The sequence below is a fragment of the Sphingobacterium faecium genome (genome assembly GCF_003054045.1).
Lineage (GTDB): Bacteria > Bacteroidota > Bacteroidia > Sphingobacteriales > Sphingobacteriaceae > Sphingobacterium > Sphingobacterium faecium.
Genome location: NZ_QBKH01000004.1, coordinates 230687 through 461372 on the forward strand (window position 1 = coordinate 230687; position 230686 = coordinate 461372).

185 protein-coding genes and 2 tRNA genes (2 of these 187 cut by a window edge) are annotated in these 230686 nt (G+C 36.9%); 78 read left to right on the top strand and 109 right to left on the bottom strand.

Features of this window, described 5'->3' with window-relative positions:
- A protein-coding gene (hemW, locus tag C8N37_RS12680; RefSeq protein ID WP_108159231.1) for a radical SAM family heme chaperone HemW crosses the window boundary here: on the top strand, window positions 1-1038 show its 3' portion. Its footprint begins 105 nt before the window's first position; 1038 of the gene's 1143 nt are visible here — the last part of the coding sequence; its start codon lies off the left edge, out of view; its stop codon occupies window positions 1036-1038.
- Between the two features lie 15 nt (window positions 1039-1053).
- Here the strand turns inward: hemW and C8N37_RS12685 are convergent, their stop codons facing one another.
- Both C8N37_RS12685 and C8N37_RS12690 read right to left on the bottom strand, forming a co-directional pair.
- A complete protein-coding gene (locus tag C8N37_RS12685) occupies window positions 1054-2082 on the bottom strand; it encodes a hypothetical protein (RefSeq protein WP_108159232.1) in 1029 nt (342 codons plus the stop codon).
- A complete protein-coding gene (locus tag C8N37_RS12690) occupies window positions 2079-3323 on the bottom strand; it encodes a 3-deoxy-D-manno-octulosonic acid transferase (protein ID WP_108159233.1) in 1245 nt (414 codons plus the stop codon). Before C8N37_RS12690 ends, C8N37_RS12685 begins: the two co-directional genes overlap by 4 nt.
- A gap of 218 nt (window positions 3324-3541) precedes the next feature.
- Between C8N37_RS12690 and galE the strand changes: the two genes are divergently transcribed.
- The gene (galE, locus tag C8N37_RS12695) at window positions 3542-4570 is read left to right on the top strand and encodes a UDP-glucose 4-epimerase GalE (protein ID WP_108159234.1); all 1029 of its coding nucleotides are present in this window, start codon (window positions 3542-3544) and stop codon (window positions 4568-4570) included.
- Window positions 4571-4676: 106 nt separating this feature from the next.
- Here the strand turns inward: galE and C8N37_RS12700 are convergent, their stop codons facing one another.
- A complete protein-coding gene (locus tag C8N37_RS12700; RefSeq protein WP_108159235.1) occupies window positions 4677-6413 on the bottom strand; it encodes a tetratricopeptide repeat protein in 1737 nt (578 codons plus the stop codon).
- A gap of 253 nt (window positions 6414-6666) precedes the next feature.
- Here C8N37_RS12700 and C8N37_RS12705 point away from each other — a divergent pair, with 253 nt between their 5' ends.
- A complete protein-coding gene (locus tag C8N37_RS12705; RefSeq protein WP_108159236.1) occupies window positions 6667-7248 on the top strand; it encodes a hypothetical protein in 582 nt (193 codons plus the stop codon).
- A gap of 263 nt (window positions 7249-7511) precedes the next feature.
- Window positions 7512-10847, top strand: coding sequence for a transcription-repair coupling factor (gene mfd / locus C8N37_RS12710; RefSeq protein ID WP_108159237.1), 3336 nt, complete (start codon window positions 7512-7514; stop codon window positions 10845-10847).
- Window positions 10848-10925: 78 nt separating this feature from the next.
- On the opposite strand, the gene galK is transcribed toward mfd, so the two are convergent.
- From galK to C8N37_RS12735, 5 genes are all read right to left on the bottom strand, one after another.
- Window positions 10926-12077, bottom strand: a complete 1152-nt coding sequence (galK, locus tag C8N37_RS12715) for a galactokinase (protein WP_244914415.1) — start codon at window positions 12075-12077, stop codon at window positions 10926-10928.
- Between the two features lie 3 nt (window positions 12078-12080).
- On the bottom strand, window positions 12081-13130 hold the full coding sequence (locus C8N37_RS12720; protein WP_108159238.1) for a UDP-glucose--hexose-1-phosphate uridylyltransferase: 1050 nt from the start codon (window positions 13128-13130) through the stop codon (window positions 12081-12083).
- Window positions 13131-13315: 185 nt separating this feature from the next.
- Window positions 13316-14590: a metallophosphoesterase gene (locus C8N37_RS12725; protein WP_108159239.1), complete on the bottom strand. Its 1275-nt coding sequence runs from the start codon at window positions 14588-14590 to the stop codon at window positions 13316-13318.
- 19 nt (window positions 14591-14609) lie between these two features.
- On the bottom strand, window positions 14610-15638 hold the full coding sequence (gene hemH, locus C8N37_RS12730) for a ferrochelatase (RefSeq protein ID WP_108159240.1): 1029 nt from the start codon (window positions 15636-15638) through the stop codon (window positions 14610-14612).
- A gap of 82 nt (window positions 15639-15720) precedes the next feature.
- Window positions 15721-16569 carry a 4-hydroxy-3-methylbut-2-enyl diphosphate reductase gene (locus C8N37_RS12735; protein WP_108159241.1) on the bottom strand — a complete coding sequence of 283 codons (849 nt, stop codon included), beginning with the start codon at window positions 16567-16569 and terminating at the stop codon, window positions 15721-15723.
- A gap of 149 nt (window positions 16570-16718) precedes the next feature.
- Here C8N37_RS12735 and C8N37_RS12740 point away from each other — a divergent pair, with 149 nt between their 5' ends.
- Entirely contained in the window at window positions 16719-17138 is a 420-nt protein-coding gene (locus C8N37_RS12740) for a nucleoside-diphosphate kinase (RefSeq protein WP_045754467.1), read from the top strand.
- Window positions 17139-17198: 60 nt separating this feature from the next.
- Here the strand turns inward: C8N37_RS12740 and C8N37_RS12745 are convergent, their stop codons facing one another.
- From C8N37_RS12745 to ruvX, 3 genes are all read right to left on the bottom strand, one after another.
- Window positions 17199-17876, bottom strand: coding sequence for a DUF2490 domain-containing protein (locus C8N37_RS12745; protein ID WP_108159242.1), 678 nt, complete (start codon window positions 17874-17876; stop codon window positions 17199-17201).
- A gap of 65 nt (window positions 17877-17941) precedes the next feature.
- Window positions 17942-18376: an rRNA maturation RNase YbeY gene (ybeY, locus tag C8N37_RS12750; protein WP_108159243.1), complete on the bottom strand. Its 435-nt coding sequence runs from the start codon at window positions 18374-18376 to the stop codon at window positions 17942-17944.
- A 1-nt stretch (window position 18377) separates the two neighbouring features.
- Window positions 18378-18791: a Holliday junction resolvase RuvX gene (gene ruvX, locus C8N37_RS12755; protein WP_108159244.1), complete on the bottom strand. Its 414-nt coding sequence runs from the start codon at window positions 18789-18791 to the stop codon at window positions 18378-18380.
- Window positions 18792-18901: 110 nt separating this feature from the next.
- On the opposite strand from ruvX, the gene def reads away from it, so the two are divergent.
- Window positions 18902-20128 carry a peptide deformylase gene (gene def, locus C8N37_RS12760; protein WP_108159245.1) on the top strand — a complete coding sequence of 409 codons (1227 nt, stop codon included), beginning with the start codon at window positions 18902-18904 and terminating at the stop codon, window positions 20126-20128.
- Between the two features lie 692 nt (window positions 20129-20820).
- On the opposite strand, the gene C8N37_RS12765 is transcribed toward def, so the two are convergent.
- The 5 genes from C8N37_RS12765 to C8N37_RS12785 all read right to left on the bottom strand — a co-directional run bounded on the left by C8N37_RS12765 (window position 20821) and on the right by C8N37_RS12785 (window position 27229).
- Window positions 20821-21858 carry a glutaminyl-peptide cyclotransferase gene (locus C8N37_RS12765; RefSeq protein ID WP_108159479.1) on the bottom strand — a complete coding sequence of 346 codons (1038 nt, stop codon included), beginning with the start codon at window positions 21856-21858 and terminating at the stop codon, window positions 20821-20823.
- A gap of 13 nt (window positions 21859-21871) precedes the next feature.
- A complete protein-coding gene (locus tag C8N37_RS12770) occupies window positions 21872-22234 on the bottom strand; it encodes a YraN family protein (RefSeq protein ID WP_108159246.1) in 363 nt (120 codons plus the stop codon).
- 3 nt (window positions 22235-22237) lie between these two features.
- Window positions 22238-24232 (bottom strand): DNA primase, encoded by a 1995-nt coding sequence (dnaG, locus tag C8N37_RS12775; protein ID WP_108159247.1) that lies wholly within the window; start codon window positions 24230-24232, stop codon window positions 22238-22240.
- Between the two features lie 412 nt (window positions 24233-24644).
- The gene (locus C8N37_RS12780; protein ID WP_108159248.1) at window positions 24645-24965 is read right to left on the bottom strand and encodes a hypothetical protein; all 321 of its coding nucleotides are present in this window, start codon (window positions 24963-24965) and stop codon (window positions 24645-24647) included.
- Window positions 24966-25117: 152 nt separating this feature from the next.
- On the bottom strand, window positions 25118-27229 hold the full coding sequence (locus tag C8N37_RS12785; protein WP_108159249.1) for a M3 family metallopeptidase: 2112 nt from the start codon (window positions 27227-27229) through the stop codon (window positions 25118-25120).
- 175 nt (window positions 27230-27404) lie between these two features.
- Here C8N37_RS12785 and C8N37_RS12790 point away from each other — a divergent pair, with 175 nt between their 5' ends.
- Entirely contained in the window at window positions 27405-28505 is a 1101-nt protein-coding gene (locus C8N37_RS12790; RefSeq protein WP_108159250.1) for a DUF4407 domain-containing protein, read from the top strand.
- Here the strand turns inward: C8N37_RS12790 and rmuC are convergent.
- Both rmuC and C8N37_RS12800 read right to left on the bottom strand, forming a co-directional pair.
- Window positions 28502-29836: a DNA recombination protein RmuC gene (rmuC, locus tag C8N37_RS12795; protein WP_108159251.1), complete on the bottom strand. Its 1335-nt coding sequence runs from the start codon at window positions 29834-29836 to the stop codon at window positions 28502-28504. The two genes, C8N37_RS12790 and rmuC, sit on opposite strands and share 4 nt — an antisense overlap.
- Window positions 29837-29883: 47 nt before the next feature.
- Window positions 29884-31068 carry a formimidoylglutamase gene (locus C8N37_RS12800; protein ID WP_108159252.1) on the bottom strand — a complete coding sequence of 395 codons (1185 nt, stop codon included), beginning with the start codon at window positions 31066-31068 and terminating at the stop codon, window positions 29884-29886.
- A gap of 108 nt (window positions 31069-31176) precedes the next feature.
- On the opposite strand from C8N37_RS12800, the gene C8N37_RS12805 reads away from it, so the two are divergent.
- Together C8N37_RS12805 and C8N37_RS12810 are read left to right on the top strand one after the other, a co-directional pair.
- On the top strand, window positions 31177-32148 hold the full coding sequence (locus tag C8N37_RS12805; protein WP_108159253.1) for an NAD-dependent epimerase/dehydratase family protein: 972 nt from the start codon (window positions 31177-31179) through the stop codon (window positions 32146-32148).
- Window positions 32149-32176: 28 nt separating this feature from the next.
- A complete protein-coding gene (locus C8N37_RS12810) occupies window positions 32177-33469 on the top strand; it encodes an HAD-IB family phosphatase (protein ID WP_108159254.1) in 1293 nt (430 codons plus the stop codon).
- Between the two features lie 106 nt (window positions 33470-33575).
- Here C8N37_RS12810 and C8N37_RS12815 read toward each other — a convergent pair whose 3' ends face one another.
- The 7 genes from C8N37_RS12815 to C8N37_RS12845 all read right to left on the bottom strand — a co-directional run bounded on the left by C8N37_RS12815 (window position 33576) and on the right by C8N37_RS12845 (window position 40049).
- Complete coding sequence (locus tag C8N37_RS12815) at window positions 33576-34145, bottom strand: 5-formyltetrahydrofolate cyclo-ligase (protein WP_108159255.1); 570 nt, start codon at window positions 34143-34145, stop codon at window positions 33576-33578.
- A gap of 74 nt (window positions 34146-34219) precedes the next feature.
- Window positions 34220-34780, bottom strand: a complete 561-nt coding sequence (gene efp, locus C8N37_RS12820) for an elongation factor P (RefSeq protein WP_094771921.1) — start codon at window positions 34778-34780, stop codon at window positions 34220-34222.
- Between the two features lie 75 nt (window positions 34781-34855).
- Window positions 34856-35479 (bottom strand): ABC transporter ATP-binding protein, encoded by a 624-nt coding sequence (locus C8N37_RS12825; protein WP_108159256.1) that lies wholly within the window; start codon window positions 35477-35479, stop codon window positions 34856-34858.
- A gap of 11 nt (window positions 35480-35490) precedes the next feature.
- The gene (gene lpxA / locus C8N37_RS12830; protein WP_108159257.1) at window positions 35491-36279 is read right to left on the bottom strand and encodes an acyl-ACP--UDP-N-acetylglucosamine O-acyltransferase; all 789 of its coding nucleotides are present in this window, start codon (window positions 36277-36279) and stop codon (window positions 35491-35493) included.
- 8 nt (window positions 36280-36287) lie between these two features.
- Window positions 36288-37682 carry a bifunctional UDP-3-O-[3-hydroxymyristoyl] N-acetylglucosamine deacetylase/3-hydroxyacyl-ACP dehydratase gene (locus C8N37_RS12835; RefSeq protein WP_186812814.1) on the bottom strand — a complete coding sequence of 465 codons (1395 nt, stop codon included), beginning with the start codon at window positions 37680-37682 and terminating at the stop codon, window positions 36288-36290.
- Between the two features lie 39 nt (window positions 37683-37721).
- Complete coding sequence (gene lpxD / locus C8N37_RS12840) at window positions 37722-38765, bottom strand: UDP-3-O-(3-hydroxymyristoyl)glucosamine N-acyltransferase (protein WP_108159259.1); 1044 nt, start codon at window positions 38763-38765, stop codon at window positions 37722-37724.
- Window positions 38766-38798: 33 nt separating this feature from the next.
- Entirely contained in the window at window positions 38799-40049 is a 1251-nt protein-coding gene (locus C8N37_RS12845; RefSeq protein ID WP_108159260.1) for an HD domain-containing protein, read from the bottom strand.
- Window positions 40050-40352: 303 nt separating this feature from the next.
- Here C8N37_RS12845 and porX point away from each other — a divergent pair, with 303 nt between their 5' ends.
- The 6 genes from porX to C8N37_RS12875 all read left to right on the top strand — a co-directional run bounded on the left by porX (window position 40353) and on the right by C8N37_RS12875 (window position 45594).
- Window positions 40353-41906, top strand: coding sequence for a T9SS response regulator signal transducer PorX (porX, locus tag C8N37_RS12850; RefSeq protein WP_108159261.1), 1554 nt, complete (start codon window positions 40353-40355; stop codon window positions 41904-41906).
- A 13-nt stretch (window positions 41907-41919) separates the two neighbouring features.
- Window positions 41920-42330: a tRNA (adenosine(37)-N6)-threonylcarbamoyltransferase complex ATPase subunit type 1 TsaE gene (tsaE, locus tag C8N37_RS12855; protein ID WP_108159262.1), complete on the top strand. Its 411-nt coding sequence runs from the start codon at window positions 41920-41922 to the stop codon at window positions 42328-42330.
- 154 nt (window positions 42331-42484) lie between these two features.
- A complete protein-coding gene (locus C8N37_RS12860; RefSeq protein WP_244914417.1) occupies window positions 42485-42937 on the top strand; it encodes an RNA polymerase sigma factor in 453 nt (150 codons plus the stop codon).
- Entirely contained in the window at window positions 42934-43668 is a 735-nt protein-coding gene (locus C8N37_RS12865) for a hypothetical protein (RefSeq protein ID WP_108159264.1), read from the top strand. The genes C8N37_RS12860 and C8N37_RS12865 overlap by 4 nt, the downstream gene beginning before the upstream one ends.
- Window positions 43669-43689: 21 nt before the next feature.
- On the top strand, window positions 43690-44484 hold the full coding sequence (locus C8N37_RS12870) for an outer membrane beta-barrel protein (protein ID WP_108159265.1): 795 nt from the start codon (window positions 43690-43692) through the stop codon (window positions 44482-44484).
- Window positions 44485-44511: 27 nt separating this feature from the next.
- Window positions 44512-45594, top strand: a complete 1083-nt coding sequence (locus C8N37_RS12875; RefSeq protein WP_244914418.1) for an ABC transporter ATP-binding protein — start codon at window positions 44512-44514, stop codon at window positions 45592-45594.
- Here C8N37_RS12875 and C8N37_RS12880 read toward each other — a convergent pair.
- The 3 genes from C8N37_RS12880 to C8N37_RS12890 are packed head-to-tail and all read right to left on the bottom strand — an operon-like array spanning window position 45584 to window position 48178.
- Complete coding sequence (locus C8N37_RS12880) at window positions 45584-46099, bottom strand: TlpA family protein disulfide reductase (RefSeq protein WP_108159267.1); 516 nt, start codon at window positions 46097-46099, stop codon at window positions 45584-45586. The genes C8N37_RS12875 and C8N37_RS12880 overlap by 11 nt on opposite strands.
- A 12-nt stretch (window positions 46100-46111) precedes the next feature.
- A complete protein-coding gene (locus tag C8N37_RS12885) occupies window positions 46112-46963 on the bottom strand; it encodes an alpha/beta hydrolase (RefSeq protein WP_108159268.1) in 852 nt (283 codons plus the stop codon).
- Between the two features lie 3 nt (window positions 46964-46966).
- Window positions 46967-48178 (bottom strand): alanine dehydrogenase, encoded by a 1212-nt coding sequence (locus tag C8N37_RS12890; protein WP_108159269.1) that lies wholly within the window; start codon window positions 48176-48178, stop codon window positions 46967-46969.
- 127 nt (window positions 48179-48305) lie between these two features.
- Here C8N37_RS12890 and C8N37_RS12895 point away from each other — a divergent pair, with 127 nt between their 5' ends.
- From C8N37_RS12895 to ytxJ, 5 genes are all read left to right on the top strand, one after another.
- Window positions 48306-50231 carry a polysaccharide biosynthesis protein gene (locus C8N37_RS12895; RefSeq protein ID WP_108159270.1) on the top strand — a complete coding sequence of 642 codons (1926 nt, stop codon included), beginning with the start codon at window positions 48306-48308 and terminating at the stop codon, window positions 50229-50231.
- A gap of 79 nt (window positions 50232-50310) precedes the next feature.
- Window positions 50311-50988 carry a tetratricopeptide repeat protein gene (locus C8N37_RS12900; protein ID WP_108159271.1) on the top strand — a complete coding sequence of 226 codons (678 nt, stop codon included), beginning with the start codon at window positions 50311-50313 and terminating at the stop codon, window positions 50986-50988.
- Window positions 50989-51225: 237 nt separating this feature from the next.
- On the top strand, window positions 51226-51714 hold the full coding sequence (ribH, locus tag C8N37_RS12905; RefSeq protein ID WP_108159272.1) for a 6,7-dimethyl-8-ribityllumazine synthase: 489 nt from the start codon (window positions 51226-51228) through the stop codon (window positions 51712-51714).
- Window positions 51715-51904: 190 nt separating this feature from the next.
- Window positions 51905-52648 (top strand): hypothetical protein, encoded by a 744-nt coding sequence (locus C8N37_RS12910; RefSeq protein WP_146171065.1) that lies wholly within the window; start codon window positions 51905-51907, stop codon window positions 52646-52648.
- A 1-nt stretch (window position 52649) separates the two neighbouring features.
- Entirely contained in the window at window positions 52650-52982 is a 333-nt protein-coding gene (gene ytxJ, locus C8N37_RS12915) for a bacillithiol system redox-active protein YtxJ (RefSeq protein ID WP_244914419.1), read from the top strand.
- A 40-nt stretch (window positions 52983-53022) separates the two neighbouring features.
- Here the strand turns inward: ytxJ and C8N37_RS12920 are convergent, their stop codons facing one another.
- Window positions 53023-53433 (bottom strand): RNA-binding S4 domain-containing protein, encoded by a 411-nt coding sequence (locus C8N37_RS12920; RefSeq protein WP_045755965.1) that lies wholly within the window; start codon window positions 53431-53433, stop codon window positions 53023-53025.
- A 114-nt stretch (window positions 53434-53547) separates the two neighbouring features.
- Between C8N37_RS12920 and C8N37_RS12925 the strand changes: the two genes are divergently transcribed.
- The 4 genes from C8N37_RS12925 (at window position 53548) to folP (ending at window position 56318) form a co-directional block, all read left to right on the top strand.
- The gene (locus C8N37_RS12925; protein ID WP_108159274.1) at window positions 53548-54366 is read left to right on the top strand and encodes a 2,3,4,5-tetrahydropyridine-2,6-dicarboxylate N-succinyltransferase; all 819 of its coding nucleotides are present in this window, start codon (window positions 53548-53550) and stop codon (window positions 54364-54366) included.
- 20 nt (window positions 54367-54386) lie between these two features.
- The gene (locus tag C8N37_RS12930; RefSeq protein ID WP_094771912.1) at window positions 54387-54965 is read left to right on the top strand and encodes an L-threonylcarbamoyladenylate synthase; all 579 of its coding nucleotides are present in this window, start codon (window positions 54387-54389) and stop codon (window positions 54963-54965) included.
- Window positions 54966-54972: 7 nt separating this feature from the next.
- Window positions 54973-55380, top strand: a complete 408-nt coding sequence (locus C8N37_RS12935) for a DUF4920 domain-containing protein (RefSeq protein WP_108159275.1) — start codon at window positions 54973-54975, stop codon at window positions 55378-55380.
- 95 nt (window positions 55381-55475) lie between these two features.
- Entirely contained in the window at window positions 55476-56318 is an 843-nt protein-coding gene (folP, locus tag C8N37_RS12940; protein ID WP_108159276.1) for a dihydropteroate synthase, read from the top strand.
- A 68-nt stretch (window positions 56319-56386) separates the two neighbouring features.
- On the opposite strand, the gene C8N37_RS12945 is transcribed toward folP, so the two are convergent.
- The 3 genes from C8N37_RS12945 to C8N37_RS12955 all read right to left on the bottom strand — a co-directional run bounded on the left by C8N37_RS12945 (window position 56387) and on the right by C8N37_RS12955 (window position 59788).
- Window positions 56387-57688, bottom strand: coding sequence for a UDP-N-acetylmuramoyl-tripeptide--D-alanyl-D-alanine ligase (locus C8N37_RS12945; RefSeq protein WP_108159277.1), 1302 nt, complete (start codon window positions 57686-57688; stop codon window positions 56387-56389).
- 136 nt (window positions 57689-57824) lie between these two features.
- Complete coding sequence (locus C8N37_RS12950; RefSeq protein WP_108159278.1) at window positions 57825-58727, bottom strand: alpha/beta hydrolase; 903 nt, start codon at window positions 58725-58727, stop codon at window positions 57825-57827.
- 74 nt (window positions 58728-58801) lie between these two features.
- The gene (locus C8N37_RS12955) at window positions 58802-59788 is read right to left on the bottom strand and encodes a pectinesterase family protein (RefSeq protein WP_108159279.1); all 987 of its coding nucleotides are present in this window, start codon (window positions 59786-59788) and stop codon (window positions 58802-58804) included.
- A gap of 212 nt (window positions 59789-60000) precedes the next feature.
- On the opposite strand from C8N37_RS12955, the gene C8N37_RS12960 reads away from it, so the two are divergent.
- From C8N37_RS12960 to C8N37_RS13000, 9 genes are all read left to right on the top strand, one after another.
- Window positions 60001-60975, top strand: coding sequence for a pectinesterase family protein (locus C8N37_RS12960; protein WP_244914420.1), 975 nt, complete (start codon window positions 60001-60003; stop codon window positions 60973-60975).
- A gap of 102 nt (window positions 60976-61077) precedes the next feature.
- Window positions 61078-62748, top strand: a complete 1671-nt coding sequence (locus C8N37_RS12965) for a glycoside hydrolase family 28 protein (RefSeq protein WP_108159281.1) — start codon at window positions 61078-61080, stop codon at window positions 62746-62748.
- 6 nt (window positions 62749-62754) lie between these two features.
- Window positions 62755-64668 carry a glycoside hydrolase family 88/105 protein gene (locus tag C8N37_RS12970; protein ID WP_108159282.1) on the top strand — a complete coding sequence of 638 codons (1914 nt, stop codon included), beginning with the start codon at window positions 62755-62757 and terminating at the stop codon, window positions 64666-64668.
- 5 nt (window positions 64669-64673) lie between these two features.
- Window positions 64674-65723: a pectate lyase gene (gene pelA, locus C8N37_RS12975; protein ID WP_244914421.1), complete on the top strand. Its 1050-nt coding sequence runs from the start codon at window positions 64674-64676 to the stop codon at window positions 65721-65723.
- Between the two features lie 21 nt (window positions 65724-65744).
- The gene (locus C8N37_RS12980; RefSeq protein ID WP_108159283.1) at window positions 65745-67244 is read left to right on the top strand and encodes a tagaturonate reductase; all 1500 of its coding nucleotides are present in this window, start codon (window positions 65745-65747) and stop codon (window positions 67242-67244) included.
- A 3-nt stretch (window positions 67245-67247) separates the two neighbouring features.
- Window positions 67248-68894, top strand: coding sequence for a UxaA family hydrolase (locus C8N37_RS12985; protein WP_108159284.1), 1647 nt, complete (start codon window positions 67248-67250; stop codon window positions 68892-68894).
- A 21-nt stretch (window positions 68895-68915) separates the two neighbouring features.
- Complete coding sequence (uxaC, locus tag C8N37_RS12990; RefSeq protein WP_108159285.1) at window positions 68916-70316, top strand: glucuronate isomerase; 1401 nt, start codon at window positions 68916-68918, stop codon at window positions 70314-70316.
- A gap of 243 nt (window positions 70317-70559) precedes the next feature.
- Window positions 70560-71996 (top strand): MFS transporter, encoded by a 1437-nt coding sequence (locus C8N37_RS12995; RefSeq protein ID WP_108159286.1) that lies wholly within the window; start codon window positions 70560-70562, stop codon window positions 71994-71996.
- 48 nt (window positions 71997-72044) lie between these two features.
- Window positions 72045-73664 (top strand): NADP-dependent glyceraldehyde-3-phosphate dehydrogenase, encoded by a 1620-nt coding sequence (locus C8N37_RS13000; protein WP_108159287.1) that lies wholly within the window; start codon window positions 72045-72047, stop codon window positions 73662-73664.
- Between the two features lie 25 nt (window positions 73665-73689).
- Here the strand turns inward: C8N37_RS13000 and C8N37_RS13005 are convergent, their stop codons facing one another.
- From C8N37_RS13005 to C8N37_RS13020, 4 genes are all read right to left on the bottom strand, one after another.
- Window positions 73690-74433, bottom strand: coding sequence for a rhamnogalacturonan acetylesterase (locus C8N37_RS13005; protein ID WP_244914422.1), 744 nt, complete (start codon window positions 74431-74433; stop codon window positions 73690-73692).
- A 75-nt stretch (window positions 74434-74508) separates the two neighbouring features.
- Complete coding sequence (locus C8N37_RS13010) at window positions 74509-76062, bottom strand: DUF4957 domain-containing protein (RefSeq protein WP_108159289.1); 1554 nt, start codon at window positions 76060-76062, stop codon at window positions 74509-74511.
- A gap of 24 nt (window positions 76063-76086) precedes the next feature.
- Window positions 76087-77865 carry a RagB/SusD family nutrient uptake outer membrane protein gene (locus C8N37_RS13015; protein ID WP_108159290.1) on the bottom strand — a complete coding sequence of 593 codons (1779 nt, stop codon included), beginning with the start codon at window positions 77863-77865 and terminating at the stop codon, window positions 76087-76089.
- 4 nt (window positions 77866-77869) lie between these two features.
- Window positions 77870-81064, bottom strand: a complete 3195-nt coding sequence (locus C8N37_RS13020) for a SusC/RagA family TonB-linked outer membrane protein (RefSeq protein ID WP_108159291.1) — start codon at window positions 81062-81064, stop codon at window positions 77870-77872.
- Window positions 81065-81311: 247 nt separating this feature from the next.
- Between C8N37_RS13020 and C8N37_RS13025 the strand changes: the two genes are divergently transcribed.
- The gene (locus C8N37_RS13025) at window positions 81312-82334 is read left to right on the top strand and encodes a LacI family DNA-binding transcriptional regulator (RefSeq protein ID WP_108159292.1); all 1023 of its coding nucleotides are present in this window, start codon (window positions 81312-81314) and stop codon (window positions 82332-82334) included.
- Between the two features lie 151 nt (window positions 82335-82485).
- Here the strand turns inward: C8N37_RS13025 and C8N37_RS13030 are convergent, their stop codons facing one another.
- The 3 genes from C8N37_RS13030 to C8N37_RS13040 all read right to left on the bottom strand — a co-directional run bounded on the left by C8N37_RS13030 (window position 82486) and on the right by C8N37_RS13040 (window position 87132).
- A complete protein-coding gene (locus tag C8N37_RS13030) occupies window positions 82486-84891 on the bottom strand; it encodes a TonB-dependent receptor domain-containing protein (RefSeq protein ID WP_108159293.1) in 2406 nt (801 codons plus the stop codon).
- A gap of 195 nt (window positions 84892-85086) precedes the next feature.
- Entirely contained in the window at window positions 85087-86766 is a 1680-nt protein-coding gene (locus tag C8N37_RS13035) for a PspC domain-containing protein (protein WP_108159294.1), read from the bottom strand.
- A 12-nt stretch (window positions 86767-86778) separates the two neighbouring features.
- Window positions 86779-87132 carry a PadR family transcriptional regulator gene (locus C8N37_RS13040; RefSeq protein WP_045754597.1) on the bottom strand — a complete coding sequence of 118 codons (354 nt, stop codon included), beginning with the start codon at window positions 87130-87132 and terminating at the stop codon, window positions 86779-86781.
- Window positions 87133-87246: 114 nt separating this feature from the next.
- Between C8N37_RS13040 and C8N37_RS13045 the strand changes: the two genes are divergently transcribed.
- Window positions 87247-87693 carry a VanZ family protein gene (locus C8N37_RS13045; protein ID WP_261775289.1) on the top strand — a complete coding sequence of 149 codons (447 nt, stop codon included), beginning with the start codon at window positions 87247-87249 and terminating at the stop codon, window positions 87691-87693.
- Between the two features lie 41 nt (window positions 87694-87734).
- Here C8N37_RS13045 and C8N37_RS13050 read toward each other — a convergent pair whose 3' ends face one another.
- Both C8N37_RS13050 and rlmN read right to left on the bottom strand, forming a co-directional pair.
- Window positions 87735-88430, bottom strand: a complete 696-nt coding sequence (locus tag C8N37_RS13050) for a ComF family protein (RefSeq protein WP_108159296.1) — start codon at window positions 88428-88430, stop codon at window positions 87735-87737.
- A gap of 167 nt (window positions 88431-88597) precedes the next feature.
- Window positions 88598-89662 (bottom strand): 23S rRNA (adenine(2503)-C(2))-methyltransferase RlmN, encoded by a 1065-nt coding sequence (gene rlmN / locus C8N37_RS13055; RefSeq protein ID WP_108159297.1) that lies wholly within the window; start codon window positions 89660-89662, stop codon window positions 88598-88600.
- A 321-nt stretch (window positions 89663-89983) separates the two neighbouring features.
- Between rlmN and C8N37_RS13060 the strand changes: the two genes are divergently transcribed.
- Window positions 89984-90469 (top strand): GNAT family N-acetyltransferase, encoded by a 486-nt coding sequence (locus tag C8N37_RS13060; RefSeq protein WP_108159482.1) that lies wholly within the window; start codon window positions 89984-89986, stop codon window positions 90467-90469.
- 53 nt (window positions 90470-90522) lie between these two features.
- Here the strand turns inward: C8N37_RS13060 and miaE are convergent, their stop codons facing one another.
- The 4 genes from miaE to C8N37_RS13080 all read right to left on the bottom strand — a co-directional run bounded on the left by miaE (window position 90523) and on the right by C8N37_RS13080 (window position 95898).
- Window positions 90523-91104: a tRNA-(ms[2]io[6]A)-hydroxylase gene (miaE, locus tag C8N37_RS13065; protein WP_108159298.1), complete on the bottom strand. Its 582-nt coding sequence runs from the start codon at window positions 91102-91104 to the stop codon at window positions 90523-90525.
- A 67-nt stretch (window positions 91105-91171) separates the two neighbouring features.
- Window positions 91172-92212: an LLM class flavin-dependent oxidoreductase gene (locus C8N37_RS13070; RefSeq protein ID WP_108159299.1), complete on the bottom strand. Its 1041-nt coding sequence runs from the start codon at window positions 92210-92212 to the stop codon at window positions 91172-91174.
- Between the two features lie 400 nt (window positions 92213-92612).
- A complete protein-coding gene (locus C8N37_RS13075; protein ID WP_170114524.1) occupies window positions 92613-93296 on the bottom strand; it encodes an AcvB/VirJ family lysyl-phosphatidylglycerol hydrolase in 684 nt (227 codons plus the stop codon).
- 7 nt (window positions 93297-93303) lie between these two features.
- A complete protein-coding gene (locus C8N37_RS13080) occupies window positions 93304-95898 on the bottom strand; it encodes a phosphatidylglycerol lysyltransferase domain-containing protein (protein WP_108159301.1) in 2595 nt (864 codons plus the stop codon).
- A gap of 337 nt (window positions 95899-96235) precedes the next feature.
- On the opposite strand from C8N37_RS13080, the gene C8N37_RS13085 reads away from it, so the two are divergent.
- The gene (locus tag C8N37_RS13085; RefSeq protein WP_108159302.1) at window positions 96236-97474 is read left to right on the top strand and encodes a glycosyltransferase; all 1239 of its coding nucleotides are present in this window, start codon (window positions 96236-96238) and stop codon (window positions 97472-97474) included.
- Between the two features lie 2 nt (window positions 97475-97476).
- Here C8N37_RS13085 and C8N37_RS13090 read toward each other — a convergent pair whose 3' ends face one another.
- Complete coding sequence (locus C8N37_RS13090) at window positions 97477-98532, bottom strand: MBL fold metallo-hydrolase (RefSeq protein ID WP_228115697.1); 1056 nt, start codon at window positions 98530-98532, stop codon at window positions 97477-97479.
- A gap of 478 nt (window positions 98533-99010) precedes the next feature.
- Between C8N37_RS13090 and C8N37_RS13095 the strand changes: the two genes are divergently transcribed.
- From C8N37_RS13095 to C8N37_RS13110, 4 genes are all read left to right on the top strand, one after another.
- Window positions 99011-99406 (top strand): hypothetical protein, encoded by a 396-nt coding sequence (locus C8N37_RS13095; RefSeq protein WP_108159303.1) that lies wholly within the window; start codon window positions 99011-99013, stop codon window positions 99404-99406.
- A gap of 167 nt (window positions 99407-99573) precedes the next feature.
- Window positions 99574-100662: an efflux RND transporter periplasmic adaptor subunit gene (locus tag C8N37_RS13100; protein ID WP_108159304.1), complete on the top strand. Its 1089-nt coding sequence runs from the start codon at window positions 99574-99576 to the stop codon at window positions 100660-100662.
- 21 nt (window positions 100663-100683) lie between these two features.
- Window positions 100684-103851 (top strand): efflux RND transporter permease subunit, encoded by a 3168-nt coding sequence (locus C8N37_RS13105; RefSeq protein WP_108159305.1) that lies wholly within the window; start codon window positions 100684-100686, stop codon window positions 103849-103851.
- Complete coding sequence (locus C8N37_RS13110; RefSeq protein WP_108159306.1) at window positions 103844-105292, top strand: TolC family protein; 1449 nt, start codon at window positions 103844-103846, stop codon at window positions 105290-105292. Before C8N37_RS13105 ends, C8N37_RS13110 begins: the two co-directional genes overlap by 8 nt.
- A 99-nt stretch (window positions 105293-105391) precedes the next feature.
- Here the strand turns inward: C8N37_RS13110 and C8N37_RS13115 are convergent, their stop codons facing one another.
- Window positions 105392-106336, bottom strand: coding sequence for an AraC family transcriptional regulator (locus C8N37_RS13115; protein ID WP_108159307.1), 945 nt, complete (start codon window positions 106334-106336; stop codon window positions 105392-105394).
- Between the two features lie 207 nt (window positions 106337-106543).
- On the opposite strand from C8N37_RS13115, the gene C8N37_RS13120 reads away from it, so the two are divergent.
- The 3 genes from C8N37_RS13120 (at window position 106544) to C8N37_RS13130 (ending at window position 110628) form a co-directional block, all read left to right on the top strand.
- The gene (locus C8N37_RS13120; protein ID WP_108159308.1) at window positions 106544-108268 is read left to right on the top strand and encodes an amidohydrolase; all 1725 of its coding nucleotides are present in this window, start codon (window positions 106544-106546) and stop codon (window positions 108266-108268) included.
- 250 nt (window positions 108269-108518) lie between these two features.
- Window positions 108519-109883 carry a Gfo/Idh/MocA family protein gene (locus C8N37_RS13125; RefSeq protein WP_244914423.1) on the top strand — a complete coding sequence of 455 codons (1365 nt, stop codon included), beginning with the start codon at window positions 108519-108521 and terminating at the stop codon, window positions 109881-109883.
- Window positions 109884-110022: 139 nt separating this feature from the next.
- Window positions 110023-110628, top strand: a complete 606-nt coding sequence (locus C8N37_RS13130; RefSeq protein WP_108159309.1) for a porin family protein — start codon at window positions 110023-110025, stop codon at window positions 110626-110628.
- Window positions 110629-110888: 260 nt separating this feature from the next.
- On the opposite strand, the gene C8N37_RS13135 is transcribed toward C8N37_RS13130, so the two are convergent.
- The 9 genes from C8N37_RS13135 to C8N37_RS13175 form a co-directional block, all read right to left on the bottom strand.
- The gene (locus C8N37_RS13135; protein WP_108159310.1) at window positions 110889-113258 is read right to left on the bottom strand and encodes an alpha-L-rhamnosidase-related protein; all 2370 of its coding nucleotides are present in this window, start codon (window positions 113256-113258) and stop codon (window positions 110889-110891) included.
- An 11-nt stretch (window positions 113259-113269) separates the two neighbouring features.
- On the bottom strand, window positions 113270-114130 hold the full coding sequence (locus C8N37_RS13140) for an alpha/beta hydrolase (protein WP_108159311.1): 861 nt from the start codon (window positions 114128-114130) through the stop codon (window positions 113270-113272).
- 11 nt (window positions 114131-114141) lie between these two features.
- Window positions 114142-114633, bottom strand: a complete 492-nt coding sequence (locus C8N37_RS13145; RefSeq protein ID WP_146171066.1) for a hypothetical protein — start codon at window positions 114631-114633, stop codon at window positions 114142-114144.
- Between the two features lie 61 nt (window positions 114634-114694).
- On the bottom strand, window positions 114695-117121 hold the full coding sequence (locus C8N37_RS13150; protein WP_211322254.1) for a right-handed parallel beta-helix repeat-containing protein: 2427 nt from the start codon (window positions 117119-117121) through the stop codon (window positions 114695-114697).
- Between the two features lie 57 nt (window positions 117122-117178).
- Window positions 117179-118834: a RagB/SusD family nutrient uptake outer membrane protein gene (locus tag C8N37_RS13155; RefSeq protein ID WP_108159313.1), complete on the bottom strand. Its 1656-nt coding sequence runs from the start codon at window positions 118832-118834 to the stop codon at window positions 117179-117181.
- Between the two features lie 3 nt (window positions 118835-118837).
- Window positions 118838-121906 (bottom strand): SusC/RagA family TonB-linked outer membrane protein, encoded by a 3069-nt coding sequence (locus C8N37_RS13160; protein WP_108159314.1) that lies wholly within the window; start codon window positions 121904-121906, stop codon window positions 118838-118840.
- Between the two features lie 53 nt (window positions 121907-121959).
- A complete protein-coding gene (locus tag C8N37_RS13165; protein WP_108159315.1) occupies window positions 121960-123015 on the bottom strand; it encodes a FecR family protein in 1056 nt (351 codons plus the stop codon).
- Between the two features lie 133 nt (window positions 123016-123148).
- A complete protein-coding gene (locus C8N37_RS13170; protein ID WP_108159316.1) occupies window positions 123149-123667 on the bottom strand; it encodes an RNA polymerase sigma factor in 519 nt (172 codons plus the stop codon).
- A 281-nt stretch (window positions 123668-123948) separates the two neighbouring features.
- The gene (locus C8N37_RS13175; RefSeq protein ID WP_108159317.1) at window positions 123949-124884 is read right to left on the bottom strand and encodes a hypothetical protein; all 936 of its coding nucleotides are present in this window, start codon (window positions 124882-124884) and stop codon (window positions 123949-123951) included.
- 834 nt (window positions 124885-125718) lie between these two features.
- Here C8N37_RS13175 and C8N37_RS13185 point away from each other — a divergent pair.
- Window positions 125719-126120, top strand: a complete 402-nt coding sequence (locus tag C8N37_RS13185; RefSeq protein WP_108159319.1) for a hypothetical protein — start codon at window positions 125719-125721, stop codon at window positions 126118-126120.
- 66 nt (window positions 126121-126186) lie between these two features.
- Here C8N37_RS13185 and C8N37_RS13190 read toward each other — a convergent pair whose 3' ends face one another.
- The 4 genes from C8N37_RS13190 to C8N37_RS13205 form a co-directional block, all read right to left on the bottom strand.
- Window positions 126187-127554: a RagB/SusD family nutrient uptake outer membrane protein gene (locus tag C8N37_RS13190; RefSeq protein WP_108159320.1), complete on the bottom strand. Its 1368-nt coding sequence runs from the start codon at window positions 127552-127554 to the stop codon at window positions 126187-126189.
- Window positions 127555-127565: 11 nt separating this feature from the next.
- Entirely contained in the window at window positions 127566-130709 is a 3144-nt protein-coding gene (locus C8N37_RS13195) for a SusC/RagA family TonB-linked outer membrane protein (RefSeq protein ID WP_170114525.1), read from the bottom strand.
- Between the two features lie 65 nt (window positions 130710-130774).
- Window positions 130775-131914 (bottom strand): TlpA family protein disulfide reductase, encoded by a 1140-nt coding sequence (locus C8N37_RS13200; protein ID WP_146171067.1) that lies wholly within the window; start codon window positions 131912-131914, stop codon window positions 130775-130777.
- A gap of 589 nt (window positions 131915-132503) precedes the next feature.
- Window positions 132504-132887, bottom strand: a complete 384-nt coding sequence (locus C8N37_RS13205) for a hypothetical protein (RefSeq protein WP_108159323.1) — start codon at window positions 132885-132887, stop codon at window positions 132504-132506.
- Between the two features lie 602 nt (window positions 132888-133489).
- Here C8N37_RS13205 and C8N37_RS13210 point away from each other — a divergent pair.
- The gene (locus C8N37_RS13210) at window positions 133490-133720 is read left to right on the top strand and encodes a helix-turn-helix domain-containing protein (protein WP_108159324.1); all 231 of its coding nucleotides are present in this window, start codon (window positions 133490-133492) and stop codon (window positions 133718-133720) included.
- Between the two features lie 586 nt (window positions 133721-134306).
- Here C8N37_RS13210 and C8N37_RS13215 read toward each other — a convergent pair.
- From C8N37_RS13215 to C8N37_RS23185, 4 genes are read right to left on the bottom strand one after another with little or no spacing between them, the layout of a single operon-like run.
- Window positions 134307-134594 (bottom strand): hypothetical protein, encoded by a 288-nt coding sequence (locus tag C8N37_RS13215; RefSeq protein ID WP_108159325.1) that lies wholly within the window; start codon window positions 134592-134594, stop codon window positions 134307-134309.
- An 18-nt stretch (window positions 134595-134612) separates the two neighbouring features.
- Window positions 134613-135584: a CBASS system CD-NTase-associated NAD(+) hydrolase Cap12 gene (cap12, locus tag C8N37_RS13220; RefSeq protein WP_108159326.1), complete on the bottom strand. Its 972-nt coding sequence runs from the start codon at window positions 135582-135584 to the stop codon at window positions 134613-134615.
- A complete protein-coding gene (locus tag C8N37_RS13225; protein WP_186812815.1) occupies window positions 135581-136636 on the bottom strand; it encodes a hypothetical protein in 1056 nt (351 codons plus the stop codon). The genes cap12 and C8N37_RS13225 overlap by 4 nt, the downstream gene beginning before the upstream one ends.
- Window positions 136620-136754 (bottom strand): hypothetical protein, encoded by a 135-nt coding sequence (locus C8N37_RS23185; protein ID WP_261775285.1) that lies wholly within the window; start codon window positions 136752-136754, stop codon window positions 136620-136622. Before C8N37_RS23185 ends, C8N37_RS13225 begins: the two co-directional genes overlap by 17 nt.
- A gap of 1195 nt (window positions 136755-137949) precedes the next feature.
- On the opposite strand from C8N37_RS23185, the gene C8N37_RS13235 reads away from it, so the two are divergent.
- The gene (locus C8N37_RS13235; protein WP_108159328.1) at window positions 137950-139164 is read left to right on the top strand and encodes a hypothetical protein; all 1215 of its coding nucleotides are present in this window, start codon (window positions 137950-137952) and stop codon (window positions 139162-139164) included.
- A 973-nt stretch (window positions 139165-140137) separates the two neighbouring features.
- On the opposite strand, the gene C8N37_RS13245 is transcribed toward C8N37_RS13235, so the two are convergent.
- The 3 genes from C8N37_RS13245 to C8N37_RS13255 form a co-directional block, all read right to left on the bottom strand.
- Entirely contained in the window at window positions 140138-141139 is a 1002-nt protein-coding gene (locus tag C8N37_RS13245) for a hypothetical protein (protein WP_146171069.1), read from the bottom strand.
- 1007 nt (window positions 141140-142146) lie between these two features.
- Window positions 142147-144117, bottom strand: coding sequence for a beta-N-acetylhexosaminidase family protein (locus tag C8N37_RS13250; protein ID WP_211322255.1), 1971 nt, complete (start codon window positions 144115-144117; stop codon window positions 142147-142149).
- Between the two features lie 332 nt (window positions 144118-144449).
- Window positions 144450-144521, bottom strand: a tRNA-Glu gene (locus tag C8N37_RS13255).
- 126 nt (window positions 144522-144647) lie between these two features.
- Here C8N37_RS13255 and C8N37_RS13260 point away from each other — a divergent pair.
- Window positions 144648-147158: a family 20 glycosylhydrolase gene (locus tag C8N37_RS13260; RefSeq protein ID WP_108159331.1), complete on the top strand. Its 2511-nt coding sequence runs from the start codon at window positions 144648-144650 to the stop codon at window positions 147156-147158.
- Window positions 147159-147392: 234 nt separating this feature from the next.
- Here C8N37_RS13260 and C8N37_RS13265 read toward each other — a convergent pair whose 3' ends face one another.
- Window positions 147393-147800: a DoxX family protein gene (locus tag C8N37_RS13265; RefSeq protein ID WP_045754674.1), complete on the bottom strand. Its 408-nt coding sequence runs from the start codon at window positions 147798-147800 to the stop codon at window positions 147393-147395.
- A 5-nt stretch (window positions 147801-147805) separates the two neighbouring features.
- Window positions 147806-148711, bottom strand: coding sequence for a S66 peptidase family protein (locus tag C8N37_RS13270; protein WP_108159332.1), 906 nt, complete (start codon window positions 148709-148711; stop codon window positions 147806-147808).
- A 99-nt stretch (window positions 148712-148810) separates the two neighbouring features.
- On the opposite strand from C8N37_RS13270, the gene metG reads away from it, so the two are divergent.
- The gene (gene metG / locus C8N37_RS13275; RefSeq protein ID WP_108159333.1) at window positions 148811-150880 is read left to right on the top strand and encodes a methionine--tRNA ligase; all 2070 of its coding nucleotides are present in this window, start codon (window positions 148811-148813) and stop codon (window positions 150878-150880) included.
- Window positions 150881-150917: 37 nt separating this feature from the next.
- Here metG and C8N37_RS13280 read toward each other — a convergent pair whose 3' ends face one another.
- From C8N37_RS13280 to C8N37_RS13325, 10 genes are all read right to left on the bottom strand, one after another.
- A complete protein-coding gene (locus C8N37_RS13280) occupies window positions 150918-151709 on the bottom strand; it encodes a GLPGLI family protein (RefSeq protein ID WP_108159334.1) in 792 nt (263 codons plus the stop codon).
- Window position 151710: 1 nt separating this feature from the next.
- The gene (locus tag C8N37_RS13285; RefSeq protein ID WP_108159335.1) at window positions 151711-154494 is read right to left on the bottom strand and encodes a TonB-dependent receptor; all 2784 of its coding nucleotides are present in this window, start codon (window positions 154492-154494) and stop codon (window positions 151711-151713) included.
- 143 nt (window positions 154495-154637) lie between these two features.
- Window positions 154638-155087, bottom strand: a complete 450-nt coding sequence (locus C8N37_RS13290; protein ID WP_108159336.1) for an RrF2 family transcriptional regulator — start codon at window positions 155085-155087, stop codon at window positions 154638-154640.
- A 166-nt stretch (window positions 155088-155253) separates the two neighbouring features.
- On the bottom strand, window positions 155254-156873 hold the full coding sequence (gene pafA / locus C8N37_RS13295) for an alkaline phosphatase PafA (RefSeq protein WP_244914424.1): 1620 nt from the start codon (window positions 156871-156873) through the stop codon (window positions 155254-155256).
- A gap of 55 nt (window positions 156874-156928) precedes the next feature.
- Entirely contained in the window at window positions 156929-159730 is a 2802-nt protein-coding gene (gene uvrA, locus C8N37_RS13300) for an excinuclease ABC subunit UvrA (protein ID WP_108159338.1), read from the bottom strand.
- A 131-nt stretch (window positions 159731-159861) separates the two neighbouring features.
- A complete protein-coding gene (locus C8N37_RS13305; RefSeq protein WP_108159488.1) occupies window positions 159862-161466 on the bottom strand; it encodes a M20/M25/M40 family metallo-hydrolase in 1605 nt (534 codons plus the stop codon).
- 376 nt (window positions 161467-161842) lie between these two features.
- On the bottom strand, window positions 161843-163642 hold the full coding sequence (gene typA, locus C8N37_RS13310) for a translational GTPase TypA (protein ID WP_045754744.1): 1800 nt from the start codon (window positions 163640-163642) through the stop codon (window positions 161843-161845).
- Between the two features lie 78 nt (window positions 163643-163720).
- Window positions 163721-164911 carry a glycine C-acetyltransferase gene (gene kbl / locus C8N37_RS13315; protein ID WP_108159339.1) on the bottom strand — a complete coding sequence of 397 codons (1191 nt, stop codon included), beginning with the start codon at window positions 164909-164911 and terminating at the stop codon, window positions 163721-163723.
- Between the two features lie 116 nt (window positions 164912-165027).
- Window positions 165028-166275 (bottom strand): ABC transporter permease, encoded by a 1248-nt coding sequence (locus C8N37_RS13320; RefSeq protein ID WP_108159340.1) that lies wholly within the window; start codon window positions 166273-166275, stop codon window positions 165028-165030.
- A 142-nt stretch (window positions 166276-166417) separates the two neighbouring features.
- Window positions 166418-166846 (bottom strand): DUF2147 domain-containing protein, encoded by a 429-nt coding sequence (locus tag C8N37_RS13325; RefSeq protein WP_108159341.1) that lies wholly within the window; start codon window positions 166844-166846, stop codon window positions 166418-166420.
- A gap of 202 nt (window positions 166847-167048) precedes the next feature.
- Here C8N37_RS13325 and C8N37_RS13330 point away from each other — a divergent pair, with 202 nt between their 5' ends.
- Window positions 167049-167399 (top strand): phage holin family protein, encoded by a 351-nt coding sequence (locus C8N37_RS13330; protein WP_108159342.1) that lies wholly within the window; start codon window positions 167049-167051, stop codon window positions 167397-167399.
- Window positions 167400-167573: 174 nt separating this feature from the next.
- On the opposite strand, the gene C8N37_RS13335 is transcribed toward C8N37_RS13330, so the two are convergent.
- Window positions 167574-169055: a SusD/RagB family nutrient-binding outer membrane lipoprotein gene (locus C8N37_RS13335; protein WP_244914425.1), complete on the bottom strand. Its 1482-nt coding sequence runs from the start codon at window positions 169053-169055 to the stop codon at window positions 167574-167576.
- Window positions 169056-169095: 40 nt separating this feature from the next.
- Window positions 169096-172143 carry a SusC/RagA family TonB-linked outer membrane protein gene (locus tag C8N37_RS13340; RefSeq protein ID WP_108159344.1) on the bottom strand — a complete coding sequence of 1016 codons (3048 nt, stop codon included), beginning with the start codon at window positions 172141-172143 and terminating at the stop codon, window positions 169096-169098.
- A 166-nt stretch (window positions 172144-172309) separates the two neighbouring features.
- Between C8N37_RS13340 and C8N37_RS13345 the strand changes: the two genes are divergently transcribed.
- Window positions 172310-173206 carry a helix-turn-helix domain-containing protein gene (locus tag C8N37_RS13345; RefSeq protein WP_146171070.1) on the top strand — a complete coding sequence of 299 codons (897 nt, stop codon included), beginning with the start codon at window positions 172310-172312 and terminating at the stop codon, window positions 173204-173206.
- Between the two features lie 252 nt (window positions 173207-173458).
- Here C8N37_RS13345 and nagB read toward each other — a convergent pair whose 3' ends face one another.
- Together nagB and C8N37_RS13355 are read right to left on the bottom strand one after the other, a co-directional pair.
- Entirely contained in the window at window positions 173459-175378 is a 1920-nt protein-coding gene (gene nagB, locus C8N37_RS13350; protein ID WP_108159346.1) for a glucosamine-6-phosphate deaminase, read from the bottom strand.
- A 141-nt stretch (window positions 175379-175519) separates the two neighbouring features.
- Complete coding sequence (locus C8N37_RS13355) at window positions 175520-176668, bottom strand: methionine aminotransferase (RefSeq protein ID WP_108159347.1); 1149 nt, start codon at window positions 176666-176668, stop codon at window positions 175520-175522.
- 137 nt (window positions 176669-176805) lie between these two features.
- Here C8N37_RS13355 and C8N37_RS13360 point away from each other — a divergent pair, with 137 nt between their 5' ends.
- The gene (locus C8N37_RS13360) at window positions 176806-177486 is read left to right on the top strand and encodes a peroxiredoxin family protein (RefSeq protein WP_108159348.1); all 681 of its coding nucleotides are present in this window, start codon (window positions 176806-176808) and stop codon (window positions 177484-177486) included.
- Between the two features lie 72 nt (window positions 177487-177558).
- Here C8N37_RS13360 and radA read toward each other — a convergent pair whose 3' ends face one another.
- Window positions 177559-178944, bottom strand: a complete 1386-nt coding sequence (radA, locus tag C8N37_RS13365) for a DNA repair protein RadA (RefSeq protein WP_108159349.1) — start codon at window positions 178942-178944, stop codon at window positions 177559-177561.
- Window positions 178945-179041: 97 nt separating this feature from the next.
- Between radA and C8N37_RS13370 the strand changes: the two genes are divergently transcribed.
- From C8N37_RS13370 to C8N37_RS23285, 3 genes are read left to right on the top strand one after another with little or no spacing between them, the layout of a single operon-like run.
- Window positions 179042-179542: an RNA polymerase sigma factor gene (locus C8N37_RS13370; protein WP_108159350.1), complete on the top strand. Its 501-nt coding sequence runs from the start codon at window positions 179042-179044 to the stop codon at window positions 179540-179542.
- Window positions 179542-180156, top strand: a complete 615-nt coding sequence (locus C8N37_RS13375; RefSeq protein ID WP_108159351.1) for a hypothetical protein — start codon at window positions 179542-179544, stop codon at window positions 180154-180156. The genes C8N37_RS13370 and C8N37_RS13375 overlap by 1 nt, the downstream gene beginning before the upstream one ends.
- Before the next feature lie 38 nt (window positions 180157-180194).
- A complete protein-coding gene (locus C8N37_RS23285; protein WP_108159352.1) occupies window positions 180195-180467 on the top strand; it encodes a DUF1294 domain-containing protein in 273 nt (90 codons plus the stop codon).
- A 2-nt stretch (window positions 180468-180469) separates the two neighbouring features.
- Here C8N37_RS23285 and C8N37_RS13385 read toward each other — a convergent pair whose 3' ends face one another.
- Window positions 180470-181627 carry a dipeptidase gene (locus C8N37_RS13385; RefSeq protein WP_108159353.1) on the bottom strand — a complete coding sequence of 386 codons (1158 nt, stop codon included), beginning with the start codon at window positions 181625-181627 and terminating at the stop codon, window positions 180470-180472.
- Window positions 181628-181632: 5 nt separating this feature from the next.
- Complete coding sequence (locus tag C8N37_RS13390) at window positions 181633-183402, bottom strand: serine hydrolase domain-containing protein (protein ID WP_244914426.1); 1770 nt, start codon at window positions 183400-183402, stop codon at window positions 181633-181635.
- Window positions 183403-183655: 253 nt separating this feature from the next.
- Here C8N37_RS13390 and xseA point away from each other — a divergent pair, with 253 nt between their 5' ends.
- Both xseA and xseB read left to right on the top strand, forming a co-directional pair.
- Entirely contained in the window at window positions 183656-184924 is a 1269-nt protein-coding gene (gene xseA / locus C8N37_RS13395; protein WP_108159355.1) for an exodeoxyribonuclease VII large subunit, read from the top strand.
- Window positions 184914-185129: an exodeoxyribonuclease VII small subunit gene (gene xseB, locus C8N37_RS13400; protein ID WP_108159356.1), complete on the top strand. Its 216-nt coding sequence runs from the start codon at window positions 184914-184916 to the stop codon at window positions 185127-185129. Before xseA ends, xseB begins: the two co-directional genes overlap by 11 nt.
- Here the strand turns inward: xseB and C8N37_RS13405 are convergent, their stop codons facing one another.
- Window positions 185130-185825 (bottom strand): FadR/GntR family transcriptional regulator, encoded by a 696-nt coding sequence (locus C8N37_RS13405; protein ID WP_108159357.1) that lies wholly within the window; start codon window positions 185823-185825, stop codon window positions 185130-185132.
- A 338-nt stretch (window positions 185826-186163) separates the two neighbouring features.
- Here C8N37_RS13405 and C8N37_RS13410 point away from each other — a divergent pair, with 338 nt between their 5' ends.
- The 7 genes from C8N37_RS13410 to C8N37_RS13440 are packed head-to-tail and all read left to right on the top strand — an operon-like array spanning window position 186164 to window position 195832.
- Complete coding sequence (locus tag C8N37_RS13410; RefSeq protein WP_108159358.1) at window positions 186164-187087, top strand: dihydrodipicolinate synthase family protein; 924 nt, start codon at window positions 186164-186166, stop codon at window positions 187085-187087.
- A 4-nt stretch (window positions 187088-187091) separates the two neighbouring features.
- Window positions 187092-188204: a kelch repeat-containing protein gene (locus C8N37_RS13415; RefSeq protein WP_108159359.1), complete on the top strand. Its 1113-nt coding sequence runs from the start codon at window positions 187092-187094 to the stop codon at window positions 188202-188204.
- Window positions 188205-188223: 19 nt separating this feature from the next.
- Window positions 188224-189453 (top strand): MFS transporter, encoded by a 1230-nt coding sequence (locus tag C8N37_RS13420; protein ID WP_244914427.1) that lies wholly within the window; start codon window positions 188224-188226, stop codon window positions 189451-189453.
- Window positions 189454-189460: 7 nt separating this feature from the next.
- Window positions 189461-191509, top strand: a complete 2049-nt coding sequence (locus C8N37_RS13425) for a GDSL-type esterase/lipase family protein (RefSeq protein WP_170114526.1) — start codon at window positions 189461-189463, stop codon at window positions 191507-191509.
- Between the two features lie 3 nt (window positions 191510-191512).
- On the top strand, window positions 191513-192706 hold the full coding sequence (locus C8N37_RS13430) for an AGE family epimerase/isomerase (protein WP_108159361.1): 1194 nt from the start codon (window positions 191513-191515) through the stop codon (window positions 192704-192706).
- Window positions 192696-194657 (top strand): family 20 glycosylhydrolase, encoded by a 1962-nt coding sequence (locus tag C8N37_RS13435; RefSeq protein ID WP_108159362.1) that lies wholly within the window; start codon window positions 192696-192698, stop codon window positions 194655-194657. Before C8N37_RS13430 ends, C8N37_RS13435 begins: the two co-directional genes overlap by 11 nt.
- A gap of 20 nt (window positions 194658-194677) precedes the next feature.
- On the top strand, window positions 194678-195832 hold the full coding sequence (locus C8N37_RS13440; protein WP_108159363.1) for a sialidase family protein: 1155 nt from the start codon (window positions 194678-194680) through the stop codon (window positions 195830-195832).
- Window positions 195833-195911: 79 nt separating this feature from the next.
- On the opposite strand, the gene C8N37_RS13445 is transcribed toward C8N37_RS13440, so the two are convergent.
- The 4 genes from C8N37_RS13445 to purD form a co-directional block, all read right to left on the bottom strand.
- Window positions 195912-196625 (bottom strand): pirin family protein, encoded by a 714-nt coding sequence (locus tag C8N37_RS13445; protein WP_108159490.1) that lies wholly within the window; start codon window positions 196623-196625, stop codon window positions 195912-195914.
- A 215-nt stretch (window positions 196626-196840) separates the two neighbouring features.
- A complete protein-coding gene (locus C8N37_RS13450) occupies window positions 196841-197581 on the bottom strand; it encodes an aspartate/glutamate racemase family protein (protein WP_108159364.1) in 741 nt (246 codons plus the stop codon).
- 604 nt (window positions 197582-198185) lie between these two features.
- Window positions 198186-198257, bottom strand: a tRNA-Glu gene (locus C8N37_RS13455).
- Between the two features lie 89 nt (window positions 198258-198346).
- Window positions 198347-199621, bottom strand: a complete 1275-nt coding sequence (gene purD, locus C8N37_RS13460) for a phosphoribosylamine--glycine ligase (RefSeq protein WP_108159365.1) — start codon at window positions 199619-199621, stop codon at window positions 198347-198349.
- Between the two features lie 126 nt (window positions 199622-199747).
- Here purD and C8N37_RS13465 point away from each other — a divergent pair, with 126 nt between their 5' ends.
- The 6 genes from C8N37_RS13465 to C8N37_RS13490 all read left to right on the top strand — a co-directional run bounded on the left by C8N37_RS13465 (window position 199748) and on the right by C8N37_RS13490 (window position 207817).
- A complete protein-coding gene (locus C8N37_RS13465; protein ID WP_108159366.1) occupies window positions 199748-202414 on the top strand; it encodes a carboxypeptidase-like regulatory domain-containing protein in 2667 nt (888 codons plus the stop codon).
- Window positions 202415-202435: 21 nt separating this feature from the next.
- Window positions 202436-203203 carry an enoyl-CoA hydratase/isomerase family protein gene (locus C8N37_RS13470; RefSeq protein WP_108159367.1) on the top strand — a complete coding sequence of 256 codons (768 nt, stop codon included), beginning with the start codon at window positions 202436-202438 and terminating at the stop codon, window positions 203201-203203.
- A 111-nt stretch (window positions 203204-203314) separates the two neighbouring features.
- On the top strand, window positions 203315-203998 hold the full coding sequence (locus C8N37_RS13475; protein WP_146171071.1) for a hypothetical protein: 684 nt from the start codon (window positions 203315-203317) through the stop codon (window positions 203996-203998).
- 76 nt (window positions 203999-204074) lie between these two features.
- Window positions 204075-205808, top strand: a complete 1734-nt coding sequence (locus C8N37_RS13480; RefSeq protein ID WP_108159369.1) for a phospho-sugar mutase — start codon at window positions 204075-204077, stop codon at window positions 205806-205808.
- 8 nt (window positions 205809-205816) lie between these two features.
- The gene (locus tag C8N37_RS13485; RefSeq protein WP_108159370.1) at window positions 205817-206359 is read left to right on the top strand and encodes an NUDIX hydrolase; all 543 of its coding nucleotides are present in this window, start codon (window positions 205817-205819) and stop codon (window positions 206357-206359) included.
- 144 nt (window positions 206360-206503) lie between these two features.
- Window positions 206504-207817, top strand: a complete 1314-nt coding sequence (locus C8N37_RS13490; protein WP_108159491.1) for a nicotinamide mononucleotide adenylyltransferase — start codon at window positions 206504-206506, stop codon at window positions 207815-207817.
- A gap of 50 nt (window positions 207818-207867) precedes the next feature.
- On the opposite strand, the gene C8N37_RS13495 is transcribed toward C8N37_RS13490, so the two are convergent.
- The 9 genes from C8N37_RS13495 to rpmB form a co-directional block, all read right to left on the bottom strand.
- Window positions 207868-208698 (bottom strand): N-acetylmuramoyl-L-alanine amidase, encoded by an 831-nt coding sequence (locus C8N37_RS13495; protein ID WP_108159371.1) that lies wholly within the window; start codon window positions 208696-208698, stop codon window positions 207868-207870.
- Window positions 208699-209136: 438 nt separating this feature from the next.
- Window positions 209137-212010 (bottom strand): aminomethyl-transferring glycine dehydrogenase, encoded by a 2874-nt coding sequence (gcvP, locus tag C8N37_RS13500; RefSeq protein WP_108159372.1) that lies wholly within the window; start codon window positions 212008-212010, stop codon window positions 209137-209139.
- 412 nt (window positions 212011-212422) lie between these two features.
- Complete coding sequence (locus C8N37_RS13505) at window positions 212423-215605, bottom strand: TonB-dependent receptor (RefSeq protein ID WP_108159373.1); 3183 nt, start codon at window positions 215603-215605, stop codon at window positions 212423-212425.
- Between the two features lie 110 nt (window positions 215606-215715).
- Entirely contained in the window at window positions 215716-217305 is a 1590-nt protein-coding gene (bshC, locus tag C8N37_RS13510; protein WP_108159374.1) for a bacillithiol biosynthesis cysteine-adding enzyme BshC, read from the bottom strand.
- A gap of 121 nt (window positions 217306-217426) precedes the next feature.
- Window positions 217427-218761 carry a 30S ribosomal protein S12 methylthiotransferase RimO gene (gene rimO, locus C8N37_RS13515; protein WP_094771833.1) on the bottom strand — a complete coding sequence of 445 codons (1335 nt, stop codon included), beginning with the start codon at window positions 218759-218761 and terminating at the stop codon, window positions 217427-217429.
- Window positions 218762-218775: 14 nt separating this feature from the next.
- On the bottom strand, window positions 218776-219738 hold the full coding sequence (ftsY, locus tag C8N37_RS13520) for a signal recognition particle-docking protein FtsY (protein ID WP_108159375.1): 963 nt from the start codon (window positions 219736-219738) through the stop codon (window positions 218776-218778).
- 167 nt (window positions 219739-219905) lie between these two features.
- Complete coding sequence (locus tag C8N37_RS13525; RefSeq protein WP_084405346.1) at window positions 219906-220073, bottom strand: DUF4295 domain-containing protein; 168 nt, start codon at window positions 220071-220073, stop codon at window positions 219906-219908.
- Between the two features lie 47 nt (window positions 220074-220120).
- Window positions 220121-220303: a 50S ribosomal protein L33 gene (rpmG, locus tag C8N37_RS13530; protein WP_002998409.1), complete on the bottom strand. Its 183-nt coding sequence runs from the start codon at window positions 220301-220303 to the stop codon at window positions 220121-220123.
- A gap of 81 nt (window positions 220304-220384) precedes the next feature.
- Window positions 220385-220618, bottom strand: coding sequence for a 50S ribosomal protein L28 (gene rpmB, locus C8N37_RS13535; RefSeq protein ID WP_045754226.1), 234 nt, complete (start codon window positions 220616-220618; stop codon window positions 220385-220387).
- A gap of 216 nt (window positions 220619-220834) precedes the next feature.
- On the opposite strand from rpmB, the gene C8N37_RS13540 reads away from it, so the two are divergent.
- Window positions 220835-221059, top strand: a complete 225-nt coding sequence (locus tag C8N37_RS13540; protein WP_108159376.1) for a signal peptidase — start codon at window positions 220835-220837, stop codon at window positions 221057-221059.
- Window positions 221060-221061: 2 nt separating this feature from the next.
- Window positions 221062-221784: a DNA repair protein RecO gene (recO, locus tag C8N37_RS13545; protein WP_108159377.1), complete on the top strand. Its 723-nt coding sequence runs from the start codon at window positions 221062-221064 to the stop codon at window positions 221782-221784.
- A 3-nt stretch (window positions 221785-221787) separates the two neighbouring features.
- Here the strand turns inward: recO and C8N37_RS13550 are convergent, their stop codons facing one another.
- Both C8N37_RS13550 and C8N37_RS13560 read right to left on the bottom strand, forming a co-directional pair.
- Window positions 221788-222036: a hypothetical protein gene (locus tag C8N37_RS13550; RefSeq protein WP_045754223.1), complete on the bottom strand. Its 249-nt coding sequence runs from the start codon at window positions 222034-222036 to the stop codon at window positions 221788-221790.
- Between the two features lie 386 nt (window positions 222037-222422).
- Window positions 222423-222614, bottom strand: a complete 192-nt coding sequence (locus C8N37_RS13560; protein WP_038695072.1) for a cold-shock protein — start codon at window positions 222612-222614, stop codon at window positions 222423-222425.
- Between the two features lie 160 nt (window positions 222615-222774).
- Between C8N37_RS13560 and C8N37_RS13565 the strand changes: the two genes are divergently transcribed.
- From C8N37_RS13565 to gcvT, 6 genes are all read left to right on the top strand, one after another.
- The gene (locus C8N37_RS13565) at window positions 222775-223482 is read left to right on the top strand and encodes an SIMPL domain-containing protein (protein ID WP_108159379.1); all 708 of its coding nucleotides are present in this window, start codon (window positions 222775-222777) and stop codon (window positions 223480-223482) included.
- On the top strand, window positions 223482-223967 hold the full coding sequence (locus tag C8N37_RS13570) for a DUF4112 domain-containing protein (RefSeq protein WP_108159380.1): 486 nt from the start codon (window positions 223482-223484) through the stop codon (window positions 223965-223967). The genes C8N37_RS13565 and C8N37_RS13570 overlap by 1 nt, the downstream gene beginning before the upstream one ends.
- 78 nt (window positions 223968-224045) lie before the next feature.
- Complete coding sequence (locus C8N37_RS13575; protein WP_170114527.1) at window positions 224046-224414, top strand: DUF4359 domain-containing protein; 369 nt, start codon at window positions 224046-224048, stop codon at window positions 224412-224414.
- 7 nt (window positions 224415-224421) lie between these two features.
- Window positions 224422-225105, top strand: a complete 684-nt coding sequence (locus C8N37_RS13580; protein ID WP_108159382.1) for a pseudouridine synthase — start codon at window positions 224422-224424, stop codon at window positions 225103-225105.
- 2 nt (window positions 225106-225107) lie between these two features.
- Entirely contained in the window at window positions 225108-225926 is an 819-nt protein-coding gene (locus tag C8N37_RS13585; RefSeq protein WP_108159383.1) for a DUF6929 family protein, read from the top strand.
- Window positions 225927-226010: 84 nt separating this feature from the next.
- Window positions 226011-227090, top strand: a complete 1080-nt coding sequence (gene gcvT / locus C8N37_RS13590; protein WP_186812820.1) for a glycine cleavage system aminomethyltransferase GcvT — start codon at window positions 226011-226013, stop codon at window positions 227088-227090.
- A 38-nt stretch (window positions 227091-227128) separates the two neighbouring features.
- Here the strand turns inward: gcvT and C8N37_RS13595 are convergent, their stop codons facing one another.
- The 7 genes from C8N37_RS13595 to C8N37_RS13625 all read right to left on the bottom strand — a co-directional run.
- On the bottom strand, window positions 227129-227353 hold the full coding sequence (locus tag C8N37_RS13595; protein ID WP_108159385.1) for a DUF6358 family protein: 225 nt from the start codon (window positions 227351-227353) through the stop codon (window positions 227129-227131).
- 4 nt (window positions 227354-227357) lie between these two features.
- Entirely contained in the window at window positions 227358-227648 is a 291-nt protein-coding gene (locus C8N37_RS13600; RefSeq protein ID WP_108159386.1) for a hypothetical protein, read from the bottom strand.
- A 77-nt stretch (window positions 227649-227725) separates the two neighbouring features.
- Window positions 227726-228040: a rhodanese-like domain-containing protein gene (locus C8N37_RS13605; RefSeq protein ID WP_045754215.1), complete on the bottom strand. Its 315-nt coding sequence runs from the start codon at window positions 228038-228040 to the stop codon at window positions 227726-227728.
- A gap of 152 nt (window positions 228041-228192) precedes the next feature.
- Window positions 228193-228690 (bottom strand): GNAT family N-acetyltransferase, encoded by a 498-nt coding sequence (locus tag C8N37_RS13610; RefSeq protein ID WP_108159387.1) that lies wholly within the window; start codon window positions 228688-228690, stop codon window positions 228193-228195.
- A complete protein-coding gene (locus C8N37_RS22920) occupies window positions 228687-229256 on the bottom strand; it encodes a thiamine diphosphokinase (RefSeq protein ID WP_186812816.1) in 570 nt (189 codons plus the stop codon). Before C8N37_RS22920 ends, C8N37_RS13610 begins: the two co-directional genes overlap by 4 nt.
- 5 nt (window positions 229257-229261) lie before the next feature.
- A complete protein-coding gene (locus C8N37_RS13620) occupies window positions 229262-230452 on the bottom strand; it encodes a M20 metallopeptidase family protein (protein ID WP_108159388.1) in 1191 nt (396 codons plus the stop codon).
- A 10-nt stretch (window positions 230453-230462) separates the two neighbouring features.
- On the bottom strand, window positions 230463-230686 hold the 3' portion of the coding sequence (locus C8N37_RS13625) for an SPOR domain-containing protein (protein ID WP_108159389.1). 235 nt of this gene lie beyond the right edge of the window; 224 of the gene's 459 nt are visible here — the last part of the coding sequence; its start codon lies off the right edge, out of view; it ends in the stop codon at window positions 230463-230465.

Genomic DNA, 230686 nt, shown 5'->3' on the forward strand with positions numbered 1-230686 from the left:
AAGGAAGTAGAACTTAGAGCGGATTACCTGGAAGATAAAAACATCCAGTCCATTTATTTTGGAGGTGGCACACCCTCTATACTAGAAGCAGAAGATATCGCTAGACTGATCGACAAAGTATCAAAACATTTCGAGATTGACTCCCATGTAGAGATTACCTTAGAGGCCAATCCCGATGATCTCAACCGAGAAAAAGTAGCGAAACTGCGTCAAACAGAAATTAATCGCTTTAGTATCGGTATTCAATCCTTTTTTGAAGAAGATCTAAGATGGATGAATAGGGCACACAATCAAAAAGAAGCAGAGTCTTGTATTATGCGCGTTCAAGATGCAGGGTTTGAAAATATCACCTGTGATCTGATCTATGGCTTTCCATTATTAACCGATGAAAAGTGGAAAAAGAACATGCAGCAACTGCTGGATTTTCAGATTCCGCATATCTCATCTTACTCGATGACCGTAGAAAAGAAAACAGCCCTCGATCACATGATCAAAACAGGAAAAGCCGCGGCCATTGATAGTGATCAAGCAGCCGATCAAATGCTGATGCTGATCGATCAATTGACAACAGCAGGATTTGAGCAATATGAAATTTCCAATTTTGCCAAAGATGGTATGTATGCCAAGCATAATACCAACTATTGGAAAGGAAAGCATTACTTAGGTATTGGTCCATCTGCACATTCATTCAATGGCACATCTCGTTCATGGAATGTGGCGAACAATACCAAATACATCTATGATATTATGCAGGATAAGTTACCTCTAGAAACTGAACAACTCTCTTTACTTGACCGCATTAATGAGTACACCATGACTTCACTGCGCACTATGTGGGGTATCAATCTTACCTTAGTGGAAGACAAATTTGGAGCAGAGGTCAAAAAACAACTAGGGATCAACGCCGAAGAATTCATTTATAATAAGCAGTTAACTCAAGTGGACAACCGGCTCACCCTTAGCGACACAGGCAAACTAATGGCCGATCACATTATGTCTGAACTATTTATTATCGATGAAAATTCCGAATATGAATAACAATATTATGAGCAGTTACTTGCCGTTAGTTTTTAACTTCAACAGCTCCTGTTCTGCTAATTTTCGGGTCTCTGGTTTGATATAGTCCATTCCGCGTTGTAGATTATCTTCAATACTTGAAATCAAACCTTCATTCAACGAAACAAGTTCCGTTCTAGAAACCCATTGGCTGATATAAAAATCACCCGATTTTTCATCAAAAAGAATTTCATAATCATCCAATCGACGCTGTTCTTCATAAGCACCTATCACATAAAAGGGAAAATAACGATTTGGTTTTTCAACTATTTCAAGCTGTAAAGGCATAAATTCATATTGGTGCGAGTTCAGTTTAAACAAAAATGTAATTGCTTTTTCAAATTGCTTCAACTTCTTTAAAATCATCAATTCCTCTCTATTATATTGAAACGGATTGGGATAATATGCACCATTATAAAAATAGTCTTTGGGATCCTGCCTTTCCTGTAACGGATCCACCCGTACACCATGCCTATTGATGATATATTCATTCACACCTGCCTCAGCAGGTACCACAAACCAATGTTCACCACCGGTATCATATTGTTTTTTCATCTTACCGACATATACAGTAGCGTAACCATAATTAAACGGCAGTGCAAAACCCCAATTTGCTGGAGAAATCTTGTCTCCAAAAAAATTGACAAAACCAATTTTTCCTTTCTCTACATAACGTCTTAGACCTTCAGACCAATAGTCAGATCCATTATCAAAAAATTGTGGGTAATACAATATATTTCCTTTTCTGTCGTATACCGTTGATACTGCAAAGGCTGGACTATCTTTTTCTGCATCTTCATGCCCAACAACACCCATAAATTCGATAAAAGGATCATCGATAGGCACATCTAAAACATAATCATGATATACGTTGTGAATTGGAGGAATAATAATTGTCCCCTTCTCATCCCGCACCCCCACACGATTACTGTCAGCATTCAGAACATAATATAACTGATCTTGCCCTTTAGAAAATAAACAGCAGCAAGAAAAAATGAGCGTCATGAAAATTCTCATCCCGTTCATGTAAGCAACTTTTTGGTTCTCAAATATTTCATAATAATTGCCGTTGCACCAGCATGCTGTTGAACATAACATTTTGCCTGTTTCCCAGCATAATCACGCTTGATCTCCTCTTGTAAACAAACAAAGACATCATGGAGTTTTTCAGCGTCTTGAATAGAAAAACCAGCTCCTTGCTCAATCAAATCTTTAGCTTCTTGAAACTTATGGTATTTTGGACCAAATATAACGGGAATGCCATATGTAGCAGCCTCCAAAGTGTTATGGATCCCTACCCCAAATCCACCACCAATATAGCTGATCTTTCCATAACCATACAAGGAAGATAGCATACCCATATTATCAATAATCAGCACACGCGCATCCACGATTTTTTGAAAGGTATGCTGTGCAAAATTTGAGAATCTAAGTGCATCGGGGAATAATAATAAAATAGCTTCAATATGCGCTTCATGGATTTCATGCGGAGCTAAGATCAATTTCCAGTCAGGAAACTGCAACATCAGGTCCTTTAAGAGCTTTTCATCCTCCAACCATGTACTTCCAGCGACCAAGACAGGAGATGTACCAACAAATTGATTGACCTCAGTAATACTTTTCTGCTGCTTAGGCAATTCAACCACACGATCAAATCTGGTATCACCCGTAAGGCCAACGTTTCTGAAGCCGTGTTCTTTCAATAAATGAACACTTTCTTCGTTTTGCAGGAAAAAATAAGTGACCGATGTGAGGATTTCTCTAAAAAAGCCACCATAAGGTTGAAAGAAAATTTGATTCGGCCTGAATATCGCAGAAATCATAAATAGCGGAATATTTCTGCTTTTCAGCTCAGAAAAATAATAATACCAATATTCATATTTTGTAAACACGACAAATTCTGGATGAATTAAATCTATAAATTGTTTGGCATTTTTTGCCGTATCCTCTGGTAGATAAAAAACGTAATCTGCCAAGTTGGTATTTTTTCTAACCTCGTAACCCGAGGGAGAATAAAAAGTAATAACAATTTTTTTTAATGGAAAATCTTTTTTTACACCTTCCAAAACAGCCCTTCCCTGTTCAAATTCACCTAGGGACGCAAAGTGAAACCAAATGTGATTTTGACCTGTTTCAACCGTTTGACTCATGCGTGCATACCAGTCCCTGCGACCATTTACCCAAAGCTTTGCCTTGGGATGAAAAGGCGCTATTAAGCGTAATAAAAGCCCATATAGATGGATTCCTAAAGAATAAAGAAGACGCATGTTCGTAAAATAATACTTATATTCGTCAAAGATATTAAACCCTTTTCTAATTGTTGGAAATAAGTGGAAAATAACATACGCAACGGAATTTTAATACCAGATCAGCAGGATTTCTTGGCTTCCACCTTTGTGATCGTTTTAAACAGGATTATGGACCATCAATCTTTACCAATCAAAAATTTAGAGCAGAAAGACTTTACATATTATAACTATAAACCATGAGCAAAATACTTGTAACAGGCGGAACAGGATATATTGGTTCGCATACAGTTGTTGAATTGCATAACGCAGGATATACACCGGTTATCATTGACAACTTATCTAATTCTAGCATCAAAATGTTAGACCAAATTGAAAAAATAATCGGAGTAAAACCTGAATTTCATCAATTTGATCTATGTGATGAGGCAAAAGTTGTAGAATTTGTTAAGAATAATACAGACATCAGCGGTATAATTCACTTTGCAGCATCCAAAGCTGTTGGAGAATCCGTTCAAAATCCATTAAAATATTACCGCAATAACTTCTTTTCTTTGATCAACATATTAGAGGCATATCGTGAAAAACCGGTCAACTTTGTATTTTCTTCAAGTTGTACAGTATATGGCGAACCCGATTACCTCCCTGTTGATGAAGCAGCTCCTGTAAAAAAAGCAGCTTCACCCTATGGCAATACCAAACAAATCGCAGAAGAAATTTTAGAAGAAACTGCCAACGCCTATGACAATTTTAATATTATAGCATTGCGTTACTTCAACCCTGTTGGAGCACACGAATCTGCACTAATTGGAGAATTACCACTAGGAGTTCCTCAAAATCTACTTCCTTTTATCACGCAAACCGCTATTGGTAAGCGCGAAAAATTAACCGTATTTGGAAATGACTTTGATACTAAAGATGGTTTCTGTGTACGCGATTTTATTCACGTTGTGGACTTGGCAAAAGCACACGTAGCTGCGATTAAATTACTAGAGAGAGGAAATCCAAAAGGGAAATATGATGTCTTTAACGTAGGAACAGGAAAAGGATATTCCGTATTAGAAGCGATAAAAGCATTTGAAGAGGCTTCAGGCCAAAAACTAAACTATGAGATAGGCCCACGTCGTGAAGGGGATATCGTAAAAGTATATGGTGATGCCACCAAATCGACTAATGAATTGCATTGGACAGCACAGTTAGGCATTTTTGAGATGATGGATAGTGCTTGGAAATGGGAGAAATACCTAAAGGAAAATCCAATCGTTTAAACAATAAAATGAGCTAATGCGAATAAGTTAGCTCATTTTATTTTAGACAAAATACAGAATTTAGCCAGAAGGAAAACACAGATAGTTTTCATGCAGAATTCAGGTTTTATACTTTCAAATTCGAAGAAAGCACCAAATATCGTTCTTCACCGATTTTCTTTTTCAATCTTTGCTTTGCTTTTTTAACGGCGTCTTCGGTTACTCCCAATAAATTAGAAATCTCCGTATTCTTTAAACCTAATTTTCCTAAAAAAATAAATCTTAAATTTGATTCTGTCAATTCAGGATATTGCCTTAACAGATCGTTATAGAAATACGGATATTCTTTAATAAAAGCCTCCTTAAATAAGCTCCAATTATATTCGGTCATTAAATGTGATTCCAATAATGCCTGAAGCTGTCCCCTTTCATTCTCAATATCAGAAAAAGAAGTTTGCTTTACCCGTTCGATTTCTTCCTTTAGATTAGCAATATACTCGTTCTTTTCTCTGAGGTAAATCGTGAAGGAAGATAAGTTATTGTTTGCTTCCATTAATTTCTGGTCGGAAAGATACTTTTCCATTTGCAAGCCCAACACATGCCTTTCATAGATGACTCTTCGTATTTTAAGTTTTCTATTAAACAAAAAATAAAGACTGATGGATAAAGCCAGCAGTAAAACAACAACTATACTGTATGCTCTCTTTTTAAATAATTCTTTCTCAAATTGCTCACGGCTCAATTCAATTCGATGAATATACGTTTGCTTATCAGCCATCCATTTCAACTGTTGTAGTTTTTCATCGCTATTCCACAGTTGTAAACTATCGTTGAGTTGAGTCAATCTCCTTCTAGCCAACAATTCACTATGATCATCATGTCGTTTTACAGCAATAGCCAATTGAACCTCAGCAATTTCCTTCTCTGAGCGTTTCAAATATACTTTTGTTGCAGGATATTGAGCTGCCCGATTAATGGCATTTTCCGCCTCGGACAATTTCCCTTGGTCAATATATACCTGAGCTAATAAAATATAAGCATACATCGTATTCTGCTTACTTCCAAATCGCTCCGAATACACGATATCCTCCAACAATAAATCAACAGCCTTCTTCAGATCACCTCGTCCCCAGTAAATGACCGCTTGATTGCCGAGTGCTTTACCTAACCGAACATAATCTCCCGTCACCTTAGATAATGCTTCTACCTCTTTAAAATAACGGAATGCCGTTACCGTATCCGCTTGCTTTAAATAAGCCATCCCCAATCCATCAAGAATACTACTCATCTCATTCGATTTTGGGTGTGCGTATTTCCGAGCAAGATTTAAGTAGATCATACTCGATTCAGCATCACCAATAGTTCCAAAAAAATAAGCCATATTACGTATCGAAATCTCAGGATTTGGAGATTTATTTAAGGAAACTTGAGGCAAAAAATTACGAACTTCTAAGAAAATTGGAAATGCAGAAGTAATATCTCGAAAATCATAAAGATAAAAACCATAGTTCACTTTCATCCAAAACTCGATCTCCTTATCCTTATTACGGATTGATTTTTTAATTGCAGAGAGGTAAAGACTTTTACTTCTATCATTAGGAGCATCATATGCTTTTGCAATACCATTTGCGAGCATATAATCGTACACAATGAGTAAGGAAGCATCATTGTATACTCGGGCATAAGATAAAATGGGATTTAAATAATTTTTTAAAGCAACCGTATCTTGTCCAAAATTACGTTCTTGTTTAATTAAATATTCAATTCTACTCTTACTGGAAAACAACTCTTCCAATCTGATTGAATCAGCAAAAGTTGTCTGAAAGAGACCTATTGTAAAAAATAATAGACTAAACAGTTTCAAATCAGTAAAGGTTATTAAAATTGTAGATGTTTCGATACAAATATACTTGTTTTTAGACGTAGTTTATCAGGAACTTCCATTAAAAAATTGTTAATAATAGATCGAAAAAACACTAACTAAATTTTGAAAAAAAATGCATTTTAATTCAAATAAGTAATCGTACTTTCCAAATATAACATACCAAAAAATAAAATTATAAAAGATGATCCTGTTTTGATTTTTTTTAGCCTGAATTTTCCACTATCTTTAAATCATGTCCATTCATCAAGATCCAGAATTAAAAAAGGCTGTTCTCAACCTTCCATTAAAAGAAAAAGACAAATTATTACTGAGGTTGATCAGTAAAGACAAAATGTTAATCAAACAACTGCATTTCCAATTGTTAGAAGATGAGTCTGACTTAGAAGACCGTATCGAAAACTTGAGGAAACAACTCCAACAACTTTTTGACCTAGGAGAATCTCAGGTATATAACACCCCGAGTTTAAGTAATTTTATTGGATTAAGTAAATTGGTCAAACAAGCAAGTGGTATGGTCAACGAGCATGAAAAGATTACAAAGCACAAATTAAGTGAAGTTGAGTTCCGCATTTATATTTTAGAAAGAGCACTCATAGCTTACCCCAATCTGTTTAGTTCATCTTATCAATCTGCAGCTCATAAGCTTCAAAAATACATAGCTGGCAGAATAAAGCATGCGGTAGCTAAATATGAAAAGATCCACGAAGATCATCAATTCGATTTTAGAGATCATTTTCAAGAAATTCTTGATACAGCCAACAGTACAGCAGTAAAAGATTATATAAAAGTATTACATGTCAATACAAATCTTTAAAGCTAGATGTAGTAGGTATTATCGTGCACCTTTGAATCAAAATCATATCGAATAAAATAGTACGATGCTGCCCCAAGGCCCGATTATGCTTCTGAATGATGGCATAATTTGATCAAAAAATAGCGGTATAGTGCTAGCTAAAATTTGTAAAATCGAGATGATTTTCTTGAATTATTCTTCAAATTCAGATCAGATAGCATCAGCTAATTTTGTAACAACCCATCATTTTAAGTAAATTCGCAATATTCCAAATTAGTGAACGCGTGGGAATTAAAGAAATTATAGAAAAATACAGTCAAAGTGAGCTAACACAAACTTTGACTAAAGCGATACAAGCTAAAAATCCAAAAGTCCAATTAAAAGGTCTTATCGGTTCATCAGATGCCGTTGTTACCGTGGCGAGCTATACCTTACAAGAACGTCCCTATCTTTTTATCCTTCCGACACATGAAGATGCCTCTTATTTCTTGAGTGATCTCGAGAGTCTATTGGATAAACAAGTTTTGTTTTTTCCGGCTTCTTACCGTAAAGCATTTGACTTCACCCAACTCGATGCAACGCATGTACTGCAACGTGCAGAAACATTAAATGTGTTAAATCATACATCTGAACTTCCAAAAATGGTGGTTACCTATCCCGAAGCAATAGCGGAGAAAGTCATTAACAGAAGTGATCTGGAGAAAAACACCTTAGAAATAACTGAAAAATCAAAACTAAGTATCGATTTTATTAATGAATTTCTATTTGAATATGATTTCGATCGCGTAGATTTTGTTTATGAACCTGGACAATACGCCATTAGAGGTGGAATTGTCGATATCTTCTCCTTTTCAAATGATCTTCCTTATCGTATTGAATTCTTTGGAGATGACATCGAAAGTATCAGAACATTTGAAATTGAATCCCAACTGTCGGTAGCAAAAATCCATAAAGTTACCATAGTTCCAAATGTGCAGGCTAAATTTCTATCGGCACAAAATATATCCCTATTAGAGTATATTGACAAAGATGCAGTGATCTGGGTAAAGGATGTCCAATTTACATTGGATACCATAAAAGATGGGAATAAAAAGGCAACTGAATTTTGGAAGGCTTTGTCTGAGAAAGATAAGAAAGACAATTCAGAGTGGATAAATCCGGCATATGGATTCTCGGACGAAAAAAACTTCAATGCCTTGCTCTTTGATTTTCCAATTGTAGAGTTCGGAAAACAGTTCTTTTATAAGCCCGATACAACGATCAAATTTGATATCCATCCGCAGCCCTCGTTCAATAAAGATTTCAATCTATTGATCCATAATTTCAAAGAAAACGAAAAAAATAAAGTTGAAAATTTAATTTTTTCTGATTCCCCGAAACAGATCGAAAGAATATATAAAATCTTAGAAGACCTGGACAAAACGGTTTCTTTCATCCCTATTCATAAAGGATTTCGCGAAGGATTTCGAGATGACAATGTCAAATTAGCCTGTTATACAGACCATCAAGTTTTTGATCGGTATTATAAGTATAAGCGAAAAAAAGGCTATGAGAAAAGTCAAGCAATTACCTTAAAAGATTTACGCGACCTCAAACCGGGGGACTACATTACCCATATTGATCACGGTGTGGGGAAATATGCCGGCCTAGAAAAAGTCGAAGTCAACGGAAAGTCTCAGGAGATGATTCGGTTGAGCTATGCCGACAATGACCTACTGTATGTCAACATCAATTCATTAAATCGGATTTCCAAATATTCAGGAAAAGAAGGTTCAATTCCGAAAATGAATAAACTGGGAACAGATGTATGGGATAAACTTAAGAAAACAACAAAAAAGAAAGTCAAAGACATCGCCCGCGACTTGATTATGCTCTATGCGAAGCGTAAAGCACAAACAGGAACAGCATTTAGTCCCGATAGTTATCTTCAGAATGAATTGGAAGCTTCCTTTATGTATGAAGATACGCCAGATCAAGAAAAAGCTACTGCGGATGTCAAACGTGATATGGAATCGCCTCATCCAATGGATAGACTTGTTTGTGGTGATGTTGGTTTTGGAAAAACAGAAATTGCCATCCGTGCAGCATTTAAAGCTGTTGCAGACAGCAAGCAAGTTGCGGTTCTGGTACCCACCACGATTCTTGCTCATCAACATTTCAGGACTTTTACCGAACGTCTTAAAGATCTTCCTTGCACCATCGATTATATCAATAGATTTAAAACAGCAAAACAAATTAAAGAAACTTTAGCCAAATTAGCCGAAGGCAAAATTGATATCATCATCGGCACACACAGATTGGTGAGTAAAGATGTCAAATTCAAAGATTTGGGATTAATGATTATTGATGAAGAACAAAAATTTGGTGTTTCGGTAAAAGAGAAATTAAAACTATTGCGTGCCAATGTAGATTCTTTGACATTAACGGCAACGCCTATACCTCGTACTTTACACTTCTCCCTAATGGGAGCCCGAGATCTAAGTTTAATCAATACCCCACCCCCAAATCGTCAACCTGTACAAACAGAATTACATGTGTTCAATGAAACATTGATACAGGAAGCTGTATCCTTTGAACTCGAACGTGGTGGGCAAGTATTCTTCATTCATAATCGTGTAGCCGATCTTAAACAGCTCGGCGCTATGATCCAAAAATTAGTACCCAATGCTCGTGTCGGCATCGCACATGGGCAACTTGAAGGTGATGATCTGGAAGATGTCATGTTGAAATTTATCAATCATGATTTTGATGTTTTGGTTGCCACGACCATCATTGAAGCAGGATTAGATATTCCGAATGCAAACACCATCATCATCAACCATGCGCACATGTTTGGTTTGAGTGACCTCCACCAAATGCGTGGACGTGTGGGGCGATCGAATAAAAAATCATTCTGTTATCTATTAAGTCCACCTTTATCAACGTTAACTTCCGAAGCGTATAAACGCCTATCTGCTATTGAAGAATTCTCCGAGCTTGGCGCAGGATTTAATGTGGCTATGCGAGATTTGGATATCCGTGGGTCTGGGAATTTGTTAGGCGGAGAACAGTCGGGTTTTATAGCTGAAATTGGTTTTGAAATGTATCATAAAATTCTTGATGAAGCGATCCAAGAATTAAAAGAAGATGAGTTCTCAGAAGTATTTGCTGATGATAAAGACCATAAATATGTTTCATTCACACAGATCGACACCGATATGGAAGTATTGATTCCTGATGAATATGTGACGAATATCAGTGAACGCTATAATCTGTACACTGAAATATCGAAACTCGACAATGAGGATCAATTGACTGATTTTGCAGTATCATTAGAAGATCGCTTTGGTCCAATACCACATGAGGTCTTTGAATTATTTAATACTTTACGCTTACAATGGTTTGGAAAACAGATTGGATTTGAAAAGATATCTTACAAGAAAAATACGCTCAAAGGCTATTTCGTCAATAATCCGAAATCAGCTTATTTCGAATCTGATCAGTTTGGAAAAGTATTGGCATTTGTCCAACAACATCCCGAAATCAGTAATCTAAAGGAAATCAAAAAACAATTGCGATTGGCATTGAGTAATGTCAATAGCATTAGCTACGCGTTAAAACTTTTAAAAGAAATGGTTTAGAAAATAAATCAGTAAGATTGCTATGTTAAAAAAGGTTTCTATTTTAATCATAGAAACCTTTTTTATTACATGCAGGTATTATAAAACCGATGTACCATCATCTGTCTTAACCTGAATAATAGTCAATTCTTTACCAAATTTTGAGAAATATGGAGGCGATACTTGAGCGATAAATTGCTCAACGAAATCATCTTTTACTATATTAATCGTACATCCACCAAAACCACCTCCCATTTGTCTTGCGCCCAATACCTGAGGAAATTGTTTGGTAAAGTCCACCAAGTAATCTGATTCATCACAACTGACTTCATATTCTTGACTCAATCCATGGTGTGAGGCTAATAAATTTTGACCCAGTGCGATCAGATTTCCAGCTTTCAAATGTTCACAAGCCTCATGTACACGCTCACTTTCTTCTACTACAAATCTTGTTTTTGTATAAACCTCAGCATCTTTATTCTTCACCATTTCATCCAGCATAGCAACTGAAACATCACGCATATTGACAACATCTGGATATTTTTCCTTAATCCAATCAATTGCTTTTTTACATTGCTCAACACGTTTATTATAAGCGGTATCACCCAATGCGTGCTTCACATTTGTATTCAACAAAATAATGGTATAACCATCTAAAATTAGAGGAACATATTCATACGCTAAAGAACGACAATCTAGTTTCAGAACATGGTCTTTCTTGCCAAAAGTAGATGCAAATTGATCCATGATACCACACTTAACACCAGCATAAGTATGTTCTGCCATTTGACCAATCTTGGGTATTTCCAAACGTTCTATATGCAATTCAAAAAGTTCACTTAAGGCCAATGTTGTTGCACACTCAACAGCTGCAGAAGAAGATAATCCTGCTCCCAAAGGTACATCACCATCAATATAAAGATTAAATCCCCCAACGTTCAGACCCCTCTTTTGGATTTGATCCACCACTCCCAGAATATAATTTGGCCATTGTAGATCTGAAGGAGCAATGCGATTTAATTCAACTTCATATGTAGCCTTATAATCTTCGGCATATAAAGAGATCAAATCGTCGTTTCTTTTCGAAACTGCAATATAAACTGCTTTATCAATAGCTGCTGGCAATACAAAGCCATCATTATAATCGGTATGCTCACCAATTATATTAATTCTGCCCGGTGAGCGTACAATAATAGGTTCTTCTTTAAAAATGGATTTAAATTTATTTTGTATAGATTCTCTTGTAATCATCTTTTAAACGTTTTTATAATGGGTCGTAGAACAGTTTCTTAATTGTTGAGCAGCAAATTCAGGTGTAATATCACGTTGCGGATTTGCAAGCATTTCGTAGCCTACCATAAATTTCTTAACAGTAGCGGATCTTAATAAAGGTGGATAAAAATGCATATGCCAATGCCATTCCGGAAAATCACCACTATTTACTGGTGCCTGGTGCATACCCGCCGAGTAAGGAAAAGATGTGTTAAAAAGATTATCATAACGCGTAGTCAACAATTTCAAAATTGCCGCTAACTCTTCCTTTTCTTTTTCTGTAAAAGCGAGTATATTCTGTACAGATCTTTTACTCACAATCATCGTTTCATATGGCCAAGAAGCCCAAAAAGGAACCAAAGCTACAAAAGAGTCATTCTCTTCAATAATACGTTCTTGCTTTTTTAATTCAGCCTGCACATATGCACTTAACATTGTTGTGCCATGCTGATCAAAATATTTTTGTTGATTTTTAGATTCTTTTTGAAGCTCTACGGGTACATGATTTTGTGACCATATCTGACCATGTGGGTGTGGATTACTACAACCCATTATGGCGCCTTTATTTTCAAATATTTGAATATATTTTATCCAATCATATTTTGCCAAATCAGCAAATTCTGATTGCCAAACATCTACTACAGCCTTGATCGCAGGAACTGACATTTCAGGAAGCGTTAGATCATGTCGCGGTGAAAAGGCAATAACTTTACAAATTCCTTTTTCAGATTCAGCAATAAATAGTTCATCATCATTGATATCTGCCGTAGGTGTATCCTTTAAAAGAGCAGAAAAGTCATTGACAAAAACAAAACTTTCTTTATAATCAGGATTAACATCTCCATCCGCCCGCTCGTTGGTTGGACATAAATAACACTTTGGATCATATACGGGTCGTTGTTCTTGATTGTCATCTTCAACTTGTCCTTGCCAAGGTCTTTTACTTCTATGTGGAGATACGAGAACGCGTTCACCGGTAAGTATATTCAACCGAGTATGGGGATCCGAATTAATTTCGAATGTTTGCTGCATGGTCTTATTTCTTTTTCATAATTTAATCCTTAAAGATAGTAATTAGACTGTTAAACAGAATGGGAATAAAAAAAATAAGCACTCGATGGAGTGCTTATTTTTTTTATTCCCAATAAGATGACTTAGTATATAGTCGAATAATTTTGATAATTCCCTTAAGCCATTATAGCAATAAAAGACTCTATCTAAACTATTCCTTTTGGATCATTCCCTTTTATGAGTTCAAAAATAGTGATTTCAGGTAAAATACCGACTCGACCAGGATATCCTAAAAATCCATAGCCCACATTGACATAAAGTTGTTTGTTTTCTTTCTCTTTATACAATCCAGCCCATTCTTTATAGACATATTTAGCTGGACTCCATTGTACGTTTTTTAAACGGACACCAAATTGCATACCGTGCGTATGTCCTGCAAACATGACATCCACATCTGTATCGAGTACCTGAGCACGCCAATGTGAAGGATCATGGGAAAGAAGTAATTTAACGGCTTGCTCTTCAGTTCCTAATAAGGCTTTTTTCAAATCTCCATGTTTTGGAAATCTTCCAGTACCCCAATTCTGAACGCCGATAATCGCTAATTCCTCATTATTAACTTTTAAGATCCGATTTTCATCATTCAAAAGATCCCAACCCATTACTTTATGGGTCTGTATCAAATCTTGAAGATTCTTTCTCTTAGCGGCTGAATCTTCTTTCCCAAAATAGTAATCGCCATAATCATGATTTCCTAAACTCGAAAAAACTCCTAAATCAGCTTTTACTCTTGAAAAAATATCCTGATAATCCCGCATCTCCGAAGCAACATTATTGACCAAATCACCGGTAAAGAAAATAGTATCCGGTTTTTCATTCAATAATAAATCAACTCCGCCATTAACGGCTTTTCTATTGTAAAATGAACCCGAATGCACATCTGAAATTTGACCAATAGTCATACCATGAAAGGCTGCAGGTAAGTTTGGTAAATATAACTTTTGACGACGAACCCGATAATCATAAGCTCCAGAAATAATTCCCCAGCTTAAAGGTACTAATGGTGAAGCACCAACAAGAATTCCTGCTTTTGTTAAAAAATCTGAACGTGTTATTCCTTTAACAGGTTCTTCTGCTACTGGCATTTCCAATACATTGACCGCTTGTTTAACCGTTTTTTTGGGAATTACCAATCTCGTTAACCACAACCCTCCCCTTCGGATATCATCAAGAATAAGCACAAAGAAAAAGAAAAATTTAGACGCTGCAGTCAGAAAAAATGCAACTAAAAAAATCGATCTTACCGTTAACGGGATATTAAACTTAAAGGATATAATCACTCCTAATGACAGTAGAATTGAATAGCTCCACCAAAGTATTGCAAAAGTTTTAGTTTTTGCAAACTTAATTTTGGTCGCCTTTAATGCAAAAAAGATATAAAAATCTAATATTAGAAGTACAAATACATTAATTATTAACATCATTGTTTATGAATTTATATTAAGCATCCAAAGCGATACGCTTTAATGCTGCAATCCATTTAGGGTCACCGTTTAGACTTTCAACAAGTTGAACCTCCTCACCTCCTAAATGTTTAAATTCATTAGCATATTCCACGCCAATCTCGTCAATCGTTTCAATACAATCAGCTACAAATGCAGGACTAAACACTAAAAGTTTTTTCTTACCCTGCTCTGCTAATTGCTCCAATAATGTAGATGTATAAGGTTGAATCCAAGGTTCTTTGCCTAATCTGGATTGAAAACAGATGCTATATTGATCTTTTTGCAAGCCCAGTTCCTGTGCGATCGCGCGCGTAGTTGCATGACATTGTGACAAATAACAGAAAGAATTGACCGTATTTTTACAAGAATCGCAACCATCTTCCGGACAAACTAACTGCTTAGTAGGGTCTACTTTACCCAATTGACGCACAGGAAGCCCGTGATAACTAAAAACAATATGATCAAAATGAGCAATATTATGCTGTCTAGCGTGATCTGCGAATGTCTCAATCATCAATGGCTCTTGACAGTAACTACTGACAAAACTCATACTTGGTAAATAATTCCATTTACGGATCAATTCCATTACACGGTCGATAACAGAACCACTCGTTGCCGATGCATATTGTGGAAACAAAGGTATAACGCGTATAGAATCTAACATCATACCCTCCAGATTTTTCAAAGCATTCTCAATAGATGGATTCTGATAACGCATAGCAAGCTCAACATGGTAATCCTCACCTAATGATTCTTGCAATAAATCACGTTGAATGATACTGTAATGCATCAACGGAGAACCCGTTTCCTTATCCCAAATAGTTTTGTATATCTTGGCTGATTTTGGGGCGCGCGTTGGAGCAATAATCCCCTTGACTAAAAGAGTCCTACTGATATAAGGAATATCAATAACTCTCCCATCCATTAAAAATTCAGTTAAATATCTTCTAACATCTGATGTTTCAGGACTATCTGGAGTCCCCAGCTGAACTAATAAAATTCCTTTGGTAGCTTTCTTACTCATTGTAAACAAAAGTAAACAAATTACATGGTAGATAGGATTATCTATGACAAAATGAAATATTTATGACTTGAGATTTACAAGGTTACAATGCTTCTAAAAAAGATTTGACCTCTTGCATCAGCCACATCGGTGTTGATGTTGCTCCGCATATACCGACGCGATCGTTTTCTTGAAATACTTGAGTATTAATCTCTCCTACTTCCGAAACAAAATAAGTGTTGGAATTTTCCTTTAGACATACCTCAAAAAGTACTTTACCATTAGAAGATTTCTTACCCGAGACAAAAATGATCTTATCATACTTTTTGGCGAAATGTACCAGATCCTCATAGCGATTAGATACTTGACGACAAATGGTATCATTCGCTTTCACTTCATATCCTCTTTTGATCAATTCATCCTTGATCTGATAAAATTTATCAACACTTTTTGTTGTCTGACTATAAAGCGTAAAAGAAGCGGGCAAGTCTGCATCATCCAATTCGGCGATATCTTGAAAGACCAATGCTTCATTATTAGTCTGTCCTTGCAGACCAACTACTTCAGCATGTCCATGCTTTCCAAAAATCAAAATCTTCTCTTCCTGGTCAAAAGAAGTTTTAATTCTATTTTGCAGTTTAAGCACTACAGGACAAGATGCATCAATGAGGGTAATGTTATTTTCTAGAGCGATCTTATACGTTTCAGGAGCTTCTCCATGTGCGCGAATAAGTACTTTCTCCTGTTTTAAGGTTGGTAATACATCATGGCCAATGATCCGTAAACCCTTAGCTTTTAGTCTAGCAACTTCCTCGTCATTATGTACAATATCACCTAGACAGTATAAATAACCATCTTCCTCCAGAATTTCTTCGGCCATATCTATCGCATAGACAACACCAAAACAAAATCCCGAATCTTTATCAATATCAACTGTTAGATTTAATGCCATAATAGTACAAAGTTACGCATTTCTTGATACTCCAAGAAAATACTTTTATCAAAGAAAAATAACAAGAATTGATCCATAATAATAATATAACACGCTTATCTTTCAGTTATTGACGATAAATCATTACTTTTGCAAAAAAAATAACATTAATGGCAACTAACAGAACTTTTACGATGATCAAACCAGATGCAGTTGCAAATGGTCACATCGGCGCAATTTTGAATGATATTATTGCAGGTGGTTTCAAAATCGTAGCAATGAAATATATTCAATTGTCTACAGAAACAGCTGGAGCATTTTATGCAGTACACAAAGAGCGTCCTTTCTATGGAGAATTAGTAAACTTTATGACTTCTGGTCCTATCGTTGCTGCAATCTTAGAAAAAGACAATGCTGTTGAAGACTTCCGTACATTGATCGGTGCTACTAACCCAGCTGATGCTGCAGAAGGTACAATCCGTAACAAATATGCAAAATCTATCGATGCAAATGCAGTTCATGGATCTGATTCAGATGAGAATGCACAGATCGAAGGTGCTTTCTTCTTTTCACAATTTGAAAGATTTTAGTCCAGCACTATTCATAAAAAAAGGCTTTCAACATGATGTTGAAAGCCTTTTTTTATGAACCTAGTTGATCTGATGATGCAAGGATAATAAAATATGATTCGTCCCTTTGGAGGATCCCACATGCTGTCTCATATAGCCTAACTGCATACCTAAATTATTTCTTATTTTATAACCAGCACCAACATACAAGCGATTTCTATCAAATGTTTTTATATGGTCATCCTGAAAAAGATTGATAAAAACTTCATTATAAAAGGAAGCGTAAATCGTATTTTTTTGCATTTTCAGCGTTGTTAAAGGTAAGTCTGCAAAAAAGACATATCTTCCTCTGCCACGAAAATCCTGGTCTTCAATAAATCTTTCCTCCAACCTGAGTCGATGTCTCAAAATGAACCTTCCAGCAGTTTGTTTAGCCAAGGCCTCTTGATAGATTCTATTTTCTCGAAACGGATTATTGGGTTCGCCTCTTGATTCCGAATGAATATAACCATAACCATTTGTGATGCTCAACCAAGGTAAGACCTCGTATTGAAGCCCCAGCCTTAATAAGGTTTGATTATGATCTCCAAAAACTTGATGGTCCCGTAACTGCAATTCATGATGAATTGAAAATTTTGATTTATTGATTTTAGTATTTCCAAAATAAATAAACCAACCTTGTGGGGCTTGTTGACTATAAGTCTTAGTACAGAAGAAGCTAATAAGAAATAATAAGATGGAAGTTAAGTAGATATTCATTATTCTAAAATAAAAATATGGATTAGAATAAGGAATATTTTTATGTAACAATATCCTATTGTTTTTTAAAAATCCCTTTTCGCTAGATATTCATTCTCTTTGGAAGTCATGAGCGTTTTGTCCTCCGGTTTTTTATCATAGTATCCGCATAAATGTAACACGCCGTGCATAATCACCCGATGCAATTCATCCCTACTATCTACTTTGAATTTATCGGCATTTTCAGCAATCCGTTCTACACTGATAAATATATCCCCAGCGATGACATCTTCATCCTCTGAGGAATCGAAAGTAACGACATCAGTAAAAGTATCATGATTCAGATATTGCTTATTGATTTCTAAAAGGTAAGCATCGGAGCATAAAATAAAGCTTAATTCACCTACGCGTTTAAATCCCTCAGCTTTGATCGTATCCATTATCCATTGACGGATTTTAGCCTTTTCTTTTAATTTAAAATCAATATCTTCTGTAAAGAACAGAATGTCTTTTAATGCCATATTAAAATGCTTTAGTTTCCATATATGTTTGCAAGATGAGGGTTGCTGAAATCGTATCTACAATACCTTTTTCTTGTCTTTTATTTTTTTTCTTGCCACTTTGAGCAATGACTGCCGAAGCCATTTTTGAAGTAAATCGCTCATCCACCTCAGCGATCTCAATTGTAGGATAAGTTTTCTTTAATCGACGCACAAAACCTAAAACATGGATCGCAGATTCTGAATCCGTTCCATCCATTTGAAGCGGCTTACCAACAACAAATTTTTCTACGACTTCGATACGAAGATAATCTTCTAAAAATTTCCAAACTTCGTCCGGATGCACCGTAGTCAACGCTGTTGCAATTATCTGCATGGGATCTGTCACCGCTATACCGATACGTTTTGTCCCATAATCAAAAGCCATTAATCTCATACTGACGTCCTTTTTGAATATTTTGACAAAAATACAACTTCTCTTGCAGTAAATAGATTCCCGATTGATTAAAAAAACCTATAACTTTGCTAGACTTTAAATTAAAAGGAATGAAATACACCATATTAATTGGGCTTTTCTTAATTACTTCAAGTATCAAAGCAAATGCACAAGATTATCAAACACGTATTGTTCAAGATCGACAAGAGAAAGCACTGAGCTTATCAAAATCAAAATTTGGCCCACTGCCAGCAGATCAAGTCCAGTTTTTAGATTATTTTCCAGTTGACAAAGCTTATCGCGTTACTGCAGATGTCACGTTATTATTGGGCGAAGAAACCTTCAAGATGCCCACATATGATGGCACCAGCAATCCTTATAAACGATATGCTATCTTAAATTTCACCTTGAATAATAAGCCCTATCAATTGACCGTTTATCAAAGTGCTGCACTATTTCAAAATCCTCAGTACAAAAACCATCTTTTCCTTCCATTTTTAGATTTAACAAATGGTCAAGAAAGCTATAGTGGTGGACGTTATATTGATTTAGCAACAACAGATATTATAGGAGGTAAAGCAACAATTGATTTTAATGCTGCATACAATCCCTATTGCGCATATAGTAACGGTTATCGTTGCCCTGTACCACCACAAGAAAACATTTTAGAGACCAAGATCATGGCTGGAGAAAAAGCATTTCATAAACAAAAAAACGAGAGGCCTGTAGATATTCAAGCAGGACAAAATTTTAGTCAAGAAGATTTGGTGATCATCAATCAGGGTTCACAAACTGATAAATTCAGAATATTACAAATCACAGATCAAAAAGATCTAAGCATATTAACAACAACATCTTCTGATCTTAAATACAACGATCCATCGATACCAACTTTAGAGAAAAGAATGTTGATTACCGTTCAGGATCCGGCACATGCAGGCGTTGGCATTGCTGCTCCTCAAATAGGAATCAATAAAAACTTGATCGTGGTACAAAGATTTGACAAGGAAGGAGAACCATTTGAAAGTTATATCAACCCTAAAATTATCTGGAGATCAAAATTTACTAGAAAAGGAGTAGAAGGTTGCCTATCCATACCTGATCGCAGAGAGGAAGTATTAAGAAGCTACACCATCCGATTACAGCACATCAATAAAGATGGGAAAATAATAGAAGAAAATATTGAAGGATTTACCGCCGTTATTTTTCAGCACGAAGTAGATCACCTATATGGCATTTTATATCCTGATCGTATAGAACAAGCTGAAAAAGAAGAATTCGAACCTTTAAGTGATAAAATGGAGTTTTATATAAAGCCAAACACGATACGTCCATAATTATAAAAGAAAATATCTCGGTCTATTCTCAAAACTTTCAACCATCTTTTGAGAATGCCACCTATATAAAATAAATTTATTCGTTCGAGTATTTTTTATTTTAATAATCATCATTGGTATACAATTCTTGATCTCTCCTCCATCAAGAATTAATAAAAAAAGGAAATCTTATCTCAAAAAATCTATCCATAGCTTAGGATTCGAACCTAAGCTATGAATAGATTCACGCTTCTAAAGGATGGCTAGAAAAAGTAGCTAATCTCTAAATCCACTCCTCTAAAAAAACAGCTTAAAATGATGTAAAAAAAGCTTGGATGATGCCCTATTAACGTTGGAATTACAGTTAGAACAACGACGTAATTGGTTAACATCTGCTGATTATATTCTTGAGTTATTATAGAGCGTTTATAGAGGGTTACTATAGGGTTGCTATAGGTAAAGCACTAGAAACCCTCTATGATAACTGTATGATTTCTGTCTTATATCTTTAGTAAAATACGAGTTGGTATAAACTAGTCTACCATCAAATACCCTATACTTATGGAAGTCTGGTTTAGTCGTCAAACAAGGACAAATATCAAGGCATAAAAAAAGAGCATAAAATCTAATTTTATGCTCTTTTTTATAGTGATGGTACTTTTCAGCACCGGATTGAAACAGGTGACCTTTACTTTTTTAACATGATGGACTGCTTAACGAGCAATCATCTTGATTTCAAATAAGGTATTCCAAAGCTTTCCTGTCACAAATAATCGTTTTCCGACATGATCATAAGCAATACCATTCAGCTCATTATCATACTGCGCATGTTGATAGATCCCAACTAAGTTAATTCTGCCTTCTACAACACCAGTTTCTGGGTTTATAATCGCGATAATATCCTTTTCATATACATTCGCATATACTTTACCATCAATATACTCCAACTCATTTAAAGCATTTACTTGACCATTTTCATCATATACATCAATAGAACTTAATTCTTGTTGTGTATGTGCATCTAAAAAGTAAAGCTTATTGGTGCCATCTGATTTAATCAATCGTTTACCATCATAAGTGATTCCCCATCCTTCTTTACTATTGGTATATGGAAAAGTTTTCTCCAATTCAAAAGTTGATTTATTAAGAACGAAACCTTCCATATTCTGCCAGGTCAACATCACGATTTTATCTCCAACAATGGTCATCCCCTCTCCGAAATATTTTTCGGAATCAAAATCTTTTCGCTGTAATACTTTACCCGTTTTCAGATCAACGCGTCTAATCGAAGTTTTTGTACCACCTCCACTACCAGTGGATTCATATAGAAATCCATTTTCATATTGTAAACCTTGGGTAAAGGCTGTGGTGTCATGTGGAAACTTATTCACAATCTCGAAACTATATTCTTTAGGAGCTGGCGGCACAATGCTGATATAGGCACTAGCACTATCAATCTGTGTCCCTTGATAAACTTTTGCTGAAATACTGCGAGTACCTAAAGCCAGCTGCTTACTATCCACCTGCACCGCTGCTGTATCTTTTCCAGAAGCAACAACCTGATTGTCGATATAATAGACAACTGAATCTAGATCAGACGATGAAAATTTAAGTTGAAATTGAATAGGATCTCCTTGTTGGATGGATTTACTTGCATCGGGCTGGGCAAATTCTAATTTACCTGACTTCTTCGTTTTACAGGAACTTAAACCTAGTATTAAACCTAAAAGTATATATGTTGTTTTTTTCATATAAAATAACCTTTTATTCATTCCAGAACGCATCTTTGATATGTTCTAATTGTATATTTTCTTTATCTGCGATAAGAATGGAAATAATATCAAACCGAATCTCTCCATGCACATCATATTTCTTTAAATAATAATCAGCGGCTCTCGTCAATTTTCGCTTCTTTTTCCAGTCAACAAACTCAAATGGTTCTCCATATTCGACTTTACTTCGGGTCTTCACTTCTACAAAAACTAGCGTATCCGAATCCTTGACAATCAAATCTACTTCTAAATTCTTACATCGCCAATTTCTTAACAAAATTTCACACCCCAAATCCTGCAAGAATTTTTCTGCATATGATTCTCCTAATCTTCCAAAATCCAGGTGCTTTGCCATAGGTTACTTGACAACAATATTCCCCAGTAAACCGCCTAACATCTTCTCTGCTTCCTTGAGTTTTTGATATTTAAATATCAGCACTTCCACATTGGCATCATCTTTCTCCAATTTGAGTTCTTCTCGAATCTTGACCATTTCTCGCGAGATTTTACGTTTTTTAATTCGATAAATTGCCGTTACAACAAGTGTTTTTAGATGTTCATATTCTTGTGTGACGTAGATTTTACGTTTATCATCGTTCCAGTTCTCGCTTAAATTGTATTTTGATGCCACACAATTAATAGCCAGTTCAGCAACTGCTGCATCAGGATTGGAATAAAATTGCTTTGCTTCTGGTATTTCAAACTTTTCGACCGCTTCTCGGTAAACATTTAAGATGTAAGCTGCCGCTTTATCTTCAAAATTGACATCATCAATATTACTCAATAATACACCTGCCACCGGAATATCACCATCGCCTTCCCACGTCGCTAGATAATCCCCGTAATTGATGAGAATACGTATTATTTCACGCTCTTGAAGAATCTCCGAGGTAATCTGCTGTGTCGGCGTCTCAATCGCGAGAGCTGCCGCACCGCCTCTTTCTTCTTCTGTCATGAAAAAATCAGCCGGTGGACCGTCCATAGGAGGAGCACCTGCGCCCATAGATGGAGTAGTCTTCTTGCTGAAATCTTTATCCGCTTTTTTAGATTTGGAAATTCGGATCTTATTCAATTCAGAAAGCAAGATGCGCTCTTCGATATCCAACAGGTTACTACACTCCCGTATAAAAACTGAAACCTTTATTTCGTCAGGAATCAGGGCAATACTTTCTACCACATCTCGGATGACCTCTGCCCTTTTAATGGGATCATTATTGCTATCACGAAGTAAAATTCTTGTTTTAAAAAAGATAAAATCCTGTTGATTTTCTTTTATGTATGCCTTGAATGCCGAAGATCCAAAATTCTTGACATACGAATCTGGATCATTTCCATCGGGGAAGAGTAAAATCTTAACATTTAATCCTTCCTCTAGCAACATGTCCGTACCACGAAGCGATGCTTTTATTCCTGCTTCATCACCGTCATATAATATGGTTACATTTTTAGTAAAACGCGCAATAAGTCGAATTTGGGCTGTTGTCAAAGATGTTCCTGAAGAAGAGACCACATTTTCAACTCCTGCTTGATGTGTGGAGATCACATCGGCATATCCTTCTACCAAATAGCAATTATCCTCCTCCATGATGGCTTTTTTGGCAAAGTTGAGCCCATATAGCACATCAGATTTATGGTAGATATCACTTTCTGGAGAATTGACATATTTAGGAACCTTTTTATCGGTCTTTAACGTCCGGCCGCCAAATCCGATTACTCTTCCTGTCAAATTATGAATCGGGAACATCACTCGACCACGAAACCGATCATACAAGCTCTTATCATCTCGCTCGATAGCCAGCCCGATCTCTTTCAGATAATCGGGATGGAAGCCAGCCTTTGTGGCAGCATCAACCAATGCTGTCCAATTATCGGGAGAATATCCCAATTCGAATTTTTTGATGATATCTTCGCGATATCCACGTTCCTTGAAGTAATGAAGTCCAATGACTTGTCCCATTTCGGTGGTCCACATTTCGTCCTTGAAAAACTTACTTGCCCAACCGCTCAATACATATAGACTCTCTCTTTTATCCTGAGCGGCCAATTGTGCAGGTGATCGCTCGACTTCTTCTACTTCAATGCTATACTTATTAGCGAGATATTTGATGCCTTCTGGATAGGAGAATTTTTCCAGTTCCATCACAAACTTTAACGCATCTCCCCCGACTCCACAGCCAAAGCATTTATAAATACCTTTAGATACAGATACATGGAAAGAAGGTGTTTTCTCATGATGAAAGGGGCAATTACCAATAAGTGATGTACCTCGCTTCTTTAAGTCTACAAAATCTCCTACAACCTCCTCTATACGAGCAGCTTCCAGCACCTTATCTATTATCTCTTGTTTGATCAATTTCGTATCCTTTTATAATCAGTAAATTTAATAAATATATAAGCAATTACAACATGAACTTCTGCTACGACCCAATTCAACTTATAACAACAATTTAAGGATATCAACTTCGTATACTCAACTTGTATGACAGATTTCAACAGTCGATAAGCAACATGTATTAAGAAATGTCCTGAGATATCCTGTCTTCAAGTTGGAATACTTTTACGGTAACGGTCATATAAATTAAAAAAGGGAGAATTTATCATTCCCCCTTTTTTATTCCTTCCAAGATGTTAACCATTGGATGATTGAGAATCCCAATAATATGCTATACCATGCCGTTAGCAAATTATGGAACTTTATTGGTGCCTGTAACACCTTTTAAAGAATAGAAGAAGAAAATGGAAAAGGATTACAGGACTTTTTATCTTTATTGAGACATCATCTGATAAATTTCGCTCATATATGTGGATTCAGATAAGGCATCTGCAAAGTCATTCCATTCCGTTTCATTAAAAACAAAAACTATTTCTGGACATGGTGTATCAATCAAAACCCGCATATCACCATCAGGAAAACTAAAGTAATTACCTTTTACATTGCTTCGCATGGTGGCTGCCACAAATGACTCAAATTGTAAATATCCTAAACTTAAAAGGAAAGAGTCTTGCCAAATATAAAATGTCTTACACTTTGTGCAATAACTAATATGGGATTTGCCTTTATGGCTGAGAACAACTGATTGACACATATGATTCGCTTAATATTAAAACATGATAATCTCTATATATATTTAGACTAATTATAAATAACAATCAAATGTAAAAATAAATTCTGAATCTGACGAATAAAAACAAAAAAAGGAGCAAAATATTTTGCTCCTTTTTTTGTTTTTATTGAATGTTAATTCAATCCTCTTTTTATTAATAAGTATTTTGGATCCGGGTCAGCACCTCTAAACGTTTTATACATTTGTGCTGGATCTCCTGTACCTCCTTTTTCTAAGATATTACGACGGAATGAATCTGCGGTTGGCTGATCATACAATGATTTTTCTTTAAAAGCTGCAAAAGCATCGGAATCTAATACCTCAGACCAGATATAAGCATAGTAACCCGCTGAATAACCTCCGGCAAAAATATGCTGAAAATAAGTGCTTCTATATCGCGGTATAATGGCATCGATTAAACCAATCTTCATCATGGCACCTTTTTCAAAATCATTGATATTACCCGTGATTGGCGAAGTAGCAGCATGGTAGTTCATGTCCAATAAGGAAGCTGCTAAATATTCCACTGTTGCAAAACCTTGATCAAAAGTTCCTGCTTTCTCCATTTTTGTAATGAGAGAATCTGGTATTGCTTCTTTTGTTTTATAATGCTTCGCATACTCTTTTAACACTTGTGGATCTGCTGCCCAATTTTCCATCACCTGAGAAGGCAGCTCTACAAAATCTCTGGAAACAGATGTACCAGCTAAACTTCTATATTTTACGTTGGATAATAATCCATGTAGGGCATGTCCAAACTCGTGGAATAAAGTAGTTGCTTCGTCAAAAGTTAATAATGCTGGTTGATCACCTACAGGTTTTGTAAAATTACAAACGATCGAGATGACAGGAGCATTGCGTTTACCTTCAGTTTTACTTTGGTTACGATATGATGTCATCCAAGCACCGCTTCTTTTAGATTCGCGAGGGAAAAAATCAGCATATAATAGACCTAAATGAGACCCATCTTTGTCTTTTACTTCGTAGACTTCAACATCCTTTTGATAAACAGGAACATTATTAAGAGCAACGAATGTCAAACCGTATAATTTGTTCGCTACTGCAAAAGCTCCTTCTCTTACTGTAGGTAAACTAAAATAAGGTTTGATCTCTTCTTCGTTTAATGCGAATCTTTTCTTACGAATAATCTCGGTATAGTATCTCCAATCATATGGTGCTACTTCAAAATTTCCACCTTCAGCTAGGATTTCTTTATTGATATCTGCGGCTTCACCTTTTGCTTTATTGAGCGCCGGTGCCCACAATTTATTTAACAAGGCATATACATTTGTAGGATTTTCAGCCATGGATTCTTCCAACACGAATGCTGCATGAGATGGATAACCTAATAATTTTGCTTTCGCTAATCTCAGGTTCGCCATCTTGCGCAAGATCTCCTTATTATCAGTGGCATCATCATGATTGCCTTGTGTTTGGTATGCTTCCCAAATCTGTTTTCTTAATTCTCTATTTTTAGCATATTGCAAGAATGGCATGATAGAAGGGTTTTGTAGTGTAAAAACCCATTTTCCTTCTTTACCTTTTACTTTAGCCTCGTCGGCAGCAGCAGACTTCAAAGCCTCTGGCAAACCTTCCAATTGTGAAGCACTGTCCACAACCAATTCGAATGCTTTTGATTCGGTCATCAAATTTTGTCCGAACTGTACTGTTAATGATGATAATTCTGAATTGATTTTTTTCAATTTTTCTTTATCCGTATCTTTCAAATTTGCACCTGAACGGACAAATGATTTATAGGTTTCATCCAACAATTTATTGTCTTCACCATCTAAGCCTAAAGTTGCTTTTTTAGACCAAACAGCCTTGACTCTATCAAATAACTTAGCATTTAAGGAGATTTCATCCTGATGCGCAGACAATACAGGAGCTAGTTCTTTAGCGATAGCCTTAAGGCTATCGTTACTATTGGCTGAGTTTAAATTAGAAAAAACCGTAGATACATTTGCCAACAGTTTACCAGCATTTTCTAACGCTAAAATGGTATTGTTAAAAGATGGATCTTCTGTATTATTAATAATTGTATCGATTTCTAAATTATGAACCTTAAGTGCTTCTTCAAAAGCTGGTTTGAAATGTTCGTCTTTAATTTTATCAAATGGAGGAACATTGAATGGAGTATCATAGGTCAATAATAGTGGATTGTCTGTCATTTGTTTCTTTTGTTCGCAACCAACAAAGGCTGTTGCCAAAATTAAAAAAAATGGCAAAAGTCGTTTTTTCTTCATTATTTAATTTTTTATTCTCGCAATAATTTGGGCAAAGTTACAAATATTTGATTAAGTAATACTTTTTAAAAAGATCAAAATAAGAATTGTATATTTATCACAATATTGTAATAACCAGAAAAGTAATCAAACAATTATTTATTTTTATTGTCACTTTACCAATAAATCTTCTTTAATGAATAGTATCAATCATTTTTTCTTGTACTGTGCAGGTGTACATGAAGAAACGTTAAAAAAATATCCGCAAGAACATAACAAGTATGTTGCCATAGGCGCTACTATTTTCTTCACGGGTTTATTTGCTGCAATGTCGGGTGGATATGCCATGTATTTTGTTTTTAGCGGAACCTATCTGGATTGGTTGTTAGCCATTGTTTTTGGGATCATTTGGGGGCTGATGATTTTCAATATGGACCGCTATATTGTTCTGAGCATCAATAAATCAAAGACTGGAGGTTTTCAATTCTTACAGGCTTTCCCTCGTATTCTTTTAGCCATATTAATTGGTATCGTGATCTCAAGACCACTAGAGCTAAAGATCTTTGATAAGGAAATTAGAGAAAATCTAAAAACAACTTACATCGCCAATGAACGTGCGAAAACGGATAGTTTGAATATCATTTTTAATAAAAAATATGCATTTGAACTGAATCAATTGAAAGCATTGACGACTGAAAGGGATTCCTTAGACGCAAATATTAAAGCTGATCGTCAAAAACTCAACTATGAAATTTTTGGAAATAAAACCACCGAAACTTCCGGTGTGGTCGGATACGGTCCTTATGCTAAGCGTAAAGAACTGGAACTCGAAAGATCGAGCGTGTATCTAGATAGCTTAAGGAGTAAAGTTAGCGTCAAAGAAAGCGTCATCCGGGATAAACAAAAAGTAGAGGGAATTTTGAACCAAAAGGGACTTTCAAACGCCAGTTTAGATAGTGCTGTTAATTTAGCAGGTTTTGCTGACCGAAACTCGGCGCTAGGTAATCTTAAAATAAAGGCAAATGGCAAGGTAGATCAGGCGACAGAAAACGCGGTGAACTTTATCGGTTTACTTTTTATTTTCTTAGAATGTTTACCCGTATTTGTGAAGCTTCTTTCAGGAAGAGATGCTTATGATCGAGCGATCCGCAATCAACGTATTATTGATGAATATGAAGCAGACGCTTACATCGATACAGAGAAAGCAGCAATTGATCATTTGAAAGAGGCTTCTATTGATATTTCCATCAATAGAAGGCTTAAAAAATTGAATGAAGAAATAGAAGAAGAGGTTTAATCCTCTTCTTCTATTTCTTCATCTAAATATTTAGAATCAATCTGTTTGTTTGCTTTTGCTCCTAACTTTTTCAAATTCTCCACTCTTCTAATCACATTTCCAGCACCAAAAGATAATTTTTTGGATGCATCTTCATGACTTTTCAAAGCGCGCTGTAGTTGAAGTTGTACCTGATCCATGTCGGTAAGAAACCCGTGAAATTTATCATATAATGCTCCTGCTTCTTTAGCGATCTCAATTACATTACGAGTCTGACGCTCTTGTTTCCAAATACTTGCAATAGTCCGTAAAGTCGCCAACAGCGTTGAGGGACTGACGATCACGACTTTCCTGTCCCAAGCATCACTAAAAAGATCTGGTTTTTCAGATACCGACATACTCAATGCTGATTCTATAGGCATAAAAAGTAATACGAAGTCTGGAGATTCAATACCATATAGTTCATGATAATTTTTTGCTGACAGATCTTTAACATGATTTTCTACCGATAAAATATGTTGTCTTGCAAAAGCTGCACGTTCGAGATCATCTTCGGCATTTACCCAACGCTCATAAGCTACTAGAGAAACTTTTGAATCGACAATCAAATGTTTATTTTCAGGTAAATCAATGATGGCGTCGGGCTGCAGGCGCCTTCCCTCCAGATCGGTAATGGATGCCTGCAATCTAAATTCCCGATCTTTTACTAATCCTGAACGTTCTAACACACGTTCCAATATAACCTCACCCCAATTACCCTGTTTCTTCGCATCTCCTTTCAGCGCTCGTGTCAAATTGGTTGCTTCATCTTTGATACGCAAACTTTGCTCCATCAATTGCTGCACAACACCTTTTAAAGAATTTCTTTCTGCGGCCTCCTGCGAATAGGTTTTATCAACTTTTTCTTCAAAAAGTTTGATTTTTTCCTTCAACGGATCCAATATTAATCCAATTGATTTGGAATTGGTTTCCGTGAAGCGAAGCGTTTTTTCTTCTAAAATCTTATTTGCTATGACCTGAAATTCGGCATTAAACTGACTCTTAATAGCTGCGATTTCAACTTTCTGCTCTTGAAATTTATCTTGTTGCGCTTCATAGAATGAACGTGTGCTTTCCAAAGATCGTTCAGCAATTAAAACATGCTCACGCTCTTTTTCCAATTCATCACGCAACATCGCCCGCTCTTGCAATAAGCTCTGTTCGCGTTGCTGGGCTTTTGCCAGCTCTATTGACATCAACTCTCTTTCATGTCGCCATTGACTATCATCTTGTTGTGAATCTTTTTTCTTTAAAGAAATTACAATGAGAATGACGAGCAAAATGATGACGATAATAATATACATGGTTTCCATAAACTCTTTTTAAGAAATAAAAAATGGTCTTTTTCAGACCATTGACACTACTGTAGTTTTTGATGGGTCCGCCACCATAGATCTGGCATTTCACCAGTAACAGCCATTTGGTAATCTTCATAGCGACATGGCACTAGATGATAACGTTCGTTTACAGATCGAGATCCAAAATAAGGAACTTGCATCCACCATCGATCTGATTTTTTACTTTTTACAAATACCAATTCATGGTCTTCATTTTCCAATGTTGTCCTATAAATGATATAAGATGACTTAGGCAATAACGGGGTATCTTGCTTACGATTATAAAAGCCATCGATAAAACACCAAATCATTTGTGAGACCAGCATCGCTGTTTGTTGCATCGGATCATATGTGGGATTAAATTCATAAAACCCGATTGACGAACACTTGTCTGACATGCCTGCATAACGAGCAATCTGGCAAGCCTCATCTCCAAATAAACCATTGGGCATCGCATTGGCATTACCACATGCTTCAGAAGCGCGAATGGCACCAATATCAAAACTAACCATATCGGCGGCGCGTATCAATGGTTCCGACTGATCCATCCGCCCCGCAATCGCACCCACACGTGTTGCATTGAAAAATAACTTATCATACATATTGAGCGACTCTTTGCTCACTAAATAGGTTTGAAAAGCGATATTACTTAAGTTGAACAAATAGTCGGGCTCATGAAGAATAATGTGGTTTAGATAGGACCTGGAATCTAACGCAACATGCTCACTACTTTCTTGGTTCAAATCAAATCGTGCATCCACCACTGCAACTTCCACCTTTTGCCCCAAATTTTGATATCCCAAATATTGTGCATAGGTGAGATCTTGACCACCTCCAATAATAATTGGTAAAATATGATCTGCTAACAACTCTTCTACCACCGCCCGCAATGCAGCGTAGGTATCGGTCAAAGTAGCTCCTGCTTTTATATTACCCAAATCTACTGCTTGAATCGCATAATCTCCCTGATAAAGTTGATACAGGTGCTTACGGACTGCATCTGGAGACTTTGCACTTCCTTGGTTATGGACAGCCGCACGGTCTTCTTCTACACCAATTATAGCCAATTGCGGTTTATCATCTTTATCCCAAGTCGGAAATTGATTTTCATAGAAACGGAAAACATGACCAAGCTGCGAACGAAAGAAGCCTTCTTCAGGAAAGAGTGCTTGAGCAGCAATGGGAGTAAAAAAAACGGATAATGACATATGATAAATTTGTATTGATGGTAATCAAAAGTTAAAACCTTGCCTTAGACAAATATCCATTTATTAACTTACTTTTGAAAACATTATTTTTAACGTTATCTTTATCAAGTGATATTAATAACAGGAGGAACCGGATTCTTAGGGGCGACATTGATCAAGCAATTGATCGATTTGGGAATTGACGTAATAGCGACTAAACGCTCAAGCTCAATTATTCCACAACAGCTATTATCTTCGTCTTTAATCCAATGGATCGATGCTGATATGTGTAACTATTTTGATTTAGAAGAAGCTTTTCAAAACATTACAGAAGTGTACCATTGCGCAGCTGTTGTCTCGTATCAAAAGCAGGATGCTGCTCATATGAAAAAGGTAAATATGGAAGGTACTTCTCATATCGTCAATCTATGCTTAGAACATGGTGCTAGATTAGTGCACGTAAGTTCTGTAGCGGCATTAGGATCAAGCAAAAATCAAGCACCTGTCGATGAGAGAGATTATTGGGAATATGACCCGTCTATGTCAAATTATGCCATTTCTAAATATGAAAGTGAGATGCAGGTATGGAGAGGGATCGCAGAAGGATTAGATGCCGTCATTGTTAACCCATCTGTCATATTAGGGGCTGCTGCAGGAAGCAAAGGTTCGGGCGCAATATTTTCACTGATCAATAAAGGTTTAAAATATTATCCAACCGGTACAGTAGGGGTCGTTGACGTCGAAGATGTGGCGACTATTATGCGTAGTTTAATGACGGATAAAACCATATCAGGAGAGCGATTTATCATCAATAATGTCAATTTAAGCAATAAGGAATTATTGGACAAAGCAAGTGCTCTCATGGGAAAGACACCCCCTAAAGTGGCTGTACCTCCAGTAGTGCTTACTATTGCGGCTACTCTAGCGACACTCGTAGCTACTATAAAGAACGAAAAATCTACATTGACAATAGATAGCGCAAGAGCTTCAAGCGAAAAACTAGCCTATTCTTCAGCCAAACTTCAACAAGTATTACCCTTTACCTATAAGCCGTTAGAAACAACTTTAAAAGAAATCGCGACACGTTATAGTCAACAATAAACAATCTAAACCCTAAACAAACTAAACCGTGAAAAATTATTACATCATTGATTTTGACAGCACCTTTACGCAAGTAGAGGCTTTGGACGAATTAGCCAAGATTTCACTTGAACATCATCCAGATCGCGAGCAGATATATCTAGAAATTGAACGATATACGAATCTGGCGATGGAAGGAAAACTTTCTTTTCGTGAAGCTCTTTCTGGACGTGTTCAATTGCTTCAGGCAAACAGAAGTCATTTAGACAAACTGATCATACATCTTAAAAAGAAAGTCTCTACCTCTTTTTCAAGAAATAGAGAGTTCTTCAAAAAAAATGCCGATACCGCCTGGATTGTATCAGGTGGATTTAAAGAGTTCATTACACCAGTGGTTGTTCCTTACAACATCAAAATAGAAAATATTTATGCCAATACCTTCCGCTTTGATGAGCATGATAATATCATCGGTTTTGATGAGACTAATCCATTATCGGATGAAGGTGGTAAAGTAAAATTGTTACAAGAACTCAAAATAGATGGAACCATCTACGGTATAGGTGATGGATACTCCGATTTTCAATTAAAAGAATCTGGTCTTATCCAGAAATTCTTTGCATTCACTGAAAATATATCCAGAAAAACAGTTACCGAAAAAGCTGATTTTATCACCCCTAGCTTTGACGAATTTCTATATGTCAACGATCTGCCCCGTGCCATCTCCTATCCCAAAAATCGTATTTTATGTCTGATCGTTGGCGATGTTCCTGAGATCGCTGCCCATATTTTAAAAAGAGATGGTTTCTCTATTCGTACTAAAGATACATTTGAAGAAAAATACACGAAAGACGTGGGCATGCTCCTACTCGGAAAAGATGTCACCGTATCGGAGGAGCAATTGTCTCGCGCAGATAAATTGAAGACCATTGGTGTCTTGGGAGACGCTAAAAATCATCTTAATAAAGAGGTTTGCAATGCAAAAGGTATTGTTGTCTTTGATGATAAAAAAGATAAAAAGAGAAATGCCGAGTATATCCCGAGAAGGATGGCAGATTTTATTAATAATGGGGATACCTACATGAGTCGTAATTTTCCAAATTTACTACTCCCTAAAGTAAAAGATGTCACTCGATTACTTCATATTCATAAAAATGTTCCGGGTATCATGGCTCAGATCAATCAGGTATACGCGCAAAATGACATCAACATCATCTCTCAGTTTCTGATGACAAAATCGGACATTGGTTATGCTGTTACGGATATCAGAGGCGAGTACGACCGGGACTTAATCAAACAACTCAAAAAGGTTCAAAATACCATTAAATTTAGAATCTTATATTAAAGAAGCCTTGATGAGTATACAAATATTCACCTGAACAGCTCAATTTATCATCTTCTTTTCCATAATCTACAAAAAAGGTCTTTCTTATAATTGGAAAGACCTTTTTTTAATAACGGTACACTGCTGTTGGTGTCACGCAAATATCCAATGGGATATCGTGGGGGTCCACATCTTCGATCACTGTTATTGGTTCAAAAAAAGATACACCAACCTTTTGGACATCAGGCTTACATAAAGCCAAAAATCGATCATAATACCCCTTTCCATAGCCTACCCGATGACCAAATTGATCTGAAATTAGTAATGGAACTAAAACAAGATCAATGTTTTTTTCATCTATAGGCACACCATCAATAGGCTCCATTATCCCCCACTTATTGGGTGCTAATAGGAGCTCATCGTTATAATGATAATGAGTCATGTTGTTTGATTGTATATCAGACTTCGAGATAACGATTTGAATATGAGGATAAGCTTCTTTCAAATAAGAAATCAACAAGAGAGTATTGGGTTCATGAAATTTCACTAGGGGTAAAAAAACATGACAAAATTTCACCTTATGCCACTCCAAGCTTTTTAATTGTTGGAGTAAACCGAGATTCAGCTTTAACTCCTCCTCAGGCGCCAACTGTGCTCTTAGATGTTTATAATATGCTCTTAGTTCAGTCTTAGTCATGCTTATAAAAAAAAACGGCCTTGTAGCTGGGTGCTAACAAGACCGAATAATCAACCTAAACCTAAATCTTTATATTATTTAACACGCTCGATGTAATCACCTGTTTGCGTATCAATTTTTACTTTATCTCCTTGATTGATAAAAAGAGGTACTTTCACTTCAACACCAGTTTCCACTGTTGCATTTTTCAATGCATTTGTCGAAGTATCTCCTTTTACTGCCGGCTCCGTATATGTAATTTCCAATTCCACACTTTTCGGGGCATGTGCCATAATCGCCTCATCACTTTCAAACGCGACAATTACATTCATACCTTCTTTCAAGAATCGTGCCGAATTTCCGAACAAAAACTTAGGAATATTGAATTGCTCATATGTGGAATTATCCATCACGACGAAAAACTCATCTTCCTCATACAAATATTGATAATCGTTTGTTTCAACACGAGCAATTTCAACACTTTCGTCAACTCGAAAACGGTATTCTACTAATTTACCAGTTTTCACGTTACGCATTCTAGCTTGATAGAAAGCACGTAAATTACCTGGTGTACGATGTATATATTCCTCAACAGCTACTAATTCACCGTTGAATCTTAAAACATTTCCTGACTTAACGTCTGATGCTTTTGCCATGATTTAAACTTTTATAATTATTTTCTGAGTTACAAAACTACAAAATCTAATCTTTTTATAAAAATCTAATAATTATCAGCTTTTATAATCCGATATGGATAATGTTTGATCACAAAAAAGATATTCTTTCTCTTGGTTTGAACAGATGATAAACAACCTGTCTGCTTGCTTAGTTTTATCGACCAGCGCCAAATACCACTCTTCTCCTGCACGATCTAGATTACTGGTTGGTTCATCCAACAAAACTAAAGTAGAGTCACTACAACAGGCTAAAGCCAATTTGACACGTTGCTTCATTCCTGATGAAAAGTATTTGATCTCTTTATCTATTGCGTTTTCAAGTCCTAATAAGTGGACGACCTCACGCTCACTATATCCCGATAGATATTTCTTAAATTTAAAATGGAATTGGATTTGCTCCCGCAGTGTAAATTCCTCTATTAATTCGACATAAGGAGTTGCAAGAGAAAGATATTCAAATATCTTTTCCACCTCTACCGTTTTATCATTCAATTCAAAGGAAATATTCCCTGCAGAAGGTGTTAAACTTCCAGAAAGCACCTTTAACAAAGTGGACTTACCCGAACCATTAGGTCCAAGTATGGCGTATGATCGGCCAGATTCAAATACATAATTAATATGCTTAAAAATCCATTCTCGATTATAACGTCTCCCTACATCTGTTAAAATAATCTTCAAAATACCCGATATTAAACAGCTCTTTGATTGAATCCCTTGATGACACCACGATTCGAATTACGGATAAAACCTAAGATTTCATCACGAATTTCGGTTGCCTGAAATTCTGCTTCAATGATCGCTGTTGCTTTCGTTAAATTTCTATTTTGAACAAATAAAACACGATATATATTTTGTATTTCAGCTATTTGCTCTTCTGTAAAACCTCTTCTTCTTAAACCTACTGAATTAATACCAGCATAAGAGATCGGTTCACGTGCTGCTTTGATAAATGGAGGAACATCTTTTCTTACTAATGTACCACCTGTCACAAAAGCATGCGAACCAATGGTACAAAATTGATGAACAGCTACCATTCCTGCCAAGACCACATAATCACCGACAGTAATATGTCCAGCTAATGTGCTACTATTCGAAAATATACAATAATCACCTATTATACAATCGTGTGCGATATGGCTATAGGCCTGAATTAAGCAATTTTTTCCGATTACGGTACGGAATCTATCTTTTGTACCTCTATTGATAGTAACGCATTCACGAATTGTCGTATTATCTCCAATTTCAGCAGTGGTAATTTCTCCATCAAACTTCAAATCTTGAGGTTCACCTGAAATTACTGCTCCTGGATAAATTTTACAATTTTTCCCAATACGTGCCCCATCCATAATTGTCACATTGGAACCGATCCAAGTTCCTTCTCCAATCACTACATCCTTATGGATAGTAGCAAATGGTTCTACAACAACATTTCGAGCAATTTTTGCTTCTGGATGTATATAAGCTAACGGCTGTATCATCTCTACTATTATTTTACTTTTACGATCTGAGCCATTAACTCAGCCTCGCAAACAACTTTTTCACCTACCATAGCAACACCCTTCATTTTTGCAATGCCTCTACGGATAGGTTCCGTCAAATCACATCTAAAAATAATCGTATCACCTGGACTTACTTGCACTTTAAAACGTGCATTTTCTATTTTCAAGAACAATGTCAACCAGTTTTCAGGATCTGGAACAGTTTTTAGCACCAAAATACCTCCCGTTTGTGCCATTGCTTCGATTAGCAATACACCGGGAAAAATAGGCGCGTCAGGAAAATGTCCCATGAACAAATCTTCATTGATGGTCACATTTTTCAAGCCCACCACATGGTTTTCTGTCAATTCCAAAATCTTATCAATCATCAACATAGGTTGACGATGCGGTAAAATCCTCATAATTTGAGCCGTGTCATACACCGGAGTCATATTGGGATCATATACCTTTATCTTTTTTGTATTTTTATCCTTACGGATTTGTTCTTTAATTTTCTTTGCAAAAGCAACATTTGCTGCATGACCCGGTCTTGCAGCCATGACATGTCCTTTCAACGGTCTACCTACTAACGCTAAATCACCTACCATATCCAATAACTTGTGACGTGCAGGTTCATTTTGATGACGTAACTGAATATTGCTCAAGATACCTTCTTTTGCGACAGTAACATCATCACGGTTGAATAAATGTGATAATTTCTTTAACTCTTCAGGAGAGGTCTCTTTATCTACAATGACAATGGCATTACTCAAATCGCCGCCTTTAATCAAGCCATTGTCCACTAACATTTCTAATTCATGTAAAAAACAGAATGTTCTTGAAGAGGAGATTTCTTTAGAAAAGTCTTCAATTTTATTAATCGCAGCATGTTGACTTCCTAAGACAGGAGAATTAAAATCAATCATACAAGTTAAGCGATAACCATCAAGGGGCATAGCGATGATTTCAACTTTGCGATCTGCTTCTATATAATGAATACTATTTGTAATTTCATAATAATCACGATCAGCGTCCAACTCTTCGAAACCTGCTTCTTCAAATTTTTTGATAAAAATTGCTGAACTACCATCTAAAATAGGAACTTCAGGCCCATCTATTTCGATTAATACGTTGTCAATCTGTAAACCTACTAAAGCTGCCATTAAATGTTCAATGGTACTTACACTTGCACCATGCTGTGAAATGGTTGTACCTCTTGAAGTATCTGTCACGTTATCTGCATCAACCAGTACTTCAGGCTGACCATCTAAATCTATTCTTTTAAACTTATACCAATGATTTTCAGGAGCTTGCTTTATCGTCATCGAAACAGTTTTACCTGTATGTAAACCCACTCCAGATATGACCACATCTTGCTTGATGGTTCTTTGTTTTACATTCATTTCTACCATATATTTAATCAAAATCGACCATAAGGTTCTTTAAGATTTCAAATTTTCCTTTAATAATCGTTCTAATTCTCTTACACGTTTTTCCAAATCAGGCAATTTCGCATAAATAACTTGCGATCTCATATTCGACTGATACCCCAAAACTGGACTTCCTGCCCATTTTTTATCCGCTTCAACAATTGATCTATTGATTCCGGACTGCGCCTGTACTTGGCTTCTATCAGCAACACTGATATGCCCAACAACACCAACCTGACCTCCTAAAATCACATTTTCACCAATTTTACTACTACCGGAAACACCCGTTTGAGCAGCAATAACAGTATTTCTACCTAATTCGACATTATGAGCAATTTGAATTAAATTATCCAATTTCACCCCTTTATGTAATATAGTAGAGCCCATAGTCGCACGATCAATAACCGTATTAGCACCTATTTCGATATCATCTTCAATAATTACATTTCCAATTTGCGGAACTTTTGTATAAGTACCATCTTCCTGTGGAGCAAAGCCAAAACCATCAGATCCAACAACTGTACCTGAATGTACCGTTACATTGCTCCCCAGAATACAATCTTGATAAATCTTAACTCCCGGAAATAAGGTGCTATTGTCTCCAATCACGACATGATCTCCAATATAGACTTGAGGATAAATCTTGACATTCTTACCAATTTTACAAGCCTTACCGATATAGACGAAAGCTCCAATATAACCGTCTTCTCCTATCTCAGTCGTATCATGCACATATGATGGTTCTTCTCGACCTTTTCGATCCAAGCGCACCTCATTATAAATATTTAATAAGGTTGAAAATGCCGTGTACGCATTTTTAACACGAATCAAGGTCAATGTTGATTTTGGAGTCGATAATAATTGTTGATCTTCATTAACAATGACAATAGAGGCATTAGTTTCGTATAAAAATTGCTCATATTTAGGATTTGATAGAAATGAAAGATCCCCTAGAGAAGCTTCTTCTATTTTCGCTAAATTTGAGACTTCTATATCAGGATTCCCCTCTATTGATCCATTTAATAAGGATGCTATTTGTTGAGCAGTAAATTGCATGCTACAAAGCTATGTTTTTTTATTATATTTTAATTATTTTTTAGCTGGAATTGATATATATCCGAGCTCTTTTGGATAACAGAGAGCAAACTTTTGCACTTTTTTTGCTAAAGCCTCTAAATTTGATAAATCTGATGCTTCTGCAATATCAATTATCTCCCCAGTCTTCATTAATATCTTAATGGTATCATGATGGAGGTCATAAGCACTATTGTGAATGGCTTGTGTAAAGACATAATATTGCAACTCATCGTCACTTACCTTAAAATGATCCTTTACACGTTTATAAACCAGATCCATAAGCTCATCCGGAAAGGGTTCGTTACTCATAATCGTACGATACAACTCACGGCTCATCAACTTTTGGCACATTACCCGTAGGATATCATCTTCATGTTGAGCCCAAGTTTTTATAGCAGACATAATATCCGTATCATCTAAACGTGTGAACCAGTCTAGGTGTAACTCATCTGTTAAAAAATTATTTCTATCTATTCTCTGGGTTAGAAACCACCTAAAAGCTGGTGTTGCAAACAGGCTAATTCCTTTACTGGAAAGTTCTTTTGCTCGTTTCAATATCTGAATTAATAACTGTTCGGCACCAACTACCGTTTTATGCAAATAAACCTGCCAATACATTAATCGCCGAGCAATCAAGAATTTTTCTACAGAATAAATCCCCTTTTCCTCCACAACTAATTCATCATCAACCACTGCAAGCATGGCGATGATGCGGTCAAATGAAATAACTCCCTCTGAGACTCCTGTAAAAAAGCTATCCCTGTTTAAGTAATCCATGCGATCCGTATCCAATTGTCCAGAAACCAATTGGTAGAAAAAGTTACGATGGTACTGATTATTAAATATGGTTATCGCTAAATCCAATTTTCCGCCAAATTCTTTATTAATACGGTCCATCAATAACGATGATAACATCTCATGAGAAACGCCATCAATAATGGTATGTTCCAAAGAATGAGAAAAAGGGCCATGACCGATATCATGCAGCAGAATCGCTGCAAGCACAGCTTCTTGTTCTTGTTCACTGATCACGATACCTTTACTTTTTAAGGTTTCCAAAGCTAACGACATCAGATGCATAGCCCCTATGGCATGCTGAAACCGTGTATGTAACGCTCCCGGATAAACCAAGTGCGTCATACTGACTTGCTTGATATAACGTAGACGCTGAAAGTAAGGATGCTGAATGAGCTCAAAAATTAAACCCGGAGGGATGGATACAAATCCATACACAGGGTCATTTATTATTTTTTTCTTAATCAAATTATAAATGAATTATATCTTCTTTAATACGACAAACAATCGTTCAACAAATTTGTTGCTCCTTTATAATATATAATAAAGTTGAGCCAGTTTATTTCTCTCTTCTAGGAGTTAAATATTTAGCACAAATATAATTAGTTTAAGTCGTTAACAAGTGTTAAAAATAATAGGTTACGCTCCTTTTTTATTTAAGTTCGTACTTATTAAAGTAAAAAATCAAAAAACAAGCGATTACTCCCACTGCTACCTAAATACAAAGACAAAGGAATTGAATCGTTTTTGATTTACAGTAAATATAACAACATGCAAAAAACACACATACTTTGGGCCGATGATGAAATTGATTTTTTAAAACCTCATATCCTTCTATTAGAAGAAAGGGGGTATAAAGTCAAGACAGTAAACAATGGAAATGATGCGGTAGATGCTTTTAAGGAAGGTGTTTTTGATCTGGTGTTCCTAGATGAGAATATGCCGGGACTGACTGGCCTAGAAACATTGGTTATTTTAAAATCGATCAATCCGACTGTACCCACGGTTCTCGTGACAAAAAATGAAGAGGAACACGTCATGGAAGATGCCATAGGATCCAAAATCGACGATTATTTAATAAAGCCAGTAAATCCCAAACAAATTCTCCTAACCATCAAAAAACTGACGGAGAATAAAAGACTTGTGAATGAGAAAACATCCATGGCTTATCAACAAGATTTTAGAAATCTAGGGATGGTGCTTAATGATGATTTGAATTTTAAACAATGGACGGAGGCTTATCGCAAACTTATTTACTGGGAACTATCCTTAGAAAAATTAGAAGATGCTGGCATGCATGAAATCTTGACGATGCAAAAATCGGAAGCAAATGTGCAATTCTCCAAGTTCATCGAACGAAACTACTTGAACTGGATGAAAAATCCAGAACAGTCTCCAATCTTATCCCATCAACTATTCAAGAAAAAGGTATTTCCACAACTGACAGAAGATAAGCCTACATTTTTCTTTTTGATCGATAATTTACGTTACGATCAATGGAAAGTGATCAATGAGGTGATTACTGATTACTTTAGATTGGAAGAAGAAGACACCTATTACAGTATTCTGCCTACAGCGACTCAATATGCCCGAAATGCCATTTTTAGCGGACTGACACCTTTAGAAATGGAGAAAAGATTTCCAAAAATGTGGCAGAATGATGAGGATGAAGGGGGTAAAAACTTATATGAAGATAAATTTTTAGAGGATCAGATTACTCGTGTATATCGCAAACCGATTAAGCACTCTTATACAAAAGTATTGACCTTAGATCAGGGAAAAGATGTGGTAGACAGCCTAAGCAATTTAATGCAAAATAACCTCAACGTTCTGGTGTACAATTTCGTTGATATGCTTTCGCATGCAAGGACAGATATGGCTATGATTCGCGAACTGGCAAATAATGAAGCCGCATATCGTTCTTTGACACTGTCATGGTTTGAACACTCTCCACTATTTGAAGCTCTTAAATGGTTATCTCAGCGCAACGTAAAGGTAATCATAACGACCGATCATGGGACTATTAAAGTAAAAAAACCAAGTAAAATAGTGGGTGATCGTAATACCAATACCAATTTGAGGTATAAACAAGGTAAAAACTTAAACTTTATTGAGAAGGATGTATTTTTTATCAAAAATCCACATGATGCTCAGCTTCCAAAGCTACATATGAGCTCTTGTTTTGTATTTGCAAAAGAGGAGTCATATTTTGTCTATCCCAACAATTACAATCAATTTGTCAATTATTTTAATGAAACTTTTCAGCACGGAGGAATTTCATTGGAAGAAATGATTATTCCTTTTGCTACTTATACGTCCAAATAAGTAATTTTGCAGCATGATAATCGAAGTCAATCAACTATCGGAGTTAGATCATGCTGCAAAACTCCTTTTAAAATCTTTTCCTGATGATCGGGTCTTTCTTTTCTATGGAAATATGGGAGCAGGAAAAACCACGTTTATAAAAGCCCTTTGTGAGGTCTTAGAAGTACAAGACAATACCTCCAGCCCGACCTTTTCGATCGTCAATGAATATAAATCTTCTAAAGGTCCGATCTTCCATTTCGACTTTTATAGAATAAAAGAAGAAGAAGAAGCCTACGACTTCGGTTACGAAGACTATTTTTACTCTGGAAATTATTGTTTTGTGGAGTGGCCGAATAAAATCCCAAACCTGCTTCCTGAAGATGCTAAAACAATCGAAATAGAGATCACCTCAACGACCAGCAGAAAAATAATTATAAAATAGTTGCACCCCATGCAACCTTCCTTTTGTTTCTTACGTCTTCCTGATATAAACTGACTAAATTTTGGAAAACTTAAGTATAGATTCAATATGGAAAAAATGTCTTATTGGAGACAGAAAAGCTCAATACCATCTGTATCAATTGTTTTCTAAAAAAATGTATGTTGTCTGCTTACGCTATGCAAATGATAGCTTGGAAGCAGAGGATATACTTCAAATTGGTTTTGTCAAAGTCTTTACTAAATCGCACTTATTTTCAGATCATGGATCTTTGGAAGGATGGATTAGAAAAATTATGGTCAATACTGCAATTGAAATACAAAGAAAAAATAAAATCAGCTACGTAGAAACACTAGAAAGTGATCATATTCAGGAGACACCAAGTCATACACATAGTGATCATCTACATTACAAAGATCTCCTATCGCTGGTTCATCAATTGCCTTTGGGATACCGTACCGTATTTAATCTCTATGCGATCGAGGGTTATGCCCATAAAGAAATCGCAGAGATGCTCAACATCAGTGAAGGTAATTCAAAATCCCAATTATCAAGAGCAAGACAATGGTTACAAACAAGATTATTAAAAATCGAGGCATTAACGTTATGAAAAATCAAGACATAGATAAACTACTTCGTGATCAGTTTGATAAACTGGATATAGAACCCAGTGCAGATATCTGGAAAAAGATTGAAATAGATCTTGATCAGCAAAAAGTAGTCTCCATAAAGAAAAAAACAAATTGGTTTAAAATAATAGGGGCGGCAGCGGCCATCTTGATTGGTACCGGTATTACCAGCTTTTTAATACAAAGACAATCTGGTCATCATACCGAACGTATAAAATATGCTGACCGCAAGATGAATAATAACATGATCACTCCGCGAAAAGCTACGCCAAAAGTAGAACCCCTGCCGATAGAAAAGCATGCACAATTGTTATCAGCCAGACCAGTTAACAAAGTGAATCAGCTTGAAAACAACTCGGTGCAAGCTGTTGAATCCGACACAGAAGTTATTCCTGCTCAATCATCACAAGCATTTGAGCGATTAAAAATGGAGAAAGAACAACCAGTTATGATTGTTGTAGACACACAGACACAGGTTGCACGTGTCCTTGAATACATCCCCATAAAACCATTGATTGAAAACTCCGAGGAAGAGAATAGCATAATGGCTTCCACAAACTCACAGACTGTTGTAACCAAAGTGCTCAATATTCTCAGTAAGACTATTAATCAAGGAAATAGTGCTGAAGTTAAATTCAGCAATGATGACGAAGGATCATTACAGATTGATATCCTGAATAGCCTAGTTAGAAATAAAAAAAGAAAAAAATAACACCTTATAAAACCTTACTATATGAAAAAATATATTTTACCGTTCGTGATCACCGGTATCCTAACTTGCTGTAGCGTAATAAAATCTCAGGCACAACAGGATAGTACCAAAAATATTAATATTTCAACAAGTATTTTTGGAAAACAAGATCGTGACAAAGGCGACGATAAAGATAAACCTGATGCATCCAAATACCCAAGATCATTTGGGGGAATTACATTTTCTCGTATTGATTGGGGATTCTCAAGACTGATCAATGATGGTAGTTTTACGTTAAATGAGAATAACGAATTTTTAGAGTACAAGAAAGCATCTAATTTTGGTTTCGATATTGCTCAATTTGGATTTCGATTTAGCGATCAATTCAAAACATATATATCGACGGGTTTCGAATGGAATTATCTCAGATTAAAACACAATGTTTTATTAGATCAGGATGCCACACCTTTAGACTATTCCTATCCGGATGACATCAATTATAAAAAAAATGTGTTCACATCTACCTATCTACGTGTACCATTAACATTTGAATTCAGAAGTAAAAAATTCAGAAATGGTGATCGCGCCAAACTTGCTGTTGGAGCAATGACTGGGATCTTAATAAAAGGAAGCCAGCGTTTAAAAAGTAATGAGCAAGGTAGTCAAAAATTTAAAGACAACTATAACTTAGCGAGTTTCCAATATGGAGCTTTTGCAAGGCTCGGTTATGATTCTATGGGAGTTTTTGTCAAATACTATTTCAACGACATGTTTGAAAACAGTCCAAATCAAGACGGTTTAAATAATTTTACTTTTGGTCTAACATTAGGTTTTTAGAGTAGAATAATATTAAAATGCTTAATTTTGAGCCGAATTAATACATTCGGCTTTTTTATTTTGCAAAATATGTTACAATCTTCTTGTCAGTACGTTCCATTTGATAAAGAAGTCCAAGGACTTCCCTATATCCACGTTGAAAACCTTAGTTTTTCATTTTCAGAGCGTGCCGAATATTTAGCCGTGTCACAAGCAAACCTAAGCATACAAGAAGGTAAAATCACCGCAATTATTGGTGAATCAGGAAGTGGAAAAAGTACGCTTCTGCGATTAATTTATGGTTTGCTAGAACCCTTAAGTGGCGAGGTTCGATACAAAGGCTGGTTAGTACCCACAAGAAAAGACAAACTCATACCTGGACACCAAGACATGAAACTGGTGTCTCAAGGTTTTGATGATTTAAACACATTTGCCAATGTTTGGGACAATGTAGCTTCCCAATTGCCAAATACCAATATAGAAGCCAAACAAAACAAAACTTCGGCCATCCTGAAACGATTACGAATTGACCACCTCGCAAAAAAAAGAATCGCAGACATCAGTGGTGGTGAGAAACAACGTGTTGCCATCTGCAGAGCACTGGTCAATGACCCTCAGGTTTTATTAATGGACGAACCTTTCAATCAGGTCGATGCCTCTTTTAGAGACACATTGCAGCAGGATATTAAACAAATTGTCATGGATACAGGTCTTACCATCATATTGGTATCCCATGATCCAACTGAAGTTTTAGCATTGGCGGATGATCTGATCGTGATGAAAGATGGACAGATATTAGACCAAGGACATCCTCGTGAGCTGTACGACAGACCTACTAATCCTTATACAGCACTCTTATTGGCCAAGAGCAATATATTGAGTAGCGAAGCGGGAAAGGCGGTTCATATCCATAGCGACTCGACGATCATTATCCATCAAGAATGGGTGTCTATTCTACCAGCAGATACCGAAGGAGATTTTAAACTCATTGATATCCGTTTTAGAGGATTTTACTATGAATTAGTCGTTGCTAGCCCCGATCTTCAGCTACATGCCATTAGCACCACGCCGACTTCCATGCAAATTGGTGAAGATGTATCGGTAAAAATTGAAAAGTATATCAGTCTTTAAGTAAGAGCCTATCTAAAAGAACAATGAGTTGATTAAACTCCTTTTCTTCATAGCCTACGGACTGATAAATGATATTACCCTGGGTATCAAGAATAACATTCCGAGGTATACCTTGCTCTGCAAATAAACCAAATACATTTCTTTTAAGATCGGGATAAATAGGCAAGGTAAACTGATGTTCAGAAACAAAGGGATCAATTTTATCCCAATTTTGCTCTCGTGCCAATACCAACAATTCAAACTTTGGATGATCCTTATATTTTTCCCATATTTCCTTTTGCAGTCTCGGCAATTCTTCTCTACAAGGTGGGCACCAAGTAGCAAAAAAATTGAGCAACACAATTTTACCCTTTAGATCTGCGCTAGATACCTGTTCACCATTTTTTTTCGGAACCACAAATTCTGGCGTAGGTTCATGAAGAGCGATTTTCCAGCCGCTTTCAGCTGTTTGTGCCTGTGATGCAAAAAATAAAAAACTACATACAATTACTAAAATATACTTCATTACGTTCTGCTTTTATAAATGATTGATCCAATCTGTAAAATGAGATAACCAGGCTACTGAACTTGTTTTATTAATCATTCCAAAACCGTGTCCCCCCTCTTCGTATGTTAAGAGCTCATTCTTAACGTGGGCTTGATCTAGTGCTGCTATCATCACATAACTATTTTCTATAGGCACTGCTTTATCGTCTTTTGCATGCACAAAAAATACGGGACAAAGCTTAGCTGTCACATGTTTTTCAGCAGAAAATTCTGCTTTCTTTTCAAAAGAAGGATTTTCTCCAAGCAGATTTGTTCTAGAACCTTTATGGGTAATGCTATCTGTCATTGAAATAACCGGATAGATTAGACCTGCAAAGTCAGGAGCAAAAGATAAATTTGTGGGATTAGCAATGAAAGCCTGATCTGATTTAGTCAGTAAGGTCGATGCAAGATGTCCTCCTGCAGAAAATCCGATTACCCCAACTTTTGTCAATGCTGGAAAATCGTTTCGAATAAACTGCATCGCACGTTGTGCATCTTGGATAGGTCCAATACTTTTATCGACCATAATATTGGGAGAAGGGAGTCTATATTTAAGTACAAATGCTGTAAACCCCGATTTTATCAATTCCTTAGCCACATCATGACCTTCATGATCCATCGCAATATGTGAATATCCTCCACCAGGTATAATCAAGATTCCCATGTGCTTATCTACAGCTTCGGAAGGTTTGTACACAAATATTTCAGGGATATTTCGGTTAAACTTTGCCGTATCGGTATGAATAGCATTTGGAATCGCATCCTTATACAAGGCAAACCTTTCTTGAGCAGATGCTTGAAAAGCGATTGAAAAGAGTAAGATCATTAACGTAAATTTCATGTATTACAAATTGGTAACGATTATTAAATCCAGATCTTTTGCTGTCATTTCAAATTTAGAAGCAATGTCCTTATTGGTTAATATTCCTTGATAGAGGTATGTCGCACTCCTAATACCGGCGCTTTTCCAGATGACATTTTTCAATCCACCTTGCTCTGCAATATCGAGTAATATTGGTGTAAATATATTAGTCAGGGCATAGGTTGCAGATCGAGCTACCCTAGAAGCGATATTGGGTACACAATAGTGAATGACATCATATTTTCTGAATGTTGGTTCATCATGGGAAGTAATATTTGACGTTTCAAAACAGCCACCTTGATCAATACTAACATCGATGACAACGGCATTTGGTTTCATTTCAGATACTGTTTCTTCCGATATGACACAAGGAGTACGCCCCGTCTTAGAACGTAATGCACCGATAACAACATCACAAGTTCTGACAGCCTTATTTAAAATAGCTGGTTGTATTATAGAGGTGTATACGGGACTTCCTAAATTATTCTGTAATCGCCTTAGCTTATAAATAGAATTGTCAAAAACTTTTACCTGAGCTCCCAAAGCGATCGCAGTACGGGCTGCATATTCGCCTACAGTACCAGCACCTATGATGACCATTTCTGTGGGCGGTACTCCAGTGATACCTCCTAACATCAATCCTTTTCCACCAAAACTGTTACTTAAGTACTCAGATGCAATTAAGGTTGAAGTAGCTCCTACGATTTCACCCATAGCTCTAACCACAGCTAGACAACCACCTTCATCACGCAAATATTCGAATGATAAGGCTGTAATCTTTTTTTGAATAAGGGCTCGAAGGACAGGTAACTCCAATAGGGAGGGCTGTAATGAGGACATCAAAATTTGATTAGGTTTCATCATACCGACTTCTTTTAGGGTCGGAGCAGATATTTTCACAATGCAATCTGCTTGATATACCTCCTCCGCAGACGATACGATTCGAGCTCCCTGTTCACTATAGTGATGATCTAAAAAATTAGATCCTAATCCTGCACCAGTTTCCATGATCACTTCATGACCATTTTCTACCAATAGACCGACAGATAATGGTGTTAAGCAAATCCTTCTTTCTTGAAATGCAATTTCCTTGGGCACACCAATAAACAATCTTTTTTCCCGCGAAGCCGTCGCTGATAAAGTCTCTTGAGGCTGTATCATTGCCTGACTGGCCAATTTACTTAACTCACTCATTTATTTTATGCATTACTTTTTAAATTTACTATTTTTATTTAAGCTAAGCAAAAGAATTAAGTCGTTATATAGTTAGCACATTAGAAAAAAAACTACATTTGTGAAACAAAAACACTAAAACAAACCTATGTTTAACAAACTTAATATTGTTCCTCGATGGATCATTTTTGTATTAGATATTTTCACGGCCATATTTGCTTTTACACTAGCTAATATTATCTATTACAGTTTTGAATTTGGGCTTATACATACATCTGAATTTGCGATTAGGCTTATATATGTAATAAGTATTACTGCTGCTTCATTTTATTTGTTCAAGATGCACACGGGTATTATTCGTTACACGAGTGCAGTGGATTCGATTCGAATTTTAACGGCGATTGTTTTTGCAGTGATCGTGTTTTTAGTCATCAAGACCGTGCTATTGGCAACTGGAGATCATCATACGTTGCCAGCCTCACTGATTATTTTATATGCCTTATTCTGTTTCTTGCTTCTCACGACCTACCGAACATTTATCAAAATATTTTTTGTCTACACCAAAAATATCAGAAGTGATAGACGCAACACGTTGATATATGGAGCAGGCGATCTGGGAATTGCGGTCAAAAGAACTTTAGATCATGACATCCGTTCGAAGAATGCAATTGTGGGTTATTTGGATGACAATGAACAGAAAATTGGAAAAGTCATTGATGGTATCAAAATTTTTGATCCCAAGAAATTGGGGCAGGTCATCATCAATATGAATATTGAAGAAGTCATCATCGCTTCTCACAACATACCACTGGAGTCAAAAACTGATGTGATCGATATTTGTTTAGAAAAGAAGGTCGCCATATTGACCTTACCTTCTGTCAAAAAAATAATGAATGGAGAATTAAATCCAAACCAAATTCAGAAAATAAAAATTGAAGATCTATTGGAGCGCGCTCCTATCAAAATAAGCAATAGCAATATTTTAAGTCAATTAAAAGGAAAGCGTGTATTGGTAACTGGAGCTGCTGGATCTATCGGGAGTGAGATTGCAAGACAATTAGGTAAATTTGAACCACAAATGATCATCCTTTGTGATCAAGCCGAATCTCCACTTCACAATTTACAGCTAGATTTACAGGATGAATTTCCGCTCCAAGTGTATCATTCCTTTATTGGAGATGTCCGTAGTCTAGACCGTATGAAACTCATGTTTGAAACGTTCAAACCACACTATGTCTATCATGCTGCGGCATACAAGCATGTTCCTATGATGGAAAATCATCCATTGGAAGCAGTACATACCAATGTGGTCGGAACTAAAAATATAGCTAATCTTGCAGTAGAGTACCATGCAGAAAAGTTTGTTTTCGTTTCGACAGATAAAGCGGTCAACCCAACCAATATCATGGGCGCGACAAAAAGAATTGCCGAAATCTATGTACAGTCTTTCAATCATTTCTTGCAAAACAACGGGCTGCTAAATGCAAAGACAAAATTCATCACTACACGATTTGGTAATGTCCTGGGTTCCAACGGGTCTGTTATTCCACGTTTTAGAGATCAAATCGAAAAGGGAGGTCCTGTAACGGTCACGCACCCCGAGATCACACGTTATTTTATGACGATACCTGAGGCTTGTCAATTGGTCCTTGAGGCTGGTTCCATGGGTGAAGGCGGAGAAATATTTGTTTTTGATATGGGAAAATCAGTTAAGATCATTGAATTGGCAAATAAAATGATCAAACTTTCTGGATTTATTCCCAACGAGGATATTGAAATTAAGTTTACTGGACTACGACCAGGTGAAAAACTCTATGAGGAACTGCTCAACGATCTAGAAAATACAATGCCAACACACCATAAAAAAATCATGATCGCAAAAGTTCGAGAAAACGATTTCCAACAGATAAACGATCATATTGAAGTGTTGGTCGCTGGTATTAAACATCAGAATAGGCATGATGTGGTGCTAGCGATGAAAAGAATTGTCCCCGAGTTTAAAAGCCAAAACTCAATCTACGAACAAATAGATAAAGAAATTGAGGCAGAGAAACATCCGATAAATCGAGATTAACGTTTATTATCATTACAAAAGCTTGGATATTTACAGTAAAATTGTATTTTTGCAATCTATATTTTTTCATTGAATCATAATGTCTAAAAATCAAAACCAAAATAACGCTGGACAAGCGAATAAACCTTCACAAGGTTCAACTTTTCAGGACAATCAAAAAAGCATCACTTTTATCGTAGGTGGTATTTTTGTGTTAATTATATTGTATTTTGGATATCAAAAACTTTATTTACAACCAAGAGCTGAAAAAGCAGCGAATGAAATATTTAAAGCGGAAGAATATGCTACAATAGATTCATTACAAAATCGTGCTATTGAAGGTGATGGTTCTTTCTTAGGATTTAAAGAAATTGCTGATGAGTATTCTAATACAAAATCAGCTAATATCGCTAATGCCTATTTAGGTGGATTATACTTACGTCAAGGAAAGTACAATGAAGCTATTGATGCATTAGAAAATTATTCTTCAACAGGTAGTACAATTCTTGATCCATTGGTTATCGGATTAAAAGGAGACGTCTATTCCGAATTAAAAGATTATAAAAAAGCAGCTGGTTTTTACAAAGAAGCAGCCAACAAATCAGCCAACTCTTACACGACTCCATTATTTTTGAAAAAATTAGGATTAGTATACGAGGCTCAAAATGAATACAAACAAGCTGAAGAAACTTATAAGAAAATTAAATCTGACTTTCCTGAAAGTCAAGAAGCTGCTATGATAGACGGACCTATCGGTCGTATACAAGCACATCTATAGTATTTAATACTTTTTTAATCATATAGAAGGTCGCTTTTAAGCGACCTTTTTTTGTGAAATAGATATTCTGATAGATCCATATCTAACGAAAGCTCGATGATCATCTATCTTAAATAGATATGAACCAATATGCTCCTGAGTATGGATGATAAATATAGGGGCTGAAAGAATAAATTACTTTTAGATGAAAGCTATTATATTGTGTATCTAAGCAAATTTATCTAAGTTTGTTTCAATATGGCAAGTAGCATTAAAAATTTATCAGACTTCTCACACATAAAAGTGGCAAATGCAAATCCTTTTAAATTTGGAATTGTAGTAGCACAATGGAATGCTGAGATCACTGGAGCTCTTTTAAATGGTGCAATTTCTGGATTAGAAAAGCATGGAGCACAAGAAGAAAATATAAAAATCATTGAAGTTCCCGGTAGCTTCGAATTAATAACTGGCGCTGATATTTTACTACGCGATGATTCGCTTGATGCCGTCATCTGTTTAGGCTGTGTGATCCAAGGAGAAACCCGTCATTTTGACTTCATCTGTGACGCAGTAGCCAATGGCATCAGTAATGTATCGTTGAAATACAACAAACCCGTTATTTTCGGCGTACTGACAACTGACAATCAACAACAAGCATTAGATAGAGCTGGTGGCCAACACGGAAACAAAGGTGAAGAGGCCGCTATTACAGCAATTCAAATGGCACAAATTAGTGCTCAAAACTAATTTTGCTTTTTTGTTTACAACAAGTAGCAATCATCAACTTTGCAAGATGATCAGGCTAAAATATAGTAAGGCTTATTCATCACAAGCAAACAAGAATAAGATAATATTGTTATCTCTATAGTATTTGATCGACTTAGGTATCCTGTATAAGATGTCTAAGTCGATTTTATCTTTTATAAAGATTCATATCATGAAAACTACAGTAAAAATTATTTTCTTTTACCTCATTGTGCAAATTAATTTTGCCATAGCGGTAGCACAAGAGACGAGTATCCCTGCGAAGCTTTGGTCTTCAATAGGCGGAAACGACATCTGGCAGGAAACAAAATTTTTATTATTTTCTTGTAACGGAAATGACAACTCCAACCTATTAAATAATGAGACCGAACGATCCTTATTGTGGAATCGGGAAACTGGTGAATGTCGATTTGAAGGGCAATCCAAAAAAAATGAAAAACTAGTCTACTTATTCAATTTCAAAACCAAGAAATCGCTTAAATTTTTTGTTAATGCGGTTGATGTGAGCACACAAGAATCTGCATTGCAAGAGGATATCAGGCAACAGATCAATGGAGACTTACAACTACTCTTGCTGCCCACAATAGCAGAACTAAAAGGAATAAACTTTTCGAATACAACTGTCAAGCTTTTAAATAGTGAAAAGCTCTTGAATACGTCTGTCACCTACAACGGAAATTTTTACAATAGCCCGATCAGAGGAAATCTCATGATTCATGAAAATAATGGCGAAATAAAAGTATTCGAAAATAGTATCAATTCGATTAGCTATCAAATTGATCAGTATAAAGATACTGGTTCAGGTTTGAGACTACCGACTTCATTTGTTGCGATCAACAATAAAAAGAAAAGCTGTACATTTACAACCGTTTCTACATTTGAACAGGTAGAAGCTTCAAAATTTACTGATTTATAATATGATTAACTGGATTCCTCTTAATAGTTTAGACCAACTACAAGAAATATTGAATAGCGATCAGGTATGTGCCATTTTCAAACACAGCACAACATGTGGTATTAGTGGCATGGCAAAGAGAAACTTGGAACGTTTTGCTAACCTGACAGACAAGTCTTACGATGTTTATTACTTAGATCTGCTGGCTTTCCGCGAAATTTCTAATCAGATCGCTTCCATCTGGCACGTGGAGCATCAATCACCACAACTCTTGATCATAAAAGGCAAGACTTGTATTTTCAATGCTTCACATGGCGATATTGACTTTGACGATGTCGTAAATCATATAAAATAGAAAAAGCTACCTCGGTAGCTTCTTTTATTTTATATATAGATTAGTTTTTACCTTCATCTTCCCACCAGTCCTCTTTTAAGTCATCGATCTCACGACGATCTCTTTTAGTCGGTCTACCTGTACCGCGATCTCTTTTAAGAATTGGAGCATGGAAAGCTGATTTGTAAGCTGAGGTTTCCTCCTCAGGAGTTAGATCTTCATAAAACTGTACCGCTGTCTTAGCATCTACTCTTCTTTCCAGAAGCCCTAAAACTTTGACTACCTTCCGTTCAATACCTTTCTGCACCTGATAGATTTCTCCAACTTTCACCACATACGAAGCCTTTATATTCTGTCCGTTCAATTTTACCCGACCAGCTTTACAAGCCTCAGTTGCCAAACTACGTGTTTTGAAAAGACGTATTGACCACAAATATTTATCGATTCGAAGTTTTTCAGTTTCTGTTGCCATTTGTACAAAAATAGTCATAAAGACTTAAAATCTGCTTATTATGCATTATAAATTGAACAAATTTTAACATATTTGTCTTCAATAAATAGAACTAATAATTTTGAATTATAAAAGATGGTTGATCAATTAAAAAAACTTATTGAAGATGCCTGGGAGGATAGACTACTTCTAGAATATAAAGAATATGCAGAGGCTATTCGTACAGTAATCTTAAAACTTGACGCTGGTGAATTGAGGGTTGCTGAACCTATCGGCACGAGATGGCATGTCAATGATTGGATTAAAAAAGCTGTTATTTTATATTTCCCTATTCGTGAAATGAGTGAATCAACTGCTGGTCCTTTTGTTTACTACGATAAAATGAAATTAAAAACGAACTACAAAGAAATTGGTGTTCGTGTTGTTCCCGGTGCTTCTGCTCGCTTAGGAGCGTATTTAGCAAAAGGTGTTATCTTAATGCCTTCGTATGTCAATATTGGTGCTTATGTAGGAGAAGGTACCATGGTGGACACATGGGCTACTGTTGGTTCTTGTGCACAAATTGGTAAAAACGTTCACTTAAGTGGTGGTGTTGGTATTGGTGGTGTATTGGAACCTGTACAAGCTGCTCCAGTAATCATCGAAGACAATGTATTTGTTGGTTCTAGAGCTATCGTTGTGGAAGGTATCCGCGTTGAAACTGAAGCTGTATTAGGTGCGAATGTTGTCTTAACAGCATCAACTAAAATCATTGATGTATCTGGTCCTGAACCGGTCGAATACAAAGGTTATGTTCCTGCTCGTTCTGTTGTGATCCCCGGTTCATACACGAAAAAATTTCCTGCTGGAGAGTATCAAGTTCCTTGCGCACTAATCATCGGTAAACGTAAAGAGTCTACAGATAAGAAAACATCGTTAAACGATGCACTACGTGATCATAATGTAGCGGTATAGTATTTTATATAATTAAAAAAATGAGTGAATTTGTAGATAGAAATGATATTAACCAGGCTTTAGAAGTACTCAAGAGTGGCGGTTTGATTCTTTACCCAACAGATACGATCTGGGGTATAGGTTGTGACGCAACAAATCCTGAGGCTGTAGAAAAAGTTTTTCAGTTAAAAGGTAGGGGAAAAGAAAAGAGCCTTATTGTTTTACTACATAATGAAAATCAATTGGCAAGTTACGTGACTGAAATTCCAGAAGTAGCTTACCAATTGATTGAATATACCGAGAAGCCGCTTACGATCGTTTATTCCGCAGCTAAAAACTTAGCGCCTAATGTGATTGCAGAAGATGGTTCAATCGGAATTCGCATTGTAAACCATGATTTTTGTCAACAGCTCTTACAGCGCTTTAGAAAACCATTGGTATCTACATCTGCTAATATCAGCGGACAATCTTCGCCGACATGCTTTGACGACATCGCTGAAGAAATAAAAGAGCAGGTAGACTATGTGGTCAAATATGGTCAACATGTCAAAAGTGATGGTAAGTCTTCAAGCGTAATGAAGTTGGATCCTAGCGGAAAGTTTGAATTTATCCGAAAATAAGGTGAACATGAAAAAATTAATATTATTCGCAACGTTAGCATTTGGCTTTTCATGGAATAGTCAAGCGCAACAAAAAGAAATTACACCTGCTAAAGTTGGTGTACAATATGGCAAAAAGGTTGATAACTCTAATGCGGTTACAGTTGACAAATTGGAAAAATCGTTGGAGACATCAGCTAAATTTACAGGTAAAGTAACTGGCAAAGTTGTTGAAGTTTGCAAAAAAAAGGGCTGTTATTTGACACTTGAGAGAACAGGAGACAAAGAACCTGTGATGGTTCGCTTTACCGACTATAGCTATTTTGTACCCACTGACCTCATCGGAAAAAATGTAGTTCTAGATGGCTACGCAAAAGTCAAAGAAGCGACAAACGAAATCACTTTTGTTGCAGACGGCGTATTGGTGGTAAAATAAACGTACTATAAAAAGACTGAACAGGCTAATTCCAATCGAATTAGCCTGTTTTTATTTGTAGCATTTATTAAATAAGCTTGATACCTTTGTGTACGATGAAAATGATCCATACCACAGCCGCTCAATCGATCAACTTAAAAGGTCAAATAATGACATTTGATCGCCCCATCATCATGGGAATATTAAATGTGACGCCAGACTCTTTTTTTGATGGGGGACAAAATAATACGATAGAACAAATACTTATCCAGACCAGAAAGTTACTTGAAGAAGGCGCTGACATCATCGACATTGGGGCTTATTCTTCACGACCTGGAGCAGCATTGATCAGTTCTCAAGAAGAGCTGGATCGAGCACTACCCGCTATCGCTGCCCTAGTCAGTACCTTTCCAGATGCCATACTATCTATAGATACTTTCCGAGCAGATGTGGCCGAGGCCTGTATACATGCTGGTGTACATCTCATAAACGATGTATCTGGAGGCACTATAGATCCTCTTATGTTCGAAACCGTAGCGAAATTGCAGGTCCCGTATATTTTGATGCATATGCGCGGCATCCCTGAAAATATGCAACAATTAACCGCATATCAGGATATCGTCACTGATGTCGCTACCTATTTTGGACAAAAAATTGCAGCTTTACGAAAACTCGGGGTGAAAGACATCATCCTTGACCCTGGCTATGGTTTCGCAAAAACAATAGAACAAAATTATGAACTGCTACATCGCGTCGATGAGCTCCATTATTTTGGCCTTCCATTACTAGGGGGAATCTCCCGAAAATCTATGATCTATAAAAAATTGGGAATAACTCCACAAGAAGCCCTAAATGGAACAACAGCCCTCCATACTTTACTCCTCAGCAAAGGCGTACAGTTGTTGCGTGTGCATGATGTTAAAGAGGCTAAACAGATCGTAGATCTATTGTTTAGTTAACCTTTTTTATACATAAAAGGCTTGAATAATCAAGCCTTTTATTATTTATACAATTTAATATCAATATATTACAACACTTCCATCAGCTTTTCAAAAGCCATTCCTCGGGATGCTTTCAACAGGATAGTTGCACCCGAGATGGGATGGATGGATAGGCTCGATTTCACATCATCGGTCGTTTCAAAAAACTCCGCATCGCCATCTTTGTGTTCATAAAATGCTTTGCCGACGAAAATCAAGCGTGCTCCTACAATTGTTTTGGCAAGATCTACCACTTTTTGATGTTCAAAAGAAGATTCATCTCCAAGCTCAAACATATCACCCAAGATAATGACTTTCTGCTCAGCTTCGATGATGCCCATATTAGCCAATGCGGCCTCCATACTCGTTGCATTTGCATTATAATAATCACAGATCACGGTATTGCGGTCTGTCTTTGTTATCTGAGAACGATTATTAGTAGGTGTATATTCCGAAATGGCTGCGTTGATAAGCCCAAGAGGAACATCAAAATAATGTCCCAGTGCTATCGCTGCTAAGAAATTTTCTGTATTGTAAGAACCCGTTAATTGGGTATCTGCTTGAAAGACTTCTTCCGATTGTTGAAGATGCCATTCAATTTGCAATAATGGATTTGCCTTGATCAAATGGCCAATGATCGCATTAGACTCGGAAAAACCATATGTTACCACTTCATTGATATGTCGTTGTGCGGCCATTTCTTTCAAAAAAGAATTATCCCCCTGCAGAAACAATGTTCCCTGATGATCTTGTAGCCAATCATACAGTTCTCCTTTTGTTTTCTTCACCCCCTCGAAAGAACCAAATCCTTCCAAGTGCGCTTTACCTACATTAGAGATCAGCCCATGAGTAGGTGCTGCAATCTGGCATAAAAAATCAATTTCACCAAGATGATTTGCCCCCATTTCGATGATAGCGATTTCGATTGTCTGATCAATCGCCAACAAGGTCAAAGGAACGCCTATATGGTTATTCAAATTTCCTTTAGTCGCATAGGTGTTATAGGTTTTGGACAGGACAGCATTCAACAACTCTTTCGTAGTGGTCTTACCATTGGTACCTGTGACACCAATAAAAGGAATCTTAAATTGTTGGCGATGATAATGTGCCAAAGCCTGTAAGGTTTCTAAAACATCATCAACGAGTATAAATCGATCATCTTTTTTGTATTGGGCCTCATCAATAATCACATAGCGAGCACCAGAAACCAGCGCATGTTCTGCAAATTCATTTCCATTAAAATTGGCTCCTTTTAAAGCAAAAAAGAGTGAATCGGGTAAGATATGACGTGTATCCGTTGATACAGTAGGATATTGTTTGAATATGTTGTACAGTGCTTGCAGTTCCATTGTAAAAACTTTTATGTGATTGCATTTATAAGAGCAATCATAAAACAAACTTAGATAAATTTGCTTTTATACCCAATTATAATCTTACTAAAGATAACAAGTACTTAGGTCCCCTTCCGAGGAGCTACATAACAGATTATAGATTTTTAGTTAGAAATGAAATGATTTTATCGATCATGGGTTCAAACCATGGATTAAAAAACCAAAAGGTATGCGGAGAGTCTTTAAATGTAAAAACCTCTGTATAGATCCCTAAATCATGCATCTTGCGTATCATATCATCTCTCCCTGCGTGAAAACGGGGTATGGAGCTATTCAAAAATAATGTCTTTGCCGTGAAGGCATTGACTTGATACAAAGGTGAGGCTTTTTCCCATTGTGTAGGCTCCTGATCATATGTTCCTCCTAGCCAAAATGAAGCCATCTCCCCTTCTTCAGATTCTGGATGATTAAAAGCGACAATCCCGTCAATGTTGACAACTGCCTGAACAGATGCTCCTTTATTTGCAGCTGTATTTGTCCCCAACAAACTGGCTAGCTGTCCACCAGACGAAGTACCGATCACCGCAATTCGAGCCGTATCGATCGGCAATTGCTTCTGGCTTTTAGCCCATAAGACGGCATCCATTAAATCTGTATATGCAGCTGGAAATTTAGCTTCTAACGAAAGCCTATATTCCACAGTCAATACCAAAAATTGATGCGCTAAGGCATTTGCCATCGTTGCCATCATTTCTTTATTGCCAGAACGCCATCCCCCTCCATGTATTAAAATGAGACAAGGATAACGGATGTCAAAATTTTTCGGAAGGTAGGCATCCAAGGATAATATCCTATCATCTGTTTTTTTATATGGGATTTGACGAATAGTCAAAACTGTAGTGTCTACTTTTTCTGCCAAAGTAATATGAGGTCTTCTCTTACTTTCCTTAGCAAAAGTACCGTGTACTGTAAAAGAAGTATCAACCTTCCTGATCTCCTGCGCATGGACCAGAAAACACAAACTATTAAAAATAAGGAGTAAAAAACTACCTTTCATGATTTTGAAATTTTTATTGCTTATCCGTTTCAACGGTAAAAAAGCTGATTAAAGACATCATTCTATGGATCAATTCAATTGCTATTTTCTGTTGGTTTCCAATCTGTAAATATCGATGAAAGACTGGGTTGCTTATAGTTATTATTTAGGATCTGCTTAGACCAAGGAACACGTTTGGACAACTGTTTAAACCCCTCTCCTCTGCAGTTAATTTCTAAAAAAACCGCTGTTTTATATTTATCCGGAAACATGGTATCTCCATTCCATGGATCCCAACCTTCAGCGACTATATGTGAGCCCAAGTTGCAGGCATAGAACAGCACTTTAGCATTAGAGCGCCATGGTCTCCCCAAATAAACCTGATTTACTTGTTCATTTTTTGCACGCAGATCACAATTTAAAAATACAAATCCATAAGGGTGATCCTGTGAGTTTGAAGGTGCGGTGATATAAGAGTTCTTTAAACTTTCAATCGTACATTTAGAAAAGACAGCTGTGGCTGCTCCAAATATAAAATCTGTGCTTCCGGAAATAAAACATTGGTCGATAAAATTTCTTGATCCTGCTCGCGCCAAATAAAAAGTATCTTGCCAACCTAGGATATTACAATTACGAATGTGCGTACGATCAGCATCAATATGCAGTGCCACAGCTTGCCCCTTTTCTCCAGCAGTATTCTGTATCGTCAGATTTTCAATGACACAGTCATTGCCTGCTACAAGAACCGTGTAGGAGGTATAAGTATTAAAAGGAGTTAGAAACTCATTTTGTACATTTCTTTTACCTGAATAATCGTCATTTGTAATGATGGTCGAATCTCTATCTTCCCCTACTATATGTATAAAATGTTTCCATGAGGGTATATTCAGCTTTTCATGATAAATCCCTTTGTGTACGAATATCGTAACTGGAGACTCGTAAAAATCCCGCACCGCATGGACCGCTTCTTGAATTGTTGGATATCCCTCTCCGTGCTGCCCTACGATGAGCATTTTCTTCTGTTGGGCACAACAAAAGATTACTAAAAAAAAGCAAAAGATACTGATAAGAAGTCTTTTCATATTTATCCAACATCACATAAAAAAAGTAAGCCTATACCTATGGCAAAGGAAGCACTGGTTACAACAAGTTTACTGCTAATCGGACGCAATCACAAATCCTGATTATGCAATCGTTCCCGAAAACGTTTGCATATTTTATGATAGGTGAAATCTCTTGATTCGTCTTTTTATTCCTTATTTTAGAGATATACCAATACCAGTAACCCGATCTCATGATGTCAAAACGTATCATTTTTATTTTACTGATTACATTGCAATTGATACCTGTGTCCTATGCTCAAGAATATGATTACATCGTATCCAAAGAAGGGAATGGCGATTTTAGTACAGTGCAAGAAGCAATAAATGCCACACCTGACTTTAGAAAAAAAGCTACCCGCATATTAATAAAAAAGGGCATCTATAAAGAAAAGATCATTATTGCGGGCTCCAAGCAACTTATTCAACTGATTGGCGAACCAAACCAACAAGTTGTCCTTACCTATGATGATTTCGCTCAGAAGAAAAACAGCTTTGGCGAAGAAATGGGCACTTCAGGTTCATCAAGCATATCGATCTGCGGTGATGGTTTCTATGCTCAAAATATCACCTTTGAAAACTCTTCTGGACCCGTAGGACAAGCGGTAGCCGCATGGATAGCTGCCGATAAAGCTATTTTTCAAAATTGCATTTTCTTGGGTTTCCAAGATACGCTGTATACTTATGGCAAGGGTGCTCGACAGTTGTATGTAAACTGTCATATCGAAGGCACAGTCGACTTTATCTTTGGCTCGTCTACGGTATGGTTTGAAAAATGCATTCTGCTTTGCAAGAATAGCGGTTATATCACCGCAGCATCAACGCCTATAGACGTTAAAAACGGATATCTATTCCATAAGTGTCAGATCATCGGAGACCGATCTACAGGAAAATTTTATTTAGGACGGCCGTGGCGTCCCCATGCTAAAGTTATTTTTCAACACACGACATTGCCAAACTTTATTGATGAAGGCGGGTGGGACAACTGGCGCAATATTGAAAATGAAAAAACAGCATACTTTGCCGAATATGGAAATAAGGGACCTGGTAGCCAAGTGGAGAAACGCGTGCACTGGAGTCACCAGTTAACAGATTCCGAAGCGGCAAAATATCAGATCAATACTTATTTTGATGACTGGGATCCCAGCGATATCATCAAAAACCCATGATTTACCGGTAACGATTGCATAGATTTCACTTCGATTTCATCGACAAAGATCGTACACTTGTGTTACATACAACCCAATTATAAACTTTAAGACTTCCTAATTATGAGGACTTCCCGTAATTATTTCAGTAGCATCAAAAAAGGTATCCTAGCAGTTATAGTACTGTCTGGTTCTTCTGTCTTTGCTCAAGCACCTCAACCTCCGGTTGTTCAAACAGTATCATTCCGCTCCGACACGATCAATATCGTCAATCACGGGGCAAAAGGAGATGGCCATTTTTTAAATACAACTGCTATTAATAAGGCGATTGAACAGAGTAGTCTTCAAGGTGGTGGTGTTGTGCTAATTCCATCAGGACTTTGGCTGACAGGTCCTATTATCTTAAAAAGTAATGTCAATCTTCATTTAAAAAGAGATGCAATCCTATTCTTTACGGATGATTTTGATCAATATAAATTGATAGCAGCAAATTGGGAAGGACAACCTGCTTGGCGCAATCAGAGTCCAATCTCCGGAACTGATCTAACTAATATTGCGATTACGGGTTCGGGCGTTATCGATGGCAATGGTGATGCATGGAGAATGGTCAAGAAAAGTAAACTCACAGATTCGCAATGGAAAAATCTTGTTAATTCGGGCGGCGTTGTAGACAAATCAAGTCAGATCTGGTATCCTTCTGAAAAATCATTGGCCGGATCTAAAGATAAAAAAGCGGGTGTCATGACTGCTGGGACATCTTCCTCCGATTATGAACATATAAAAGATTTTCTACGTCCCAATCTATTGGTGTTGACTAATTGCAAAAAAGTGCTCCTAGAGGGTGTCACCATACAAAATTCTCCAGCATGGAATCTGCACCCCTTGTTGTGCGAAGACTTGACATTGCGCCGTCTATTGGTCCGCAATCCATGGTATGGACAGAATGGAGATGGTGTTGATATTGAGTCATGTAAAAATGTACTGATCGAAGATTGCACTTTTGATGTAGGCGATGATGGTATCTGTATCAAATCGGGACGTGACAAATCGGGAAGGGAGCGAGGAAAACCTACGGAAAATGTATTAATCCGCAATAATGTGGTTTACCATGCCCACGGTGGATTTGTGATCGGCAGTGAGATGAGTGGCGGTGCCAAAAACATCTGGGTTCAAGACTGCAGCTTTATTGGTACGGATATCGGCTTAAGATTTAAAACAAAAAGAGGAAGAGGGGGTACCGTTGAAAATATTTTTATCGAGAATATCAATATGATCGATATACCTGGAGAGGCTATTCTATTTGACATGTACTATGAAGCGGTTGATCCTGTTCCTATGGCTGGAGAAAAACGAGAAAAAGTTAAAGCTGAAAAAATACCTGTCACCGAGGAAACGCCTCAATTCAAAAATTTTCATATTAAAAATGTATTTGTCAATGGGGCTGAAAAAGGAATATTTTTCAGAGGTCTCCCTGAAATGAATATCCAAGATATAACGATCGAAAATGTAACGATACAGGCAAAAAAAGGTATTGATATCATCGAAGCTTCTAACATAAAACTTAAGGATATCATTATTTTTTCAAAAGAAACTGCACCGGTAGTTCATATTGAAAATGCACAAAATATTGTTTTTGAAAACTTAAAATATCAGGAAGAAGCTAGCCTACTGTTTGATCTGTATGGAGAAAATTCAAAAAATATCCAAGTCATCAAAACGGATGTAAACAAGGTCAAAACAATTAGCAAGATGGAGTCTGGATTATCAAAATCTGTATTGAAAATCAAAAAATAACCTGTGATGAAACAAATAGTTGCTTTTATATTACTTGTCTGTAGTCTATATACACATGGCTTTGGTCAAATACCTTTATCTGAAAAAATGACGCAAACTGCCATTGAAAAACTATTTAAGGATAGTGTTTTTGTGAATAATTCCAAAGGACCAAAATGGACTTACGATATGGGTGTGGTGCTTGAAGGGGTTGCTGAAACATGGAAAAATACGGGAAATAGCTCTTACTTTAGTTATATCGAATCTTGGATGGATAAGTTTGTCGGACAAGATGGGACCATTAAAAATTATTCGGCGAAAGACTTTAATATTGATCATATCAAAAATGGACGTACACTGCTCTTATTTTACAAAGTCACAAAAAAAGAAAAATACTTAAAAGCTTGCCATACACTTTACAAACAGCTATTAAATCACCCTAGAACTAAAGAAGGTGGCTATTGGCATAAAAAAATCTATCCAAATCAAATGTGGTTGGATGGACTGTACATGGCTCAACCTTTCCGAGCAGAATATGCTGCGCTCATGAATCTGACAGATGAGTACAACGATATTGCCAATCAGTTCTTTTGGATGGAAAAGAATGCCAAAGATCAGAAGACTGGACTACTCTATCATGGCTGGGATGAGTCTAGAGAAGAAAAATGGGCAGATGCCAAGACGGGACAATCACCCAATTTTTGGGCAAGAGGGATGGGTTGGTATGTGATGGGATTAGTAGATGTACTTGATAATTTCCCTCTTGAAAATGTCAATCGTCAACCTTTGGTTGATCTCCTGAATAGGACGTTAAAGACCATCGTAAAATATCAAGACCAAAAAACAGGTGTCTGGTTTGATGTGATGGATCGCGGAGATATCAAGGAAAATTATGTTGAAGCATCTGCTTCAAGCATGTTTGTATATGCTTTAGCAAAAAGTATCCGCTTGGGATATTTGTCTAAAGGATATGCTAAAAATACTCAAAAAGCATATGAAGGACTTCTCAAAGAATTTATATCAACTTCACCAAATGGACAGATCAATCTCAATCATGTGGTTGAAGTATCAGGATTAGGAGGAAAGAAAAAATATAGAGATGGAAGTTTTGAGTATTATATGAGTGAACCTGTTGTAAGCAACGACCCGAAGGGCGTAGGTCCATTTATACTCGCTGCTTCGGAAATGGAAATCTTTCAAGAACAGCCTAAAGGAAAGCAATTGACCGTCACATTGGATAATTATTTCAATAACGAATACAAAGCTGATCCAACAGGTAAATTAAAACCTTATCATTATTTATGGGATGGCGAAGACAACAATGGTTTTTCGTTTTGGGGGAGAATTTTCAACAGAAAGCATATCCAGACCAACACACTCAAAACAGCTCCTAACTTGAGCAATCTGCGCCAATCAAATATCTATATTATCGTTGATCCTGATACCGAAAAGGAAACCGAACAACCCCACATGATGACTGAGCAATCTGCTTCTGAGATCGCTAATTGGGTGAAAAAAGGAGGCGTACTTGTATTACTACTCAACGACGTTGGCAATTGCGAAATAAAAGAATTCAATACGTTAGCCACAAAATTTGGAATTACTTTTAACGAGGACAGTAAGAATCAGGTGAAAAATAATAATTATGAAGAGGGTGCTGTATATATTCCAAAAGGAACGGGTATTTTTCATGATGTAAACAAAATATATGTCAAGGAAATTTCTACTTTATCTCTAAAATCTCCTGCAAAAGAACTTGTCAGGCATCATGATGACATTATTATTGCCACAGCTTCATTTGGAAAAGGAACTGTTTTCGCTATCGGCGATCCGTGGTTATATAACGAATATGTGGATGGTCGAAAATTGCCTAAAGATTTTCAAAACTTCCAAGCGGCAGAAGAATTAACAACGTGGTTGATCTCAAAAATTAAAAACTAATGGCTATGCGATATTTATTTTTAATACCACTGATATCATGGCTATTTTTCAACCTGATCTGTTTTGCTCAGCCTAATGGGATCAAAGATCCTATGGCGGAAAAGATGCTGATTTATCAATTAAAAAATGGGGGGTGGCCTAAGCAACTAAAAGATAAAAGTGTGGTTAATTATGACTTGGAGATCAGCAAATCACTTTTAACGAAGATAAAAAGTACGACTATCGAATCGGCCACATTAGACAATAAATCGACCTCACGGGAGATAACGACTTTAATCAAAGCCTACAAAAAAACAAAAAACATAACGTATTTACAGGCGGCAGAAAGAGGTATTGATTACTTATTGGAGGCACAGTATAGCAATGGAGGCTTTCCTCAATACTATCCAAACACTTCTCTCTATAGAAGCCAAATCACCTTCAATGATGATGCGATGATCAATGCATTACAAATACTACATGATATCGCAACGTCCAACAATGACTTTGAACTGGTTGATAGAGCCTATATCCCAAAGGCACAGTCTGCAGTAGAAAGAGGCATTGCTATCATCCTACAACTACAAGTAAAACAAGACAGCCTGCTCACGATTTGGTCTGCACAATATGACCCCGAATCACTTTTACCTGCTCAGGCTAGAAGTTTTGAACCCGCAGCATTGAGTACCAGTGAATCTGTTGGTATAGTTCGATTTTTAATGGCACAAAAAAATCCATCTCCAGCTATTGTAACGGCAATCAATGCTGCCGTTAAATGGTTTGAACAACATCAGATCTCAGGTTATCGATTTGACCATGACATTGACCCTACAACAAAAAAATCCACACGTCATTTGATCGCAGATACATCTGCAACTGTTTGGGCAAGATTTTATGATCTTGAGTCAAATAAACCCATTTACGGTGATCGAGGAAATTTGATCACATCCAATTTTGAAGATTTATCAGAAGAAAGAAAAAATGGCTATGCCTGGTTTGGAAACTGGCCGGAGAAACTTCTCCAAAAAGAATATGCCAAATGGCTCAAAAAAAATAATGTAGTGCATCCAAATTAATTATTAAACACGGAATAAAAAATGATTTTAAATCGCCAAAATCTACAGGAAATTACCAATACCGAAGTCCTGAAACCAATGGATTCAGTTTTTGATCTTCCAGAGAAAATTATACAATTTGGTACTGGTGTATTACTGAGAGGCCTTCCTGACTTCTATATCGACAAGGCAAATCGAGAAGGGGTTTTTAATGGCCGCATTGTTATTGTAAAATCGACAGATCAAGGAGATACTGTTGCTTTTGAACAGCAGGACAACCTCTATACCACCTGCGTAAGGGGTATTGAAAATGAAGAAACTGTCAATCAGCAGATTGTCAACGCTTCTATCAGTCGTGTTTTAACTGCGACAAATGATTGGGATCAAATCCTAGAAGCAGCGATCAGCCCTGCTATTAAAATTATCATATCCAATACCACGGAAGCCGGTATCACATCGAGCAGTGAAGATATTTCTGTTGGAGTGCCGACTTCATTTCCAGGGAAATTATTGGCGATATTATTTGCAAGATTTCAAGAGTGCAAAGGTGATCAGGATGGCGGATTTATTATTCTACCTACGGAATTAATCAGTAATAATGCAGATCAGCTAAAGGAATATGTGCTTCAATTAGCCGCTATCAATCATATGAATCAACTTTTTATTCAGTGGATAAAAACGGCAAATTCGTTCTGCAACACACTTGTTGACCGCATTGTTCCTGGAAAGCTGGCATCTGAAGATTATAAAGAAACAACCTCAAAATTAGGATACGAGGACGAGCTCATGATCATGGTCGAGCCCTTTAACTTGTGGGCTATTGAATCTTCTGATCCTCAAGTTATTCAAGAGCTTTCCTTCGCTCAAGTCAATAAAGGAGTAGCGATTGCTCCTGCTATTCAAAAATTTAAAGAACTTAAACTGCGCTTATTAAATGGAACACATACCCTGTCCTGTGCAATCGCGCTGTTAATGGGCTTTGATACCGTTAAAAAAGCAATGGAGAATGATGATTTTCTGGCGTATGTATCCAATTTAATGGAAACAGAGATCGGTCCTACAATTTTGGACAATACCATTACAAATGAAGATGTACAGATTTTTTCAAAATCCGTGATTGACAGATTCCGAAATCCATTTTTGGACCATCAATGGAAAGCCATTTCATTGAATTATACCTCCAAAATTAAACTAAGGGTACTGGGTCTATTGAACAGGTGGTATCAATTGCATCAGCATGCACCTGAACATATCGCCTTAGGTATTGCGGCATATATAATCCTCATGGATACCAAAGAAATCAATGGCGCTTTTCAAACGCAACATACCGCCTCCAATTTCAATATTCAGGATGAATATGCGTCTTCATTGTACCAACACTGGATGAAGGGATATCCTCACATCAGCGATGTATTAAAGTCGACTGCAATATGGGAACAAGACCTATCTGATTTTCCAGGATTTGCTACTGCTGTAGTAAACTATATTCAAGAAATCAGCAATATAGGAATACAGGCGGTCTTAAAAAATAGGAGCAAGTAAGATATGAAAACTAAGTTTTTACAGATCCACCCGTTAGATAATGTGCTGGTCGCACTGCAAGATCTGAAGAAGGGAGAAAGGATCTCATTTAATGGGTCGGATATTACCTTAACTGCTGATATTCCCGCAAAACATAAATTCTTCATGGATGATATGCATGCCGGTGATGATATCTTGATGTATGGAGTATTGGTCGGTAAATCTCAATATGCGATCGCCAAAGGAAGTCGTATGGATACCGACAATACAAAACACGCAGTAGATAACTATTGTTTTCGTCCCTATGATTATCAGTGGACAGCTCCTCATATCGATTCTTTTAAAGGCAAAACATTTAATGGTTATGTACGATCAGATGGACGTGTGGGTACGGCAAATCATTGGTTATTCATTCCTCTCGTGTTTTGTGAGAATAGAAATCTTGATATTATTAAGGAAGCCTTGTACAATGAACTGGGTTATAATGTTTCTGAAAAATATAAATCATTTACAAGGGCATTGGTGCATGCGCACAAAAATGGACGACCATTAAAGCAGGACGATATGGATGAATTCGTCCATTTTTCTCCAGCCTCAGAACGCGTTTTTAAAAATATTGATGGCATTAAATTTTTAAATCACCAAGGAGGATGCGGTGGCACACGTCAAGATGCGGCCATATTAAGTAAGCTATTGGGCGCTTATGCCGATCATCCGAATGTATGCGGTATCACCATTCTCAGTTTAGGATGTCAAAATCTTCAAATAAATGATTTTTTAATCGATCTAAAGGATCGAAATCCAGACTTCGATAAGCCTATTTTTATTTTCGAGCAGCAACAGTCCAAGAGTGAAGAATCTCTGATCAAAGAAGCTATCACCGCTACATTTGAAGGTTTAGTTCAAGCAAATGAAATCGAAAGGCAGCCCGCTCCATTAAGTAAATTGGTTTTAGGTGTAAAATGTGGCGGAAGCGATGGGTTCAGTGGTATTTCAGCCAATCCTGCTGTGGGATACACTTCCGATTTACTAGTGGCTTTGGGTGGAACTGTTCTTTTAGCGGAGTTTCCAGAATTGTGCGGAGCCGAACAAAGCTTAATTGATCGTACTAAAGACGAGCATGCCGCTAAAAAATTCATCTCCCTGATGCAAGCTTATAGCGCTTCTGCAGAACAGGCTGGATCGGGCTTCCATATGAATCCATCACCAGGCAATATTAAAGATGGCCTGATCACCGATGCCATAAAAAGTAATGGAGCGGCAAAGAAAGGTGGCAACTCCCCTATTGTAGATGTGCTGGACTATACCGAATCTTATTCAAAACCTGGACTTAATTTGGTCTGTACACCGGGCAATGATGTCGAAGCCACGACAGGAAAAACAGCATCAGGCGCAACATTGATTTTATTTACAACAGGTCTAGGTACTCCAACAGGGAATCCCATCTGCCCTGTCATCAAAGTAGCAACCAATACAAAACTTGCAACGCAAATGGCAGACATCATCGATATTAATACAGGACCGATTATCGATGGTGAAAAGACCATTGAAGAAATGGGTGAAGATATACTACATTATTGTATCCAAGCGGCAAGTGGTGCGATTATACCCAAAGCTGTCTTACTCAATCAAGATGATTTTATTCCTTGGAAACGAGGAGTGAGTTTATAAATCCATATAATTCCATTTGATATGAAATCTTTTTTAGACGAAAACTTTTTATTAACAACAAAAACAGCGCAAGATCTATATCATCGCTTTGCGAAACATAAACCCATTATTGATTACCATAATCACCTTATACCGCAGCAAATCGTGGAAAATAAATCTTTTGATAATATCACGCAGCTCTGGTTATATGGCGATCATTATAAATGGAGAGCTATGCGTACCAATGGTGTAGATGAAAAGTATATCACAGGAGATGCGACGGATGAGGAAAAATTTATCAAATGGGCAGAGACTGTACCTTATACCTTGAGAAATCCACTTTATCATTGGACACATCTCGAATTGAAAAGATATTTTGGTATTGAAGAAATACTGTCTGGTAAAAATGCAAAAGCTGTCTATCACCGTATTTCCGAACAACTGCAATCACCAGAATTTAATGTCCGTGGTCTGCTCAAAAAGATGAACGTGGAAGTGGTATGTACAACAGATGATCCGACCGATAGCTTAAATTATCATCAACAATTTGCTTCTGAAAAAGAAACATTTAAGATGCTACCTGCATTTAGACCTGATAAGGCGATGAATTGCGACCGTGTGGATGAGCTTAATCAATATATAGATCAATTGCAAGAGCGTACAGATATTGATATCAGTTCATTCCAAGATTATTGTAAGGCAATTCAATCGCGTCATGATTTTTTTGCAGCCAATGGCTGTTCCATATCAGATCATGGCATCAACCAGATCTATGCCGAAGACTATACGGAACAAGAGATCATCCAAATATTTGCCAAAATCAGAAATAAACAGGATCTCAGTCTGCAAGAAAATTTAAAATTCAAATCTGCCATGCTCATCTACTTTGCCGAGCTGGATCATGAAAAAAATTGGGTTCAGCAATACCATCTTGGGGCATTACGTAACAACAATAGTCGTATGTTAGCTGTACTCGGACCAGACACAGGATGGGACTCTATTGGAGATTTCAATCAGGCAAATGCTCTTTCAAAGTTTATGAATAAGTTAGATCGTACAGATCAACTTGCCAAAACGATTATTTATAATCTCAACCCTGCAGATAATGAATTGATAGCCTCCATGATCGGAAATTTTAATGATGGATCGATTGCAGGAAAAATACAATTTGGTTCTGCCTGGTGGTTTTTAGATCAAAAAGATGGTATGACCAAACAATTGAATGCTTTGTCCAATATGGGACTTCTTAGCAGGTTGGTCGGCATGCTGACAGATTCAAGAAGCTTTCTTTCATTCCCTAGGCATGAATATTTTAGACGCATACTTTGCAATCTATTTGGAGAAGATGTAGAAAATGGAGAATTGCCCAATGATCAGGAATGGATAGGCAAAATCATTGAAGACATCTGCTATAACAATGCCAAAGCATACTTCAGATTTTAGATACGATGGACAAAAAGAGCCGCTCCACATTCAGATCATCACTGAAAACGTTTGCGTAAATATAAGCAGTTCTTTTTGTTCAATTTTATTATAAGCCTTAACTTTAGAATATCGAATCATTTATCAACCTAAGGGACAAGGATTAACTTGTCCATAGCTATTGATATATTCTTTTTGAAAGGAATGCTAACAAACTTACATTTCTTTATATCAACCATATAAAGAAAAAAGTACCCTAAAAATATGAACAATAATAAACCAACAAAGTATCGCTGGAGCGTCTGTGCCCTCCTATTTTTTGCCACTACTATCAATTATTTAGATCGACAGGTCCTCTCTTTAACTTGGAAAGATTTCATCAGTCCAGAGTTTCACTGGACAAATAGTGATTACGGGACAATCACAGCTCTATTCTCTATTTTTTATGCGGTGAGCATGCTTTTTGCGGGTCGCTTTGTCGATTGGATGGACACCAAAAAAGGATTTCTGTGGGCAATAGGTATTTGGTCTATCGGTGCTATCCTACATGCTTTTTGTGGTATCGCAACAGCGGGGCAACTGACAGGTAATTGGTTCTTAAATTTTGAGGAGTCCAAAGAAGTGATAGGGACGATCAATGATGTGGGCTTGGTGATCAGTACAAGTGTCACCTTATTTATTTTTGCTCGTTTTGTATTGGCCATTGGCGAAGCTGGTAATTTTCCTGCAGCCATTAAGGCAACCGCAGAATATTTTCCAAAAAAAGACCGTGCATTAGCAACCAGTATTTTCAATGCCGGTGCCACCATAGGAGCATTAGTAGCTCCAATCACTATTCCTACAATTGCGAAATACTACGGTTGGGAAATGTCGTTTATTATTATCGGTGCTCTAGGCTTTGTCTGGATGGGATTTTGGATATTTATGTACAAAAAACCTGAAGAACATCCTCAGGTTAATGAAAGTGAATTGATCTATATCCTTCAAGATTCGGCACATCATACAGAAGAGCAAAAGTTAAATGAAAAAACAAAAGTCTCTTTCATAGATTGTTTTAAGCATAAACAAACGTGGGCATTTGCCTTTGGAAAATTTATGACTGATGGTGTTTGGTGGTTTTTCCTATTCTGGATGCCCGCTTATCTCAGTGCTGTATATGATATCAAATCTTCCGATACTCAAGGACAGTTGGCCATTTTTGTCCTATATATGATTACCTTATTCTCCATTTACGGTGGATATCTACCCACTCTTTTTGTTGAAAAGAAAGGTATGAATCCCTACGAAGGCAGAATGCGAGCTATGCTGATCTTTGCATTTATTCCTTTAATTGTTTTATTTGCTCAACCCCTAGGCTACGTATCTTATTGGATTCCTGTTATTTTTATCGGTATTGCTGGTGCAGCCCATCAATCTTGGTCTGCCAATATCTTCTCGACCGTGGGCGATATGTTTCCAAAGAAAGCAATTGCAACAGTGACGGGCATCGGTGGTCTAGCAGGTGGACTTGGTGCATTTATTATCAACAAAATATCCGGTGTTCTATTTGATTATGCCAAAGAAACTCAAATGAAATTTATGGGATTCAATGGCGAGGCAGCAGGGTATTTTATCATTTTTTCATTTTGTGCTGTTGCTTATTTAATTGCATGGGTAGTGATGAAAGCTTTGGTTCCTAAAATGAAAATCGTAGATTTATAATTATAATATATTTCAACAACCTAATCCATAATTAAACTAAACTCTAAAATGAACTTAGAATTAGAAAGTATTTTCTATGAGGAGAGTAACATCCCTCCCGAATTTACGCTCGAACAACAAGTCGATCAACGCGAGTTCCTTTCTGATGGGAAGATGATTCCTTGGGAAGGACAAATCAATGAAGTTTTTTCACCCATATGTGTCAAGACCAAGGACGGTCTTCAACGAAAGCGTATCGGCAGTTTCCCGGTATGTACCGAGAAAGAATCCATGGCGGCATTAGATGCTGCTGTCCATGCTTTTGATAATGGCCGCGGAGAATGGCCTACAATGAGTGTGGCTGATCGCATTATCTGTGTTGAGAATTTCACAAAAAAAATGATCGAGAAAAAAGACATTGTTGTCAAATTGATCATGTGGGAAATCGGAAAATCATATACGGATTCCATTAAGGAATTTGATCGTACCGTAGAATATATCTATGCCACGATAGATGCTTTAAAAGATATTGACAGACAGTCTTCACGATTTGAAATCGAACAAGGTATTATTGCTCAGATCAGACGCTCACCGCTCGGTGTAGTACTTTGTATGGGGCCCTTTAACTATCCTTTGAACGAGACCTTTACCACGCTTATACCGGCATTGATCATGGGGAATACCCTATTATTTAAACCACCTAAGCATGGTACATTATTACACTACCCTTTGTTAGAAGCATTCAGAACTAGTTTTCCAAAAGGCGTGGTCAATACGATCTATGGTAGAGGGAATAATATAGTGCCGAGCTTGATGCAGTCTGGAAAAATTAACGTGTTAACATTAATTGGTTCTAGCAAAGTCGCAGATGAATTAAAAAAACTGCATCCTAAAGTAAATCGCCTTCGCGCCATTTTAGGTTTAGATGCCAAGAATGCTGCGATTATCACAAAAGATGCTGATCTTAACTTAGCTGTATCGGAGACGGTATTGGGATCACTTTCTTTCAATGGTCAACGCTGTACAGCCATAAAAATAGTATATGTGCACCGTAGTATTGCACAAGAATTCTTGAAACGCTTAACAGCAGAAGTGGAGAAATTGAAGTTTGGTATGCCTTGGGAAAAAGGAGTTTCGCTAACACCATTACCTGAATTAAACAAACCAGCATACTTAACGGAATGTATCGAAGATGCAATTGCACATGGAGCAAAGGTCATTAATCCAAATGGTGGACAAGTTGCAGAGTCATTTGTATATCCTGCGATCATGTATCCGGTAAATGCCAATATGAAGCTTTATAGAGAAGAGCAGTTTGGTCCAGTGATTCCTGTTGTACCATTTGATGACTTAGAAGAACCGATTGAATATTTAATTGAATCTTCCCATGGTCAGCAAGTCAGTATTTTCAGTAATAATGCTGCGGTGATCTCTTCCTTAATCGATCCATTGGTCAACCAGGTAAGTCGTGTAAATATCAATTGTCAATGCCAAAGAGGTCCTGATAATTTTCCATTTACAGGTCGTAAGGACAGTGCCGAAGGTACTTTATCGGTCGTGGATGCATTACGTGCATTCTCCATCCGCTCCCTTGTAGCAGCCAAATTTACGGACGACAACAAAAAGATGCTTAATGAAATTGTAAGCTCCAACAGTTCCAATTTCTTAAGTACCAAATACATTTTCTAAATAAAAAAGGGGCTATGCCCCTTTTTTATTTCATCTTTTGCGCTAATGTTAGCGATTGCTCTTTGATCCCTTCTACGACCAATTGGGCAATTACAAGCGCTCCGCGCTCATTCAAGTGCGTATCATCAATGTTTCCGTTAGGATAATTGGGATGATGGTGAGGCACATGTAAAAACAAGTTTTTAGAAGACTCTTCTCCATACTCCATCAATAATTTACGCGTCTTTTTTTCCATATCAATCATAGGAACTCCTAATGTACGCGCAACACTCCTTACTCTATCTGGATATTGACCATGCGTATCGACTAATTGATCATCCTCAAATTGCCTTCTGACTATAGATGTCAATAAAATGGGATTCGCTTTCTTTGCCCTTACCTCCTTCACATATTGAATAAGATTCTGTTCATATTCCTGCAAGCTTGTACCCACTGTGGGCCGGTCCACTTTTTGATCATTATGACCAAATTGGATCAAAACATAATCTCCTGCTCGCAAATCATTCAGGACCTGCGGCCAGCTCGTATGTCCTAATGAATCATTGGGCTTACGGAATGATTTTGTGCTCCTACCATTAATGGCTAAATTAATGACTTCCACATCTGCATTAAAAAACTGTTTAAAAGGTGTTCCCCATCCCGTTTCAGGAAAGACATTTGCTTTTTTATCCGCAGCGGTAGAATCACCTATGATATACACCCTCGTTTTGTCGAGAGAAAAAGAAGATGCGAGCGCTGTTAAAATCAATAACAAAAATATCTTGTTCATATCATATTTTATGATGGTGACTAAAAATAGCCTGCCTATTTATACTAGACAGGCTATAAACCAACCAAAACTCAACTATTTAATCCACCTCATATCTCCAATACCATTCTCTTTTAGTGTGCTATTCGAAATCGTAAAGTCTCCATTTGAAACATCCTTAAATTCGGGGTTTAGGTTAGTCCCCGAATTATCAACCTTCACGTTACTAGATGCAGTCGATGTAAAGTTCGCCGCATTATGGTAATTGTTATTAGCTACTGTTTTTAAATTGGTAACAGATTGGTTGGTCAATATCCCCTCTGTACCAGCGATCATGTTTTTTGTAAAAGTGATTTCATTTTTGGTTGCTCGCACATAGAATAACCTTTTCGTATTTAAATTAACCACATTATAAAATGTATTGTTTGAAACTTTCAGGATAACATTTTCACTTGGAAAATTGGTAGAGCCATCCGCATCCATACGAAAGAAATCTCTTGCAGCAACACAGTTGTAAACGGTATTGTTAACGAATGTCAAACCTTTGACCAAGCCTTTTCTAATATCAATAAAATCACCGCCAGCTCCTTCGATATTGTGATAAATGCCATTCTCAAACAGTACCCCATTAATCAGTGATTTTTCAGCAACATTAAGTAAGCTATTTTTATAATTTCGAATCACAACATCTTGTACATGAAGATCTCCATATGTTCCATGGTCAAACTGTTTATAAATAAATGTAGAAGCCACTTCTTTTTTACCATCCAGAACCAGATCTTTTATGGAAAGTGCTGCCCCATCGCTAAGCATAAATCCTGCATTAATCAAAACGGGCTTATTGACCGATTCAATTCCTTTGATACTGATCACTTTACTAATGAGTAAATCTGTACTTAACAGATATTCTCCAGATTTTAAGGCAAATGTTTCACCACCCACGGCATTCTTAATTGCTGATTCCAATTCAGCGGCTGTCGTGATTAAAATCGCACCGCCCAAATCAATTGCCGTAGTAAAGCTTACTGTCCCACGTACTTTTGATTCATTCATCAGGGTGGCAACATAATTGGTTTCACCAATTAGACCACTTACTGTTGCCTGGCCTTTGGCGATTTCGTCAGCTGTCACTTGATGAATGATATTCCCTGGTGAAAGTACTATTGTTGTAGCCTTCTCGCCTGCAGTCCATTCCAAAACGGCAGCATTTGATTCGATTTTGGATAAGTCTATCGTCTTAAAGATTTGTTCTGTACTCGTTTTAAACGTAGCTGAACTCCACTTTGAATCCTTGATATCTGCTCCTACTGCCTTCACCCGTACAGCATAATCGGTATCCCCAGAAAGTCCTGTAATGGTATAGGGTACTTGATCAAAAAGGATATCAGAAACCACACGCTCTGGCTCTCCAGAAAAACTTTCATCTTTGGAAGCATATACTTCTACGGTATAGGAGGTTGCTTTTGATACCGCTTTCCAAGTCAATCTCACTCCTGTTTGGTTGACAACACGTGTTTCTAATGATGTTGGAGAAAATACACGTTCTACCTCTAAAGTCGTTATTTCTTCAAACCGGTCATCCTTACAACCACTCACTCCCAATGAAATAATAAGGATACAAGGATATATGAAGTTGTTAAACTTGATCATAATTTATTGTTTTCATTTAAATAATTATTGAAAATTAAACCCATTATTATTCAGCTTGCCATTACTTCCGTCCAAAAACACTTGCCAAATAGGCCAAAACTGCTGTTGATTAGGATCTCTTAAAAACAAGCCATCCCAATATTTGACCGCATCAGATGCGGCATTCAATGTCCAAGCTTTACTGGATTCATATGTGCTTCCGATTTCATCCGTATCACCTTTCTTCAGTCCATAGATTTCTACCGTCTCTTGATCTGCTGCAGTTCTAAAGTAAATTTTGGACAATAAGCCTTCATATTTTCCTGTTCGCGCTTCCAGCTGCTGTAATTTAATTTTGGATGCATTCAGCTTCTCACTCAATAAATTCCATCGAATGAGATCCGATTTACGTAACATTTCACCAACAAACTCCAATGCTCGTTCGTCGACTATAGCATTAAAAAATAAGGTTTTGCTTTGTGTAATTTGGTTCATGTATTGATCCACTTTTGCGGTGTTATTGGCAAAAGCACGAGCCCTTACTTGTTTAAAATAAGGAGCTGCTGCTTGTGGACCATCCAATTCATTAATCGCCTCAGCCGCCATTAATAAAACATCGGCATAACGCATATACATCCAGTTCAAACCGTCATCATTGGTCGAAGTAACCACGCGACTCATCCATTCATAGCGATATTTACCAAAGTACCATTTGTTTAGACTGGTCGGTACTTGCTTGCCTCCAGTCCATTCATACGGAACACAAGAAACATCTCTGCGCAAATCACCCTCCTCATAATCATAATACATCGTTGGATTAGGTCCATTAGTACCACCTTTGTTTTGTCCGGTGTACTTATCCACTGTCGTATGCTTGACTCCCAGATCAAAGATCACACGACCTCTACCTTCACTAAATGGAATCTCCCACATGGACTCCAGCCCGGCAGCTCCAGACTCACGACATAAGGTTTTGAATACCTCTTCAAAACCCAGCAAACGTTGTGTACCACTATTGATAATATCTAGACACTCTTGTTTAGCAATTGCATAGGTTTTCGCTACAGCTAAATCTGGATCATTGCTTCTTCTAATTGTTCCATCAGAACGTTGAGAAAATCCGCCAGCTGCCAAAGCTAGACGAGCACGAAGCCCTTTTGCAAAAGCTTTATTTACGCGTTCCACAGAAGAAGTCGTAGAGGTTGCATTTGCCCAAGGCAATAACTCAGCTGCCTCCTCCAAATCTTGTAACAACTGTTTATAAATCACATCGCGATCACTTTTCTCGATATAGGTGGTTTCACTTGTTAAAGGTTCGAAGCGAGCAGGGACATCTCCCCATCCTTTTAATAAATCGTTGTAAAGAACTGCTCTCAAAGTCAATACCTCTCCTAAGATTTGCGCCAATTCAGGATTATTGGCTACATTTCCATACGTACGTAGACCACGAATCGCCATATTTGCACGCTCTATCCCTTCATAAAATTTTGCCCAAGCGTTATTATCCGTGTTCATCTGCCCATTATTCACATTGGTATTATAATTGGATAGTCGCGATTTATCATCAGCAATTGTTCTTAACGCATTGTTTACTTCTGTATCTGTATTGACACCATAGAACACCAGATACCGACCCCTGTAGGAGTTTGTCTCACCAAAAGACTGTATAATCCCAGCTATAGCACCAGAGGCTAAACTTGGAGTAGAAAAAATAATCGATTCATCTAATGAAGATTTGGTAGGGGCATCCAACACCTTACTGCACGAAGCGGATAAACTAGCAGCCACAAGTAAGATTGAAATTTTACTATATATTCTTTTCATCTTCTTAAAAATTTAAATTAATACCAGCAACAAATAGTCGACTCTTAGGGTAAGCTGAATAATCAACTCCAGGCGTAAGATTCGTTTTTCTACGCGTAGACACTTCTGGATCAAAACCACTATAATTGGTCCACGTAAATAAATTATATCCCGTTACATAGAGACGTAGATTTTTGACGCTCACTTTTTTCAACCACTGATTAGGCAATGTATATCCTACTGATAGCGTACTAAAGCGCAAGAAGGAACCATCTTCAACTGCCCAATCACTGAATACAAAGCTTTTCATATGTGGAGACCACATTGTAGTATTGCGGTTCATCTCTTCCAATTGATTTGGATCGTTTGATAGGGTTCCATCTGGCAATAAATTGGTCCAACGCTGTCCCTCAGCCATGGTCGAGATCATATTACGCGACGAATATTTACTTGTTGAGGTGTATTCGATCTTATTGGCATTGTAAATATCATTGCCGTAACTCCAGTTGAATAAGGCTGAGATATCAAAGTTATAGATTCGACTATAGATCGAAAAACCTCCTGTATGACTCGGATTGGCATCTCCTATAATCGTTCGATCTGTCGCATCAACAGTATTTCCTTCTCCTGCAATATTTTTCAATTTCATCATACCTGGTCTCAGTGCTCCTACCACCGCCGTTGCATCTGCAACACCATCTTTTAATATCCATTTCTTTGTGGTTGCATCGTATCCAGAAAAATCTGAAACTTCGTAGCGACCATCATTTAAGTAACCGTACATCTTACCCACCGATAGTCCTTGCTGAACAATATACTCGGGACCGATCTCACTGGATGCCCATTGACTTTCCGCATAGAAACTCTCCATCAGACCTAAAGAATTAACTTTGTTTCTATTGAAACTGATATTTGCAGAGAGATTTAAATCTATATTCTTTTTCTGTATGGCTTTCCATGCCACAGAAAATTCCAGTCCTTTATTTTGGGTTTCTCCCATATTGCGATATTGCCCATCATAGCCTGTACCTGGAATTGGAAAGAGGATCAGTAAATCTTTCGTATGATTTAAATAGGCATCTATTGTACCGGTGACCGCTCCACCAAATAAGGAGTAGTCTAGCCCCAGATTGCGCGTTACTGTGGTTTCCCATTTTAAGTCCGAATTAGCCATGATCTTTGATGCAGCCCAATAGCTTTCAAAACCATTGACCCAAGTGGTCGGCTTTACATCAAATGTTTGTGTCATCTGACCAGAAGGAATATTATTGTTTCCTGCAGTACCGTAACTAGCTCTTAGCTTCAAATCGTCTAGCCAACGCTTGGAATTATCCATAAAGGGCTCTGCAGAAATGCGCCAAGCTCCAGAGGCTGACGGAAAATAACCCCATCTGTTGTTTTTAGAAAATTTGGATGAACCATCCGCTCTAAATGTTGCACTTAACAAATATTTACCCTTAAAATCATAATTTGATCGACCGAAAAATGACAGGAGCTTATCATCAGGGAATAGGTAGTTTTCAATGGCATTTGCATCACCTTGTGCGGATAATTTTCGAGCATCGTCAAAACCGAATGTCTTGGGGAAACCATGTACCGTTGTCGTATGTGACTCCGATATACTTTTGATATATTCCTGTCCTATTAAAAGATTTAAATTATGATGGGTACCCATCATATCTTTAAAATCATAGGTCAATGTATTGGTATTTCGAAGCGATTGTTTATTTAATTTAGTAAAAGCGATCGCGGGCAAACCTTGATTTTCCGCAGCGGGAATATTGGCGACATAATAAGTTGTTTTTCCATAGAAGCGATCGTCGGCATTACGAAAATCATCATAACCAATTTCTGATTTTATTCTCAAGTTATCAACCAATTCCCAAGCAACACTTCCATTGAGGTTATAGGTCCTCCTCTTTTGTAATTGATCATTATCGGAAAGGGCTTCCAATGGGTTATATAGGTTAAATTCATCATCAGTCTCATCCGTATTGGTTAGCCCCTGAATGGCAAAAGGAGGATAGAGCATCGCATATTTCAAGCGTGAATCTGCTGAAGATATTTCTTTCTGTTCATTAGTCCCTCCACCTTCAATCTTGGTATCTGAAAAGCGCATGCCCAAATCAACAGTAACCCTTTTATGCGGTTTATGGTTTAATTTAAAATTTAAATTTTGGCGCTGATAACCGGACATCTCCATGATGGCTTTATCCTTGATAAAAGTATGACTCAGTGTATATTTGGTATTATCACTGCCACCACTTAGACTCACATTTTGATTGAAGATATTTCCTGTTCTTCCAAATACCAGATCCTGCCAATCATTTGCTTTGACTTGATCATATAGATCAATATCTTGGTAATTGCCAAAGTACTTGGTATACCCCCCTAGGTCGTTATTCAGTAATGCATTTTCATATTGCCATTTGACATAATCTGCAGGAGTAAGTACATCCAGTGTATTGGCTATATTTCTAAAACCACCGTAAGCGGCATAGCTAATGGCTGTTTTACCGGACTTGGCTCCTTTGGTGGTGACGAGGATCACCCCATTCGCTCCTCTGGAACCATAGATTGCTGCGGAAGAAGCATCTTTTAAAACATCGATTGTTTCAATATCTGAAGGAGCAATATCAGCAATAGAAGCAACCGGAAATCCATCGACAATGTAAAGCGGAGCATTGTCTCCTGTTATGGATCCTCCCCCACGAATCCGCACCTTCATCTCCGCATCTGGAGAGCCTTCTGTAGAAGATATCTGGATCCCAGCCATCCTTCCAGCAATGGCTTCTAATGCGGAGGCAACAGGAGCTTTTTGAATTACATCAGCGGATATTGACGATATAGCACCCGTCAAGTCTTTCCTTTTAACAGAACCATATCCAATATTCACGGACACTTCTTCTAATGCATTGGATAGGCTCTCCATATCCAAATTGATGATGGAGCTACCTGTAGGGACAACGACCGTAATGCTCTTGTATCCTACATAGGTTAACACAAGCTCTGTATCCTTGGTGGGAACTGACAGGATGAATTTTCCAGATTTATCTGTAATGGCTCCATTCACTGACCCTTTTACACTAACGCTAACGCCAATCAAAGGACTTGCATCTTGGGCATCTTTAACTACACCGGATACTTGTCTACTTTGTGCAAATGCATCATTTGCAAAAAAGGCTGTACACAAAAGGGTAGAAAACAACACTCTACTCATAATGTTTATATTAAGTTTAAAAATTGCTTATCAAAAAGTAATCAAGAAGAAATTGCTCTTAAAAGGCTAAAGAAATCTCTTACAATTGGTTTAATTTATGTAACAAGTTTACTAACTAAATACCATTTCAAGGACTATTTTTCATCAAAATCTATGCAATCGTTGCCGGTATCGTTTGCAATTTTGAATGCAGTAAAATTTGATATTATCAAAAAAAAACCATAACATTATATTTAGCCCAAAAATTATGAGATTCAAACCGTCGACTATTAAAGATATTGCGCTTGCACTTAATTTATCCACCTCCACGGTATCAAGAGCTATGCGTGATAGTTATGAAATTAGTGCTGAAACGAAAAAATTAGTTTTAGATTATGCTAAAAAAATCAACTATACCGCCAATCCTATTGCACGAAGTTTAAAGGAGAGAAGAAGCTATTCGATTGGAATCATCGTCAGTGAGATCGCTAATAATTTTTATTCGCAAGTGATCAATGGGGTGGAATCTATCGCCCATAACAAAAACTACCAAGTGGTGATCTCACAAACACATGAGTCTGCTGAAAGAGAAAAAATGAACGTAGAATATCTGTCATCGCGATCTGTTGATGGTTTATTGATATCATTATCTTCCGAAACCAACAATATTGAATACCTCAAGACCTTACACAATCAAGGTTATCCAATTGTTTTCTTTGATAGAATACCCGAAGATTTTGATACATTCAAGGTGACTTCAAACAATTTCAAAGGGGCTTTTGATGCAACAGAACATTTAATTTTAAATGGGCACCGCAGGATAGCACACTTGACTAATAGTAAATCTTTATCGATTACCAAAGAAAGGCTAGCGGGATACCAAGGAGCTCTAAAAAAACACCATATCGCCTATGATGAAAATTTAGTAAAGTTCTCGGAATATGGGGGTATGCATATGCAAGAAATTGATGAAGCAATTGATGCCTTATTTCAACAAAAATTTGATGCTATATTTATTTCTGGAGATAAATTGTCAACGGGGTATTTGATGTATTCAAAAAAGAAATATCCAAAATTGATAAGCAAAATAGCAATTGCTGGATTTACAAACTCCAATGTGGTCAGTATTTTCTCTCCCTCGCTAACGGTTGTCCGGCAGCCTGCATTTGAAATGGGAAAAGTAGCGACGGACCTTCTTATTCGAATGATAGAAGCGAAAAGGCCCATTACAGAATATGAAACCATAACATTAGAAACAGAGCTCATCGATGAAAAAGACTTGAAACTTTAGATTGGACTTATATCAAAAACATCGATCCAATTTTTGGTCTCCTTGATCTGATAACATGAAAACTTAATAAAAAACCGCAAGCACTTTCGTACTTACGGCCTACATATTAAATAAACATTGAAACTATTCACATTTGTGAAGCAAGCTACTTTTATTGAGCGCGTTGCTTTTCTTCATTATCGGTGTTCTTTTTCTTAGCCACATTTTTCAAATTCCCAAATTTATAGGAATAGGTCAGACGAGCCACTCGACGATCTTGATTTTGTCGAATCTTCGTATTAAAAGATGAAAAATTAGTTGATAGATTTTGATTGCTTGTATTGAAGACATCGGAGACAGCTAGCTTAAGCGAGCTTCTTTTATCTTTAAAGTTTTTAGTAAGACCGATCTGTGCATCCCAACGACTCTCCAGTTTATAAATATTGTATGTGAAAGGAGAGAAATAACGTAGGTTCATTTCTGCAGATAATGAAGGTGACAACTTAAATGTACTCATCGAATTGACCTGAAAGAGAAAACTCGTGCTATTCACTACAGCACCTGCTATCGCTCCATCAAAATTCATATACACTGCGGTGATATTATTGTAAGAAGACCAAAATTTTGCCACCTGAACCGGCATGCTTAAATTTAAAAATGCCGAATTGTTTTTACCTAAATTTTCACGCGTCACCCAAGTCGTTTTTTTAACAGAATCTTGTCCCATACTTTCCACGATAGCATCTGTCTGCGCATTGTAGCCTAAGGAAATCGTGTATTTTTTATAAAGAGTATAGTTCAAATTTAACTCATTTGCATATTGCGGATTCAAATAAGGGTTACCACGCTCTGAAGTATACTTATCAATAAAATAATCAAAGGGATTGAGCTGACGGTAATTCGGTCTTGTTACTTTTCTCGAATAACCCAAAGAAAAAATATGATTTTCATGGGCATCATAACTCAAATTTGCCGATGGGAATAAATCAAAATAATTTCGTTTTACCTGTTTGCTTTCTGTAAGCGAGTGACCATCTGATAAGGTATATTCTCCACGTAATCCCGCTTTAATGCCCCATTTGCCCATCTGATTATCATAATCCACGTAACCTGCCGCAATTTGCTCTTTATAGATGAAATGATTTGATCTGTTGACAATATTAGTCCACTTGCCATCCAATTGCTCTTCAAACAAGAGATTGTTATCGGATTTCACATTTGAATATTTTACTCCGGTTTCGAGATTCGAAGTTTTACTTAATGGTTGATTATAATCCAATTTGGCAACATAGATATCGATCCCAATTGGCATCTCACTTCTTAAGATTTCTGGATCATGGATCAGTTGATTGTTCTTATCAAACAATCTATTGTCATAATCCGCTTTTTTGCTGTTTTTAAATTGGCTCCAATCCAAATCCAAGATGAGTTTTTTACCCGTCGAATCGATCTTAAACTCATTATTGAAATTGAGTGAATAACGGTTAAAGCCTTCTTTAAACTGGGTCATGGAGACCAAAGTAGAATCGATTGACGTTAAAGGTCCGATCAGAGATTTGCTATCATTATCATTGAGCTCCACATTATTACTTCCGTTAAATTGCAAAGACATCACATTACGATCCGACGTTTTCTGTTCTACTCCAAATTTGTAGGTATGCGTCCTATCTTTGATATGTAGATTTGATTTTTGATCAAATAATGTTTCAATTCCATTATTGGAAATGATACGCTCTATATTAAGCCGATTGATATATTGATCGTCACTATAAGAATACGATCCAAAATAAGTCGTATTATTCTTTTTGTAGTTGAGTGACAAAGCAGAATTACCTCTAAATTTTTCACCTAATCCAGCAGTTGCAGAAAAGTTTCCGTTAAAACCTTCCATACGATTCTTCTTCATGACAATATTGATCGTTCCGACAGCACCCTCTGCATCATCTTTAGCACTACGTGATTTAATGACTTCAACAGACTTGATCTGGTTACCATCCGTACTTTTTAATAGTGTTGTCAATTGCTCTCCTGTCATGTACGTTTGGCGGCCATCAATGGTAACTTTTACTCCAGATTGTCCCATGAGCTGTAAGTTATTGTCGTTATCCAAACTCACTCCGGGAGCGCGCTGTACGATATCCAAACCATTATTTCCTGCAGCCAATGGTGAATTTTCCACATTTAAGATCAGCTTACCTTGCTTATTCTCTACAAGAGGTCTCTTACCTTCTACCGTTACTTCCGACAAAGTATTGGTACTTGGTATTAATTGCAGATCAGGTATTTGCTGTGGAGTTTTATTATAATCAATAATAGCAGAGCGTTTCACTTCATAACCAACCATTCTGGCCTCTACATAATATGATCCTGTAGGAACATTTTCAAAAGAATATTGCCCATCCTCTTTTGTAATAGCTGTTTTTAAAATAATATGGCTAGTGCTATGCATCAAATATGCAGTAACAGCACTCATTTGTTCATTTTTTTCATTAACGACCTTACCAGTTATGCCCACAGCTGCCCACAGCAGTTGTGCACTGATTAAAAATAAGATTGTTAGTAATAGTTTAGTTTTCATTGAGTATAGGTTGTTCTATCCGAAATAGAAATATTGAATAGTTAGTATAGGTTTTGTATAGAATGTTACAATAAGATTGATTTATTTATAAAAGGGGCTGTAAGGTTTATCAGCCCCTTTTTATGATCGCTTTTGGTACCTTTCAAAAGAAAGGTTTCCAGAGATTAAGGTCTCAGATGTTCTTGAAGTACACCTTTATTTTTTCTTTCCTTTAGTTTCGACGACAACAGTCCCAGGTGAAATGCTAATGATCGTATCGCGTCTTTCGATCACTGTATCTAAAACACCACTATCCTCTATATCACTATCAGTTTCAGTTTCACCGATTTCGGGAAGAGCACATTTCAACCCTAAATTTGTCATCACCCATTCTGTTTCTTTGATATCATCATTGTGGTAACGATCCAAGCATTCATAATACGAGATATCAGCATAATTACCTCTCAAATCTCTATTTAATAGTACTTTTGCTCCAACAGGAAGGTATATGGTAACATTGACTTTTTGATCTCTATATAATTCCTTATCTGCCAATCTAAAATGACTATCAAAAACAATGCTCGTACTATCCTGAACGGCTTTATAATTGATTGCCGATGCTCTCTTAGTTGCTAAATTATAATTAGCTCCCTTAGCAGAATATTCGTATTTGATGTAAGGCATCTGAGCGGAGTCGATCCGTTCAAAACGAATTCGGATATCGTCCTGTAAATATTCAGATAAGTTCGTTCCCTTTATTTTTAGATTCGTGCGCGCATCGTCACCATTTATTTTGATCACCCGTACATCACGTTCCTGAATACGATAAATAGATCTTAATGCTAATGGTTTTTCTTCGACGATCATACTTTCCTCTTTGAAATCCTTCGCTACCGATCCAGCATAGTAAATGATACCACCCAAAGAAATCATCCACACTAAAAATAATGAGGTACTGAGGTAATTATTCATCGGTCTACGATCAAATAACAAACGAATGATGAGATAAAACAATCCTACAAACGGAATACCAATAGCCAAAAATGCAGCAGTCAGTGCCCAAGGAGCTTGCGTTGGGTCAATTAGATTTAGCGGCTCAATAATACCTCTGTCTGTTACACCTGCAATTCCCAAACTAAAAAAGATAAGTGCAATAAGCAATGATATTAAACTTAAGCCTATTGAAAAGGCAACAATCAAACCGATTACTTTCGCAAAAATCTTGACAATCTCGCCAAATGCCGTTCCTGCAGATTCAACACCTCTATTGAATGTACTTCCAGCACCAGAAAAATTATCACGTATACCACTCAACTCTTCCTCAAAACTTCTTTTAAAATTTTGAATATTGGGTGATTCGCCGCGCATTTCCATACGGTCTGCTCTGGTGATTGCTATTGGCATGACGATCCACAAAATGATATATACCAAAAATCCGGAACCGAAAACGACGACAAATAAAACAAACAATAGCCTCACCCATCGTGCCTCTATCCCAAAGTAATGACCCAGTCCACTACAGACACCACTGATCACTTTATCTTCAGGGTCTCGCATCAGTTTTTTACCGGTACGAAAGTTAGCATATGCATTATTCGTCTGTTGATCGGTATATTGTTGATCTGCGTCATTGATTTCAAAATCGCTAACACTTCCCATCTGTGCAATAACAGCATTTACATCATCCATATTCAGCACTTCTTTGATGCCGGTCTGAATCTTCTCCGTAAACATTTCTGCAATACGATTTTCGATATCCTCCAAAATCTCTTTGCTATCTTCTGAACTTCCGAAATGTTTTTTAATATCAATCATATAATTGCGCAACACATCATATGCGTCCTCTTCTATATGAAAAACGATACTATTTATATTGATAATTATAGTCTTGTTCATGGTATGTATAGGTTATATTGATTTGTCAATTTTATTAATTCGATCCGCTAAAGATGTCTCTACCGCGAAAACCAGTTCTTTCCAAGTAACATCTAAAATGTCCAGAACCTGAAGTCCTTCATTGGTGATTTCATAATACTTACGGGGAGGACCAGAAGTCGACTCTTTCCATATGTAACTCAGCAAACCGTTATTCTTAAGTCTTGTCAATAGCGGATATAAGGTTCCCTCTACAACCAAGAGTTGTGCTTTCTTCAGTTCGCTGATGATATCCGATGCATATATTTCCCCTCGGGAAATAATAGAAAGAATACAGTATTCAAGTATTCCTTTCCGCATCTGTATTTGTGTATTTTCAGCTATCATAACAATACAAAGATATATGTTTTATTATGTACTATGCAATACATAGTACTATATAAATTTAAATATTTTATTTAAAACGTTGATAATCAGAAAGATAATTTTAATATCTATTTCATAACATTATTTCACTTTTCTTGTATTTATCATTATTTTAGCACGAAAATTGATTATAAGGAGAGCATGATTAGATTATTATTAGATTATAAATGGGTAATGCTTTGGGCAGTAATAGTAATCTTGCTTTGCTGTATGCCGGGACAAAATTTTGAAAAAGTACCATCTTATCCCGGTATGGATAAACTTGTTCACGCGGGTATGTTCTTCGTTTTCTGTACCTTAATTTACAATGGAGTATTGGTACAATTCAAAGGTCGCCCTACACGATGGGTACCGGTATTGGTCGTTAGTATTTTGGGCCTTCTTTTCGCATTGTTGACGGAAGCATTACAACTTTATATATTTACCTACAGATCCGGTGACTGGTGGGATCTTTTTGCTGATAGTGTTGGAATCGGTATGGCGGGTTTCGCTTACTTACTCTTTTACGTCAGGAGAAAATAAAATTCAGTATGCTTGGAGTTGGAAAGAGCAACATCTCAAACCTATGCACGAGCTAATGTTAATACAGATAGGATACAGCCTGCCGCAATAAGTTGCTCAGCGGCAGCCGTTAATGTGGCTCCAGTAGTCAATACGTCGTCGACCAATAACACATGTTTACCTTGTAAGCGATCCTGGTCAGGGCATATAAATACATCCAAAACATTATCATATCGCTCAAGTCTGGATTTTTTAGTTTGGCTTACGTTATCTTCTTTACGGACTAAGCCATATTCTAAAACTGGTTTTGATAATCCCATTCCGATACCTTTCGCCAAAAAAAATGATTGGTTATACCCTCTTTTCTTGAGCTTCTTTTTGTGTAAGGGAATTGGAATAACAACATCAACATCTGTAAATACATGACTTTTAGCTAATGTATCCCCATATTGCTTACCTAGAAAATAAGCCAATCGGGGTTGATTTGCATATTTTATTTGGTACAGGATCCGTTCTACACGCGACTTTCTTCTCAATAAAAACATCGCTGCAGCATGTTCAAATGGAAATTTACCCCATAGTTGACGTGCTACCTGATTATTGGAGTCCAAATGAAAATTTGTGATGGGTAAATGATATAAACAAGAAGTACAGATGTATTTTTCTTGACTAACTAAAACATGACCACAACCAGCACAGATTTTAGGGAAAAATAAGGCTGAAAAATCTGATAAATAATGGAGTAACCGGTTCTTCATATCACCTATACCAAATTTATTAATTTTGTTTTATTTACCATTAAAATAGTAAATAAAACAAAATTATTCAAATAGAAGCTATTTTATTAGGTATACGTAATTGATTTGCAATTAGCGCTCACTCCTACTTTCAAAAGAGAGGATGAAAGGAAAAAAAATGCTCTACCTTAAGCCTCTTGGGCTTCTTTATCTTTAATTGCTAACTGTCCACAAGCAGCATCTATATCCTTTCCGCGGCTTCTACGAACATTGGTAATAATACCTTGATTCTTCAAATAATTAGCAAATACTTCAATTTTATCGGCATCAGCATTTACAAAACTTGCCAGTGAAATTGGATTATATTCAATGATATTGACCTTACAAGGTACATGTTTACAGAATCTCGCTAACTCTTTTGCATCTTCCAGATCATCGTTGAAGTTATCAAAAACAATATATTCAAATGTTATCGGGCTTTTTGTTTTTGCGTAAAAATATTTCAATGCATCGGCTAACGCCTCTAATGTATTTTGCTCGTTGATCGGCATAATCTCGTTACGCTTTTTATCATTAGCCGCGTGTAAAGAAAGGGCTAAATTAAAACGTACTTGATCATCCCCTAGTTTCTTGATCATCTTGGCAATACCGGCAGTCGATACTGTTATACGTTTAGCTGCCATATTTAGACCATCGGGAGAAGTGATCCGCTCCACCGATTTCATCATATTCGCATAATTCAAAAGTGGCTCACCCATTCCCATATAGACAATATTCGTGAGTGGCTGCTGATATTTTTCTTCTGCTTGTTTGGAAATTAAAACAACCTGATCATAGATTTCATCCGCATTGAGATTACGTTTACGATCCATATAACCCGTGGCACAAAATTTACAAGTCAAACTGCAGCCTACTTGTGAACTCACACATGCTGTCATACGCTCTGGTGCAGGAATCAAAACTCCTTCAATTACATTGCCATCATACAGTGCAAAACTGCTTTTAATGGTACGATCAGAACTAATCTGCGATTGTTTGACTGTAACAGCACGAATAACAAAATTTTCTTTCAGCTTTTCTCGCAAAGGTTTGCTGAGGTTACTCATCAAATCAAAATCCACACAAGATTTTGCCCAAATCCATTCGTAAATTTGTTTTGCACGGAAACCCTGCTCACCCATCTCAGTAAGCTTCTCTTTAATCTGATCTATCGACAGACTACGAATATCAATTATTTTACTTTTATCAGTCACACGACAAAGGTAAGGTTATTTCTATAAAAATCTTATTTTTATAATGTCATAAAAAGCCGAACTGTCTGAATCATAAATTATTACTCTTGGTGATGATACTGCAATTTAGTTTAATCATCAGTAGCACATTTCGTTGTACCTGGGCATAGCTGTTCAGCAATATACCTTAACTTAATGAAAAACAAGTTTATAATTCTTCAAAAAAAGTCCTGATCCTATAAAAAATAGGCGATTCATTTAAAATGAATACAAACTTTTCCTAGTTTTGAAAGTGAATCTAGCAATATGCATTTCATATCAAACAAAACACGAACGCTCCAAATGGAAATAAAAAATTTAGAACAACGGCATTATAGCGATGTTGCACGCATCTATCAACAAGCGATCGATGCAGGAAACATTACTTTAGCTACGAAGACAAGTCCTTGGGAATCGTGGGATAATGACCATTTAAAAAACATGCGATTTGTTGCTTTGGAAGACAACGCTGTTATAGGTTGGGTAGCTTTATCTCCTGTTTTACAACGAACGGGCTATCATGGAGTCACTGAACTCAGCATCTACATTGATGAAAATCATCATGGAAAAGGAATCGGTAAGATTTTGATGCAACATATCATTGATAGTTCCGAGCAGGCAGGAATATGGACGATCATGTCATTTATTTTTCCAGAAAATGATAAAAGTATAGCACTGCACAAGAAATTCGGTTTTAACCACTTGGGCACCCAACATAAATCGGCACAACTGAAAGGCGTCTGGATGGACAATTGTATTTTAGAACGTAGATCAACGATCATATTATAGTAAAAGCCCCATTCTCAAAATTGAAAAATGGGGCTTTTACGTTATGGTTGTACTTATCCGTGGATAGCTTCCTTGGTACCGTACGATTGAATCAGTTTGCCTTCAAAATCCAACCATTCTTTCCAACGTTTGTCCACATCTACATCGGTAGAAAATTGACGCGCAAAATTTAGAAAAGTCGTATAGTGATTGGCTTCTGAAACCATTAGATCATGATAAAATTTAGCTAACTCTTCATCCTTTATATTTTGAGACAACACTCGAAAACGTTCGCAACTTCTAGCTTCAATCATAGCAGCAAATAGCAAACGATCGATAAACGCCATATTACGGGAACCATCTTTTTTATTGAATTTCATCAACTGACCGACATAATCATCTTTGCGTTCCTTACCCAGCGTATAACCCCTTGCTTTAATGATATCAATGACCATTTGGAAATGTTGCATTTCCTCAATAGCAATTGCCGTCAATTCGTGCACCAATTCTTCATGTTCCGAATTGTACATGATTAAAGAAATAGCATTTGAAGCAGCCTTCTGTTCACACCAAGCGTGATCTGTCAGAATTTCTTCTAAATTTCCTTCCGCAATATTAGCCCATCTTGGATCCGTTAACAATTTCAATCCTAACATTTTGTCCTCTCTTTAAAAAGACCAAAGTTAAGCATATCTGGGGGATATAAAAATGCTCCTTTACAGTTTACTCTCCCTTTTTGAGTGCAGCTCTTACTTTTGGAGCAATCTGAGTTCCAAAAACCTCAATTGCTTTCATCATTTGGAGGTGACTTGGTGCCCCAACATCCATATGCGCAGAAAAACGGGTCAAACCTAGGGATTCTTGAATTTTCAAGATCTTATCTGTAGCATAATCTGCATCACCGATGATCAGGTGCCCATGTGATGAACGACCGAAATCATATTGTGTGCGTTGATATGGAGGCCAGCCACGATCACCACCGATGCGATTCATCTGTGCGGAATAAATTGGGTAATAGGCATCTGCTACCTGCTGTGAATCATCTCCAAAAAGAGCGTGCATATGTACGCCTACCTGAAAATCTTCCATAGGATGACCATTGTCCGCATATGCCTGTTGATACATTTCTACCAAAGGTTTAAAGGCCTCGTAGGTACCACCAATTATAGCGAACATGACCGGTAAGCCCAATTTACCTGCACGAATAACAGACGATGTTGTACCTCCTATAGCAACCCATATGGGCAACTTGGGTTGCACCGGACGTGGGTATATCTGTTGATTCACTAATGTTGGTCGAAATTTCCCTGTCCAGTTAATGGTTTCATGGCTATTCAATTTAATCAGTAAATCAAGTTTTTCTTCAAATAAAGCTCCATAATCATTCAAATTATAGCCAAATAGTGGAAATGACTCGATGAATGATCCTCTTCCGGCCATAATTTCAGCACGACCATTGGACAACACATCTACTGTAGCAAAATCTTGATAGAGCTTAACTGGATCTGCCGAACTTAATACAGAAACAGCACTTCCCAATTTTATATTTTTAGTAACAGATGCGGCAGCAGCTAAGATGATTTCGGGAGCAGAAACAACATAATCAGGACGGTGATGTTCCCCCATTCCAAAAAAATCAAGCCCTACTTCATCCATCAGTTTTATTTGCTCAATAATTTGATGTAATTTCTCCTGTGAAGATTGTATTTGCCCAGTTTTGGGATCAATATGCAAATCGCCAAACATTCCTATTCCTAATTCCATATTATTCTATTTTTTAAGATTAAACAAACATATCAATTTTCCTTCTTTAAAAAATTGATCTACAACAAGAATTTAGATTTCTCTCTTTCCTTAGTGGCGTCTCATTCTGTATAACCATTAACCTAAGATCTCAGAACATCTACTATACAATCATCTAAATATATTCAAGAATAATATTATAACTAGGTTCACACAGTAAAATGCCTTATCTCCCCTATACACTTTAGCGCTTATAACTAGTGATGAATCGAATTGAGGATTTTTTTTAAATCAAATCAATACGAGTGAGATTAAGTTTTCGCATTTAAGACGCAAATACAATTCATGATCGTTACTTCTGCATAGAAATAACCCGATTATCTGGAAGCGGACACAGATGGTAAATAAATAACCTAAATAATTATTTGAATGAAAAATGTTTCACCGTTGCCTTGACTACTTCTGCTGCATTTCCATTAAAATGATGGTTCCCTTTTAAGTAGATGGCTTGAAGATTGGCTAAACGAATAGTTTTGATCGGGAAACTAAGTTCGTCTTCCCCTAATACAATTGCTGTTTTTACACCGATCATTTTATTGATCTCGGCAATCACATCCATGCTTCTCTTAATATTACTTCTGCCCAGTAAATCTGATACATGAATTTCCAAATCAGTAGATGTTGATGGCTCAATAAGCGCAATAGCCTGTAACCTTTTTTTCCAATCTGCTGTTAATTGGTTAACCAGAAAAGGGATAACATCTGCACCAAATGAATAACCAACAAAATAAACATGTTGATTTTTCCTGCCTACCAACAGTTGCTCAAGAATTTTTGTCAGTTCCTTAGCAATCTGATTGGGAGTTTTTTTATCCCAAAAGAAGGTTTTGGAATTTATAGCTCCTACTGTATAGCCTTCTTTTCCCAAAAGTTCACAATAGCTCGAAGAAAAACTATTAAAACCTCCATCTCCGCTGAGATAAAGTATGACTGAGCTATTGGCATTATTATTCCAAATCTTGAGGGAAGAATCTTTCGACTGCCCCATTACTGTCATCTTTATCAAAAATAACAGGATCAATAATCCTAATTTAGTACGTATCATCTGCATGCTATTCATTGTCGGGCTTCATTACTTTAGATAAAGCTTGCGGCAGTTGTAACAAGTCAAAATCATTGCCAAAAATTAAGTACTTGTTTTCCCAGATCGTCGCATACTTTTGTTTAAAATCTCTTAAACTCTGATAATGTTTAAAAGACCCCACTTTATCCGCTGCAAACTTCATGATCTGCTCTGCGGGATTATCAGGAGATTCAATGCCACTCATGGGTACCATACCCAAATTGATATATTTACTCCCTTTTTTTCGAGCATAGGTGACCAATTCGACAATCATAGCATCCATACATCCCCCAGGTGCTGTTTCCACTTTCCTAATAAGGTCATACGTGCACTCCCCTTCGGTAAAATCAGGAATAATATTTAAAAATGAGACGACTTGTGCTTGATCGTCCTCTACCACGATCACATCGTGTTCAGCAATTGCTACAGCATCAAACTGCCCTTGCGAAAAGATCAGCTCTTTCTTATCAAACACGTTCAACCACTCGTCAGACACTGCTTTTAATTCCGCAATAAACTGATCATCATGAGGCGCTAATACTAAACGAGTTTTATATCCTTTTTTTTCTAAACTATTCAAGGCATTGCGGAGTGACTTCCGACTTTTCCCTTCCAGAGAAAACAACGAAACATCCATCAACGCTTCCTGTCCAATAATTATTTTGCGTTTTCTAATCATATTAAAGTGGGATAGACTATTTTCATCAACTCGATAATAAACAGATTTTAATCCCAATGAAGCACAATAACGTTCAAATTCTGCAATTACGTCATCTTTATCGTCATACGCACAGACTGGTTCATCCAAAACAATTGCAAAAGCTTGACTAATGCGATAAGCAACAAAGCCATCGGTTATTTTAGAAAAATACAGCTGCTTATCTGCGGCAATTTTGAAATAATCCATAGGAGAACCACCATACAACTTCAACAATCCCTTTGCCCTATCCAAAACACTTTGTTCATGATCTTCCTCCTTAATTATTCGAGGACATAAAAACGTATAAATTAACAGCATCCAAGAAAAAAGTCCTAAAAAATGGGTGATATTCAAAAACTCTCGCCCAAAAGTGGTTCGTGGAATCAATTCATCATTAAACAACAAAAAACTTTGCATCGTATAATAGATAGATTGCTGCCAAGTAAAATCAACACCAAAGTGTTTTTTTTCAATCACATAAAAACAGACGAAACCAAATAAACAGACACCGGCCAATGCAATGAAAAACGTTGCAAAACCAATTCGCATCCAGTTTTTATTAATCTTGATCCGGTATTGTTTTCGGCTCGAAATCAATAAAATAATAATGAACAAGGATACTAATGCCTCTTCATAATCTAGCGCTTTTCCAATATGGCCCAACAACGATAAAAAAGAAAAGATAAGAGCGATCCAATATGCAGACCGATATCCCTTAATGAGGTATGCTGCACTTACCATAAGACCTAATCCTAAAACCAGAACCATCAACTTCGATGCATGCATCGCTTCGATGGGTAAGTAATACTTTTCCAGTCGCATGCGCTCCACCAAGGGTGGCGTAGCTACGGAGATTAGATTGATAATGCCCAAAAAGAAAATAGCGATGGCTGGTAAAATACGGGCTATAATCTGTCGCCCTCTCCAGATGAAGGAGATAACACCAAAAAGCAAAGGCAGCCAAAATTCAAACGAACGATAAATGATCGTAATACCCAAACCTTCTTCTTTAGTATAACCGTATGAGGTCAGTATATAGAGCATCGTAAACTCGACAGCTCCCAGTCCCCTCAAAAATGGAGATACCATCATCAATACTACAGTGATGGTATAAGCTACAGCAGCCGCTTCAAAGGATACATGAGTTTGAAGCGCATACATACTGATAAATGCATGAGCAATACCACATAGCTCAATAGCAATGGAGATCCCAATAGTCATCCATAAATAACCCTTATGGATATGAGCAGAAAACAGCTCATGCATAGTAACGATCAGTTTCGGAAATTTGATTTCCAACCATCTGTATAAACCATTTTTGACTCTGATCGACCAAAAGAATATAAACGAAAAGCCCAGCAATAAGCCCAGTACAAGTAGGGAAATCCAAGCGTTATCAAAACTTTTATGATCAAAAATGGTATATAGAATAATGGGCACACCTATGATAAATACGGTCAGTAAACCCACATAACCATATATTGCTCCTGCTTGATGAATTTTTGTTGCATTGAGCTGCTTCTTTCTCAATTGTGAGGTAGTATAAGCTAAAGAACTCACTCCTCCTGCGGGAAGAAAAACGCTCAAGAAATTTCTCTTTAAAAACAACTCAAGAGCATCCCAAAGATTCAATTTTAAACCAATTGACCGAAAACTATAGATATACATGACACCTTGTAGCAGGATATACATGATGGTAGTTGCAAATCCGACAAGCAGCCAATTGAAGTCTGCGGCAGCTAGCTGTGGACCGATCGATGCAATCTCTTTGCGTTCACTTCTGAAAAATACAAAAGCCAACAATACGATAAAAATAGCCAACAACTCTTTCCAATACGTTTTGGGAGATAGTTTTTGGATTCCGCTTAGCAATGATTTCTTCATATGTATACTGACAAATTAGCTCCATTAAATATAAATAGTATTTACCCACATTAAATAAACAAATTGTAATCCTTGTTTTAAAACAAGATACATTTATTTGAATTGGGTACCTAATCACCTGATATAAAATGATATGAACGGACATATGATCGATATTTCACTTTAAGCTATTTGATTTGCTTCCGCCTATTTTTGCGAATCGCTTTTGATCATTGGCAGGTAGTATTAGTTATTAGTATCCGCTATTTACCTCCATAGCAAATTCTGTCCATTTGAAAAACAAGCAGTTGAGAAAATAATGAATATGGTCTAAGGCTTTTTGCGTAAATTTCCATCGATGGAAAAACAAGAAATACTTTTTATCGGTCTAGTGTGGCCAGAACCGAGCTCCTCTGCTGCAGGATTTCGTATCATACAACTGTTAAAAAGCTTTCAAAATAATGATAACACGATCACCTTCGCTAGTGCTGCGTCTAGATCACCCTACAGTGCTGATTTAAAGGCAATGGGTATCCATGAAGTTGAAATTAAACTCAATGATGCGAGTTTCAATGATTTTGTTCAAGAGCTCAATCCAAATATTGTTGTTTTCGATCGATTTATGACCGAGGAGCAGTACAGTTGGCGAGTCGCTCAGGAATGCCCTGATGCTGTACGCATATTGGATACGGAAGATTTGCACTTTTTAAGACATGCTCGCCAATCCAATACCAAAAGCGGAGAGCAATTTGATCAAGCCTTGCTCTATTCTGATATTGCCAAGCGCGAGATCGCTGCCATTCTACGTTCAGACATTTCCATCATTATTTCTGAACTTGAAATGCAGTTATTGACCAATCAATTTGCCATCAATCCATCGATCTTATATTACCTGCCTTTTTTGGAAGAGGAAATTAGTCCGACTTGTATTGACACTTGGAAAACCTACGAAGAGCGGGCAGATTTTATGTTTATCGGCAATTTTATTCATGAACCCAATTGGAACACCGTACAGTATTTAAAAACGCAGATATGGCCCCTGCTTAGAAAGCAACTTCCTAAAGTTAGCTTAAACATCTATGGTGCCTATCCGAGTCAAAAAGTATTGCAGCTCCATAATCCCAAGGAAAGATTTTTCGTACATGGAAGAGCAGAAGACGCCCAAGTTACGATGTCCCATCACCGCATCCTTTTAGCCCCTATTCAATTTGGCGCAGGTGTAAAAGGGAAATTTATAGATGCCATGCAAACCGGTACGCCATCTGTCACTACGAGCATTGGAGCCGAAGCCATGTGTGGTGATTTTCCATGGAATGGCTTTATAGCCAATGAACCCGAGTTATTTGTCGCAAAGGCAATTGAATTGTATACCAACAAATCGCTATGGTTAACGGCACAACAACATGGTATAGCAATCATCAATCAACGTTATGCCAGAAGCAAATTTGAAGATGATTTTTTAATGACCATTCGATTTATAAAAGCACAGCTTCAAGCACATCGTCAACAAAATTTCATCGGACAGCTGTTACTGCATCATTCCGTATTAAGCACCAAATATCTATCCCTTTGGATTGAACAGAAAAACAAGAAATAATCTTATGGTAGATCTTCCCACCATTTAGCGTATTGCGTATCCAGAGTTTTCAGATAGACAATTTCACCCATTTTAGGCGTTAATACAGGTATTCTTTCCTGCTCTGCATACTGACTGACCAGCTCCAAGGGTTCTTTCCAATCGTGTAGCGCTAATGCAAATTTACTTGAATGCACAGGTAAAAAATGTTTTGCGCCCAAATCTTTGACTTCCTTCAAGAGTTCATCGGGCATCGTGTGAATATAATGCCAAGCTTCATTATATTGACCATTTTCCAATATCGCTAAGTCAAATGGTCCGTATTTATCCCCAATTGTCTTAAAATGCCGACCATAACCACTATCTCCACCCAAAAACAAATTATAAGCAGCCGTTTTCAATACAAAAGAGGTCCATAGCGTAGTATTGCGTTTAAATTTTCTTCCAGAGAAGTGTCGTGCTGGTGTAGAGACAATTTTAAATTCATCACCAAGACGAGTCTCCTCATACCAGTCCAACTCGGTTATTTTGCTTTCGGCATATCCCCATCGCTCAAAATGCGCTCCAACACCAAGCCCACAAATCACCTGCTCAGTCTGAGGCTCCAATTCCAAAATGGTCTCATAATCCAAATGATCGTAATGATCATGACTGATGAGCAAGAGGTCTATCGGGGGAAAATCATCTGCCTGATAAGTGTATGACATATGGAATGGCTTGTTACTACCTGGTACTGGCGAAGCATTATGTGAAAATACCGGATCTACCAAAATAATCTTACCATCTATCTGCAACAAATAGGAAGAGTGTCCAAACCAGATCATCAGATCATCTGCGGGTAAGTTTTTAAGATCCTGCTTCATGACCGGAAGCGGTATCTGAGGACTTCTAATCGCACGATCTTTAAACAAAAAATCATACATCACCCCCACGAAACTCTCCCCTTCTTTTAACGAAGGAGTATTTTCAAGATTTTGAAATTGTCCATCCCTAAAATTAGGCGATTTCTTTACACGCTCCAAACGAGCTCCACCGATGTGACCGCCAAAAAGAGGCCGCATTAAATAAACATTACCCATTACAATTAGTATAATTACACTAGTAAGAACTATCTTTAAACCTTTACCGATCTTCATTTAAACCAAACTTAGATAAATTTGTATTATTTACGATTATAATTGCTTGATGCCACACAAATTCATTTGTTCGAAAAATCCTTACTTCGAACTCCTAACTGTAATCCAATTATAAATCTTTCTGTTACTATCAAGAATGATGATAGCACAGAAATATAAAATAGAGCAGCCAACAAGACTACACCTGATCCATATCTCCTATTCCTGTGACATTCTAGCACTTATTTATGCTACTGGATCTATTCTGATTGCATTCAATTTTTGACTTACTATCTTCAAAAAACCCCACAGCATAGTAGACGTATTACCTTACTTTATACTTTACATTAAATCATGGGATTATTTTTTTACAAAAAGCTGACAGTTAAAAAGTGTTAATATGATGTAATATGTCATTCTTGATACTACTTTTACCGCCAATATGAGAGCGATATATTTACTGGTCCTAATTTTCAATCTTCTCCTTGTAAAAGGGGATGGCCAGACATCGACTCCAAGTGATCAAAACACAAACTTAACTACAGCAAGCTCTTTTATCGGTCGATCAACCGAAACAAAAATTAAAGCAGCGCATGTACACAGTATCTTCAGTAAAGCGATCAATGAACGCACTTACGACCTGACTGAAGATGACGTTGAAGATGAAATTGTTTTCGAATCCCACTCGATTACGATCTTCAAAAATATTACTTTGCTTAGCTATGCACTAGCACTAATTTTTATTCTTAAAAATTTAGACAGTCGCATATCGATCTTTAGAAAGCAACCTTTTACTCTTACAGACAAATATATCGTACAGCGCGTGCTTCGCCTGTGAATCCCTTCTATCTTCAGTATTGAGATCAATCATAAAAATTAACAGCATCAGCGCGTTATATTTTTGCGCTGTATATCTTATTTTTTGATATTGTTCAACTGAAGTGTCTCCCCCGTTCTAAAAATATCAACCAACTTATTTAAATATTATTATTAAAAATTTCATTCATGAAAAGAATTAGCACAGGCATGTTCGTGTGTTTGTATGTTTTATTGATCCAAACCAGCTGCTCCCCTAAAAAAGAAGAAAAGATCGAGAACATTGAGTACCAAGTGACGACTCCTATATTATTGGACACCACGATTTCCAAAAACTATGTCTCCCAGATCCAGTCCATCCGTAACATCGAAATTCGAGGTTTAGAAAAAGGTTATTTGCAACAAATCTATGTAGATGAAGGGCAGACCGTGCAGGCAGGTCAGCTTCTATTCAAAATAATGCCCAAGTTCTATGAAGCAGAATATTTAAAAACACAGGCACAGGTAAAAGCCGAAGAAATAGAGCTAGAAAACACAAAAGCATTGTCCGATAAAAATATTGTATCGAAAAATGAATTGGCGCTAGCACAAGCAAAAGTTGATCAAGCTAAAGCAGAGATGTCTCTAGCAAAACTTCATGTAACAGCTACGGAGATCCGAGCACCTTTTGCCGGTACAATCAATCGCATTCCTTTAAAATTAGGCAGCCTTGTGGATGAAGGACAACTGCTGACTACCTTATCTGACAATAGTCAAGTGTATGCCTATTTCAATGTGTCCGAATCGGAGTATTTAGACTATCAGACTCATATTCAAAATAGGGCAAACAACGAAGTAAATTTACTTCTTGCCAATAATGAAGTATTAAAGTACAAAGGAAAAGTAGAAACAATAGAGAGTGAATTTAACAATGAAACAGGAAGTATCGCCTTTAGAGCACGATTTCCAAATCCAGACAAACTGCTTAGAAATGGTGAGACAGGCCGTGTTCAAATGCTTGTCCCGTTAAAAAAAGCATTGATCATACCTCAAAAAGCTACTTACGAGATCCAAGATAAAATCTATGTATTTGTCGTAGATAAAAATGGTGTTGTAAAATCTAGAAACATCACCATCGGGAATGAACTGCCAGATCTATACCTCGTCTCTTCAGGATTGGCAGAGACAGATCGGATCCTCATCGATGGCGTTCAAAAAGTCAAAGACGATGATAAAATCAAAGTCGAATTTGTAGCACCACAGGATGTGATGTCCCATTTGCAAATACACGCTCAATAGTTCCACCCTAAAAAATCAACGATGTTTAATAAATTCATTCATAGACCAGTCTTGTCCATCGTCATCTCCTTGATTATTGTATTTCTTGGTGTATTATCGATGCTCAAACTGCCCATCACACAGTTTCCTTCCATCTCACCTCCTAAAGTAAATATTACTGCGGAGTACCCTGGGGCAAATGGTGAGTTGATGGTCAAATCAGTCCTTATCCCCCTTGAGCGCGCGATCAACGGTGTACCAGGTATGAAATACATTACCTCAGATGCAGGTAATGACGGTGAAGCCTCGATTCAAGTTATCTTCAACTTAGGAACGGACCCCAATCTTGCGGCCGTAAATGTTCAAAATAGAGTTTCTTCTGTGATCAACAAACTGCCGCCTTTAGTCGTGCGGGAAGGGGTGAAAATCACCAGAGAAGAATCTAACATGCTGGTATACGTCAACTTATTCAGTAAAGATCCCAAAGCAGATCAAAACTTTCTCTTCAACTACGGTGATATCAATATTTTATCCGAGCTGAAACGTATTGACGGTGTTGGTGTTGCCGATATTCTAGGTAACAGAGAATATGCCATGCGTATTTGGTTAAAACCAGATCGCATGCTGGCTTACAAAATATCTGCTGATGAGGTGTTAAAAGCTCTTGATGAACAAAGTTTAGAAGCCTCTCCTGGTAAAACGGGCGAAAGTTCGGGCAAAAGATCTCAAGCATTTGAATATGTCCTTAAATATCCAGGTCGTTTCAATACCAAAGAGGGTTATGAAAACATCATACTGAAATCAAATCCTAGTGGTGAAGTACTGCGCGTAAAAGATGTGGCAGATGTCGAATTTGGAAGCTCCATGTATGATATCTACTCTACCCTTAACGGGAGACCATCTGCGGCCATCGTGATCAAGCAATCTTACGGCAGTAATGCCAGTGATGTCATTAAAAATATCAAAAGCAAATTGGCGGAGATCAAAGCGACCAGCTTTCCCAAAGGAATGGATTATGAGATCAGTTATGACGTATCTAAGTTTCTGGATGCGTCGATCGAAAAAGTAATCCATACACTGCTCGAGGCCTTTGTACTGGTGGGTATTGTGGTATTTCTATTTTTAGGCGATTGGCGATCTACCCTGATCCCCGCTATGGCAGTGCCCGTATCATTGATCGGTACATTTGCCTTTATGTCCGTATTTGGGATTACACTCAACCTCATCACCCTCTTTGCATTAGTGATGGCCATCGGGGTCGTGGTGGATGACGCCATTGTGGTCATCGAAGCGGTCCATGCCAAGATGGAGGAAAAAAATCTTTCACCTTTAAAAGCGACCGAAGAGGCGATGCATGAGATTAGTGGCGCGATCATCGCCATTACACTGGTCATGGCAGCTGTGTTTATCCCAGTAGCATTTATGTCGGGGCCTGTCGGTATCTTTTACAAGCAGTTTTCCATCACCATGGCAACAGCCATTATTCTATCTGGTGTAGTCGCACTGACCCTTACTCCAGCATTATGTGCCATGATCCTGAAAAATGAGCATGGAAAACCGAAGAAAAAAACATTGCTCAATAAGTTCTTGACAAGCTTTAACAACCTCTTTACTACAGGAGCCAATCGCTATCAAAACTTATTGAGTAAAATCGTCAATAAACGATTGGTCACCTTTGTGCTTTTAGCAGCCTTCTGTTCCGCCATCTTCTTTTTAAACAACAGCCTGCCATCGGGATTTATTCCCAATGAAGATCAAGGGATGTTTTATGCAATCATCCAAACGCCTCCCGGGTCAACACTAGAACGGACGAATCAAATTGCAGAGAAACTTCAGTCGATCGCCATGAATATCGATGGTGTAAAGTCTGTATCGTCATTAGCGGGTTATGAAATTCTAACTGAAGGTACCGGAGCTAACACTGGAACCTGCTTGATCAACTTAAAAAGTTGGGAAGATCGCAAAAACTCCGTTCAGGATGTGATGCACGAACTAGAAGAAAAGTCAAAAGATATTACCGGTGCCACCATTGAATTTTTTGGTCCTCCGGCAGTACCCGGATACGGTGCAGCAGGTGGTTTTGAATTACGCCTTTTAGATAAAGCAGGATCAGGTGATTTCAAAAAAATGGAGACCGTAAGTAAAGATCTCGTCAAAGAGCTGAGCAAACGCCCAGAGCTAGCATCTGTATTTACATTTTACAGCGCTAGTTTCCCACAATTTATGTTGCATATCGACAACGAAAAAGCCGAACAAAAAGGAGTTACGATTGACAATGCGATGAGTACTTTATCCACATTGGTAGGAAGTAACTACGAAACCAGTTTTATTAAATATGATCGGCAGTATAAAGTCATGGTACAGGCGTTACCGCAATATCGTGCGCAACCGGACGATATACTCAAACTATACGTGAAAAATAATAGGGATGAGATGGTACCATATGCGGCATTTATGACTCTGGAAAAAGTATATGGTCTTTCCGAAATCACACGACACAATATGTATAACTCTTCGGAGATAAGTGGTTCTTCGGCTCCAGGATATAGCAGTGGCGAAGCGATTAAAGCGGTTACAGAGGTAGCCAAAGCAACATTGCCGAGAGGGTATGGTATTGAATGGGCAGGTATTTCTAAAGATGAAGTTTCCCGAGGTAATGAAGCCATCTACATCTTTTTGATCTGTTTGACCTTCGTATACATGATATTAGCCGCCCAATATGAAAGCTTTGTATTGCCACTAGCCGTAGTACTTTCGTTGCCTGCAGGTATTTTTGGAGCATTCCTACTGCTCAAAGTATTGGGTCTAGAAAATAATATTTATGCTCAGGTCGCCATGGTTATGCTTATCGGACTGCTCGGGAAGAATGCGGTATTGATTATCGAATTTGCCGTACAAAAACACCATGCCGGTAGCTCTGTACTTGATGCTGCCATTGAAGGTGCAGGTGTACGATTCCGTCCTATCTTGATGACTTCTTTTGCCTTTATTGCGGGTTTAGTACCATTGGCATTTGCAACCGGGCCAGGTGCTATCGGCAACAGGACCATCGGAAGTGCGGCAGCTGGTGGTATGTTAATCGGTACCGTATTTGGATTACTGATTATACCGGGACTGTATTATATTTTTGGAAAGATAGCATCCAGAAGCAAATTGGCAAGTTACGAAAACGAGAATCCTTTATCAGAAGAAATCGATCATCATGAATAATATCAAGATAAAAAAATGGATTGGAATAGGCTTGATCTGCGTTTCAGTAGTAAGCTGTAAAGTGCCGTCCGTTCCCATCATTAAAGAAAACAAAATCGTGCCTGTTGCTTATAATGACAGCACAACGACAGCTTTAAAAGACAGCACGAATATGGTCGTCACGCCTTGGCGTGACTTCTTCTCCGATCATTATCTCAGCAGCTTGATCGATACCGCTTTGAAAAACAATCAAGAGCTTATGATCACCTTGCAGGAGATCGAGATTGCGAAAAGTGAAGTTCGTTTTAAACAAGGTCAGTTATTGCCGACAGTAGATGCCAAAATTGGCGCCGGAGTTGAAAAAGTAGGACGCTATACCAGTCAAGGTGCGGGGGATGCGAGTACTGATATCGCTCCAGGGAAGAAATTTCCAGATCCGCTGATGAATTACGAGGCTGCACTGACAGGTAACTGGGAGATCGATATTTGGGGCAAACTCCATGATCAAAAGAAAGCAGCCATAGCCCGCTATCTCTCCACGATGGAAGGGAAGAATTTTGTCTTGACCAATCTGGTTGCCGAGGTTGCTAACAGTTATTACGAACTATTAGCCTTGGATAACCAACTCGATGTGGTACAAGAAACCATCAAATTGCAACAGAATGCGCTTGAGGTGATCAAAGCACAAAAAGAGGCAGCTCGATCTACGGAATTGGCGGTACAAAAATTCAAAGCTGAAATGCTCAATTCGCAAAGCTTGGCTTATGAGATTAAACAGGATATCCAAGAAACGGAGAATCGGATCAATCTTTTATTGGGTAGATACGCTCAAACGATTCCACGGGACAAAAATAGCTTTTTGACAATGGTATCACCTGCAGTTCATAGTGGTATCCCTTCACAGTTATTGGCAAATAGAGCGGATATCAGAAAGGCTGAGCTGGATTTAGCTGCTGCAAAATTAGATGTCAAAGTAGCACGTGCCGAATTTTATCCTTCTTTCAACATCTCGGCAACTTTGGGTTTAGAGGCTTTCAAGCCCTCTTACTTTGTAAAGATGCCAGAGTCGATGTTATACTCGCTTGCGGGAGAACTTGCTACTCCATTAATAAATAAAAATGGTATAAAAGCTGAATTTAGTAAAGCAAGCGCACTCCAGTTGAAAGCGATGTACAACTATCAGCAAACCATATTGAGTGCATATGCCGAGGTGTCAAACAACCTATCGAAGATCAGCAATCTGCAAAAAAGTTATGATCTCAAATCGCAACAGGTAGAAGCTTTGACCAAGTCAAATGATATCTCCAATGATCTGTTCAAGTCTGCTCGAGTTGATTACTTTGAGGTACTCATGACACAGCGGGATGCTTTGGAAGCAAAATTAGAACTGATCAAAACGAAAAAAGATCAGTTGAATACCGTAGCCATTACCTACCGTGACCTCGGAGGTGGTTGGAAGTAAAGGGGCTGAGTGATTAAAATGCGCTTACCAGATGGTAAGCGCATTTTATGGTTATAGGGCATGTTTAGCCAAATTGTCCAGATCCAACTTCTCCTTGATTTATAATGGTTTTACAGGAATACAAATTTCCATTATAAATTTCTCCTCAGGATGTTGCTTATAATCATTATGATAAATTTCATAAGGACTAGCTTCTCTTGGTTGGTAGCCACTTTCAGATAACCATGAATACATGGTGTTCCAAGCTTTTTCAAATTCTGAAAGAGTAATTTCGAAGTAGCCAACAGCATACTTACCTTCGCCAATATGCGATTTTCTTATTTCACCCTCTACTTGTACATCTCCCTCCACTACTAAACAAGCATCATTACGCATTTTGTTAATTTCGGTAATCGAAGGATCATCGTGATAGACTGTTAATACTTTTGTTCTTGTATTTAGCAATCCACGAGGAGCAGCCCATTGGAATAGTTTTCCGTAAGCCAGCCCAATTTGGTTGAATGCACCAATGCGGCGATAGCAAATAAGATTCATGACAGGCATTTGTTTAATCTCGATTTTAGTGTCCATAATTATTAATTGTTTTAGTTCGACACTGCAAAATTCATTATTTATCAGCTGCATATGTTTACCAATCTTGCTAACCGCTTTGCCATTCTTGCTATATCGGATACCACCTCTGCCAAAAATACCCTTAGATTCCTTTCTAAACTCTTTTGCACTCATATCGAAATATCTTTTGAAAGCCCTACTAAATGAAGATATACTTTCAAAACCGCATTTAAAAGCTATGTCACTTATACTAGGTTTAGAATCATTTTGAAGTAAACGAGCAGCTTTCTCTAATCGTATACGTGAAACATAATTATTCGGTGTTTCGCCGACCATAAATGTGAATATTCTATGAAAGTGATATGGTGAAAAAAAAGCGACATGTGCCAGTACTGATAAATCAATAGGCTTATCTAAATTTTCGTTAATATAGTCCAGCACTCGAATTATACGATTAGTGTATTCTTGTCTGCTTAATTCATGAGCGTTCATTTGAGCAAATATCGTGAATGTAATTTGTAGACTATTTGCACTTCTTGCTAAAATACTTGTTTTATTCTCTTTCTAGACACTAAAATCTACTTAGATACTCACAGATGTCAACGTCAATAATAAAACGTCACAAACAATTTTTCAAACATTAAAAGTAAAAAACAGTTTATATTAAAAACTACCGATAGATTTTAAACAATAGGTGTTATGTGGAAAAAGTACAATATAAATGTGATCTTGTTTGTCTGTATACTAGCAAGTTGCAAAAATGTAAAAAATGATGCAGACACCCTATATTATGGTGGCCCCATATTAACGATGGAAGATACTATTCCTCAAGTGGAAGCATTAGCTGTAAAAGATGGAAAGATACTTTTTGCGGGAACGAAAAAAGAAGCTATGAAATACGTTGGCTCCAACACGAATGAAATCAATTTGGAAAATAAAACGCTCATGCCTGGTTTTATTGATGTACATAGTCATATCACTTCGCGTGCCGGTATGTCGCAAGCGGTAGATCTTTCTCCCAGCCCATACGGCAAGGTAAATAGTATAGCGGACTTACAAACGACATTGCGAGACTATATCAGTAAGCATCAATTGGATGCAACGACTCCTGTGTTGGGTAATGGTTATGATGATGCCATCATGACCGAGCATCACCATCCTACGCGTGAAGAGCTCGACGCTGTCAGCAATTCAAATCCAATTATCGTTATCCATACTTCTGGTCATGCGAGTGTGATCAACACGGCGATGTTCAAACTATTACAGATCCCGGAAGATGTAAAAGATCCACAAGGAGGTCATTACGGCCGCGATCCAAAAACCAAGCGCTTAAATGGAAAACTGGAAGAAAATGCAAGTTTTACCGCGTTGATGAAACTAACGGCATTACTTCCCAAACCTCCTGAAACAGATAGCCTCTCGCAATCAATGAAAGATTTTCTGACTGCTCAAGATGAATGGTTTAGTTATGGGCAGACTACGGTTTGCGATGGAAGAACCATGGGGGTAGGACTTAGTTTGCTCCGCGAAGCGGCGGCGAAAAAATTAATCAAAGCAGATATTGTCTATTTCCCCGATTTTGAAGCAAACAAAAAGGAATGGCAATCGTTTTTACCGCATTATATGAAGTATGAAAACAGGCTCAAATTTGGTGGGTTCAAATTCTCGGATGACGGCTCGCCACAAGGAAAGACAGCTTGGTTGACGCAACCCTATCTCGTTCCTCCAGAGGGACAAAGCAAAGATTATAAAGGCTTTCCAATATTTACAGATGAAGTGCTCTACGCAGATTTAAAAACAATTTTTTTAAAAAATATAACGGCTCAACTCCATGTCAATGGAGATGCCGCAATTGATCAAGCATTGCGTGTCATCGGAAAATTAAAACAAGAAGGAATCTACAAACCTGAACTTCGAGCAACCCTCATTCATGTGCAAAATAGTAGACCAGACCATATTGCTAAAATTAAAGAAATTGGCGTAATACCCTCTTATTTTTCGGCACATACCTATCTATGGGGTGACTGGCACTACAATAGTGTTTTTGGTCCAACGAGAGCAGCATTCATAAGTCCTGCAAAAGCGGCTAAAGATGCTGGAATTACATTTACCATCCATCATGATGCTCCTGTTACGCCGCCAGATTTGATCACTGGTGTATATGCTGCGGTGAGTAGAATAACACGTTCGGGTATGGTACTCGGTCCAGATCAACGTATACCCGTGATCGATGCGCTAAAAGCGATCACCATCAATGCTGCATATCAATACCAAGAGGAAGATACCAAAGGTTCTTTAAAAGTTGGCAAGATCGCTGACTTGGTGATACTCAATAAGGATCCATTAACCATAGATCCAAAAGAGCTGAGGTCAATACAGGTGCAAGAAACAATCAAGGATGGTAAAACAGTATTTAAAAGATAGCTACCATAACAACTAGCTATAGGATCATAAAGCGAAAGAGGGTGTAATAAAATAAACCCTCTTTTTGTAGCCTAAGTCTATCATCTTTTATCTATACTCATATAAGCAGTCATGTTAAATATTCATATAGAACTATATTTAAATTTCCATCTTAAGACCATCAAAATAAATTTATGGAGAAATAATCGCCAAATAATCATTATATTGAGTTCTTTGTTTTTCTCATAGCGAACAATATATAAACCAATACATGATGGCTGACTTCAATCTAAACCGCAGAAAATTCATTCAAAGCACGAGCGCAGTTTTAACATTGTCTGCCTTGCAAGCTAAAGGACTAGCTTTTACTCGTCAAAATAAAAACATGCGCGTAGGACTAATTGGCACAGGTTGGTATGGCAAAAGTGATCTTTTTAGACTTATGCAAGTCCATGATATTGATGTAGTTGCCTTGTGTGATGTCGACAGCAGACATCTACAAGAAGCAGGAAGATTGATCAGTGAGCGCCAAATATCACGAAAGGTTCCAAAGCTTTATAATGATTATAGGAAAATGCTTGCAGAAAATCAGTTGGATCTTGTGCTGATCGGCACGCCAGATCACTGGCATGCCAGACAAGCGATTGATGCCATGCGGTCGGGAGCCCATCTCTATCTCCAAAAACCGGTCAGCATCGATGTCCTAGAAGGTGAAGCGATCCTCCGTACAGCAAGAAAATATAATAAAAAGGTGCAGGTAGGTACACAGCGACGAAGCACTGCCCATCTCATTGATGCAAAAAATCGGATCCTAGATCAGGGATTACTCGGTAAAATATCACATGTCGAGATGTGCTGTTACTACCATATGCGTAAAAATGGCAATCCACCATTAGAAACTATTCCAGATTTCCTTGATTATGAGATGTGGACTGGTCCTGCTCCTTTACGTCCATATGACGGTTTGCCACACGGTGGATGGTGGCGAACATTCATGGAATATGGAAATGGTATCACCGGTGATATGGGCATGCACATGTTTGATACTGTCCGTTGGCTATTGCAACTCAAATGGCCTAAAAAGATCAGTGCAACAGGAGGAATTTACGTTCAGAAAGAAGGGAAATCCAATATCGCGGATACACAGACGGCAGTATTTGAATATGATGATCTAAACTGTATATGGCAACATCGAACTTGGGGAACACCTGCAGATCCAGAATATCCGTGGGCATTTATTATCTATGGAGATAAAGGGACGCTAAAAGGAAGTGTCATGAAATATGAATTTATTCCAGTTGGTAAAGGAGAGCGCATTGGTATGGATGTCGTTTTTGAGAAAGAAAAATTTCCAGCAGATCTCAATGAACCCGGAATCGAACTGCACACCGCTCCTGCTACACGCCAACATATGCTCAATCTTTTATCTGCGATTAAAAATGACCATCTCCCAGTGGCAGATATAGAAGAGGGACATATCTCAACGGCAAGCTGCATACTGGCAAACCTATCCATGTTATTGAATAGACCATTAGTCTATGATCCTATTAAAAAAATATGTGTTGATGATCCGGAAGCCACCAAATTATTAAGAAGGACTTATCGGGCACCTTGGCAACATCCGTTTTTGGGTTAATTAAATTAGTATAAAAGTATTTAGTCTTTGATTTTCGAAGTTTGACTTTTGATTTAAGTCATTCATATATTTTTCCTTATGACAAGAATTTTAAAAAATATACCTAGTTTTGCGACTTCCATTTTTTTAAATATTTTTAATGAAAAGAACATTACTATCATTAGCCGCAACATTATGTGTCATTGTAAGCGCAAAAGCACAAACCTCTTATGGACTAAAAGCCGGTCTAAATTTTGCAAAAGTTAAGACAACTAAAAGTAATACTTCATTTACAACTGATGCCGCAACCACATTTTATGTGACTGGTTATGCTGATCTACCTGTTTCGAATAACCTAAGTGTACAGCCCGGAATCTCTCTACAAGGTAAAGGTGGCGCCATTTCAGAAGCATATACAGATGAAAAAACGAAAGATAACTTGATGTATATTGAAGTACCTGTAAATTTTGTCTATTCAATTCCTACAGGAAATACGGGTAACATATTTTTAGGTGTTGGTCCTTATGCTGGCTTTGGCATCCATACAAAAACCACACAAGGGAACTTTAGTGAGAGTCGTAGTTTTAGTGATGCTGGCTTAAAAAGCTTTGCAGCGGGTCTTAACTTTTTAACAGGATTTAAATTCGCTAATGGATTCTTGATCAACGGTGGATATGATCTAGGATTGACCAATATCTGGAAAGATTCTGGAGGTGCTTCCGCTAAAAATCGTGTATTTTCTGTAGGAGTTGGTTTCCAATTCTAATTCTAAAAATACCTTACCAAAAGAAATCAATAGCGCCCGAAATATATACATTTTGTGTCACGTAGATAGAAAGCTTAATATTCAATACAAGAGGCCGCATGAAAGAATGCGGCCTCTTGTATTTACCATGGTATGATCCATTTTAACGAACGAAATATAGCAATCCATGTTTTATAATTCACGCTAATTTTTAACCCTATACGCTACTGATTTTATTTTCATCTTTTATGTCTATACATTCTTTTGTGCAATAGCTTTGTTTACAAACTAATCTTTTGGATACCGGATTTAAGTTGCAAATGTTTTCCTTTCCAATAAAATTTTCCTGTGAGTCCAACCGGTAGTTCCACATCACCATAAACCTTTCCATTATTAAGATGTGTTAAATTCACTTTAATCGTGCCAAGAGGATGAGGCATACTTCCTTTGATCTCCCTTAGATTGCCAAAAGCGGGGCTAATATCTACGGTTGAAAATCCTTGTGAAGAAGGCATAATACCACAAATAGTGGCTAAAAAATCATAATTAGGACTGGAGCTCCAAGCATGGCAGTCAGAACGAGTAGGATCGGGATTTTCCGAAAATGTCGACAATCCTAAAGCTAACATATCTTTCCAAGGCTCCAATTGATCGGTATAACTATCCGACATGCCTACTTTCTTTAATGCTCTAATCAGATAAAAGCGATAGTAAAAAGTAACTTCACTTAGCTCTTTGTCACTTAATACTTTAAGCATTAATTTCTTTTGCTCATTAGCAGGGACAGCATCACTCAATATCGCTAATATATTGGTATGTTGAGAGTATTCTTCTTGTTCAGGAGTGTCAGCCATCAAACCTTTACTTTTATTGAAACTTGACGCATAAGCAGCTTTCACAATCTTATTCGCGATCTCTTTATATTGAGTTGCTATTTGTGTTTTACCAAAATATTGAAATACTTCTGCAGCTTCCCTTAATGTGATGGCATAATGCATGGATATAATCGTGCTATTACCATCTTCTGCTCCTGCTGGAACACCATTTTTAAATGCCGTATTCCAGTCGGTAAAATTCCACCATTCCATAGGTCCTAACAAAGATTTGTCCTTATCCAAGCGTTTTTCATACCATTCTAAAATACCTTGTGCAGCATGTAGATACTTTGCTAAAAAGGCATCATCTTTTCGATGCATCCAATAATCATACAGCATACTTACCCAATATAAACCGTAAGTAGGAATGACTTGAATCCTATTGCTAGGATAGCGTCCTTGGGGCAGCCCGTCAGCAACGATAGATAAGTAAAAATCTTGAATAGCCTTACGCATTAATCGATCATCACCACTGACATATAAAGATATCAAGGATTGGATTCTGGAATCTCCCGCATATTGCAATTGCTCATAATAAGGACAGTCATAATATAAGTCTGCGGCACAAAGACGAGCTGTATGCCAGCCTACCTTCCAGATCTCTTTTAAGGAGGAGTCATTACTTTCAAAAGATGCTTTTTCTACTAAAGGATAACCTTCACGCATCATGACAATTTCATGTACCGTTAGGGGTTCACTTTTTGTTTCTATATCCAACTGTACATAACGTAGTGTGCGCAGCCACAATGGGGTAAAAATTCTGTTTTTTGCACCATCAGATTCATAGATATCATAATTTCCTAAAATATCTTTACCTTCTATTTCGTTTCTATTGCCTTTAATACCATCTTTAAATAAAGCCTCTGCATAGGTAATCTTAACGGTGGATGCTTTTCCCTCAGAAAACGTAAAGCTAGGGTATCCAACTATCAGATGGCTCTGATCGAGCAAAACGGACACTTTACTGTGCGCAGGTATGACCAAGGGATTATCTTTATTTACAATTTTACTGATCAACCTATTATCGGAAATTCTTCTGATATGATTGATTTCTTCTTTTTGTGTTTCTAACAAAGGTATGCTCCTAGGCACCAAATTCCATAAATTGTCTGTTCCGTGACCACTGGGTACTGCGGGGAATAAATTTTTGGCATTTTCCCAATCCTCATCATTGTAATGTTGCTGCTCCCAATTCCAAGGGTACAAACTGGCATTCAACTGATCGCCAGGACCCACTACCATATACGTTTGCATGCGTTCTGAATTGTCGGTTGAACACGGTTGATATGCCTTGTTTTTGGTCGTTTTCCAGGAATTATTGGTGTTTATAAACTCATTTTTCTCTTCATCTGCCTGTACCACTAAGCCCAATTGATTTGATATTTGGGCTACAGGAGATAGATCGCCCATGTTCCAAACCATCACAGCCAAACTATTGTCCCCTGCAACAAGGTAAGGGGCTAAATCTATACTATCAAAATACCAATTATACAAATCCCCTCTTGCAGGTCCAGCCAATATATAGTGACCATTGACATACAATTTATATCTATTATCAGCGGATAAATGGATAATAAATTGATCTGGCAATTGTGCTATATTAAAAGTTTTTCTAAAATGGTAAACACCGTAATCCCGGACAGCAGTTTCGGGATGGGATATCCAATAGGCACTCCAAGGGCCTTTGAGCAATTTAGGATTTACAGGTACACTTTGTGCGTGGCAAATGTGAATCCATTGCGTCAGAATAAATAAAATTATAAAAAGCCTTTTCATAAATAAAAATGTTATTTGCTATAAGTGGTAATCCATTGCATCATTTTTGTGCGAAATAATTCTTGCGATAATGCTGTTGCACCATGGCCACCATGATCGCCATTGGTCAATTCAACAAAATCAGTAGGCACTTTATTTTTTATTAATAGTTTATGCAATAGCTCCGACTGTCCAATAGGAACAATGTCATCCTTCGAACCATGTATAAGTAATGTAGGAATAAATTTACGGGTGTAGTAAGGGCTTGCATCTTTATATGCTTGATGCGAGCTCGACTCTACAAACGGTTTCCCTGTGATTAACGGAAGTAAGCCTCTTACATCTTCGGGTTTGGCTTTAGACATCGTCGGATCATTGTCCAATTTCACTGGTCCTGCAAATGAAACGACTGCGCTAAGATGATTTTTGACATCGTATTTATAAGCATACAATAAAGCTAAATGTCCACCAGCACTATTTCCCCACATAATCCAATTTTTAGTCCTGATATTCCATCCTTTTGCGTTTGATTCTACTGCTGCCACAGCAGCACTAACATCATTCATTATTTCTTTATAATGGATGCGGTCACTATTTGCTAGCCTATAATTTATATTAATAACATTGACGCCCAAAGGAAAGATCATGTCCTTAAAAAAATTAAAATCTACTTTGTCACCAGCCATCCAACCTCCACCGTGTATAAGAATTAATAAAGGCGTTTGCGCAGTCCTATTCTCCACTAAATAGACATCCATCATCTGTAAAGAATCATGACCATATGGATGGTTAAGGATTATTTTTTGCGGTGTATTCGTTTGTGCTGTACTTTTATGATTTGTTAAAAGAATAAAAAGAAAAATGAAAAAACAAAAGTTCTTTATTGTTGTCATGGCTAAAGCTTTTAAAGGGTCATTTGATGGAATGTTACGCTGTCCAAAGTAATATCTAATGGTTGATCAAAATCGACAATTCCTATTTTTTTAAGTTGATTTTCTAATTGACTCATATAGTAAAAGTAATAGCTTCTACGGTCGAATTTGGTCGGTCCATAGATGATTTTATGCTCTTGAATCATTTGCTCACGGACTTTATTCTCCTCTTCCATAGCCTCCAACAGAGAGGCAAAATCAGCCTTTTCAAGGAGTCTGTTGTCGAGTGCGAGTTGTTTTATCCGCTGATCTTTTTGTATTAAATGCCATGCTGAATTACGTAAAAACTCAATAGGAACTTCCTGATCAAATTTAAGGTTCCAAAACCTCTGATCTACTTCTGCTTTATATTTTTGAAAAAAGTAATTCACTGTATTCGCTTTTTCCAGACTCATATAGAATTTTAGTTCTTCAGCAGAAATCGAACGCTCATTTATGCGTGCTATAGAAATAGTATTGTCCATAAATGTTTGATTTTTTTTGCATTGACAAGCAAAAAAAATCAAACAAAATGCAAGGAGTATATTATTCATGTGTAATGATTATTTTTCCTATTTGTGTTCCCCATCCTACAGGATCTTCTAGTTCAATTTTCAAATAATTGGTACCATTAGGTAAATCGGCTGCGGAAGTAATCGTTGAGGATGTCCAGCCAGCTCCTGTAGCTACCGGATCAGAGAAACTCGTCTGCACTGCTGTCCATGAACTTCCATTTGTAGAGCGATAGACTTTTATTTTGGTTATATCAGCATCAAAAAGATAAACTTTCATTTCCAAAGACTGAAGTTGTACACCTTTATAAACCAATGTACCTTTACTATTATCGCTACGTGCTGCTCTGGAGTTGTCTTGATCAAAAAACTGAGGATTACTATTATCTAAAGTCATATTGGAACTTAGATCAAATAGTTTACTTGCGTCATTAAGATCATCGTTTATAGCCTGTATTGACGGCTGATTATCGTCGTCAAATTTTAAGGTTACTTTTCCTATTTGCGTGCCCCAACTATTAGGATCTTCTAATTCAATCTTTATATAATTAATATTTACCGGCAGATTGGCCGCAGAGCTGATAAGAGAAGTTTTCCAGCCATTGCTTGTCTCCACTAATGTACCGTAGTTACTGCTTATAGGAGTCCAGCTGGTACCATTAGAGGAACCGTAAACTTTAATTTTTGTAACGTCGGCATCAAAAAGGTAGGCTTTGATCTCGTAAGCTTTAATTTGATCCTTTTTATATACTAATGTAGCCTTAGTGCCGTCGGTACGTGTCAAACGAACGGGGTCACCTTCAAATAATTGAGGGTTAGAGTTGTCAAAAGTTGTGTTTGCACTAACTGAATATAATTTGCTAGCGTCATTCAAATGATCGACAAAATCTTGTTTGATTAATTCGGCGTCACCTTTGTATACAAAAAATGCTCCGATAGTTGGTTTCGCTAATTCGGAAATCGTATTTCCATAGAAATCTTGTCCACCATGATTCGGAAGATAGATACCCATGCCTAGCGCAGGAGAATTTTCCCCTAATTTATACCCATCTAAAGTTGTTCGCCCATTCCCTCCAGATCCAGGATTAACAAACTGGGGGTCAGCAGTTAGTTTATTAGCTTCCAAGGGCTCTGATGTTGGATGATTACCGTAATATAAATTATTTGAAAATGTGCCATTAGGGCCAGGAATTCTATAACCGCCAGATCCTAAATTGTAAACGATATTATTTTGAAAACTAAAGGGTTTGGTCATATCCATCTCCCAAGAATAATCTATAATTTTTGTATCTAAGCCATTCTTGATATAAAAAGTATTATTATAGATCTGCGTATTTGGCGCTATGCCCCCAGCAAAGCTTATTAAACTGGATTTATCGTTTTGACTAATATTATAACGAACTACCGCACCAGATGTTCCTACCAATGAGCTCGGGTCGCCGGCAGCACTTAATATTAATATAAACCCACCCTCATTGTCATGACTATAGTTATACTGCACAATATGATTAATGCCATCAATATCAACGTCGAATCCTTGACCATCTGCATTTCCAGGCAATTTTTTAGTATTAGCAGCCTCATTGAACTGAACGACGCAATTAGCACCTCTTGTGGCCCATATGGCGCAGGAGCCATTAAAGGCATTTTCAGCTGACTCGACATAAGAACCACATTTGTCCGCCAAATTATGTTCTAAAATAGCGCCATCACAGCCATACACCAAAATACCATCACTATCGATATCACGGACTGTATTTTGTCGAATGACAACTTGGGTACTCGCCTGCCCAGCACCATTCCAATATTGGTCCCAAACAACAATACCTGTACGACCGGCATTATAGACTAGATTACCTTCAATTCGAATTTGATCGAACTTATCCGTAGCACCAGAACCAAACACCACAGCAGCAATTCCTCCATTCATATGTGGAGATTTAGTGCCGTAAAAATGAAAACTCCCTGTCACATCATGAATGACATTATTCAGAATTTGAATATTGCTGACCAATGCGCGGTTTCTGTTTTCTATTAAAATTCCCCATCTATAGGTATTCGATCGTATTTCTGCTTTATTGGTAATTTCTAAATCACGGATAATCCAGTGGGATTGATTTTTTAAATGTACAGCAACACTATCAACACCGTTAGCATTGATCAATGGAGCACTGCCGGTACCATACGCACCTATTTCAATAGGTGCTTCTTGGCTACCACTACCACTAGGATAAAGTTGTCCATTCCAAATGCCCCCTCTTTTTAATAGTATTTTATCTCCAGGTTGAAATGTTGTTGCATTAACTTTATCAAAGTTTTTCCACGATTGAGATTCACTCGTCCCTGAAGATTCATTATTGCCGGATTCTGAGTCAATGTAATAGGTTGTATTTCCTGGTGAATCAACATACTGACTTAGAATGATTTCTTTACTGCAAGAAAAGCCGACAATGAGTATCATGCTTAAACAAAACATGAACCACTTACTTATATTTCCCGTTATCATATATTATATATTTTAATAGCTTGGATTTTGAACTAAATTTTTGTTTTTATTGATTTCAGTTAATGGTATTGGCATTAAATAGTGTTTGGGCAAGAAAACTTGTTTAGGAACATTTTTCAGTTCAAATACCTCATACTTTTTTTGACCGTTTTCTTCTGTAATTTTCATACCATGAAAATACTTGTTATTTAAGGTCTGCTCGGCTATTTTCCAGCGTCTAAGATCCCAAAAACGATGCCCTTCAAAAGCTAGTTCTACTTTCCTTTCTTGCATAATCCGAGTCAACATATCACTTTGGGATAAATTATTGGACAATGGAGGTAGTCCACCATGTAATTCACGTACTTTATTTATGGCGTCATAAATAGCTTGGTTGGGTCCTGTTACATGGTTTTGAGCTTCCGCAAAATTGAGCAGTACTTCACCTAGTCGAAGTTCTTTCCAACTAGTTCTGCTACCCCCAAATTTTAATTCTGAAAAAGGTAACGTTTCATCAATAAATTTACGAATATAATACCCTGTAATCGTTCTTTCATTCAGATTTAAGCCATCATCAGGCTGCAGATATCCAGTGTTAATTACTTTTCCTTTTAATGTAGATCCGTTGTATACAATACTCGCATAAAAACGCTTGTCTCTGTTTATATATGGGTTTTGTGCGTCATATCCGGACTGTTGGTCAGTGATCAATCGGCCATTCAGCATTTCGTAAGAATCTACCATTTCTTGTGTTGGCAATGTTTGAGAACCCCATCCATTATCGATACTTGGTGGCAAAAAAAGATTGTCAAAGGCATGACCTTTATTTGTGCCATTAAACATAACTTCAAAGATCACCTCATTATTTCCGCCATAGGACTGGAAAAGTTTGTTATAATCGGATTCTAAAGAATATGCTTTTCCTTCAATTACTTTAGCACTGAACAAGGCTGATTTTTCGTAACGTTCTGCAAAAAGTAAAACACGACCATTTAGGGCCCAGGCAGCTTCCTTTGTGGCTCTGCCTGATTGAGCAGTAGCTAATTGTGCTTTTGCTGGTAAGATATCAGCAATAGTACTCAATTCCTGATCAATAAAGTCGTAAACCTCCGCCTTGGAAATTCTTTTGACGTATAATGCTTCAAGATCATCAAAATTTTGAAGCTCCGTAATCAAAGGCACATCTCCGTATCTTCGAACAAGATCAAAGTATAAAAAGGCACGAACAAACCTTGCTTCTGCAGTTACTCTACTTTTAAATTCTTCTTTTAACGGGCTTTTACTTAATCCATCTATTAAATTATTGGCTGTTCTGATTCCTCGATAAGTCCTACCCCAAACATCCAAAGGGTTGTAGGTAGCGGCAATTATTCCAGGAATCATTACACTGTTATTTTCATTCCAGCTAGCTGGACTTCTTAACAAATCAGTACTTCCGTCTAAGATATCGGTGATACCTAATCCCGATAAGACCATATTTCCTTCGGACATATATAGTCCAAAACCTACCGGCATAAAGTCATATAGATTGCTTAAATATTTTAAAGACAGATTTTCATCTTTAAAGACCGCATCACTGGAAATAATATCTAGAGGTTCACGATTTAATAAGTCTTTATTACAAGATTCAAATGACAGCAACAAAGAGGCTATCAGTGGAATAAAGAGTATTTTTTTATATCTTTTCATAATTTAAAAGGTTAGATTTAAACCAAATGTGTATGATTTTAGTTGCGGATAATAATAGCTATTTCTGTCTGGGTCAATATTTGGAGCTTCTGCATCAAAGTCATTTAACTTGGACCATTGGAAAAGATTGTTACCCCCAACAAATACCCTAAGACTCTGTATACCTATTGTTTTAAAAGTAGGATTCATAGAAAATGTGTAGGCAAATTCTAAATTTCTTAATTTTAAGTAGCTAGCATCATACAACCAGAAGGAAGAACGCTGAGCATTATTCTGTTTTATTCCTGAATATAAGCGTGGTAAAGAAGCATTTCTATTATTTTCTGTCCAGGAGTCTCTAAACATATCCAGCGCATTCGCGTCTAAATTAAAAGGGTCAAATCTGATATATTGTTGGAAATTCTTAGCTCCTTGAAAATTTGCTGTAAGATCAAATCCCTTGTAACCAACATTGAAGTTAAATCCAAAAATCATATTAGGGATATCACTATAGCCGATATCATGCATATCATTTCCATTAATAACACCATCACCATTTAAATCCAAATATTTAATGTCTCCGGTTCTTATCGATTGATTACTAAGACCATCTTGATCAGGTGATTTGTCCACCTCTCCCTGCGTTTGGAATAAGCCTATGGCTTTCAATCCGAAAAACTGATTTAATGGTTTTCCTGTGCGCTTGATACGATCTTCTACATCAGCAGGTTCGTCCATAAAAATAACTTTGGATTTTGCGTAAGTCATATTGACGTCCGCCTGAAAATGCCAATCTTGGATTTTCTTCTTAAAACGTAACACTCCTTCAAATCCCTTATTTTCTACGATACCTATATTTTCATATGGCAATGTAGCTCCAAATGTTTCCGGGACAGATGCATTTCGTGGTAAAAGAATATCTTTAGTTTTTTTATGAAAATAATCCAGCTCTCCAGATATTAAGCCATTGAATAAGCCAAACTCGACACCCAAGTCTGTGTTTGTCGCAGTCTCCCAGGTGATATCTGGGTTGGGAATACCAATATCTACTAATCCTGATTGATAATTGCCACCAAATACTGATCCAGAGCCATATCTAAAACCTGATATATATTGGAATGCAGGCACTCTATCATTACCAAATTGTCCATATGAAGCTCTAAATTTCAAATTAGATATTATCGGGTTTTCTTTTAAGAAATTTTCATTATGAGCATTCCACGCGACAGAAACAGCGGGAAAAAATCCCCATCGTTTATCTGCAGGGAAATTAAAGGATCCATCATAACGGAAATTTCCCTGGATGTAATACTTACTTTTATAATCGTAATTTACACGGCCTACATAACCTTGTTTTGCGGTTTCAGTGGCCGAACCATTATTCCGTTGATTCAATTCAGGACCTGCAAATAGTTGGTCTATTGCTGTAGATTCAAACTGCACGCGTGACGCTTGTAGGTTCTTGTAATAATATTCTGTTTGTTCTACTAAAAACAAACCCGAAATATTATGGTCTCCAAATTTGTTTTCATAATTTAGAAAGGATTGAATAGTGGTCAGCCCGTCATTTGCAGTACCTTCATATAAGCTCGTACCTCCACCTGTCACGAATTCGCTATATAAATCATTGACGCGATCATAATTGTAGTAGGTATATGGTGTATTGAATGTTTTAGCATCGGAGAAAAAACGATCATAAGAAAATCTTACTTTGGCACTCAAGCCTTTCACAAAAGGGACATCATATTTTGCCTGTAAAGTCCCTTGAAAAACATTATTATTTGTTTTAGAATAACCAGATTGGCTCGCTTGACCAATGGGCGAAACATTTTGTCCATTTGATCCTAAACCGCGCAAAGCGATTGCATCGGGTACATAAGCGCTTTCTGTAGGTTTTGAGTTTAATAGGGTAGAAAAAAGTCCATCACCTGTAGCAGATTGCGATAGGTTTTCGTGTCTTGCACCGATGTCTAAACTGATAGCAAGGTCTTTCGTAACTTGATTGTCTAGGTTTAAACGAAGATTATAACGTTTGAATTTAGATAAATCATATAAACCATCCTGATCCAATACACCCATAGAGATAAAATATTTTGTGCCATTTTGATTTCCACCATTAAGCATTAAATTATGCTGCTGTATAGGCGCGACTTGATTTAATGTTTCATCCCACCAGTTTGTCGAGGGAATTTTTCCTGATTTTATATCTTCAATATCTTGATCCGTAAATCGCTTTAGTTCTCCTTGATTCTCTTTAGCCATATTCAAGTATGTCGCATAGTTTAGAGCATTCATCATTTTAGGAACCCTTGTGGGCTGCTGTATGCCAAATGAACCGGTATAGGATAAGCTTGTTTTGCCAGCTTGCCCCCTTTTTGTCGTAATTAGAACGACCCCATTTGCTCCCCTAGCACCATACACAGCTGCGGAAGCAGCATCTTTTAGTACCGTGACACTTGCTATTTCGTTGGGGTCAATTCTACTCATCGAGCGCTCCACACCGTCGACTAGGACCAATGCTCCGTTATCACCAAACGTACTTTGTCCTCTAATTAAAAATGTAGGATCATCAAATCCAGGTTTTCCACTGCGCTGGGCAGTAATAACACCAGTCATTTTTCCGGCTAAAGAATTCGCTAAATTAGGTACGGGCGCTTTGGTTAGCGCAGCCCCATCTAAAGAAGAGATTGCACCGGACACATCTGATTTTTTCTGTGTTCCATAACCCACGACTACCACATCTTCTAATATGTTTAGAGCTGAAGATAAACGAATCAATAAGGTATTATTTTCATTATTCAGGATGCTGTAATTTAAAATAGAATCTCTGCGATACCCGATGTAATCAAAATACAAGTCGTATTTTTCATTTATAATCATATTTGAAATTTGGAATAAACCATTTTCCCCGGCGGTTATTACCTTTCGTTCTCCTGTTCGCTTATTATCTATTGATATAGATGTCCCTGCTAAAGGTTCTCCTGTTGTAGAAAGCACTTTCCCATTAATAATTGGTTTTTGTTGGGCCATAGATTGAAAAATTAGGCCATAAAGAAGCATAAAAGCTCCTAATCTTATGAAAATTCTACTCATAAAAGCGGTTTTAATAATAAATAATTGGTTTGTAACTTAACGTTACGAGTGCACTATTTTCTTTTGATATAGATCGTATTTTGGTTTATCTCAAACGTTAATTGGTTTATTTCACAAATCGATTTCAAAATGGTTTCTAAAGAATCGGAACGTAATATTTTACCTGTTACTAAGGAATTGGCGACACCTGTATCTACATAGTTTATTTTTAGGCCATATTGTGACTCTATACGTTTAAATACATTTTCAAGCTTCACTTTATTGAACTGTATTTCCGTATTTGTCCATATAATACCTGCTGTATTTACCGATGAAGGTGCGATGCCATTAACGCTGGATTTTGATGCTCTAACATGTTCTTCACGGATCATATCGATCGAGATTTTACCTGAGGTTTTATCAATAAAACACACCTGTCCTGGATCTAAATAAATATCATCCATAGCAAAATCAACATCAACAGAACTCAATTTTACTTTTCCTTCTACCAAAGTAATTTCTACTTGATTGTTTTTTGCATGATTACGTACCCTGAATTCTGTACCAATAGCTGTTGTTATTATGCCATTGGCAAGGACTTGAAAAGCATGAATAGAATCCTTTTGCACAGCATAATAGACGTCACCTGTTAATTGGTGGATCGTTCTATTCACTAAAAAATCATGCGCATGTTCTAGGCTGGCATTGTGTTGTAATATGGCTGTTGAAGAATCAGGAAAAGAATATAATTTTTCTATCCTTGAATAATTGTCTACTAATTTTTTAGATTGAATCGTTGAAATTTGTATTCCCGTATCGTTTTTATCTTGAAAAAGTATATAATACCCACCTATCGATAAGGCTCCGATCAAACACGCTGCAGCAGCCCACTTTTTCCATAAATGGATTTTTGGCACTTTTGAAGGAATAATGGTACGCATGATCTCGTCTTTTTCGACAAGGGTAAGGCTAATTATTTCGTCATTAGTAATTTTCTCAAATACCAAAATCTTGTCTAATTCACTGGTTGAATTAGATAGAAAATCAGCCACTTCATTAGCTTCTTCGGACGAACTTTCATTCGACATAAATCTACTGATCTTATCTTGATCAAACTGATTAGAGGACATTTTAATTGGTTTATAAGTTTGGTTTTCCTACTTCTTTCCCTTATATATTCGTTTCAATTCCTATTATTACCACCTCTAAGAGAAGATATTTTCAAATAAAAATATAATCAATTGATAATGAGGTGTATAATTTTTATTTATTGAAGATGAAAAATAGTAAACTTGTCAATGCTAGAAGTTTGCGGAGCTGTTGCAGAGACTTTAGTACATGTGCATCAACGGTTTTTACTGAAATATTTAATTCTTCAGCAATTTCCTTATGCGAATAGCCTTCCAGGTAAGCCATTATAAAGACTTTTTTTCTTGCGGGAGGAAGTTTGTCAATCGCTAGGTTTAGCTCTTCTTTTAAGTCACTTGTGCTGGTAGTAAAAGCCAAAGGTAGATTTTGTTGAATCTCTGCTATTAGTTTTCTTTGATTAGCTTCTTTGCGTAGCCAGTCAATAAGCACTAACTTAGCTTTTCTAAAAATCTGCTTTTCATGAGAAATGTCTTGACTAAATTGATCTCGATAAGTCCATAACTTCATGAAAGTAATCTGGGTTAGGTCTTGTGCTACCTCTAAAGAATTTGTCTTTTTATAGAATCCAGTATATATTCTATCATAATGATGATAGAATAAATTCTTAAACAATGATTCATCTAAAAAGGCCATTTATAAAAAAGAAAAGTGGTTATAATTGATAAATATAGAAAATATCTTATGCAACAAGGTTTTCTACAATAAAAAAGTGTTATCATTATTTGTGATGATGTGTTCAAGTTATCATAGATCAAGATTAAAACTTATGGATTGTGTTTAATTTTTGAACGCTAGGTTAGCTCAGCGGACTATTGTGGCCAGAGCCCAAATATAATCCGATACTCATAAATCTCAGCAGGACAGTAAAAATATACTTAGCTACAGAACTTATCCATGTATACAGATTTGCCTACTTATACTTCTCCCAAAAACCACTTTGAAAAATCATCAATCTTATCCTTGTTCATGACCAATTGATATTCTCCTGGATAATCCAGATCCAGCTTAAAGTTTTTATCCGGTTTGACGTGGTAACCTTTTATAATATCTCGATGTACCAGATCCCATCGAGATACCTGATAATAATCTTTGGGATCAAGTCTTTCCGTCCAGTACTTCAAAGGGTGACCATCCTGAATGGGAGGATGAGCATGATTGCGTTCATAGATTGTATTCACCCCATTGCCATTGCTTATCCAGACAATGTCCAGATCTTTCATGCGTATTTCTTTTCCTTCGCGAATGGTTATTACTGGATTGTTTTCCAAGGTATTTTTGCTATCGTTATTTTTCTTTTCTATTATATCTTCGCCATTTGATAACTTGTTATCATCTTCTAATGCCACTTCTTCATAATTGATGTGCTTGACATATTCTGTATAAAGGGATGTGATGCTATAGAATAAGGTGTAGATCAATGTGAGAGTCAATGAAAACGGAACTTGGATGATGGTTTGCGAGATGCGGAATAAACTTCTAGATGTTACCTGTAGATAAAAACTGTCCATAGCCTCCGCTAAGAGAAACGTGGAAACAAAAGCAAATAAAAGCTGGGCCGATAGTCGCTTGCCCAATCCATCCCTCCATAATTGTTTTTCATCTAAGTATGCGGTCACCTGCATAATTGCACTGACTAAAACAAATAAAAAAATGAAACTCCATAAAAAGTCAATGTAAAAATTGGAACTCGACAGGCAATGTTTCAGAAACTTCCAATTCTTTCCGATCGGATAACCTGATGACGCATTAAAAAAAGAAAAGAAGAGCATAATAAGCACCCTCGACTTCTTATGATTGTCTGCAAGATCCCATACTTGGTCCGCATTTTCATTATTCTTTATTACTTCCATAATAGAGATGGCTGTAACTAAATGGCTAGTTAATTAATAAATACAAACTTCTATTTTATTAAAAATAAGTTAAAAAAGCAAATTTTTTCGATATTTTTCAAGGTTTCTCAGTTTTTTCTATCCCAAAAATGAATAAACCCCAATAAATATGGAAAAAGATGAAACTTACTATTCTTTTGTGTTGAAGCCAAGAAATAATCGAAACCATGATCCATCCAGGTTTCAATGGAAAATAATGATATGGAAGTAAAGAAATATCGAGCGTACCGAGGTTGTATGCAATCCGTCTTTCCCGACGGATCGTTCCAGATATCTTCGGTACGGTCGAAGAGCATGGGTTGGGGTATCTGGAGCAATAAAAAGGGGACGCGGGTACAGCGATAAAGTGCAAAAGAAAACAAAGGGCAGGCCGCACCAAGGATGTGCCGCCGCGCAACAGGTTATGGATAGGTAAAATGAACAGCGATGAAAAGTTTAAAAACAGCAACAGAAACAATCAAAATACTTGACCACTTCATATGGTCAGTATTCCTATCCCTATGGATCAGGCTATTTGGACGGATTGTCTTTCGGTTCAAGTGTCGTCACATTCTTTTTTTTAAAGAACTTGGCTCCTATCTGTCTATCCTTGGCCCTAAAGAGAATCATAAACAAGATCTTTTACCCTCGTAAATTTGCATTATTCAGGCCTGAACAGCCGAAGACATCAATCAACGGTCAACCGCATTGCGGGGACAACTGCCTGACCGATACGGAACCCTCGATCGCATAGCTGTGAGGCAAAACCGATGTGCAACGAATAACAAATATGATATAAACTTAAAATAACTGCTCATGGGCACTCTAAAAATAAACCGGTTACGTACCGGTATGCTATTATCTTTCTTTTTATTGATCGGCACATTTTTCGCTGTAAAGGCAATGGAGAAGAAGGAATTCGAAAAAACAGTAAGTCAACCATTGGTCAACCAAACATGGTATTTTACCGGATCGGCCAGTGATAATCCCGAACTGGCGAGTAATTATTCAAGCTCTCCGGCTGGATTACCAACATGTGGACTTGCCCAAGAAGTCATCTGCCAGATCAATGCACCAGATGATGGTACAGGAAAACCAAAAATGGATGCCCCTGTTGATGGAACCAGCATCCAATTACAGATTCGTGCTGCACATCAAAGCATCATAAATAATAATCCTGCAACGAATTCAACTGTTCTGGAATTTAGAGCTGAATAGTATGGATCATCAATAAGGAGTGTCCTTTGGGAAGGCTTTCATGTCTTCCCAAAGGACACTGCTATTTTAAAGCGGATTTTGATTATAATTTCCTAGCCTCATGATATCTGGTGGAATGGGATATACATAAGACTCTGCTTTTACAGATAAGGCATACTTTTCATTATTTACCCCGTCATCAGCTTTTCTGTATACCGTTATTCCTTTACCATCTTTGACCAATCTACGAAGGTCAGTCCATCGAATTCCTCGTTTGACAAGTTCCTTACGCCTTTCAGAAATTACCAGATCCAAAGCGTGCTCATCTGAAAGATCTTTGTACGGAATAAATGATCCCGTCTTGTATCTATACTTCAGGAGCCTATTCAACACCTCCAATCCAGCATCAAGATTTCCTTTTCGTATTTCACACTCTGCCCGTATCAGATAGATCTCATCGGTAGCAATTCCCGCAAAATAATTACTCCCGACACCATCATAGCTCCCCTTAAATAATATATCACCATTACTTGACCGATTAAAATACAATGTCTTTCTAAGATCGTCATCGGCATAACTTTCATAAAAATCTTTAGGTATAAAAGCTCTACTATTGGCCAGTAAATAACCACTATTACAAAATGCATAATATATAAATTCAATATTTGTAGTTGAAAAAGGCAATTTAAGAGCTGGGTCTATGCTATTGTAATCCTGCAGCTGGTCATTATATTCAAGTGTTGCTTTTGCCAGTTCCCCTGCCTGGGTATAATCGCCCATAATCAGATATAATCTGGCCAATAATGCCAATGCCGCTGCTTTAGAAGACCGGGATTTATATTCGACTTTTTCAGGTAGATAGTCTAATGCTGTTAGGAGATCTTTAATGATAAAATCATACGTTTCACCTAATGTCGATCTGCCAAACTCTACCGCATAATCCGAGGTCGACCTCAAAGGCAGTCCCATCGCAATATTTCTGTTGGAGACATCATAGGGCAGACAAAAGATCTGAGCAAGATAATAAAAGGCGAAAGCTCGAACAAAAAAAGCCTGCCCCCTCAATATATCTCTTTCAGATGTTGAGCCAGCACTTATTCTTTCTAAGCTTTCCAATACGATATTTGCGGTCATGATCGTTTTATAGGGAGCTGTCCAACTTTGCAGATCATAACGTTGAGCATCAGCTGTCCAGGTATACACCAGACGCTCCGCTTCGGGCCTGGCATTGAGCACATTGGATTTAACATAAAAATCGTCTGACCCCAACTCCGAAAGAGCAGGAAATGACCGATTGATCTGCCCCTCGTTGTTCATCAAAGCCCTTATATCTTCAAAAGTCTCGGGTATAGACAGCGAGGCGTCAGGTTTGGCGTCCAAGAATTTATTACAGGACGTCGATGCGAATAGACAAACCAGGAATAAGCTAAATAAGTATTTTTGAATATTTTCCATCACTACATGTTTTAAAATGAACAGTTCAAGCCCACACTCAGCCTTCTGGCTGCTGGAATAGCACTATAATCCGGATCAAGCCCAGACTTATTTGCTCTCCACACGATGCCGACATTATTGATAAGGGCGTATGTCGAGATCACGAATTTCTTTTTATTTGCCAAAGCAAGATTAAAAGAATATGCCAACCGGATATCCTGTAACCGCAGCACATCTCCTTTTACGATATTGGGTTCCGCGAAAGCATAAAAACTATCCCGATCTGCGGAGGCGGGGTACATCATCGAGGGCACCGTCGTGATCAGTTCATCTCCTAGTTTTTGCCATCTCTTAGCAAAATCATCATGACCCCGCCATGATTCAAACAGACCATTGTACTGAATCGTGTTTTTTTGGAAATAGTGCCCAAATTTAAACATCAACAGAAAGGACAGTTCAATTCCTTTCCAAGAGAAGCTCTGATTAAATGATCCATAATATGGAGGTAATGCCGTACCATAGTAAGTCATATTCTGTAATGAATCGCGCATGAGCTGCGCGTAATCTTTGGATTCGACATCAGCTAAATAACCTTTGGGGTCACCATTCTGGGGATCTAGACCTGCGAAACGAAGGGCAAAAACCGGATACAGGTCCTTCTGAGGCAAAGGGGTCAGGTATTTACCTGTATTTAATAAATAGGCATTGGCCAAACTGATTTTACCTCGATATTCTTTTACCCGAGAGATACTGTGCGTTATAAATAGGCTATTATTCCAGTTCACCTTTCCAATTGATAAGTTTGTTTTGAGGGACAGATCAAAACCACGCCCCTTTACCATGCCGACATTTCTCGTGATAGCTGAGATCCCTACTGTTGGGTCAATCTCATCAGGAGATAGTAGATCTGTTGATTTTTTATCAAAAAAGTCCAGTGTTCCCGAAATTTTATTATTCAGGGCGCTGAAATCCAGCCCTACATTTAACATCCGAACATCCTCCCATTTCAGTCCAGGATTGGGTAATTGAGTCACTGTAGCATAAGGCTGCCCGGCTAGATCCAAGGTTAGTGCATTGGCATGTGATATCATCGCGTAGCTGCTCGAAACACCGCCGGAATTACCGCTATGTCCATAGGACGTCCGCATTTTTAGATTCGATAGCCAATTGATTGGAGCAAAAAATTGTTCATCGGAAAGCACCCATGCCAGTCCTGTAGACCACAGAGGTTTCCATCGCTCATTTGCTTTTACACCAAAAAGATTAGAAGCATCTTTCCTACCCGATATGGAGACAATATACCGCTGCTTAAATGTATAGGAACCATTGCCATAATACGATACAAATCGGTTTATATATTTTGAAAACCCGCCCACGTAGGGTATTCTCATACTTCCTAAAAGCCCATCATAGGTCGGAAAACTAGTGACATAATCCACGGTCTGAACTGTCATTAAGTTGGGGTCGTAACCATAATCCCTCTTGCCGCTACCCTGAGTGGTCGTGCTCGATAATTCATAACCGAAGATCGCCGCGACCTGATGTTTATTTTCCAGGAAACTACGTTGATAACCTGCCCCAATTCTAAGCTTATGGCTCATCAGCTGCGTATTGCTGATATCCCTGATACCTGCTCTGGGTAGATGATATTTCATTGTACTCCCATTAATCTGGCTAAAGGTATTGATCATATTTCTGGCGAAATAGGAATCTTCTAAATACACCATATCCCGATTTGCCGTTTGGATCTCGTTATTATAAAGCACCGAAAGATCCAGTCCGGTTATCGGTATATAATTCCAGGTGATCTGCGAGGCTGTATGGTTGCTGGTCGTGCTGGATTGATTTTTATTCATTTCTTCAAATGGTCTATAAACCCAGTCCATTAAATGCGCAGTTGACAGGTTCTCTACGTATCTCTGGTTAAATCCGTTTGCCAAGCTCAAAGCTTCGCCGCCAACTCCCACCAGCTGCGCATATGGATATATACCTGTCCTACCGCCTTTTGTAGAATAATTGTAATCAAAACGGGCAGAATAATCTTTGGCCATATCATACGTAAACCGGTTTGAAAAGATCAATTTCATTCTTTTGCCCAAAGACCAGGTATTTTGCAGGTTAGCTGTTAGCTTATCGTCCCTTTGCCCCACCAATCCACCTGTCTGACCGTCGTATCCCAATGAAAACAGATAAGCATGCTTAGTAGAGCCACCAGATAAAGAAAGATGATGATGCTGGGTTAAGCTATTTTGATAAAAATACTTCAACAAGTCATTTCTATAATCCCTGTTTTTAAATTCCGCGATAGCAACTTGGAGCTGTTCATCTGAAACCTCTCCCTTATCATGATCATAGAGCAGGTCAACAAGCGGTGAAAATACCGTGCCCCGCGAATATTGATTATTAAGATAGGTCTGATCGTAATGTCTCTTGTCTAATAGAAAACGTTCGACATCAATAAAATCTGAAGTTGCTATCTGTGGGACATCAAATAGTCGCGGCTTATTTACCGAAACAAGGTTTGTAGTAAACTGCAACTTAGTATCCTGTATTTCATTTTTTGACTGTTTCATATTGATAACCAGCACCCCATTACCTGCTCTTGCGCCCCATATCGATGTTGCCGCAGCATCTTTCAATAGCGTCACAGACTCCACATCATTGGGATTTATATCTTTAAGGTCTCCAGAGAAAGGAAAATTGTCCACCACGATCAAGGGTCCCATCATGTGGTCCGACATGGTGTTTATCCCCCTTATATTGATTATCGAATTGCCGGTTCTGTTATCATATTGTAGCCCTGGCACTAGTCCTTCTAATTTTTCTAAAATCGTACTTGACACCCTCTTCGATAGATCCTTACTGGTGATCTGCCCAAAACTACCCGTCGAACGTTCTTTAGGAATCGCCTGATAACCGGTACGCACCACCTCCACTTCCGAGAGAGTCAAATGATTTTCTTTAAGTACCACCTCAACAACGTTTCTGTTGGAGATGGGCACGTTCACATTTGAAAAACCGACATTAGACACCCGTAGGATTGTATCTCTAGGAGATACCGATATCCTAAAATATCCCTTTCCATCTGAAACTGTGCTCCCGTTTTTATTTTGTGAGCTTATTGTTGCTTTGCCGATCGGATTCCCTTTTTCATCCCAGATAAATCCTTCTATCATTTTTTGCCCATACACATATACCGAACAAAATAGCATCAGGATGACACATATTATTTTTTGCAATTTCATGGTTTCTCGATAAAGGGTGCAACATAATTTCGATCCAATAGATTTTTGTATGTTTTCAGCTGCAGCCGGCCGATGTTATTGATCCAGATATAATTGGGAAATGCCGTTGCAGCAAAAAGGTTAACCAGATAATCATCTTCAATTATAGATTCCAGATTTTTCATACCAAACTGTTGAAAATAACCTTTATCATAAAGAGCCCTGAGCTTACCATATTTTTCTCTGGTGAGCTTACTGTTTACCATGATCACCACAAGATCATCTTGGTATGCATCTGCAAAATATCTGATTTCCTTTTGATGCAGCAGACATGGAGTGCATCCCGAAGACCAGAAATCCAGAATAATCATCTTGTTTTTATATTCTTCAAGAGTACGCCTGAGGGTATCACCATCCCTAAAGAACAGGAATTCTTTATTCCAGAATTCATCGGGCAACTTTTGTCCGATTAACAGGGGTTTACCCGCGATCTGCCCATCAGCCCCGCTGTCCTTGCGGGGCGTCTGAGCTGATAAACTAAACATAGAAAACATCAGGACTAATAGCGAGTAAGTCCTGATACTCTTCAATTCCGTTAAAACACAATCAAGAAGATTGAAAAATAGAAGTACCAGCAAAGAAAAAGCCCTTCCTGTTTTCATTATCGTAGAATGAGTGTGTTGAACAACAGCATCAATACTACTGGCAAGCGATCGATTTAAGATTGATTTAAAGAGGTTTGGTGCATTATTAATGCAAAACCACCCATACACCTGGCTAAATAAATTAAACCGCTTAAAAGCGCTTATTTGAAACGAAGCATTCTTCACGCATCGATCAAGTATAGATGAAGCATAGATAGAGCATGGATCGTGCATGGATCGTGTATCAATGGGTACCGTTTTACGCACTATCCATGCTTGACCATTACTTAGCATATGCACTACGCATGCTTGGGAGATACAGTAACAACGGTGTTCCCATGCTGGTCTACACTCCGCTTGTAGATCTTCAGTCAAGCTACTGGCTTTAGTAGCTCTTTGGTACCTTCTTAGTAGCTTCTCCGTACACTCTCGGTATAGAATTGGTACACTCCCCGTGAATACCCCGTACACTAACGGTACACTCTTGGCCACTTTGAAAACTACTTTTTGCATCAAATTCAACAGCAAAGACACTAATGCTATTTGGATCTGATTCGTACTTTGTTTTAACCTTGTTCGTACCTTGTTTTGAACTTTCCTGTCCCTGCACCGCAGTTGCAAAGTCCCTGCACCGTCCATTTCCCGGGTCAGGGACGGGAAATAGGCGGTGCAGAAGCGGAATAAAGACGGCTGGCGGTAAAACAGCGTCCGAATCTGGTTAAAAGCAGATATGGATCTGGTAGCTGCCAAAAACTGCTCCAAAACATCCATTTGATGTTTTACTGCATTTCTTCGACCTTTCTTCGACCTTTGTTCTAGCCTTGTTCTACCTTCCCCTGAGTCTCCTTCGAGTGGGCTTCGACTCTCCCTGCACGTACGTCGAAGCCCACTCGAAGCCCACTGGGAGCCCCCTCGAAGCGACCTAGAAGATGGGGCGAAGTTGGTTAGGAAAAAGTCCGAAGACAGTGATCGATTATCTTTTAGCACTCGACCAGTACACTTGCGGTATAAGTTGCAAGCGTACTTGGCCAGTGCCAGGTAGATGGAGGGTACATATGTTTTGACTTGCGTCAGTAATTTTAGTGCTTTCATAATTTATTTGTTAATGGTTTTTTGAAAAAAGTTTAAAAACATCGAAGATTTTTTTTCCCATTGCGAGTTCCTGTTGATTATTGGTGCTATTCGCCAATACGGAGTAGTCTATTTTTGCCAGATCCATATTTCTATTATAGACCATATGGTAAGCCATATACATACGTAGCAGTACGATGATAAACTCATGCATTTGATCGGTATTGAAAAGCAGTTTAGCTTGATCAGGATTGCCATTATAGATGGTCAAAAGCTCGAGCATATATTCTCGAAAGCTTTTGATATCATACTTAGTCCAAAAATCTGTGATGTTTTGCACGGGATCATGATTTTCATCGTGCACTTCGTAGAGCGTCATGTCAAAATCAACCAGTTGCGATAAAAATTTCTTCATATCTTAACGTTTTAAGACTGCAACCTACAGGCATAATATCCCCCTTCCGATAGAAATCAGATGCTTCAGGGTCTAGTATGACTCAACGGTCACAAAGACTAGTAAATAGTTAATAAAAGATTCAGATCGCGTTTGAAAGAAGAAATCACAAGGTTATAAATCGGAATTACGCAATCCGTAGTTGTAAGTGCCAAATCATATTTGGCGAAGCCGGCCGAGCTACTCGGGGGCGGTGATAATGTTTTTTGATTGTTGTTTTTTACTCATACTCGTTTTATGGGATAACGAGTCTCATGGATAAATATAGCAGGGAGATGGTCCGCTCCGCAATTTGCGATCTTGATTGACACCCAAGGGCAAAAGGCTTCACAGCAAGACCATCCCCTGCCAATATCTTCAAATATAGCAAAACTAGGGGAATGGTAAAACCTTGCTGTCTCGACGCCTTGGGTGTCAACTTCGATCTACGAGACTCTTTATTAAAATAATTATCTATACATTATGTCATATTCTGATTATTAATGATATACAAATATAATAATAATTATCAAAAGGACAAATAAGTCCTAATATATTTTCAAATAATTCTTGACATTGTTCGTATGGCTGAAAAACAATACAGAGATCAACAATATTTGAAGGACCTTGGTAAACAGATAAAAAAAATCAGAGAGGATAATGGTTGGTCTCAAGAATTTTTGGCGGAGCTTTGTGAAATTGATGTTAGGCAATTGGGAAGAATAGAAAGAGCAGAAACAAATTCAACAATTTCCATTTTAAAAAAAATTGCAGATAAATCCAGTATTACAATGAGTAAACTTTTGGATTTTTGAAAGCCTAAAGCCACACTTGTGCAGAACGATGTGATCGAAATACCAAAAATCTAAAAAAATGGAACAATTAGAATATCAACATTGCTAATGACAAATGCGCAGAAATTGACCTTTTGTTTGTACTTGACAACACGCTGTATATCTGTGAAAGCAAGCATCTGATCTCAAGATACGACATGAACAATTTCCGAAACGATTACACTGCCTTTGAAACAGCTAAAAAAGCATACAACAAAATAATGTCCAGAAAAATATCATTTCTGAAAGAAAATATAGGACTCATTCAGCAGCATTTTAAGGTCTCAGAAAACAACAGAAAGTTAAAAGTTGAATTATCAAGAGAAATTCTTCGGCGGGGACTCGATTACGAAAGTAGGTTCATAATTTAAAGGCACTTGCTCACGGATTGTAAAAAATGTATTGAGCCTTATGTAATATCACTTAGTAATTAAAAGCCAACCGAAGAGGTGTATGCTTTTAATTTGACTGATTTTTTTGAGAAATTCTGAAGGAGTATTTAGCAGCAAAGAATCCGGTAAGGAAGTCGCAATTCTTTACCGGAATTCTCAATTAAATATTAAAGTAGTTAAGATTGACGACCATTCCAACTAAAAGTAACCGCCAGTTCAGCACAAAATATATTGTCTAACCCGCCGTTGTGCTCTTTAATTACACCAATAACAAAATTCATGACTTCTAATGTGCTTGTTACACCATATTTTATCAATGTAGTATTGGGCAATTTTTGATCAACAGGAGTTTTATTATCGCTCAAACTTATCCCTTTGATCGTATCCACATAGCCTAGACGCTTAAGTTCATCCTTTATTTCTGTATGGTTTCTTTTTATATCATAAGTAATTATTACGTTCATATAAGTATCTAATTAATTTTACAATTTAACATTTGTCAGAACATTCACGTATCCTTTGGTCGCTGCATTTCTACCAATAAGGTATTTCAGTACCTTTGCAAAATTTTCCAGTTCTCGCATTTCAAGATAATCCATGTCAAAATCCTGTCCTACCTGATTCGATGGCAAATAGAGTTTTAGGCTTTCAACAATAGTACTTAATGTCGAAGGAATATCTAATAAATGTATATCTACCGGGCTTTCCTGATTCGCATCAGGTGGATCGACTTTAAAATGAAAAGGAAATCCTCTGGTTCCTAATAGGGCTGGATTAGTACATGTGGTTGCCTTACTGAGTCCATAACGCTTATTGTAAAGTGTTGTAAAGTTTCCCACCCCATTGTCATCCAGAGTTTCCGGAATGACAACATCTACTCTGAAGCTTTTAACTTTTATTTTCTTTCCTTCAAGTTCAACACATTCAGAACCATGAATTTCCTCACAGACACGTTTGATAAAACTGTTGTAATAACCAATAGCCAATGCCGTTGATGGCAACAGTCCAAGCTGGCTCATTTCAGCGATCTTTACCAAATGGGTTCTTATAGATTCAACAATCTTATCAAGAGAATTGTACTGCCCACTGTTACGTGTAAATTTGGCGACAGTGATACCATCTAGATCTGTCGGCAAATCTGTATCCTCTTCTGCAATAAGATAACATTTTTCCGGTCCTGCTGCTCCCAGAAATAGTCCAAATTCAAAAACAACATTATCCCGAGGTTTGGTCAGAGATTCTCCTCTCTGTTTAGTAAGATCGTCTTTTGTTGCAATCAAAATTGAATAATCTGCTAGTCTTGTCTGCTTGATAAGAGAGTCAAGTCCACTTTTGTTAAGCGCGAATGCATCTGTCCATGGGATACATTCAACATCATCTCCAAGAAGGTCTACAATTTCATTTAAAATTGTAAGCTGTTCAGATGATGATCCAATAAATATTCTTTTTTTCATAATAAAAGTCTAGAATTTTTAAGATCTGATAATACTTTATTAATTTCTAAGATCAGGTTATGAAGACTTTGCATCTTTTCAGGTTTGCCACGAAAGATATATTCACGCCCATCAACCGACATTAGATTGTCTGCTAAGCTCGCATCATTTACTAGACGCATCAGCTGTAAATAAAGTATAGGTACAAGTTCGTAGAAAATTGACTGTCGATAGATCGAAACATCAATATTATAACAGATTGCATTGAAATCGAAACTTGATAAATCAATCTCCAAGCTAGATTTTGCTTTAAGGTTTTTTAGAAATCGTATCATTTTTTTCAGCCGACCTGATGTTAATGCACTTCTTTCATTAATACGATCAATACTTACGAATGGAAAATCGACCTTTCCCTTTTGATCAAGTTCTTTATTATATACTTGGATACCTCGGTTATTACCTTTATTATTTATTATAGATGTAACATCATCGTACCAATTTGAAATAACAACATCAACTTCCCTTTTTAGATCTTTATTCTCAATTTTGATTGATTTTGGCTTGGAAGTATCACAAACAAGATATTTGCGTTGAAGAATTTCTTCGCTGGTTAACCGTAAATGGTATAGATCATCCAAGGAGTTGCCTACATAGTTGCTTATTTCTTTCTCAGTACGGAGCTTTTGAAGAGCGCTAGCTTGATAGTAATAACTTTCGTTTAAAGCTTGGGTTACACCCACGCTGTCAAAAGAGTAAAACAGATCAGAAATGACCAAAAGATCAATATCACTGTAACCACGTATGTGCGTATCAGTCATAACTGATCCTTGATAGCGAAAAGTGGCACTTGTAATTCCGCCGTTGTACAGGTGAGTTTTCACTTTTTCCCCCGCCTCTTTGCTACGTTGAGTATAGGCTGCTTCGACGCCATTCATGGCATAACGCACATATTCGAGTACATCGGAATAATTAATGCTGGATAATTCTTCCCTGATTGACTTCTCAAGAATCTGATTTTCAGGATCAAGCCTATTGCGAAGTTGTCGGGTGAATTCCCTATAGTCTTCTGCCATGACACACCTCCTTTCCCATTAAAATTACATAATTGGGATCATAATCGACCATGGTACCAATAGGCAACTGTCCATTCGTTTCTGGACATTCCAGAATAAACTGTTTTAATTTTTGCATAAGCTGAAAAAATTTGTTAAAAAATTCCCTTGCAAATTATTTGACTTACAAGGGCTTAATTTGTACCAATTTCTTGGCGGGGAGTACAGACCCCAGCTTAGCAATGCGATCATGGACAAATAATAAAAATCGTTGTTTAAAATACTTTTTTTAGATTTGTACCGTTATAATAACATATCAGAAGCATACTAAGCTTTAAAAAGTGATGCCCCGAGGTATTGCTGTACCAAGGGGCTTTTTAAGCCAATTAAGGTCATCATAGTCCATGCCAATAAGATGTGGAGATTTCTACCTTTTTGTTCAAATATTTCATTTTTGAATGAAATGAACTCAATAACGATATATTGGTCCTTTATTAAAAAATATACTGCTTGACATATTGTCATTAAATAAATATGGGCATGCCAATAAATATTAATTCAAATAGTAGTTAACTGACGGAATGACCTTTTCCAAAATAAATTCTTGTATAATTTTTGAGCAGATAATTTTCACAAAAGAACACACTCGTAAATGAATTGACTTCAAAATATTATACTTGAGAAAAATATATAATTATTGATAGAAAAATACATAAGAAAGAATTCTTAAAAGTGAGTAACCTCTTATAAATAACCTAGAAATTTGTCCGGCAATACATTTCACCAGCTTAATTTTGCTGTAAATAAGATTTATATCGTAAACAAAAAAACTCATGAAGACTTTTTAAAACAAATTGAAAAAGAGAAAGGTCTTACCAGAGATCTTGTTTTTATAGGAAATACAATAATTGGATATATTAAAGTCAGGAACAGTTATATTTGCTATAGTCTAAAAATGGGAAATCTTGACTTCTATCTGTAGAAGCTTCGACCTTAGTACTTATAAAATATGGAGCCGCTTTCTTCTCTTACTTTAGGTCATAATTTATGCATAATCCAATCCGGCCGATTCCAAAAATAATACTTTAGTTTACAAAACGAATTGTAAATTTTAACCATAGAAAACTGTTGTACTCAAATATATAATAGTTTTAAATTCCTACATTAATAAATCATAAATATTTATATATCAGATCATTGAATCTGAATTAATATTATTTAAAAACTTCAAATTCTTTGAAAAAGTGCTACTATATTTATATACAGATAACAGAAAATAATGAATAAAATATCAGTTAATGTCGGTATATTCGAAAACACCAGCTATATTATTTATGAACTTGAATTTTACAGATTTTAAAGAAGCTGAATTAGCAAATTGGATTGTTGACTATCTAAAGATCTTTTTAAGACCTCGAGTTGTTATTTCAAATTTTTTAAAACTTAATTCCTCTGAAAGAATTAGAAAGTTACTCTTTCATTTTATCATTTTTGTATGTTCACTTTTTTTATTTGAAGGAACATATGAGAAGCTAAGTTGGTTAAAAATTGTCACTGGAAGTATAATCAGCTTGATTCCTCTATCTCTATTGGCACTAATATCGATAAAAATAGTCAGAAGTAAGGCTAAATTTGAGGAAGTAATTTTTTATATTTTATTGTCATTTTTACTAGTTGAACCCCTTTTTAATTTACTTATTTCCAAATATTTATTATCAGAAAATTACATATATTACGTTCTTGAAGAAATTCTGCTTTACATTACAATAACTTGGTTATTTCTAAATTTTTCGACAATTTTTAGTGAAGATAGAATACAAGCATTATATCTATTCCTAATTGGATATATAATTTGGAATATTCTTTTTGTAGTTTCATTGAGATTTTCAGATAGGTACAGTTCATTAAATAACCATTTGTTTTCAGACCCAATCTATGAAGAATACCAGGTGATTGAGGGCAACCTTTTGCAAAAAGATAAATCAATCACGGGCAGATCTTGTGTTTTACAATCGAAAGCTAATAAATCCTTTTGTTATAGTTTTGGTCAAAATATAATAAGAGATTCTCTTGCACATACAAATAATGAAGAATATGAAAAATATAAGCAAGATGTTCAATTAAATATCTCGTTTTTAAAAAGCATTCAAGAAAAAGTTCAATCAAGAGAAAATCAAACGGTAACAAATTTATGGTTGAAATATTTTTTAATAATCGAAAATGAGTTAAAAACTGATAGCCTAATTAAAACCAAAGACGATATAATAAAACAAGGTATGAATTTAGTTACAAAGGACTCTTCCTATTCAGAGATTCAGTTTTATATGTCTGGAGTAAATTCTATTATGGATCAGGTAAATATTAGAACTCATTTAGTTGCTTATAATAACAGAATTAGAAAGCATTATGATTTCAATGAATCATTGGATATTGGAATAAGAGCCACAATATATTTATTAGGAAGTACTATAGACTATTTTTTAGGTAAGTATATTTTTGAAGATGAAAAGCCAAAAATCGATAAAAATGATTTTTATGAATTGCCCTAAGTTTATAGATATTGTAATTTAAACTGTGTCAGCGGAATAATAAAATAAAAATTATTAAATTGAATGATGCTTTTGTATCAGATTTCAAAAAATAAGATTTATATATTAAGCCCTCGAATGTTCTTCAAATTTCGCATAAACATATAAGGCGTATATACTATATCACCATCAATCAATCTAAGTTCCTGAAAACCATATGGGTTTGATGAAGTCTTCTTTTATGATAGAGGCATTCATATAGTCAAAAACGTGAGTCTTTGCTCTGGCAAGATCAGTTATATAACGCAAATTATAGATAAGATTGGTGAATGTTACAACATATAGAGGTTTGAACTTTTAGAATTCGGGTTGACCACAAGCATAATTTCTTTTCCTAATCTTTGAGACTGTAACTTGAACTGTGTCAAAGGAATAATTTAATAAGATTTTTTATATTTAATTATTCAAACGACATGGTCATGAAAGAAAGTGGTCTAGTAATGTATTTAATTCATCGTCTGAAGCTATTTCATGGTAAGAAATTCCTTTCTGTAACTTACCTGGATCGATTTGATTGAAACCTAAACTACTTAACCTTCCTTTTAGGGCGTGATTTTCTGAATTTTTTGTTGACATTTCGATATTCTCTCTCTTCTCACAGGAAGATAATATTAATAATAAAAACAGGAAATAATAATTGATTTTCATATTTTTATTTATTTTTCAAGATTAGACACGTAATAATAGCCAAAAAATGGAATAAAGGCGACTATTATTAATCTCTTCAATTTTGTTGTCTCATCCAGATCTTCCTTAGGAAACAATTTTGACACACAGTATCTTGTTATTAAGTATACATGAGCGATAATAAGAATGGTTATTACAGTTTTCATAATAATTTTTATTAATTAAAATAATTTTCAACTACATAATTTGATATTAAGGCGGCTTAATCGAATAAAAATGAAGAAATGCAAGCATTACAAACATTCAGTTAAAATTTAATCATCTTTGATTCTTTCTCTTTCTGTACTGCGACATCAAGCTTTTTAAGTATCTCTGGTTTCTGGTCCACTGCAATCTGTTGATCATAAAGTCTCTTTTGTGATGGATCAATTGTTGTCCAAGTGCCGGCACTACATACCCTAAGATTATAAGCGTAAACAAGGTTTGCCACAGCATCGCGATTAGCTTGATCTAAAAGATTAAATTTATCGTAAGCTGTAGGAATACCTTGAGCTCTAAATATGAACGCCACCATAGCCGCGACATCCTCACATGCTCCCTTTTTCCTGAAAATTAAATGTTTTGCCCCCAATCTAGGCAAGGGTTCATCACGAGACTCCTTATTCCATGTAAAAAGAAAAGACGTCTTATAATCAATTTGAGCTAATCCCATAACTGTTTTTAAGTCTAAGCTAAAAAGGCTATCAGTAATCCATTTATATTCTTCTTGGTAATTTTCGCGCCATTTCTGAATAGGTTCAATTGTTACCCGATAAGGTAATATATATTCGCAAAATATTTGGAAGGGTATATTCTTGATTTTCGAGTTTTTCCAAGATTTTATCGCAACTTCAATATTATTTATCAAATATTTCGCATCGATGGTTTTAATGTCTTCAGAATTAAATGGAACAGGGGTCAATTGACCTTTTTTCTCAACAATTTGCCTAAATGAAGTAACTGATTCTTTAAAATTTTGATATGAAAATTCGTTAAAATCAATTTTACAGCCCGAAGAATCAACCCAGTAATAATTGACTGCCTGATGTATATCCATATTTGAAATCAAGAATTCCGCAGACTTTAAACCGACTGTATCATTCTTATTTTTAAAATAGTTCAGAACCTCCTCAAGTTCTGATTTGTTTTCACCTGCATTAAGAAGCACAGCATTGACATCCGAAACCGTTGAATTACGCTGAGCATGTGAATTAAAACAAGTGAGATTAATAAGCAAAAATACGAGAAATGAAGAGTATAAATTATTCATTAGTTTATAGAGAATCTTAATCATTTTTAGTTGGTTCGTATTTATAATTAGTAGTGCATACTGACTGATACAGTATTTAAATAGTTTACATCATCAAATATAGCCATTCATTCATAACAACTAGGGGGGGGATTCGTCTAATTTAGGGGCTTAAATGGTCGACACCATCAAATATAGCCCTTCATTCATAACAACTATGAGAGGGCAGATTCTTCTAATTTAGGGGAATAATTAATTATAACGGACATTCGGTATGCGATAGACATTAATTAGCGGAGTATTATAAAGAATAACTTAAAACACAAATTAAGTAAAAAAATAAATATCTTAATTATGAATAAATAACCAAAACTTATCACAAATATAACCGTAAATTAAACGTTAGAGATTGGTTAAATTCTATTTGAATTTTAAGGTAAAATTATAAGAAGGGGGTAATTTAAAATCTATTCTTCCTGCGGATCTACAGCATTGTACATATCGATCTTCACGTAGTAAAGCTTAGCTCCATAAGATCGATATTTTATATATCAATTAAATATCCGTGCTACAAATGTTAATATTGCAATTGGCAAATCGCAGATCATTATAATTTGAAATACTTTTCCAAAACATAAGACTTATATATAAAGCCTTCGAATTTCCTTAAAATATCACCTAAATATTTAAGAAGTATGAACGATATCACCATCAAATAATTTAGCTCCTAAACACTATATTGGTCTGATGAAGTCTTCTTTAGTGATGGGAGCATTCATAAAGTCAAAAAACAATTCTAAATGGTTCTCCCTCAAAAGATCATTTTTTTGTAACCGTAATTTGGTAATGAACTGTTGAATGTGTCGTGATTGCCACTTCTGGTAAACTTCCCTAGGTAGCAGTGATATGATTATACAGCATCAAACCTTTCATTAAAAAAGAACAGCTAAAGGAATTGCCTTTAGCTGTTCTTTCAATGCGCAGATGAAAAATCTTATCGTTAGATCAATCTAAACAAAAAGTATCATCTACTTACTAACTTTTGCTATATAAAGTAATTTTGGCGCATCCTTAATAAATACATCCAATACTCCGTCTGCAATTTTAACTGGCCCCTCAAAGCGAGTTGCGCCCGGAGTTGATGGAATAACAGCTGCCTTTTTAGCGAGCTCTTGAGCTTGTTCAAAATAACCGATACTATTGCTTTTACCCATCTCTAGCTCCTGCAAACCTAGGACAACAGATTCTAAAGCTTCTCCCCATATTGCCATCGCATCTAACCAAGGTCCAGCCTCACGGATAAAACCCTTATCAATTGTTCCTGAACGAATAATATTTGGAGCATTTCTAAATTCTTGAGCATGATTTAGTAGACTTTTAATAGCCTGCGCACGGTCTTCTTTATTACCATAAGAAAGGGCATCTCTAAACTGATCTAGAATTAACTTTAATGATGGTGCTTGCACTTGCCAAGGGTGAGTTCCAAATGTTGGGGCTAAGTGCTGGGTATCGAAAAATAGCAATAATGCTTGAGTTGTTTTTGGATTATTTCCAGCTAATTGACGAGCAGCAAATGTCCAAGTACGAGAAGCATCGTAATCTTGATCATTCCAGGCAAAAGCAGCCACTCCCGTTATGGCCACTCTACTAGCAGCTTCCTGATTCATGGGGTTGGACAAAATGCCGGCAAGCTGCTTTGATAACCCAGCTTCCCTTCTATCATATGGTGCTAAAAGAAGTCTTCCTTTAGATTCTGCATAGTCATTTACAGGATAATTATCCCAGAGCAATGTTGGTTTTCCAAACACCTTAGTAGCAGCTTTTGCATCATTTATTGAAATTGATGGCGGAACGACATCAGTTCCTGTCCATTGAACAACGATATCTTGATTTAAATTTTTACGCAATGCGGCTTTATACGGGGTTTCTTTAGCATCATAATACTCGGTGGGAACCATAATTAAATTTGGCGCCTCAGGATCTACTCCCTTGATATAGTTCTGCAATTTATTTAATAAGGAAGATTGTGCTACAGCGGCAGCTTCGGGGCCCGATTTCCCAAAAGTGATCGAGTCTTGATTACAGTTCCATTTTTGATACTCAATATCATCTAATGCCAAATAAAAACTACGCACACCCACGCTTCTTAAGGCATTTACCTTGTCTTTTAACAGATCAAAATCTGTTTTACATGAAAAACAAATCGTTGGACCAGGCGATATTGCATAAACAAAGTTGATATGATTATCGGTTGCAATCTTTGCTATACGACCAAGTTCTGATAATGTGTCTGCTGGATAAGGTTCTCTCCATCTATCTCTAGCATAAGGATCATCTTTTGGCGTATATACGTAGGTATTGGCTTTAACAGAGGATAAAAATAATAAATGTTGCTCGCGCTCTAGCATAGTCCAGGGTTTCCCGTAAAATCCTTCCACAGAACCGCGGATAGGCTGAGCTGGATAATCTTGAATCAATAGTGATGGAAAGAAAGCGCTAGTGATTAACTGTGCGAAGCTTTGTGTGGCATGAAATAGACCATGCGCATCATGCCCCATTAGTGAAATTAAAAATCCTTGATCTTTTTTTCCACTAGAAATAACGTAACCTTCTTTGTGATTATCTAAAATTCCTTTGTGGTTGCTAAGAAGAGCTTTTCCGTCTCCATTTTTGCTCTCTCCTAAAACTACTACTGTACCTCGAATTGACTTTGGAATCTTTTGGGTTGTATTTACATTCTTCACTCCTGCCTTGTTCAGCATCTTTACTACTGCAGTTTTAGTATACTCACTAACCTCTGGTAATGCGACTAAAGTAACGGACTGTCCAAGAAGAAAGCTCTCGCCTTGAAGCTCCATAAACACAGGTGAGGGAAATATAGAGGGAAGGCTTGCTACGGTAGTGGTTTCAAAATTCTTTTGCTGAGCATGCCCCAATTTTAAACTTCCGCTGAAAATAACTACCCCTAATAAACCATATATAATTCTTTTATTCATCATTAAATTAAGTTTAATTTGTATGCTAATTAATAGCATAAATTCCAAAAATAATATAATTCACCCACAAAACTTCCATGTATGTGATTTATTACATAATCAAACTCACCGTAAGCACATGTTAAATTAAAATTGATTAGTATGACAACGATACCATAGATAGAGAATGAAAAGATAATTCAAGCGCTTCTTTTGAGAAAGATTAATTGACGGAAAAAATGGAATTAAAAAGGGTTTTAATTTATAGAAATCACACAAAAATACTTTAGCATAAAAAAGGACATATACCAAACACAGCGCATAAAAAAAGCGACTCTTTTGGAGTCGCTTTTTAGTAGCCCGTAGGGGAATCGAACCCCTGTTTCTAGAATGAAAATCTAACGTCCTAACCCCTAGACGAACGGGCCTTTTTGTGTTTCGGTGTGCAAATATAGAAAGTATATTTAATTTACCAAAATAAATATGATAAAATTATTTATTTCTCTAAAAATTGTATCTTTAGATACACAACAAACCAAACAACTTATTCATTGATGAACATTCAACCATATAAAAAGTCCATTTGGCTGTCCACCACAATGGCTTTGCTGACGGCAAATCTATTTGCACAGTCACCATCAAATATTGAAAATAAAATTTCAGTGCGCTGGGAAGTTCCGACAGGAAAAAGCCTAAAAAAGAATCCAACCTCTAAATTGATCATACAAAATAATGACAGCCAGCAACTGGCGCTCAAAGATTGGTCGCTATGGTTTAATTTTATCCGTGGAATAGATGCCAAATCTGTTGACTCCCGATTTAAATTGTCTCATCGTAATGGAGATCTTTTCCAGATCGAGTTTGCGAAAAGCAACCTCACCTTAAAACCGAAAGATACCATCGAGATCAATTTCACGACACTAGGTGGCTTGATTAATTATACGGATGGTCCTATTGGTCTTTACATTAGCTATGACGACAAAGGGACTTATGCGGACATCAAAAAATATGATGCACAAAAAAACACATTTACACAGGAACAACAAAGAACTTACTTAGAACAGAAGTTTGCCAGTAATGCACTCCTTGCAAAGGGTAAACAACAAGATATCTTACCCTTACCCGAACAAATTACTGTTGACAGAACAAAATCTTTCAAACTGACCAATACGATTTCCATCAGTAATGATCCCGAATTTAATAATGAAACCGCATTATTCATTCAATTCCTACAAGAACAAACGGCTGTAAAAGGTCAAAAGTCTCCAAACAGAGAAGCACAAATTAAAATCGTCAAGGAAACAGGATTTGCTGATGAAGCTTATGCTTTGAACATCGATAACAAAGGAATTGAGATTAAAGCAAGTACTGCAACAGGAGTTTTCTATGGCTTGCAATCCTTAAAGTCTTTACTTCCTGCTACAGATTGGAACAGCAAGAACAAAACATTAAATTTCCCTTATGCCCAGATAAAAGATCAACCTCGTTTCCCATACCGTGGTTTTATGTTGGACGTCGCCCGTAATTTCCATAGCAAAGCGGAGGTACTCCGTATCCTGGATGCGATGGCCCAATACAAACTCAATAAATTTCACTTTCATTTTATCGATGATGAAGGCTGGCGTTTAGAAATACCGGGACTACCTGAATTGACTGAGATAGGGAGTGTACGATCTGCCAACTATAAAGATGGGAATGCGATACAACCTGCCTATGGATCCGGCGCTTCAACTAAAGAGAAACAATACCTCAGCACGCAAGACTATATGGATATTTTGAAATATGCGGCCGCTAGACATATTGATGTGATTCCTGAAATTGAAACTCCAGGGCATGCACGTGCTGCGATAAAATCAATGGAAGCGCGATACCATAAGCTAAAGAAAGCTGGAGATCTAAAAGCTGCTGAAGAATATGTGTTACATGACCCAGAAGACAAGTCGATTTATAACTCAGCACAGAACTGGAATGACAATGTATTAAATCCGGCCTTACCTTCTTCATACCATTTTTTAAGTAAAGTCATCGATGAGATAAAAAAAATGCATGATCAAGCAGGTGTACCTTTAAAAGTGATCGATCTAGGTGGTGATGAAACTCCTGCTGGTGCATGGGAAAAGTCTCCGAAAATCGAGGCTTTTATGAAAGAAAATAACATCTCTTCTGTACATGATGTGTGGCCATATTACATCAACCGTATTAATGAATTGTGCCACTCCAAAGGTTTGATTATGTCGGGCTGGGAAGAAATGGGGATGAAAAATTTCGGAACAGGAATGGATGTAAATCCTGCACTTGCAGATCATAGTATCAACTTAAATGTTTGGAACAACCTGATTGGTGGTGGACAGGAAGATTTGGCTTATCGCTTGGCAAATGCGGGCTACAAAGTTGTCTTTACTTCTGCTTATAACAACTATATGGATATGACCTGGGATCATAACTTTGCTGAACCTGGACACAGCTGGGTAGGCTTGGTTGACATCAATAAAACATACTCTTTTGCTCCGGAAAATTACTACATCAACCTTGCTAAAGACAATTCAGGAAATGATTTACCAAAAGATTTTGCAAAAAACAAAGTGCATCTGACTGAAAAAGGTAAAGCAAATTTCTTAGGTGTCAAAGCTGCTCTTTGGTGTGAAAAAATCAATAATGATATCCGTCTTGAGGAAATGATCTTTCCACGTTTATTAGCTGTTGCCGATCGTGGATGGGCTCCTGAACAAAGCTGGGAGAATGGCGAAAATTTTGACAGTCAGACTTATCAAAAAGGTTATGCTGCCTTTATGCAGAAGTTAGGAAACGATGAATTGAAGAAATTGGACAAATTAAATAAGGGCTATCATTACCGAATTCCTGCTGTTGGAGTTAAACTGGAAAATGGAAAATTGGTGGCAAATACCGATTACCCCGGTTTCAAAATTTATTATACAGAAGATAATACAGAGCCGACTTTAAAATCAAAAGAATACAAAGGTGCGATTCCTCTTAACAATAAATCAACCTACAAGTTCAGAACAATCACACAAAACGGTGGTCTGGGTATTGTATCCACCTACTAAGGTAGAGTTGATCTGATGCAAAACCCGGCATTAAGATGGAGGTCATTTACGCAGGATAATGCCAAACACAACTCTGAATTGCTAAATGTAAGACAAAGAGACCAGAAAGTTAAAAAATTCTGGTCTCTTTATTTTGAAAGGAATAACTTCAAAATGCCTATCCAATTTTATTCCGTTTTCATAATACTGCATTTGTTATGTTCATCGCTATTAACAGCTTATAGAGCGATATTTTTATTTTTTATCGACAGAGTATTTACCTGGACCGATAAATAAGAGCCCTAAAAACACACAACATAATTCTATCGCATGGGATGCCCCTTTAATTCCATCTCCTTTGCCAAGATGAACAAGCGCAGCTACAACCATAGTAAATGCGAGAAAAAGTAAAGTCGGTCTTGTCCAAAGTCCTATCAATAGAAATAATCCACCGACTCCTTCAGCAATAGCTGCCATAAATCCCCAGAAAACGGGTAAAAAATGGATGCCTAAAACTCCCATGGAACCGCCTAACTTGGTCCATGTCTCCACTCCACCCATCATCTTCGGAAATCCATGAACAATCATCATCACGCCCAGTCCAACACGCATGATCAATAAACCGAAATCTTTGTATTTTCCTAAAGTTTGAAATATGGCCATAATATTTAATCGATATATGTTAATGAAACCTTGTTTTTTGTTGTCTTTAATTTGACCTTCTTCCCAAAAACTAATGCATGATTGTCATCAATATGACCTGCAGGATAAGCAAATGCAATAGGGAAATCTGCTTCCCTTACTTTGTCTATCACAATTTCAGATACAGATTGTCCAAATGAGGGATCAGCATCTTTCATCCCAGAAAAACCGCCTACGATCAAACCCTTCAATTTTTTAAATTTACCAGCACGCTTCAGCGCCCATAACATACGATCTACACTATAGAAAGTCTCACCTACATCTTCAATAAATAAGATCTTATCATCGTAATTGACATCTGACTTAGATGCTAAAACCGATAACAGAATCGCCAAGTTACCTCCAATAAGGATACCTTCGGCCTCTCCTACTCGATTAGGGAACTCTTCTTGTAAATATGAATAGTCGACCGCATCTCCAAAAAGAGCAGCTTTCAGTGTTTCCAAAGAAGCGGCAGTACCAGCTTCAAATGATTTGGGCATCTGTCCATGGATGGTCGGAATAGAAAATTGACCTTGGATATGACTGTGAAGCACCGTGATATCACTAAACCCAACAATCCATTTGGGTTGTTTTTTAAACCGCGAAAAGTCAAGCCGATCGATAATGCGCACACTACCATATCCACCGCGTGCTGCAAACACAGCTTTGATAGATTGATCATCTAAAGCCCATTGCAGATCTTCAGCCCTTTTACGGTCATCTCCAGCAAATTGATGGTACGCCGCGGTGACAGTCTTGCCCAGAAGCACCTCCAGACCCCAAGATTCTAATATTTTAACAGCTACATCTATATTTCCTCGAATAAAACTTGCAGGACAGACAATTGCGACTTTATCGCCTGCTTTAAGAAATTCAGGTATTTTCGTCATAATCTTTATTTTAATACCGCAAATTGAATTATCTTTGTCAAAGAAACAAACATTTGCTTTGTTTTTTTATTTCGCTAACAATTAATTTACTGTATAGCATTGAGTAATATATCCAAAAAACGTTACACCATTACATCTGCATTGCCTTATGCTAATGGTCCTTTGCATATTGGCCATTTGGCCGGCGCATATATCCCTGGCGACATTTTCGTTCGTTATTTACGTCTAAACGATAAAGACGTCGTTTATGTCTGTGGTTCTGATGAACATGGAGCTGCCATTACCATACGTGCAAAAAAAGAAGGTATCACGCCACAAGAAATCATTGATAAATACAATACTCAGATCAAAGAAAGCTTTGAGGAATTTGGTATTTCGTTCGATATCTATCACCGCACTTCCGAACCCATCCACCATGCGTTGTCTCAAGAGTTCTTTTTGAATTTATATGAAAAAGGGGAATTCATCGAGAAGTTCTCAGAGCAATATTATGATGAAGATTTTAATCAATTTTTAGCAGATCGCTATATCGTAGGTACATGTCCAAACTGTAAGTCCGAAGGGGCATATGGGGATCAGTGTGAAAAATGTGGTACTTCATTAAGTCCGACAGATTTGATAAACCCGATATCGACATTGAGCGGGAAAACACCGGTATTAAGAAAAACGAAACACTGGTATCTGCCATTAGACAAATACCAACCCTGGTTAGAAAAATGGTTGATAGAAGGTAAAAAAGATGTTTTAAAATCAAATGTTTTTGGACAGTGTCAATCTTGGTTGAAATCAGGATTGCAACCCCGTTCTATGACACGTGACTTGGACTGGGGAGTAGATGTCCCACTGAAAGAAGCAGCAGGCAAAAAACTATATGTATGGTTGGATGCTCCTATTGGCTACATCTCAGCGACAAAACAATGGGCTATAGACAACGGTAAAAACTGGGAAGATTATTGGAAAAAACAAGAAAATCCAGAAGATGACTCTTGCTTGATCCATTTTATTGGAAAAGACAATATCGTATTCCACTGTATTATCTTTCCTGCGATCTTACATGCTCATGGTGAATATATTCTTCCTGACAATGTACCAGCAAACGAATTCTTAAATCTGGAAGGTGATAAATTATCGACTTCTCGTAATCATGCCGTATGGCTACATGAGTATTTAGAAGAATTTCCTGGAAAGCAAGATGAATTACGTTATGTATTGACGTCTATTCTTCCAGAGACATCTGATAGTGAATTTACATGGAAAGATTTCCAAGCGAGAGTGAACAATGAACTGGTTGCCATCTTTGGTAACTTTGTCAACCGTGTCATGGTGCTATCGCATAAATATTTTGACGGCAAAGTATTAAGTGGATCTCCTTTAAATGAAGTGGATCAGCATGTTTTTGCGGAATTGGCAAAATTCCCGGATGCAATCACAGGTTCAATCCAACAATATCGTTTCCGTGAAGCATTAGCACAATTTATGAATGTGGCTCGTCTAGGAAATAAATATCTGGCAGATGAGGAACCGTGGAAAGTCATCAAGAATGATGAAGAGCGTGTAAAAACAGTATTAAATGTAGCGACTCAGATCGTTGCCAATTTAGCTGTATTGGCGCAACCGTTTCTTCCTAAAACAGCGACTAAGCTTTTCGAGATGCTTGATTTTTCTCAGGTGAATTGGGCTGATGCAGGTAAGGCTGATTTGATTGCCGATGGGCATCAATTGAGTGAAGTACAATTATTGTTTGAAAAAATAACTGACGAGCAAGTCGAATTTCAATTAAACAAATTGGCTGAAGCTAAAATCGCAAATGCAGCTGCAAATGTCAAAACAGAACCAGCTAAAGCAAATATTGCTTTTGAGGACTTTACAAAACTTGATATTCGTGTGGGTACGATCTTGGAAGCAGAGAAAGTAGCCAAAACGAAAAAGTTATTGAAAATAAAAATAGATACAGGTATAGATCAACGTACAGTGGTATCTGGAATCGCAGAATTCTTCTCTCCAGAAGATATCATCGGTAAACAGGTATCGATACTGGTTAATCTTGAACCTCGAGACATCAAAGGAATCACTTCACAAGGGATGATCTTAATGGCAGAGGATGCAGATGGTCGTTTGGATTTTGTCAATCCAACATCATTCATAAAACCGGGTAGTACGATAAGATAAAAAACAAAGAAGGGAACGTCAACGTTCCCTTCTTTGTCTAAAATAAAATTGCTTTTAGCTTTTTATTAAAATCTTTCTCTTCCATCCAATCGTAAACAGAGGATTTCAATTTGGCAATCACTGCTGCTTTCGGTTCTGCTACCACTTTCTTTTTTTTCGTCAGTACCTTGGAAACTGGGGTATTGTTGAGCTCCACTTTGGTGGCAAACATATTGATATTCATACTAGGTATAGAAACTCCTAATATCATACCTGGTAGACCATGGATAAGTTCTGGACCTGCCGGAACCGGAATCTGATTAGCGAAGAATGCAACGACATAGATGGAATCTTGAATAATTCCATTTGCCCGGCGACAATCATATCCTGCAATATTGCGATACTCATCCGTATATTTCCACTTCACGGTGGGCAATGAATCTTTCATTAATAACTCTTCATCACCGAAAGGCAACAACTTGAGGAAACTGTTTTCCTTAACGTTGATATAGGTTTTCGAATCACTAATAAATGGACTATACCAAGACACATTTCGATAATTGGCAGGATACTCTTCTTGTATCGTTTCAAAAAGAGTTTCTTCATCGAAAAACTTCAAGCTATGGTGCGTAATCATCTCCACAGGTCCCGATTTGACCGCCTGCTCTACACTGATCTTATCCCAAGTACCCAAATCTGGCTTATTCAAAAAATTGCGCTTCAGGTAGTTTTGTAAATGAAACTTCCGCTCATATGTAATCGTTCCACTGCTCGGGAAAAAGGCATACTGTGCAGAGGCGCTTGCCATAAAACAGACTAATAACAGCAATACTACAATATATTTTCTCATCTTATTTTCCTCCTTTCATAGTTGTAAAATTATAAATCACCTTTAACATGCCATAGCGATGCAACACTTCATTGCTGGACTGAATAAAGGATGTTCCACTTTGGTAACGATTGATACCGCTATTTTTATTCAAAATATCGTTGACAAAAAGTTGTGCTTCTAATGATTTATCTTTAAAGAACTTTTTAGAGATATAACCATTCATATTGATAATATTGATCGATTCCAAGGTTTGGGTTGCACTCTTATAATTTTGACGACCCTCCAATGATATTTTAAAATCTTTTGGTAAATAATACGTTGCTCTACCAAACGTATTCATTTTGAAAGATGTTCTACTTAATTCCGGCTGTAATGAAGAACTTAGATTTTCTACTCCAGGACTAACTGATATATAGAAATCCATCTTGTTGGCTTTAGAACGATTAAGTCCTATACTAGGAGAAAGATTCAAACTTTCATTTTGATTTAGCTGAGGCTCTGTTCTACCGATTGATAAATAGCTGTACTGACTATAATAATCAATATTAGCCCCAAGATTCAAATTTAATCCCCATTTTTTATGCAGGACAAATCGATATCCTGTCCCACCATATATATTCCAACTCGGTTTATCAACATTAACATATTGAATATCTTGGCGACCATCTTCATAATAGGTCACTCGACTTGATATATTATCGATCCCCTGCGAACCATTTAAATACACATAGATACTTTGATCCTTCAGTTGCTTATAAGAATTAAATTCTAAAGAGTAATTATTATTAAAACCGGCCTTCAAATCGAAATTATCTAAATACTGCACCAATTGCTGTGAGTTTTGTTTTAATGGCTCAATCTGAGTCAGGGAAGGTTGTATAGTTCGGCCCGAATACCTAAAATATACGCTCTTGCTTTTGGTTATTTGATAGTTGCCCGACAAGCTCGGACGAATAGACGTTTGATTCCGTTGTAGTGTAGTTTCCAAATTATTATATGCTCGCTTCACATCCTCATAATCCAATTGATTACTCAAATTAACGGTCAGCTTACTATCTTTATAATTAAGAGAAGTATTCAATCCATTTTTGATACTTGTAAAATCAAAATCATTAAGGATACGCTCATCTAATACCGTATATTCACCAGTGACGGGGTCTTGATCAAAAGATTGATTTAAGGTTTCTGATGTATTGTTAAGGAATGAATATCCGAGAGAAGCAGTTAACCTTTTAGACAAAGGTTCGGTAAACGTCATCGATGCCCCAAAGTTGGTATTTTTATTTTTATCACGCTTAAATTGATCAATTGTAGCAATACTATCTTTCACCTTAAAATAGGTTTCCGAGAAATAATTTGTTTTACCATCGCTCTGATTAGTATTCGTATTTAGAGCCAAAGTCAATGATCTTCTTTCTTTTTTAAAACGTCGGGTAAGCAAAAGATCTATATTAAACCTCTCTTGATCGCTTTTTAATCTGTTTCTTGATCGGGTTTGGGTAATTGTATCCCCTTCCAGCGTTTGCTGTCCGCCAAAAGTTTCCGAAAAATTATCTCGCTGTGACTTATTGAAACCCATCTTCACAGTCATATCGGTCAAGGAATCTAATTTATAGTCATAACGCAGATTGGCTGCGTTTACCCGATTTTCATTATCAGAACTCGTTTTTGAATGGTCAATACGTGCTTGATCAGGAAGATTATTCTGTGCAAGGTAAGTACTCGTATTCGTGACATTAAGTTGATTGCGTTTGTAGTTAACATTGATCTTATGCTTATCATTGGCTGTTTTATCGGAATAACTGGCCCCAAAATTAAGAGCTTTGGGTATCCCTCCCCCATAATAATTACCATCAAATCCACCATCCGAACCATCGCCTCCTGAAATCATAATGCCTCCGCCATCCATCATCTCGACATTACCTGATCCACCCACACCATATTTCTGCCCATCTTCAAAGCCTAGTCCAACCATACCATCATTGGCTGCAATTCCAAAAACCGCGATCTTTTGATTGCCATTAAATTTATTCGCCATCACTTTGCCACCATAATACTTGTCGGTACCTCCTCCTACAGTAGCTTGACCAAACATGCCCTTTTTGCTATCTGCCTTTAGCTTAATATCAATAGTCTGTGTTCGTTCACCATCATCGACACCTGTACGATCAGTTAAATCAGATTTCTTTTCATATACCTGTACTTTACTGACCATATCCGATCGGATATTCTTCGTGATGAGTGTTGGATCATCACCAAAAAACTCTTCGCCATCCAATAAGACTTTTTTTACTTCTTTTCCATTTGCCGTAATTTTCCCATTTGCATCAATGGTCATACCAGGAAGGACCTTTAAAAGGTCTTCCACTTTTGCATCTTTCTCTACTTTGAAGCTACCCGCATCATATTCAACCGTATCTCCTTTAATAACAACAGGAATTCGACCGGTTACTTGTGCTTCCTCTAACAGTAAAGCCGCTTTTGACAATTTAATAGATCCAAAAGATATAGGTTCTTCACCTACTAGGATGTCCTTTACAAAATCAACATATTGAGGAAAAGATACAATGAACCTGTATGATCCAGTATCTATTTTTGGAAAACTAAAATCTCCGCTTTCATTTGTTCTTACGAACTTAACAAGTACAGAATCTTTAGCATTTAATAAGACAACAGCAGCTTTTCCGAGTTTTCCACCATCCTTAGAATCAACAATCTCTCCCGATATTTTTGTTTGTGCTTGCGCTGAATTGGTCATCATAAACGAGCATATCAGTAATATGCTCCAATAGAATTTGGCCATTAGGTTAGGTTTATAATAATTAAAAACTAAAGATATAGTTTTAATACGATTAACTCGTATGGTTTTTGTTAAATTTTCGTTAAAAATAAAAAAGGTCGAATTAGTTGACTAATTCGACCTTTTTTATCATATGTTTTATTTAACTAATGGTCTTCAGTTGTATCTAGATTTAATTGTTTTTCTTTATTAATTAAACTAGCAACACTCGTATCGTTTAGTATTTGTAACATCGCATTGCGGACTTCAACAAAAGTATCCCGTATACCACAAGCATGTTCTGTTGTGCATTCATCACATGAGCGATAAAAATTGAGACTTACACAAGGCAATAAAGCAATAGGACCGTCAATCAGACGCATCACTTGGGATAAATAGACATCCTCAGGTGCTTTATTCAGACTATATCCACCCCCTGCACCCTTCTTGCTATATAAAATTCCTGCATTACGCATTTCTAACAATATCTGCTCTAAAAATTTCTTCGGGATATTTTCTTCCTCTGCAATTTTTACAATCTGCATCGGATCCTTACCGTAGTTCCTACCTAAAACCATTAAGGCTTTAATGGCATATTTTGTCTTTTTAGAAAGCATATTATTTATTCAATTTTATCTACAAACTTAGATAAAATTGTTTTATTTACAATCTTAATTAAATTGCTAATAAAACAATTTTATCCCCCCACTCCTCTTGTATCCGTAAATTTATATAGAGGAAACCTAACAAATTCTACCTGTAATATAGCATTTAATAGTGATACTACTGCCCGAGCACTTCTACTATAGGTGTTCCGATACTTCCATTGGGCTCCATGACATGTAATAGTGCCGCCAATGTAGGTGCAATATCAGTTACGTTAACTGATTTATTAGATACGCCATGTTTGATGCCCCAACCCATAAATACTAAAGGTATATGAGAATCAAAACTCGACCAAGTGCCATGTGTAGTACCCGTAGAACGTGGCGTGCCATCATACCATTGTGGTTCAACCACAATCTGAATAACCCCACTCCGTTTTATATTGTATCCATTTATAGCTTTTTCACGAATGGCTAGTGGTGCCTGCAATGCATCTCCTTTTGACATGTCAAATACAAATGCAACACCATCTTGTTTCTTTAAGTACTTAATGATATCAGTTTTGATCGCTTCTTCATCAAGTTTTAAAGTTTCAATTTTTTCGTTGTCCAAATGAACTTGGTAATTCATTAAACTTTTAACCAATTTTTCTTGACCAAATTTAGCTTTCAGATTTTCATTCAATGCCGTAATTATTTGTCTGCTTGGGAAATATCCACCATTTCCCTTCATATCCATAAAATAACGTGAATTATAAGATGCAGCATGATCCGCTGTTAAGAAGAACGTATAATTGCCCGCACCAACTGTCTTATCCAAATAATTGAAAAGATCAGCCAACTCATGATCCAGTTTTAAATAAATATCTTCAATCTCGACAGAAGAAAGCGAATAGCGGTGCCCCACGTAATCAGTTGCAGATAAGCTGACACAAAGAAAATCTGTGTTCTTGGTAGGATTATTACCCAATTTTTCATGTTCAATCGCTGCTTTAGCTAAATCTAAGGTCAACGTATTGCCCATAGGCGTCGTTTTGATCAATTCATAACCTTCAGTCTCCATCAATTTGGATGTCGCCCTTGGTAATGTTGGACTTGCTTCACCAGCAAATTTTCCTTCATAAATATTATCATCTGCAATACTTGAAGTATAGGTTGATAACGGATAAGAAGGTTTCCAATCTTGTTTTAAATATTTTTCAGCTAGTTTTTTCTTATTAAAATCTTCTACCCACTTTGGCAATTTGTCCATGTAAAAATTACTGGTAATCCAATTACCAGATTTGGACTCAAACCAATAAGCAGCGTCAGCAAAATGACCTGCAGGCAAGATACCACCACGATCTTTGATCGCAATTCCAATCACTTTAGATTGAAAATTGGTTGCTAATTTCAATTGATCAGTGATTGTAGAAGCAAGAAGATTACGAGGCGATTGTTTTCCTTCGGCCTCCATAGTACCAACACCAATGACATTGTCATCTTGAGTACAATACATCGGTTTGCCCGTCTGCTCCATAATCCAATCATTACCAGCGATACCGTGAATAGCCGGTACTGACCCCGTGTAGACCGAACTATGCCCAATTGCAGTGTAAGTAGGAATATAGTTAATCAATGTGTTCTCACAAGAAAATCCTTCATTCAACAATCTTTTGAAACCACCTTCGCCGTAACGTTCAGCAAATCGATACAAATAATCCCAACGCATTTGGTCAACCATAAGACCAACGACTAATTTAGGACGTTCTGGCGACTGTGCAAAGGTTGTCAGACTACTCAACCCTACGCACATCATTACTAACATTTTTTTAATCATGTCTTTCTGTTCTGTTTAGGCTATAAATGTAAAATTAATTTGTTAAATGTGTCTCTAAATATTGCCCTGTATAAGAATCTTTACACTTCACCAAGTCTTCTGGTAGTCCTGCAAAAACTAATTTACCTCCTTTATCACCACCTTCGGGTCCGATATCAATAACCCAATCTGCGGATTTAATCATATCCATATTATGCTCTATGACCAAGATGCTGTTACCCAGATTAATCAATGCCTCAAATGATTTCAATAATTTTTTGATATCATGGAAATGAAGACCAGTTGTTGGCTCATCGAAAATGAATAATGTCTTTTTACTATTATTTCCTTTTATCAAAAACGACGCTAATTTGATTCGCTGTGCCTCTCCTCCGGATAACGTACTGGAAGATTGTCCCAATTTCACATAGCCAAGACCAACATCTTGTAGGGGTTGAAGTTTAGATAAGATTTTAGGCTGATCGGAGAAGAATACAATAGCCTCATCCACACTTAAAGCTAAAATATCCGAAACAGATTTACTTTTATATTGAACATCAAGTACATGTTGTTTAAAACGTTTTCCATCACAAGCCTCACATGGCAATACAATGTCTGCCATAAACTGCATCTCGATCTTCACCTCTCCTTCGCCTTGACATACATCGCAACGACCACCTTCTACATTAAATGAAAATGCCGCAGGCTTCAAGCCCTCAGCTTTAGCTGCTGGTAAATTTGAATATAGCGCTCTGACTTCATCCCATGCCTTGACATAGGTAACCGGATTGGATCTGGAGGAACGACCGATGGGGTTTTGATCGACCATTTCAATTTGCTCTACCTGATCGATATCTCCTTCAATCCCATCATAGACACCGGTTTGCTCTCCCGAATAATTGCCGATCGCTTTCTGTAGCGCCGGATACAAGATTCTTTTTACTAAAGATGTCTTTCCAGAACCCGAAACGCCAGTAACGACTGTAAAATTGTTCAATGGAAAAGTAACATCGATGCCTTGCAGATTATTTTCATGTGCCCCTTTAACGATAATAGCATTATTCCAAGGCCTTCTTTTTGCAGGAATAATGATACTTTCTTGACCGCTGAGATACTTTCCTGTTAAACTTCTTTTATCTTTAAGGATCTCGTTATAATGCCCTGCAAAAACCAATTCTCCACCATTCACTCCTGCTTCCGGACCGATATCAATCAAATAATCGGCGGCTTCCATCATTTCTTGCTCATGCTCTACCACAATCACGGTATTTCCAATGTCACGTAGCGATTTCAATACCCCTATAAGCCTTTGCGTATCGCGTGGATGTAAACCAATACTTGGCTCATCCAATACATAGATCGAGCCGACTAATGAACTTCCTAAAGAAGTGGCTAAGTTGATCCGTTGAGATTCACCCCCAGAAAGGGAATTAGAAAGACGGTTGAGCGTTAGATAACTCAGACCTACATCACATAAAAACTGTAATCGGCTTTCAATTTCTGATAATAATCGTTTAGCAATCAAAAGGTCATTTCCTTTAAGCTCTAATCTTTGAAAGAATTCCAAAGCTTTATCCAAGGGCATCAAAACGATATCCGTAATGGACTGATCGCCAACTTTAACATAAGTAGCATCATGACGGAGACGTGAACCATGGCACTCGGGACAGTCTGTCTTACCACGATAGCGTGATAACATGACGCGATATTGTATTTTATAGGTCTGCTCTTCGAGTTCCTTGAAAAATTGATTTAAACCCGCAAAATATTTATTTCCTGTCCAAAGAATTTTCTTTTGTGCTGCTGTTAAATCGGAATAGGAACGATGGATCGGGAAATCAAATTTTAAAGAAACTTTGATCAATGCTTGTAACCATTCTCCCATCTTCTCACCTCTCCAAGGTGCGATCGCTCCATCGTATACGGATCGGCTTTTGTCCGGGATAACCAGATCTGGATCAATACCAATGACCTTACCATAACCTTCACAACGACGGCACGCTCCATATGGATTATTGAAACTAAAGAAATTCGCTGTCGGTTCTTCAAATAAAATACCATCCAATTCAAACCGATCGGAAAAATGATGCAATTCACCCTCTACATCAATTGAACAATTGCCTTTTCCTTCAAATAAAGCAGTCTGGATGGAATCTGAAAGACGGTTTAACGTATCATCATCCGATTCGATGCGAACACGGTCTGTAACAATCTCGATCTCCCCTTCTTTAATCCCTTTATTTTCGACCTTTTTATTATCGATAACACTTTCTATTTTCTGCAATTCGCCTTGATACTTGATTCTCACAAAACCTTTTTGCAATAATAAAGAGAGCTCTTCTTTCAATTTGCGATCATTGCTTGGTATTAAGGGTGCATAAATTGTAATGGAGGTACCCTCTTCTAATGAAGTAGCAAAATCAACAATACTCGAAACCGTATCTTTGGTCACCAGTTCTCCAGATACTGGAGAATACGTTTTCCCGATACGTGCATATAATAGTTTCAGATAATCGTAAATCTCTGTCGAGGTACCTACGGTAGAACGTGGATTGCTGGTAATCACCCGTTGTTCGATTGCAATCGCTGGAGCAATACCCTTGATGTAGTCTACCTCAGGTTTGTTCATCCTTCCCATAAACTGTCGGGCATAAGACGATAAACTCTCAACATAACGACGCTGTCCCTCGGCATACAAAGTATCAAAAGCTAAAGAAGATTTTCCCGAGCCTGACATACCTGTTATAACAACCAACTTATTTTTTGGGATATCGACATCAATATTCTTTAAATTATTGACTTTTGCCCCTTTTATTTGAATATAATTTTTCGGACTATTATCCTGTGTCTTCGCCATTTATAAATTCCAATCTAATTTGTTTCAATCTGACATACAGATAAAAACAAAAATAAGGATTTAAAAATCCTTATTAATAACCTGAACTAAGAAAAGCCCAATATTTTACAAATTCTTAATAATTGGACTATTTAGTAGCCAACTCCAGTTCTTCTTGGCTGCCTGATAGGAGGCCATACGCCCGGTTTACCGTCACGTCCCACAGGAAGTACACGTTGTTCCCGATTCACCAATTGAGGCTCCTCTGAGGCTTTATAAGTCATCACAGCAGTCAGGATAACATTATATTTCAAATCGTCAAACACGAGCTTATCATAGGTATCTAAGTTGGTATGCCAAGTATTACTGAAATAACCCCAAGACAAAGAGCTCAACATAAATGCAGGAACTCCTGCAGCTACAAATGAAGAGTGATCAGATCCACCTCCGCCTGGAGATCCAGGAAATTCAGTTTTAATATCTTTTGTAACCGCATTTGGTACAGCTGCCATCCAACGCGAAATAAAGTCATAGGCGTGCACAAAACCAGAACCATTGATTCGCTCTACACGACCAGTACCATTATCCAAATTGAAAACTGCCTGCGTATTTTCTACAATTTCAGGATTATCCAATACAAATGAACGAGAACCATTCAATCCTTGCTCTTCACTTCCCCATAAACCGATTAAAATAGTACGCTTAGGATTCGGTAAGATTTTTTTCAAAATACGTGCAACTTCCATCATAGCGATAGTTCCGGTTCCATTATCTGTTGCACCAGAACCTCCCTCCCAAGAATCAAGATGTGCGGAAAGGATCACATATTCATTAGGAAACTCAGTTCCTTTAATTTCAGCAATCGTATTAAATGATGGTACATTCCCCAAATCTTTTGAAGCAGTTTCAACACTGATCTTAGGCTTAATTCCCTTTTCAGCAAGACGGTATAACATACCATAATCTTCTAATGAGATATCCAAAGAAGGAACTTTATAGGATCTTGCTCCAAATATTTTGTTAGCTCCAAATTCTTTTGACCAATTACTCGTCAATATTCCTACTGCCCCTGCCTCTTCTAATAGGGAAGGGATAGAATTAGCTGATACACCAGAAGCTTGAATACGATTGTTCCACAATACAGTTAAAGAATCTCGAGATCTGTTCATCTTTTCAATAGATTCCTTTGTGCCAAACTCAGCCCAATTATGATCTGGACGACCTGTAGGTTGGGGCATTGAAATCATCACAAATTTCCCTTTAACACCAGGCAACCAATTTTTGAAAGATATAGAATCCTTGACATCTGGTAGAGCAATTACCTCCGCTTGTACCGTTTTTCCCTTTGTACTAGGACTCCATGCCAACTGTGTACCAGCTAATGACTTCACTCTTGGCGTTACCATATCAATGTGTGAAATACCACGTTCCCATCCCTTCCATTCTCCAAACTTCTGATTCTTAGCAGAGATCCCCCAACTTTCAAATTTTGCTAATGCCCATTCATTAGCACGGGTCATACCCGGAGTACCCACTAATCGCGGCCCCACCACATCCAACAATTCAAAAGCAAGTGATTCTAATTGCGAATGATCATTGGCTTCGGCAACAATTTTTTGTACAATAGGCTCTAAAACCTGATTTTCTTGCTGAAAACGGCCTTGAGCAAATCCATTTTCTACCAATGCAAAGCTTAATACTAAGGCACAACCTAAGATGCCTTTTGATAAAATATACGTGAAATTAGTTCTTTTCATAAAAATATATTGTTGAGGTTTTTTTTTAATACGGCTCAATAAAAATCGAAATTTATATTGACAATAGCTAGTTTCCATTCATATTATTACAAAAAGACTAACTATACCAACATCATCAATTCTCCAAGATTTTGAAACAACGACGAAACGTATTTAGCATAATCTCCATATTTCAGGAGAAAAAAGGTGATCATAAAAGATCATCTTTACAACATCATTCGAGCAGACAGGCGGATTAATTTATTGCTTAAAAAAAAGACCATCATGCTTGTAATCATGATGATTAAAGCGCAAGCAGATTGTTGAGCTGAAAAAAATCATAAAAAAAGCCTCCGATAAATCGGAGGCTTTCTAATATGTAGATTCTAATAAGATATTAGAATTTTTTGTTCACTTTACGTTCACCTTCAGTTAAGTAAATCTTACGTAAACGGATAGATTGAGGAGTAACCTCGATATACTCGTCACCTTGGATATACTCCATTGATTCTTCTAAAGAGAATTTAATCGCTGGTGCAATACGAGTGTTATCATCTGTACCAGATGCACGCATATTAGTCAATTGTTTCGCTTTAACGATATTGATTGTTAAATCATTATCACGGATATGCTCTCCTAAGATTTGTCCTTCGTAGATATCTACTCCTGGATCAACGAAGAATTTACCACGATCTTGTAATTTATCGATAGAGTAAGCTGTTGTAGTACCTTTATCTAAAGAGATCAATACACCATGTTGACGTCCAGGGATTGTACCTTTCCAAGGCTCGTAACCTTTCAAACGGTGCGCCATAACAGCTTCACCAGCAGTAGCAGTCAATACGTTGTTACGTAAACCGATGATACCACGAGAAGGGATCTCGAACTCTAAGTGTTGCATTTCACCTTTAGTCTCCATAATCAATAACTCACCTTTACGTTGTGTTACCAATTCAATTACTTTACCAGAAACTTCAGCAGGAACATCAACGACCAATACTTCAATTGGCTCACATTTCTTACCGTCAATTTCTTTCAAGATAACTTGTGGTTGACCTACTTGCAATTCGTAACCTTCGCGACGCATTGTTTCGATCAATACAGATAAATGGAGAATACCACGGCCATATACTAACCAAGCATCAGGAGAATCAGTAGGAACTACGCGTAATGCTAAGTTTTTCTCTAATTCTTTTTGTAAACGATCATGGATGTGACGAGAAGTAACTAATTTACCTTCTTTACCAAAGAAAGGAGAGTTATTAATCGTGAACAACATGTTCATTGTAGGCTCATCGATATGGATAACCTCTAATTGCTCTGGGTTTTCAAAATCAGCAATTGTATCACCGATATCAAAACCTTCGATACCAACTACAGCACAGATATCACCACAAGCAACCTCAGTAACACGACGACGACCTAATCCTTCAAATGTATGTAACTCTTTCACACGAGATTTCACGATTTTACCATCGCGTTTCATCAGTGAAATAGGTTGATTTTCTTTGATTGTTCCACGTGCAACACGACCAATAGCAATACGACCTACGAAAGTAGAGTAATCTAAAGATGTGATTTGCATTTGTAATGTTCCTTCATAAAAAGGAGATGGTGGGAAATGAGAGATGATCGCATCTAATAATTCAGAGACATCTTCTTTTGGCTCTTTCCAATCTGTTGACATCCAACCATTTTTAGAAGAACCGTATAATACTGGAAATGCCAATTGCTCTTCAGTAGCATCTAAGCTAAAGAATAAATCAAATACATTTTCATATACTTCTTCAGGACGACAGTTTTCTTTATCAACTTTGTTTACAACAACTAAAGGCTTCAAACCCAATGCTAAAGCTTTTTGTGTAACGAAACGCGTTTGAGGCATAGGGCCTTCAAAAGCATCTACCAATAACACAACACCATCAGCCATTTTCAAGACACGCTCAACCTCACCACCGAAATCGGCGTGACCAGGAGTATCAATAACGTTGATTTTTACACCTTTGTATTGAACAGAAACGTTTTTAGCAACGATCGTAATACCGCGTTCACGCTCTAGATCATTGTTATCTAGAATTAAATCACCTGTACCATCATTATCTCTAAAAAGATTTGTGAAGTGTAAGATTTTGTCTACCAACGTAGTTTTACCGTGATCGACGTGAGCGATAATCGCTATATTTCTAATATTTTGCATCCAGCAAGTAAATTTGTTTTAAATTCAGGGTGCAAAGATAAGTATTTTGCACCATAAATTCATATAACTATGTGTATTTTATTTGATTACACCTAAATCTTTTCCAACTTTCGTGAATGCAGCTATTGCTTTATCCAAATGACTGAGCTCATGACCTGCTGAAATTTGGACACGAATGCGCGCTTTTCCTTGTGGAACCACTGGGTAATAGAACCCAATTACATAGATTCCTTCAGCCAGCATTCTTGTTGCAAATTCTTGAGCCAATTTAGCATCATACAACATTACAGGCACAATAGGATGGAATCCAGACTTGATATCAAAGCCTGCTGCTGTCATCTTTTCGCGGAAATAAACCGTATTTGACTCGAGTTTATCACGTAAATCTGTTGTCTCACTCAACATATCCAATACCGCCACAGAAGCTCCTGCGATTGCTGGCGCTAATGTATTAGAAAATAAATAGGGACGAGAACGCTGACGCAACATATCAATGATTTCTTTACGGCCAGAAGTAAAACCACCAGATGCACCACCTAATGCTTTACCTAATGTTCCAGTAATGATATCAACGCGATCAATTACATGATATAATTCATGTGTACCACGTCCAGTTTTACCAATAAAACCTGTACAGTGTGACTCATCGATCATCACTAATGCTTCATATTTATCTGCTAGATCACAGATCTGATCTAATGGTGCTACCGAACCGTCCATAGAGAATGCTCCGTCTGTAACGATAATACGGTGACGCGCGCCAGAAGCCGCTTGTAACTGAGCTTCTAAATCTGCCATATCCGCGTTTTTATAACGGAAACGTTGTGCTTTACACAAACGGACACCATCGATAATAGATGCATGATTTAATTCATCTGAAATGATCGCATCTTCTGCACCTAATAAAGGTTCGAATACTCCGCCATTGGCATCAAATGCAGCGGCATATAAAATAGTATCTTCTGTTCCTAAAAATTTAGAAATTTTTGCTTCCAACTCTTTGTGAATATCCTGTGTTCCACAAATAAAACGTACTGATGACATTCCATATCCATGTGAATCAATTGCTTTTTTTGCTGCTTCTGTCACTTTCGGATGTGATGATAATCCTAAATAGTTATTTGCACAAAAATTGATGACATCTTCACCAGTGCTTACTTTAATATCAGCACCTTGAGGCGTAGTGATTACGCGTTCTTCTTTATACAAACCAGCTTCTTTGATAGCTGCTAATTCTTTCTGCAATGCAGGTTGAAGAGTTTTATACATAATAATTCAAAATTTTATACAATTATAAGATTTTATAAGAGGATTTACTCCACTTAAAAATGAAGTTTATGTTATTAATGCCTCAACGGCATGTGAAACCGTGTGCACAAATTTTACTATTCATAACGCAAAGCTTCCACAGGATCTAATTTTGACGCTTTAGAAGCCGGATAATAGCCTGAGAGCATTCCAACAAGCACACAAACCGTAAAACCTAGTATAATCCAATTCCATGGAACGATAAAAGAGGCCCCTAATTGTAAAGCTAAAACATTCCCTATGACAATACCCAACAGTATTCCAGCTGCTCCACCGATTAGACAGATAACAACTGCTTCAATTAAGAACTGTTTTCGAATCACCGAAGGTGTAGCGCCAATTGCTTTCCGTATACCAATCTCACGTGTACGTTCGGTCACGGATACCAACATGATATTCATCAAGCCTATAGAGGCACCTATTAATGTAATTAATGCAATCACAATTGCACCCATAGTGACAATAACCATATTCTGTAATAAAATCTGTGCAACTGCATCTGATTTTGTGATCTCAAAATCGGAAGCCTGTTTAGCTGTTAATCCTCGAATATTTCGAAATGCAATAGTTGCCTCTCCCACCGCAGCTTCTAGCCGGATAGGATCATTGGCCGATACGGTAATGATATAAGAGGGGTTCTTTCCATCCATTACTGTCCTAGCTTTTAACAATGGAACAAGACAGGCTTTATCAGCCCCCATACCTGCACTCGATCCTTTACTTTTCAATACACCAATAACCTGGTAACGAACTCCGCCAATCGTCATAAACTCTCCGATTGGATTGATTGTTCCTTTAAATAATTTTTGATAGATCTCGTCACCAATGATGACGACTGAGCTACCGTTATAAACTTCCTGATTGGTGAAATTACGCCCCAAGGCGACACTATATCCAGAAGTTTTTAGGTAGGATTCATCAGATCCGATCACACCAATATTAGGATTTGTTTTTTCTGATTTATACTTTGCTGTTGCTGCCCAAGAGACGTTGACACTTAGCGATGTCACAGCATCAAATTTAAATGCTTCTTTAAAGCTAGCAGCTTCACGATAGGTAATGGAAGAATAGACTTTTGACTGCTCCCCACTATTACCGATCCGTACATTTAAACCACGGTTGCGTATATTGAAGGAATTAGATCCCATTGATGAAAAAGAATCTGTCAGTGAGGACTTAATGGCATCTATCGATGTAAGTACACCAATCAGAGCAGTAATACCGATAGCGATAATGAGTGCTGTTAAAAAAGTCCGCAGTTTATTACTCACTATAGATTGCAAAGCAAGCTTTATATTCTCTGAATAGGACATTTTAACAGCCATAGCAATTCTATTGTTAGTATTTAGATTGCTGAAATTACTGCTATTAAATTAATTATACAATGTTTTTAAAAAATTTAGATTTCAAAAAAGAAAAAGCGCCCTCAAAAAAAATAAGTGGCGCTTTTCAATTCTAATGAAAGTCTTAATTAATCTTTTTCCACGTTTCTGTTCGTCCAAATAAGCTCACTCCCACGTAACCGCGTATATCAAGCTTGTCTGTACCTTGCAAAGTCATCTTACAGCTATATGTTTTTCCAGATTTTGGATCATAGATTTTACCATCAACAAAAGAATTTCCGTCTTTCGAAAAATTAGTTAAAATTTCCAGTCCTTGAATCTGTCTACTTTGTAAGCTTTTTTCAGGATTTTTTACATCCTTTTTGAGATTTCCATGAACATCATTAGGCTCTTTCAACCAATATAGTTTACCATAATACTTATCACCTTTTTTGTAGATTTCGATTCTTCCTTCCCCACTAGGGTTTTGCCATTTACCAATAATAGGATCAGATTGGGCAAAAATTGCTACTGATGTAAAGACCATCACGAGCATCATAATTATTTTTTTCATACTGTCTATTTTATAATTGTTTAGGTGAATTTACGAAAAATATATTATGCCTGCATAACATAATGAAATTAATTATGATAAATCTAGAATTATGAAAACATTTTTATAAGTTACAAATCAATAATTAGGACATCCAATTGTTTGTTATTTGGCACCGCATTTGTTATAAATTTCCGAGGAATTAACTAAAATTATAAATATCATGAAATTCATTATTAGCCTACTTATTACAGGTGTAGTGATTGCAGTAGCAGCCTACATTTCACCGGGAGTACATGTTGCTAGCTTTTTTTGGGCTATCATTACGGGTCTTGTTATTGGATTTGTCAATGCAACCGTTGGTTCTATCTTAAGATTGTTCACCTTTCCATTAAATTGGTTAACACTAGGTTTGGTTTCTTTTATCATTACCGTTCTTATGATTTTATTAACCGACTCCTTATTAGGTTCCAAGTTTGACGTATCAGGTTTTTGGACAGCGGCGCTCTTTGCTATTGTTGTAGCTGTACTTGAAATGATCATTGGAAATCTTTTCCCAAGTAAAGCTGATTAGAAATTAAATGTTTTCAACATACAAAAAGCCAATCGATATTGATTGGCTTTTTGTATTTATATAGGAAGCATTTTATTTTTTATTTAATCTCTCTCCCTTATTTGACTCTTGAAATCACCCGATCGCGATCTCTCCGACTATTCGTTCGGAAAATATTTTTTTAATCAAAAATACTTAGTTCGCGTCCCACCATACACGATTGGTCAAAACTCCATTGTCTCCCTGGCTGACTACATTTTGATTATTTGTATTGATTTCTGTTTCAGGATACATAAAGCGCAATGGATATCCATTAGGAACTGGTGAAGACACGGAGTTAGGAAAGTTAGGATACCCCAGTCTTCTAAAATCATTCCATGATTGAATGTTATTAATATTATTTAAGGATAACCATTTCTGTGTGATGATACGCTCGATCTTGTTCGTAGCAGTAGCATAATTCACATTAGTCTGATTGATATAGGATTGTATATTATAATTATTAACATTGAACAAATAATTAAATGATGCTTGAATACCACTTTGATACAACTGACTCGCTATGCCTGTTATCCAATCTCTTTCAACCGCTTCTGCACGTAAGAAATTAGATTCTGCCAAAGAGATTAGAACGATAGACTGATTGAAAGATTTAATTATTCCAGCTGGTTGGTTTCCATTTTCATTTGGTCCTTTTAAAGCTGAAGTGTTAACAGCTGCATATTCATCTTTTATCATATTTTCTCCGAAAATAACCCCATTAAAATCTCCATTTACGCTCACATAATTTTGCGCCAATCTCGGATCATTGAACTCTTTATATTTTTCAATAAGATACTGACTAGGACGTATATTCGCATAATTAGCTACAGCCACTCCAGAATTATTACGATAATAGGTTTCGTAAAATGGATTTATCTTGGAAGCTGTATTCAAGAAACCAGGATTTACACTAGCATCTTCTTCTAAAAAGCCAGAACCTTCCTGTACAATTTTAGCTATTTCCTCGGTAATATAAGACGCTTGACTAGCAACTTCAGACTGTCTTAGCAATGCTCTTAATTTCAACGTATTTCCAAATTTTGCCCATTTAGTTTTATTCCCTTTGAATATTACATCATCATTTGCAGGAAGCAAAGAGGCAACTTTAATTTCTTCTATACCTTGAGTAATCAGGTCTACAGATTTTTTATATACATCTTTTCCGGACTCATAACTGGGGTGCAAAATCTTAGACCCTTTTAGGGCGTCCTCATAAGGCACATTATTATAGAAATCAACAAGGATAAAAAAATGGTATCCCATCATAATCTTTGCTATTCCTGAATAAAATTTAGCATCTTCTATTTCCGCCTGTTCTAATATTTCTTTATAATAAAACAAATTATTATAAGTCGATTCCCAAACAGCTAATCCATCACGAGTATCTCTAATGGCTGGCCCATTATACATTTTAAGCGACCCAAAAGAACTGATTCCTTCATTAGAAGTACCCCAATATCCTCCCCAAAGACCCCCGATCAGGTTTAATTGAGTAGCTTCATATGCCGCTGATGTCACCAATGCTGCAGGGAGCTTGGCATTCAAACTTAAGTTTTCCTTAATTGGGGAATTGGGATTAACATTTACATCTAAAAAATCTTTGCAAGAGGTCGATGCGAATAATACAAAACTCATTAACCCTATCTTTATCATATTGTATTTCATTACCGTATTTTTAAAAAGTCATATTAATATTAAAGCCCATTGATCTGGAGGTTGGAATTTGTCTAAAACTAGAATAACCGTCAGTTTGATTATATAGTGCTTCGGGATCACCAATTTTATTGGAAGAGTGTCTGATAATGAACAAATTGTTACCAACAAAACCTATGCTAGCTTTTTTAAACAATTTTTGTCCTGCTAAAAACTTTGCTGGCAAATCATATCCAACATAAAGCTCTCTTAATTTCAAATAGTCAGCTTTTGCAGCAGTAGTTGTCTGGATATTTCCATAAGCAGTCCACCAAGCTTTGTCACCTTTTGAATATACATCGGTATTGTCCACAATACTCCCATCAGCAAGGCGAATCATCGAATTTGGCATGATAAACGGTTGTCTATCATATTTCACCGTCTCTATATGTGTTCCAGCCGCATACATTCTTGGAAATACTTCTGAGTACATCCAGCTTCCTAATCTTGAATCTATTTGAAAGCCTAAAGTAAAGGACTGATAAGAAAGTTTTGTGGAAAAACCAAAAAGATATGGGGGAACCATGGTACCCAATACAACCTCTTCATCTGAAGGAATTACATTTCCATCCTTATCTAGCACTATTTTACCATCTTCTTTTAAGAAGTCGGTCATGCGAAGTGTGGGATATTGATGATCCTTAAGAGCATATGCCTGTCTAAAGATATTAAATTCATCACCTGCAAATAGATTTTTGGCTTTGGTATCTGTGTAACTAAAGTTAAAGCCTAAATCTAACTTCACTTTATCATTTTTAATTACAGTTCCATTGATCATAACTTCGAGAGTTTTATTGATCATTTGTCCTGCATTGACTATGGTAGAATTAAAACCTGTTGCACTTGATATACCCGCATTAAAAATTTGTCCATCAGAATCGGAATGTGCATAAGCAATATCAGTACTTAATCTATTATTAAAGAATCCAAGTTGAAGTCCTACTTCATAAGACTTTACAAACTCAGGTTTAATTAACAAATTGGGTTCTGAAAGAGAAGGTGTAAATCCCACCAAACTTCCATAGGGAAATCCTGCGGTCTGACTATAGGTTAGATTTAATCTATAAGGATCCAATGTAACGTTGCCCGTCTTATTATAAGATGTATAAACTCGTCCATAATTTAATACGCTGTTATTTTTCAGACTTTCGATTGCATCTGTAAATACAAAAGAAGAACTTATACCTGGTGAGAAGTAACTATTATTATTGGGATCAAGAACAGAAACTTTATCATTTCTTCCTGTCAAAGTCAAAAACAAATAATTTTTATAACCCGCGGTGAACTCTCCATATGTTGCCAATGAGCGGTATTTTGTTATTGTAGAACCTCCAGTTAACTCTCCAGTTCTAGATCCCTGATTATAGATATCTTCAAACAATAAGTTGGATGCACTTACATTTATCTGTTTTCTGTCATCCATTCTGACATTTTGACCAACTAATAATTTAGTAGAGAAGTTACCAAAATCCTTATGGAAATTCAAAATCAAGTCATTATTGAATCTTGTAAATCCAGAATGGGTATCATTCACAGATCCATTGATATTCCTTGTTGCTACGCTTGATGTTAATTTCCGATTTGTCACACGTCCTGGCTCAGACTGGAAATAGAGACCTGTTCGGTAAGTTGCATCAAACCAATCTGCAAATTCATAATTAAATTCTAATTTTGAGTTTAAAGTATGTTGATCTGATGTATTTCTATTATTATCAGCCATAAAAATTGGATTTCTAGTACTCGCAACTGGGTTGTACCAATTTAAGGGGTGATTTGGAGAACTTGGGTCTTCCCAATTTCTAGCGCCTTTATAATCGATGTTTGCAGGCTGAGTATAAGCAGAAAGCCAAGGACCGTCACTTGTTGTATTGTTCTTGAAAAATACATAATTTACATTAAACGATGTATTCAGTCTATTAAAACGACGAGAACCATTAAATCGAGCTCCGGTACGACTGGATTTATCCCCAGGAATAATTCCCTTTATACGAACATCCTGTAAGGACATAAAATATGAACTTTCAGTATCTCCACCGGAAAACGATAGATCATTTTGGATTGTAATACCGGTATCAAAAAATCCTAAACGATTATCTTTACTAGGCACTTCATATCGCTTAGTCGGTTGTACACCATTAATCGGAAGACCAAAATCCCGCTCTTCACCATTAAATTTATCACCCCAAGATTCATTAGCAACAGGACTATAAATTCCATTCTGTCCTTGACCGAATGTCACTTGAGCTGGTGGCAATAAGAACACGTTGGAGAAAGTTGTGCTATTGCTAAAATTAATTTGACCTCTATCAGATTTTCCCGATTTTGTCGTGATCATAATAGCGCCATTTACACCTTCAGATCCATAAAGTGCAGCAGCATTTGCTCCTTTAAGGACAGTGATATCCTGTATATCATTAGGATTTATGCGAGTTATATCCGGTAGAGGAACACCATCAACCACATATAAAGGATCATTTTTTGACCGGTTTAAAGAACGTGTACCTCTTAATCTGATCTGAATTCCTGGATCAGTTTTACCTGTAGTAAGATCTGTAGCGTTTATACGCAATCCTGCAACCTTACTGGACAATGCTAACAATGGATTCACAACCTTTCCTAAATTAAGATCTTCATTATTGACAGTCTGTGCAGATGTACCCAACTCTCTTGATTGTCTTTTAATCCCAAGTGCTCCTGTAACAACCACTTCCGAGAGCAATGTATTATCCTTCGTCAGGTAAATAACTCGATTTGACCAATCTTTATCAATAAAAATTTCTGTTGGCAAATATCCTACATGCGATACAATTAATTTTTGTCCCTGATGTGCAAGAATCCGAAAAGTACCTTGAGAACCAGTAATCACAGCTCCTGATCGATCATTTCCTTTAACCGAAACAGATACACCTCTTATCGGTTCGTCAGTTTGCTGCTCCAAAACACGTCCAGCTAATGTAACATGAGTCTGCGCACACAATTCCGATGAATAAGTTAATAGGAGCAGTAAAATTGAAAAGTAATATTTTATCATCCTTGACTTTTTTAGTTAATACATATAAAATTTATATCTTTGACTTTAGAACGAGTCTAAATAAACGATTGTAAAATTAGATTAATTATAAATAGTGGAGTTACGATATCCGAAAAAGAAGCTTAACAATCCGAAATTAACTGATCATACTTATAATAAACGTACCATGAATCAAGTGAACGGAATAATCTTCTTATACAGTCATGTAAATTATGAAGTGAATTTTTTAGCTTTAAGCGATAATTTTTCACGAATCAAAACGGAGAAGAACAGTTCTATTCTTATCATTTCAATTGCTAAAAATAGTACTGTCATCCTGGATCAGCAGGAGGTCGAACTTAAAGAACAACATTCTTGTTTTTATTATTCGCAGGGTGCAGATCTCTATCTGATTGCGCAAGGAAAGGACGCTAAGGTTTTTATATTGACTTTTAAAACTGGATTTCTGCAGCACAGTGAGATTGAACTCGATCATCAACAAAAGATAGAACAAAGCTTTCGATCCTCATCTTTATTAAGAACGTTTAATGCACCAACGCTATATAGCACCGCGATGGACCTGATCAACTCGCAACTTCCAGATGCTCTTATACCGACATTTTACAAAGCCAAATCCCTGAACCTATTCTGTATACTAGTTGCATATTTGGAGTTATTATCCGAACCCGGAAATATTCGATTGAGAGTGATCGATATGGAAAAAATAAAAGTCGCCAAAGAATTGATTGAGTCCAATTTGAATCAGAACTTTACGATTCCTCAATTGGCCAGAACTGTCGGCACCAATGAACAATATCTCAAAAAGCATTTTAAGCAATTTTATGGTAAGACTGTATTCAATTTTATTGTCGAATGCAAAATGCATAAGGCTAAACAAATGATTAAAGAGAGAGATGTTAAGATTAGTGCGATCAGTCAGCAGCTGGGTTACAAACATGCGACCCATTTTACAACAGCTTTTAAAAAATTCTTTGGCTACACACCCAATGCATTAAGATATTTATTTGTAGTTTTCATAGAAAATTATGCGGCAACTAGAGATATTACCAGCATCTTAATTTAGCACAAAATCGTCCTACTAATACCCTCATATCATACCCTATGATAGCGTTAATATGAATAATGATCGGCATACAATAAAATTCGAAAAACGTCAATGACGACTGTGAGAAACTTTTGAGTTGGGGAAATAGCTTCTTATCAAAACAATAAAAAAATTAAGATATTTTAATTCTATTGCTTAATGACACAAAAAAAACAGTCGATCCTTAAAATTGAGTTTTTAAGGATCGACTGTTTATAGATATAAATCTAATTAGAATTCCCACCTTACGAAAGCCTCGATCGCTTCGTAGTTTGCAAGTCCCAATTGATCATATAATTCTGCCGTTTCACTTGTACGATCTTCTGCACGTACCCAAAATTCACGTGGATCATCTCCAGGGAAAACTGGAAGATCTTTTTGTGACTGGTGTTTAAAGATCGCTAACCGTTTGCGGTAAACCTCTTGTGGAGATAAAGGTACAGCCATTTCTATTTCATGGATAGGGTATTCATGCCAAGCTCCACGGTATAACCATAACCAACAATCTTTTGTCCAGTCATCAGTAGCTTTTAAGCGTCTCAATGCTTCATAAAGAATGTTAAAACAAACTTTATGTGTACCATGTGGATCTGCAAAGTCACCAGCAGCAAATACTTGATGTGGTTTTACTTGACGTAATAATTCCATGGTTTGTTGAATATCATCTTCAAAAGAAACATCCTTCGAAAACTTCTGTCTATCGTAGAATGGCAAATCCTGGAAATGAATATTGGCATCTGGTAGACCTACAAAACGAGCCCCAGCAATAGCCTCACCTTTACGAATTAAAGCTTTTATTTTGCGAACAATTTCTGTATCAATTTGATTAGGCTTTTTAGTAGCAAAAATATCGCGGCTTTCTTTATATAAAGCGGCAATTTTAGATGCATCAATGCCCATTTCTTTTGCAAAGTCTTCTGCAAACTCCAAATAACGAATCACATCATCATCCCAAACAGCAGTATTACCACATGTTTGATAAGCTACGTGTACATCATGTCCTTGATCTGCTAGACGGATAAAGGTACCACCCATAGAGATCACATCGTCATCTGGATGGGGTGAAAAAACAATTGATGTTTTCTTTGCAGGATTAGCACGTTCAGGTCTTTGCGAATCATCAACATTAGGTTTTCCTCCTGGCCAGCCCGTGATGGTATGCTGTAATTCATTGAAAATGCGAATATTGATATTATAAGCAGGACCTGTTTGAGTCACTAACTTAGCCATACCATGATTGTTGTAATCTTCTTCTGTTAACTTAAGAATTGGCTTTTTCACTTCTAAAGATAACCAAACGACCGCTTTTTTAACTAAAACAGGAGTCCATTCGATATCCTCTGCTAACCAAGGTAAATCAAATCTCGTTAATAATGACGCTGAATCTGTATCTAAGATGAATTCAACATGATCGGATAATTGTAAGTACGTAGCCGGAATTTCTGATGAAATTTCACCTTCTACAGCTTTCTTGATGATTTCAGCTTTGTTACCACTCCAAGCCATCAAAATAATTTCTCTAGCTTTGAAAATAGTACCAACACCCATCGTAATTGCCTTACGTGGTACATTCTCTTTACCCCCAAAATCACGTGAGGCATCACGACGTGTTAAATCATCTAAAGTAACAACGCGTGTACCTGAATTAGGAGCAGATCCAGGTTCATTGAAACCAATATGACCTGTTCGTCCAATTCCTAAAATTTGAATATCTAAACCACCTAAATCAGTAATCTTTTGCTCATATGCCTCGCATGCTGCATTAATGAGGTCGGTTGCTAATGTTCCATCCGGAATATTGATATTTGATCGTTCAATGTCAACGTGATCAAATAAATTTTTATTCATGAAGGTGACATAGCTTTGTGCTGCATCAGGTTGCATAGGGTAGTACTCATCTAAGTTAAATGTGATTACATTTTTAAAACTTAAACCTTCCTCTTGATGTAAACGGATTAATTCAGCATAAACTTTAACGGGTGTTGCACCAGTAGCAAGACCTAAAATTGCATTTTCGCCATTTTTTTGCTTATTACGGATAACATCCGCAATTCGCTTTGCAACAACTTTGGAAGCTGTGCTTGGGTCAGGATACACACTTACAGGAACTTTTTCAAAGCGTGTTGCTTCCAATAAATTTAATCTAGCCATTATTAGAATATAGTATTGATAGGGTGAATTACAAATTTATAAAATATTGTAGCTTATCCACCATTTTTTGTAAGATTTTAAATCGTTTATAGCAAAAATGCAAATGCACACGATTGCTAAAACGTTTATATCTTCTTTCCTCTAGATATTATTAAGTAAGTCAATTGCTTGTGTGAGTGTTTCTGTTCTTTTAGCAAAACAAATTCTTAAAATATATTGATCCAAATTCGATGTATAAAAAGCAGAAATAGGGATTAGTGCAACTTTGTTTTCAACGACCAATCTTTCGGCAAAAATTAAGTCATGCTCGGATGAAATAGCCCGATAATCAATATTGATAAAATAGGTTCCTTCACTCGGTAAAACAGTAAATCTTGAATTTGCTATACCCTTTACCAAGTAATTCCTCTTCTCTTCAAAAAAATTGTTCAAGTTTAAATACCTATTCGAATTTTCCAGATATTTCGCAATTGCCATTTGCACTGCCCCATTTACACTAAATACATTGTATTGATGTATTTTCCTGAATTCTCGCATTAACTCCAAAGGTGCAATGCAGTAACCTACTTTCCAGCCGGTAACATGAAATAACTTTCCAAATGACGCGATCACAAAACTTCTTTCTCGCAACACTGGACAAGCAATTAAAGAAATTGGCGCTCTACCGTCAAATACGATATGTTCATATACCTCATCACTTAAAACAAAAGCATCAGATGAGGTGACAATAGCTGTTAAAGCATCAATATCAGCCTGTTGAAACTGTCTGCCTGTCGGATTATTCGGATTATTAATAATAATTAATTTCGTTTTGGCATTGACTAAACTCTTGACATAATCCCAGTCAATCGCAAAATTTGGCGCCAGTAGACTTACAGGAATCACTTTCCCTCCAAATAATTTAACCGTTGGGGCATAACAATCGTAGGCTGGTTCGAAAATTAGGACTTCGTCCCCTTGGTTCACAACCGTAGCAATAGCCGTAAAAATAGCCTGTGTCCCTCCTGCTGTGACTGTTATCTCATCATTGATATCGACATGCACCTGATGAGTATTCCAAACCTTTTCTGCTATTTTTTCACGCAACGATAAAACACCAGGCATCAGTGCGTATTGATTAAATCCAACATTCATATATGTATGTACCAAATCAATCAAATCAGGGTCTGTATCGTAATCAGGAAATCCTTGTGCTAAATTCAGTGCCCCATATTGTTGAGCCAATGCAGACATTTTACTAAATATGGTCGTACCCACCTCAGGGAGCTTAGATTGAAATTTTGAATTCATAGCTTGTTAGAATAAAATGCTAAAATAATATTTTGGAACACTTAATAGACAATTGTAAAATAAATGTATAAAAATATAATATAATCTACCTAATTAATAGATTATATTATATTTGTAATCTAAATGCGTAAATAACAATGAAAAAAATATTTTTATATTTCCTTTTCTGCTTACCATTATTGGTTTTTGCTCAAAAAAAGGAACTCACGAAAGCGGATTATATTGCCCGTGTCAAAGCAAATCCTGATTCCGTTTCCTCTTTAATTGATTTAAGAAGAGTAGGTGGATATACTCCCGAGTATACAGAATTGCAGAATCTGTATAATACACTAGGTAAAAAGGTAAAAAACTCCAAGGATGGCAAAGAGTTTAAAGCTTATCTTGAAGCGTTGTCTACGGTAGAAATAGGCAAACAAGCGCCAGCATTCACGCAAAATGATACCAGTGGCAATCCCGTGAATTTATCCGATTTTAGAGGGCAATATGTACTGTTAGACTTTTGGGCATCTTGGTGCCCAGATTGTCGAGTAGAAAGTCCTGATCTAGTCAAAACTTACGCTGCTTTTAAAGACAAAAATTTTGAGATTTTGGGAATATCCTTTGACAGAGATCGAAATTCTTGGATCAAAGCTATTCATACCGATCAATTACATTGGAAACATGTATCCGATTTACAACGTTGGCAAAATAATGTAGGGACATTGTATGGGGTAAAGTCTATACCACAAAATGTTTTAATAGACCCTACAGGTAAAATTATTGCTCGAAATCTCCATGGAGACGACTTAAACAACAAATTGAAAGAGGTACTAAAATAATTTGAATCAATGACATATAAAAAGGAGCACTATATAGTGCTCCTTTTTATATGTCATCATAAGCTCCCGTTTTTACCCGAATAATGCTCTAAATACATCTTCTAATGTAGCCACAGGGCGAATCGCGATATTATACTTTTTAGGATCCAATCCTTTGGTATTAAATTTTGAGATAAAAATACCTTCAAAACCTAGCTTCTCAGCCTCAGCAATGCGTTGTTCAATACGATTTACGGCACGAATTTCTCCTGAAAGCCCCACTTCTCCAGCAAATGTAATATTGGTTTTAACGGCAATATCCTGCTGTGATGAAATAATAGCAACGATCACAGCTAGATCTATAGCTGGGTCTTCGACACGCAATCCGCCAGCGATATTTAAGAAAACGTCTTGCGCGCTCAACCTAAAGCCAAAACGCTTTTCCAGTACAGCAAGCAACATACTTAATCTTTTGGTATCAAATCCAGTAGACGTACGCTGCGGGTTTCCAAATGCAGAATTACTGACCAATGCTTGTACTTCGATCATCATCGGGCGTGCCCCCTCTAACATGGCTGCAATAGATACACCACTAACAGGAGCATCTCGTTGAGATATCATGATTTCAGAAGGATTAGAAACCTCTCTCAATCCCGATCCTTGCATTTCGTATATCCCCAGTTCTGATGCAGAACCAAAACGATTTTTCACAGCTCTCAAAATCCGGTATACATGATGTCGGTCACCTTCAAATTGCAATACAGTATCCACCATATGTTCCAATACTTTTGGTCCCGCGATTGAACCGTCCTTCGTAATATGACCAACAATCAAAACGGGTGTACTTGTTTCTTTTGCAAAACGCAACAACTCTGCAGTACATTCTCGAACTTGCGATACCGACCCTGGGGCAGATTCAATTTGAGATGAATGCAGCGTTTGAATGGAGTCGATTACAATCACATCGGGTTGTACAACTTCAATCTGCTTAAAGATATTCTGAGTAGACGTTTCCGTTAAGATATAACAATTTGCATTAGAGGATTGTGACAACCGCTCTGCGCGCATTTTAATTTGTTGTTCACTTTCCTCTCCAGAAATATACAAGGTCTTCACCTTCGGAATTGATAATGCCAGTTGTAACATTAAGGTCGACTTACCAATACCAGGCTCCCCTCCGATTAAAACCAAAGATCCAGGCACAATCCCCCCCCCCAGTACTCGGTTAAATTCCTGATCAGGTGTTAAGATTCGAGATTCATCTTGATAGACGATCTCATGGATAACGGCGGCTTTATTTGCACGCTTAGGCGAAGATGTCACTGACGTACTTCGCCATTCTGGAACCTTTGAACTTGACTTTTCGACAACCTCTTCCACTAAAGAATTCCATTGTTTACATGAAGGACACTGTCCAAGCCATTTTGCAGATTCAAATCCACAACTTTGACAGAAATATGCTGATTTTGTTTTTGCCATTGTACGAATTTACCATTTTTTAAACATCTACATTTAGGTTATTAAAAAATCTTAACCTATTTTGTAACAAGAAGCATGAGTTATCGACTTATCAGATATGAATTTGGAACAAGAGTTTGTTATCCTTTTAGAAAAAAATCAAAATATTGTACATAAAATCTGTAAAATATATACAGATCAAGAAGATGTACATAAAGATCTTTTCCAAGAAATAACGATACAGCTTTGGCACTCTTATCCCAAATTCAGGGGCGAAGCCAAATTCAGCACTTGGGCTTACAGAATCGGGTTAAACACAGCTATCTCCCTATTTAGAAACAAGAAAAGAAAGCTCAGTATCATTCCCTGGGATCAGGCACTTGAAAAGATATCCTATGAAGAATATGACCCTCAAAAAGATGATCAACTACACTATTTATATGAAGCCATACAGCATTTAAATGATATTGAAAAAGCACTCATCTACCTTTATCTGGAAGACAAAGATTATACGGAAATAGCAGAAACCTTAGGTATTAGCGAAGTCAACGCACGTGTAAAAATGAATAGGACAAAAACAAAGTTAAAAGAGATTTTAAAAAAGAAAGGAGCTTTATAATGGATGAGTTGGATCAATTCAAAAAACAATGGCAAGAGGATAAAAACTTTATTAAAGTAGATCAATCTGATATTAAAACCATGCTTCACAAAAGCTCTACATCGATCGTTAAATGGATATTTATGATCAGTCTGATCGAACTGAGCTTAGGTATTATTTTATCCTTATTACTGCCTAATTCAAATAGAGATGAGTTACCGTTTTTTCATTTTGTAGATTATGCTTCGGAATTAGTTTTTTATTGCGCAATAGCATATTTTATCTATAAATTCTTTAAATCATACACCAGTATCTCGAGCACCAATAGCACTAAAAACCTATTAAATAGCATCTTAGAGACAAGAAAACATGTCGAAAATTATATTAAATTCAATATATACTTCATTATGTATTCCTTTTTCGTGGCATTTTTAGAATTAACAATACGAAAGATCGATTTAGATCATAAATGGGGATCTAATCTTCTCATGATTATTGCTTTTGCAGTATGTATAACCTTAGTGGCATATGTGTTTATTGCAATTTTTAAATTTTATTACAAAATCGTTTACAGAAGATTACTTAGAAAACTGAATAATAACTATGAAGAATTGAATCGTTTAGAACAAGAATAATAAGTCTTAAGGTTTTATATTTTCTACCTGTACACACCATGGAAAAAATTGCAGTCTATTATTTTTTATTTATTAATTTCATCACCATTTTAATATTTTATATAGACAAACAAAAAGCGAAAAATAGGAGCAATAGAATCTCAGAAAAAACATTACTCACATGTTGTATCATTGGTGGAAGCTTAGGGGGATTTGCTGCCATTTACTTATTTAGGCATAAAACAACAAAGAGAAGCTTTTTGCTTCCCTTTTATTTTATCGCTATGCTACACATCGGATTAATCTACGGATATGCCCACTACTATGGCTAAGCTTAATTTTCATTCTCTTTTAATATTCTTAAAAAGTTTAAACCCATAATTTTCGCAACATCCGAAGAGGCATAGCCTCTTTCCAGCAAAGCCCGAGTTAAATTGGGAAGCTTACTCACATCTTCCAAACCTTGCGGTGTAGATTCAATACCATCGTAATCTGAACCAATAGCTACGTGATCAATGCCTATCTTTTTTACCAGATAATCAATATGGTCCAACAATAAGGACATGGATACATTAGCTACATGCTTATGCTCACTTGTTAATTGCTCATACTGACTTGAAGCAGAAAGGCTATAATTACCCTGCTTTCCAAATTGTTTTTTATATAATTTCTTCACTCGCTTTTCGTAACTTTTATCCAGAAAACCAGAATAGAAATTAACGCCAACGACTCCCCTATTTTTCTTCAAAGCCTCTAATTGAGCATCCTTCAAATTTCGAAAATGAGGGGTCAATGAATAAGAATTACTATGCGAGACTAAGACCGGCTTTGTTGAGATTTCCAATACGTCATAAAACGTTTGCTCTCCCGCGTGGGATAAATCAACCATCATCCCCAGTTTATTCATCTTTCCAATGATCTCTTTTCCCAATGCAGACAATCCTTTTCCTTCCCTTGACTTCGTTTTAGACTCTTGAGCAGCAGCAGTTGCCCAAGACAAATCGTAGTTCCAAGTCAGCGTCATATATCGGGCACCTCGCCGATAAAGAGCTTCCAGATTTGAGACATCAGCCTCGATCATATTACCCCCTTCGATACCAATCAGAGCAGCAATTTTTCCAGACTTTGTAATACGCTCGATCTCCAGGCTATTTTTAGCAAGCTCGATCTGATCTGGGTTTCGATTTAACACCTCTTCCAGAGCATCAATTTGATCATTGGCATGTTTAAAAGCTCCCGATTTCCATTTTTTATCGTCAGACCAAACGGCAAAGACTTGAACATCTACTCCCCCCGAAATCATTCTAGGAATATCCGTATGGTTCACCAGCAATTGCTTGCTGATATCATGCCCTTTTAAAATCGATGTAATAATCACATCATTATGGCCATCAACCACAATCATCTGCTGATGAATGGATGGATAGTCTTGTGCTTTCGCGGTTGCAATTCCTGATAATATCATGGCCAATGGTAAAACATAATTTTTCATAAACGCTATTTCTTCCCCTCATTAATCACCTCATAGATCGCATCTTGAATGCGGCTTCTAATATTAAGATTCAACAATTTCGTAGAAACTTGTGGATGAACACGATTAGATAAAAATATATATACGAGTTGATTAGCTGGATCAATCCAAATACAAGTACCTGTATATCCCGTATGTCCATACACCGTTGGATTTGATAACTTTGAAGGGTACTCATTTTTTACATTTGGGTCCCAACGATCAAAACCCAATCCTCGACGACTAGATTCAGATTGTTTTGAAGTAAATTGATCGACCGTTTCTGCTTTAAAATATCGCTCTCCACCATATTCGCCTTTGTTTAATAAAAGCTGCCCATAGATCGCCAAATCATTCGCTGTTGCAAATAATCCTGCATGACCAGCGACACCCCCTGCCATAGCCGCACCCTGATCATGAACATAACCTTGCAAAAGCACCTTTCTAAAAGACGTATCCTGTTCAGTGGGTATAATCTGTGATTTTGAAAAACGTTCTCTTGGATTATATCCAGCAGTCTTCATGCCTAATGGTCCATAGAAATTATCTTGTACATAGGCTTGCATCGGTATTGCCGTTTGGTGCTCCGCGACTTCTTTCATGACATACATACTGATATCGCTATAGACATAATTGCCAACGGGCTTCACTTCAGAATTGAGCATTTCAGGCCACATCACATCGCGGTAATAGTTATTAAGCAGATAACAACTATCTGCAACCTTTACGTTATGAGTAGTCGAATAATTCCGTTGTACGTCGCCAGGCTTTAAATTTCTATAAAAAGGAATGAAAGGCGTAAATCCTGCCTCATGAAGCATCACACTTTTCAAAAGAATATCTTTTTTATTCGTTGATTTAGCCTGCCAAAGATAATCTCCGATAGGTTTGTTTAAATCAATAACCCCTTGCTCCGTCAAGCGCATGATGACCGGTGTAGTCCCGGCAATTTTACTCACTGATGCTAAATCAAAGATGTTATGTATCGTTGTTGGTACCTCTTTACTATAAGTATGGTAACCATAACCTTTTTCAAAAATAACCTGTCCATTCTTAACCACCATGACAACAGCCCCAGGGGTCGCTTTTTGAGCAATTGCCTCTTCAGCAATTGCATCAATTTTCTTCCCTAACTTATCGAGATTAACAGCATCATTTTTAACCAGACTGTATTGGATGCGCGTCTGGCTTGTCGCTTCTCCCATACCTTTTGTAAAAGTGGAAGAATATGTCTTCTGAAGTTTATTAACGGCAGACAATCCTCCAAAAATTGTCATTGCTGCATTTTTTTGCGTTTCATCAGAAAGATGTGTATTCCACAAAATCGGACTTTTCAAATCATCGAGCAGAGCTAGTACATCACCCTTTCCAAAGACAGCCAGAACGATTCTTTTATTATTTCGCTCCGCTTGCTTAAGCTGTTCCACAAAAGATGTCGTCAAGTCTTCCGATTTTAATGCAACGATGACCACATTGCTGTATTTAACCTGTTCGTCAAAGTTCTTAAAACCCACATAATTCACTGTAGCATAACGGAATAGTTGATCTTGAAATGGATTAAATAAGTTAGAGTCAGGTGTGCAGACAGCAATGTTATATTGATCCAATTTTCCAAAAGGGAGTACCGCATCAATATTATTAAACAGAACAGTTTCATTTTTAATAGAAGATCTATACTGGGCTTTTAAATGATTTGTATGGAAATAGCCAATAGCAAAAAATCCAAGCATTAGGAGTTTTATTCTACTTATCATCATGTGTTTAAAAAAAGGGTTTACGTGTAAATGTACAAATAAAAGCTATACAATCATGCACAAAAACGCACAATAAAACGTATTATATACCTGCGTTGGAGATTTCCAACAGAAGAAAAGCGATCACATGTTGAAACGAGATATAGGCCTTTATCATCTTACCAATTAGTAACTTAGATATATAAAATGAAGAATGTCACTGATATTTAACACGATTATAATTGGATACAAATGCAAATTTATCTAAGTTTGATTTATGCCTGAGGTAGTAGAAGACAGAACCATTTTTTCCTTATTGGAAGTAACTCGTAGCATTCAGAAAACTATTGCTGAGCGTTATAAGAGTCTGTATTGGATTAAAGCGGAGATGAACAAATTGAATCATTATTCGCATTCTGGACATTGTTATCCGGAATTAGTCGAGAAAACCGAAGGGAAAATCGTGGCTGAGATTCGATCTATTTTATGGAAGGCAGATTATCACAGGATCAACAATCATTTTATTAAGATAGCTCAAGAACCTTTACGTGAAGGAATTACGATGTTATTCCAGGCGAGTATCTCCTATGATCCCATGTATGGGCTAAGTTTAAGAATTGTAGATATTGATCCGACTTTTACTTTAGGAGAGCTCGAAAAAGAAAAATTAAATAGCATCAATAAATTAAAAGAAGAAGGTATTTTTGATATAAATAGAAATCTTCCTTTTCCAACCCTACCCAAACGATTAGCCATTATTTCGGTAGAAACCAGCAAAGGGTTATCCGATTTTTACAAAATCATCAATCAAAATCCTTGGGGATATAAAATAGAGCAAACACTTTATCCAGCATTATTACAAGGAGATAAATCAGTTCCTTCTATCATCCGGCAATTGTCCATCATAGCGGAACGTGCAGATGATTACGATGCAGTAGCTATTATTCGTGGTGGTGGCGGAGAAGTGGGCTTATCAAGTTATAACAACTACCTACTAGCTAAAGCTATTGCAATTTTTCCATTACCGGTTTTGACGGGCATTGGTCATTCCACCAATCTCACAGTAAGTGAAATGGTCGCCTATAAAAATGCCATTACTCCAAGTGAATTGGCAGATTTTTTAATTCAAAAATTTCATAATTTCGCCATTCCCTTAGATCAATTGACTACCCGAATATTGCAAAATACAACTGCAATATTCAAAGATGAAAACGAAAAATTAAAAGCTTTTGCCTCAACGATTAAATGGTCCGCGCAGCAGTCTATTCAACAGTCCAAAGTCGATTTGACTGCTTTTGAAAAAGATCTTAAAACAAATTTAGCCTACATCTTCCGGCAGAACTATACAACGCTCGATCATCTTGAAAAAATTATCCAGCTCGCAGATCCGATTCGACTACTTAAAAAGGGATTCTCAATTACCAAAGTCAACGGAGAACTGCTGATGTCTGTAGATCAAATTAATGAGAATGATGTGCTAACAACACAAGTTTGGGATGGTGAAGTAATCAGTATGACACAAAAAATCAACAAAAATGGAAAATAATTATACCTATACAGATGCATTTGCAGAATTAGAAAAGATCGTACAGGAAATTGAAACGGGGAATACTAATATTGATGTGTTATCTGAAAAAATAAAAAGAGCATCACAATTAATTCAAGTTTGCAGAGCACAGCTCACCTCTACAGAAGAGGAGGTCAATCTTTTATTAAAAAACTTGACCCCCGCTGAAAATGAAGAAGAATGATTAACGTTTCAATAATCGATAGTAATGGTTATCAAGATGCTTACGCATACCCTCTTTAAAAGATGTTACATCACCTTTTTTTAATAATTTGATTAGATCCTTATGAGAAATGAATTCATTTGAAGTCTTATCACTATTCAATAGACCACTATCATGTACATACTGGAAGATAGGTAATAATAATTCTTGAAAATCCATTAACATCTTATTGCCAGAGATCTTATACAATTTACCATGAAAAGCCACTTCTTCTTCAATCTGAAAAGAGGTTTTATTTTTATTGTTTGATTCTACTTGAACGATTTCCTCCAATACAGCAATATCCTCAACTGTCGTGCGGTCGAAAATCAACTCTGCCATACCCACTTCAAGAGCAAGCCGCATTTCAAATATATCTTTCAGCGTATCATCATCCAACATAGTGGGATGGAAAATCTTCTTTAATGGAGATAGCAGTTGTGGATTTGTCAAAACAGCTCCTCTGTGTTTACGAGATTCTATTAAACCCACCATACGCAATCGTAATAAAGCCTCTCGAATAACAGTTCTGGAAACTCCAAAACTTTCAGACAACTCTAGTTCTTTTGGTAAAGATTCGCCTATTTGGATATTACGAGCCCTAATTAAATCAATAATATGATTTTCTACTTTGTCTACTAAACTTGATGTATCAACATTTTCAAATTTCTCTAACATGGGATTTTTTATTATGATTTTTCACTTGAATCAAAGTCATTACAAATGTTACACTTTTTTTTCTCATTTACTTGCTTTACTAGAGATAAAAGAATAATTTTAATGTTTTAAATGTATGACATAATGCTTTTATTGAATACTAATAATAAGTAGGTTTATGAAACCTAGCAGTTTCTTTGCTTGAATTCAAAAACTGAAGTAATTATATGTATGATTTAATTTTTTGTGCATATCAAATAAAACTATATAAACTTAAAGTACACAGACCTAGTATAGATAAATAATGGATATCATCTAATACAGCTTCATAAAATTAAAAGAGATCATATTTATACCCTATGAATAATCACAAATTACAAGGCTTAATCGCAGCACCTTTTACACCATTATTAGCGAACGGCGATATTAATATTGGCGCCATTCCTGCTTATTATCAATTGCTAAAACAGAATCAAGTTGCGGGAGCATTTATATGTGGTTCTACAGGCGAAGGGGTTTCATTAACGTTTGATGAACGAGTCGCTATTATGCAAACATGGGCCGAAGCTACACTTCAAGATAAAGATTTCAAGGTAATAACCCTTGTAGGCGGTACAAATATTAAAGAATGCTGTTTGCTTGCTGCTAAAGCAGAAGAATTTGGGCTCTTTGGTGTTGCATTCACTTCACCATTTTATTTTAAACCTGCAGATGTAAATCAGCTAGCACAATGTTGCAAAGAAATAGCTGCTGCCGCATCCAATACAGCATTTTACTATTATCATATACCGGTATTAACAGGAGGAAATTTTCCAATGATCGATTTATTGAAAGCAATAGACGATAAAATTTCCAATTTTGCAGGTATAAAATATACCCACGAGGACTTTATGGATTATTTATCATGCCTTAATTATGCCAATCACAAATATGACATGCTTTGGGGCAGAGATGAAAACATGCTATCAGCACTTGTCCTTGGAGCTAAAGGAGCCGTTGGAAGTACCTACAATTATGCAGCACCATTATATTTAGCATTAATGGATGCTTTTAATCAAGGTGATTTTGAAAAAGCTAACACATTACAACAAAAATCAATCGATATGATCACCCTATTAGGAAAGTATGGTGGTATATCTGTCGGTAAATCATACATGAAACTAATTGGCTTGGATTGTGGCGAATTTAGACTTCCGGTACGCAATATGACGACAACTGATTTTGAAAAATTTAAAGCTGATGTTTCAGCATTAGATTTTCAAAGTTTCCAATCAACGCTATAACATAATGAAAATCATTCCTCTTATCCTAAGTACTTTCTTATTTATGCAATGTAAAACAACAAACCGGGCAGCAAAGATCAGTTGGTCTATGGCTGATTCTTTACCCAATACCAGTAATGGTCAAGTTCAACTAGGCGTGGCTGGTCCAGTTGTTGGAATTCACCAAAATCATTTATTGATTGCGGGTGGTGCTAATTTTCCAGAAAAAATGCCTTGGGAAGGAGGGGTAAAAAAATACCAGCATTCTGCATACATCTTTTCTCTTCACGATCACAAGCTGCAATTGATAGACACCGTTTCATTTCATACTCCAACGGCTTATGCCGCAAACAGTAGTCAAGAAGAGGGCATTTATACTGCAGGAGGCGAAAATGAAATGGGAGCTTCTTCACAATTTCATCGCTATACCTGGAATAAGATAAAAAATAATTTTGTCGCGCAACCATTAGCCGATCTACCCCTTCCCTTGAGCAATGCAAGCCTCGTCGCAGATGACCACAAATGCTATCTGATAGGTGGAGAAAATGCAAATCTGGTATCAGATAAAATATATCGCTATGACCAGAAATGGGAAGAATACATGAATTTGCCTTATACGCTAACGCATACAGTAGCACTTGTGAAAGATCACTTTCTTTACCTGTTTGGGGGACGAACTAGACAAGTAAATGCTGTCAGTACACTATACAAGACATGCTACAAAATAAATTTAAACACAAAAGAATGCATTCAAATTGCTGATTTACCAGAAGCTCTTTCAGCAGGCACAGGCTTCAAAGATGATAAAGGTCGCCTATTTTTAATTGGCGGAGATAATGGGATTACTTTTCACAAAGTCGAAAACCTCTTATTGGAGATTGCAAAAGAAACAGATCCGGTAAAAAAAGACAAATTAGTACAAGATAAAGCACGCGTACAGTCCAATCATCCAGGATTCAGCAAAACGATATTACAGTATGATGAACAATCAAACACATGGCAAGTAGTTGGCAATTTGCCAGTAGGTTCACCGGTTACCACTACAGCTGTCTTTCACCAAAAACAAGTTTATATTCCATCGGGGGAAATTAAAGCAGGTATTAGATCTGCAGGAATATTGACAGGTACAATACAATAACTATTATATAAACCAAATCATGATAAAAAATAAAAAATATTACCCTTGGATCGTTGTAGGCCTGCTATGGGTAGTCGCTCTATTAAACTATATGGATCGGCAAATCCTGTCAACCATGCGTCCCACTATGCAAGTTGATATCGTCGAATTACAATCTGCAACCGTATTTGGGCAATTAATGGCAATTTTCCTTTGGATATACGGCCTCATGAGTCCTGTTTCAGGAATATTAGCTGACAGACTTAATCGAAAATGGCTTATCGTTGGCTCTCTATTCGTTTGGTCACTGGTCACTTCGTTGATGGGCTTTGCCACTACTTATCCCGAATTGATGATCTTACGCGGCATCATGGGTATTTCAGAAGCCATCTACATTCCAGCAGGCCTGTCTCTCATCTCGGATTTTCACAGTGATAAGTCCCGTTCATTAGCGATCGGTATCCATATGACCGGTTTATATACAGGTCAGGCATTGGGAGGATTTGGAGCCACCCTAGCAAGCTCATACTCTTGGCATAGTACATTCAAGCTCTTTGGTTTGATAGGCGTATTATATGCTCTTGTACTCATGTTCTTTCTCTCCGAAGCTCCAGTTAGGACAAAAAGTTCAGTTGAAAAAGAAAAACCGGTCAATAGTTTCAAAGCCATCGGTATGCTATTAAGCAATATCTCGTTTTGGGTTATATTATTCTATTTTGCCATACCAAGTTTACCCGGTTGGGCAACAAAAAACTGGTTACCAACATTATTCTCCGATAACCTCCATATTCCAATGTCCCAAGCAGGTCCACTATCCACTGTTACTATCGCTGTTTCATCCTTCTTGGGAGTTATTTTTGGCGGTCTATTATCCGATCGCTGGATTCAAAAAAATGTAAAAGGCCGCATTTATACCTCTGCAATAGGTCTATTGCTGACCATACCAGCTATGTTCTTAATCGGTTATGGACAACATATATTTCATGTCGTTGGAGCTGGATTGATGTTCGGTTTTGGCTTTGGGATGTTTGATGCCAATAATATGCCGATTCTCTGTCAATTTGTACCTAGTAAATTCCGAGCGACTGCATACGGCATCATGAATATGTTAGGTGTTATGGCTGGTGCATTCATCACAAAAGTGTTAGGAAGCTCTGCCGACGAAGGAAAATTAGGAAAAGACTTTGCCCTCCTAGCCATCATTGTTTTCATAGTCGTTATCATTCAACTGGTGGTATTAAAACCCAAATCAAATGCATCTTTGGATTAGAAAAATAATGCTACTAACCACCATAGTCACATGGTGTACAGTCATGGTGTATCCGCAAAAGAAAGTTGCCTGCATCGGCGATTCTATTACCAAAGGATTAGGTATAAAAAATGGTAATAAAACCTATCCTGAGCGACTTCAAGAATTATTAGGTTCAAACTATGATGTTCAAAATTTTGGTTTTAGCGGTGCCACTTTATTGCGTAAAGGGCATAAACCTTATGTTGAAACAACAGAATACAGGCAAGCACTTGCATTTCAACCAGACATCGCTGTTATAGCACTCGGAATAAATGATACCGATCCGCGTAACTGGCCTAACTATGGCGATGAATTTGAACAAGATTACGGTTTACTAATCGGCGATTTGATAAAAACAAATCCACATATTGCCATATATATCTGTACACTCACTCCTATTTTTAGTGGGCATCCACGTTTCTTATCAGGAACACGAGACTGGTATCAAGAAATCAGTCTTCTGATCCCAAAAATTGCTAAAAATAATCAAGTAAAACTGATCGATATCAATGGTCAGTTGAAAAGCAGAATAGATTTGTTCGAAGATAATATACATCCAAATGCCGTAGGAGCCACCCTAATTGCCAAGCAAGTGCATCGAGCATTGACAGGTGTCAAGCAGCCACTTTCAGTCGATCTTAATTTTGGGGATCATATGGTATTACAGCGGAACCGTGAAAATCAAATTGCTGGAAAAGCTTCTTCGCACGAAAGGGTAACTCTCCATTTCAACCACAAAGTATACCAAGGAGAAGCAAATGAAAATGGCCATTGGTCAATTCGTTTACCATCCATGCCTGCTGGAGGTCCATATGAAATAGTAATACGATCGGAAGATGAAGAAGTGAAACTTAAAGACGTTCTTTTTGGTGACGTATACTTAGCTTCTGGACAATCAAACATGGCATTTGAATTGAAACATGCACTGGCATCAGATAGTCTAATTCAGATTAAAGCTCCGCATATAAGACTATTTAAAAGCGCCAATTTAGTACAAACAAATTCAACAACTTGGGATCTAACTACTTTGGAAAAGATTAATAATTTAGACTTTTTCTCAGGCAAATGGAGCTTACCAACAAAAGGAAACAAAGCAGATTTTTCAGCCGTAGCCTATGCTTTTGCCATTGAAATCGCGAGTAAAACCAATATTCCAATTGGCATAGTCGAGTTAGATGTACCAGGATCCAATACGGAGTCTTGGATAGACAGAACAACACTCGAACAAGACAATCTATTGGCTACATACATACACAATTGGAGGAAATCAGATTTTATTCAAGACTTCTGCCGCACTCGATCCGATCAAAATCTGGCTCTTGCAACACAAAAATACCAAAGACACCCGTATGATCCGTCTTTCAACTTTGAAGCAGGAGTAGTCCATTGGTTAAAAACCCAATTCACCGCTATTCTATGGTATCAAGGAGAAAGCAATGCCCACAATATTGAGCTACATGAATTATTATTTAAAACCTTGGTTAGCTCATGGCGTCATCAACTCCAACAACAACTCCCTTTTTATTATGTCCAACTATCCAGTATCAATCTTCCCTCTTGGCCAAGATTTAGAGATAGTCAGCGCAAGTTGAACCAGCAGACTGAGGATACCTATATGGCTATTTCCTCTGATGTAGGTGATCCTTTGGATGTGCATCCTAAAAACAAGGTGATCATCGGCAAGCGGTTAGCGAACTTGGCTCTAGCACATACTTATAAGTATCAGATTAATGCCGATTATCCATCATTTAAGTACCATAAGAAAAAAGAAAAAACAATTGATGTCTATTTTAACAATACTAAAACACTCACAACGAGAAATAATCAACCTCTACAAGGATTTATTTTAATCGATAAAAAAGGATTTACCCATCAACCTGCGCGCTTGTCGATTCAGAAAAATCGAGTTACGATCCATTTACCTGAGCATATTATCATTACCGAAATTCGTTACGCATATTCACCTTACACCACTGCAAACTTGGAAAATGAATCAGGAGTACCTGCTTCTACCTTCAGTTTCAAAATTGACTAATCTATGTATACTATAACACAACTCGAAGAACTCGAAAAATTTTATAAAACACAGCTTTTAGAAGATACTGTACCCTTTTGGTTTCCAAAATCATTCGACTATGAAGATGGAGGTTTCTTATTAATGCGTGATCAAGATGGAAGTTTAATTGATGACGATAAAGCGGTATGGATACAGGGTCGGGCAACTTGGTTATTAGCCACGCTATATAACACGATAGAACCTCGAGAAGAATGGTTAGAAGGAGCTAAACTAGGTTATGACTTTATCCGAAAGCATTGTTTTGATCATGATGGACAAATGTTTTTTCATGTCACCAAAGATGGTCAGCCCATCCGAAAAAGAAGATACTATTTTTCTGAAACTTTTGCTGTTATTGCATTTGCAGCCTATGCAAAAGCTTCGGGATCGCAAGAAGCGGCTGACCTGGCACGTTCCATTTTTGGAAAATGCATCCAATATGCTTCCGGAGAAATCAAATTAACCCCAAAATTTACAGACACTAGACCCGCAAAAGGCATTGGCACACCTATGATCATGATCAATACCGCGCAACAATTGCGCGAAACAATTGGTGATCCACGTTGTGATCAAGCCATTGCAAATTGGATTGAAGAAATAGAATCGAATTTTGTGAAGCACGATTTAATAGTAGTCATGGAACAGGTGTCCCCTACTGGCGAAATCATTGATCATATTGATGGGAGAACATTAAATCCGGGACATGCCATAGAAGGCGCTTGGTTTATCTTACATGAAGCAAAATATCGTAACAACGATCCAACACTCATCCAATTGGGTTGTAAAATGCTTGACTATATGTGGGAAAGAGGCTGGGACAAAGAGTTTGGTGGTATCCTTTATTTTAGAGATCTATACGATAAACCTGTTCAGGAATATTGGCAAGACATGAAGTTTTGGTGGCCACAAAATGAAACAATCATCGCTACACTCCTTGCTTATCTGATGACAGGAAATCAAAAATATGCTGATATGCACAAAAAAATCCATCAATATGCGTATGATAAATTTCATGATCAGCAACATGGCGAATGGTTTGGATACCTCCATAGAGATGGATCTATTGCGCAAACTGCAAAAGGAAATTTATTTAAAGGTCCATTTCACCTACCACGTCAAGAATGGTATTGTTGGACTATTTTAAACCATTTTATAAAGGACAATAATGGACTGTAAACACTTATTCATAAGTATCCTTATTACCATTACCAGTATTTGCTCGTATCCAAGATCCTATGCGCAAGAGAACCTCATCCCTCTGCCCATAAAAATGGAGTTAGGCAAGGGCAAGCTCAAGCTCCATAAGGGTATTATTGTACAAAATAATAATCCGTCCCTACAATCAGAATATCAACTTGCAACGAATATTCTTGCAGATTGGAAAATAGAAGAAAAAGCATGGATTAAGAATCAATATCTTCCGATATTAAAACTTAAACTTTTATCCGATCACCCAACAACTACACATGACGAATCTTATCATTTAAAAATAGATGATAAAGGTATTTTTATAACGGCACATTCCAGAGCTGGTCTTTTCTATGGCCTTCAAACATTAAGACAGTTTTCGATTCAAAAGAAAATGCTCTCCTTTTGTGACATTAATGATGCCCCCGCATTCTCCTGGCGATCTTTTTTGGTTGACGTCGGACGCAATTATCAACCACTTGAGTTGCTAAAAGAGCAAATCGATATCATGGCACGTTATAAATTGAATGTCTTACATTTTCATTTTACCGAAGATATTGCATGGCGTTTAGCTAGTAAAAAATATCCTGGCTTGACCGATCCATCAAATATGACAAGAGGAACAGGAGCACATTATTCAGAACAGGATTTCAAAGAATTAATCGCTTATTGTAAAGCAAGGCATATCCTACTGTTACCGGAGATTGATATGCCTGGACATAGTGAAGCCTTTAAACGATATTTTGGAGTAGGCATGCAGTCTGACTCTGGTCTATATTATATCAAAGAGTTGTTAAAAGAATTTTCACAAACTTATCAAGACCTCCCATATCTGCATATTGGTGGCGATGAGGTAAAAATAAGCAACCAAAATTTCATGCCCGAAATTACCAGATACGTCGAGGGCTTAGGTTATAAAACGATTGGTTGGGATCCAGGCAGTAATTTGATGTCTCAAACCATCAGACAATTATGGATGGGTGGACCTCAAGCCATACAAGAGGGAGGAGAGTTTGTATATATTGACTCTAAACACCTCTACATTAACCACATGGATCCATTGGAAACCGTAACAACTCTTTTTCACCGAAAACTGGGGGAGCAAGATAAATCAAACAAGAATCTAATTGGGGCAACCTTGTGTGCATGGCCAGATCGTGCAGTTGCCAAACCAGAGGACATGTTCTATCAAAATGCCGTTTACCCTTCCATATTAACATTTGCAGAGCGCATCTGGCGTGGTGGAGGACAATCGGGATGGATCTGTAACATCGTAGATGAAAACACAAATGCCTATCAGGAGTTCAAAAATTTTGAAAATCGATTACTCCATCATAAGCATCAGTATTTTTCGAACAAGCCCTTTCCCTATGTGAAGCAAACTGGACTAAAATGGGATCTGATCGGACCTTTTCAAAACGGCGGCAATCTGACGCAATCTTTTGATATTGAGCAACAGCCCTGTACAAAGGGGTTAGCAGTAGCAAAAAAGATGGAAGGCGGAACCATCATACTCAGACACTGGTGGGCAGACGTTATAACAGGTGCTATTAAAAACCCGCAACAAAACACCACCTGGTATGCACGTACAAAGATATGGAGTAATAAAAACCAACATAAATTATTTTGGATCGGGTTCAACAATCTTTCCAGATCTTATGCCAGTAATACACCTAAACTCAACACTTGGGACAATCTAGATAGTAAAGTTTGGGTTAATCATCAAGTCATCGCACCTCCATTATGGAATCATGCCGGAGCAAAAGGTCATTTAGAAATACCTCTGACTGATGAAGGATATACCTATAGAAAACCCATGAAAATTTTATTAAAAAAAGGATGGAATGAAGTATTAATCAAACTACCTGTACGTGATTTCAAAGGAGAAGATTGGCAAAATCCGATAAAATGGATGTTTACTTTTATTCCTATCAACTAAAAAAATAAAACCAATATCATATGAAAACAACATTTTTAACCATTTGTGCAGTAGCACTTTTTGCGATGGCACAAGCTCAAGAAGTGACCGTCTTTGAATCAGGAAAAGATGGTTATGCCAGCTATCGAATACCTGCAGTCATTAAAAATAAAAACGGTGATCTATTAGCCTTTTCAGAAGGACGTGTAGATCATGCTGGAGATTATGGCAACGTGGACATAGTCTATAAAATCAGTAAAGACAATGGAAAAACTTGGGGAACTATTCAGGTCGCTGCAGATTACGACCAGTTGCAAGCAGGCAATGCTGCCCCTGTAGTCGACTTATTGGATCCTCAATATCCCAATGGTCGCATCTTTCTTTTTTACAACACAGGGAATGGTCATGAGCATGACGTAAGAAATGGAAAAGGATTACGCGAATGTTGGTATGTCACATCAACTGATGGAGGAAAAACATGGTCAGCACCTACAAATATCACAACAGCAATACACCGCCCCAATCAACCATTATTAAATCCTAACTATACGTTTAAGGAAGATTGGAGAGCATATGCAAATACTCCCGGTCATGCTTTACAGTTTGATTCAGGAAAATACAAAGGCCGTATTTATATCCCAGCAAACCATTCTGAAGGAAATCCAAAACCTGCAGGAAAAGATTATTATGCACATAGTTACTATTCTGATGATAATGGTAAAACTTTCAAGATCGGCAATACTATAACTTTTGAAGGAGGAAATGAGACTATGGCGGCTCAAATATCGAAAACAGGACTTTACATGAATACTAGAAACCAGCAAGGAAATGTAAGGAACCGCATCATTTCCTATTCCAATGATGGCGGAGTAACATGGGATACAACATTCTATGATAAAAATCTACCTGATCCCGTTAATCAAGGAGCAACCTTATCTTGGAAAAAAGGGAAAAATTATATACTAGCAGTATGTAATGCTGCTTCAGAAAAAGATCGTGACAATCTGACATTGCGCATCAGCAAGGATCAAGGCAAAACTTGGCATTTCAATCAAGTTGTAGCAAAATCACCAGCAGGTTATAAAGGATCTTATTCTGCATATTCGGATATTGTCTTGGTCAAGAAAAATAGAATAGGAGTACTGTACGAGAAGGACAATTATAAAACGATTGTTTTTACCGTAGTGCCTATCTAATAGAAAATACACGATATCACTAGAAAGGGTTTGCATCTTCACGATACAAACCCTTTTTAATAATATTAAATGAAAAACATTAAAACATAGGAACCTCAATCAACAACACTTGAGCATCAGTTGTAGATTGCACATCTATATGATCTATTTCCCATATACCGATCGCATCTCTACGGTCTAAAACCTCCCCTGCGACTTGAACACTGCCTTCCAGTACAAAGATATAGACGCCATTCGATTCTCCATGTAAAGCATAATTCGTACTTATTCCAGCATCTAGATCTGCTAAATTAAAATAAGCATCTTGATGAATCAATACCGCTTGACTATCTGCTATGTTTGGAGATACAATCGTTGCAAATTTATTTTTACGATCCACATCTGTATACGATTTCTGATCGTAGCTTGGTGTCAATTGTCTTTCACTAGGGATCACCCAAATTTGAAGAAACTTAACCGGATTCTCTTTGCTCCCATTAAATTCGGAGTGTGTGACTCCAGTACCTGCCGACATGATTTGTACATCTCCCGTTTGGATATCGCGACTGGTTCCCATACTATCTTGATGCGATAAAACACCTTCCAATGGAATACTTACGATTTCCATATTGTCATGAGGATGACGGCCAAAACCATTTCCTGCTTCTACAAAATCATCATTCAAAACACGTAATGCCCCAAAATTAACTTTATCTTGATCAAAATAGTTTCCAAAACTAAACGAGTGGGCACTTTTCAACCATCCAAAGTCAACATGGCCCCGATTTTTTGATTTATGTATTATCTTTTGCATTTTCATATATTTATATGTTCAAACACTCAAATAACATACCAAGCTATAAATCAGGAAATAAAGGACTATTTAACATGACATATTGACAAAGTGAGCAACATCAGCAATACTCATCTCTGCTTATTTTTTCATTACTAAAAAGCACGATCAGGAAGATCACATGCATAGTACAATTATGCGTGCCAAGTACAACGCATCAAGTACAAATAATGATATTATTTCAATTTATCTGGTGAAAAAGCGTAAATAAGTGCCCTAGCCAATATGCGATTAGGATCTATCAAATTCATACCATTATGATCATTTTCTGGCAGTGCCAATGGCAATTCAGTACATCCCAAAACGATGATTTCAGCTCCCCCTTTTTTCAATTCATCCATGGCACTATGCAATTCCAAGCGAACCTTATTTGTAACAGGAGCAGATTGTGCTTTAATACCGTACTCTGTGTCGTATATAGCATCATGTATTCGCTCTTGCCATTCCTCATTAGGCTCTACGACTTGGAAACCTTCCTTTACTAACATATTGCGGTACAGGCCCGAATTACGGGTGCCCGTAGTAGAAAGAATACCCACTCTTGCCTGTGGATAAAGAGCTTTCATAAAAGCAACCGTTTCTTTAACCAGATGCAGTACTTTAATCTTTTGATTCGTTCGGGACAGCTCCTGTTCAAAAACAGAATAAATGGGTTCAGCATGTGCCGTATTACATGGAATACCTACAACAGTTACTCCTGCATGCTCTAATTGCCTTGTGATTTCGGCAATAGCTATAGCCGGATTTACCGTTGAATTTCCATTTAAATAAGCTGTGCGATCACCAATCAAATTAGGAAATGAATAGAGCATTACCGGTAAATGCTCCTGATCTGATACAGCAATAGTCTCTTCAATAATTTTTTTATAAATATCTAATCCACCTAAAGGACCAACACCTCCTATAATACCTATCATATACCTTGTTTTCTAATTTAATTCACCTCTTCTTCATCCATAAGACCAAAAAGTCTATCCTTTATCCAAAAATAATTTCATTAAATATTTCATAACATCCATTCCTATATCGGAATTATTATGTGCCACTTCACTTTCCATATTATGGATATAAAAAAACCTCTAAATCCAGGATCATAACCAGTATGCCAATACGCTATACCATTTTCATTTATTGTTTTGAATATGCAAACGAGGTGCCAAAGGTATTTAGCTAGCATCCGCTGCAACATCTCGATATTTTAATAGCTGCTACGCTTGATTTTATCATAAACCGATGTTTAGATAACTTTCAGAAGTACGCTTCAACCAATGCTTTTTAATAAATTCTGGCAGTGCCCATATTAATAATAGGAAGAATAAAAAACGGAAGTAAAATATAGACAAATAATAAACCGATAGATAATATGCATTTATTACATATCATGTTCACGTGATTTCATTGATTTGATATTGACGACAATAATGTATTTGAAATATTATTGTATCAAGAAAAAGAATCTTGGATAGTCATTATGAAAATTTAGTCACAAAAAAAACGACTTAATTTCTTAAGTCGTTTTAGTAGCCCGTAGGGGAATCGAACCCCTGTTTCTAGAATGAAAATCTAACGTCCTAACCCCTAGACGAACGGGCCATTTGGCATCTCCAATAGGATATTTCCCTGTTTGGAGATGCAAATATAGATATTTTTATCAATCTTCCAAAAAAGATTTGAAAATTTTATTAAATCAAGTCAAAACCAATATCTCTACGGAAATATTTACCCTCAAAATAGATTCTTCCAGCATCAGCCGTTGCCTGTTGCAAAGCATCAAATAAGGTATCTTGTAAAGTCGTCACAGCAATTACGCGACCACCGGAACTGACTACATGGCCATCCTGTGTAGCGGTTCCAGCATGAAAGACAATGGATTCTTTTACATTCTCTATATTTGAGATGACTTTGCCAGATTCATAGTTTCCCGGATATCCACCAGCAACTAACATAACCGTTACAGCAGTTTTTGAAGAAACCGTATAAGAACGTGTATCCAAGTTACCTTGAGCCACACCCTCTAGCAAATCAATTAAATCAGATTCAATACGAGGTAAAACAGATTCTGTCTCGGGATCCCCCATACGTACATTGTATTCAATCACTAAAGGTTCACCCTCTACATTCATCAATCCTATAAAAATAAACCCTTTATATGGGATATGATCTTTTTTCAAACCTTCAACAGTTGGCTTGATAATACGCTCTTCGACTTTACTGATAAATGCTTCATCAGCAAAAGGAACTGGTGAGATAGATCCCATTCCTCCTGTGTTTAAGCCTGTATCCCCTTCACCAATGCGTTTATAATCTTTAGCTGAAGGGAGTACTTTATACGAATGACCATCTGTTAAAACAAAAACAGACAATTCAATACCTTTTAAAAACTCTTCTACCACGACAACATCACTGGCAGCACCAAACTTAGAATCAGCGATCATAGCATTCAATTCCAACTTTGCATCTTCCAATGTTTCACAGATCAACACCCCTTTTCCTGCAGCTAGACCATCCGCTTTCAGTACGATAGGTAACTTTTGAGTTTCCAAATACGCTAAACCTTCCTCCAAATTACTCTTGTCAAAAGAGCGCGAAGCGGCAGTCGGGATACCGTGACGATCCATAAATTGTTTTGAAAAGTCCTTAGACCCCTCTAATTGTGCCCCCTCTTGTTGTGGACCAATAACAGGAATATGTTTCAAGTCTTCACGGTTCAAGAAATAATCATGAATACCTTTTACAAGCGGCTCTTCTGGGCCAACCAAAACCATATTGATGTCATTCGCCAAGGCAAAACTTGCGATACCATCAAAATCTGTAACCTTTAAAGCAACGTTTTGACCATACACACCTGTACCTGCATTTCCAGGAGCAATAAATAAATTTTGAAGACGCTTACTTTGCGAAAGTTTATAGGCGAAGGCTGATTCACGACCGCCAGAACCAATGATTAGGATATTCATACCACAAAGATATTTTTTTTAGCTTAATTATAAGAGAAAATTTAAAATTGCGTTGATATCCATTTGAAAACAACAAATTATTTAATATTTTTTCGTAATTTATTCCAAATTATTGATCCTCAATTTATGAGTCTTAAGGCAGTCTTATTCGGTTTGTTATTCATCATCTCATTTGTATCATTTGGGCAAACAGACATCCACCAATTCATCGATAAATTAGAACGGCACGCCTCACAAAATCCAAAAGAAAAAATCCACATCCACCTGGATAAAGAAAGCTATTCTGTTGGAGAAACCATTTGGATGAAGCTGTATTGTACAGTTGCACCAGAAAACATGTTATCAACATTAAGCCGTATAGCCTACATTGATCTCCTTTCTCCAGAAAATAAAACGATCAATACCTTAAAAATACCTTTGACAGCTGGTTTAGGAATTGCTGATTTCGCCCTCACAGACTCCCTGATAGAAGGTTCTTACCGTATCCGAGCCTATACACAATGGATGAGAAATGATAGCGCAGCCTACTTTTTTGACAAGACAATACCGATATATAATGGACGATCTGATCATGTCATAACAGATGATGAAATCATCGTAGATAGAGATAAAAAATACTATGCTGTAAATCTAAAAACACTATCGGGACATCCTTTATCAGAGATTAATATCAATTATAAAACATTATTAAAAAATGGAAAAATAAGGACTGCAAAGGAAAAAACAGATCAAAAAGGTCAAATTTTGATTGATATGAAAGATCTATCAGCAGGAGAAACGATTAATTTATCTTTCAAATCTATAGATGGAATCACTGTTCATAAACTCTTGACAGTCCCTTCCGATAAATCAAATTATAGCTTACAGATACTACCTGAAGCCGGTACCATTACACATAACATACTCACAAAAATAGGCTTTAAAGCTCTTAATAGTAGAGGACTCGGAGAACATGCTAAAATCAAAATCATGGATAACAACAATGAAGTCATGGCTTTCTTCGAAACCAATCCACTGGGCATGACGAGCTATCAAGTTAATTTAGATGCACAAAAAAAATATACGGCTATTGCAACATTTACGGATGGCTCTCAAATAGAAGTTCCTTTTCCTACCATTAATGTTTCAGGATTAAGTATGAATGTTGGCAACCTTATAGACGATAGAGTCTTTGTGCAGCTAAGCGCTAGCCCTGATAAAATTGATCAACAACAAATTTACCTAATCGCTCACTCCCAAGGCAATACCTTTCATGTTGCCAAACAAAAATTAAGTGCCAAAGAAATTCTTTTTTCCATTCCCAGACAAAGCTTACCACAAGGTGTCATTCAGCTATCCATCTTAGATACCAATTTGAAACCTTTATTAGAACGCATGATCTTCAACTATCGGTCTGATAAAATTTTAGCGATCAAAGCCGATACAGACAAACCAACATATGGATTGCGAGAAAAAGTGAAAATCACAGTATTAACTGGAAATAGCCAAGATTCTACTAGAATATCCGCATTATCCGCATCTGTTGTCAATACCAATAAGACAAAAATTGATTCTAATTATCGATCAAGTATCTATACATCCTTATTACTATGTTCAGAAATCAATGGTTTTATAGAGAACCCTAATTATTATTTCACAGATAATGAAGAGGTCAAAAAAATTGATTTAGATAACCTCATGCTTATACAAGGTTGGAGAAAATTAGACTGGTCTGTGTTAGACGACACCCTCAATAAACCAAAATATCCTATCGAAAAAAACATAGCCATTTCCGGCACAGTGAAGAAACTGAGTCGAAAAGTAGTTGTGCCACAAGCGACTGTTACATTAATTCCAACGTCCAATATGATTGCTGCCATTGACACATTGACAGACATAGCAGGAAGATTTTCATTTGATGAGCTCTTATTTCCAGATAGTACCAAATTTATTATAACTGCGACATCAAAGAAAGATAAAAATAGACTTGATATTGATTTAGACGAGATGGATAATTCAATAAATGATGCTAATAAAAATTTACCAGAGGTTATGAATCATATCAATACGAAGTATTTGGAAAATATCAACAGTACCCAAACCTACTTTTCCGAACTCGAAAAAGCTGGACTCATGTCCAGATCGATTCAACTCGATGAGGTTAAAATAACACGTACTAATCAGAAAAAAACTGTTCAACATTCAAGTAATCTAAATGGATCAGGAAACGCTGACCAAGTTCTTACGGAAGAAGATCTAGCAAATTGCTTTACACTAGAGCAGTGCCTCGCTGGAAGACTAGCGGGTGTTAGGTGGCAAAATGGTATACCTTATAGTACCAGAAGCAACGGTCCCATGCAAATTGTGCTTGATGGAATGTATATTGAGAGCGATCAAATTTCGATGCTAAGTGCCCCAGATATCGCTAGCATTGAGGTATTACGCAATATTAATTACACGTCGATATATGGGTCCTATGGTGGCAATGGCTTGATCTTAATCACGACCAAAAGAGGTGATGGTGGTTCACGTGCATTTACACCCACTGGTATCCGGACCTTTATACCTAAGGGACTTTACCTCAGTCGTACATTTTATAAACCAATCTATGAAACAACAGAATTGTCGAAAATAGGTTCAGATCTAAGAACAACTATACATTGGGAACCCAATCTCATTACCAATCGATCAGGAGAGACCAGTTTCGATTTCTACACTTCGGACGAAAAAGGTCCTTATACCATTATTCTGGAAGGGGTAGATGTCAACGGGCGAATGGGAAGAAAAGCAATACAGGTTAATTTGAGAGATTAAATTTATTAGAAAAAAAATAATATGAAACATATACAAATTAAAACAGAAGATCGCATCGCAAATATATTTTTAGATCGTGGAAAATCCAATGCAATTGATATGGTTCTATTGGAGGAGTTAAATACAACTATTCAAGAACTACAGGTAGATCCTGCTATTGAGGGGGTAATCATCCATGGCAAAGAAGGTTTTTTTAGTGCTGGTTTAGATTTGATTGCGCTATATGCTTACAATGAAGCGGAAATAAAAGCCTTTTGGACGCTATTTTTAAAAAACACCAAAGATCTGGCATCCTTTCCTAAACCACTTGTTTCTGCCATTTCAGGACATAGTCCTGCTGGCGGCTGCGTGATAGCACTTTGTTGCGATTATCGCGTCATGGCAGAGGGAAATTTTATTATCGGATTAAACGAGATACCTGTTGGCCTCATCGTACCCGATAGCATCTTTCATCTCTACAGCTTTTGGCTTGGTAAAGCCAATGCCTACCGCTTCTTACTGGAAGGCAAATTGTTGACTCCTCAAGAAGCCCTTACAGTAGGTTTAGTGGACGAAGTCGTTTCACCAAATGCCATTCAGACCGCAGCATTGCGCAAAATTAAGTCCGTGACACAGTTTGACAAAGAAACATGGCAATCTTGCAAATTGAACTTTAGGTCAGAACTTTTTGAACAGTTAAGTGTAAATCAAGAGGAGACTATCGAAAAAATATTAGCGCAGTGGTGGAGACCATCTACACGAAGTATATTAAAAACAATCATTGATAACTTGACAAATAAGAAAAAATAAAGATAAATTAAGCGCATTAGTTAAGGTCACTTTTGTTTAAGACCTTCTATGTTCTATTTTTGTAAATAACTCAGGTCAATTCTAATCCATATTTAGTAGAAAATAACAATTATGTTAAAAAAAATAATGGGTATCTTGTTCTTATCGGTCATTTTACTTGGTAGTTGCAACAGGACTGCAGATAAAAAAGAAAGAGAACAAGATTCTACCGACACCATAACATCTGATTCGTTGCCAAAAGTGATCGATTCCATAGCTGTGCCACAGCAAGAAATCGCGCAAGATGAACCTATTGATATGGCTATATCAAAAATAGTAAGTGCGTATAACAAGCAAGATTCAAAAGCATTAAACAGCTATATTGACAAAACAATAGGTCTATATACTATCTATAGACCTGGAGTTCAAGCCATATATGTGCATGCCACATCCCTTGATTTTAATCACCCTATTCCTGAATATTATCCATATTCTCCATCAAATTTCTCCGGTAAAGTAACTTTTGGAATACTCCCTGTTTACGATTGTGGGAAAGAGGCTTGGAATAAAAAAGGACTCTTCTGTAACAATAAACAGCATCCTACAGAGCTATCCCAAACGGCAAAATTTATGAATGAAATTTTGGATTCAAAAATATCAGGTGCTGAAATCCAAAAGCTAAAAGCACTAGACGCCAAAAGCTATCGTGTTATCTTAACGGACAAAAATGCATCACTTATCTTTCATATCACAAAGCAAGGTAAGCAATGGGTATTAACCGTTCTAGATCGAGCCTACGGAGGCTGTGACGCTTAAGCTGAAATTATATTTCACGACAAAAGCACCACAATCCAAAAAAATATTTAATTTGACAGTTTTAACTCACAAAACAATGATTAGTCTGGATCAAGAAATACAAGCAAAAGTCAATCAATGGCTAGGCTCAGAATACGACGAAGCAACGAAAACTGCTTTAAAAAAATTAATTGATAATAATGAAACAACTGAATTAACAGATTCATTCTATAAAGATTTAGAATTTGGTACAGGAGGTTTACGTGGAATCATGGGGGTCGGTTCCAATAGAATGAATAAATATACCATTGGTAAAGCCACACAAGGCTTAGCCAACTACTTAAAAAAACAATTCCCAGACCAACAGATCAAAGTTGCGGTTTCTTACGATAGTCGCAATAATTCACAAATCTTTGGACAACTAGTCGCTGATGTATTTTCGGCCAATGGCATACTGGTTTATTTATTTGATGAACTCAGACCTACACCGGTATTATCCTTTGCCATCCGTCATTTTGGTTGCCAAAGTGGTGTCATGCTAACAGCCTCCCACAACCCAAAAGAATATAATGGATATAAGGCTTATTGGAATGATGGCTGTCAGTTAACAGCTCCACACGACGAAAATGTTATTATAGAAGTAAACAATATTCAAAATATTTCAGAAATATTGTTTCAATCTAATCCGGAAAATATTATTTCTGTAGGACCAGAAATAGACGAAATCTATATTCAAGAAAATAAAAAATTAAGCATACATCCTGAAGCAGTACAAGAGCAGAAAGATCTTAAAATTGTATTTTCACCTATACATGGAACCGGAATTACCATTGTCCCCCAACTCTTAAAGGCATGGGGATTTGAAAACGTCATCATCGTGGATGAACAAGCCACCCCTGATGGTAATTTTCCAACGGTGATTTATCCTAATCCAGAAGAAGAAGATGCCATGGCATTGGCAAAAAAGAAGGGCGAAGAGGTAGATGCAGACTTGGTATTAGCCACAGACCCTGATGCTGATCGTGTGGGTATCGCTATTAAAAACAATAAAGGCAATTTCCAATTACTAAATGGTAATCAGATCGGAAGTCTATTGGTTTATTACGTCCTGAGTTCAAAAAAGGAACAAAATCAACTCCACAATAATCCGTATGTTGTCAAAACCATTGTGACGACCAACCTACAAGCAGAGATTGCCAACCATTTTCATGTTCCTTATTACGAAACATTGACAGGCTTCAAATACATTGGCGAGCTCATGACCAAATTAGGCGACTCAGCAACTTATCTTGTTGGAGGAGAAGAAAGCTATGGCTATTTAGTTGGAAGCCTTGTGCGTGATAAGGATGCGCCAAATGCTTGTGCTTTCTTGGCAGAAATGACCGCTTACTACAAATCAAAAGGCAAGTCCCTATATCAGGTTCTCTTGGATATTTATCAAGAATTTGGATGTTATCAAGAAAAACTGGTTTCATTAACTAAAAAAGGTAAAGCCGGCGCCGAAGAAATCAAATCCATGATGAGCAATCTGCGTGCAAACCTGCCCAAATCATTAGGAAATATTGCAGTTGTAGAAGTACGCGATTATGAAAATTCAGTTGCGATTGATATGGCATCAGGAGATAAAAAAGTCATCGATTTACCAAAATCAGATGTACTACAATTTATCACCATCGACGGAGATGTTATCTCAGCACGACCATCCGGCACCGAACCTAAAATAAAGTTTTATTGTTCTGTAAAGGCGACATTAAAGGATCAATCCACTTATGAAGAACTTCAAAAAGAATTGTCAGCAAAAGTAGATCGAATGATGGCTGATATCATTTAATTGTTGCTATGCAAAAGTGGAAACTACTCTCATCAGAATATATCTGTCGAGCACCTTGGGCAACCTTACGACGAGATACTTGTGAACTGCCCAATGGTAAGATTAACGATCAGTATTACGTGCTCGAATATCCAAATTGGGTCAACATGGTAGGTATTACAGAAGACAATAAACTTCTGGTCATCAAACAATACCGCCATGCAGCAGGAGAAATTATTCTGGAAATCCCAGCAGGAACGATGGAAGCAGGTGAAGAACCTCAATTCGCAGCAGAGCGAGAAATGCTCGAAGAAACAGGCTATGCTTTTTCCAAGATCGAAAAAATTGCTGAGCTGTATGCCAATCCGGCAACAAGTAAAAATATTACGCATACTTACCTCATGCAAGGAGGTAAAAAAGTTCAAGAACAAGATTTAGATGAAAGTGAAGATATTGAAGTCTTTTTAGTGTCTATGGAGGAGGCTAAAGAATTACTCCTTCAAAATAAATTTGGTCAGGCACTTCAAAGTTCTGCCCTATTTTATGCCTTTCACAAATTGAAAATATTTTAGGTAAATTGGATTCATATTTAACAAAAACTTGACACAAATAGGGTTATTTTGATATCAAAATAACCCTATTGTTATGAATTGATTAAATATCAGGGATTCAGTCATTCGTTTTCTCCACCCTATCATTTTTTGTACCTTTGCATGATGGTAAGAGAAATATTTGAAACCAAAAGAAAAGCACTTAAAATAAATCTAAATTCAGAGATTTACGGCACTTTTGCTGAAATTGGAGCCGGTCAAGAAGTGGCACGTAACTTTTTCAATGCAGGGGCTGCGTCAGGAACAATCGCCAAAACAATGTCAGCCTACGATATGGCATTTAGCGATGCCATATACGGAGAAGAAGAAGATGGACGATACGTAAGTCGCACCCGTTTAACGAAAATGTTAAAACATGAATTTGATTTATTGACAAAACGCTTACATGGTGAAAAATATTGCAATAAAAAATTCTTCGCTTTTGCCGATACCGTTACCACATTAAACTTCACTAAAACAAACGAACCACACGGTTGGATCGGCGTTAGATTTCAACATGAAGTAGATGGTCCTACCAATGATATCATTATACATGTCAGACTTCTTGATAGTGACAACCAGCTACAACAAAAAGTACTGGGCATCATTGGTGTCAATTTACTTTTTGCTGCCTATTACTATACAGATAATGTACAAACGATGATCGAATCATTAGTTGACAATTTATCTGTAGGTTCTGTAGAAATCGATCTTGTGAAAGTAAGCGGCCCTTTATTTGAAAATGTCAATGAAAGGCTTATTAACTTATACCTGATTGCAAAAGGATTTGCCAAAGCTGCTATTTTCAAACCAGATGGCAAAGCAGCTCAGATCAAAGATTATCTCTACAAAAAGAATATCATACTGCTAAGAACAAAATATAGACAAAAATCCCTGCCCAATTTTGACTTATTCAATCTTGCAGTTGATCAATTTAAAAAGAATACAGGAGCAACATCAGAAAATACAGTTGTACTGATTGAAGTATTGATGGGTAATGTACTGGAAGAAGATCATATCATTACAGATAAAGATCTAGAAGAATTCGCACATCGTGCTGAAGAGCTATGCTCAACAGGAAACAACATCATTGTCAGCAATTTTAGAAGAAATAATCATCTCGCTGAATTTATCAATAATTTTAAACCGAAAAATATTGGTATTGCGACCAACGTTTCCAACTTACGAAACATCTTTAATTCGGACAATTACAATAAAGAGCAGTATACCAATGAGCTCCTTTCCTATATTTCAGGGATGTTTAACAAAAACATCAAATTGTATGCATATCCTTACTTATTGAAAAAAGAAAATAAGATTATTACGACACAAAATATGTCGGTATCCGAAGAAGCAAAACCCTTATTTGATTTCCTAATTAAAAATGGCTACATCATAGACATCGAAAATTACGACATTAAATATGTGAAGACGGTATAAACAGCATTAGGTATGAAACAAAATAGGCTCCAAATTGGAGCCTATTTTGTTTACAAGAACTTTTTATAGATCGAATATAATATCTTGAGATCGTTATCCTTCAAGATGGCTACATTGGCATTAGTCTGAATGTAATGCTGTTTAAAAGCTTTAATCGCTGCATCTAAATTTTTAACATCATAACCAATAATTCTTAACGCCAATCTTGGGTTGAAATCTATCGGCGGAGTTTCCAGATATTCATCGTACCAATAACCGAAACCTTTATCTGCTAACGTCTTCCAAGGAAAACGTGAAGGGTCATTTTTTCGGGTAGGCGCCAAATCCATATGACCAATGAAATTTGCCTGTGGAATATTGTATTTAACCTTCAGGTAAGACAATAGTTCCGTCAGTGCATTGATCTGGGCATCAGTCCATGGATCAGTAGTCCCATTATTATCTAATTCAATTCCTATAGAAGAAGAATTCAGATCCGTATCATTTCCCCACTTGCCAATACCTGCATGATGCGCACGATAGTAATCATTGACCATCTGCACGACCTTACCAGTACGACCAACAACATAGTGAGCACTTACACCTGCTTTCTCAGAATGAAAGGTACGTATCGTCTGCCCGAGTGAATCCTGAGCCGTATGATGGATAACGACATAGTTGGGTTTGCGCATCCCAAAGTTTATGGATGCGATCCATTCTTTTTCAACCGATATCGGCAATTTTCCGATAGCTTGATTGATGACAGGACTAGTTGCATATTCTTTAGCAAATAACTTTGCTTTTTTCTTATAGACTTTTTCAGTAGCCGCGTATTTACCTGTCGAACAGGACGCAAATAATGCTGTTATTACTAAAAAGGTTATTGTTGCTTTTATTTTCATTATCAATATGATTATCACATGAGCTGTTTCACTCGTTTATCCCTAATTAAGCCGTTCTCCGATAGTTTTATTACCTATCCATTCGCGACAGCCTACTTCTTCCATCAATTAAATGAATCGTCTGGGATCCCTATAAAAAGATATGGGATCAAATATCCCTACTACTGATCGGTCTCCATCAGTTAGTTCTCTTGGTATCAAAATCTCCTTAAACGTACTGTTTTTATTAACAAACAAACTTAGATAAATTTGTTGTAAAGAATTATTAAATATCGGAAAATATCGTCTTAAATGTTAAGCCGCTGTGCTTATATCTACTAAATTAATACAATTCGCCCAACTGCATCAGTAAGATTCTATCATTAAATCACCGCATTATTTCATATAAAAAAAGCCTTCATTGATTAAATGAAGGCTTTTAATAAGAATATGCTTGGATTAAGCTTCAGCGTACTCTTCAATAGAAGGGCATGAACAAATTAACGTTCTATCACCCTGTGAATCGTTTACACGACCAACAGAAGGCCAAAACTTACGATCTTTCAAATAAGTCAAAGGATATGCAGCAGTTTGACGAGAATATGGTCTAGTCCACTCGTCAGCTGTTACAACAGATGCAGTATGAGGCGCATTTTTCAATACGTTATCTGCCTGATCAACATCCCCTAATTCAACCGCAGCAACTTCTTGACGAATAGCGATCAATGCATCACAGAAACGATCCAATTCAGCTTTAGATTCAGACTCTGTAGGCTCTACCATCAAAGTACCAGCCACAGGGAAAGAAACTGTAGGAGCATGGAAACCATAATCCATTAAACGTTTTGCGATATCAGCGACCTCAACACCCACATTTTTGTACGAACGACAATCTAAAATCATCTCATGCGCACAACGGCCATTTACTCCAGAATACAATACTGGATAGTGGTTTTCCAAACGAGCTTTGATATAATTTGCGTTCAAAATTGCCGTTTTAGTCGCATTAGTCAATCCATCTCCCCCCATCATCGCGATATAAGCGTGAGAGATAATCAAGATTGATGCAGATCCAAACGGAGCCGCAGATACAGCGGAGATCCCTTCAGCACCAGAAACTTCAACTACTTCGTGGTTTGGTAAAAAAGGTACTAAATGTGCCGCAACACCAATTGGACCCATACCAGGACCACCACCACCGTGAGGGATGCAGAATGTTTTATGTAAATTCAAGTGACATACATCAGCACCGATACGACCTGGGCTAGTTAAACCAACCTGCGCATTCATATTAGCACCATCCATATATACCTGTCCACCATTTGCATGGATAATTTCACATATTTCAATGATAGGCTCCTCAAATACACCGTGTGTTGAAGGGTAGGTCACCATGAATGAGTTTAAGTTAGCAGCATGTTCTGCAGCTTTCGCTCTCAAGTCTTCCACATCAATATTACCACGTTCATCACATTTAACAACAACAACTTTCAATCCAGCCATAGAAGCTGAAGCCGGGTTAGTTCCGTGTGCAGAGGCTGGAATTAAACAAATATTACGGTGATGATCTCCGCGACTTTCGTGATAAGCACGGATTACCATTAAACCTGCATACTCACCTTGAGCACCAGAATTTGGTTGGAAACTCATTTTAGCAAAACCAGTGATTTCAGATAACCACTCATTCAACTCTCCGATCAACTGCATATAACCAGAAGTTTGGTCTGCAGGAGCAAATGGATGTAAACCACCGAAGTTAGACCAAGTAACTGGAGTCATCTCAGCAGTAGCATTCAATTTCATCGTACATGATCCCAATGGAATCATCGAGTGACATAATGATAAATCTTTAGCTTCCAAAGATTTGATGTAGCGTAACATCTCATGCTCTGAATGGTAGCTATTGAATATAGGGTGTGTTAAGTATTCAGAAGTACGAACTAAGTCAGCAGGTAGCGCTGATGTCAATGATGACTCAATCGATTCGAAATCAACATCTGCAATATTTTTTGCTTTTACTTTAGCAAATACTTTAACGATCGTTAAAATATCTTCGTATGTCGTCGATTCGTCAATAGAAATACCAACGACCGAACCTACATAATGGAAGTTCATCTCGTTGTTTAAAGCTTCTGATTTTAATCCAGCAACTTCACCTCCTAATTCGAACCGTACAGTATCAAAATAGTTTTTATTTAATTGGGTATATCCTAATTGTTGAACAGCCTGGTCTAACAATTGCGCCAAATCATGAATGCGGCTAGCAATATCTTTGATTCCCTGAGGACCATGATATACCGCATAGAATGATGCCATGATCGCTAACAAAGCCTGAGCAGTACAGATGTTAGACGAAGCTTTATCCCGACGGATATGTTGCTCACGTGTTTGTAATGCCATACGCAATGCGTAGTTGCCATTAGAATCTGTTGTAACACCAATAATACGACCTGGAATATTACGTTTGAAAGCGTCTTTAGTTGCAAAAAAAGCAGCATGAGGACCACCAAAACCCATTGGTACACCAAAACGTTGTGAATTACCAACAACAACATCAGCACCCCATTCTCCTGGAGGAGTCAATAACGTTAAACTCATTAAATCAGCAGCCGCACAAACAGTGATGTTTTTAGCATGAGCAGCAGCTGTAAAAGCCTTATAATCTACAATAGAGCCATCTGCAGCAGGGTATTGAACAAATGCAGCAAATACATCTTCGGTTAGACTGCTTTCACTAATCGCTTCGATACGAAGTTCAATTCCAAAAGATAAAGCACGTGTTCTTAATACATCGATCGTTTGTGGATAAGCATTTTCAGAAACTAGGAAAACATTAGCCGCTTTGTTTTTACGAGCTGAATAAAGCATAAACATACCTTCAGCAGCAGCAGTAGCTTCATCTAATAAAGACGCATTCGCGATCTCTAATCCTGTTAAATCACAAATAACCGTTTGAAAATTTAACAAAGCTTGTAAACGTCCTTGAGCAATCTCTGCTTGGTATGGCGTGTACTGTGTATACCATCCTGGATTTTCAAAGACATTTCTTTGAATAACACCTGGTAAAATCACATCAAAATAACCTTGTCCGATATAAGATTTGAACACTTTATTTTTTTCTGCAATTTGTTTTACCCTTTTCAAATAAGCGACTTCGCTTAAAGCAGCAGGCAATTGTAAAGCTTGTTTAGCACGAATCTGTGCAGGAACAGTTTGCTCAATAAGTTGGTCTAGCGAATCAACGCCTAAAAATTCCAACATTTCTTTCGTTTCAACCGATCTTGGTCCGTTGTGACGAGCTTCAAATTTCTCTTGAAAATGTATGTTACTCATGGGTGCAAAAAATTAATGCCTTTCGCTAGATTTTTACTTTTTTGGTTTTCTTAAAAATAATAGCAAAACAGCTGCTTTTTGGATGTGCAAAGATACATTTTTTAAAGTCCTAAAAAAAGCGGTTTATGATCGTAAAAATAATTATTAGAATACCTATACAAAACAATCGTTTGCGATCTCATTCTTGATCAAAATTTAAAGGCAATCTTCCATACATAATCCCATCAGAAAACACCATAGTAACAGCCTATAATAGATTCTCATGCTATACATAAAAAAGTCTTGTAAATCTTTCAAAAAAATTTTCACCATCAGCAGATTCGAATTTTTCTTTAAAACCTCAAATCTGTACTATAAAAAATGGGGTGTTTCTTCCATGAAAGAAACACCCCATTTTATCTATTCAAAAAAATTAAAACGAATAGCGTAAACCTAACTGAAATTGGTAAGGATTACCAGATGGATTGACCACTCCTGTATTGTTCAAATTGTAATTAAATTGTTGTTTGACATTATCAAATGCAGGCAAAGCTGGATTTCCATTTGCAGCTTTTACACCCAATGAATATAGCGCTTGATTACCTAAAGATTCATTAACACCCCAAGTTTTCTTGAATAGATTGGCGACGTTAAACAAATCGGCGGATACTTCCAGTGCATGAGATTGATATAGATTAAACTTTTTCGCAATACGCAAATCGATTAGTCCATAAAAACCATTAATCCCTCCATTTCGCTGCGCCATAGCACCCTCATATTTTTTAATATAATCCTTTAAACTTTGACTCGCATTTGGATTGTTTAACAATGCTTGTAGCCCATCAGCAAGGTTGCTTGGAGTCTTGCTACTATTTGGATCAAAGATATATGCTAGATCATTATCTCCTGCAACAAAATCACCATTGATATTACCTCCTGCCAGTAAACTGTAACGTGTACCTCCTATACCAGAATAACGAACCCCTACACTAACCCCATAAAATGTAGGCAATGTACCATAAATCACGACTTTTTTACGGAATTGATTATTAGAGTAAGTCATATGGCTCAAATCCCGAGGATCATCTTTTACTGCTAAAGATAATGTTGCGGTATTGGCCACATTTCCGTTGTATGAAGTATTATCTTTTGCATCATTCCAGGTATAGCTGACCGAAATTGAACCATCCTTATAGTATTGGTAACTGGCATCTAAAACAACTGCAAATTGATTGACCTTACCTTCAGAATTTAACTCCAGTACACGACCAAATTTATTAGATATACGACCTTGCTTCCAATCAGACTCTCCATTTACGATAGCCGATACAGGTACAAAGACCCCACGGTTATCTTCATTCTCCAATCTAAAGAATGGATCCTTCACCATGTTGCGATCGACATACATGTAATTGTTTCTTCCCAAATTCATATAAGCAGAAATTCCTACTTTCAATTTTTCGGTAAAGAAATGTGAATAAGACATATTTGCCTTATATACTACCGGTATTTTAGCATCTGGACCATAGGTATTAATGGTTGGAACTTGAAATTGTGCCAAAGTAGGAGTTGAAGAAGGATCTTGACGATATTTCACAAAATCTGGTGTTGGCACATCATTACCACGTACATCAACCGTTGCAAAGTGCTTACCGTCAAATGTCAAATTATTGATCGTCATGTAATTATTAATGTCCGAAGCAAATATTCCAGCACCGATACGGAAGAAGTCTTTATGATTTTCATTTACATCCCATGTCATCTGAAAACGAGGCTGTATCACCAAAGATTTCAATTTATGATCCGTTCTAACCCCAACCTCTTTCAATAGCTCTTCATTTAAAGGGGAAGTCGGATAATGTCCATAATCAAAACGCAGGCCCGCAACCAAATCAAGACCAGTTGCTAATTTGGATTGTAATTGTCCGTATGCTCCAGCATTAAATATCTTACCAACAACCGTTGGATCGGCAACTAAAGGTACTTCTCTATAAAAATTATAGGCTTTTTGATCTTGAAAATTTTGAAGCGCAGTTCTGGAATCACTTGCTCCAAAGTGAAAGCGTCCATTGACTTCGCTACCATATACAGAACTAGCATGCGTATACATCAGATCAACACCAAATGTATAATTGATCTTGTCGGTATTATAGTATAGATTGTTAACTAATTGGAAGACATTGTTTTTAAAAGACTCTTGAGCAAAACGGTGTCCTCCTAACTGAGCTGTTGTTCTTAAATCATTAGTTCCCACTCGACTGACGATATTTTCTACGATCGCTCTTGGGATATTTTGACTAGGCAACTGATCACCAGGACTACTATTTTGATACGTATACAAATGCTGTAACTTCAGCTCATTGGTGATGTTTGATGAAACAGAAGTTCTCAATGTCGCTAAGAAGCTATTATCAATATTCTTGTCGTTACCATATGATTCATAAAGCGTAATCGGTTTATTATCCTGTAACCCCAATTTATTGATATCGCTAGTGAAGTTATTGCGGATGGTCAGTAAATTACTATTATTGATCTGCCAGTCAATTCGACCAAACACGGCATCAGAATTTCTTTTTTTATCAAAAGAACCAAACTGAGGGTCGTTGCTCACACCGTATTTTTGTCTACCGATATTAACAAATTCATTTAAATTTTCAGATGAAATTTTAAAACGTTCCTCGTCCAGAGTAGAAGTAATATCCGCTATAATCAACGGTCTTGCATCCTTTTGATGATCCCAGGCAACAAAATAATGGAGTTTATCTTTAATAATTGGACCACCCAAGGTAAAACCATACTGATAAGTCGAAAAGTCATTGGTTCTTTTTTTTCCATCAATCGTATAGGGACTAGATAACCAATCTGCGCGTGAATAGATCCACGCACTTCCTTGTGTTTTATTCGTTCCCTGTTTTGTCACTGCACTAACAGTACCGCCCCCAGCTCGACCATAGGTGACATCATATTGGTTGGTCACCACCTTAAATTCACGGACTGCTTCAATAGATATCGAAAACGGAGCTCCACTTCTGCTTGTTGTAGAACCTGCCGATGTTGGATTTTTGGCATTCATCCCATCTATGGTAAAGTTGGTTGATGAACCGAGTTGCCCACCGATATTATCACCTTTACTCAAAGGCGATAAGTCCATTAAAGAAGTAAAGTTCCTTCCATTGACAGGTAACTTTGCGATATCCTTTGCCGTTACAGAAGTTGCCGCACCCAAATTTTCAATTTGATTTTTTAAGGTGCTTACACCTCGCAATTCAACCGTCTCTAAAACATTCGATGCATTTTGAATGGGAATATGAACACGGATTAGATCCCCTTGATTTAAGTTATACCCTTTTCTGATCTGTTCGCCATAACCGATATAGGTCACCTTAATCGTATAGGGACCGCCCAAAGGCAATTCTTTAAAATTATAATCACCATTGGCATTGGTAGATGTTTTTGTTGTAAAACCTGTCGATTCATTGCGAGCCTCGACCGAAGCTCCCTGTACCCCCACTGAATTTTCGTCCGTAATTTTTCCTGCAAAGCCAGCCTGTGTTGTCTGTGCATATAAACCCGATCCCATTACTGCTAAACATGTGGTTAGTAAAAATTCTTTCATCTAGTATTTCGTTACATTGTTGTACGGCAAAACTAACGACCACCTGTTAACTAGAACTGAACTGTATGTTATCAAATTATAAATGAAAAAAGCCAGCATTTAGCTGGCTTTTAATATAATATAGTGAATTTAAAATCCAAAGGATTAAAATGTTTATATAGCTCATCAAATAGGGAATCACCATATTTAACATACAGTAAACCAAAGTTTTCGGACCTTTCTTGCAGGCCTCCACCTGGGAATAAACGTTCTTTGATATGGTCAATATTTGACAATGCATCTTTATGATTACGCTTTTCAGCACGCATTAATTTTTTTTCCAAATTATTGATGGCCTTTTTTAAGCGTGCTTTAATCGCTTCTGTACTTGGAGCAAGGCTTGGGTCGATCTTATGTGTGCGGAGTTTAATTTTACCGAAGATCGCATTCAGTTCCATCCACTCATCATTTAAATTTAAACGATGCTTGGTCTGTCTACGCACAAATTCCTTTTTAAGCATTTCACTATCTCGAAAGATACTTTTGAACGTAAGATCTTGTCTAAATATCTTAGAAACGACATTGTCCTCTGTGATCATCGCCGAATTGCGAGGGATAAGAATTGGAAAATCAATACCATATTGATCGAAATTAGCTTTTAACTGCATCCAATACACCATCTCGGCACCACCACCGATGTAAGCCAGATTGGGCAATATGATCTCTTGATACATCGGCCGCATCACCACATTGGGACTAAAGCGTTCTGGGTGAAGATCGATCTCTTGCTCTAACTCAGCTCTTGTGAAATACAGATCCTGATGTAGTACTTCATATCGACCATCATCATTTAGAACGATACGCTCTCGATACTCATCTGTCAAATAAAAGAAATTGATCTCTCGAGCATGCACCTGTGTCGCAAATCCTGCTTCCTCTAATTCCTGAGAAGTTTTTTCAATTGCCTTAAAGCTTTTTTCATTTAAAATATCATCGGCAATAATTGGTTTGAAAACAGCTTTAAGTTGCTCATCATCGGCATCAATGATCACTAATCCAAACTTCTTAAAAAGCTCATGTACCATATATCGGGTAGCATCTGCTAAATTTGTATGTTTAAGATAAGCATCTTCAATAATACGGGTCAGTTTACAAGAGTTCTCAGAAAGCCCTAAAACACCATTATATTGCTTAACAGCATCAACGATAGAGGCCGTATCCATCCTTCCTGTAGCCGACACTGCAGGTGTATCCCAAGCGATCTTCTTTCCGGAAAGTTTTGTGTGGTTGATTTCTGCAAAATCATGATCCTCTGTAGCCATCCAATAGACAGGAACAAATTCCTTATCCGGAAACTTTACTTTCAGGTCATCTGCCAGACGAATGGCTGTAATGATCTTAAATATAAAATAAAGAGGCCCAGTAAAAATATTAAGTTGATGTCCTGTTGTGATGGTATAAGTATCTTCCAAAAGTAACTTATCAATATGAGCAGAAACTAGAGGGGAGGATGCTAAGAGATCTCCATACTGTGCTTTTAGTCGGTCAACTAAAAGTGTACGCGAGAGAAAAGGTTTTTTTTCTTTAATCTGCTTTTCAAAACCAGCAACTGTAGGCCAATTTCCCACAAAAGGAGTTAAGGCCTGATCCTGATTTAAATAAGCAAGAAGTGTTTTAGAAAAGCTGTTGGTTTCACTATAGTCTATATAAGTTGCTTTCATTCGTAGTTACATTTGCACTAAACACAGATTAAGATATATAATTGCTATACAAAGTAAGCAAATTTATTTTCTCTGCGCACAAATGTACTGTTTACGAATAAAAGCAACAATTGGATCGTTATTATTTGACAATAGATCCATATAAATCAAAGTCTTCTGCACGGTCAACTTTTACCTGTACAAAGTCTCCGATACGGGCATAATTTGTTTTTGCATCAAGCACAACTTCGTTATCGACCTCAGGAGAGTCATATTCCGTTCTTCCGATAAAGTAATCCCCATCAACACGATCGATCAATACCTGATATGTATTGCCGATTTTCTCTTGATTAATTTCAAAAGATATTCCTTGTTGCACTTCCATGATCGCTTCTACACGCTCTTGTTTCACTTCATCAGGAACATTATCTTCCAAAGAGTGCGCATGTGTTTTTTCTTCATGCGAATAAGTAAAACATCCCAAGCGATCAAAACGTGTTTCTTCAACCCATTCCAACATCTCTTGAAAATCTTGCTCTGTTTCATCAGGATAACCACAGATCAATGTCGTACGTAAGGCGATATTCGGAACTTTATCACGGATTTTATTAACCAGATCAATTTGTTTCTGCTTACTCGTACCACGACGCATCGAAGTCAGCATACGATCAGAAATATGTTGAAGAGGCATATCCAGATAGTTACAGATATTAGAACGCTCGTTCATCGCATCTAGAATATCCATTGGGAATCCAGAAGGATAAGCATATTGCAAACGAATCCAATCGATCCCATCCACATCAGACAAATGACGCATCAAGTCAGAAAGATTACGTTTACCATAGATATCCAAACCGTAATAGGTCAAGTCCTGTGCGATCAAAATCAATTCTTTCGTGCCATTAGAAGCTAAAAACTTTGCTTCTTTGACTAAGTCATCAATAGATTTAGAAACGTGTTTACCGCGCATTAAAGGAATGGCACAAAACGAACATGGACGATTACAGCCCTCGGCAATTTTAAAGTAAGAATAGTGCGAAGGTGTCGTCAACATACGTTCCCCCAACAATTCATGACGATAATCTGCACCAATAGATTTTAACAAATCAGGCAAATCATTTGTACCAAAATAGCCATCTACATTTGTGATCTCAGATTGCAATTCGGGCTTATAACGTTCCGAAAGACACCCTGTAACAATCACTTTGTTTATTTTTCCTTCATCTTTCAATTCAGAAAATTGCAAGATGGTGTCGATAGACTCTTGTTTGGCATTATCAATGAAACCACAGGTATTGATGACAACGATATCGTTTTCTTGAATATTAGTAGCCTCATGTACGACTTCAATTTGATTACCTTTTAATTGTCCCATTAAAACTTCACTATCGTGAATATTCTTAGAACAACCTAATGTAACCACATTTACACGAGGTTTTGATTTTGGCTCTACAGCCTTGCTATATTTTGTTTTCATACACTGGATGTGGATTACTTGAACAGCGAATCCACAAACTCTTTTTTGTTAAATAACTGTAAATCGCCGATTTTCTCACCGACACCAATATATTTTACAGGTATTTTAAATTGATCGGATATGCCGATAACTACCCCACCTTTTGCGGTACCATCCAGCTTCGTCAATGCCAATGCATTGACATCTGTTGCTTGTGTAAATTGGGTACATTGCTCTATGGCATTTTGACCCGTAGAGGCATCCAAAACCAGTAGAATTTCATGAGGTGCACCAGGAATTACCTTTTGCATCACATTTTTTATTTTCCCCAATTCATTCATCAAGCCTACTTTATTATGAAGACGACCTGCAGTATCTATAATACATACATCATCGCCATTAGACACAGCAGATTGAACAGCATCATAAGCGACAGAAGCAGGATCTGAGCCCATTGCTTGTGCAACAACTCGAACACCGACACGTTCACCCCAAAGCTTAATTTGCTCAACAGCAGCAGCACGAAAAGTATCTGCAGCTCCTAAAACAACTTTATTTCCTGCCGTTTTTAGTTGGTGAGCAAGTTTTCCAATGGTAGTTGTTTTACCGACTCCATTGACTCCTACTACCATAATCACGTAAGGCTTATGATTTCCGTATTCAAAATTCTCAAAATCTGAACTATTATTTTCTGCTAATAATTCTTGAATCTCTTCTTTCAATAGCGTATTAAGCTCTGATGTAGACACATATTTATCCCGTGCAACACGAGATTGAATACGATCGACAATTTTTAAAGTTGTCGTCACACCAACGTCTGAGGTTACCAATATTTCTTCCAAATTATCTAAAACATCATCATCGATAGTTGATTTACCAACAACTGCTTTTGTAATTTTAGAAAAGAAACCTTCTTTAGTCTTCTCCAAACTTTTATCTAAAGCTTCTTGCGCTTCAGGAGTTTCTTGTTTCTTCTTGAAAAAATCGAATAATCCCATTTATATATGTTCCGCTTATGAATACGTTATTATTTACCTCTGAACTAGTTTAAATACTGAGTGTCAAAGATAGATATTTGAAACCAACAAAAAAAGCCCTTTCGGTAGATACCAAAACGGCTATTTTTGAATTCTTTTTAAAGAAAAACTTTAAAAAAGGAAAATTACTAGTTATTTTTTGCAGCCTGTGCTAAAGTATCTTTAACTTTATCGTTGTGGATCATAGCCTCTTTGAAAGTATAAGCTCCAGTTTTAGCTGATTTAGTTGTAATAATAACCTTTGTATATTCTTTACCGCCACCTTTTTGTAACGATGCAACAGATTTCTTTGCCATGGTATTAATATTTTAACTTAGTGCCTATTTAGCAACTAAGATGTGAATTACTTAATTTCTTTGTGAACAGTAACTTTTCTCAATACTGGGTTGAATTTTTTCAATTCTAAACGCTCAGTTGTATTTTTCTTGTTCTTAGTAGTGATGTAACGAGACATTCCCGGAAGACCACTTTCTTTGTGTTCAGTACATTCTAAGATAACTTGTACTCTATTTCCTTTTTTAGCCATTGTTTTACTTTATTTTGAATCCTAAAAAATGATAGGATTGAAATTCATGAATGATATTTTATGCAACAGGCGAAAAATCAATTAGATTGATCCTTTTTTAATGAACTTACTGATAGCAGAAGTGATACCAATTTTGTTAATCGTTTTAATCGCCGAAGTCGAAACTTTTAATGTAATCCAACGATCTTCTTCTGGAATGAAGAAACGTTTTGTTTGCAAATTTGGGTAAAATTTACGTTTTGTTTTAGCGTTAGAATTAGATACATTATATCCATTCATTGCTGTTTTGCCTGTTAAATCACAAATTCTTGACATGATATTATGTTATTTTGTTGTCTTAATTTAAATATATCTTTTTGCAAAGAGTGTGCAAATATCTATATTTATTTTGTTAAATGCAACAATTTTAAGGATTTATTTTTAAAAAAATAAATATTCAGGTCTTAGTAATGGCAAAAATAATGTATTTAATTATATTATATTTGCTAAATAAAAGAAAATAGTTTTCAACAATTCACATTTGTAAACATTATGAATAAATATCTACGCCGAGGACTATTAGAAATTATACTTGCCATTTTACTCATTCTTTTGGGTTATTACCTCATGCAGCTAAAAAACAATTGGTATAAGCCTGTCATGATTTTAGGTGTTCTTTCCTTTGGTATTGGATTCCTTCGTATCGTATACAGATTGATCCGAAAAATCGATAGAACCAGCCTATTAGAAATGCGAAAAGGAAAAAAGAACAATTAAATATGCTTCATAAGACAAGAGGAATAGTATTAAAATCGACCAATTATTCTGAAAGTAGTGTTGTTGCACAAATCTATACCGAACATTTTGGTTTGCAATCGTACCTGGTCAATGGGGCACGCAAACCAAAAGCAAAAATTAGATCTGGCTTTTTACAGGCTTTGCATCCCTTAGATATGGTGGTCACTTTTAAAGAAAGCAACAGTCTACATCGCATCAGTGAAGCCCACCAAGTACCTCCTTTAAAAACAATACCCTACGACATCGTTAAAAGCTCATTAGCGATGTTCCTCAACGAGGTGCTCTATAAAATATTACGAGAGCAGGCAGGCGATCCCTATCTGTTTGAATATCTTTACCGAGCGATCCTGTGGCTGGACGAATCCGAAACAAATCTGGCCAACTTTCATTTGGTGTTTTTGATCAACTTGAGTAGATTTTTAGGTTTTTATCCTGTCGAGTCCACAAAAGATTATCCTTACTTCAATCTCGAAGCTGCCACATTTTCCAATCAACTACCTGAACACCCATATGTACTACAGGAGCCACACACTTCCCTATTTAGGAAATTGATGGCTACAGAATTCAATTATTCTGAAAATATCAAGATGAGTACAAGAGATCGTCAAATACTTTTAGAAAAAATAATTGATTTTTACAGATTGCATCTCACCAATTTCAAAGAAATAAAATCACTCTATATCTTAGAAGAAATATTTCATTAGTCATTAAAAAATACCACCGCCTACAAGCAAGCGAAAGCCGCCTAGTACAATAGCAATCGCACATAGAATAATTCCAGTCTTTGGTTGATTATTAGGCTGTATCGTCACATCATTGTAAGCAATCAAACTGACAATCAGACCAACAACGGCGAAAGGTATATTAAGCCAATTTAACCACCCCAAGCAAGGTATAAAAGCAATTAACATCCCAATTAAGGATAGAATACCCAATACTAATCCAGCAATTCTCATATTTTTTTTAGGTTTATCATTTTTTCTATAATAAAGATAATAGAATTTATGAAAATCAATGAAAATAAAATAACACTTCCACTATTAAATTGTTGAGCAGCAAAATACTGTCCGTCCTTGATACTCAGAAATGCGCGTGTCATACCACAAAGAAAACATGTCGATCCTTTTAATTTGGAAGGACATGTGGGAGCAGCAGCAAGTAAAAAGGAATTATCTAAACTATAGAACAACAATAAAAAGATAATAATAAAGATTGAAATAATAACCCATGTAATATATAGGGCTTTTCTATACTCATTAAAATTCATAAAATAGAAGAATAAAAAAACCCGATTTCGTTCGGAAATCGGGCTTTTCTACAATAAATATATCTTAAAATCTGATTAGATAACTTTTACATTTACCGCATTAAGACCTTTACGACCTTGTTCAACTTCGTAAGAAACGTTGTCATTTTCACGAATTTTGTCTACTAAACCAGAAACGTGAACGAAAATTTCGCTCTCGCCTGAATTTGGAATGATGAAACCGAAACCTTTGGTTTCATTAAAGAATTTTACTACTCCTTCTTGCATTGTTTATTGTATTAAATTTCTTAAAGATATTTAAAAAAAATCAAAATCCTTTAACTTTTTAATTTTTTTTCCATTAAACTACTTGGCACAAACTGCGTCTACATCAATAGAAACAAACAATGGATCGATTTTTGAAAACAAGTATTAAAATAGAAAAACTATGAAAAAATTATTGTTAGGATTAATGCTATTTGCATCAGTACACAGTTTACAAGCACAACAAATGATGAATAAAGATATGGTTACTACCATCGGAAGAGCAGAAGAGGAAGTTACTCCAGATATTATTTATATAAATGTTACTTTAAAAGAATTTTATCAAGACGGCAATACGAAGAAAAAAGTAACGATCGAAAACTTGGAAAAGCAATTATTTCAATCTGCAACAAACATAGGTGTTGAAAAAAAGGATTTTACAATCCAAAACATCTATAGTACAAATTATACAACGAAAAAGAAAAAAGAAACAGATATCTTATTGTCTCGCCAATACCGTATCAAAGTAACGCAATTGAATAAATTAAATGATTTGTTCGATGGTGTTGATGCGGCAGGGATCCAAAGTACGGTCATCAGCGAACTTGATTATTCAAAAAAGAAAGAGTTGGAGAAAACTTTAAAAGTGAAAGCCGTTAAAGATGCCATGGACAATGCCAAAATCTTAGCAGAAGCTGCTGGCCAAAAAATTGGAAAAGCAATTCTTTTGTCAGAAAGCCCACAAATGATTTATTTTAATTCACCTCGTGTTATGGCAGCATCATTCAAGTCGGGAGCCATGGAAGCTGATGAAGCTGCAGAAAACTTAGATTTACACATTAAACCGATCAAAATTACAAGTGAAGTAAATGCATCATTTGAAATATTATAATGAAAAGAGTGTTATCTATAGCTGACAAAGAAAAAAGAAGAGACCACGATTTCGGATGGGTCGAGAGACTGTCATGGCTGATGGATAACAACTTTCAAATAGCTGGATTTCGATTTGGTCTTGACCCTATTCTTAACTTTGTACCTTTTGCAGGAACAATTGCCAGCTTTGGAACCTCATTCGTTTTAGTAATGGTCATGTGGAGAAATGGTGCTAGCTCAAAACTAGTCGTCAAGATGCTCATCAATATTTCAGTTGATGCAATTTTTGGAGCCGTACCGATTTTTGGTAATATTTTTGACTTTTTTAATAAAGCCAATACAAAGAACATTAAATTGATGAAAGAGCATTATTATGAAAACAAACATCAAGGATCTGCCATTTGGTTACTATTAGGTATTCTCTCGATCATACTCCTCTTTTTTGTCGGTACCATCTATCTTTTATGGATCGCCGGAGAATGGGTTTGGCAGTTACTTTTTTAATAGAATGTATATAATAATCATATTATAGCGTTTATATGTATGTATAAACGCTATTTTTGTATACACAATTTCTTAAAAATGAATAAAAAAAGAATTTTTGCATTAGTAATAATTGTCACTGTTATCGCAGCAATTTGGACAAATCCTAAAAAGGAACAACATGAGCTTGTTGTAAAAGAGAAAGCGGAATATTTATTAAAAAACCAATTAGGAAAAAAGGAACAAAGCTTATTTGATATTGGCATGCAATTATTTGGTCATAATGCAGTAGAAGATTTCGTTTCAAAAAACGTTGTCGTTGAAAACTTCTATCTTTTTTCATTAACAAAAATTAAATGGCAAGGTAAGGATAACCCTATCGGTGTCGGTGCTTTCGGAAAAATATGGTTAAGCTCTAAGATCGACGAAAAAGCGACCGAAATAATCGATGCTATAAAGAATAATTGATACAACGATGTTAGAAATATTATATCAAGACGACGATATCATTGCGATTAATAAACCACATGGTTTACTTGTACACCGTTCATCTATCGCACGGGATGCTTCCGAATTTGCCCTTCAGCTCTTACGTGATCAAATTAGTCAAACGGTATATCCTGCACATCGGCTGGATCGGAAAACAGCAGGAATCCTCTTATTTTCTTTAAATAAGGACATGGATAAAGAATTGCAGCAATTATTTCAGAACCAACAGGTCGATAAAAAATATCTAGCGATATTACGTGGCCATGCACCCGAAGAAATGCTCATTGATTACCCGCTGAAAAAAGATAATGGCGTAATACAGGAAGCACAAACTAATTTCAAAACACGAGCTAAAGCAGAACTTCCATTCCCGTCAGGAAAATTTCCGACATCACGCTATAGTTTGGTTGAAGCTAATCCGACTACCGGAAGAATGCACCAATTAAGAAAACATTTTGCACACATCTTCCACCCGATCATTGGAGACCGTCCACACGGATGTAATAAACAAAATAAATTTTGGAAGGAAAATTTTGAAATGGACACCATGATGCTGCATGCTTCGCAAGTAACATTTAAACATCCTAAAACGCAAGAAACAATTACTATACATGCGGGATTACAACCTGAATTTAAGCGGGTTTTAACCTTGTTAAATCTTGAAAACTAACGATGAAGAACTTAATTTTAGACTTTTTTTTAACTATATCTGGGATTAGTGCTGCCTCGGGATTAGTATACCAAAATAACCATCTTTATCTGATCGCAGATAACAGTCAATATTTGTATGATTTTTCATTAGACAATCGCCAATTATCCAAGATCCAATTGGATAAAACCGGTGGCGATTTAGAAAATATGGCAAAAGCTAAAAAACCAGATTTTGAAGCCATTGCATTCGATCAAAATCAATTTTACATCTATGGATCAGGATCAACTGTCAATCGTAATATCCGCCTTACTTATCAAAAAGAAGTGCATAAAGAAGATTTAAGTAAAGTATATCAAGATCTCCAGCAGAAATTTCAGGTAGATCAAGATAATTTTAATATTGAAGGAGTTATTCATACCAATGATGAAATTTGGCTTTTCAATCGCGGAAATGGTCAAAAAACACAAAATGGTATTTTTAAGATCAATAAGCTGAACCATGAAGAAAGCAGTTTCAATGCTATAACTCTCCCATTGATCGATCAAGTTCAAACCGCTTTTACAGATGCCATACTCGTGGATGATAACGTGTACTTTATCGCTGCAGCCGAGGCATCAAATTCGACCTATTTGGATGGAGAAATTGCGGGAACGGTACTAGGTAAATTCAAAAGAAATGATTTGAAGAGCCTCGAGACTATTCGTATCCCTGGCAAACATAAATTTGAAGGAATCACACTAAAAGAAAAGATAAATGGAAAGTTGACCTTTTTACTTTGTGAGGATAGAGATGATGAAAAAACGGAGACTGTAATTTATTCATTGATGATCGATCAGTAAATCGATTGCACAAATACTAATCTTTAAGCTAAAATCAATGTTTAATTTGTAAATTTGTAAATAAATAAAACTTATCGTATTATGATCAAAAATACTGCCCTTACGGATACGCATATCGCTTTAGGAGCGAAAATGGTACCTTTTGCAGGTTTCAATATGCCCGTTCAATATTCGGGCATCAATGATGAACACGAAACTGTTCGTACAGGTGTAGGTGTGTTTGACGTTAGTCACATGGGCGAATTCATTCTTAAGGGGGAAAAAGCGCTGGACCTTATCCAGGCTGTTTCTTCGAATGATGCTTCCAAACTATATGATGGTAAAGTACAATATGGCTATCTTCCAAATGAAACGGGTGGCATAGTAGATGACTTTCTAACTTACCGCATCGACGAAAACACATATTTTCTTGTTGTAAACGCTTCTAATATTGAGAAAGATTGGAATTGGATCGCTAAATACAACAGCTTTGGTGTTGACATGAAAAACATCTCTGATGAGACTTCTCTATTTGCCGTACAAGGCCCTAAAGCAGCTGATGCCTTACAAGCATTAACAGATATTGAACTTGCTTCAATGGAGTATTATTCATTCGCCAAAGGAAAATTTGCTGGAATTGAGAATGTATTGGTATCTGCCACAGGATATACAGGAGCAGGTGGTTTTGAAATCTATGTTGCCAATGAAGATGCGCAAAAAGTATGGGATGCGATTTTCGAAGCTGGTGCTGCCTACGGTATTAAACCAATTGGTTTAGGTGCTCGTGATACGTTACGTTTAGAAATGGGATTCTGTCTTTATGGTAATGATATCGACGATACGACTTCTCCATTAGAAGGTGGATTAGGATGGGTAACAAAATTCACGAAAGAGTTTGTAAACTCGGCTAATCTAAAGGCTGAAAAAGAAGCTGGTATCAAGAAAAAATTAGTCGGATTTGAAATGATTGACCGCGGTATTGCCCGTCATGATTATGAAATAGTAGATGCTGAAGGAAATAAAATTGGTCGTGTTACTTCTGGAACACAATCTCCAACATTAAAAAAATCAATCGGTTTAGGCTATGTAGATAATGCTTTCGCTAAAGAAGGTACTGAAATCTTCATCAATATCCGCAACCAAAGTATAAAAGCAAAAGTGGTTAAACCACCATTTGTAAAATAATAATATAAAAGGGGTTATTTTAGATAACCCCTTTTATATTACTTCATCTTTTCCTGCGACTGTCTTCTCCGCGCTTCTTCATTTTTCAAGTCTATTTGTACTTTTTTGAAAAGTACACGCTTAAAATAAATAAAGACCACCAAGAGCGCTATTGAAATACCACAGACTAAAATGTTTCCTGCTTCATAAGACTTATAGCCATAGTATACCGCTCCTACAATCAATAAGTTGATTACGATATTTAAAATAAAATTTTTTGTCATAATATTATCCTTTACCAATTACCTTCTTTCTAAATTTGAAAAAGTAAAATACACCTGCAATTATATTAAAAAATATAATAAATAATGCCATAAGCATCCGCTCCGTATTTGAAATACGACCAGAAAATATAATTTCTCGCAATGCCAATACGACCCAAATTAAAGAAAGTAATAATGATATACTAAAAAGTATTGGAAAAATTTCGAAATGAAATAATCTTGAGCCCAGTGAAATGCCATAAAAAGCAAGACTAAACAAAAATGCTTGTTTAGTCTGATGCTCGTAGTTTTTCATTAAATATGATTTGTTAGTGGTAGACCAATGCGGTTATTGATTTCCGCAATGAAAAGCATAACCGGGATAGATTCATATTAATAGACGTCTATCTCAGGATCAATCTCTTCTTTCCAAGCTAGAATACCACCTTTTAAGTTGGACAAATTATCAAAACCTTGTTGCTCCAACATCATTACAGCTTGTGCCGAACGCTTTCCTGAGCGGCATTGAACGACAACGGGTTTATCTTTAGCAATTTTATCGACTTCAATTAAGATTCCAGATAAAGGAATATTCAATCCTCCTAAATTAGAAACCTCATATTCAAATGTTTCACGTACATCAATTAATTGAAAATCTTCATTATTATCAATTTTTGATTTAAGTTCTTCTACTGTTACTTCTTTCATGATGATTACTATTTATATCAAACTTAGATAAATTGCTTTTTATATGCAACATAATTTTGTCACATATAAAAACAATTTATCGTTCTCTCCTCTGTCATTAAAAGCTATTCATTCATAGAGGAAATATACTACTTAATTCCCAAAATTAACCGCTAAAGAGTAAGCTCTTTTTGCATGACATAATCATCCAAAACATAACCATGATAAGGGATATCAACCGTTTCAGTGATCAAAAAGTTCTGCTTTAAATAAAAATAATAAGCTGGATTATTCCGGTTTACATTAAGTTCTAATCGTTTCAAATCCTTTGATTTAGCCAACTGTGCTATAAAATCCAACAACAGCTTCCCATAACCTTTACCCTTAACCTCAGCCAAAAGATAAAGTTTTTCTATTCTCATGATAGATTGTTCTTTCACCTGAACAGAAACAAATCCTTTCACCATAGCATCTTCATACAGCACATAAAAATCTTGACCACTATCCATTAAAGCCTGAATAGCTTCAACAGTATAGTTTTTGTTCAACATAAAATCAATCTGTTCTGTCGTCAAAATTGCAGGATAAGTTTCCCAATAGCTTTTCTTTCCAATTTCACTAATACATTCTGCTTCTGCTACTCCGGCAGGTTTGATGCTAACTGTACTCATAGTTTTTCTGTCAATAAACAAAATTGAGGTTCCGAAAATGTAATACTAAAAAAACCATCGTTGATCGTTATAAAATGGTTTTCTCCTATCCTGTTTAATCCGCTTGTCTCCAAATCACATAATAAAGGTTCGAGAAAAAGATCATCTCCTGCGGGCATCCATTTTTCAAATCCAGAAGGTACAAAAATAGTCCTCTTATCATCATGTAACCAAACCATATCAATCTCTGGTACAAAACTTTCCAAGATCTCTTGATCAAATCCCGAGCCTAATATATTAACAGCTTTATACCCTTCTGCAATAAGATAGCGCAAAGCACTTGCGATATAATTTATTTCATAAAGAACACTCTTTACATGTTCCTGCGGTAGATCAATCGGAAAGGGACTAAAAATAACGTCTACTTTATAGGTCTGCGAGGTCACGGCCTCATAAGAATTTACATCCGTAATGATCGTTGGAGACCATTCTAGCAATTGTCCCACCAATTCAGGATCAATACTATAAACATCCGTAATCAGTAATGCTGGTTCTTGCCTTTCTCTAACAATATGGTGTGATGACATATCTTTTAAAACCCTAAACGTCTTAAAGTCATGTAAGCCATCAAACCAATACTCAGCTGTAATGCATCCTCATCGACATCAAACGTTGAAGTATGGACCGCAGATTGAATCCCTTTTGATTTATTTCCTGTTCCTAAGCGATAAAAACAAGCATTCACTTCTTGAGAATAGTAAGAAAAGTCTTCTGCAGCTGGCCACAAATCTAGGTCCAACACATTTTCTTTACCCACATATTCTTCAGCAAAACCTCGAGCTGCTTTTGTCAGTTCAGGATTGTTAATTAAAAATGGATATCCCTTACGAACATCAAAATCGCAGACGGCACCCATACTCTCAGCGATACCGGTAGCCATTTTAATCATCTTTTCATGCGCCTCAGCACGCCAATCTTCATCAAAAGTACGGAAGGTACCTTCTAAATAAACTTCATCAGGAACGATATTAGTGGCTCCATTTGCGATGATCTTTCCGAAAGAAAGAACTGTTGGAGTTCTTGGATCTGCAAAGCGACTGGCTATTTGTTGAAGTGCCGTGATGATATGTGCCGTGATAACAATAGGATCAATATTTTGATGTGGATGCGCTCCATGACCGCCCTTTCCCCTTACTGTCATAAACAGTTCGTCACAAGAAGCCATATACTTACCTTCTCTAAAACCTACTTTTCCGGCTTCAATAAACGGCATCACATGCTGCCCTATAATGGCCGTAGGAGCTGGATTTTGCAAGACTCCTTCTTTTATCATGAGAGAAGCACCACCCGGAAGACGTTCCTCTCCCGGTTGGAAAATCAATTTAACAACTCCTCCAAATTCAGATTTTAAAGCATATAATATTTTTGCAACGCCTAACAACGATGAGGTATGCACATCATGTCCACAAGCATGCATCACACCAGGATTTTGTGACCCATAGCTTCTGCCCTCTACCTCTTGAATTGGTAAAGCATCCATGTCAGCACGTAAAGCAATAACTTCATCAGATGCGATGTCACCTGTTAGATAGGCAACAATGCCCGTGTCAGCCATTTCTTCAAAGGGAATACCTATATCACTCAATATAGATTTGACATATGCCGAAGTATTGTACTCTTCAAAAGAAAGTTCAGGGTGTTGATGAAGATGTCTCCTCATTTGAACTGTTTCTTGAAAAAACTGTTGGGCTAAGGCATTAACTTGATCTTTAATACTTGCCATTATCTTAAGATTATTGGTAAACAAAAACGTTTTCAGAGAATACGAATACGTTTTTAAACTGTTGGCGAAGCAAATTCATAAAATTATTTGCTTCAGATCGACTCCTAAAGTCTCCTACTTTGACCCTATAATTGGGTTCATCATAATTGATATAGGTATCCATATCTTTGTACATATTTCTAAATCGTGCTTGCTCTGAGAAAGCATTGTTACGATCACTACCTGCATAGATCT

Excerpts from the sequence above, each read along its gene's own strand:
- C8N37_RS13205 (WP_108159323.1), bottom strand. The coding sequence starts at position 132,887 with ATGAAGAAATTTTTATCGCAACTGGTTGATTTTGACATGACGCTCTAC.
- C8N37_RS13085 (WP_108159302.1), top strand. The coding sequence starts at position 96,236 with ATGGAAAAACAAGAAATACTTTTTATCGGTCTAGTGTGGCCAGAACCG.
- cap12 (WP_108159326.1), bottom strand. The coding sequence starts at position 135,584 with ATGAAAAAAAGAATATTTATTGGATCATCATCTGAACAGCTTACAATT.
- C8N37_RS13565 (WP_108159379.1), top strand. The coding sequence starts at position 222,775 with ATGAAAAAATTATTGTTAGGATTAATGCTATTTGCATCAGTACACAGT.
- C8N37_RS13620 (WP_108159388.1), bottom strand. The coding sequence starts at position 230,452 with ATGGCAAGTATTAAAGATCAAGTTAATGCCTTAGCCCAACAGTTTTTT.
- C8N37_RS13150 (WP_211322254.1), bottom strand. The coding sequence starts at position 117,121 with ATGATACTCATTGTCGGCTTTTCTTGCAGTAAAGAAATCATTCTAAGT.
- ruvX (WP_108159244.1), bottom strand. The coding sequence starts at position 18,791 with ATGAGATTAATGGCTTTTGATTATGGGACAAAACGTATCGGTATAGCG.
- purD (WP_108159365.1), bottom strand. The coding sequence starts at position 199,621 with ATGAATATCCTAATCATTGGTTCTGGCGGTCGTGAATCAGCCTTCGCC.
- galK (WP_244914415.1), bottom strand. The coding sequence starts at position 12,077 with ATGATTACAAGAGAATCTATACAAAATAAATTTAAATCCATTTTTAAA.
- C8N37_RS12705 (WP_108159236.1), top strand. The coding sequence starts at position 6,667 with ATGTCCATTCATCAAGATCCAGAATTAAAAAAGGCTGTTCTCAACCTT.
- C8N37_RS13120 (WP_108159308.1), top strand. The coding sequence starts at position 106,544 with ATGTGGAAAAAGTACAATATAAATGTGATCTTGTTTGTCTGTATACTA.
- C8N37_RS13250 (WP_211322255.1), bottom strand. The coding sequence starts at position 144,117 with ATGATGAATAAAAGAATTATATATGGTTTATTAGGGGTAGTTATTTTC.
- C8N37_RS13145 (WP_146171066.1), bottom strand. The coding sequence starts at position 114,633 with ATGGACAATACTATTTCTATAGCACGCATAAATGAGCGTTCGATTTCT.
- C8N37_RS13185 (WP_108159319.1), top strand. The coding sequence starts at position 125,719 with ATGGGCACTCTAAAAATAAACCGGTTACGTACCGGTATGCTATTATCT.
- C8N37_RS13540 (WP_108159376.1), top strand. The coding sequence starts at position 220,835 with ATGAATAAATATCTACGCCGAGGACTATTAGAAATTATACTTGCCATT.
- C8N37_RS12965 (WP_108159281.1), top strand. The coding sequence starts at position 61,078 with ATGAGGACTTCCCGTAATTATTTCAGTAGCATCAAAAAAGGTATCCTA.
- C8N37_RS22920 (WP_186812816.1), bottom strand. The coding sequence starts at position 229,256 with ATGTCATCACACCATATTGTTAGAGAAAGGCAAGAACCAGCATTACTG.
- C8N37_RS13345 (WP_146171070.1), top strand. The coding sequence starts at position 172,310 with ATGAATCAAGTGAACGGAATAATCTTCTTATACAGTCATGTAAATTAT.
- C8N37_RS12950 (WP_108159278.1), bottom strand. The coding sequence starts at position 58,727 with ATGAAAGGTAGTTTTTTACTCCTTATTTTTAATAGTTTGTGTTTTCTG.
- C8N37_RS12925 (WP_108159274.1), top strand. The coding sequence starts at position 53,548 with ATGGTTGATCAATTAAAAAAACTTATTGAAGATGCCTGGGAGGATAGA.
- C8N37_RS13035 (WP_108159294.1), bottom strand. The coding sequence starts at position 86,766 with ATGAACAAGACTATAATTATCAATATAAATAGTATCGTTTTTCATATA.
- C8N37_RS13495 (WP_108159371.1), bottom strand. The coding sequence starts at position 208,698 with ATGAAAATAAAAGCAACAATAACCTTTTTAGTAATAACAGCATTATTT.
- C8N37_RS13410 (WP_108159358.1), top strand. The coding sequence starts at position 186,164 with ATGAATAATCACAAATTACAAGGCTTAATCGCAGCACCTTTTACACCA.
- C8N37_RS13090 (WP_228115697.1), bottom strand. The coding sequence starts at position 98,532 with ATGGGTAATGTTTATTTAATGCGGCCTCTTTTTGGCGGTCACATCGGT.
- C8N37_RS12740 (WP_045754467.1), top strand. The coding sequence starts at position 16,719 with ATGGCAACTAACAGAACTTTTACGATGATCAAACCAGATGCAGTTGCA.
- C8N37_RS13155 (WP_108159313.1), bottom strand. The coding sequence starts at position 118,834 with ATGAAAAGATATAAAAAAATACTCTTTATTCCACTGATAGCCTCTTTG.
- C8N37_RS12720 (WP_108159238.1), bottom strand. The coding sequence starts at position 13,130 with ATGCAGCAAACATTCGAAATTAATTCGGATCCCCATACTCGGTTGAAT.
- C8N37_RS12970 (WP_108159282.1), top strand. The coding sequence starts at position 62,755 with ATGAAACAAATAGTTGCTTTTATATTACTTGTCTGTAGTCTATATACA.
- C8N37_RS13375 (WP_108159351.1), top strand. The coding sequence starts at position 179,542 with ATGGATGAGTTGGATCAATTCAAAAAACAATGGCAAGAGGATAAAAAC.
- ytxJ (WP_244914419.1), top strand. The coding sequence starts at position 52,650 with ATGATTAACTGGATTCCTCTTAATAGTTTAGACCAACTACAAGAAATA.
- kbl (WP_108159339.1), bottom strand. The coding sequence starts at position 164,911 with ATGTATAAAACTCTTCAACCTGCATTGCAGAAAGAATTAGCAGCTATC.
- C8N37_RS13075 (WP_170114524.1), bottom strand. The coding sequence starts at position 93,296 with ATGATACGTACTAAATTAGGATTATTGATCCTGTTATTTTTGATAAAG.
- C8N37_RS13245 (WP_146171069.1), bottom strand. The coding sequence starts at position 141,139 with ATGAATAATTTATACTCTTCATTTCTCGTATTTTTGCTTATTAATCTC.
- C8N37_RS12920 (WP_045755965.1), bottom strand. The coding sequence starts at position 53,433 with ATGGCAACAGAAACTGAAAAACTTCGAATCGATAAATATTTGTGGTCA.
- C8N37_RS13335 (WP_244914425.1), bottom strand. The coding sequence starts at position 169,055 with ATGAGTTTTGTATTATTCGCATCGACCTCTTGCAAAGATTTTTTAGAT.
- C8N37_RS13340 (WP_108159344.1), bottom strand. The coding sequence starts at position 172,143 with ATGATAAAATATTACTTTTCAATTTTACTGCTCCTATTAACTTATTCA.
- C8N37_RS12945 (WP_108159277.1), bottom strand. The coding sequence starts at position 57,688 with ATGGAACTGCAAGCACTGTACAACATATTCAAACAATATCCTACTGTA.
- C8N37_RS13420 (WP_244914427.1), top strand. The coding sequence starts at position 188,224 with ATGATAAAAAATAAAAAATATTACCCTTGGATCGTTGTAGGCCTGCTA.
- C8N37_RS12865 (WP_108159264.1), top strand. The coding sequence starts at position 42,934 with ATGAAAAATCAAGACATAGATAAACTACTTCGTGATCAGTTTGATAAA.
- C8N37_RS13285 (WP_108159335.1), bottom strand. The coding sequence starts at position 154,494 with ATGGCCAAATTCTATTGGAGCATATTACTGATATGCTCGTTTATGATG.
- C8N37_RS13525 (WP_084405346.1), bottom strand. The coding sequence starts at position 220,073 with ATGGCAAAGAAATCTGTTGCATCGTTACAAAAAGGTGGCGGTAAAGAA.
- C8N37_RS13095 (WP_108159303.1), top strand. The coding sequence starts at position 99,011 with ATGAGAGCGATATATTTACTGGTCCTAATTTTCAATCTTCTCCTTGTA.
- C8N37_RS12895 (WP_108159270.1), top strand. The coding sequence starts at position 48,306 with ATGTTTAACAAACTTAATATTGTTCCTCGATGGATCATTTTTGTATTA.
- C8N37_RS13010 (WP_108159289.1), bottom strand. The coding sequence starts at position 76,062 with ATGATCAAGTTTAACAACTTCATATATCCTTGTATCCTTATTATTTCA.
- C8N37_RS13100 (WP_108159304.1), top strand. The coding sequence starts at position 99,574 with ATGAAAAGAATTAGCACAGGCATGTTCGTGTGTTTGTATGTTTTATTG.
- C8N37_RS13370 (WP_108159350.1), top strand. The coding sequence starts at position 179,042 with ATGAATTTGGAACAAGAGTTTGTTATCCTTTTAGAAAAAAATCAAAAT.
- C8N37_RS13190 (WP_108159320.1), bottom strand. The coding sequence starts at position 127,554 with ATGGAAAATATTCAAAAATACTTATTTAGCTTATTCCTGGTTTGTCTA.
- C8N37_RS12980 (WP_108159283.1), top strand. The coding sequence starts at position 65,745 with ATGATTTTAAATCGCCAAAATCTACAGGAAATTACCAATACCGAAGTC.
- uxaC (WP_108159285.1), top strand. The coding sequence starts at position 68,916 with ATGAAATCTTTTTTAGACGAAAACTTTTTATTAACAACAAAAACAGCG.
- C8N37_RS12935 (WP_108159275.1), top strand. The coding sequence starts at position 54,973 with ATGAAAAAATTAATATTATTCGCAACGTTAGCATTTGGCTTTTCATGG.
- gcvP (WP_108159372.1), bottom strand. The coding sequence starts at position 212,010 with ATGAGTAACATACATTTTCAAGAGAAATTTGAAGCTCGTCACAACGGA.
- C8N37_RS12785 (WP_108159249.1), bottom strand. The coding sequence starts at position 27,229 with ATGAAGAAAAAACGACTTTTGCCATTTTTTTTAATTTTGGCAACAGCC.
- C8N37_RS13305 (WP_108159488.1), bottom strand. The coding sequence starts at position 161,466 with ATGAAAAGAACTAATTTCACGTATATTTTATCAAAAGGCATCTTAGGT.
- xseB (WP_108159356.1), top strand. The coding sequence starts at position 184,914 with ATGGAAAATAATTATACCTATACAGATGCATTTGCAGAATTAGAAAAG.
- C8N37_RS12835 (WP_186812814.1), bottom strand. The coding sequence starts at position 37,682 with ATGAATGTAAAACAAAGAACCATCAAGCAAGATGTGGTCATATCTGGA.
- C8N37_RS12995 (WP_108159286.1), top strand. The coding sequence starts at position 70,560 with ATGAACAATAATAAACCAACAAAGTATCGCTGGAGCGTCTGTGCCCTC.
- miaE (WP_108159298.1), bottom strand. The coding sequence starts at position 91,104 with ATGTTAGGATTGAAATTGTTAACGGATCCAAGATGGGCTAATATTGCG.
- ftsY (WP_108159375.1), bottom strand. The coding sequence starts at position 219,738 with ATGGGATTATTCGATTTTTTCAAGAAGAAACAAGAAACTCCTGAAGCG.
- C8N37_RS13270 (WP_108159332.1), bottom strand. The coding sequence starts at position 148,711 with ATGACGAAAATACCTGAATTTCTTAAAGCAGGCGATAAAGTCGCAATT.
- xseA (WP_108159355.1), top strand. The coding sequence starts at position 183,656 with ATGCCTGAGGTAGTAGAAGACAGAACCATTTTTTCCTTATTGGAAGTA.
- C8N37_RS13260 (WP_108159331.1), top strand. The coding sequence starts at position 144,648 with ATGAACATTCAACCATATAAAAAGTCCATTTGGCTGTCCACCACAATG.
- hemH (WP_108159240.1), bottom strand. The coding sequence starts at position 15,638 with ATGAGTAAGAAAGCTACCAAAGGAATTTTATTAGTTCAGCTGGGGACT.
- C8N37_RS13580 (WP_108159382.1), top strand. The coding sequence starts at position 224,422 with ATGTTAGAAATATTATATCAAGACGACGATATCATTGCGATTAATAAA.
- C8N37_RS13475 (WP_146171071.1), top strand. The coding sequence starts at position 203,315 with ATGTTAAAAAAAATAATGGGTATCTTGTTCTTATCGGTCATTTTACTT.
- C8N37_RS13485 (WP_108159370.1), top strand. The coding sequence starts at position 205,817 with ATGCAAAAGTGGAAACTACTCTCATCAGAATATATCTGTCGAGCACCT.
- C8N37_RS12885 (WP_108159268.1), bottom strand. The coding sequence starts at position 46,963 with ATGAAATTTACGTTAATGATCTTACTCTTTTCAATCGCTTTTCAAGCA.
- def (WP_108159245.1), top strand. The coding sequence starts at position 18,902 with ATGAAATACACCATATTAATTGGGCTTTTCTTAATTACTTCAAGTATC.
- C8N37_RS12890 (WP_108159269.1), bottom strand. The coding sequence starts at position 48,178 with ATGAGTGAGTTAAGTAAATTGGCCAGTCAGGCAATGATACAGCCTCAA.
- C8N37_RS13425 (WP_170114526.1), top strand. The coding sequence starts at position 189,461 with ATGCTACTAACCACCATAGTCACATGGTGTACAGTCATGGTGTATCCG.
- C8N37_RS12725 (WP_108159239.1), bottom strand. The coding sequence starts at position 14,590 with ATGTTAATAATTAATGTATTTGTACTTCTAATATTAGATTTTTATATC.
- C8N37_RS13435 (WP_108159362.1), top strand. The coding sequence starts at position 192,696 with ATGGACTGTAAACACTTATTCATAAGTATCCTTATTACCATTACCAGT.
- C8N37_RS13080 (WP_108159301.1), bottom strand. The coding sequence starts at position 95,898 with ATGAAGAAATCATTGCTAAGCGGAATCCAAAAACTATCTCCCAAAACG.
- C8N37_RS12960 (WP_244914420.1), top strand. The coding sequence starts at position 60,001 with ATGATGTCAAAACGTATCATTTTTATTTTACTGATTACATTGCAATTG.
- C8N37_RS13355 (WP_108159347.1), bottom strand. The coding sequence starts at position 176,668 with ATGAATTCAAAATTTCAATCTAAGCTCCCTGAGGTGGGTACGACCATA.
- C8N37_RS13330 (WP_108159342.1), top strand. The coding sequence starts at position 167,049 with ATGAAATTCATTATTAGCCTACTTATTACAGGTGTAGTGATTGCAGTA.
- C8N37_RS13235 (WP_108159328.1), top strand. The coding sequence starts at position 137,950 with ATGAACTTGAATTTTACAGATTTTAAAGAAGCTGAATTAGCAAATTGG.
- C8N37_RS13060 (WP_108159482.1), top strand. The coding sequence starts at position 89,984 with ATGGAAATAAAAAATTTAGAACAACGGCATTATAGCGATGTTGCACGC.
- rpmG (WP_002998409.1), bottom strand. The coding sequence starts at position 220,303 with ATGGCTAAAAAAGGAAATAGAGTACAAGTTATCTTAGAATGTACTGAA.
- C8N37_RS13115 (WP_108159307.1), bottom strand. The coding sequence starts at position 106,336 with ATGAACGCTCATGAATTAAGCAGACAAGAATACACTAATCGTATAATT.
- C8N37_RS13140 (WP_108159311.1), bottom strand. The coding sequence starts at position 114,130 with ATGACAACAATAAAGAACTTTTGTTTTTTCATTTTTCTTTTTATTCTT.
- C8N37_RS12770 (WP_108159246.1), bottom strand. The coding sequence starts at position 22,234 with ATGGCAAAGCACCTGGATTTTGGAAGATTAGGAGAATCATATGCAGAA.
- C8N37_RS13360 (WP_108159348.1), top strand. The coding sequence starts at position 176,806 with ATGAAAAAAATATTTTTATATTTCCTTTTCTGCTTACCATTATTGGTT.
- porX (WP_108159261.1), top strand. The coding sequence starts at position 40,353 with ATGCAAAAAACACACATACTTTGGGCCGATGATGAAATTGATTTTTTA.
- C8N37_RS13110 (WP_108159306.1), top strand. The coding sequence starts at position 103,844 with ATGAATAATATCAAGATAAAAAAATGGATTGGAATAGGCTTGATCTGC.
- tsaE (WP_108159262.1), top strand. The coding sequence starts at position 41,920 with ATGATAATCGAAGTCAATCAACTATCGGAGTTAGATCATGCTGCAAAA.
- C8N37_RS23185 (WP_261775285.1), bottom strand. The coding sequence starts at position 136,754 with ATGCAAAAATTAAAACAGTTTATTCTGGAATGTCCAGAAACGAATGGA.
- nagB (WP_108159346.1), bottom strand. The coding sequence starts at position 175,378 with ATGGCTAGATTAAATTTATTGGAAGCAACACGCTTTGAAAAAGTTCCT.
- C8N37_RS13040 (WP_045754597.1), bottom strand. The coding sequence starts at position 87,132 with ATGATAGCTGAAAATACACAAATACAGATGCGGAAAGGAATACTTGAA.
- typA (WP_045754744.1), bottom strand. The coding sequence starts at position 163,642 with ATGCAAAATATTAGAAATATAGCGATTATCGCTCACGTCGATCACGGT.
- C8N37_RS13490 (WP_108159491.1), top strand. The coding sequence starts at position 206,504 with ATGGTAAGAGAAATATTTGAAACCAAAAGAAAAGCACTTAAAATAAAT.
- C8N37_RS13050 (WP_108159296.1), bottom strand. The coding sequence starts at position 88,430 with ATGAAGAACCGGTTACTCCATTATTTATCAGATTTTTCAGCCTTATTT.
- uvrA (WP_108159338.1), bottom strand. The coding sequence starts at position 159,730 with ATGGCGAAGACACAGGATAATAGTCCGAAAAATTATATTCAAATAAAA.
- C8N37_RS13320 (WP_108159340.1), bottom strand. The coding sequence starts at position 166,275 with ATGGCTGTTAAAATGTCCTATTCAGAGAATATAAAGCTTGCTTTGCAA.
- C8N37_RS13415 (WP_108159359.1), top strand. The coding sequence starts at position 187,092 with ATGAAAATCATTCCTCTTATCCTAAGTACTTTCTTATTTATGCAATGT.
- C8N37_RS13215 (WP_108159325.1), bottom strand. The coding sequence starts at position 134,594 with ATGAACGTAATAATTACTTATGATATAAAAAGAAACCATACAGAAATA.
- C8N37_RS13195 (WP_170114525.1), bottom strand. The coding sequence starts at position 130,709 with ATGATAGAAGGATTTATCTGGGATGAAAAAGGGAATCCGATCGGCAAA.
- C8N37_RS13560 (WP_038695072.1), bottom strand. The coding sequence starts at position 222,614 with ATGCAAGAAGGAGTAGTAAAATTCTTTAATGAAACCAAAGGTTTCGGT.
- C8N37_RS13015 (WP_108159290.1), bottom strand. The coding sequence starts at position 77,865 with ATGAAAAGAATATATAGTAAAATTTCAATCTTACTTGTGGCTGCTAGT.
- radA (WP_108159349.1), bottom strand. The coding sequence starts at position 178,944 with ATGGCAAAAACAAAATCAGCATATTTCTGTCAAAGTTGTGGATTTGAA.
- C8N37_RS23285 (WP_108159352.1), top strand. The coding sequence starts at position 180,195 with ATGGAAAAAATTGCAGTCTATTATTTTTTATTTATTAATTTCATCACC.
- C8N37_RS13505 (WP_108159373.1), bottom strand. The coding sequence starts at position 215,605 with ATGAAAGAATTTTTACTAACCACATGTTTAGCAGTAATGGGATCGGGT.
- pelA (WP_244914421.1), top strand. The coding sequence starts at position 64,674 with ATGCGATATTTATTTTTAATACCACTGATATCATGGCTATTTTTCAAC.
- C8N37_RS13605 (WP_045754215.1), bottom strand. The coding sequence starts at position 228,040 with ATGAAAGAAGTAACAGTAGAAGAACTTAAATCAAAAATTGATAATAAT.
- C8N37_RS13480 (WP_108159369.1), top strand. The coding sequence starts at position 204,075 with ATGATTAGTCTGGATCAAGAAATACAAGCAAAAGTCAATCAATGGCTA.
- C8N37_RS13005 (WP_244914422.1), bottom strand. The coding sequence starts at position 74,433 with ATGAACAAGATATTTTTGTTATTGATTTTAACAGCGCTCGCATCTTCT.
- C8N37_RS13290 (WP_108159336.1), bottom strand. The coding sequence starts at position 155,087 with ATGCTTTCTAAAAAGACAAAATATGCCATTAAAGCCTTAATGGTTTTA.
- rmuC (WP_108159251.1), bottom strand. The coding sequence starts at position 29,836 with ATGGAAACCATGTATATTATTATCGTCATCATTTTGCTCGTCATTCTC.
- efp (WP_094771921.1), bottom strand. The coding sequence starts at position 34,780 with ATGGCAAAAGCATCAGACGTTAAGTCAGGAAATGTTTTAAGATTCAAC.
- C8N37_RS13265 (WP_045754674.1), bottom strand. The coding sequence starts at position 147,800 with ATGGCCATATTTCAAACTTTAGGAAAATACAAAGATTTCGGTTTATTG.
- C8N37_RS13175 (WP_108159317.1), bottom strand. The coding sequence starts at position 124,884 with ATGGAAGTAATAAAGAATAATGAAAATGCGGACCAAGTATGGGATCTT.
- C8N37_RS13030 (WP_108159293.1), bottom strand. The coding sequence starts at position 84,891 with ATGAAAACTAAACTATTACTAACAATCTTATTTTTAATCAGTGCACAA.
- C8N37_RS12930 (WP_094771912.1), top strand. The coding sequence starts at position 54,387 with ATGAGTGAATTTGTAGATAGAAATGATATTAACCAGGCTTTAGAAGTA.
- C8N37_RS13575 (WP_170114527.1), top strand. The coding sequence starts at position 224,046 with ATGAATAAAAAAAGAATTTTTGCATTAGTAATAATTGTCACTGTTATC.
- C8N37_RS12745 (WP_108159242.1), bottom strand. The coding sequence starts at position 17,876 with ATGAATATCTACTTAACTTCCATCTTATTATTTCTTATTAGCTTCTTC.
- C8N37_RS13405 (WP_108159357.1), bottom strand. The coding sequence starts at position 185,825 with ATGTTAGAGAAATTTGAAAATGTTGATACATCAAGTTTAGTAGACAAA.
- C8N37_RS12690 (WP_108159233.1), bottom strand. The coding sequence starts at position 3,323 with ATGCGTCTTCTTTATTCTTTAGGAATCCATCTATATGGGCTTTTATTA.
- C8N37_RS13135 (WP_108159310.1), bottom strand. The coding sequence starts at position 113,258 with ATGAAAAGGCTTTTTATAATTTTATTTATTCTGACGCAATGGATTCAC.
- lpxD (WP_108159259.1), bottom strand. The coding sequence starts at position 38,765 with ATGCAATTTACTGCTCAACAAATAGCATCCTTATTAAATGGATCAATA.
- C8N37_RS13105 (WP_108159305.1), top strand. The coding sequence starts at position 100,684 with ATGTTTAATAAATTCATTCATAGACCAGTCTTGTCCATCGTCATCTCC.
- C8N37_RS13325 (WP_108159341.1), bottom strand. The coding sequence starts at position 166,846 with ATGAAAAAAATAATTATGATGCTCGTGATGGTCTTTACATCAGTAGCA.
- C8N37_RS13280 (WP_108159334.1), bottom strand. The coding sequence starts at position 151,709 with ATGAGAAAATATATTGTAGTATTGCTGTTATTAGTCTGTTTTATGGCA.
- C8N37_RS12910 (WP_146171065.1), top strand. The coding sequence starts at position 51,905 with ATGAAAACTACAGTAAAAATTATTTTCTTTTACCTCATTGTGCAAATT.
- C8N37_RS13390 (WP_244914426.1), bottom strand. The coding sequence starts at position 183,402 with ATGATGATAAGTAGAATAAAACTCCTAATGCTTGGATTTTTTGCTATT.
- C8N37_RS13125 (WP_244914423.1), top strand. The coding sequence starts at position 108,519 with ATGATGGCTGACTTCAATCTAAACCGCAGAAAATTCATTCAAAGCACG.
- C8N37_RS12815 (WP_108159255.1), bottom strand. The coding sequence starts at position 34,145 with ATGACTAAGACTGAACTAAGAGCATATTATAAACATCTAAGAGCACAG.
- rpmB (WP_045754226.1), bottom strand. The coding sequence starts at position 220,618 with ATGTCAAGAATTTGTGATTTAACAGGCAAAACAGCAATGAATGGATAT.
- C8N37_RS13465 (WP_108159366.1), top strand. The coding sequence starts at position 199,748 with ATGAGTCTTAAGGCAGTCTTATTCGGTTTGTTATTCATCATCTCATTT.
- C8N37_RS13020 (WP_108159291.1), bottom strand. The coding sequence starts at position 81,064 with ATGAGTAGAGTGTTGTTTTCTACCCTTTTGTGTACAGCCTTTTTTGCA.
- C8N37_RS13585 (WP_108159383.1), top strand. The coding sequence starts at position 225,108 with ATGAAGAACTTAATTTTAGACTTTTTTTTAACTATATCTGGGATTAGT.
- folP (WP_108159276.1), top strand. The coding sequence starts at position 55,476 with ATGAAAATGATCCATACCACAGCCGCTCAATCGATCAACTTAAAAGGT.
- C8N37_RS13070 (WP_108159299.1), bottom strand. The coding sequence starts at position 92,212 with ATGGAATTAGGAATAGGAATGTTTGGCGATTTGCATATTGATCCCAAA.
- C8N37_RS13600 (WP_108159386.1), bottom strand. The coding sequence starts at position 227,648 with ATGAAAAACTACGAGCATCAGACTAAACAAGCATTTTTGTTTAGTCTT.
- C8N37_RS12860 (WP_244914417.1), top strand. The coding sequence starts at position 42,485 with ATGTATGTTGTCTGCTTACGCTATGCAAATGATAGCTTGGAAGCAGAG.
- C8N37_RS12790 (WP_108159250.1), top strand. The coding sequence starts at position 27,405 with ATGAATAGTATCAATCATTTTTTCTTGTACTGTGCAGGTGTACATGAA.
- galE (WP_108159234.1), top strand. The coding sequence starts at position 3,542 with ATGAGCAAAATACTTGTAACAGGCGGAACAGGATATATTGGTTCGCAT.
- C8N37_RS13225 (WP_186812815.1), bottom strand. The coding sequence starts at position 136,636 with ATGGCAGAAGACTATAGGGAATTCACCCGACAACTTCGCAATAGGCTT.
- pafA (WP_244914424.1), bottom strand. The coding sequence starts at position 156,873 with ATGATGTGCGTAGGGTTGAGTAGTCTGACAACCTTTGCACAGTCGCCA.
- rimO (WP_094771833.1), bottom strand. The coding sequence starts at position 218,761 with ATGAAAACAAAATATAGCAAGGCTGTAGAGCCAAAATCAAAACCTCGT.
- C8N37_RS12780 (WP_108159248.1), bottom strand. The coding sequence starts at position 24,965 with ATGTGTCAATCAGTTGTTCTCAGCCATAAAGGCAAATCCCATATTAGT.
- recO (WP_108159377.1), top strand. The coding sequence starts at position 221,062 with ATGCTTCATAAGACAAGAGGAATAGTATTAAAATCGACCAATTATTCT.
- C8N37_RS12765 (WP_108159479.1), bottom strand. The coding sequence starts at position 21,858 with ATGAAAAAAACAACATATATACTTTTAGGTTTAATACTAGGTTTAAGT.
- C8N37_RS12735 (WP_108159241.1), bottom strand. The coding sequence starts at position 16,569 with ATGGCATTAAATCTAACAGTTGATATTGATAAAGATTCGGGATTTTGT.
- C8N37_RS13200 (WP_146171067.1), bottom strand. The coding sequence starts at position 131,914 with ATGCAAAAAGTAGTTTTCAAAGTGGCCAAGAGTGTACCGTTAGTGTAC.
- C8N37_RS13130 (WP_108159309.1), top strand. The coding sequence starts at position 110,023 with ATGAAAAGAACATTACTATCATTAGCCGCAACATTATGTGTCATTGTA.
- C8N37_RS13025 (WP_108159292.1), top strand. The coding sequence starts at position 81,312 with ATGAGATTCAAACCGTCGACTATTAAAGATATTGCGCTTGCACTTAAT.
- C8N37_RS12985 (WP_108159284.1), top strand. The coding sequence starts at position 67,248 with ATGAAAACTAAGTTTTTACAGATCCACCCGTTAGATAATGTGCTGGTC.
- C8N37_RS13165 (WP_108159315.1), bottom strand. The coding sequence starts at position 123,015 with ATGTCCTCTAATCAGTTTGATCAAGATAAGATCAGTAGATTTATGTCG.
- C8N37_RS13570 (WP_108159380.1), top strand. The coding sequence starts at position 223,482 with ATGAAAAGAGTGTTATCTATAGCTGACAAAGAAAAAAGAAGAGACCAC.
- C8N37_RS12880 (WP_108159267.1), bottom strand. The coding sequence starts at position 46,099 with ATGAAGTATATTTTAGTAATTGTATGTAGTTTTTTATTTTTTGCATCA.
- ribH (WP_108159272.1), top strand. The coding sequence starts at position 51,226 with ATGGCAAGTAGCATTAAAAATTTATCAGACTTCTCACACATAAAAGTG.
- C8N37_RS12900 (WP_108159271.1), top strand. The coding sequence starts at position 50,311 with ATGTCTAAAAATCAAAACCAAAATAACGCTGGACAAGCGAATAAACCT.
- C8N37_RS13385 (WP_108159353.1), bottom strand. The coding sequence starts at position 181,627 with ATGAAAAATTATGTTTTACCATTGGCCATGATATTATCAGGAATTGCA.
- bshC (WP_108159374.1), bottom strand. The coding sequence starts at position 217,305 with ATGAAAGCAACTTATATAGACTATAGTGAAACCAACAGCTTTTCTAAA.
- C8N37_RS12955 (WP_108159279.1), bottom strand. The coding sequence starts at position 59,788 with ATGAAAAGACTTCTTATCAGTATCTTTTGCTTTTTTTTAGTAATCTTT.
- C8N37_RS12870 (WP_108159265.1), top strand. The coding sequence starts at position 43,690 with ATGAAAAAATATATTTTACCGTTCGTGATCACCGGTATCCTAACTTGC.
- lpxA (WP_108159257.1), bottom strand. The coding sequence starts at position 36,279 with ATGATACAGCCGTTAGCTTATATACATCCAGAAGCAAAAATTGCTCGA.
- C8N37_RS13160 (WP_108159314.1), bottom strand. The coding sequence starts at position 121,906 with ATGAGTAGAATTTTCATAAGATTAGGAGCTTTTATGCTTCTTTATGGC.
- C8N37_RS13470 (WP_108159367.1), top strand. The coding sequence starts at position 202,436 with ATGAAACATATACAAATTAAAACAGAAGATCGCATCGCAAATATATTT.
- C8N37_RS13445 (WP_108159490.1), bottom strand. The coding sequence starts at position 196,625 with ATGCAAAAGATAATACATAAATCAAAAAATCGGGGCCATGTTGACTTT.
- C8N37_RS13450 (WP_108159364.1), bottom strand. The coding sequence starts at position 197,581 with ATGATAGGTATTATAGGAGGTGTTGGTCCTTTAGGTGGATTAGATATT.
- C8N37_RS13550 (WP_045754223.1), bottom strand. The coding sequence starts at position 222,036 with ATGAGAATTGCTGGATTAGTATTGGGTATTCTATCCTTAATTGGGATG.
- C8N37_RS13440 (WP_108159363.1), top strand. The coding sequence starts at position 194,678 with ATGAAAACAACATTTTTAACCATTTGTGCAGTAGCACTTTTTGCGATG.
- C8N37_RS13210 (WP_108159324.1), top strand. The coding sequence starts at position 133,490 with ATGGCTGAAAAACAATACAGAGATCAACAATATTTGAAGGACCTTGGT.
- C8N37_RS13595 (WP_108159385.1), bottom strand. The coding sequence starts at position 227,353 with ATGACAAAAAATTTTATTTTAAATATCGTAATCAACTTATTGATTGTA.
- C8N37_RS12800 (WP_108159252.1), bottom strand. The coding sequence starts at position 31,068 with ATGTCATTATCCGTTTTTTTTACTCCCATTGCTGCTCAAGCACTCTTT.
- ybeY (WP_108159243.1), bottom strand. The coding sequence starts at position 18,376 with ATGGCATTAAAAGACATTCTGTTCTTTACAGAAGATATTGATTTTAAA.
- C8N37_RS13000 (WP_108159287.1), top strand. The coding sequence starts at position 72,045 with ATGAACTTAGAATTAGAAAGTATTTTCTATGAGGAGAGTAACATCCCT.
- C8N37_RS13430 (WP_108159361.1), top strand. The coding sequence starts at position 191,513 with ATGTATACTATAACACAACTCGAAGAACTCGAAAAATTTTATAAAACA.
- C8N37_RS13170 (WP_108159316.1), bottom strand. The coding sequence starts at position 123,667 with ATGGCCTTTTTAGATGAATCATTGTTTAAGAATTTATTCTATCATCAT.
- C8N37_RS12685 (WP_108159232.1), bottom strand. The coding sequence starts at position 2,082 with ATGAACGGGATGAGAATTTTCATGACGCTCATTTTTTCTTGCTGCTGT.
- C8N37_RS13610 (WP_108159387.1), bottom strand. The coding sequence starts at position 228,690 with ATGAGTACAGTTAGCATCAAACCTGCCGGAGTAGCAGAAGCAGAATGT.